Annotated in this window: 156 protein-coding genes, 1 pseudogene and 1 riboswitch (1 of these 158 cut by a window edge); of the genes and pseudogenes, 55 read left to right on the top strand and 102 right to left on the bottom strand. The window is 50.0% G+C overall.

Annotated elements, in window-relative coordinates; all coding sequences use genetic code 11:
- Nucleotides 1-612 precede the first annotated feature (612 nt).
- The 5 genes from rpmH to mnmE all read left to right on the top strand — a co-directional run bounded on the left by rpmH (nucleotide 613) and on the right by mnmE (nucleotide 4,464).
- Nucleotides 613-753: a 50S ribosomal protein L34 gene (gene rpmH, locus A7K98_RS21190; RefSeq protein WP_000831330.1), complete on the top strand. Its 141-nt coding sequence runs from the start codon at nucleotides 613-615 to the stop codon at nucleotides 751-753.
- A 14-nt stretch (nucleotides 754-767) separates the two neighbouring features.
- Nucleotides 768-1,127, top strand: coding sequence for a ribonuclease P protein component (gene rnpA / locus A7K98_RS21185; protein ID WP_087490303.1), 360 nt, complete (start codon nucleotides 768-770; stop codon nucleotides 1,125-1,127).
- Nucleotides 1,091-1,333, top strand: a complete 243-nt coding sequence (gene yidD / locus A7K98_RS21180; RefSeq protein WP_087490302.1) for a membrane protein insertion efficiency factor YidD — start codon at nucleotides 1,091-1,093, stop codon at nucleotides 1,331-1,333. The genes rnpA and yidD overlap by 37 nt, the downstream gene beginning before the upstream one ends.
- 18 nt (nucleotides 1,334-1,351) lie before the next feature.
- Nucleotides 1,352-2,995 carry a membrane protein insertase YidC gene (yidC, locus tag A7K98_RS21175; RefSeq protein WP_087490301.1) on the top strand — a complete coding sequence of 548 codons (1,644 nt, stop codon included), beginning with the start codon at nucleotides 1,352-1,354 and terminating at the stop codon, nucleotides 2,993-2,995.
- A gap of 104 nt (nucleotides 2,996-3,099) precedes the next feature.
- On the top strand, nucleotides 3,100-4,464 hold the full coding sequence (gene mnmE, locus A7K98_RS21170; RefSeq protein ID WP_087490638.1) for a tRNA uridine-5-carboxymethylaminomethyl(34) synthesis GTPase MnmE: 1,365 nt from the start codon (nucleotides 3,100-3,102) through the stop codon (nucleotides 4,462-4,464).
- A gap of 85 nt (nucleotides 4,465-4,549) precedes the next feature.
- Here the strand turns inward: mnmE and A7K98_RS21165 are convergent, their stop codons facing one another.
- The 12 genes from A7K98_RS21165 to ligB form a co-directional block, all read right to left on the bottom strand.
- Entirely contained in the window at nucleotides 4,550-5,491 is a 942-nt protein-coding gene (locus A7K98_RS21165; protein WP_087490300.1) for an SPFH domain-containing protein, read from the bottom strand.
- Nucleotides 5,492-5,521: 30 nt separating this feature from the next.
- Nucleotides 5,522-5,962: an NfeD family protein gene (locus tag A7K98_RS21160; RefSeq protein ID WP_087490299.1), complete on the bottom strand. Its 441-nt coding sequence runs from the start codon at nucleotides 5,960-5,962 to the stop codon at nucleotides 5,522-5,524.
- Nucleotides 5,963-6,183: 221 nt separating this feature from the next.
- Nucleotides 6,184-8,283 (bottom strand): peptidase domain-containing ABC transporter, encoded by a 2,100-nt coding sequence (locus A7K98_RS21155; protein WP_087490298.1) that lies wholly within the window; start codon nucleotides 8,281-8,283, stop codon nucleotides 6,184-6,186.
- Entirely contained in the window at nucleotides 8,276-9,568 is a 1,293-nt protein-coding gene (locus A7K98_RS21150; RefSeq protein WP_087490297.1) for an HlyD family secretion protein, read from the bottom strand. The genes A7K98_RS21155 and A7K98_RS21150 overlap by 8 nt, the downstream gene beginning before the upstream one ends.
- Nucleotides 9,569-9,682: 114 nt before the next feature.
- Complete coding sequence (locus A7K98_RS21145) at nucleotides 9,683-9,904, bottom strand: hypothetical protein (protein ID WP_087490296.1); 222 nt, start codon at nucleotides 9,902-9,904, stop codon at nucleotides 9,683-9,685.
- A 410-nt stretch (nucleotides 9,905-10,314) separates the two neighbouring features.
- The gene (locus tag A7K98_RS21140; protein WP_087490637.1) at nucleotides 10,315-11,505 is read right to left on the bottom strand and encodes an MFS transporter; all 1,191 of its coding nucleotides are present in this window, start codon (nucleotides 11,503-11,505) and stop codon (nucleotides 10,315-10,317) included.
- Between the two features lie 177 nt (nucleotides 11,506-11,682).
- Nucleotides 11,683-12,423 (bottom strand): phosphate signaling complex protein PhoU, encoded by a 741-nt coding sequence (phoU, locus tag A7K98_RS21135; RefSeq protein WP_087490636.1) that lies wholly within the window; start codon nucleotides 12,421-12,423, stop codon nucleotides 11,683-11,685.
- A gap of 78 nt (nucleotides 12,424-12,501) precedes the next feature.
- Nucleotides 12,502-13,272 (bottom strand): phosphate ABC transporter ATP-binding protein PstB, encoded by a 771-nt coding sequence (gene pstB / locus A7K98_RS21130; protein WP_038016709.1) that lies wholly within the window; start codon nucleotides 13,270-13,272, stop codon nucleotides 12,502-12,504.
- A 53-nt stretch (nucleotides 13,273-13,325) separates the two neighbouring features.
- Nucleotides 13,326-14,213 (bottom strand): phosphate ABC transporter permease PstA, encoded by an 888-nt coding sequence (gene pstA / locus A7K98_RS21125; protein WP_087490295.1) that lies wholly within the window; start codon nucleotides 14,211-14,213, stop codon nucleotides 13,326-13,328.
- Nucleotides 14,213-15,172, bottom strand: coding sequence for a phosphate ABC transporter permease PstC (gene pstC / locus A7K98_RS21120; RefSeq protein WP_087490294.1), 960 nt, complete (start codon nucleotides 15,170-15,172; stop codon nucleotides 14,213-14,215). The genes pstA and pstC overlap by 1 nt, the downstream gene beginning before the upstream one ends.
- 76 nt (nucleotides 15,173-15,248) lie before the next feature.
- Nucleotides 15,249-16,292 (bottom strand): phosphate ABC transporter substrate-binding protein PstS, encoded by a 1,044-nt coding sequence (pstS, locus tag A7K98_RS21115; RefSeq protein WP_087490293.1) that lies wholly within the window; start codon nucleotides 16,290-16,292, stop codon nucleotides 15,249-15,251.
- Between the two features lie 381 nt (nucleotides 16,293-16,673).
- Nucleotides 16,674-18,425, bottom strand: a complete 1,752-nt coding sequence (gene ligB, locus A7K98_RS21110; RefSeq protein ID WP_087490292.1) for an NAD-dependent DNA ligase LigB — start codon at nucleotides 18,423-18,425, stop codon at nucleotides 16,674-16,676.
- Nucleotides 18,426-18,662: 237 nt separating this feature from the next.
- Here ligB and gmk point away from each other — a divergent pair, with 237 nt between their 5' ends.
- The 7 genes from gmk to A7K98_RS21075 all read left to right on the top strand — a co-directional run bounded on the left by gmk (nucleotide 18,663) and on the right by A7K98_RS21075 (nucleotide 27,884).
- Entirely contained in the window at nucleotides 18,663-19,286 is a 624-nt protein-coding gene (gene gmk / locus A7K98_RS21105) for a guanylate kinase (protein ID WP_198361124.1), read from the top strand.
- Between the two features lie 54 nt (nucleotides 19,287-19,340).
- Nucleotides 19,341-19,616, top strand: coding sequence for a DNA-directed RNA polymerase subunit omega (rpoZ, locus tag A7K98_RS21100; RefSeq protein ID WP_087490290.1), 276 nt, complete (start codon nucleotides 19,341-19,343; stop codon nucleotides 19,614-19,616).
- A gap of 20 nt (nucleotides 19,617-19,636) precedes the next feature.
- Nucleotides 19,637-21,757 carry a bifunctional GTP diphosphokinase/guanosine-3',5'-bis pyrophosphate 3'-pyrophosphohydrolase gene (gene spoT, locus A7K98_RS21095; protein ID WP_087490289.1) on the top strand — a complete coding sequence of 707 codons (2,121 nt, stop codon included), beginning with the start codon at nucleotides 19,637-19,639 and terminating at the stop codon, nucleotides 21,755-21,757.
- 4 nt (nucleotides 21,758-21,761) lie between these two features.
- On the top strand, nucleotides 21,762-22,472 hold the full coding sequence (trmH, locus tag A7K98_RS21090; protein WP_087490288.1) for a tRNA (guanosine(18)-2'-O)-methyltransferase TrmH: 711 nt from the start codon (nucleotides 21,762-21,764) through the stop codon (nucleotides 22,470-22,472).
- On the top strand, nucleotides 22,469-24,547 hold the full coding sequence (recG, locus tag A7K98_RS21085) for an ATP-dependent DNA helicase RecG (RefSeq protein WP_087490287.1): 2,079 nt from the start codon (nucleotides 22,469-22,471) through the stop codon (nucleotides 24,545-24,547). Before trmH ends, recG begins: the two co-directional genes overlap by 4 nt.
- Before the next feature lie 78 nt (nucleotides 24,548-24,625).
- Nucleotides 24,626-26,020 carry a uracil-xanthine permease family protein gene (locus A7K98_RS21080; RefSeq protein WP_157666043.1) on the top strand — a complete coding sequence of 465 codons (1,395 nt, stop codon included), beginning with the start codon at nucleotides 24,626-24,628 and terminating at the stop codon, nucleotides 26,018-26,020.
- A 190-nt stretch (nucleotides 26,021-26,210) separates the two neighbouring features.
- Nucleotides 26,211-27,884, top strand: coding sequence for an AsmA family protein (locus A7K98_RS21075; RefSeq protein WP_087490285.1), 1,674 nt, complete (start codon nucleotides 26,211-26,213; stop codon nucleotides 27,882-27,884).
- A gap of 53 nt (nucleotides 27,885-27,937) precedes the next feature.
- On the opposite strand, the gene fabY is transcribed toward A7K98_RS21075, so the two are convergent.
- The 4 genes from fabY to yihX form a co-directional block, all read right to left on the bottom strand.
- A complete protein-coding gene (gene fabY, locus A7K98_RS21070) occupies nucleotides 27,938-28,879 on the bottom strand; it encodes a fatty acid biosynthesis protein FabY (protein ID WP_087490635.1) in 942 nt (313 codons plus the stop codon).
- A gap of 59 nt (nucleotides 28,880-28,938) precedes the next feature.
- A complete protein-coding gene (dtd, locus tag A7K98_RS21065; protein WP_087490284.1) occupies nucleotides 28,939-29,376 on the bottom strand; it encodes a D-aminoacyl-tRNA deacylase in 438 nt (145 codons plus the stop codon).
- Nucleotides 29,373-30,224: a virulence factor BrkB family protein gene (locus A7K98_RS21060; protein ID WP_087490283.1), complete on the bottom strand. Its 852-nt coding sequence runs from the start codon at nucleotides 30,222-30,224 to the stop codon at nucleotides 29,373-29,375. Before A7K98_RS21060 ends, dtd begins: the two co-directional genes overlap by 4 nt.
- A 66-nt stretch (nucleotides 30,225-30,290) precedes the next feature.
- Nucleotides 30,291-30,896 (bottom strand): glucose-1-phosphatase, encoded by a 606-nt coding sequence (yihX, locus tag A7K98_RS21055; protein WP_087490282.1) that lies wholly within the window; start codon nucleotides 30,894-30,896, stop codon nucleotides 30,291-30,293.
- Nucleotides 30,897-31,164: 268 nt separating this feature from the next.
- Between yihX and A7K98_RS21635 the strand changes: the two genes are divergently transcribed.
- Genes A7K98_RS21635 through A7K98_RS21040 form a run of 4 tightly spaced genes read left to right on the top strand, consistent with a single transcriptional unit; the run spans nucleotide 31,165 to nucleotide 35,256 of the window.
- Nucleotides 31,165-31,647: an outer membrane factor lipoprotein domain-containing protein gene (locus A7K98_RS21635; RefSeq protein WP_232461578.1), complete on the top strand. Its 483-nt coding sequence runs from the start codon at nucleotides 31,165-31,167 to the stop codon at nucleotides 31,645-31,647.
- Nucleotides 31,610-32,593 (top strand): TolC family protein, encoded by a 984-nt coding sequence (locus tag A7K98_RS21050; protein ID WP_232461577.1) that lies wholly within the window; start codon nucleotides 31,610-31,612, stop codon nucleotides 32,591-32,593. The genes A7K98_RS21635 and A7K98_RS21050 overlap by 38 nt, the downstream gene beginning before the upstream one ends.
- Entirely contained in the window at nucleotides 32,586-33,695 is a 1,110-nt protein-coding gene (locus tag A7K98_RS21045) for an HlyD family secretion protein (protein WP_087490281.1), read from the top strand. Before A7K98_RS21050 ends, A7K98_RS21045 begins: the two co-directional genes overlap by 8 nt.
- Nucleotides 33,688-35,256, top strand: a complete 1,569-nt coding sequence (locus tag A7K98_RS21040; RefSeq protein WP_198361123.1) for a DHA2 family efflux MFS transporter permease subunit — start codon at nucleotides 33,688-33,690, stop codon at nucleotides 35,254-35,256. The genes A7K98_RS21045 and A7K98_RS21040 overlap by 8 nt, the downstream gene beginning before the upstream one ends.
- Here the strand turns inward: A7K98_RS21040 and A7K98_RS21035 are convergent.
- Together A7K98_RS21035 and A7K98_RS21030 are read right to left on the bottom strand one after the other, a co-directional pair.
- On the bottom strand, nucleotides 35,253-36,023 hold the full coding sequence (locus tag A7K98_RS21035) for an AraC family transcriptional regulator (protein ID WP_087490279.1): 771 nt from the start codon (nucleotides 36,021-36,023) through the stop codon (nucleotides 35,253-35,255). The two genes, A7K98_RS21040 and A7K98_RS21035, sit on opposite strands and share 4 nt — an antisense overlap.
- Nucleotides 36,001-36,930 (bottom strand): LysR family transcriptional regulator, encoded by a 930-nt coding sequence (locus tag A7K98_RS21030; protein ID WP_087490278.1) that lies wholly within the window; start codon nucleotides 36,928-36,930, stop codon nucleotides 36,001-36,003. The genes A7K98_RS21035 and A7K98_RS21030 overlap by 23 nt, the downstream gene beginning before the upstream one ends.
- Before the next feature lie 108 nt (nucleotides 36,931-37,038).
- Between A7K98_RS21030 and A7K98_RS21025 the strand changes: the two genes are divergently transcribed.
- The gene (locus tag A7K98_RS21025; protein ID WP_087490277.1) at nucleotides 37,039-38,409 is read left to right on the top strand and encodes an MFS transporter; all 1,371 of its coding nucleotides are present in this window, start codon (nucleotides 37,039-37,041) and stop codon (nucleotides 38,407-38,409) included.
- Between the two features lie 17 nt (nucleotides 38,410-38,426).
- Nucleotides 38,427-38,804: a DUF4440 domain-containing protein gene (locus A7K98_RS21020; RefSeq protein ID WP_087490276.1), complete on the top strand. Its 378-nt coding sequence runs from the start codon at nucleotides 38,427-38,429 to the stop codon at nucleotides 38,802-38,804.
- A gap of 74 nt (nucleotides 38,805-38,878) precedes the next feature.
- On the opposite strand, the gene typA is transcribed toward A7K98_RS21020, so the two are convergent.
- Nucleotides 38,879-40,702, bottom strand: coding sequence for a ribosome-dependent GTPase TypA (typA, locus tag A7K98_RS21015; protein ID WP_087490275.1), 1,824 nt, complete (start codon nucleotides 40,700-40,702; stop codon nucleotides 38,879-38,881).
- Between the two features lie 454 nt (nucleotides 40,703-41,156).
- Here typA and glnA point away from each other — a divergent pair, with 454 nt between their 5' ends.
- From glnA to glnG, 3 genes are all read left to right on the top strand, one after another.
- A complete protein-coding gene (gene glnA, locus A7K98_RS21005) occupies nucleotides 41,157-42,566 on the top strand; it encodes a glutamate--ammonia ligase (protein ID WP_087490274.1) in 1,410 nt (469 codons plus the stop codon).
- 214 nt (nucleotides 42,567-42,780) lie between these two features.
- On the top strand, nucleotides 42,781-43,830 hold the full coding sequence (gene glnL / locus A7K98_RS21000) for a nitrogen regulation protein NR(II) (RefSeq protein ID WP_087490273.1): 1,050 nt from the start codon (nucleotides 42,781-42,783) through the stop codon (nucleotides 43,828-43,830).
- 7 nt (nucleotides 43,831-43,837) lie between these two features.
- On the top strand, nucleotides 43,838-45,247 hold the full coding sequence (glnG, locus tag A7K98_RS20995; protein ID WP_038016321.1) for a nitrogen regulation protein NR(I): 1,410 nt from the start codon (nucleotides 43,838-43,840) through the stop codon (nucleotides 45,245-45,247).
- 51 nt (nucleotides 45,248-45,298) lie between these two features.
- On the opposite strand, the gene hemN is transcribed toward glnG, so the two are convergent.
- Both hemN and yihI read right to left on the bottom strand, forming a co-directional pair.
- A complete protein-coding gene (gene hemN / locus A7K98_RS20990; protein ID WP_087490272.1) occupies nucleotides 45,299-46,672 on the bottom strand; it encodes an oxygen-independent coproporphyrinogen III oxidase in 1,374 nt (457 codons plus the stop codon).
- 228 nt (nucleotides 46,673-46,900) lie between these two features.
- Entirely contained in the window at nucleotides 46,901-47,410 is a 510-nt protein-coding gene (gene yihI, locus A7K98_RS20985) for a Der GTPase-activating protein YihI (protein ID WP_087490271.1), read from the bottom strand.
- Between the two features lie 508 nt (nucleotides 47,411-47,918).
- Between yihI and yihA the strand changes: the two genes are divergently transcribed.
- The gene (yihA, locus tag A7K98_RS20975; protein ID WP_157666041.1) at nucleotides 47,919-48,557 is read left to right on the top strand and encodes a ribosome biogenesis GTP-binding protein YihA/YsxC; all 639 of its coding nucleotides are present in this window, start codon (nucleotides 47,919-47,921) and stop codon (nucleotides 48,555-48,557) included.
- 86 nt (nucleotides 48,558-48,643) lie between these two features.
- On the opposite strand, the gene A7K98_RS21770 is transcribed toward yihA, so the two are convergent.
- The gene (locus A7K98_RS21770) at nucleotides 48,644-48,691 is read right to left on the bottom strand and encodes a spot 42 RNA, inhibition of DNA synthesis (RefSeq protein ID WP_071892919.1); all 48 of its coding nucleotides are present in this window, start codon (nucleotides 48,689-48,691) and stop codon (nucleotides 48,644-48,646) included.
- An 845-nt stretch (nucleotides 48,692-49,536) separates the two neighbouring features.
- Here A7K98_RS21770 and A7K98_RS20970 point away from each other — a divergent pair.
- Complete coding sequence (locus A7K98_RS20970) at nucleotides 49,537-50,838, top strand: carbohydrate porin (RefSeq protein WP_407703130.1); 1,302 nt, start codon at nucleotides 49,537-49,539, stop codon at nucleotides 50,836-50,838.
- A gap of 158 nt (nucleotides 50,839-50,996) precedes the next feature.
- Complete coding sequence (locus tag A7K98_RS20965; protein WP_087490267.1) at nucleotides 50,997-51,581, top strand: NUDIX domain-containing protein; 585 nt, start codon at nucleotides 50,997-50,999, stop codon at nucleotides 51,579-51,581.
- Nucleotides 51,582-51,639: 58 nt separating this feature from the next.
- Here the strand turns inward: A7K98_RS20965 and A7K98_RS20960 are convergent, their stop codons facing one another.
- From A7K98_RS20960 to A7K98_RS20935, 6 genes are all read right to left on the bottom strand, one after another.
- Nucleotides 51,640-53,280 (bottom strand): GMC family oxidoreductase, encoded by a 1,641-nt coding sequence (locus A7K98_RS20960; protein WP_087490266.1) that lies wholly within the window; start codon nucleotides 53,278-53,280, stop codon nucleotides 51,640-51,642.
- Complete coding sequence (locus A7K98_RS20955) at nucleotides 53,277-53,810, bottom strand: sugar dehydrogenase complex small subunit (RefSeq protein ID WP_087490265.1); 534 nt, start codon at nucleotides 53,808-53,810, stop codon at nucleotides 53,277-53,279. Before A7K98_RS20955 ends, A7K98_RS20960 begins: the two co-directional genes overlap by 4 nt.
- Nucleotides 53,807-55,213: a c-type cytochrome gene (locus A7K98_RS20950; protein WP_087490264.1), complete on the bottom strand. Its 1,407-nt coding sequence runs from the start codon at nucleotides 55,211-55,213 to the stop codon at nucleotides 53,807-53,809. Before A7K98_RS20950 ends, A7K98_RS20955 begins: the two co-directional genes overlap by 4 nt.
- 115 nt (nucleotides 55,214-55,328) lie before the next feature.
- Nucleotides 55,329-55,724 (bottom strand): DUF441 domain-containing protein, encoded by a 396-nt coding sequence (locus A7K98_RS20945; RefSeq protein WP_198361203.1) that lies wholly within the window; start codon nucleotides 55,722-55,724, stop codon nucleotides 55,329-55,331.
- 43 nt (nucleotides 55,725-55,767) lie between these two features.
- The gene (gene otnK, locus A7K98_RS20940) at nucleotides 55,768-57,048 is read right to left on the bottom strand and encodes a 3-oxo-tetronate kinase (protein WP_087490262.1); all 1,281 of its coding nucleotides are present in this window, start codon (nucleotides 57,046-57,048) and stop codon (nucleotides 55,768-55,770) included.
- Between the two features lie 21 nt (nucleotides 57,049-57,069).
- Nucleotides 57,070-57,726 (bottom strand): aspartate/glutamate racemase family protein, encoded by a 657-nt coding sequence (locus A7K98_RS20935; protein ID WP_087490261.1) that lies wholly within the window; start codon nucleotides 57,724-57,726, stop codon nucleotides 57,070-57,072.
- A 240-nt stretch (nucleotides 57,727-57,966) separates the two neighbouring features.
- Between A7K98_RS20935 and A7K98_RS20930 the strand changes: the two genes are divergently transcribed.
- Nucleotides 57,967-59,217 carry an alpha-hydroxy acid oxidase gene (locus A7K98_RS20930; protein WP_038016297.1) on the top strand — a complete coding sequence of 417 codons (1,251 nt, stop codon included), beginning with the start codon at nucleotides 57,967-57,969 and terminating at the stop codon, nucleotides 59,215-59,217.
- Between the two features lie 47 nt (nucleotides 59,218-59,264).
- Here the strand turns inward: A7K98_RS20930 and A7K98_RS20925 are convergent, their stop codons facing one another.
- On the bottom strand, nucleotides 59,265-60,290 hold the full coding sequence (locus tag A7K98_RS20925) for a LacI family DNA-binding transcriptional regulator (protein ID WP_087490260.1): 1,026 nt from the start codon (nucleotides 60,288-60,290) through the stop codon (nucleotides 59,265-59,267).
- 269 nt (nucleotides 60,291-60,559) lie between these two features.
- On the opposite strand from A7K98_RS20925, the gene A7K98_RS20920 reads away from it, so the two are divergent.
- The 3 genes from A7K98_RS20920 (at nucleotide 60,560) to A7K98_RS20910 (ending at nucleotide 64,026) form a co-directional block, all read left to right on the top strand.
- Nucleotides 60,560-61,876 carry an MFS transporter gene (locus tag A7K98_RS20920; protein ID WP_087490259.1) on the top strand — a complete coding sequence of 439 codons (1,317 nt, stop codon included), beginning with the start codon at nucleotides 60,560-60,562 and terminating at the stop codon, nucleotides 61,874-61,876.
- Between the two features lie 248 nt (nucleotides 61,877-62,124).
- Nucleotides 62,125-63,285: a lactonase family protein gene (locus A7K98_RS20915; protein WP_087490258.1), complete on the top strand. Its 1,161-nt coding sequence runs from the start codon at nucleotides 62,125-62,127 to the stop codon at nucleotides 63,283-63,285.
- A gap of 39 nt (nucleotides 63,286-63,324) precedes the next feature.
- Nucleotides 63,325-64,026: a hypothetical protein gene (locus A7K98_RS20910; protein WP_087490257.1), complete on the top strand. Its 702-nt coding sequence runs from the start codon at nucleotides 63,325-63,327 to the stop codon at nucleotides 64,024-64,026.
- Nucleotides 64,027-64,071: 45 nt separating this feature from the next.
- Here the strand turns inward: A7K98_RS20910 and A7K98_RS20905 are convergent, their stop codons facing one another.
- Entirely contained in the window at nucleotides 64,072-65,316 is a 1,245-nt protein-coding gene (locus A7K98_RS20905) for a purine-cytosine permease family protein (RefSeq protein ID WP_157666039.1), read from the bottom strand.
- A gap of 138 nt (nucleotides 65,317-65,454) precedes the next feature.
- Nucleotides 65,455-66,201 (bottom strand): 5'-nucleotidase, lipoprotein e(P4) family, encoded by a 747-nt coding sequence (locus tag A7K98_RS20900; RefSeq protein ID WP_087490255.1) that lies wholly within the window; start codon nucleotides 66,199-66,201, stop codon nucleotides 65,455-65,457.
- Between the two features lie 158 nt (nucleotides 66,202-66,359).
- Between A7K98_RS20900 and fecI the strand changes: the two genes are divergently transcribed.
- The 3 genes from fecI (at nucleotide 66,360) to fecA (ending at nucleotide 70,303) form a co-directional block, all read left to right on the top strand.
- Nucleotides 66,360-66,881, top strand: a complete 522-nt coding sequence (gene fecI, locus A7K98_RS20895) for a ferric citrate uptake sigma factor FecI (protein ID WP_087490634.1) — start codon at nucleotides 66,360-66,362, stop codon at nucleotides 66,879-66,881.
- Nucleotides 66,881-67,840, top strand: coding sequence for a ferric citrate uptake sigma factor regulator FecR (gene fecR, locus A7K98_RS20890; RefSeq protein WP_087490254.1), 960 nt, complete (start codon nucleotides 66,881-66,883; stop codon nucleotides 67,838-67,840). Before fecI ends, fecR begins: the two co-directional genes overlap by 1 nt.
- 90 nt (nucleotides 67,841-67,930) lie before the next feature.
- Entirely contained in the window at nucleotides 67,931-70,303 is a 2,373-nt protein-coding gene (fecA, locus tag A7K98_RS20885; protein ID WP_087490253.1) for a TonB-dependent Fe(3+) dicitrate receptor FecA, read from the top strand.
- A 59-nt stretch (nucleotides 70,304-70,362) separates the two neighbouring features.
- Here the strand turns inward: fecA and A7K98_RS20880 are convergent, their stop codons facing one another.
- Nucleotides 70,363-71,082, bottom strand: a complete 720-nt coding sequence (locus A7K98_RS20880; protein ID WP_087490252.1) for a dienelactone hydrolase family protein — start codon at nucleotides 71,080-71,082, stop codon at nucleotides 70,363-70,365.
- Between the two features lie 398 nt (nucleotides 71,083-71,480).
- Here A7K98_RS20880 and A7K98_RS20875 point away from each other — a divergent pair, with 398 nt between their 5' ends.
- Nucleotides 71,481-72,734, top strand: a complete 1,254-nt coding sequence (locus tag A7K98_RS20875; RefSeq protein WP_087490251.1) for a dicarboxylate/amino acid:cation symporter — start codon at nucleotides 71,481-71,483, stop codon at nucleotides 72,732-72,734.
- Nucleotides 72,735-72,816: 82 nt separating this feature from the next.
- On the opposite strand, the gene A7K98_RS20870 is transcribed toward A7K98_RS20875, so the two are convergent.
- From A7K98_RS20870 to A7K98_RS20840, 7 genes are read right to left on the bottom strand one after another with little or no spacing between them, the layout of a single operon-like run.
- On the bottom strand, nucleotides 72,817-73,566 hold the full coding sequence (locus A7K98_RS20870) for an amino acid ABC transporter ATP-binding protein (RefSeq protein ID WP_087490250.1): 750 nt from the start codon (nucleotides 73,564-73,566) through the stop codon (nucleotides 72,817-72,819).
- Nucleotides 73,567-73,569: 3 nt separating this feature from the next.
- On the bottom strand, nucleotides 73,570-74,244 hold the full coding sequence (locus tag A7K98_RS20865) for an amino acid ABC transporter permease (RefSeq protein ID WP_087490249.1): 675 nt from the start codon (nucleotides 74,242-74,244) through the stop codon (nucleotides 73,570-73,572).
- Nucleotides 74,245-74,257: 13 nt separating this feature from the next.
- A complete protein-coding gene (solA, locus tag A7K98_RS20860) occupies nucleotides 74,258-75,385 on the bottom strand; it encodes an N-methyl-L-tryptophan oxidase (RefSeq protein ID WP_087490248.1) in 1,128 nt (375 codons plus the stop codon).
- Nucleotides 75,385-76,302, bottom strand: a complete 918-nt coding sequence (locus A7K98_RS20855; RefSeq protein ID WP_087490247.1) for an aldo/keto reductase — start codon at nucleotides 76,300-76,302, stop codon at nucleotides 75,385-75,387. The genes solA and A7K98_RS20855 overlap by 1 nt, the downstream gene beginning before the upstream one ends.
- Before the next feature lie 10 nt (nucleotides 76,303-76,312).
- A complete protein-coding gene (locus A7K98_RS20850; protein WP_087490246.1) occupies nucleotides 76,313-77,488 on the bottom strand; it encodes an acyl-CoA dehydrogenase family protein in 1,176 nt (391 codons plus the stop codon).
- Nucleotides 77,489-77,522: 34 nt separating this feature from the next.
- Nucleotides 77,523-78,350 carry a transporter substrate-binding domain-containing protein gene (locus A7K98_RS20845; RefSeq protein ID WP_087490245.1) on the bottom strand — a complete coding sequence of 276 codons (828 nt, stop codon included), beginning with the start codon at nucleotides 78,348-78,350 and terminating at the stop codon, nucleotides 77,523-77,525.
- A gap of 25 nt (nucleotides 78,351-78,375) precedes the next feature.
- Nucleotides 78,376-79,425 (bottom strand): LLM class flavin-dependent oxidoreductase, encoded by a 1,050-nt coding sequence (locus tag A7K98_RS20840; protein ID WP_087490244.1) that lies wholly within the window; start codon nucleotides 79,423-79,425, stop codon nucleotides 78,376-78,378.
- A gap of 267 nt (nucleotides 79,426-79,692) precedes the next feature.
- Here A7K98_RS20840 and A7K98_RS20835 point away from each other — a divergent pair, with 267 nt between their 5' ends.
- The gene (locus A7K98_RS20835) at nucleotides 79,693-80,817 is read left to right on the top strand and encodes an ABC transporter substrate-binding protein (protein ID WP_407703129.1); all 1,125 of its coding nucleotides are present in this window, start codon (nucleotides 79,693-79,695) and stop codon (nucleotides 80,815-80,817) included.
- Nucleotides 80,818-80,936: 119 nt separating this feature from the next.
- On the opposite strand, the gene A7K98_RS20830 is transcribed toward A7K98_RS20835, so the two are convergent.
- From A7K98_RS20830 to A7K98_RS20805, 6 genes are all read right to left on the bottom strand, one after another.
- Nucleotides 80,937-81,737, bottom strand: a complete 801-nt coding sequence (locus A7K98_RS20830; RefSeq protein WP_087490242.1) for a MetQ/NlpA family ABC transporter substrate-binding protein — start codon at nucleotides 81,735-81,737, stop codon at nucleotides 80,937-80,939.
- 125 nt (nucleotides 81,738-81,862) lie between these two features.
- Complete coding sequence (locus A7K98_RS20825) at nucleotides 81,863-82,723, bottom strand: ABC transporter permease (protein ID WP_087490241.1); 861 nt, start codon at nucleotides 82,721-82,723, stop codon at nucleotides 81,863-81,865.
- On the bottom strand, nucleotides 82,683-83,537 hold the full coding sequence (locus A7K98_RS20820; RefSeq protein WP_087490240.1) for an ABC transporter ATP-binding protein: 855 nt from the start codon (nucleotides 83,535-83,537) through the stop codon (nucleotides 82,683-82,685). The genes A7K98_RS20825 and A7K98_RS20820 overlap by 41 nt, the downstream gene beginning before the upstream one ends.
- 15 nt (nucleotides 83,538-83,552) lie before the next feature.
- The gene (locus A7K98_RS20815; protein ID WP_087490239.1) at nucleotides 83,553-84,443 is read right to left on the bottom strand and encodes a TauD/TfdA dioxygenase family protein; all 891 of its coding nucleotides are present in this window, start codon (nucleotides 84,441-84,443) and stop codon (nucleotides 83,553-83,555) included.
- A gap of 23 nt (nucleotides 84,444-84,466) precedes the next feature.
- The gene (locus A7K98_RS20810; protein ID WP_087490238.1) at nucleotides 84,467-85,474 is read right to left on the bottom strand and encodes an ABC transporter substrate-binding protein; all 1,008 of its coding nucleotides are present in this window, start codon (nucleotides 85,472-85,474) and stop codon (nucleotides 84,467-84,469) included.
- Nucleotides 85,475-85,619: 145 nt separating this feature from the next.
- The gene (locus A7K98_RS20805; RefSeq protein WP_087490237.1) at nucleotides 85,620-86,528 is read right to left on the bottom strand and encodes a LysR family transcriptional regulator; all 909 of its coding nucleotides are present in this window, start codon (nucleotides 86,526-86,528) and stop codon (nucleotides 85,620-85,622) included.
- A gap of 121 nt (nucleotides 86,529-86,649) precedes the next feature.
- On the opposite strand from A7K98_RS20805, the gene A7K98_RS20800 reads away from it, so the two are divergent.
- Nucleotides 86,650-87,540: an MBL fold metallo-hydrolase gene (locus A7K98_RS20800; protein WP_087490236.1), complete on the top strand. Its 891-nt coding sequence runs from the start codon at nucleotides 86,650-86,652 to the stop codon at nucleotides 87,538-87,540.
- 2 nt (nucleotides 87,541-87,542) lie between these two features.
- Nucleotides 87,543-88,526, top strand: coding sequence for an alpha/beta hydrolase (locus A7K98_RS20795; protein WP_087490235.1), 984 nt, complete (start codon nucleotides 87,543-87,545; stop codon nucleotides 88,524-88,526).
- A gap of 23 nt (nucleotides 88,527-88,549) precedes the next feature.
- On the opposite strand, the gene A7K98_RS20790 is transcribed toward A7K98_RS20795, so the two are convergent.
- Entirely contained in the window at nucleotides 88,550-89,776 is a 1,227-nt protein-coding gene (locus A7K98_RS20790) for an MFS transporter (RefSeq protein WP_087490234.1), read from the bottom strand.
- A 96-nt stretch (nucleotides 89,777-89,872) separates the two neighbouring features.
- Between A7K98_RS20790 and A7K98_RS20785 the strand changes: the two genes are divergently transcribed.
- Nucleotides 89,873-90,838, top strand: coding sequence for an AraC family transcriptional regulator (locus tag A7K98_RS20785; RefSeq protein ID WP_087490233.1), 966 nt, complete (start codon nucleotides 89,873-89,875; stop codon nucleotides 90,836-90,838).
- On the opposite strand, the gene A7K98_RS20780 is transcribed toward A7K98_RS20785, so the two are convergent.
- From A7K98_RS20780 to A7K98_RS20655, 26 genes and pseudogenes are all read right to left on the bottom strand, one after another.
- Entirely contained in the window at nucleotides 90,832-94,980 is a 4,149-nt protein-coding gene (locus A7K98_RS20780) for a bifunctional nitrate reductase/sulfite reductase flavoprotein subunit alpha (RefSeq protein ID WP_087490232.1), read from the bottom strand. The two genes, A7K98_RS20785 and A7K98_RS20780, sit on opposite strands and share 7 nt — an antisense overlap.
- A gap of 20 nt (nucleotides 94,981-95,000) precedes the next feature.
- A complete protein-coding gene (gene cobA, locus A7K98_RS20775; protein WP_087490231.1) occupies nucleotides 95,001-95,834 on the bottom strand; it encodes a uroporphyrinogen-III C-methyltransferase in 834 nt (277 codons plus the stop codon).
- A gap of 23 nt (nucleotides 95,835-95,857) precedes the next feature.
- Nucleotides 95,858-98,767 (bottom strand): nitrite reductase large subunit NirB, encoded by a 2,910-nt coding sequence (nirB, locus tag A7K98_RS20770; protein WP_087490230.1) that lies wholly within the window; start codon nucleotides 98,765-98,767, stop codon nucleotides 95,858-95,860.
- Nucleotides 98,768-98,819: 52 nt separating this feature from the next.
- On the bottom strand, nucleotides 98,820-99,614 hold the full coding sequence (locus tag A7K98_RS20765) for an ABC transporter ATP-binding protein (RefSeq protein ID WP_087490229.1): 795 nt from the start codon (nucleotides 99,612-99,614) through the stop codon (nucleotides 98,820-98,822).
- 10 nt (nucleotides 99,615-99,624) lie between these two features.
- Nucleotides 99,625-100,500 carry a nitrate ABC transporter permease gene (ntrB, locus tag A7K98_RS20760; RefSeq protein WP_080195258.1) on the bottom strand — a complete coding sequence of 292 codons (876 nt, stop codon included), beginning with the start codon at nucleotides 100,498-100,500 and terminating at the stop codon, nucleotides 99,625-99,627.
- A complete protein-coding gene (locus A7K98_RS20755; protein ID WP_087490228.1) occupies nucleotides 100,497-101,771 on the bottom strand; it encodes a CmpA/NrtA family ABC transporter substrate-binding protein in 1,275 nt (424 codons plus the stop codon). The genes ntrB and A7K98_RS20755 overlap by 4 nt, the downstream gene beginning before the upstream one ends.
- A gap of 360 nt (nucleotides 101,772-102,131) precedes the next feature.
- The gene (locus tag A7K98_RS20745) at nucleotides 102,132-103,427 is read right to left on the bottom strand and encodes a nitrate- and nitrite sensing domain-containing protein (RefSeq protein ID WP_407703094.1); all 1,296 of its coding nucleotides are present in this window, start codon (nucleotides 103,425-103,427) and stop codon (nucleotides 102,132-102,134) included.
- 101 nt (nucleotides 103,428-103,528) lie between these two features.
- Nucleotides 103,529-103,609: pseudogene (locus tag A7K98_RS21450) on the bottom strand (IS6 family transposase); the annotation flags it as partial.
- Nucleotides 103,610-103,717: 108 nt separating this feature from the next.
- Nucleotides 103,718-104,179: an AfaD family invasin gene (afaD, locus tag A7K98_RS20740; RefSeq protein WP_087490225.1), complete on the bottom strand. Its 462-nt coding sequence runs from the start codon at nucleotides 104,177-104,179 to the stop codon at nucleotides 103,718-103,720.
- A gap of 18 nt (nucleotides 104,180-104,197) precedes the next feature.
- On the bottom strand, nucleotides 104,198-106,549 hold the full coding sequence (locus tag A7K98_RS20735; protein WP_087490224.1) for a fimbria/pilus outer membrane usher protein: 2,352 nt from the start codon (nucleotides 106,547-106,549) through the stop codon (nucleotides 104,198-104,200).
- Nucleotides 106,550-106,693: 144 nt separating this feature from the next.
- On the bottom strand, nucleotides 106,694-107,419 hold the full coding sequence (locus A7K98_RS20730) for a fimbria/pilus periplasmic chaperone (protein ID WP_157666037.1): 726 nt from the start codon (nucleotides 107,417-107,419) through the stop codon (nucleotides 106,694-106,696).
- A gap of 360 nt (nucleotides 107,420-107,779) precedes the next feature.
- Nucleotides 107,780-108,277 carry an AfaD family invasin gene (gene afaD, locus A7K98_RS20725; RefSeq protein WP_087490223.1) on the bottom strand — a complete coding sequence of 166 codons (498 nt, stop codon included), beginning with the start codon at nucleotides 108,275-108,277 and terminating at the stop codon, nucleotides 107,780-107,782.
- An 893-nt stretch (nucleotides 108,278-109,170) separates the two neighbouring features.
- Nucleotides 109,171-110,079 (bottom strand): fimbrial protein, encoded by a 909-nt coding sequence (locus tag A7K98_RS20720; protein WP_087490632.1) that lies wholly within the window; start codon nucleotides 110,077-110,079, stop codon nucleotides 109,171-109,173.
- 138 nt (nucleotides 110,080-110,217) lie between these two features.
- On the bottom strand, nucleotides 110,218-111,117 hold the full coding sequence (locus A7K98_RS20715) for a fimbrial protein (RefSeq protein WP_087490631.1): 900 nt from the start codon (nucleotides 111,115-111,117) through the stop codon (nucleotides 110,218-110,220).
- A 28-nt stretch (nucleotides 111,118-111,145) separates the two neighbouring features.
- Nucleotides 111,146-111,640: a type 1 fimbrial minor subunit FimG gene (gene fimG, locus A7K98_RS20710; RefSeq protein WP_087490222.1), complete on the bottom strand. Its 495-nt coding sequence runs from the start codon at nucleotides 111,638-111,640 to the stop codon at nucleotides 111,146-111,148.
- 15 nt (nucleotides 111,641-111,655) lie between these two features.
- Nucleotides 111,656-112,201, bottom strand: coding sequence for a type 1 fimbrial adaptor subunit FimF (fimF, locus tag A7K98_RS20705; RefSeq protein WP_087490221.1), 546 nt, complete (start codon nucleotides 112,199-112,201; stop codon nucleotides 111,656-111,658).
- 21 nt (nucleotides 112,202-112,222) lie between these two features.
- Nucleotides 112,223-114,793: a fimbrial biogenesis usher protein gene (locus A7K98_RS20700; protein WP_232461576.1), complete on the bottom strand. Its 2,571-nt coding sequence runs from the start codon at nucleotides 114,791-114,793 to the stop codon at nucleotides 112,223-112,225.
- Between the two features lie 106 nt (nucleotides 114,794-114,899).
- The gene (locus A7K98_RS20695; protein WP_157666065.1) at nucleotides 114,900-115,577 is read right to left on the bottom strand and encodes a fimbria/pilus periplasmic chaperone; all 678 of its coding nucleotides are present in this window, start codon (nucleotides 115,575-115,577) and stop codon (nucleotides 114,900-114,902) included.
- 89 nt (nucleotides 115,578-115,666) lie between these two features.
- Complete coding sequence (locus tag A7K98_RS20690; protein ID WP_087490218.1) at nucleotides 115,667-116,203, bottom strand: fimbrial protein; 537 nt, start codon at nucleotides 116,201-116,203, stop codon at nucleotides 115,667-115,669.
- Nucleotides 116,204-116,278: 75 nt separating this feature from the next.
- On the bottom strand, nucleotides 116,279-116,863 hold the full coding sequence (fimA, locus tag A7K98_RS20685) for a type 1 fimbrial major subunit FimA (RefSeq protein ID WP_087490217.1): 585 nt from the start codon (nucleotides 116,861-116,863) through the stop codon (nucleotides 116,279-116,281).
- A gap of 802 nt (nucleotides 116,864-117,665) precedes the next feature.
- Nucleotides 117,666-118,196, bottom strand: a complete 531-nt coding sequence (locus A7K98_RS20680; protein WP_407703093.1) for a phospholipase D family nuclease — start codon at nucleotides 118,194-118,196, stop codon at nucleotides 117,666-117,668.
- Between the two features lie 209 nt (nucleotides 118,197-118,405).
- Nucleotides 118,406-119,458 (bottom strand): ureidoglycolate dehydrogenase, encoded by a 1,053-nt coding sequence (allD, locus tag A7K98_RS20675; protein WP_087490629.1) that lies wholly within the window; start codon nucleotides 119,456-119,458, stop codon nucleotides 118,406-118,408.
- Complete coding sequence (locus A7K98_RS20670; protein ID WP_157666035.1) at nucleotides 119,448-120,692, bottom strand: amidase; 1,245 nt, start codon at nucleotides 120,690-120,692, stop codon at nucleotides 119,448-119,450. The genes allD and A7K98_RS20670 overlap by 11 nt, the downstream gene beginning before the upstream one ends.
- A gap of 32 nt (nucleotides 120,693-120,724) precedes the next feature.
- Entirely contained in the window at nucleotides 120,725-121,696 is a 972-nt protein-coding gene (locus A7K98_RS20665) for an ABC transporter substrate-binding protein (RefSeq protein WP_169715425.1), read from the bottom strand.
- A complete protein-coding gene (locus A7K98_RS20660; RefSeq protein ID WP_087490215.1) occupies nucleotides 121,684-122,448 on the bottom strand; it encodes an ABC transporter permease in 765 nt (254 codons plus the stop codon). The genes A7K98_RS20665 and A7K98_RS20660 overlap by 13 nt, the downstream gene beginning before the upstream one ends.
- Nucleotides 122,449-122,459: 11 nt before the next feature.
- On the bottom strand, nucleotides 122,460-123,269 hold the full coding sequence (locus A7K98_RS20655; RefSeq protein ID WP_087490214.1) for an ABC transporter ATP-binding protein: 810 nt from the start codon (nucleotides 123,267-123,269) through the stop codon (nucleotides 122,460-122,462).
- A 550-nt stretch (nucleotides 123,270-123,819) separates the two neighbouring features.
- Nucleotides 123,820-123,922, top strand: a riboswitch (guanidine-I (ykkC/yxkD leader).
- 73 nt (nucleotides 123,923-123,995) lie between these two features.
- Between A7K98_RS20655 and A7K98_RS20645 the strand changes: the two genes are divergently transcribed.
- From A7K98_RS20645 to uca, 6 genes are all read left to right on the top strand, one after another.
- On the top strand, nucleotides 123,996-125,057 hold the full coding sequence (locus A7K98_RS20645; RefSeq protein WP_407703128.1) for a putative urea ABC transporter substrate-binding protein: 1,062 nt from the start codon (nucleotides 123,996-123,998) through the stop codon (nucleotides 125,055-125,057).
- 31 nt (nucleotides 125,058-125,088) lie between these two features.
- Nucleotides 125,089-125,901 (top strand): ABC transporter permease, encoded by an 813-nt coding sequence (locus tag A7K98_RS20640; RefSeq protein ID WP_087490211.1) that lies wholly within the window; start codon nucleotides 125,089-125,091, stop codon nucleotides 125,899-125,901.
- 19 nt (nucleotides 125,902-125,920) lie between these two features.
- Complete coding sequence (locus A7K98_RS20635) at nucleotides 125,921-126,724, top strand: ABC transporter ATP-binding protein (protein WP_087490210.1); 804 nt, start codon at nucleotides 125,921-125,923, stop codon at nucleotides 126,722-126,724.
- 14 nt (nucleotides 126,725-126,738) lie between these two features.
- A complete protein-coding gene (locus A7K98_RS20630) occupies nucleotides 126,739-127,476 on the top strand; it encodes an urea amidolyase associated protein UAAP1 (protein WP_087490209.1) in 738 nt (245 codons plus the stop codon).
- Nucleotides 127,473-128,108 (top strand): urea amidolyase associated protein UAAP2, encoded by a 636-nt coding sequence (locus tag A7K98_RS20625; RefSeq protein ID WP_087490208.1) that lies wholly within the window; start codon nucleotides 127,473-127,475, stop codon nucleotides 128,106-128,108. Before A7K98_RS20630 ends, A7K98_RS20625 begins: the two co-directional genes overlap by 4 nt.
- Nucleotides 128,109-128,203: 95 nt before the next feature.
- Nucleotides 128,204-131,830 carry an urea carboxylase gene (gene uca, locus A7K98_RS20620; RefSeq protein WP_087490207.1) on the top strand — a complete coding sequence of 1,209 codons (3,627 nt, stop codon included), beginning with the start codon at nucleotides 128,204-128,206 and terminating at the stop codon, nucleotides 131,828-131,830.
- An 81-nt stretch (nucleotides 131,831-131,911) separates the two neighbouring features.
- On the opposite strand, the gene A7K98_RS20615 is transcribed toward uca, so the two are convergent.
- From A7K98_RS20615 to A7K98_RS20605, 3 genes are read right to left on the bottom strand one after another with little or no spacing between them, the layout of a single operon-like run.
- Nucleotides 131,912-133,237, bottom strand: a complete 1,326-nt coding sequence (locus A7K98_RS20615) for a c-type cytochrome (RefSeq protein ID WP_087490206.1) — start codon at nucleotides 133,235-133,237, stop codon at nucleotides 131,912-131,914.
- A gap of 1 nt (nucleotide 133,238) precedes the next feature.
- Nucleotides 133,239-135,011, bottom strand: coding sequence for a GMC family oxidoreductase (locus A7K98_RS20610; protein ID WP_087490205.1), 1,773 nt, complete (start codon nucleotides 135,009-135,011; stop codon nucleotides 133,239-133,241).
- 20 nt (nucleotides 135,012-135,031) lie between these two features.
- Nucleotides 135,032-135,748 (bottom strand): gluconate 2-dehydrogenase subunit 3 family protein, encoded by a 717-nt coding sequence (locus tag A7K98_RS20605; RefSeq protein ID WP_087490204.1) that lies wholly within the window; start codon nucleotides 135,746-135,748, stop codon nucleotides 135,032-135,034.
- Between the two features lie 279 nt (nucleotides 135,749-136,027).
- Here A7K98_RS20605 and A7K98_RS20600 point away from each other — a divergent pair, with 279 nt between their 5' ends.
- A complete protein-coding gene (locus A7K98_RS20600; RefSeq protein ID WP_087490203.1) occupies nucleotides 136,028-137,065 on the top strand; it encodes a LacI family DNA-binding transcriptional regulator in 1,038 nt (345 codons plus the stop codon).
- Here the strand turns inward: A7K98_RS20600 and kch are convergent.
- The 5 genes from kch to A7K98_RS20575 all read right to left on the bottom strand — a co-directional run bounded on the left by kch (nucleotide 137,062) and on the right by A7K98_RS20575 (nucleotide 142,638).
- On the bottom strand, nucleotides 137,062-138,243 hold the full coding sequence (gene kch / locus A7K98_RS20595; RefSeq protein WP_087490627.1) for a voltage-gated potassium channel protein: 1,182 nt from the start codon (nucleotides 138,241-138,243) through the stop codon (nucleotides 137,062-137,064). The genes A7K98_RS20600 and kch overlap by 4 nt on opposite strands.
- A 203-nt stretch (nucleotides 138,244-138,446) precedes the next feature.
- Nucleotides 138,447-139,331: a LysR family transcriptional regulator gene (locus tag A7K98_RS20590; RefSeq protein ID WP_087490202.1), complete on the bottom strand. Its 885-nt coding sequence runs from the start codon at nucleotides 139,329-139,331 to the stop codon at nucleotides 138,447-138,449.
- Between the two features lie 82 nt (nucleotides 139,332-139,413).
- A complete protein-coding gene (locus A7K98_RS20585) occupies nucleotides 139,414-140,286 on the bottom strand; it encodes a DMT family transporter (protein ID WP_087490201.1) in 873 nt (290 codons plus the stop codon).
- A 177-nt stretch (nucleotides 140,287-140,463) separates the two neighbouring features.
- Nucleotides 140,464-141,807, bottom strand: a complete 1,344-nt coding sequence (locus A7K98_RS20580) for an amidase (RefSeq protein WP_087490200.1) — start codon at nucleotides 141,805-141,807, stop codon at nucleotides 140,464-140,466.
- Entirely contained in the window at nucleotides 141,808-142,638 is an 831-nt protein-coding gene (locus A7K98_RS20575; RefSeq protein WP_087490199.1) for an MBL fold metallo-hydrolase, read from the bottom strand.
- 86 nt (nucleotides 142,639-142,724) lie between these two features.
- On the opposite strand from A7K98_RS20575, the gene A7K98_RS20570 reads away from it, so the two are divergent.
- Nucleotides 142,725-143,672 carry a LysR family transcriptional regulator gene (locus A7K98_RS20570; protein ID WP_237268681.1) on the top strand — a complete coding sequence of 316 codons (948 nt, stop codon included), beginning with the start codon at nucleotides 142,725-142,727 and terminating at the stop codon, nucleotides 143,670-143,672.
- An 18-nt stretch (nucleotides 143,673-143,690) separates the two neighbouring features.
- Here the strand turns inward: A7K98_RS20570 and A7K98_RS20565 are convergent, their stop codons facing one another.
- Nucleotides 143,691-144,107, bottom strand: coding sequence for an Exc2 family lipoprotein (locus A7K98_RS20565; protein ID WP_087490197.1), 417 nt, complete (start codon nucleotides 144,105-144,107; stop codon nucleotides 143,691-143,693).
- A 137-nt stretch (nucleotides 144,108-144,244) separates the two neighbouring features.
- Nucleotides 144,245-145,186: a LysR family transcriptional regulator gene (locus A7K98_RS20560; RefSeq protein ID WP_232461575.1), complete on the bottom strand. Its 942-nt coding sequence runs from the start codon at nucleotides 145,184-145,186 to the stop codon at nucleotides 144,245-144,247.
- A gap of 181 nt (nucleotides 145,187-145,367) precedes the next feature.
- Here A7K98_RS20560 and A7K98_RS20555 point away from each other — a divergent pair, with 181 nt between their 5' ends.
- The 3 genes from A7K98_RS20555 to A7K98_RS20545 all read left to right on the top strand — a co-directional run bounded on the left by A7K98_RS20555 (nucleotide 145,368) and on the right by A7K98_RS20545 (nucleotide 147,476).
- Nucleotides 145,368-146,117: an SDR family NAD(P)-dependent oxidoreductase gene (locus tag A7K98_RS20555; protein ID WP_087490196.1), complete on the top strand. Its 750-nt coding sequence runs from the start codon at nucleotides 145,368-145,370 to the stop codon at nucleotides 146,115-146,117.
- Nucleotides 146,118-146,355: 238 nt separating this feature from the next.
- Nucleotides 146,356-147,129 carry a YdcF family protein gene (locus tag A7K98_RS20550; protein ID WP_232461574.1) on the top strand — a complete coding sequence of 258 codons (774 nt, stop codon included), beginning with the start codon at nucleotides 146,356-146,358 and terminating at the stop codon, nucleotides 147,127-147,129.
- Nucleotides 147,130-147,194: 65 nt separating this feature from the next.
- Nucleotides 147,195-147,476 carry a putative quinol monooxygenase gene (locus A7K98_RS20545; RefSeq protein WP_087490194.1) on the top strand — a complete coding sequence of 94 codons (282 nt, stop codon included), beginning with the start codon at nucleotides 147,195-147,197 and terminating at the stop codon, nucleotides 147,474-147,476.
- A gap of 60 nt (nucleotides 147,477-147,536) precedes the next feature.
- On the opposite strand, the gene A7K98_RS20540 is transcribed toward A7K98_RS20545, so the two are convergent.
- The 4 genes from A7K98_RS20540 to glmU all read right to left on the bottom strand — a co-directional run bounded on the left by A7K98_RS20540 (nucleotide 147,537) and on the right by glmU (nucleotide 153,126).
- Nucleotides 147,537-148,610 (bottom strand): DUF2817 domain-containing protein, encoded by a 1,074-nt coding sequence (locus tag A7K98_RS20540; RefSeq protein ID WP_087490193.1) that lies wholly within the window; start codon nucleotides 148,608-148,610, stop codon nucleotides 147,537-147,539.
- Between the two features lie 29 nt (nucleotides 148,611-148,639).
- Nucleotides 148,640-149,410: an ABC transporter substrate-binding protein gene (locus tag A7K98_RS20535; protein ID WP_087490192.1), complete on the bottom strand. Its 771-nt coding sequence runs from the start codon at nucleotides 149,408-149,410 to the stop codon at nucleotides 148,640-148,642.
- Between the two features lie 358 nt (nucleotides 149,411-149,768).
- Complete coding sequence (glmS, locus tag A7K98_RS20530; protein WP_087490191.1) at nucleotides 149,769-151,595, bottom strand: glutamine--fructose-6-phosphate transaminase (isomerizing); 1,827 nt, start codon at nucleotides 151,593-151,595, stop codon at nucleotides 149,769-149,771.
- 163 nt (nucleotides 151,596-151,758) lie between these two features.
- Entirely contained in the window at nucleotides 151,759-153,126 is a 1,368-nt protein-coding gene (gene glmU, locus A7K98_RS20525) for a bifunctional UDP-N-acetylglucosamine diphosphorylase/glucosamine-1-phosphate N-acetyltransferase GlmU (protein WP_087490626.1), read from the bottom strand.
- Nucleotides 153,127-153,479: 353 nt separating this feature from the next.
- Here glmU and A7K98_RS20520 point away from each other — a divergent pair, with 353 nt between their 5' ends.
- Nucleotides 153,480-155,480 carry a trypsin-like serine peptidase gene (locus A7K98_RS20520; protein WP_087490190.1) on the top strand — a complete coding sequence of 667 codons (2,001 nt, stop codon included), beginning with the start codon at nucleotides 153,480-153,482 and terminating at the stop codon, nucleotides 155,478-155,480.
- 71 nt (nucleotides 155,481-155,551) lie between these two features.
- Here A7K98_RS20520 and A7K98_RS20515 read toward each other — a convergent pair whose 3' ends face one another.
- The 15 genes from A7K98_RS20515 to ravA form a co-directional block, all read right to left on the bottom strand.
- The gene (locus A7K98_RS20515; protein WP_087490189.1) at nucleotides 155,552-155,971 is read right to left on the bottom strand and encodes a F0F1 ATP synthase subunit epsilon; all 420 of its coding nucleotides are present in this window, start codon (nucleotides 155,969-155,971) and stop codon (nucleotides 155,552-155,554) included.
- 24 nt (nucleotides 155,972-155,995) lie between these two features.
- Nucleotides 155,996-157,393 (bottom strand): F0F1 ATP synthase subunit beta, encoded by a 1,398-nt coding sequence (atpD, locus tag A7K98_RS20510; protein ID WP_038016195.1) that lies wholly within the window; start codon nucleotides 157,391-157,393, stop codon nucleotides 155,996-155,998.
- A gap of 123 nt (nucleotides 157,394-157,516) precedes the next feature.
- Entirely contained in the window at nucleotides 157,517-158,383 is an 867-nt protein-coding gene (gene atpG / locus A7K98_RS20505; protein ID WP_038016193.1) for a F0F1 ATP synthase subunit gamma, read from the bottom strand.
- Between the two features lie 52 nt (nucleotides 158,384-158,435).
- Nucleotides 158,436-159,977, bottom strand: a complete 1,542-nt coding sequence (gene atpA, locus A7K98_RS20500) for a F0F1 ATP synthase subunit alpha (protein ID WP_087490188.1) — start codon at nucleotides 159,975-159,977, stop codon at nucleotides 158,436-158,438.
- 14 nt (nucleotides 159,978-159,991) lie between these two features.
- Nucleotides 159,992-160,525: a F0F1 ATP synthase subunit delta gene (atpH, locus tag A7K98_RS20495; RefSeq protein WP_087490187.1), complete on the bottom strand. Its 534-nt coding sequence runs from the start codon at nucleotides 160,523-160,525 to the stop codon at nucleotides 159,992-159,994.
- A gap of 14 nt (nucleotides 160,526-160,539) precedes the next feature.
- Nucleotides 160,540-161,010 (bottom strand): F0F1 ATP synthase subunit B, encoded by a 471-nt coding sequence (gene atpF, locus A7K98_RS20490; RefSeq protein WP_038016188.1) that lies wholly within the window; start codon nucleotides 161,008-161,010, stop codon nucleotides 160,540-160,542.
- Between the two features lie 116 nt (nucleotides 161,011-161,126).
- Complete coding sequence (gene atpE / locus A7K98_RS20485) at nucleotides 161,127-161,366, bottom strand: F0F1 ATP synthase subunit C (RefSeq protein WP_038016186.1); 240 nt, start codon at nucleotides 161,364-161,366, stop codon at nucleotides 161,127-161,129.
- Between the two features lie 50 nt (nucleotides 161,367-161,416).
- On the bottom strand, nucleotides 161,417-162,235 hold the full coding sequence (atpB, locus tag A7K98_RS20480; RefSeq protein WP_038016184.1) for a F0F1 ATP synthase subunit A: 819 nt from the start codon (nucleotides 162,233-162,235) through the stop codon (nucleotides 161,417-161,419).
- A gap of 8 nt (nucleotides 162,236-162,243) precedes the next feature.
- Entirely contained in the window at nucleotides 162,244-162,624 is a 381-nt protein-coding gene (gene atpI / locus A7K98_RS20475) for a F0F1 ATP synthase subunit I (protein ID WP_087490186.1), read from the bottom strand.
- 1,156 nt (nucleotides 162,625-163,780) lie between these two features.
- Nucleotides 163,781-164,407, bottom strand: a complete 627-nt coding sequence (rsmG, locus tag A7K98_RS20470; RefSeq protein ID WP_087490185.1) for a 16S rRNA (guanine(527)-N(7))-methyltransferase RsmG — start codon at nucleotides 164,405-164,407, stop codon at nucleotides 163,781-163,783.
- A gap of 56 nt (nucleotides 164,408-164,463) precedes the next feature.
- Nucleotides 164,464-166,353 (bottom strand): tRNA uridine-5-carboxymethylaminomethyl(34) synthesis enzyme MnmG, encoded by a 1,890-nt coding sequence (gene mnmG / locus A7K98_RS20465; protein ID WP_087490184.1) that lies wholly within the window; start codon nucleotides 166,351-166,353, stop codon nucleotides 164,464-164,466.
- 439 nt (nucleotides 166,354-166,792) lie between these two features.
- Nucleotides 166,793-167,233 (bottom strand): FMN-binding protein MioC, encoded by a 441-nt coding sequence (gene mioC, locus A7K98_RS20460; protein ID WP_087490183.1) that lies wholly within the window; start codon nucleotides 167,231-167,233, stop codon nucleotides 166,793-166,795.
- A 153-nt stretch (nucleotides 167,234-167,386) separates the two neighbouring features.
- A complete protein-coding gene (gene asnC, locus A7K98_RS20455) occupies nucleotides 167,387-167,848 on the bottom strand; it encodes a transcriptional regulator AsnC (RefSeq protein ID WP_087490182.1) in 462 nt (153 codons plus the stop codon).
- A 111-nt stretch (nucleotides 167,849-167,959) separates the two neighbouring features.
- Nucleotides 167,960-169,420, bottom strand: a complete 1,461-nt coding sequence (gene viaA / locus A7K98_RS20450) for an ATPase RavA stimulator ViaA (RefSeq protein WP_087490181.1) — start codon at nucleotides 169,418-169,420, stop codon at nucleotides 167,960-167,962.
- Nucleotides 169,417-170,913 carry an ATPase RavA gene (gene ravA / locus A7K98_RS20445; RefSeq protein WP_087490180.1) on the bottom strand — a complete coding sequence of 499 codons (1,497 nt, stop codon included), beginning with the start codon at nucleotides 170,911-170,913 and terminating at the stop codon, nucleotides 169,417-169,419. Before ravA ends, viaA begins: the two co-directional genes overlap by 4 nt.
- Nucleotides 170,914-171,184: 271 nt before the next feature.
- On the opposite strand from ravA, the gene kup reads away from it, so the two are divergent.
- From kup to rbsR, 7 genes are all read left to right on the top strand, one after another.
- Entirely contained in the window at nucleotides 171,185-173,053 is a 1,869-nt protein-coding gene (gene kup, locus A7K98_RS20440; RefSeq protein WP_087490179.1) for a low affinity potassium transporter Kup, read from the top strand.
- 353 nt (nucleotides 173,054-173,406) lie between these two features.
- The gene (rbsD, locus tag A7K98_RS20435; protein WP_087490178.1) at nucleotides 173,407-173,826 is read left to right on the top strand and encodes a D-ribose pyranase; all 420 of its coding nucleotides are present in this window, start codon (nucleotides 173,407-173,409) and stop codon (nucleotides 173,824-173,826) included.
- A 7-nt stretch (nucleotides 173,827-173,833) separates the two neighbouring features.
- The gene (gene rbsA / locus A7K98_RS20430) at nucleotides 173,834-175,339 is read left to right on the top strand and encodes a ribose ABC transporter ATP-binding protein RbsA (RefSeq protein ID WP_087490177.1); all 1,506 of its coding nucleotides are present in this window, start codon (nucleotides 173,834-173,836) and stop codon (nucleotides 175,337-175,339) included.
- 1 nt (nucleotide 175,340) lies between these two features.
- Nucleotides 175,341-176,309, top strand: coding sequence for a ribose ABC transporter permease (gene rbsC / locus A7K98_RS20425; RefSeq protein WP_087490176.1), 969 nt, complete (start codon nucleotides 175,341-175,343; stop codon nucleotides 176,307-176,309).
- A gap of 25 nt (nucleotides 176,310-176,334) precedes the next feature.
- The gene (gene rbsB, locus A7K98_RS20420; protein ID WP_087490175.1) at nucleotides 176,335-177,210 is read left to right on the top strand and encodes a ribose ABC transporter substrate-binding protein RbsB; all 876 of its coding nucleotides are present in this window, start codon (nucleotides 176,335-176,337) and stop codon (nucleotides 177,208-177,210) included.
- A gap of 61 nt (nucleotides 177,211-177,271) precedes the next feature.
- Entirely contained in the window at nucleotides 177,272-178,201 is a 930-nt protein-coding gene (gene rbsK, locus A7K98_RS20415) for a ribokinase (RefSeq protein WP_087490174.1), read from the top strand.
- Nucleotides 178,202-178,203: 2 nt separating this feature from the next.
- On the top strand, nucleotides 178,204-179,205 hold the full coding sequence (rbsR, locus tag A7K98_RS20410) for a ribose operon transcriptional repressor RbsR (RefSeq protein WP_232461573.1): 1,002 nt from the start codon (nucleotides 178,204-178,206) through the stop codon (nucleotides 179,203-179,205).
- Here rbsR and mdtD read toward each other — a convergent pair.
- Nucleotides 179,202-179,966 carry the 3' portion of a multidrug transporter subunit MdtD gene (mdtD, locus tag A7K98_RS20405; RefSeq protein WP_087490173.1) on the bottom strand. Its footprint extends 633 nt past the window's final position, so 765 of the gene's 1,398 nt are visible here — the last part of the coding sequence; its start codon lies off the right edge, out of view; the stop codon is at nucleotides 179,202-179,204. The two genes, rbsR and mdtD, sit on opposite strands and share 4 nt — an antisense overlap.

The raw sequence follows: 179,966 nt of genomic DNA, 5'->3' as shown, positions 1-179,966 counted from the left end.
GGCGGACTCCACTGGTACAAAAATAAGACAAGAAACGGTGCTAATCTTTTGAAAACACTAGTTATTGATACAGACGGAGAAATCGCCTGCTGCAACGATCTGTAAATCATCACCGCTGGATAACCAGGAAGGATCATCAGCGGAACGACGGATCATAGCGCAAAGCGGGCAAGAGATCCTCCTTTTCTACACGGATTTTACCCATTTTATCCACAGGATTTTAGAATGACAGCGACGAGGTCACGCTCTGTACTCTTCGACCCGAAAATCTTTATGCTGATCCACCCGGACGGGTTATCTCCTCTCTCTGCCGTGGAGTTTTTTTAACCGCGATCGCCAGATGATCCTCAACGATCCTTGCTCTTTATAAGGAAGCCCGTATAATTCTCACCCTGTTTGCTGGCCAGATTGCCGGATTCCGGTAACCGCGGCTTATGCAAACTGACTTAATCAGGCATAAAGGTGTCATTATTAGCCAAAGTAAATTGACTCAGGACTGTACAGTTATTACAATCCCGCCTCTTTAAATAAAATACACTGAGGCGTCGGTCGGTTTACTGACTCTGCTACGCGTCACCAAGTGAACATTCTCAAGTTTAGGTAGAAATCGCCATGAAACGCACTTTTCAACCGTCTGTACTGAAGCGCAACCGTTCTCACGGCTTCCGTGCTCGTATGGCTACTAAAAATGGTCGTCAGGTTCTGGCACGTCGTCGTGCTAAAGGCCGCGCTCGTCTGACCGTTTCTAAGTAATAAAGCGAACCCTGGTGGGTAAGCTCGCATTTCCCAGGGAGTTACGTTTGTTAACTCCCAGTCATTTCACTTTCGTCTTCCAGCAGCCACAACGAGCTGGCACGCCGCAATTAACTATTCTCGGCCGCCAGAATTCGCTGGGGCATCCCCGCATCGGTCTTACCGTCGCCAAGAAACACGTAAAACGCGCTCATGAACGTAACCGGATCAAACGTTTGACCCGGGAAAGTTTTCGTCTGCGCCAGCACGAGCTTCCGGCGATGGATTTTGTCATCGTTGCTAAAAAAGGGATTGCGGAGCTCGATAACCCTGCGTTAACGGAAGTGTTGGAGAAATTATGGCGTCGTCATTGTCGCCTGGCACGCGGCTCCTGATTGTACTGATTCGCGTTTATCAACGGGCAATAAGTCCTCTTCTGGGGCCTCATTGCCGATTCAATCCAACCTGTTCCCAGTACGGGATCGAAGCCTTACGTCGTTTCGGGGTGATAAAAGGGTGTTGGTTGACGGTGAAACGCGTATTAAAATGCCACCCGTTAAACGCGGGTGGTGACGATCCTGTGCCGCCAAAAAAACACTGATAGCAGAGAAAATTAACGATGGATTCGCAACGCAATCTCTTTTTCATCGCTTTTCTGTTCGTGTCTTTTATGATCTGGCAAGCCTGGCAGACGGACCACAATCCACAGCCACAGCAGACCCAGACCACTCAGAATACGAACAGCACCGCAGGTGATGCCGCAAACCAGGGCGTTCCGGCCAGTGGTCAGGGCAAAACGATTACCGTTAAAACAGACGTATTGTCTGTTGAAATTAATACCCGTGGCGGCGATGTAGAGCAGGCACAGTTGCTCACTTACCCTGATAAACTGGGGTCTTCCCGTCCATTCCAGTTGCTGGAAACCTCTCCTGATTTTCTGTATCAGGCCCAAAGTGGTTTAACCGGCCGTAATGGTCCGGACAACCCGGCGAATGGTGCGCGTCCTCTGTATACCACCAGCCAGGATAGCTATCAGCTGGCAGATGGCCAGACTGAACTGCGTGTTCCTCTGACCTGGACCGGTGAGAATGGTGCGGTATATACCAAAACGTTTGTTTTCAAACGTGGCGGTTACGCGGTCGACGTTGACTACCATGTTGATAACAAATCAGCCCAGCCGCTGGAAGTATCAATGTTTGGTCAGTTGAAACAAACTATCGCATTACCAAAATCTCGTGATACCGGAAGCAATAACTTCGCACTGCATACTTTCCGTGGCGCTGCGTACTCCACCAGCAATGAAAAGTATGAGAAATACAAGTTTGATACTATTGCTGATAACGAGAATCTGAACGTCAATACCGATAACGGTTGGGTTGCCATGCTGCAACAGTATTTTGCTACCGCCTGGGTCCCACGGACTTCCGGCAGCAACACACTGTATACCAGTAACCTGGGCAACGGCCTGGCTGCGGTTGGCTATAAATCTACTCCGGTGACTATAGCTGCCGGTGCAGAACAGGATCTGAACGCTACTCTGTGGGTAGGTCCGGAAATTCAGGACCAGATGGCTGCAGTCTCTCCACACCTGGATCTGACTGTAGATTACGGTTGGTTGTGGTTTATCTCTCAGCCACTGTTCAAGCTGCTTAAGTTCATCCACAGCTTTATCGGTAACTGGGGCTTCTCCATTATCGTTATTACCTTTATTGTCCGCGGTATCATGTATCCGCTGACTCGTGCGCAATACACCTCAATGGCTAAAATGCGCATGCTGCAACCTAAAATCCAGGCCATGCGTGAGCGTATGGGCGAAGATAAGCAGCGTATGAGTCAGGAAATGATGGCGCTGTACAAAGAAGAGAAAGTGAACCCGCTTGGGGGCTGTCTGCCACTGGTTATTCAGATGCCAATCTTCCTGGCTCTGTATTACATGCTGATGGGCTCGGTTGAACTGCGTCATGCGCCGTTTATCCTGTGGATTCACGATTTGTCTGCTCAGGATCCGTTCTACATTCTGCCAATCCTGATGGGCGCAACGATGTTCTTCATCCAGAAGATGTCACCAACTACCGTTGCCGACCCGATGCAGCAGAAGATCATGACCTTTATGCCGGTGATCTTTACGGTCTTCTTCCTGTGGTTCCCGTCAGGTCTGGTGCTGTACTATATCGTGAGTAACCTGGTCACCATTATTCAGCAGCAGCTGATCTATCGTGGTCTGGAAAAACGCGGATTGCACAGTCGTAAGAAAAAAGCCTGATAATCATTCACGCAGCGTTACCGCTGCGTGATTTGTGATTGTTACTCAGGATATGATAAGGCGGTCTTATGACCGCCTTTTTTATTGGTAAAGAGAGAACAGCTATGAGCCACAGCGATACTATCGTCGCCCAGGCAACACCACCTGGTCGCGGTGGAGTAGGTATACTCCGGATTTCCGGCCCGAAAGCAGCAGAGGTTGCACAACAGATTTTAGGTAAACTGCCAAAAGCACGTTATGCCGACTACCTGCCGTTTATGGAAGCTGATGGCACAGTGCTGGACCAGGGCATTGCTCTGTGGTTCCCGGGCCCGAACTCATTTACCGGTGAGGATGTGCTGGAACTGCAGGGACATGGTGGTCCTGTCATTCTCGACTTATTACTAAAACGGGTTGTCGCGTTACCCGGCCTGCGCATTGCAAAGCCCGGAGAGTTTTCTGAGCGTGCCTTCCTGAACGACAAACTGGATCTGGCTCAGGCAGAAGCAATCGCCGACCTGATTGATGCCAGCTCTGAACAAGCGGCCCGTTCCGCCGTCAACTCATTACAGGGTGTTTTTTCCGAGCGGGTCAATCACCTCGTTGAAGCACTCACGCATCTGCGTATTTATGTTGAGGCAGCCATCGACTTCCCGGACGAAGAGATCGATTTTCTTTCCGACGGCAAAATTGAAGCACAGCTACAACAGGTGATGCAGGATTTAGATAACGTACGCAATGAGGCACGCCAGGGCAGCCTGTTACGGGAAGGCATGAAAGTGGTGATTGCCGGTCGCCCTAATGCCGGAAAATCCAGCCTGCTCAATGCACTGGCAGGCAGAGAAGCCGCCATTGTTACAGACATTGCCGGTACCACCCGCGATGTTCTGCGTGAGCATATCCATATCGACGGAATGCCTCTGCATATTATAGATACCGCCGGATTACGTGAATCCAGTGATGAGGTTGAGCGTATTGGGATTGAACGTGCCTGGCAGGAGATAGCTCAGGCTGATCACGTACTGTTTATGGTAGATGGCACCACCACTACAGCTACCGACCCTCAACAGATCTGGCCGGATTTTATTTCGCGCCTGCCGCCTGCCCTGCCGGTTACAGTGATTCGTAACAAAGCGGATATCACCGGAGAAACTCTCGGGGCTGAACAGGCTGGCGGACACATGCTGATTCGTTTGTCAGCCCGTACCGGTGCAGGGATTGAACTGCTGCGCAACCACCTGAAACAAAGTATGGGGTTCTCGGGGAATATTGAAGGTGGATTTATTGCCCGCCGCCGCCATCTTGAAGCCCTGGAAGCAGCAGGCACTCACCTTTTGCAGGGGCAATACCAGCTGGTAGGTGCACGGGCCGGAGAGTTACTGGCAGAAGAGTTACGCCTGGCACAGCAGGCTCTGAGCGAGATAACCGGTGAGTTTACCGCCGATGACCTGCTGGGACGCATTTTTTCAAGTTTCTGTATCGGGAAATAGCCGACATATATCCTCAAGGGCTGTTTAGCAGGAGTCCGCAATGATAACCGTGGGTGATCCACGGTTATCATGACATGTTCGACCGTTAACGGCTCTTGCCGTTGCCGGACACAGCCTCTGCTCCTACGGACATCAGAGCACCGGCGTTCAGTAACCCTCCCACTGCCTGCGCGAGGTCTGCAGGCATCGCAACGACTTTAGCGTTATCACTCTTCGACAATTCACTGAGTGTCATCACATAGTTATTCGCCAGTTGGAAAGACATTGCCTGATGACCACCAGCAGCGCTCAGTGCCTCAGCAAGCTGCTCTGTCGCTTTTTTCTGACCACTGGCCAGTGTTTCGATGGCTTCGGCTTCACGACGCGAAGCCTCCAGTTTGGCTTCTGCATCTAAAATCATTGCCTGTTTTTTCCCTTCCGCTTCGCGGATCGCCGCATTTTTATTCCCTTCGGCGCGGGTTTCTGTGGCTTTACGTTCCCGCTCAGCGGCTGCCTGCTGTTCCATCGATTTTCGCATCGAATCTGACGGGGTAATATCCTGAATATCAACGGTTCTCAGGATCAGTCCCCAGTCATTCATCTGCTCTTCCATATTAGCTCGCAGAGTAATCGCAAGTTGATCACGATTCGACAGCGTATCATCCAGGTTCATCCCACCGACAGCATTACGGATGGTGGTCATCACAAGGTTTTGTACCGCAGCACTGTAACTGTCGACACCGTAAGCTGCTTTATTAGGATCAGCAATCCGGATAAAGCAAATCGCGTTCACTCCGACAGTTGCATTATCTTTGGTAATTCCTTCTATTCCTTTGACTTCAAATAACTGATCTTTGGCCGACATTTTATAAGCGACAACGTCAATAAACGGGATCAGAATATTCAGGCCGGGGTTGAGTGTACTGTGGTATTTCCCTAATCGTTCGACAATCCATTGATCAGCCTGAGGTACAATCCGCACACATTTGAAAAAACTGATTGCCAGTAAAATAATGATTAACGCTAATGCCATAAGTCCTGGTGACATGGTTTCCTCCTTAAAAAATAGTCTGAATAATTAAACGGCTTCCACTTTCACAATATCATCGTTGATCACCGCCACGACCTTAACCCGGGCCTGTCTGGCTAACGGCTGTTCGCTGATGCAAGGCCATTCCTGACGCCCCTGTACCGGTTTGCTGAGCAACAAAATGCTGGTTTGGGGAGGCGTCAGAGCTGAAGCCAGTATCCCCTGCTGACCGATAAGTGGTTCTGCTATCCAGGGCTCAGGTTTGCTGCGTATCCAGCGTACCCAAATCCAGGCACAGATCAGTGATGCCACAACCCATACCAATAGTTGGCCGGCGACTGGAAAGGACGGCAGAATAAAGACCAGAATTGCCGGGACCAGAGCTGCTATTGCCATCCACAACCCAAAAAAAGTCACGGTGAAAATTTCTATCAACGCAAAAATCGCGGCAACCGCAATCCAGACCCAAAACACTCCGGTAATTTCCATCGAGACTCCTCTGTCCGGCCGCTAAGGCCTGTTAACTTTCCTGCTGTTTTCCGGTATTCAGCCACAGAAGATCCTGCGGGTATAAAAATCACACATCATACAGAATCAATAACATATTCCGGCAGAATAAAACACCAGCAATCGGCAGGGAAATTGGCTATCTGAATGGAAGAATTCTGCAGGCTGTGACGAATCACCACAGCCTGCACGGGTTACCGAACTCAGCTTAATTCAATAACCCGATCGGCTGAGGCAATAGTTGAAGGGCGATGGGCGATAAAAATGCGGGTGATTTTCAACTCACGGATAGCTGCATTGACCTTCGCTTCATTATCCAGGTCAAGATGACTGGTCGCTTCATCAAGAAACAGAATAGATGGCCTGCGATAAAGAGCCCGGGCAATCAGTAAACGTTGCTTCTGACCACCGGACAGACTGCCACCCAGTTCAGAGACCAGTGTTTCGTAACCCATCGGCATTTGCATAATCTCATCATGAATATGGCTGTTGATGGCACAGTCCATGACCCATTGCATATCCTTTTCCCCGGAGAAGCTGGCAATGTTTTCTGCAATTGAACCGGCAAATAATTTATCTTCCTGTAAAACGCAGGCAATGATATCCCGGTAGTTATTAATCCCTGCGGTATGTATATCAATGCCATTGCAGCGTATTGTCCCGCAATCGGCTGTCAGTAGTCCGGTAATCACTTTCATCAGGGTGGTTTTCCCGGTTCCCGAGGGGCCGGTAATGGCTACGCTTTCACCTGCTGCAACAGACAGAGAGATTCCTGACAGAACCGGGCGGCTCAGTTTGTCGTACTGATATCCGACATCCTGAACCTGCAACTCTGCCGCAGTATCCGGCGGGCAGAACGGTCTTGCCGGCTGAAACGCTTCCGGTTCCTGTAATACAATATCGGCTATCCTGTCGTTGTGCAGCGCCAGCATCCGTAACTGCAACAAGATATTGATCAGTGATGAAGCCCGATCAGAGAACTGCCCGCGATACGCGTTAAACGCCACAAACATCCCCACCGTCATATTGCCGTCAATGACCATTGATGCCCCGAGCCACAGAATCACCACCTGATCGAGCGTAGAAATCAGTGAACTGACTCCGCCAAACAGCATATCAAGACGACTCATCCGGATACTTGCGTTGGTTGTATCGATGTTCAGATTCAGCCAATGCTGAGACCGGGTTGCCGCCAGCCCCAGTGCTTTCAGGGTGCTAATGCCATATAAGGTTTCCATAAAGTGAGAACCTGCACGGGCCCCTTTCACAATATGTTCTTCCTGTGCCTGACGATAACGCTGATAGGTGACTAGCCGCAGCACCATATAGATTAATGTGAAACCCAACACCACAAAGGTCAGCCATCCGCCGTAAAGGAACATCATGACCATGACGCTGACAGAAACAATCACATCAATAATGCCATTGACCAGGCTACTGGTCAGGGTATTGCGGATAGTCTCGAGTGAATTGAATCGCGACTGAATATCACCGGCTTTACGTTTTTCAAAATAATTCAGGGGAAGACGTAACAGGTGATCCATTAACCCGGTTTTCCACTGAATATCAATTAACGACTGCATGACTAAAGAACTCCAGGCACGCAGCATACTGATAAAGGTGCGGAACAGAATAAAAGTTAATAATCCGAGACAAATCAGGCTCAGCAGGTCATGGTCGCGGGCAATCAGCACGTGGTCCATCACCAGCTGTGTGCCCACAGGAATCAGAATGTTAACGGCTTCCACAACCAGAGACAGACTAAATATTTTCCCCAGAAACCCTGCCAGACCGGAAATGTTTTTCATCATTGACCAGAGGCTGACCCCTGATCTTGCTTTCAGCGGAATGAATTCATTTCCCGGCCAGATTTCCAGTGCTACCCCGGTAAAATGCTCAGACATTTCACGCATTCCTATAACTCTGCGACCTAATGCAGGGTCATGGATGATAAATCGTGAACGCCGCACCGCCACCAGTACCACAAAGTGATTCATATCCCAGTGCAACAATGCCGGGCGTCTCAGCTGACGCAACTCATTCAGGTCCAGCGACAATGGCCGGGTATTCATTGCCAGCTGCCCGGCAATATGGATTAAGGTAGTGAGTGTGGCTCCATGAACTGAAATACCAAAACGGCGCCGCAAATTCAGCAGATCAATATCCATCCCAAAATACCGGCAGGCCATCACCAGACAAGCCAGCCCACATTCAGCAGCCTCTGTCTGCAATACAGCAGGGACTTTGCGCCAGAGGCTGAAATTAATTCGCCGGATGATGTTGTGCAGGAAGTCATTAGTCATCGACAGGTCCTTTCAGGCTACGCCGGATATCGTAATAAGGAGACAGTATCCATTGATACAACGGGCGTTTTTCCAGAAACAGCGTGGTTTTGGCTTTCATTCCGTTAGACCAGCTCAGCGTCTTATCAGGATGAGTAAAGCGTTCACTATTCAATGTGACCAGGGTTTTATAATAAGCCTGGCAAGGGGCTCCGGGATTCGCAGGCGCAATGCTGCTGTACATCGACAGCTCTTTTACGCTGGCGGGGATTTGCGATACTGAATGGATTTTCCCGGGAAACTGGCCAAATTTTTCAAAGGGATATGCTTCATAACGAAGGTTTACCCTGTCTCCGGAGGATACATAAGGGACGCTGATATCTGGCAACCATAGTACCAGCTGAAATTCAGGTATTCCCCCGGGCATCAGTTGGGCAAGACTGTCTCCTGCACTGGTCATCTGGCCGACGGTATACACCATATTTTCAACGCTCCCATCTTCCGGCGCAGTAATAATCAATGTTCCGCTGGCGTTAACCTCAGCCAGTTGACGTTGTAATTCACTACGTTTAACCGCAAATTCCGCCGACTGATTATCAAAATCTGCCGCTTTAGTGGCGATTTCGGTTTCAATATTTATAATTTGCAGGCTTTCCTGTATCAACTGAGTATTCAGGCTCTGCCACGATGATTGCTGTTGATAAAAAAGATAGCGTTGATTAGTAAACTGCTCTTTGTTAATTAGCCCGCGTCGCAGATACTCATCATAATTACCCATGCTTTTTTTCATATCCTGCAGTCCATGACTGGCACTGCTAACTAATTGCTGTGATTTTGCATAGGCTTCACGATATTTTGTTAATTGCTGACGGAGGCTATTGAGGGAGGTTTGTTTATTCTGCGCTATTTTATCGATAATCTGATCAGTCAAAAAAAGTTGCTGATGAATAGCCTCAGCCCCACGTTGGCTTACCTTGCCATCGCTGGTGGTCCGGCTGACATCAATTTCATAAATGGGATCATTCTTTTTTACCCTCTCACCCGCTTGTGTAAATGCACGGGTAATTAATCCCTGTTGCGGAGAAAAGAGAGTAATTGCCTGCTGGCGGGAAATAATTTCACCGTCAACTTCAATTCTGCGGGTATACTGACCAAAAATGATTCCGGAGAGGAGAATAAAAAAGAACAGTGCGGATAATACACCTATCAGCCATGACGGGTAACCTGAAACCAGCAAGGCTTTACCCAGCCACTGTATTTTCTGATTTTCCAGTACTTCCTTCCTGAAAATCGAACGTCCTTCCATGTGTTCAGACCATCATATTTAATCATTAATGAGTTGTTGTGATAAACATCGATCTGCTGGCTTATTGCCTGCAAAATAGGTGCCGTTAATTACGGCACCTATAGGTGAAACTAATTATTTCCAGAAAAGAGCTGTTGATGAATCGACAATACCGGTAATTGATTCAAGCATCAGGCCGATATTCTGACCGAGCGAAGTAGCACTTTTGACAACATCTTTCGCACCAAAAACAATTTCCATGGCGGAACCAATACTTTTCCCAACATCAGCAAATGCATCAGCAACAACGCCAGCACCGGAAACAGTCTGAACCTCAGTCATAGTTAATTCTTTCATCTTAATAGCTCCTTTATTAATATTTTCCATAAGTATAAAAGTATAATTAACTGCAATTACCCGAAATTTAATTTACCTCCGCGAGACCAAATATACATTGAGATTGTTCTTTTGCAATACAATGAAATATATTAATAAATATTAAGTGATTACTTAAAGAAATCTAAATACTGACAAAAAGCACCGGAATTCATAAAGAAATCAATTAAAAACACAGGCTTGTATTGATAACATGTTGACAATCATTACCAAAAAATGGGCTTTATAATTATATTAAAGGAAATTGCTCGCTTAATTTTCAGAATAATTCATACAGATCTTTCCCACAGGACAATGAATTATCGGGTCACTGAAAATATTTAATACCTTATCTGCAGGCAATTACATTGGCTGAATTGCCTGCAGGAAGATTATCCTATCGCACCGAGGACATCCTCATTGCTCTGCCGGCGGGGCAGCAGGAACAGGGTCGCGAGAATGTCCAGCACATAAATCAGCGCCAGCAAGGTGATTGCTGCGGTGAATGACCATTCAGTGGCCAGCATGCCGATCACTAGCGGACCAAATCCCCCGACACCACGACCGAGATTGAACAATACATTCTGTGCCGTTGCCCTGGAGGCAACCGGAAAGGTATCTGAAATCAGTGCCCCGTAGCCACCTATCATCCCGTTGACAAACAATCCCATTACCGCTCCGGCTATCAACATCATTACAGGGTCAGTTAATTGTGCATAGACAACCACCATCACAACCGCCCCCAGTTGATAAATTATAAAAATTTTCCAGCGTGCAAAACGATCAGCCAGTACGCCAAATAGTCCGATACCCACCGTCATTCCAATCACGGTGGCTGCGGTCCATATTCCGGATTTGGTCAGACTAAAACCGAAGGATGAAGCGAGATAGCTGGGCATCCAGATCATCAGCCCGTAGTAACCAAAATTTTGTACCGAGCATAAAATAAAAATCCCCAGGCTGGCTTTGGTTGTCGCACTGTCTTTGCACAATAATTTCAGACGAGACACAAATGAGAGTTGCTGTTCATTCCGTGGCTGACGGATAAAAGACTCTGGTTCACTTAAACCATGCCGGATAGCAAATGAGAATAATGCGGGTATCAGCCCCACAAGAAACATCCCGCGCCAGCCGATAATATTGAGTAATAACGGGGTGATAAATGCCGCGAGAAGAACACCAGCCTGCCAGCCAATACCAACCCATGCAGAGGCGCGGTTACGCTTACTTGCCGGCCATACCTCGGCAATGAGTGCCATACCGATACCAAATTCGCCACCCAATCCGACGCCTGCCAGAGTCCGGTAAATCAGCAGGTCAGTATATCCCTGCGCGACAGCACACAATCCGGTGAACACTGAAAACATGAGAATAGTCAGTGTCAGTACCCTGACCCGGCCAAACCGGTCACTGAGATGTCCGAAAATAATGCCACCGATCACTGCACCTATCAGTGTCCATGTCACCAGTGATCCTGCCTGCGAGTGATCCAGTGATAATGAAACACTAATAGCCGGCAGCATAAAGCCGAGTATCAGTAAATCGAAACCATCCATAGCATAGCCACTGACTGCAGCCAGCATTGCCTTTGCCGGGGTGACTGTTTTTTTGTTTTGCACGTACCTGCTCCTTGATTTGTCGGGAGATAACTCTCTGACAAAGTATAAAAAGAGCGGCACCAACAATCTACGGTTATCCGAGCAGACAGGAGGAACTTCAGTCTGCCATCCGGATCAATGGCAGACTGAGAGCAGAGGGGTTTATTCCGGGGTTGCTTCTTCGGCAGGATCATCACCAGCCAGCAATTTATCCAGCTGATCTCCACCGAGGTGGCGGAAGTCCTGACCTTTTACAAAATAAAAAATGATCTCGCAAATATTCTGGCAACGGTCGCCGATCCTTTCGATCGCACGGGCACAGAATAACGCTGTCAGCACACTCGGAATAGTACGCGGATCTTCCATCATATAAGTCATTAACTGACGGACAATTCCTTCATACTCTTTGTCTACTTTCTTGTCTTCACGGTAGATCTGTACTGCCGCGCCCAGATCCATCCGGGTAAAGGCATCCAGTACATCATGCAGCATCTGTACAGCATGACGGCCCAGAGATTCGAGGCTGACCAGTAACGGCTGATGTTTCTGACCAAATTTTTCCAGGGCAGTACGGCTGATTTTCTCAGCAACATCACCAATACGTTCCAGCTCAGAAATGGTTTTGATAATGGCCATCACCATCCGCAGATCACTGGCGGTCGGTTGACGTTTGGCAATAATACGGACGCAATCTTCATCAATATCTACTTCCATCATATTCACTTTATGATCATCGTCGATGACCCGCTGGGCCAGATCAATGTCCATATTCTGCATTGCATTAATGGCATCGGTGAGCTGTTGCTCCACCAGGCCACCCATAATCATCACCTGAGTACGAATATGCTCCAGCTCAGCATTGAACTGACCGGAGATATGTTTATTTAAATTAAGACTGTCCATCATGTTCTCCAGCATCGCAGCCGCACCGGCCGCGAAAAGTGGTGGCAAAATTAAGCGTCGCAGAATAATGGCTAAACATCAGCCATAGCGGCCAGTAATATAATCTTCGGTCTGTTTGCGTGCCGGTTTTGTAAACAGGGTATCGGTATCACTAAACTCAATCAGTTCGCCCAGATACATGAACGCGGTATGATCAGAACAACGTGCTGCCTGCTGCATGTTATGGGTCACAATAACTACGGTGTAATCCTGCTTCAGCTCACTGATCAGCTCTTCGATACGTCCGGTGGAAATAGGGTCCAGTGCGGAACAAGGTTCATCAAGCAGCAGAACTTCCGGGCGAATTGCAATTCCGCGGGCAATACACAAACGCTGTTGTTGGCCACCTGACAAGCTGTAACCACTCTGATTCAGCTTATCTTTGGTTTCGGTCCACAAGGCGGCTTTGGTCAGTGCCCACTGAACACGCTCATCCATCTCAGCACGGGAGAGCTTTTCAAATAACCGCACCCCAAATGCAATATTGTCATAAATAGACATCGGGAATGGCGTAGGTTTCTGAAACACCATACCGACTCTGGCACGCAGCAGTGCAATATCCTGGATATCAAGGATATTATCGCCATCCAGCAGGATCTGGCCTTCTGCACGTTGTTCAGGATAGAGCTGGAACATCTTGTTAAACGTACGCAGCAGGGTCGATTTTCCGCAACCTGACGGACCGATAAACGCAGTTACCTGATTACGGGCGATATCGAGATTAATATTTTTCAGGGCATGGAATTTGTTGTAATAAAAATTCAGATCACGGACCTGGATTTTAGCTGGTGCTGCATTAAGGTTTGCCATACTCATTGTTCGTCTCTCTTATTCCGGCGTCGCCTGAAGCCACGCCGCAAAAATTAGTTTTTACGTTTTGTAAAAATGACCCGTGCCAGGACATTCAGCAGTAATACGCAGATGGTAATAATAAGTACCCCTGCCCAGGCCAGGCTCTGCCATTGAGAAAACGGGCTCATGGCAAACTTATAAATAGTCACTGGCAGGTTAGCCAGCGGCTGCATCATGTCGGTACTCCAGAACTGATTCGATAATGCCGTAAACAGTAAAGGTGCTGTTTCACCGGCAATACGGGCAATCGCCAGCAGAACTCCGGTGATGATGCCGGAGACAGAGGCTTTCAGTGTGATGACCAGAATCATCTTCCACTTAGGGGTGCCTAATGCATAGGCTGCCTCACGCATCGTATCAGGTACCAGTTTCAGCATGTTCTCGGTAGTACGGATAACAATTGGAATTTGCAGCAGAGCCAATGACAATGCCCCGGCCCACCCGGAGAAGTGATGCATAAAGGCAACCACCAGGGTGTAGACAAACAAGCCAATAACAATCGATGGTGCTGACAGCAGAATGTCGTTAATAAAACGAATCACTTCGGCCAAAAGAGACTTGCGACCATATTCAGCCAGATAAATCCCGGCCATGATCCCCAGTGGTGTCCCCACCAAAGTTGACCAGAAAATCAGTAAGCCACTTCCCGCCAGGGCATTAGCGAGGCCACCACCATCGGTGTTTGGCGGGGGAGTCATCTGAGTGAACAGGTCGATGTTTAAACCGCCGATCCCCCGGGAGATAGTGGTCCAGAGAATCCACACCAGCCAGAACAGACCAAAAGCCATGGTCAGTAGTGACAAAATGATCGCTATCTTATTTTTAAAACCACGCCATGCCTGCATTTTTCTCCGGGAAGCCTGCAGAGCAGCATGGTTATCAAGATCCATCTGAGTCATTAGCGGGCTCCCTCATTTTTGGCTAAACGCAGAATCATCAGTTTGGAAATTGCCAGCACCACAAAAGTGATAAAGAACAGGATAAGACCCAGCTCCATCAACGCTGCAATATGTAATCCCGATTCCGCTTCAGCAAATTCGTTAGCCAGTGCTGACGTAATACTGTTTCCAGGCATATACAGCGACGGGCTGTCGAGCTGGTAGGTATTCCCGATAATGAAGGTCACGGCCATGGTTTCACCTAAGGCTCGTCCCAGCCCCAGCATCACACCACCTATCACACCGTTGCGGGTAAATGGCAGTACGATATTCCAGATAACCTCCCAGGTGGTGCATCCGAGACCGTAGGCTGACTCTTTCATCATCACCGGGGTCTGCTCGAAGACATCACGCATCACCGAAGCAATGTAAGGAATAATCATAATAGCCAGAATAAGTCCGGCCGCCAGAATCCCGATACCAAATGCCGGGCCGGAAAACAGCTGGCCAATAATCGGTACATTAGAAAGCAGATCGCCTACCGGGGTCTGGAAATATTCAGCAAATAAAGGTGCAAAAACAAATAATCCCCACATACCGTAAACAATACTGGGAATAGCAGCCAACAATTCGATGGCGGTACCTAACGGGCGCCGCAGCCAGCCGGGTGAGAGCTCAGTCAGAAACAACGCAATACCAAAGCTAACCGGTACTGCAATCAGCAGAGCAATAACCGATGTCACCACAGTGCCATAAATCGGTACTAAAGCCCCGAACTGCTCATTCGGCGCATCCCAGGTTTTATTCCACAGGAACGAGAAACCGAATTTATGAATACTTGGCCAGGAAGAAATGATCAGGGAAACAATAATTCCGCCCAGCAGCAACAACACAACCAGCGCAGAGATCTTCACCAATGCGCTGAAAATGATATCACCCTGTTTTCCCGGGGCTTTGAATGTCGGCTTTATTTCCGCCATAGGAGTCTCTGTCTTAACTATTAACAGGGCGGCATCAGCCGCCCGGGGGGTTCACAACATATAACGGAGATTAAGCTTACTGATACAGTGCTTTACCGTTGCTGTCTGTGATATTTGCTTTCCATGCAGTACGGATTTGCGCGACTACAGACTCAGGCAGTGCAGCGTAGTCCAGGCTTTCGGCAGTTTTGCCACCGTTTTTGTAAGCCCAGTCGAAGAATTTCAGCACTGCGGCACCTTTAGTAGCATCCGCTTGCTTTTTGTAGACCAGGATAAAGGTGGTTGAAGAAATAGGCCATGCATCATCACCTTTCTGGTAAGTCAGGTCCTGAGCAAAGCTCTGCTGCCAGTCCGCACCTTTGGCAGAGTTACTGAAGCTCTTCTCTGAAGGCAGGATTGATTTACCATCAGCATCTACCAGTTTGGTGTAAGTCAGGTTGTTCTGCTTAGCATAAGCATATTCAACATAACCGATTGAACCAGGCAGACGTTGTACGAAAGCCGCTACGCCGTCATTTCCTTTACCGCCCAGACCGGTAGGCCAGTTAACGGTGTTGCCTTTACCAATTTTGCTTTTCCACTCGTCATTAACTTTTGACAGGTAGCTGGTGAACACGAAAGATGTTCCTGAACCATCTGCGCGGCGAACCACGTTAATATTGGTGGATGGCAGTTTGATACCAGGGTTCAGTTTTTCGATAGCCGGGTCATTCCATTTTTTGATGTTACCCAGATAGATATCACCGACAGTCTTACCGTCCAGAGTCAGTTCACCGGATTTCACACCTGGCAGGTTAATTGCCAGTACCACGCCACCAATTACGGTAGGGAACTGGAACAGACCATTTTTTTCCAGGTCAGCATCGCTCAGAGGTGCATCAGAAGCACCGAAATCAACGGTTTTAGCAATGATCTGTTTAACACCACCGGAAGAACCGATGCCCTGGTAGTTAACCTGGCTACCGTCGGTTTTCTGGTAATCCGCGGCCCAACGGGCATAAACCGGGGCCGGGAATGTACCGCCAGCTCCGGTCAGATTTGTTGCTGCGAATGCAGAAACAGTACCTACAGCCATAGTTGCTGCCAGTACGCGGGCTACCGTGTTACGCATCAGTGTCATATTCCCTCCGGGGGAGTTAATCTCAGGCTCAGTGCCATTTTTAAATGAGTTCGTCTTGCTGCACGAGGCAAAATAGGACAGTTTGGTGACATTAATATGTACGAAATATGACAGTTTTATGACAGGCAGAAAGACCCTCTTCAGGTCATCGTTTCACAGTGTCTGACTGAAATACCCCGTAAAGCCCCAGCTTAGCAAACGTATACCACCGATAGCACTTTTTGCAACTCTGCTAATAGTAACGGTTGTTACTATAACACCACAGCAGCGATAACGAATTGAACTATCAGGTATTTTAGTCGCTATTTTGTAAAGACTCCAGCCGAATGGTTGCAAAGGGAATTGCCAGGAGGGGCAGCCGCAAGGCTGCCTTTTTTGCTTTCAGTTCGGTAATGTTTTGTCTGTTTCCGGGGTTTCCGGCAGCAACTTAAACATCTGCTCTGCCCGGCCGCTTACCGGCTGCGGTGGTATTCCCTGGCGGGCGAGGAAAGCAATTAACATCTGCGTTTGTCGGTCAGTGCCAATAGCCACAATTTTCTGAGCCATTCCTCTGCCAATCCCCGGTAATTTCAACCACTCAGAGGCCGGTGCCGAAGAGAGCAACTGCCAGTGCTGCCATGACAACTCCCCTGCAGCACGTTCAGGCAGCGGCAATCCCAGACTAAGCCACCAGTGTCTGACCGGTAAATATTTCACCCGCTGAAACTGCTCAATGGTAAGCTTTGCTGTTTCTTCACTTAACCCGGCCTGTTCTGTCAGCTCCGAAGCCGTAAACTCCAGCCATGAAAACAGATGTGTGAAACGGCCGACCAGCAGTAACTGCTGCCAACGGGCTCGCTGTATTCCTCTGAATCCAAAAACCTGCTGGTGACTAAGCCATATCAGACGTGCCAGAAACTGCTCATAGCACTGTTTTGACACCGTCATACAGCTGAGCGAATGGTATTTTTCGGCCTCAGGGGGGAGCGGATAGTGGCGTTCAGCCACCCGCCAGATGACCCGTCCGGCAACCGGAATACCCTGCCCTGCCAGCCGCAGCGCTACCTCATCTCCGCTGACAATATCCAGTTGCTTCCAGCGGGCGGGCGAGCCCAGGCTAACATGTGACACCCGCTTATCACCCAGTAATAGTGGCTCCACATCCATGACGACGGTTATTTTTCCGGTACGTCCTGTTGTAAAATGTATTCCGGTCACCCGGCTACTTTTTTCCGGTGGCGGATACTTCCAGGCAACAGACCAACGATTCTTGCCTGGCTGCCACTCTCGCGGTGCTGCAGGCAGGCTGTGGATAACCACCCCATCGCTGGCAAATGGGAGTGCTCCATTAAACCAACGCTCACGCCATTCCGCGACCTGTTGCACACTATTGACCGGCTGGCTCCATTGGGCCGCGAGCGGAAATCCCCAGCGGCTGAGCTGAACCAGCCTGGCAGAAAATGAAGGCGGTCCGGCAGGCCATGCCCAGATAAAAATACCGGGAGACTCCTCAGGCCGAAGAGGCTGCAGCCTGCGCATCAGACCCGCCACTCTGGCACGGTCATTACAGCCTCCCTGTACTCTCTGAATATGGTGCTGTCGTGGCATAAACAATTCGCCCTGTAACACTACTTCATCCTCAAGCGTGGCGATGTGTTGCGGAACAGACGTAACCGATGCGGCTTTTGCCAGCCAGTCTTCTCCCTGTCGGCCGTCGCCCCGGCTGGTCACTGCAGCCAGTTTCCCCTGGCGGTACACCAGTGTCACGGCCACTCCGTCAATTTTGGGTTGCACCCACAAATCCGTTTTTCCCGACATCCATCCCGCCAGTGCTGCCTGATCCGCCATTTTTCTGACCCCGGTATGAGCTACCGGATGTAACTGCCGGCCGGAGGTTTTCCATCGATCCGGCACCGGGTCCACGGGCAGGGAAAAGCAGTGTTGCCACTCTGCCAGACGCCTGCGCAACTGATCATAGTGGGTATCACTGGTCAGGGAAATTCCTTGTCGGTAATAGGCGTCATCCCACTTTTGTAGTTGTTGTGCCAGTTGGTGAGTTTCAAGACGAGCCCGCTCCATATCCCATTGCGGACAGGCAGCAAGACCGGTCAGCGGATAGAGCATCAGAGCAATTGTCGTGAATTTCTGCCACATAGGCGACCTCCTGAGGGGGTCAGGATGTTATGTCTGGTGTAGCAGAACCATCAGTGATGTTGTTTTTTCGGGGATTTATCGAAAAATAGTGAAGAGATTACCAGGCCAGACAAAGCGATTTGCGAACAGCGCTAAAAGAAATCTGTGGCTAATTGCATGCAAACGCTGCGCCAGTGGCGCAGGGCGTGTATAATAGAGCAGATATTGTCCCCGCTCTTTACTCAATTCAAGATAATCATGGCCCAAGGTACACTGTTTATTGTTTCCGCTCCTAGTGGTGCGGGTAAATCCAGCCTGATTCAGGCGCTGTTAAAAACACAGCCTCTGTATGATACTCAGGTATCTGTTTCCCATACCACCAGGGATATGCGCCCTGGCGAGGTTCAGGGTGACCACTATTTTTTCATCTCTAAGGATGAGTTCCGTACCATGATCTCTGACGGAGCCTTTCTGGAGTATGCTGAAGTGTTCGGAAATTATTACGGCACATCCCGTAAAGCAATCGAGCAGGTACTGTCTACCGGGGTAGATGTGTTTCTGGATATCGACTGGCAGGGAGCGCAACAAATCCGCCAGCACATGCCCACAGCACGGTCAATATTTGTCCTGCCGCCATCAAAAGATGAGTTAGATCGCCGTCTGAGAGGCCGTGGCCAGGACAGCGAAGAAGTTATCGAAAAACGTATGGCAAAAGCGGTAGATGAAATGAGTCATTATGCAGAGTACGATTATCTGATTGTTAATGACGATTTTGATCTGGCGCTGCTGGATCTGAAAACCATCATTCGTGCAGAACGTCTGCGAATGAGGCGTCAGAAAGCCCGTCATGATGCATTAATCAGCAAATTATTGGCACACTGAAGCAGCTTTCAGTATTATGCCCAGTCATTTCTTCATCTGTGGAGTAGCACACTTATGGCACGCGTAACCGTTCAGGACGCAGTAGAAAAAGTTGGAAACCGTTTTGACCTGGTACTGGTCGCTGCACGTCGTGCGCGTCAGATGCAGGTCGGTGGTAAAGATGCCCTGGTTCCGGAAGAGAACGACAAACCTACCGTAATCGCATTACGCGAAATCGAAGAAGGTTTGATCACTAACCAGATTCTGGATGTCCGTGATCGCCAGGAACAGCATGAGCAGGAAGCAGCCGAACTTCAGGCCGTCACCGCAATTGCTGAAGGTCGTCGTTAATCTGACTGTGCAGGCCGCCCTTGTATCTGTTTGAAAGCCTCAATCAACTGATTGAAAAATATCTGCCTGAAGACCAAATAAAACGTCTCAGGCAGGCTTACCTTGTCGCTCGTGATGCTCATGAGGGCCAGACGCGTTCCAGCGGTGAGCCTTATATTACGCATCCGGTTGCTGTTGCCTGTATCCTGGCAGAAATGAAACTCGACCATGAAACACTGATGGCCGCGTTATTACATGATGTCATTGAAGATACCCCGGCAACCTTTCAGGACATGGAACAGCTGTTTGGAACCAGTGTTGCAGAGTTAGTTGAAGGTGTATCCAAGCTGGATAAACTGAAATTCCGCGACAAGAAAGAGGCTCAGGCAGAAAACTTCCGCAAGATGATTATGGCCATGGTGCAGGACATCAGGGTCATTTTGATCAAGCTGGCAGACCGGACACATAACATGCGGACCCTGGGTTCGCTGCGTCCGGACAAACGGCGGCGTATCGCCTTAGAAACACTTGAGATTTACAGCCCGTTAGCACACCGGCTGGGGATCCATCACCTGAAAACCGAGCTGGAAGAGCTTGGCTTTGAGGCGCTGTATCCAAACCGTTTCCGCGTGATTAAAGAAGTGGTGAAAGCCGCCCGCGGCAACCGTAAAGAGATGATTCAGAAGATCCTGGCCGAAATTGACGGCCGGCTGCAGGAAGCTGGTATTGTCTGTCGCGTCAGTGGCCGCGAGAAACATCTCTACTCGATTTATCAGAAAATGCATCTTAAAGAGCAGCGTTTTCATTCTATTATGGATATCTATGCCTTTCGCGTTATCGTGAAAGATGTGGACACCTGTTACCGGGTGCTGGGGCAGATGCACAGTCTGTATAAACCCCGCCCTGGCCGCGTCAAAGATTATATTGCCATTCCCAAAGCCAACGGCTATCAGTCGCTGCATACCTCAATGATTGGCCCGCATGGCGTGCCAGTAGAGGTACAGATTCGTACCGAAGATATGGATCAGATGGCAGAAATGGGGGTGGCAGCCCACTGGGCATATAAACAGCAGGGCGAAAGTGGTACCACTACAGCTCAGGTCCGTGCACAACGCTGGCTGCAAAGCCTGTTAGAACTGCAGCAAAGCGCCGGTAACTCCTTTGAATTTATCGAAAGTGTTAAATCAGATCTGTTCCCTGACGAAATTTATGTGTTTACCCCGGAAGGCCGCATTGTGGAACTGCCAGCCGGAGCGACTCCGGTCGATTTCGCTTATGCAGTGCATACCGATATCGGCCATGCCTGTGTCGGAGCCCGGGTAGACCGCCAGCCTTATCCGTTGTCGCAATCGCTGACCAGCGGTCAGACGATAGAAATTATTACAGCACCTGGTGCCAGACCGAATGCGGCATGGCTGAATTTTGTCGTCAGCTCGAAAGCCCGCGCTAAAATCCGCCAGTTACTGAAGAATCTCAAGCGCGAAGAGTCCGTCAGCCTTGGCCGCCGGTTATTAAGCCATGCTCTTGGCGGCAGTAAGAAACTGGCCGAAGTTCCGCAGGAAAATATCCGACAGGAACTGGACAGAATGAAGCTGGCCAGCCTTGACGATCTGCTGGCAGAAATCGGGCTCGGCAACGCCATGAGCGTTGTAGTAGCTAAGAATCTGCTGCCCGGAGAAACGCCGGAATCACTACCTCAGGCATCAGCCAAAAAGCATAAATTGCCGATCAAAGGCGCTGACGGGGTGCTGATCACCTTCGCCAAATGTTGCCGCCCTATCCCGGGTGATCCTATTGTGGCTCACGTGAGCCCGGGTAAAGGATTAGTGGTACACCACGATTCCTGCCGAAATATCCGCGGCTACCAGAAAGAAGCCGAGAAATTTATGCCGGTCGAATGGGATGATAGTGGTGTCACTCAGGATTTCGTGACCGAAATTAAAGTTGATATGCTGAATCATCAGGGAGCTCTGGCCAATCTGACCGCAGCAATCAACGCCAGCCAGTCTAATATCCAGAGCCTGAACACCGAAGAACGTGACGGCAGGGTCTACAGTGCCTATATGCGCCTCACGGTCCGCGACCGTATCCATCTGGCTGATATCATGCGGAAAATCCGTGTTATGCCGGATGTTATAAAAGTACACCGGAATCGTAATTAGTGGCATGAATAACCAACGTTTTTCACGGATCTCGGAAATGCTGGCCCGTCGCCAGCATGACCTGACAGTCTGCATGGAGCAGGTACACAAACCCCATAATGTATCGGCAGTGATCAGGACTGCGGATGCAGTAGGCATCCATCATGTTCACGCCGTCTGGCCCGGCGACCGGATGAAGACTATGGTATCGTCATCAGCCGGTAGCAACAGTTGGGTGAAAGTGATCACACATCGCACCATCGGTGATGCTGTCAGTACTGTTAAATCTCAGGGAATGCAGGTTCTGGCCACCAATCTGTCCGATACTGCCATCGATTTTCGTGAAATTGATTACACCCGCCCAACCTGTATTCTGATGGGTCAGGAAAAAACCGGAATTACCCGCGAAGCTCTGGCGTTGGCCGATCAGGACATTATTATTCCGATGCTCGGGATGGTGCAGTCTCTGAACGTCTCAGTCGCTTCAGCACTCATTCTGTATGAAGCCCAGCGACAGCGACAGATTGCCGGCATGTACCAGCGAGATCACTGCCTGCTGGATGAAGAAGAACAGCAGCGTTTGTTGTTCGAAGGCGGTTATCCGGTACTGGCGCGGGTCGCGAAACAAAAGCATCTCCCCTACCCCTACATTAATCGCGACGGGGAGATTGAAGCTACCGATGACTGGTGGTCTGCAATGCAAGCCACCGAACGCAGCCGAAAGAAGAAACAATGAAAGGCCGCCTGCTTGATGCCATCCCGCTGAATACCCTGACCGGGGTCGGCGCCAGCCAGGCTGCTAAACTCGCCAAACTGGGCCTGCATACCTTGCAGGATCTACTGTTACATCTGCCCGTGCGCTATGAAGATCGCACCCGTCTTTACCGGATTAATGACTTGTTGCCTGGTATTTATGCCACGGTAGAGGGTGAAGTGTTGTCAACTGAAGTCGCATTTGGCAGGCGGCGGATGCTGGTATGTCAGATCAGTGACGGCAGCGGTATCGTCACCTTACGTTTTTTTAACTTCAACGCCGGTATGAAGAATAATCTGGCTACCGGCAGCCATGTGGTCGCTTATGGTGAAATCAAACGTGGCCAGCGCGGCGCCGAAATTATCCATCCGGAATACCAGATCACTGGTCAGCAAAACGTTACCGAATTACAGGAAACACTGACACCAGTGTATCCGACGACCGAAGGGATACGTCAGGCGACGCTACGAAAACTCACCGATCAGGCATTGCAGTTACTGGAAAGTTGTCCGGTAAGTGAACTGTTACCGCCGGAACTGAGCAGCGGAATGATGTCGCTGTCTGCCGCTTTAAAAATTCTGCATCGCCCGCCGCCGGAAATGGAGCTCGTTGATCTGGAACATGGGAAACATCCTGCCCAGCAGCGGTTGATCACCGAAGAATTGTTAGCTCATAACCTGAGCATGCTGGCAGTGCGCGCTGGCGCTCAACGTCACCATGCACTGTCAATCCCGGCAAATCGCCCGTTGACCCAACGCTTTCTTGCCTCATTGCCTTTCAGCCCAACCGGTGCCCAGCAACGTGTCGTCAAAGAGATAGAGCAGGATTTAGCACACGATTACCCAATGTTACGCCTGGTTCAGGGTGATGTCGGTTCCGGGAAAACCCTGGTCGCTGCGCTGGCTGCGTTGAATGTCATTGCCAGCGGACACCAGGTCGCTCTGATGGCACCAACAGAACTACTGGCTGAGCAGCATGCTGCAAATTTCCGTAACTGGCTGGCTCCACTGGGGATTGAGACAGGCTGGCTGGCTGGCAAACAAAAAGGGAAAGCCAGACAGGCGCAGCAGGAAGCCATTGCTTCCGGTGATGTACAGATGATTGTCGGTACCCATGCACTGTTCCAGGAACAAGTGAAATTTCAGTCGCTGGCATTAGTTATCATCGACGAACAGCACCGGTTCGGGGTACATCAGCGACTGGCATTACGTGAAAAAGGTGAGCAGCAGGGGTTCCACCCCCATCAGTTGATCATGACAGCCACGCCTATCCCCCGGACCCTGGCAATGACAGCCTATGCCGATCTGGATACCTCAACCATCGATGAGTTACCTCCCGGGCGTACCCCGGTCACTACGGTGGCTATCCCTGATACCCGGCGGGAAGAGATTATTCGTCGTGTTGAACAGGCATGTCAGCAGGGTCGTCAGGCATACTGGGTATGTACCCTGATTGAAGAGTCCGACCAGCTGGAAGCACAGGCTGCGGAGGCGACCTGTCAGGAGCTTCAGCTTGCATTGCCTGAAATGAAAATTGGCCTGGTGCATGGCCGGATGAAACCGGCGGAAAAACAGGCTGTGATGCAACAGTTTAAAGAAAATCAGCTGCAGTTACTGGTTGCGACTACGGTTATTGAAGTTGGAGTTGATGTACCCAATGCCAGCCTGATGATTATTGAAAACCCTGAGCGGTTGGGGCTGGCTCAGCTGCATCAGCTTCGAGGACGTGTCGGCCGGGGAGCCGTCGCATCGCACTGCGTATTGTTATACAAAGCCCCGCTGAGCCACACTGCCCAAAAACGGTTACAGGTGTTGCGCGACAGCAATGATGGTTTTGTCATTGCCCAGTATGACCTGGAGATTCGCGGGCCGGGAGAACTCCTCGGTACCCGGCAGACCGGGAATGCTGAATTTAAAGTCGCCGATTTACTACGCGATCAGGCGATGATCCCTGGCATACAGCGTATTGCCCGGCATCTCCACCAGAAATATCCGGAGCAGGCAGCCGCCCTGATTGACCGCTGGCTGCCAGCCACAGAACGCTTTACCCAGGCCTGATTTTTACGTCCCTCCATCGGCAAACGTTTGCTTTTAGCCGGCAGATAATTACAATCGCTTTCTTTTCGGCTATCAGGAATGGTTTTAATGTCTTCCGACGCTCCGTTGCACTCGCAGCCCGCACCCTCCCGTAGTGAACTGGTATATCGCCTGGATGATCGGCCCCCTCTGCCCCAGGCATTATTTGCCGCATTACAGCACCTTCTGGCGATGTTTGTGGCAGTCATTACGCCGGCACTATTGATCTGCCAGGCGTTGGGATTACCGGCAGCCGATACCCGGCACATTATCAGCATGTCTTTATTTGCCTCCGGTGTGGCTTCTGCTTTGCAGATTAAAACCTGGGGACCGGTCGGGTCAGGACTGTTATCCATTCAGGGCACCAGTTTTAATTTTGTTTCACCACTGATTATGGGGGGCCTGGCGCTGAAACACGGCGGTGCCGATGTCACTACCATGATGGCAGCTCTGTTTGGCACACTAATGCTCGCCTCCTGTACCGAAATGTTGCTGTCCAGGGTTTTGCCTTATGCCCGTAGGGTGATCACCCCTCTGGTCTCCGGAATAGTCGTGATGATCATTGGCTTATCCCTGATTCAGGTCGGGCTGACCTCGATTGGCGGGGGCTTTACAGCACTGAGCAACCATACCTTCGGTGCACCGGCGAATCTGCTGCTGGCCGGGGTCGTATTACTGACCATTATTATTCTGAACCGCCAGAAAAATCCGTATCTGCGTATCGCTTCACTGGTAATCGCCATGGCTGTTGGCTATCTGCTTGCCTGGGCCCTGAATATGCTTCCGGCCAGTGCACCGGTAACGGATACTTCGTTAATCATGATCCCGAGACCGTTCTATTACGGGCTGGGCATTGACTGGAATCTGCTGCTGCCGCTAATGCTGGTATTTATGGTGACCTCTCTGGAAACTATCGGCGATATTACAGCAACCTCTGATGTTTCTGAGCAACCGGTCAGTGGACCGTTGTATATGAAGCGTCTGAAGGGTGGCGTGTTAGCTAACGGCCTGAACTCCTGCGTATCAGCGCTGTTTAATACCTTTCCAAATTCCTGCTTCGGTCAAAACAATGGCGTGATTCAACTGACCGGTGTAGCCAGCCGGTATGTCGGATTTCTGGTGTCTCTGATGTTGATTCTGCTGGGCCTTTTCCCGGCAGTCAGTGGGGTGGTTCAGCATATTCCGGAACCTGTACTGGGGGGAGCGACTCTGGTGATGTTCGGTACCATCGCTGCTTCCGGGGTACGTATTATTGCCCGTGAAGCTATCGATCGCCGTGCCATCATGATTATCGCTATTTCTCTGGCCGTGGGCCTCGGAGTATCTCAGCAACCTTTAATTCTGCAGTTTGCTCCGGAGTGGCTGAAAACACTGTTATCCTCGGGTATTGCTGCAGGCGGTATCACCGCTATTATTCTGAATCTTATTTTTCCGGTGACAGCCAGCGAAAAGTAAATGTTACCTGGCCTCCCCGCAACGGGGAGGCTTGACCAGGGTGATTCAGCCACTATTTATCGACTGGTTTTGCTGTTCTTTCCGGTTTTTCCCCGTGTTTTGCCAATAACTTGCATGTTCAACATTGAGGTCTGACGTAATTTCAGGCATAACAGGCAGTAGCTCATTCTCAGGACTCAGGACAGACAAAATGAAATTTATTGGAAAATTTTTCCTGATACTGCTGCTCATCCTTTTGCTGCTGCTGGTTGCTGCCTGGTTTGTACTGAAAAGCACCTGGGGCGCAGGCACGCTTAGCCGCTGGATCAGCGACGATACCGTTTATCATTTGTCTATTGGCCGAATAAGGCATTCGCTAAGCTCGCCGTTGGTTGTTACCCTGGATGACTTTACTTTCGGCAATGACGGACAGCCGGCCATGGTAGTTGCCGGTAAAGTCACGCTGGGACTCTCCTTACTGCAATTTAGCGATCCATCGCATTTTGACAGCCTGCGTCTCAGCGATGGTGAAATCGATCTGGCTAACATTCGTCCCGGTACCGGTTTCCCGTTACAGGCTAACCATCTTTACCTGGATAACATCAGCGTCGTACAACCAGATGTCAATAAAAGCTATCAGACCAGCGAGACAACCGCAGAAATTAGCCCGTGGAAACCTTCACAGTCAGAGATGCTGGGCAACAGTTATAGCTTTCACATTGGTATCGGTCAGCTGACTCTGGGACAGCAACATCTGCAGAATATCAGCGCCCGTGGCTCAGTCTCGCCACAGAAACTGGTGCTGGATAATGTGAACGGAGAGGCCGAACGAGGCACATTCTCTGGTTCCGCCATCCGGGAAGCAGATCACTGGCAAATCCGGCAATTGAATCTGGAAAACACCCGTTTCCAGACCTCGAAAAGCCTGCCTGAGTTGCTGGCTCCGCTGGAACAACACGATATTCAGCCCGGTCAGGTATCGGTCAGTCATGCCACCATTGTAGGGCCTGACTGGGCAGTGACCGACCTGAATCTGCAACTGAATAATCCACAAATCCCCGACAATACACTGCTGAGCGAGGGCGGAAAACTTTCGCTACAGGCCAGTGAATTTGTCTGGGGAACCCAGGGATTCACCCAGCCACAGGTTGCGATGGAGCAAACGGCTCAGGGGCTGAATATCAGTAACTTCAGTACCCATTGGGTAAACGGCACTGTGACCGCCAACGGTACATGGTCCCCTGACAGTCGGCAGCTGGCGGTGGGTAATCTTTCCCTGACCGGGCTGGAATATACCCTGCCCGAAGACTGGCGACAGTTCTGGCAGACTCCGTTGCCTGACTGGCTGGATTCGGTTCTGGTCCGCAACCTGACGATTAATAACTCACTGGTCATTGATATTAATCCACGCTTCCCGTTCCAGATGACGGCGTTACATGCCAGCGGGACTCAGATGCTGCTGGCTCAAAACCATCAGTGGGGAATTTGGTCCGGAGACAGTGAATGGCAGGCCGCCGAAGCCACCTTCAATCGTCAGGATATCCGCGCACCATGGCTGAAACTCCATGCAGATGCACAGAAAATTAGCATCAATGACTTCAAAATGCTGGTGAATAAAGGCCCGATGGTTGGCAGTGCGCAGATATCCCAGCAGCCTTCGCGTGATTTCAGTGTGAATCTGCGCGGACAGTCAGTTCCGGTCAATATGTTTGCAAACTGGGGATGGCCGGTAACCAGCGTAACAGGTCAGGGCAACCTGACTCTGAATGCCTCCGGTAGTCTGCAGGCCGACAAACAGTTGGCTCCGACGGTAAATGGTTCGCTGAATATCTCCACTGATGCAGGTGCGGTTCAACAGACCATGCAGAACGGGAATATTCGGTAGATCGCTCGCGGTGAGGCACTCCATCACGGAGGGCGTCACCACAATCAGGCGGGTCAGTCTATCCCCGACCCGCCCTCTTCCAGAGTCCGAAGCGGATCGGCTGGCAGTACAATGTACACACCCTCAAATACGGCTCCGGTTTCGTCGTCCCCTGACAGGGAAACATCCAGACGAACTCTTGCCTTGCGGCCACGGGCCAGACGGTCCAGATCACCGCGTAAAGACCCCAGGTCAGCTGCTGCGCCAGGACGCCCGGTAATCGGTTTGCTGTAACGAATATGAGCATCTGCCAGAATAATCGTACCGCCCAGATGGCGCTCGCGCAGCAATAACCAGATCAGTCCCCAGCCAGTCAGTGTTGCCAGTGAAAACAGGCTGCCTGCGAACAAGGTATGGTGAGGGTTCTGATTACCCGCTTCCGGCATGGTGGTGATAAACTTACGACCGGTATATTGCAGTATCCGCACCCCCATCTTCTCGCTCAGAGGAATATGATCATACCAGGCTTGCTGCAGCTGCCCGCACCAGTCGGCACGATGCAGAATATCATCCATTGTCACTATCGGTTTTATCATCAGAAAGTGACGAACCGGAGTCGTTTGTGCCGCAGTGATTTCGCCCTGATTGACGTACCCAAGTTTGGCAAAGAATTCGACGGCATCTTCCCTGGCACTACAGGTCACCCGTTTTACGCCTTCCTGACGAGCGACCGATTCCAGAGTCATGATCAGCAGAGTGCCGAGCCCTTTTCCTCTGACTGTCGGGTCCACTGCCACAAATCGTATTGACGCTTCATTATCAGCATTAATATACAACCGCCCGACCGCGACCGGCTGATCATCTTCACCTACCACCATCTGATGATGCGCGGTAGCATCCCAGGCTTCACGTTCAGAGCCTTCAGGCTGTTTCAGAGGCTTGCGCAACATTTCCCAGCGGAAGTGAAAGTAAGTCTCCAGTTCCTGCGGTGTTTGAGGGACACGTAAATGGTACATAAACTGATTCTCCCTGTTGCCGGATACATTCGCCGGTGGAGCGACAGCCAGAGGTTCACTCATACCTGTAACCAGAAGGTTACTGGTCCGTCATTGACCAGACTGACCTGCATATCTGCCGCAAACCGGCCATTCTCAGTGTGCACACCTTGCTGACGACAACAGTCACTAAAATATTCGTATAACTGCCGGGCAGATTCAGGGGTGGCGCCACCAGAAAATGATGGCCGCATCCCCTTTTGCGTATCGGCAGCGAGGGTAAACTGAGACACCACCAGCAGACTACCCTTTGCCTGTTGCAGATTGAGGTTCATTTTCCCCTGATCATCACTGAATACCCGGTAGCCCAGAACCCGTTCAGCTAAGCGCTGTGCTTTCTTTTCATCATCATCTTTTTCAACCGCCAGTAGCACCAGCAAACCGGCAGCAATCTGTCCTGTGATTTCACCATCAACAGTGACGCAGGCTTCGGTAACCCGCTGAATTAATGCAATCATGAAGCTTCAGGTCCTTCTTTTGGAGATTGTTTTAACTGGCGATAGTGTTCAATAGAGACCGTAATCTCAGCGCCGAGTAATACAATACACCAGGTCCAATACATCCAGAGAATTAATATTGGGATCACTGCCAGCACGCCATAAATCATCTGATAGGAAGGAAACGTCGTGATATATAAAGAAAATGCCTTCTTGCCAGCTTCAAACAATACCCCGGCCACCATCGCCCCGGTCAGGGCATCCAGTGCAGCCACCTGGCGGGTCGGAACAATGCTGTAAAGCAGCCAGAAAGCCAGAACCGACAGCAGTAACGGGAACACCCGTAACACCGGTTCCAGCAACCGGATAACCCCGCTGTCATTAATCCACTGGGCAGAAAACAGAATAGAACTCAGTGCCAGGCTGGCCCCTGCCAGTAACGGCCCCAGCGTTAAGACCATCCAGTAAACGGCAAAGGAAAACACTAAAGGCCGTTTGGTCCGGCTACGCCAGATAGTGTTCAGAGCGCTGTCAATCGAGTGCATTAACAACAGGGCCGTGACAATTAACCCGATGGCCCCGACTGCCGTCATCCGGTTCACATTACTGACAAACCGTTCCAGATAGTCTTCCACCACGGTGCCTGCTGCCGGTACAAAGTTACTGAAAATAAAGTGCTTCAGCTGAACACTGATGTCAGAAAACACCGGAAATGCAGCGAACAGCGCAAAAACAACCGTGGCCAGCGGAACCAGCGCCAGAAGCGATACAAAGGTCAGGTTACCTGCATGCACGGTCATGTTATCTTCATCGATTCTGCGCCACAGAACGACCAGCCATCTGAGCGGAATCTTTACCGGTAATTTCATGCTGTTGAGCTCCCTGCTGACTACAGAGATACGGGGTTAACGGTTTTTCGGCCCCCGCGAGAACTTTCAGGAGTGTACTCCGGAGGTGGCAAACCACTGCCGGACAGTCTCCGGTCCTGTGACCAGTACGCTGTGGATTCCTGCCTGACGGGCCGCATTGATATTGGACTCATTATCGTCAAAGAACACGACCTCGCTGGCAGCGACTCCTTCTTTCTCCAGCACTGCCTGGTAGATCCCGGGCTCAGGTTTACGCATTTTCAATTGCTGAGAGAGATAAATTGCGTCTGCTGCAGAGCTCACCTCCGGATACTGCTGAGGCCAGAATTCACAGTGCAGATTATTGGTATTCGACAGAATGACAACCCGGTGTCCTGCAGCGCGTAATGCATTCATCTGCGCGACTGTGTCATCACGCACACCGACAAAAACCGCCTGCCATCCTGCAGCAAACTGGTCATAACTCAGATTCACTTCCAGTGTTTTGCAGATGAGTTCTGCAAACTGTTGATCGGATATCTCACCACGTTCGTGCTGTTCAAAAGCTTCATCGAAGGTAAAACGATTTTGCAGCAGCGCTAAAGGCACCCCACTTAAGTGGCTCCAGACGCCCAGTACACGATTAAAATCGATATCAACGATGACATTACCCAAATCAAAGATGTAAAGCATAGTCGCCTCCCTGGTCGCGAGTGATCTATTCAATGTAGCGGCAAATCGTCCGGGTTAACAGAAAAGTCAGTCCGGAAAAAATGTTTCATATTTCTGCAAAGAAGGCGGTCCGCTGGCTAAGATCTTTCCCGCCTGACAACACCCGAAAGTCTGCAAGGGAAGCAGAGCGCCAGAATGACCTTTTCAAGATAATAGTAGTCCATCCGGCGCAATAGCGGCAAAACAGATCACCATAAACTGGACGCATTCTCATTAACGGATGCTATCCATGACCTTTCCACGCTGGCCATTAGCGGCACTAATCACTTTATTTATTACCGGTTGTACGGTGGGGCCCTCTGCGCCACCTGCCAGCACATTACCTCTGCCTCCTGATGCCCCTGCAGATCCCCCTCTGACCGACCAATGGTGGATGATGTATCACGACACGGCGCTAAACGCAGCGGTAAGTGAGGCCCTGCGGAATAACCGTGATTTGCGGGTTGCCGCAGCAGATTTACTCACTGCTGATGCTCTCGCAGATGAAACCGGTGCGCAATCCCTGCCAGCCACTCGTTTTACCAGCAGTGCCGGCTATGGCAGTACGTTAAGCGATCAGTTACAGGCCGCCCTGGACAACAGCCAGGATATTCGTCGCGGTAACCGCTATGGCATTGGTATGGATGTCAGTTGGGAGTTAGATCTGTCGGGCCGTTTGCGCAGAATGCGTCAGGGTGGAAGTTGCTGCCGCCACGACCCGCGCCTGGCTTAATGTCTGTAGCGATACGCAGCAAATCGCCGTCGCACGCCATGCGGTACATCTGGCAGAGCTCGGTGCCAGCGTTACCGCCCGGCTACAACTCGCCGGTGCCGTCGGAGAAACTGACCGCCTGAATGCGCAACTCGTGGCAGATGCTGCCCGCAGCACTCTGCCGGGCCTGGCGGCACAACGGGAGCATGATCTCAGCCAGTTGGCGGTGCTGATGGGGCGTCTGCCGACTAACCCTCCTCTGGCGGCCGTCAGTTGTACACAGCCACCGGAATTACCGGATGCTGCCATGCCATGGCGTAATCCTACGCAGATGCTGAAACGCCGTCCCGATGTTCGTGCGGCCGCTGACAGGTTGCGTGCGGCAACCGCACAGATTGGTGTCGAGGTTTCCGGACTTTATCCGCAGGTTACTCTGGGGTCATCCATTTTTACCTCGGCCCCACAAATTGACGGCTGGCGTAAAAGTGGTGCCAGCGTCTGGAGTCTGGGCCCTCTGATCAGCTGGTCGTTCCCGGATATAAGCGCCACCCGGGCGCGGATCGCCGGAGCCAATGCCGGCGAACAAAAAGCGCTGGCAAATTTTGATCAGGTGATTCTGCGTGCATTGCAGGAAATGCAGGATGCACTGGCACGCTACCGGGCAGATCAACAAGAGCTGGCAGAAACCACTCTGACAGAGCAGCACAGCTGCCAGACTCTGGCGTTGGCCCGAGCCTCATATATCGCCGGAGCGATCACCGAACCGGAATTTATTGACAGTGAACGCAATCTTATCCGCAGCCAGCAGCAATTACTGCAGGTTCGGGCGCAATGGCTAAACAGCCAAATCACTCTGTTTAAAGCACTGGGCGGAGGCTGGCAACAGGCTCCGCGACTGATACTGCCGGTACCGGTGCGTTCTTCTGTTCCATTAACTGCCGTTGTAGAGAAAAATAACCATGACTGATAATACATTGCCTGCTGCCATCGCTGCCCGACGTACCGTTATTATGCGGCGTAAACTGTTATTGCCCGCTGTCGGGGTTATCGCCGCTTGCATCGCGGCGGGGTTCTGGTGGAACAGCACTCGCTGGCAGGTCAGCACCGATGATGCTTATGCGCGAGCTGATATTGTAACCCTGGCTCCAAAAATCTCCGGCTATATCGCTCGCGTCGAAGTTGGTGACAATCAGCACGTCACAGCCGGGCAACCTCTGGTAATGCTGGAGGATAAAGATTATCGCGCCAGAGCCGAACAGGCTGAGGCTGCCTGGCAGACTGCTATTGCGGCCAGGGAGGTTATTGAGACGCGTATCAGGCAATTCCCTTTACGCGTACAACAACAGCACACTCAGATTACTGCCGCAGCCTCCCGGTTACAGGCTGCAGAGGTAGCAGAAGTGCAGGCCCAAAAGGGACTTACCCGTCAGACTGATCTGAACCGGCAACATATCAGCAGCGCTGAACTGCTGGAAAATGCCCGGTCGATAGCAGCACAGGCAACGGCTGCCAGCAGTGAAGCCCGCGCCGGTTTACAACAACAGCAATTAGCGTTGTCGCTGTTGCAGCAGGAACAACAGGCATTGCAGGCTGAAAGTTCCGGCGCAGACGCCCATATCCGCGAAACCCTGGCTCAACAACAGCTGGCAGCGATTGATCTGCAAAATACCCTGATCCGCAGCCCGGTGACCGGCACTATCGCCCGACGAACAGTTCGTCCGGGAGAACTGGGGGAACCCGGAGGGCCACTGCTGGCTGTAGTACCGGATGCGATATATATCATAGCTAATTTTAAAGAAACTCAGATGGCTAATATCCGTCCGGGTCAGCCAGCTACCGTCAGTGTCGATGCCCTTAACAGCCAAACTTTTCACGGTAAAGTGGTCAGTCTGGCGCCGGCCTCCGGGGCAGAGTTCGCTCTGCTGCCCAGCGACAATGCAACCGGTAACTTCACCAAAATTGTCCAGCGAATGCCGGTCAGAATTCAGCTGACCGCTGGTCAGGAACAAATGGCGTCAATCCGGCCCGGCATGTCGGTTGATGTCAGCGTGGATACTCATCATGAATAAAGATAACCAAAACGATGCGATTTCCCTGCGCAGCTGGGTGGCTGTGCTTGGCAGTGTCATTGGCTGTTTTATGGCAGGGATGAATGTTCATGTCACCAATGCGTCACTGCCCGATGTCAGAGGGTCGTTAGGTGCCACCTTTGAAGAGGGTTCCTGGATCACCACCGCTTATCTGGTCGCCGAGATTATTATCATCCCTGTCACCGGCTGGCTGGTTTCAGTCTTTGGTATGCGCAAAGTATTAATGACCGGAACCTCAGGTTTTGTGGTGTTCTCGGTGGTCTGTTCGCTGGCCCCCAATATCCAGACCATGATTTTTGCCCGGGCACTGCAGGGTGCGTTTGGTGGGGTGCTAATCCCCCTCTCCTTTCAGTTGATCATCGGTGAATTACCCTCCCGTAAACACGCCCTTGGGATGGCATTATTTGCTGTGGCTAATAATGTGGCACAGGCTGCCGGCCCGGCACTGGGTGGATGGCTGACCGATGTCTGGTCGTGGAGATGGATTTTTTATTTACAGGTTCCACCAGGATTACTGTTGTTGGCGGCTATTGGCTGGTCTGTCAAACCTCAGCCACTAAGTCTGGACAAGCTTCGCAACAGTGACTGGTGGGGAATGGGCTCCATGGCAGTCGGTTTATCCGCCCTGCAGATTATGTTGGAGGAAGGAGGCCGGGAAGACTGGTTCTCTTCCCCCTTTATTATTAACTGTACCATTATCGCCATCACCGGGTTGGTGGCGTTCGTCTGGGTGGAATTGCGGACCTCTCATCCGTTTATTAATCTGCGTTTACTGGGAGAATACAATTTTGGTGTTGCCAGCCTGATGCAATTCTCATTTGGCGCCGTGGTGTTTGGTGTGGTGTTTTTGGTGCCCAACTATTTTGCAGAATTGCAGGGATATAATGCTAGGCAGATTGGTATGCTGATGATCCCCTACGGCATCGTACAGTTCATTATGTCTTTTGCTACCCCGTATCTTATGCGGCTCAGTAGTCCCCGGGTCATTATCATTGCCGGTTTTGTGATTACCGCCGTAGGCTGCGGAATGAATATTCATTTAAACCCCGATGCCTCAGCCAACGTGATTGTACCGTCACTGGTAGTGCGCGGGATTGGCCAATCACTGGTTGTCGTAGCTCTTGGGGTGATGGCCATTCAGGGTCTGGATAAAACACAATCAGGTTCAGCTTCCGGGTTATTTTCAATGGTGCGTAATGTCGGAGGGGCCATAGGGATTGCGTTGTGCAGTCAGTCCATCGTTGATTTCACCCGGCAACATGCACAGCAAATTGGCAGTGCCGTGACTCCCTTTTCCCCGGCAACACAACAACAGATGGTCGATACCGTCAGATTACTGGCCGGTCATGCAGTCAGTTATCAGGAGGCTCTTTATGGCTCAGGAACACAGTTACTCCGACAGCAGGCTCTGGGAGTGATGAATGAGGCTGTGCAACGTAATGCAGAGTTTCTGGCTTACAGCGATACTTTCTGGATTGCCAGTGTTTGCATGTTGGCCTGCGCTGTGACCGGATTATTCCTGCGGCGTACTTTCCATTAGCGATAGAAAGCGGTCGGAGATACGCCAAACTGGCGGCGAAATGCCGCCGTAAAAGCACTCTGGCTTTCGTAGCCGTGTTGCAGAGCCACTTCCAGTACCGACATTCCACCCGCCAGCGACTCCAGAGAGAGCAGCAGCCTTGCCTGTTGCCGCCAGCGCCCGAAAGTCACCCCGGTGTGGCGCAGAAACTGGCGCTGGAATGTTTTCAGGCTCATCGCCAGCTCTGCTGACCACTGGCTGGCCGTCCGGTTATCCGCAGGAGAATTAGCGAGGACTTCACAAACCCGTGCGATGCGTGGGTCCTGAGGCCAGGGCAGGTTAAAAGGTAATACCGGCAAAGAACACAACTCATCGAGTACAAAGCGCATCAGTCGTCCGTCTCTGCTGTCAGCCTCATAATCACTGGCCACACTGACAGCCGCCAGAATCAGTTCCCGCAGCAACGGTGAAACATCAATCACGCTATCATCTTCGGGCAGTCCTTCAATCGCGCCGGGACGGACAAACAAGGTGCGCATCCTTGCCGCGCCGCGCATCCGCACAGTATGACTGACACCGGCCTGCAGCCACACCGCCCGGCTGGGAGGAACTACCCAGCGTCCTGCAGCAGTTTCCACGACCAGTACACCTTCAATCGCATACACCAGTTGCGCCATAGGATGGCTGTGTGCAGCAATGGTAAAGCGGTCCGGATAATCTGCCGCAATGCCAGTCACCGGGCCGTTGCGATCCAGTAATGTCTGTTCAGACCAAACCGGTGGGTTCATGGTTGTTCTCCGCAGCCTTTGATGCCTGGAAATGACGTAAGAAATCGATAAACCCGCGGACACGGGCCGGAACATAGCGGGTATCCGGATAGACAGCATAAATCCCCTGAGCAGGAAATTGCCACTCCGGCAGCACCACTGATAATTTTTTGCAAAGCAGGTCCTCTCTGACCAGCCATTCCGGCAACAGAGCGATTCCGCATCCTGCCAGAGCAAAGCTACGCAGAGCAGACGAATTATCTGCCGACAGTTTTGCCGGATTATCGATATTAAGCGCAGACTGTTGCCCTTGTGGACCTTCTAATATCCAGTGCAGTGCATCCGCGAGTCCGTCATGGATAATCCAGTCGGCTTTAGCCAGTGCCTCTAATGAGTTCACCGGATGAGTTTCCAGCCAGCACGGGGCCGCTACTGCCAGAATTGCAAAACGTTCAATAAGCGCCGCACGGTAACGCGAATCGGCCAGGGTCCCCAGCCGGATAGCCACGTCAAAGCGTTCAGCAATCAGATCTGCCGGTTGCGATGAAGAGGAGAAATGCACGCCGAGTTGCGGATGCTGACTGGAAAAGGCCGCCAGAGCGGGCACGACCAGAGCCTGGCCAAATTCAGGAGTACTGGTGACTCGTAATTCCCCACTAAAGCCGCTGTGGACCATCCGCACATCACTGACCAGTTGCTCTGCCTGCTGCAACAGTTGCTTGCTGCGCAAATAAAAGGCGTCACCGGCCTCCGTCAATGCCAGCCGGCGTGTGGTCCGCAGCAACAACGAAACCCCCAGTTCAGCCTCAAGCTGGCGGATATTAAAGCTGACGACCGCTTTCGTCTGGCGCAGCGTTGCCGCCGCGGCTGTAAAACTGCCGGATTCCACCACTGCAATAAACATCGCGACACGCTGCAGGCTCAGCATTCACAGCCTCATTATTGTCAAAATAATTTTGATAGTTTATCACCGCCAACGGCGTTTATCCCGTGAAGTGCAGACGGTAAATTGTCAGCTCTTCACGGAGAGACAATCATGACCTATCGCGGCAAAGTGGCGACAGTCTATTTACTGAGCCTGTTCCTTGATCTTATTAATATGTTTATTTCGGCGGTGGCCTTTCCCGACATGTCGGTCAGCCTGCACGCACCTGTCGCTCATCTGGCGTGGGTAAGCAATGGTTATATTATTGGCCTGACCCTTGTCATGCCACTCAGTGCCTGGCTGACCCGTCGCTTCGGTCCTCGCCGGCTATTTTTGCTGTCGTTAACGGTTTTTAGTCTGGCAACAATAGCGACTGCAGAGGCAAACAGCCTCGGTGAACTGGTGAGCTGGCGGGTTCTGCAGGGTGCAGGCGGTGGAGTATTAATTCCGGTGGGCCAGGCACTGACATGGCATTTTTATCCGGGTAAAGAACGAACCCGTATCTCCACCCTGGTCATGATGGTCGCGTTACTTGCTCCGGCAGTGTCACCCGCACTGGGGGGATTACTGGTGAGTCAGGCCGGCTGGCATGCCGTTTTAGTGGCCAGTCTTCCGGTATCCTTGCTGACCCTGGGGTTTGCCTTTTGCTGGTTGCAGCAGGATGAACGTCAGAGCAACCAGCAGCTACCTGCGCCGGATATCACAGCAATAGTGACCAGTGGTGGTGGATTAATCTGCCTGCTGCTGAGTCTTACCCTGTTGAGTGACGCAGACCATCTGCTGAGCGGCCTGCTGTGGCTGATGCCAGCCATCACACTGACAGTACTGTTTGTCCGCCGTAATCGCCGCCAGGCGAATCCGTTACTGGCACTGCATTTACTGTCCGGCTCGCTGCTACGTTTTTCTATGCTGGTCTATATTTGCACTCCCGGCTTTTTTATCGGCGTCAGCATTATTGCCGTCTTCTGGCTGCAACAAATTGCCGGACTGAGCGCGGAGCAAAATGGTGCCCTGATGATAGCCTGGTCTGTGGCCGCTTTTTTCGCCATCCACACCAGCGGCAGGCTGTTTCAGCGTTACGGCCCTGCACCATTAATCATTACCGGTTGCCTGATTCAGGCCGCAGGTATTCTCTGGCTGGCAGGAGTCAGTCATGGCACTTCGCCTCTGGTCCTCAGTCTTTGCTATGCGTTGATGGGATTTGGCGGTTCGTTGTGCAGTTCGACCGCTCAAAACAGTGCCATGCAGGAAATTGACAGTACAGAGTTAGCCGATGCCAGTGCACTATGGAATATCAATCGCCAACTGAGTTTTTGTTTTGGTGTTGCCCTGCTCAGTCTGTTGCTGAGCCTGTTAGTGCAAACCGTCAGCCTGCTGATGGCATACAGAGTCTGTTTTATTGTTGCCGCCTGTGTCACCTGCATCCCCGCCCTTGCCAGTCGGAAACTTCGTTTCCGTCCGTCCACCCCTGACACTCATTGATTAAGAGAACAGAAACTATGAATGACTATATGGATGAACTGGAAAATACGCTGAATGCCCTTGAACTCTGGCTGGGTCAGGGTAAGGGAGATCTCGCCACTTTAACCGACCGTTTTGCTGACGGATTTACCATGATTACCCCTGCGGGCAGTTCTCTGGACAAGACAGGGTTGAGCCATTTTCTTCAGGCACAGCAAGCTAACCGCCGTGGGCTACAGATCACGTTTGACCAGCTAAAGATAATGCATGAATGGCCGCAAGGGGCGGTGGTGTATTACCGGGAACAACAGAACGCCCAGGATGCCCCGGAAAATATTCGTTGGGCGACAGCCGTGTTCCGCCGTGAAGGAGAGAAAGTTCGCTGGTTACATCTTCAGGAAACCCTGGAAAGCTGAGACACAGGTAAAAAAAAGCCGTCCCCGGGGACGGCTTTTTGATCAGTATCACTGCTCAGCAACGTGGCTGTCTGTTAAGACTCTTTGCTGCCACGTGAAGCACGTTTACGATCATTCTCAGTCAAATGACGCTTACGGATACGTACAGACTGAGGAGTCACTTCGACCAGTTCGTCGTCATCGATGAATTCCAGAGCCTGCTCCAGAGTCATTTTGATGGCCGGAACCAGAGTCGTGGCTTCATCAGTACCGGAAGCACGCATGTTGGTCAGTTTCTTACCGGTCAGACAGTTCACGGTCAGGTCGTTAGAACGTGAGTGAATACCGATAATCTGGCCTTCGTAAACTTCAGCACCGTGACCAAGGAACAGCTTACCGCGGTCCTGCAGGCTGTACAGTGCGAAAGCAACCGCTTTACCCTGACCGTTAGAAATCAGTACACCGTTCTGACGCTGACCCACTTCACCCTGACGCAGATCACCGTAGTGGCTGAAGGTCGAGTACAGTAAACCAGTACCTGAAGTCATGGTCATGAATTCGTTACGGAAACCGATCAGACCACGGCTTGGGATTTCGTAATCCAGACGCACACGACCTTTACCATCCGGGTCCATGTTTTTCAGATCGCCTTTACGCTCACCCATCGCCTGCATCACCGCACCCTGGTGTTGCTCTTCGATATCCAGAGTTACGTTTTCGTAAGGTTCCTGTTTACGTCCGTCGATTTCACGGAAGATAACTTTCGGACGGGAAACCGCCAGTTCAAAACCTTCACGACGCATGTTTTCGATAAGTACAGATAAGTGCAGCTCACCACGACCAGATACACGGAAAGCATCCGCATCTTCGGTCTCTTCAACACGCAGTGCTACGTTGTGCACCAGTTCTTTCTTCAGACGATCAAGGATCTGACGTGAAGTAACGAATTTACCTTCTTTACCACAGAATGGTGAGGTATTTACGCAGAAGAACATGCTGACTGTTGGTTCATCAACAGACAGTGGAGTCAGAGCTTCCACGTTCTGCGGATCACAGATAGTGTCAGAAATATTCAGCTCACCCAGACCGGTAATCGCAATGATATCGCCGGCTTCTGCTTCAGTGCTTTCGATACGCTCCAGACCCAGGTGGCCCAGTACTTTACCGACTTTACCGTTACGGGTTTTGCCTTCAGCATCAATAACAGTTACCTGCTGGTTCGGTCTGACTTTACCGCGTTTGATACGGCCAATCCCGATAACACCCAGGTAGTTGTTGTAATCCAGCTGAGAGATCTGCATCTGTAACGGACCGTTCAGGTCAACGTTTGGTGCAGGAACATGCTTAATGATGGCTTCATACAGTGGCGTCATATCTTCTGCCATTTCTGCATGGTCATCACCCGCAATCCCCTGAATTGCCGATGCATAAATGATCGGGAAATCCAGCTGTTCGTCGGTCGCATCCAGGTTAACAAACAGATCAAAGACCTGATCAACCACCCAGTCAGGGCGTGCACCCGGACGGTCAATTTTGTTGATAACAACGATAGGCTTCAGACCATGAGCAAATGCTTTTTTGGTCACGAAGCGCGTCTGTGGCATCGGACCATCGATCGCATCCACTACCAGCAGAACCGAGTCTACCATCGACATTACACGTTCAACTTCTCCACCGAAGTCGGCGTGTCCCGGAGTATCGACGATATTGATTCGATAGTCGTTCCACTTAATTGCAGTGTTTTTAGCGAGAATAGTAATCCCACGCTCTTTCTCCAAATCGTTGGAGTCCATCACACGCTCAGTCGCTTCGGTACGGGCGTCAAAAGTACCAGACTGTTGTAACAGCTTATCAACCAGGGTCGTTTTTCCATGGTCAACGTGCGCGATGATGGCGATATTACGCAAATTTTCGATCACAGCTTTGCCTCAGGCATTAGAAATAGCGCGCTATTGTACACGGATTAGTCGAAAGACTGAATATGTTCACAGTATTCCTTGAAACTTTCTCAGTGACTTTTTGAAACCGGTGATTATCAGCACAGACTACGTTCAATTTTAGTGCAATGTTATGCTGGTTTTGGTGTTATGCACCATAATAGTGCTTTCAGGTAATCGATTTTGGATCATAATGGTGCAGCGCGCCGGTTCAGTGCATCCCCTAAACGGGGCAAAAAGGCCGCTATCACCCCGTTTTCCTGCAAAATAAAAAGTTGGCACAGATTTCGCTTTGTATTACCCAAGCAAAAACGACAGTTTGAAACGGTTGGAAGCTTGTCGGGAACATTGTCCGGAAAATGCGCGGCGCCTCGTGACCCTTTACCAGTACAGGTTCTCTACCCACGACAACAATGAATATTTCAGGAGAGTTAGTATGTCCGTTGAACACGTTCTCTCATTGATGAACGAACATGAAGTTAAGTTTGTTGATCTGCGTTTTACCGACAGTAAAGGTAAAGAACAGCATGTAACCATCCCTGCTCACCAGGTTAACGAAGACTTCTTTGAAGAAGGCAAAATGTTCGATGGTTCTTCCATCGGCGGATGGAAAGGCATTAACGAATCAGACATGGTGCTGATGCCGGATGCTACTACTGCTGTTCTGGACCCATTCTTCGAAGATCCAACCCTGATCATTCGTTGTGATATCCTGGAGCCAGGTACACTGCAAGGTTATGACCGCGACCCGCGTTCTATCGCAAAACGCGCTGAAGATTTCCTGCGTTCTTCTGGCATTGCAGACACCGTACTGTTCGGACCTGAGCCAGAGTTCTTCCTGTTCGACGACGTTCGTTTTGGCGCTACCATGTCTGGTTCCCACGTTGCTATCGATGATATCGAAGCTGCATGGAACACCGGTAAAGCCTACGAAGGTGGTAACAAAGGTCACCGTCCTGGCGTGAAAGGCGGTTACTTCCCGGTTCCTCCGGTCGACTCAGCTCAGGACATCCGTTCTGCTATGTGTCTGACTATGGAGCAGATGGGCCTGGTTGTTGAAGCTCACCACCACGAAGTGGCCACTGCTGGCCAGAACGAAGTGGCAACCCGCTTTAACACCATGGTTAAAAAAGCTGACGAAATTCAGATTTATAAGTATGTGGTACATAACGTAGCGCACGCTTACGGCAAAACTGCCACCTTTATGCCAAAACCAATGTTTGGTGATAACGGTTCCGGCATGCACTGCCACATGTCACTGGCGAAAGACGGTACTAACCTGTTCTCCGGCGACAAATACGGCGGCCTGTCTGAAACTGCTCTGTTCTACATCGGCGGTATCATCAAGCACGCTAAAGCGATTAACGCCCTGACTAACCCAACTACCAACTCTTATAAACGTCTGGTCCCGGGTTATGAAGCACCGGTAATGCTGGCTTACTCTGCCCGTAACCGTTCTGCGTCAATCCGTATTCCGGTAGTTGCCAGCCCGAAAGCTCGTCGTATCGAAGCGCGCTTCCCGGATCCAGCGGCTAACCCATACCTGGCGTTTGCTGCACTGCTGATGGCCGGCCTTGACGGTATCATCAACAAAATCCATCCTGGCGATGCGATGGATAAGAACCTGTATGATCTGCCTCCGGAAGAAGAAGCTGAGATTCCAAAAGTAGCAGGATCTCTGGAAGAAGCGCTGAATGCACTGAACGAAGACCGCAGCTTCCTGACCCGTGGTGGTGTTTTCACTGACGATACTATCGATGCTTACATCGCACTGCGCAAAGAAGATGATGACCGCGTACGTATGACTCCGCATCCGGTAGAGTTCGAACTTTACTACAGCGTTTAATCTCTCTTGTAGTTTTGTTGCCGTGGAAAATTTTAGCCCATCTTCGGATGGGCTTTTTTCTCCGCAAATTCAGGTTTCAGAGGGATATTTCGGTCAGTCAGCCCGGGTTTACTGCCTGTTTATTGTCCGAACACAGCGAAAAACACCAGCCAATCGCCCGCTCATCTCACAGTAAACAGCAGCGCATTTGCCTGGTAAACGCGGAGATTTAAACATGATATCCAACACACAGCCCGATGCAGTGCAGATCTTAAACTCTCTCATCAATAGTGTGTTAGTAGTCGATAGCAACCTGGTGATCCATTACGCGAACCCGGCAGCGCAGCAACTGCTGGCGCAGAGTTCCCGTAAACTGTTTGGTACGCCACTCCCGGAGCTTACCGGCTATTTCTCCTTGAATATTGAGGTGATGCTGGAAAGTCTGCAAGCCGGTCTGGGGTTTACTGACAGTGAAGTGACCATTGTGGTTGATGGCCGGGCTCATATCATGTCTCTTACCGCTCAGCAGTATCCTGATCAACAGATTCTGCTGGAAATGGCGCCGATGGATAACCAACGCCGTCTTAGCCAGGAACAGATTCAGCACGCACAGCAGGTTGCCGCCCGCGATTTAGTCCGCGGTCTGGCCCATGAAATTAAGAATCCGCTCGGCGGATTACGCGGTGCCGCTCAGTTGCTTTCCAGAGCACTGCCGGACCCGTCGTTAAATGAATATACCAAAGTGATCATTGAACAGGCCGACCGGTTACGCAATCTGGTCGACCGGTTACTGGGGCCTCAACAGCCTGGCATGCACGTCACCCAGAGCATACATCAGGTAGCAGAGCGAATTGTTAACCTGGTATCGATGGAGTTGCCGGATAACGTTACCCTGGTCAGAGATTACGATCCAAGTCTGCCGGAACTGCCGCACGACCCGGATCAGATTGAACAGGTTTTACTGAACGTAGTGCGTAATGCATTACAGGCGCTGGGAGAGGCAGGAGGCACGATTACTCTGCGAACCCGCACCGCATTTCAGCTAACACTGCATGGTGTTCGCTACCGTCTGGTGGCGCGGATTGATGTGGAAGATGACGGGCCGGGCATCCCCCAGCAGCTGCAGGATACATTGTTTTATCCGATGGTTAGCGGGCGGGAAGGTGGCACCGGTCTGGGATTATCCATAGCCCGTAGCCTGATTGACCAGCATTCAGGAAAAATAGAATTTAACAGTTGGCCAGGACATACCGAATTTTCGGTATTCCTGCCTATTCGCCAGTGAGGTTTCCATGCAACGAGGGATAGTCTGGATCGTCGATGACGATAGCTCCATCCGCTGGGTGCTTGAACGCGCGCTCACTGGAGCCGGTTTAAGCTGTACCGCGTTTGATAACGGGGATGATGTGCTTGAGGCTTTGGCCAGCAAAACACCGGATGTCTTACTTTCAGATATCCGTATGCCCGGAATGGACGGGTTGGCATTGCTGAAACAAATCAAGAAGCGCCACCCTATGCTGCCGGTTATCATTATGACTGCGCATTCCGACCTGGATGCCGCTGTCAGTGCTTACCAGCAAGGTGCTTTTGATTATCTGCCAAAGCCGTTCGATATTGATGAAGCTGTGGCTCTGGTAGAACGAGCTATCAGCCATTATCAGGAACAACAGCAACCGCGCAATCAGCCGGCAAGCGGGCCAACCACCGATATTATTGGTGAAGCTCCGGCAATGCAGGATGTGTTCCGGATTATTGGTCGTCTTTCACGCTCCTCGATCAGTGTACTGATTAACGGGGAATCGGGAACCGGTAAAGAGCTGGTCGCCCATGCATTGCATCGCCATAGTCCACGAGCTAAGTCACCATTTATTGCTCTGAATATGGCAGCGATCCCCAAAGATCTGATTGAATCTGAACTGTTTGGTCATGAAAAAGGGGCGTTTACCGGGGCTAACTCGGTGCGTCAGGGCCGGTTTGAACAGGCCGATGGCGGCACACTGTTTTTAGATGAAATTGGTGATATGCCACTGGATGTTCAGACCCGACTGCTGCGAGTACTGGCCGATGGGCAGTTCTATCGTGTTGGTGGTTATGCTCCGGTGAAGGTGGATGTCCGAATCATTGCAGCTACCCACCAGAACCTGGAATTGCGGGTTCAGGAAGGCAAATTCCGTGAGGACTTGTTCCATCGTCTGAACGTTATCCGTATCCATCTGCCTCCGCTACGGGAACGCCGCGAAGATATTCCACGGCTGGCCCACTATTTCCTGCAAATTGCAGCGCGGGAACTGGGAGTAGAAACCAAGATTTTGCATCCGGAAACCGAAGCAGCACTGACCCGTCTGCACTGGTCCGGTAACGTCCGACAGCTGGAAAACACCTGCCGCTGGTTGACAGTGATGGCGGCCGGCCAGGAAGTTCTGATTCAGGATCTTCCACCAGAGTTGTTTGAGACCAGCACCCCGGAAACCCCGGTTCAGTCGTCTCCTGATAGCTGGGCAACTTTGCTGGCCCAATGGGCTGACAGAGCGTTACGTTCCGGTCATCAGAATCTGCTGTCTGAAGCTCAGCCAGAGATGGAGAGAACGCTACTGACTACAGCCCTGCGTTATACCCAGGGACATAAGCAGGAAGCAGCCCGTCTGTTAGGCTGGGGAAGAAATACCCTGACCCGTAAACTTAAAGAACTGGGCATGGAATAACGTATTGCTGGTAGTTCACTGGCCCGCAGACACTGTCTGCGGGCTTTTTTATTATATAACCCGTGAAAACTGTTGCTGTCGCCTGGCAGCTCTCAGATAGCGGTCAAAACACATGCAGATATTACGGATTAACAACCTGCCACGTGCCGTTACCTGCAACCGGCGTTGTTCCAGCGTCACCAGGCCATCATCAATAAATGGGCTGAGCAGTCGCAGGTCCTCAGCAAAATAGTCTTCAAAGACTATCCCCCACAGCTGTTCTGTAGAGGCGAAATCCAGCCGGAACTGGCAGATCAGGGCCTTAATTACATCGCGCCGCAGACAGTCATCCTGACTCAGACTAACCCCTCGCCACAAGCCTATGCCCTCTGCAGTAACACTCTCCTGCCACTGATTAAGCACTTTGAAATTCTGGGCATAGCTGTCACCAATCATACTAATGGCAGAAACCCCTAATCCCAGTAAATCGGTGTTACCGTGGGTGGTATAGCCCTGAAAATTACGGTGCAGCACCCCGTTTTTCTGAGCTATCGCCAGTTCATCTTCCGGTAAGGCAAAATGATCCATCCCGATAAACTGGTATCCACCGCCGGTCAGCGTGGCGATAGTATCCTGCAGAATCACCAGTTTCTGGCGAGCATCCGGTAAATCTGCCGCGTTAATTTTACGCTGAGCAGCAAACATCTCCGGCATATGAGCATAATTAAACACGCTGAGGCGGTCCGGACGCAGGGAGAGAATTTTTTGCAGGGTAAACGCAAAACTTTCCGGGGTCTGTTTGGGCAACCCGTAGATCAGGTCAATATTCCCTGAGATAAAGCCCAGTGATTTCGCCCGCTCCATCAGCGCAAAGATAAACTCTTCATCCTGTTCCCGGTTTACCAGCCGCTGAACCTGCTTATTGAAATCCTGCACCCCCATGCTCAGCCGGTTAAACCCTTCGCTTTTCAGATGATCCAGTACATCCAGTTCAATTTCCCGTGGGTCCAGTTCCAGCGACATTTCGGCGTCAGCTGAGAAAGTAAAATGTTGCCTGAGCAGCCCTGTCAGCCGTGATATCTGAGCCGTTGTCAGGAATGTCGGGGTACCTCCGCCCCAGTGCATCTGAACGACCGTACGCTGGCGAAACAACGGCGCTCTGCTTCGAATTTCTGCCTCTAAAGCATCCAGATAACGATCCGCCTTATGGGCCTGGCGTGTCACCTGTTTATTACAACCACAGAAATAGCAAAGCCGGTGACAAAACGGGATATGCAGGTACAGGGAAAGTGGGCGTTGCGGGTAGCGGTTCACTGCCGCCAGGAAATGAGTTTCGCTATAGCTTTCATCGAATTCCAGCGCCGTCGGATAAGAGGTATAACGCGGGCCGGAGTAATTATATTTTTCGATTAATGACTGGTCCCACTCGATACGTGGTAATGACATGTTCACTCCTTCCGTTGACGGGGTCTGAAAGAAGTTCGCGATATTCCGGATAACGGGGAGGTTTTTCTGCGACGCAACCGCGATTTCAATCGTGACAGGCGACGTAGTTTAGCGAATAACAGCAGGAGAAAACACGCATACAACAGCGCTAAAATTGATCCTGGCCAAAACATAATGAAATATTCCAGGCTGGGGCACAGTACTTTGCTCTGTGCCCGGCCAATGAGGTTAGTTACCCTTCAGTAAGCGGTACATATCCTCTTCTGCTTCGGTATCTTCAGCATCGCTGTCATCGTCAAGATCGATGCCGAGTTTTTCCATCAATACTTCAATACGATCCAGGGTGCTGTCGAGCCATGCCTGATCTTCCGCTGGTAATTTCTCACCATTTTCCAGCCGGTCAAGCAGGGAATCAAGACGCTCGCTATTTTCCAGTGCTGCGAGTTCGTCGCGTGCACTCAATGCCGGGGCAGTTTCACGACGTTTCACTACTGGTTTTGCTGCAACGGCACCGTCAGCAATCAGTGGTACAGGTTTCTTACTACCCAGTCGTGGGTCAGCAGCATCTTTTGAGCCACGACCGCCCTGACCCTGCTTCGCTTCCGGGTTACTACGGTTCCCCGTGGCCAGGCCTTTGTGCTTTTTCTGACGCTGGCGCTCACGGCCTTCTATATTCAGTTCGGCGCGGGTTTTGCGTTTAGCAGGCTTAGCGCCCGGGGTTCTCGCAGGTTGTTTCATGGTGTTCAGTCTCAACTGTTTTTCTTTAGTATAGAATTACGGCGAAATCTAGCAGAAACCAGCACAAGAAAAAAGCGACAGCTTACGCTGTCGCTTATTTCATACTTTCTGTAATTCAGAAAGTCATGTATCTCACATCCGGTTAAGATACTCATCTTATCCATCAGATTCATTCCGTCCTGCTACCTTTTCCCTGGCAGGTTCTGCTCTTTATCCTTTCCCTGAGCCTTAACTTCCCTCAACCTCTCCCTGAGTGACGTGTAATGTAGTTGATTTTGACGATTCTGCAAGGCAGAAAAGAGAGCAAAAATGCATTCTTTTTCACGAATTAATATAGAGTTATGATATTTAAAATAAATTTTAATAGTTATCATTTTTTTTCAGTCATTGTCTGAAATGGCAATAGCCGATCTCTCACAAGGTTTGTCGATGCTCAGGGCGCAGGCACTTTCCCGCTATAACAGGTATACTGCGGGCATTATCCTGAATTTATATGCGGAGTTCGACCTTGTCTGGATGGAATTATCACGTCACCCATTTTGTCACCAGCGCCCCGGACATTCGCCATCTGCCCACAGACAGTGGAGTGGAAGTGGCGTTTGCCGGGCGTTCTAATGCCGGAAAATCGAGTGCATTAAACACATTAACCAACCAGAAGTCTCTGGCGCGTACCAGTAAAACGCCTGGCCGTACTCAGCTCATTAACCTGTTTGAGGTGGCTGATGGCATCCGTCTGGTTGACCTGCCCGGTTATGGCTATGCCGAAGTCCCGGAAGAGATGAAACTTAAATGGCAGCGCGCATTAGCAGAATACCTGCAAAAACGTGATTCTCTTAAGGGGCTGGTTATCCTGATGGATATTCGCCATCCGATGAAAGATCTGGATCAGCAAATGGTGCAATGGGCTGTTACCAGCCATATCCCGGTGCTGGTGTTGCTGACAAAAGCCGATAAGCTGGCGTCAGGTGCCCGGAAAAAGCAACTGAATACGGTCCGTGAAATGAGCCAGGCTTTTGAAGGTGATGTTCAGGTCGAGTATTTTTCATCTCTGAAGAAACTGGGCGTAGATAAACTTAGCCAGAAACTGGATGACTGGTTCAGCGCTTATTCGACTACTGTCGGAAATTCTGCACCAGAAGAGTCATAACCTGAGTAAATTATCAGGTTAATTAAGAAATAAATTCTTACCATAAAAAACGCCCCGTTCACCGAGATGAACGGGGCGGCTAACAATCAGCCAAATCCGATTACGTGAAGTAAAAGGTCTGAAAGATAGAACATCTTACCTCTGTACCCTACGACTGAAAATGTACCTGATTTTTACCGGTCAATAAAGCCTTTTCTCAGCATTTTTTTAGTAATTTTGATGTTTTATTTCTATAGAAATCACAAAAAAACATTTAGCTTCTTGTCAAAAACCATAATAAATGCTTATACCTCATAAAAAACAATAATTTCCCCAGACTCAGTTAAAAAGGCTTTCTAAAATAACGATTTATCGCCTTTCCTGTCGCCGAAAAAGATTAAAACACTGTCAGTTTCTTTAAAATACAAAATTGCAAGGCAATGAAAAAAAAGGAATTATCTTAACTAACCCTGAAAAATTCTGTCTGATAATCAGATTTATTAAAGAAAAATATTTTTCCAATTTAATAGCTGCTCATTTGTAGCAAAACGTAAAGTGTTATTTCGGGTAAAAAAGTAACAATTAATTAACGTTATTGTTTTTTATTGTCTGTTTTGCTGTATAGTGCAGTCCCTTTCACTAACGCCTTGCGATTAAAATGTATCCTGTTGATTATAAAATAATTAAAAAGCCACTCTTTCCAGGTATCTTTTTGGTTAATAATCCAACAGAAGAATAACATGCTCATTTCGGCGGCGATAAGGTGGCGTTCAATAATAATTAAAACGCATTAAAGTGGGGGTTGGTATAAAAGAAAACTTTAATCACGGGGCGTAATTTTGTGGGCTAGCTCTAAAATTTGAATAATTAAATTAATCTGAGCACGATATTCCAAAACAATTTTTCGCATCACTCATAAAGTTAAATTCCCTTACACCTAATAAGAATAATTATCATGAAAAAAAATAAAGCAGTGCGCAATACTCACAAAAAGACACTAATGATGAGCCTGTTCATACTTGGTGCCTCTGCTTACCCGGCCATCAGCTATTCTGCGGATGCCTTAAGCTATGATTCCCCCTGGATGTTTGGCGACTGGGGCGGTACCCGTTCACAACTCAAAGATGAAGGTATCGATTTTCAGGTCAATTACACGATGGAATCTGCGTCGAATCTGGCGGGTGGTTACGATAAATCGACCACGGCCCGCTACAGTGATCAGTGGGCTTTTGGGGTTAATCTGGACCTGGAAAAGCTGCTGAACTGGAACGACACCGAATTTCAGATGACCATCACAAACCGTGACGGACAAAATGTCTCGGATCAGGTGGGTGACCCACGAGCTCCTATGTTGTCTTCCGTTCAGGAAGTCTATGGCCGTGGCCAGACCTGGCGCCTGACTCAGTTCTGGTTAAGAAAAGGTTTCTTTGACCACACCCTGGACGTAAAAGCCGGTCGTGTTACTGTCGGTGAAGACTTTGACACCATGGACAGTAAATTCCAGAACCTTGCGTTCGGTGGCGGACAGGCCGGTAACTGGCGTGGTGATCACTGGTATAACTGGCCGGTATCTCAGTGGGGTGGCCGGGTAAAACTTAACATCACTCCCGAAGTATTTATGCAGGTCGGTTTCTACAACCAGAACCAGTATAACTACGATCGTGGCGATGGTTTCCGGTTCGAATTCAGCCCGACCTCCGGCAACCTGGTTCCGGTAGAACTAGGCTGGGCACCAAAACTGGGGCCTGAAGGCCTGCCGGGTAACTACCGTATTGGTTATTACTACTCCTCAACGCATGATAATGTCTATGGTTCCTGGGGCAATGGTGGCTATAGCGATACCGCGCATTCTTACGGCGGCTACCTGCTGGCACAACAACAGCTGACCAGCTGGCACGGCGACGCAAAACGTGGTTTAACCCTGGCCGTTCAGGCAGTAATGAATGACCATAAAACCTCGAAAACCGATAACTATCAGTCAGTTTCTCTGGTATGGAAAGGGCCGTTCGATGCCCGTCCTGATGATGAAATCGGTGTCGGTGCCAGCCGTATTCACGTTAACTCCAGCTATACACGGATGTTAACTGATGAAAACCGTTTCTACGGTGCCAACAGCTACGAAAGCCCGACTTACCTGCCGGTACAGAAAGGCGCTGAATACGACTATGAAGTGTACTACAACGTTCAGGCCACCAAATGGCTGCAGGTTCGTCCAAACCTGCAATATGTGACCTCACCAGGTGCCGTCAGCCGGGTGCAGAACGCGTTTATCGGTGGTATTTCTGCCAACGTCAATTTCTAATCTTGTCTGAACGGAAAGGCTGCAATAGCAGCCTTTCCGTATCACAATCTTCCTCCCGGCGTTACACTGGATATCCGATACACTTTGCTACAGCAGGCAGATTTATTTAGCCGGTCAGCAACAGGTCAACATCAGAATATCCTGAGGGAGGCACGGCAGTGCAATCAGCGAACAACAGAGTCCGGATAGTAAATACACAGACACTTTCTGATGACTGGTATCTGCTCAAAAAATACACTTTTGATTATCAGCGCCGGGATGGTGAGTGGCAACGTCTGCATCGTGAAGCTTATGACCATGGCGATGGCGCAGCACTGCTGTTATATAACCGTGAACGTCAGTCGGTTGTTCTTACCCGCCAGTTTCGCCTGCCGGCATTTGTGAATGGCAGCGACGGGATGCTGATTGAAGTTGCCGCTGGCTTACTCGAAGGTGAACAGCCGGAAGAGAGGATTCGTAAAGAGGCTGAAGAAGAAACCGGCTACCGGATAGACAAGGTTGAGAAAGTGTTTGAAGCCTGGATGAGCCCCGGTTCAGTAACCGAGAAACTGCATCTGTTTGTGGCAGAATATCAGCCAGCAGATCAGGTAAGCACTGGCGGTGGATTACAGGAAGAAGGTGAGGATCTGGAAGTCCTTGAGATGAGCTTCAGTGAAGCTTTACAGGCGATGAAATCCGGCGCAATTAACGATGCTAAAACCATTATGTTGCTACAGTATGCGGCACTTAATCAGCTGATTTAACAGTGATGATTTATGTTGTCTGCCGGAAAGGGTCTCCGGCAGACAACGCGGGTTCAGATTAAACCAGTACGTTTTTCAACAGATGATTTGCCAGCCGCAAACTTAACGCAGCCCCGGTGAGAGTTGGATTCATACAGGATGCCGAAGGCATCACGCTGGTTCCGGCAATGTACAGGTTCGGGTGATCATGGGTCCGGCAATCAGAATTCACCACCGAATTTTTCGGGTCATCGCCCATGATGGTGGTTCCCATAATATGCTGGCGATCCTGATAATTGGTGTCGATTTTCAGCACATCGCCCCCCAGTAATTTTGCAAAATTCGCAAAATCTTTCAGCCCTGCTTCTTTCCCTGCCTGCCAGTAATCGGTCACGCTGTACGATATTTCCGGTAGCGGAATTCCAATTGCATCAGTTTTGGTTTTACTGGGAACGACCCGGTTTTCCGGCAATGGCACTGTCTCAAAATCAATGGCGAAGTTCAGCGAACGGGCTGACAGCTTACGCAGTTGCTCATCCAGTTCTGAACCTAATACCCCTTTACTAATCAGCCCGGAAGCATAATCAGCGGTTGGCACGGTATTACGCACTTTGATTTTATAGCTCGGGAACGTTTTTCTGAACTCACCATCACGGTTGTTTAGATAGACCAGTAATTCTGTTGGTCCCTGCCCCGGCCAGACATCCTCGGCCATCATAAAGTTCATACTAATGCCGGTGTGACCCATCAGATTACGGCCGACCTGATCAGAAGAGTTGGCAATACCATTCGGATATTTTTCTGAGGTAGACATCAGCAATAATTTCGGTGATTCAATCCCATAGGCAGCCACAATAAACAGATTTGCTGTCAGGGAATGCTCAGAACCATCAGGCTTTTTATACCAGATACGGGTGATTTTACCGTTGTCATCCGCTTCTATTTTATACACCACCGAATTGTCCAGCAGCTTAGCACCCAGCCGTTCTGCCTGATCGATATGCATTGAACCATCATATTTGGCACCAATCGGGCACACCGGGTTGCAGTTATTATTGCCTGCACATACCGGACGATTGCCCCAGGGGCGGGTCGCCCTGCCATTTGGTTCCAGCACCGGGTTATAACCGCCTTTACCAAGCAACTCGCTCAGCCGGTCAAACATATAACTGGTAGGTAAGCCCGGCATCGGGAAAGGTTTAGAGCGTGGAGGCCAGGGTTTACCACCGTGCCCGCTCTCGTCCTGTCCATCGACTCCTGACACTCCCAGTGCATGCTCTGCTTCGCAATACCAGGGTTCCAGTTCGTCGTAACCAAACGGCCAGTCTCTGCCATGTCCGTACAACGTCTTCAATTTAAAATCGTTTGGAATCATCCGCCACAAAGCGGAACCAAAGTGCCATGTGGTTCCGCCAACGACACGCAGGTATTTAGTCGGGTATTTTACCGGCCCGACCTGTTGCAGGTAGTTGCCGTAAGTGGAAGGTACATGAGGTAAATCAGGATACGGCGAGCCGACACCCTGCAATTTCATATTAGTGAGTGACATCTTGAACGGTGAGTTTCTGAAACGGTCAACGATTTGCTGGCGTGTAACACGTGGGCCCGCCTCAACAATAATCACTGATTTTCCGGCAGCAGACAGCTGAGTCGCCAGTAGCCCGCCCATCACTCCGGAACCAATAATAATTACTTCTGCATCTACGTTATTCTGACTCATACAGCCGGCCCCTGGTGTGCGGGTTTATTGTCAACGGCAGCCCAGGAAATCGGGCCACTGCCATAGGTTGGAACCACAAGAACGCCACTGGTGGGCACATACATCATCGCGTCTGCATATGCGATAAGTTCCAGTTTCTCGTCGTTGCCTACCACTCCGGTGTACCAGGCAGAAATGACCTGACCTGCTGCCTGTCGTAAATCTGTTCCGACGGCATTTTTTTGAAGAAAATCATCAATGTTTTGATACTTTCCTGGCTGAATATCCTGTTTAAGCAATGCCAGCTTCTGATCAAATTTTTCATCATGGCGATGCAATGCATCGTAGTAACGCTGAGCCAGAATTGGGTTCACCCGGCGATTAACCAGAAATTCAGATAACGGGATAAAACCACTGTCCTGCAGTTCTGCTGCTGCTGCACGAAAAGAAGGAAACAGTGAACCACATAACCCGGCAACCGACAGAATGCCCATACCCTGCAGCAGACGACGGCGTGAAACCCCGGAAGGATGGCGATTATTTGCTGTCATTTTTTCCCCCTTCTGCGAACTGCAGTCACGATCAGGCCCAGAATCACCAGCACAATCAATGCACCGATAGCTAACACTGCCGGATTTGACAGATAAGCAATGGCCGGTACAGGCCCGCCTTCACGAACTGTTTTCACCTGATCGGCAGTGACAGTCAGTGAGGCATTTCCGTAATTTTTTAAGACATAGTTAGCCACATCTGCAACTTGCTGATCATTGAGCCGGTCAACAAACGAAGCTGCAGGTCCGAATGCTGGCATCGCAACATACTGGCCGTCGGCGTGACGGCGGACACCAAACAGAATGGTCGCAATCAGGTTGTCCGGCTGTGCGGCACCGGTTGCACTGTTGTGGAATAACGAAGGATAAAACTGGCTGCCTTCACCGTTGGCCTGGTGGCAGTTAGCACAGCTGTTACTGAACACGACCCAGCCGGCATCCGGATGATCGGTCGCGCGCATGGCGGCCTCACTGTCTGAAGGCGCACCCTGAGTAAAACGTGATTCCGTAGCTGTGGCGCCCGAGGCGGGAACCTGTTTCAGCCAGGCAACAATGGCATGCAAATCATCATCGCTAAGGTGTTGCAGGCTGTTCTCAATGGCTTCTGCCATAGGGCCCGCGGCCTGAGCTTTACCGGCAACATGACCTGTTTTCAGGTACTGAAACAGCTGGTCATCGCTCCAGCTACCAATACCGGCAGTTTTATCAGAAGTGATATTAGGAGCATACCAGCTACCCACCTGCCCGCCGGATAAAGCCAGGTCATTTTTCTGACCCATCAGGAAATTACGAGGAGTATGGCAGGCATCACAGTGCTCCAGCACATTGACCAGGTAATCACCCCGGTTTAGCTGAGCTGATTTCTGGCTATCCGGAGTGAAACGCTGCTGGCTGGCAAACAGCATATTCCACAACGCCATACTGCTACGAATTGAGAACGGAAACGGAAGCTTTGTGGCCGGAGCCGGAGTATCAACCGGCTGAACCCCGTGCATAAAATACTGATACAGCGCATGAATATCACTGTCAGTCATTTTACTGTACGAGGTATAAGGCATTGCCGGATAAAGATGGTCGCCCTGTGCGTTAACTCCCTCTCTGACCGCCCGGGCAAATTGTTGTTCGGTATAATTACCAATGCCGGCTGTCACTGACGGGGTAATGTTGCTGGCGATAATATTGCCCATTGGTGAGGCAATCGCATAGCCCCCCGCCATAGCAGCTCCGCTTGTCGGGGAGTTATGACAGGCTCCACAGTCCGCGGCCACTGATAAATATTTTCCTTGCTCAATTATCGTCGATGCTGAAGGGGTGTCTGCAGCCTGCACAGCTTTCCCCGAGAACACCGAGAGCCCGATAATTAAAGCCAGACTCGTTGGTCTCACTTTTACACTCCTGCTCATAGCTTCAGTTATAAATCAAATACCGCACGCCTCTCCCGACTTTTCAGGCACAGAACTGAACGGAAAATAAAAAACTAAGGTATTGTTATTTAATATAAATAATAAAAGTCGTCGGTTATTTTAAAAATAATAAAGAGACCAGCCCTGCTGCAATTAGTGGCCCTACCGGTACTCCTTTGAAAAAGGCAACGCCGATAATGGTACCTACCAGTAATCCCCCGACAATTCCGGGCTGGGCTGACAGAAAAGTGACACCCCGTCCGCCGACCCACGAAACAAAAATACCAATCACGATGGCAGCCAGGGATTTCCAGTCCGCCAGGGTGCGTATCAGTGAACGCAGTGTCATATCTCCGCTGGCCAGCGGGGCAATGACCCCAATCGTCAGGATGATGATGCCAATCGTCACCCCCTGGGTTTCAATAAACGGAAAGAACCGGGACAGCGGAGTAATTTTGATCAGGAACAGGGCAACTACGGCATACACAACAGCCATATTGTGACCCACCATTCCCAGCACACCGATCAGCAGCAGTAGCAGGTAAGGAAGCAGACTATTCACTCTCTTCCCCTGCCAGAAACGCCAGTGCTTTCGCAAAAAAATCCGGGCTGCCAAAATTGCCTGATTTCAGAGCCAGGGCAAGCGGCTGGTCTCCGGTGGTTTGTAATACCGGTACGCCAGGATCAATCTCTTTTCCGACGGCCAGATGACCGAGCGACAATGCACTGACTACCGCGCCTGAGGTTTCACCCCCGCCAACCACCAGTCGGCGGACACCGGCATCCACCAGCAATCTGGCTGTTTCGCCAAACAGATTTTCCAGGGCCGCAGACGTCGCCTGCTGGCCATATTTTTTCTGGCTGGCCGCGACTTCCTCCGGTGTTCCGGAAGAGTAAATCAGCGGGGCCTGCCCCTGGTGACTGAGAATAAATTCCACCAGTGTTCCGGCATTTATCTGGCCTTCCATCACCTGGTCCACAGAGACAGCAAGTACTGCCGCCTGCTGGCTGTGTTTCTCAATCTGTCCCAGTGTCGCACCGGAACAACTGCCCACCAGAATAGCTTCCGGGCCATGAATGGCAGGCAATGAGCCATCAGACGGCTTCGCCTGGCCTTCACGAATAAAATTATGTGGTAACCCGGAGGCAATCGCCGATCCCCCGGATAGCAGTGGTAACCCGGCACAGGCCAGGCCAATTTCAGCCAGGTCATGGTCAGTTATTGCATCTGTCACAACCAGCCGGGGACCTTCTGTTCCCAGGCGGGTCAGTTGAGATTTTATCTCTGCAGCTCCTGAACAGACGGTCTGCCAGGGAATATGGCTGACAGGAGTCGTGGACTGAGCACTCAGCAACCGGCGAATATCGGCATCTTTCATCGGAGTCACCGGATGATGCTGCATTCCTGATTCATTCAGCAGTTTGTCATGGACAAACAAGTGCCCCTGATACAGGGTGCGGCCCAGAGCAGGAAACGAAGGGCAGACCACAATACTTTTAGCCGATAAGTGGCTGGCCAGGGCATCCAGTACCGGGCCAATGTTTCCCTGAGCAGTAGAGTCAAAGGTCGAACAATACTTAAAGACGATTTGCTGACAACCCTGAGCCTGTAACCAGCGACAGGCAGCCAGCGACTGACTGACCGCCAGTTCAGCCGCTACCGAACGACTTTTCAGGGCAACTACCCCGGCATCAATTGACGGATCAGCCGGAGCAGTTGGCACTCCCAGGTATTGAGCGGTTTTCAGACCACCTTCACCATTTAAGCCACGGGCCAAAGTGACTGCAATATCACTCGCCCCCGTAAAATCATCCGCGATAACCCCAATCAACATGCCTGCCGTCCTCAGAGAAAATTAACCATAGAATTGTTTTTTTAATGCGTTTACTGCAGCGTGTGGCGCCGTCAGCACACGGGTTTTGACCTTTTCACTCACGGCTTCCAACGCCCGCGACGTAGAAAAATGGGCCAGCATAATGGCATCACATTCAGCCAGTTCAGGTGCGCGTTCAGCCACCAGACGGTTATGCTGTTCTGCATCTCCCTGACGCAGCAGATCTATGGCATCAGCCACCACCAGTGTTTTCAGGGTGGCATTGCTGTTTTGTTGCCTGGCATATTCCGCAAATTCAGCTTCCATCGTGATCACCGACGGTGCAAACGTCGCCAGCATGCCAATGTTTTTGCCTGCCTGAAGAGCTTCGGCGAACATCGCTTCATTAGGCTTCAGTACCGGAATTGGTAACTCTCTGGCCATTTGCTCTATCGCAGGGCCAAATGCTGAACAAGTGACCAGTATGGCCGATGCATTGCAGGCGTAACCGTAGCGACCAAATTTAACAAACCTATCACATAACTCTGCAGAGAGTTCTTTTTCTTTCGCCCGATCAATGGTTAGCCCGTCATCCAGCAAATTAACCAGTTCAGCTTCCGGCCATAACTCTTTAAACGCGCTGTGAACCGGTGCCATAGCTACCGGGGTCGCATGAAGTAAAACGATCCGATGCGTCATTAACTCCTCCGTCATCCGGGTTTCATCAGCAGATTACTGATGATTTCGCGGTCAATACTACTGTAAAGACGAAATGTAATGGCTTACAAAATAGTTATTATAGTGATGAACCTCACAAAAATATATGAACAGGATGTTAATTTATCATTAAACAGCACAGATTATAAGCACTGACTTGTAAACGCTTACATTTCGGGTAACTTCCGGAAACCTGTTGCCTTTAAGGATGAATATTTCACTATGACGGTATCTCTTACTCCCGCGCCTCAGGAAAAATCAACAGAGATTCCTGTGAGCCAGTCCCGCCCGGCCAGCACTGTACCGCATCAGTTTCGTGACCTGCTGGCTCTGGATGATTTCGAGCGCCACGCCAGACGTCGGTTGCCACCCATGATTTATCAGTATGTTGCCGGCGGTGTTGAAACCGGGCGCGGTATTGCCGCGAATTTCGAGGCCTACCAGCAATACACCTTTTTGCCGCGAATGTTCCGTGACGTATCGGGACGCGATCAGGGCACTGAACTGTTCGGCAAGCGCTGGCGCCACCCGTTTGGTATTGCACCGTTAGGTGGCGCCTCATTCGTGTCATACCGCGCCGACATTAATCTGGCCCGGGCGGCTAAAGCTATGGATGTTCCGATGATTCTCAGTGCATCTTCGCTGATTCGTCTGGAAGATGTGATTGCTGAAAATCCCGATGCCTGGTTTCAGGCATACCTGGCCGGCGATCAGCCGCGTATTGACCGTTTGCTTGATCGGGTCGAACAGGCTGGATACCGGACTCTGGTGGTGACCGGTGACACTCCAATGCTGGGAAACCGCGAACACAACACCCGCAGCGGTTTTAGTATGCCAATTAAAATTACCCCGAAAGTCATGTGGCAAAGCGCCACCAGCCCGCGCTGGCTATTGGGAACTGTGGCACAAACTTATCTGCGCCACGGAGCACCGCATTTTGAAAATACCGATGCCGAACGCGGCCCGCCGATGATGTCGAATAAAGTCCGCAATACCAACGCCCGCGACAAGCTTAGCTGGACGCATGTTGAAGCGATCCGCAGACGCTGGAAGGGGAATCTGGTGATTAAAGGGCTGATGACCCCGGCAGACGTATTTATGGCCAGGGACTGTGGGGCCGATGCTGTCATCCTGTCTAACCATGGCGGCCGACAGCTGGATTACACCGTACCGCCGCTACACACATTGCCGGAAATTGCCGCCGGGAAAGGCCAGATGAAGGTGATTATCGACAGTGGCATCCGTCGCGGTACCGATGTTATGAAAGCCATGGCCCTGGGGGCTGACTTTGTGTTTCTTGGCCGGCCATTTTTATACGCCAGTGTTATCGGTGCAGCACCCTGCATTGAACATGCGATGCATATTTTGCGCGATGAAATAGACCGCGATATGGCACTAATCGGCGTCAGAAATCCTGCAGAACTGGATAAGAGTTACCTGAGGCGCGGGCCATGGTTTGATAAAGATCTGTAACTGGTTGCAGCCTGCCGTTCACTTCAAACGGCAGGCTGTGCATTCGGCTATTTCTGCGGTGCGCTGCCGGTACTGCCACGAATAATCAGTTGAGGGGTGACACTGGTGAGCGGCTGAGTGTGACCATCCTGTAGTGACGACAGTAAATATTCTGCGGCCAGCCGGCCAATCTCCGCCAGATCCACTCGCATGGTGGTTAACGGATGCTCGAGATGTTCTGCATATTCGTAATCATTAAAACCGGTAATCGAAATATCATTAGGGATACGCAGATAACGCTCCCTCGCAGCGCGCATTGCACCGAAAGCCAGTAAATCATTCCCGCAAATCACCGCCGTTGGCGGGCGCGGGCCATCCAGCAAACGGAACATTGCCTGCCGGGCTTCATTCATGGTGAATGCATTGTCCACACAGTTTTCAGGATCCAGCGATAATCCGGCGTCTTGCAAACCCTGCCGGATACCTTCCAGCCGTTCGGACAATCGATCATTGGAGGGCGGGCTGCCAAAAATCACAGCGAAATTACGGTGTTGCAGATCCAACAGATGTTGCAACAACTGGCGTGATGCCAGAATGCTGTCATAACCGACACTTGGCCGGTGCTGGTCGATAGAAAACGCCTGGATATAAGGGATTTGTTGCTGCTCCAACCGTTCCCATAACCGTGGATGATGGGTATGCCCGACCAGCATTAACGCATCAACACCGTACTCCAGCAGCTTGTTAACTTCATTAAGCTCAATATCCATATCAAAACCGGAATTTGCCAACAACAAGGTATACCCCTGCTGATGAATCATCTTCTGGAACGCATCAATTGAGCGGGAAAAAGTTTCTATTGCCAGCGTGGGTACCACTGCACCAATCGTCATGCTTTTGCGGGATGCCAGGGTTCTCGCGGCACGGTTAATCACATAGCCGAGTTCTTTGCAGGCTCTTTCAACAGCTTCCCTGCGTGATTCCCTGACCGTAGCACTGCCATTCAGTACCCGGGACACTGTCGCCGTTGATACGCCGGATAACCGGGCAACATCTTCCAGAGAGACACGTGTCGTATTCGGTTTATCAGCCATGATAAATCTCCTAAAAAGTGATGCTCGCCACAAAATTAACACAGAAACCGGTCATCACTTTGAAAGCGCTTACTTTCACCTTGACTGATTCTTGTAATCGCTTACTTTTACGCAATGTTAACAGTGTAGATGAATGTATTAGAACACTGTTATTAAATTTTACCATTTATTAACAGAATTGTGGTTATTCACCACAGCCTGTACTCCTGCATATAAAAGCCACACCACGACAGGCAAACTGACGGGTGATAATTGTAAAGGAAAATCGCATGCGCAAGTACCCAAAAATACGCTGGCTGATGATACTTTTCTGCTTCTTCGCCATCGCAATCAACTATATCGATCGCATCAATCTGGCCATTGCCGCACCACATATCAAAAAAGATCTCGGCCTGGATGATGCATCAATGGGGTTGATCCTCGGTGCCTTCTTCTGGACTTATGCGCTGATGCAAATTCCGGCCGGTCGGATTATCGACCGGCTTGGCACCCGCATCGGTCTGGCCGTTGCCGTCGGCTGGTGGTCACTGTTCACTGTGTTCACCGCTTTTGGTCGTGGATTCACCTCCATTTTTATCTCCCGTCTGTTGCTCGGTGTCGGTGAGTCCGGCGGTAACCCGGGGTGTGCCAAAGTCGTTGCCTCCTGGTTTGCCAAAAAAGAGCGGGCCACCGCCAGCGGTATTTTTGATGCCGGTCCGCGGGCCGGCAGCGCCCTGGCACTACCGCTGGTTGCCTGGCTTATCAGTACCTGGGACTGGGAAACCTCGTTTGTCGTCACCGGGGCTATCGGTCTGGTGTGGGTAGTTATCTGGCTGATGTTCTACCGGGATCCGGAAGAAAAACAGGGCCTGGATGAAACCGAACGGCAAAATCTGCTGGAAGACCGGAAAATGGTGGTTTCGCGCCCCGATGAAAAAATTAAACTCTGGTCATTGTTCCGTCATCGCACCGTCTGGGGCATGATGATTGGTTTCTTCTGCATGAACTTTGCTACCTACTTCTTCGTGACCTGGTTCCCGACGTATCTGACAATGTCGCAAGGGTTTTCGCTGAAAGAACTGGGTACTCTGGGAGCAATTCCGGCGCTGATGGGGATCCCTGGCAGTTTGCTGGGAGGGATCACTTCCGACTGGCTGTATAAAAAAGGCTTCAGTCTGACCACCGCCCGTAAAACCTGTTTAATCGCGGGAATGCTGCTCTCTTCAGTCATTGCTTTTGCGGCCTTTACTTCAAACATAACCGTCATTCTGACACTGTTTTCCCTGACTTACGCCGGACTGGCTTTTACCGCTTCAAATATCTGGACATTGCCTGCCGATGTGGCACCGGCTTCAGGCTATGTGGCTACCCTGGGAGGGATTCAGAATTTTGCCGGAAACCTGGCAGGCATTGTCACAGCGTCGTTCACCGGATTTATGCTGAGTGTCAGCCACGGCTCATTTGTGGTGCCGTTAGTGGTTGCTGGCGGAATCTGCATATTTGGCGCGGTCACCTTTATGTTCATTATGGGTAAGGTGGAACCTCTAAAGATTGACAGTCACGATCAAACCGACTTCGTCGTATCACAGCCGGGTAACTCTCACTGAATTCGATGAAACATAATGATCAGTAAACTCATAATTTGTGACACGTTATCACTGGTAGTCCGGCGATTTTAGCGAGACAACTAAAGCAGAATCACGGGTCAGCGACACCAACGGGCAAAGGAGTTGCCCGACTGACTGAAGGCGATGCCATTCCTGCAAGTGATAGCCTTTCGAAAAGAAATTCCGCAGCAGTTCAGATACCGGTCTGCCGGATAAAGGACTGTCGTTAACCAACGTCGAGGTTTTGAATGAAAAAGATGTTATTCACTGCGGCCCTGCTCGGCCTGTGTTCCGCGTCTGCCAACGTTTTTGCACAACAACAGGATTATGTTTACATCTCTAACGCTGACAGCGGCACAGTCTCCGGCTGGTCTCTGGATAAAAACAGCCAGAAAATGCAGCCTGTCGGTACCTGGACTGCAGCCAAAAAAGTTATGCCGCTGGTCGTTTCTCCGGATAAAAAGACACTGTATGCCGCGATTCGTAGCAAACCCTATCGGGTGATGAGCTGGCATATTGAGGCAGACGGAAAACTGACACCCGCCGGTGAAACCCCGCTTCAGGAAAGTATGGCCTACATCTCTCTGGATAAAACCGGTCACTTTTTACTGTCAGCCTCCTATGGCGGGGACCTTTTTACAATAAACCGTATCAATGATCAGGGACAGGTTGAGTCGCCTCCGGTACAGATTGTCCATACCGGCAAGCGCGCACATTGTATTCAGACTGACCCGACAAATCATTTTTTATATGTCTCACTGTTGGGTGCTGACCAGTTCCTGCAATTTCATTTCGACCCGCAAAGCGGCAAGGTCACCCCTGCTACCCCACCGGCAGTGAATATTCAGCATGAAGCCGCCATTGGTCCGCGCCATTTTGTGTTTGCCCCCCACAACTCTGCCGACGGTAACCGTTATATCTATCTGCTGACCGAAATGGCCGGCAATATTCAAAAACTGAAAATCAATAAAGACGGTACCGTCACTCCGGAAGAAGTCACCCCCTCTATCGCCCCTGATATTGCAGCGACGATGCAAAAGGGTGAGGCACGGCCACTGACTGGTGATTTTGATCTTCCGGCAACGCCGAAACCACGGATCTGGCAGGCCGATATTCATATCACCCCTGACGGTAAGTTTCTTTACTCAACCGAACGCACTAATAGTCTGCTGACCGCCTTTTCGATCTCTGAAAAAGACGGCAGCCTGAAGTTACTTCGGAGTATTAAAACCGAAAAACTGCCACGCGGTTTTGCCATTGATAACAGCGGGCATTTCCTGATTGAAACCGGTCTGCAGTCTGACCATTTCTCGCTATACAGCATCGATCAGCAAAGCGGTGAACTGTCACTGCTGTCACGCTACCCTTCCGGAGCGGGGGCCAACTGGGTTGCCATGGTCGAACGTTAATCTCCCCCGCCTCACCGATATTTTCTGACAGGAGTTAAGATGTCTAAAGTCACCCCCTCTTTGCTTAGTCTGCTAGTGGCTGTACTGGCTGCCCCCTCAGCCAGCCAGGCGGCAGAAAAAGTTGTCCCGACCCATCTTGAACCAATGCATCATGTGATACTGGAAAACCAGTATGTCACCGTAATGCGGGTGATGATCCCGCCAGGTGCTTCTACCTTGTTTCATGAACAGCATCTCGATTATGTCAATACTCATATCGACGGCAGCCCAGTCACTATCTCTTATCCGGATAAGCCGTCAGCAAACAGCGTGATGGCCAGCGGTAATGTTAAATTCGGTGCCCATCAGGGTAAATCTGAGACGGATAAAGTCACCAATACCGGCCAGACGATAAATCAACAGGTTGCTTTCGAAATCCGCCAGCATGGGCCGCTGCATTTTGCCGAGGCCCGACGCCCTGATCTGCCGGTATTCAGAGAAGTGTTGGATAAACCGACGGTACGGGGCTGGAAAGTGACACTTCAACCCGGAGAAAGTACTACCGCCTATCAACAACATGGGCCGGGAGTGCGGGTTTTCTTTACCGAAGGCCGTGTTCTGATCAGTGAACCAGACAAACCTAATCATGATAAAGAGCTATGGGTTCATAAGGGAGATGCTTTCCTTACCTCTCCGGGCAAGGTAGAGATTATTGATGGTGGCGACACACCAATGATCTTTAATGATTATGAACTACGCTGACTAACTGCGACTGCCGATCCCGCATCTGCGGGAACGGCACATTCATCAGGCATTATCCCGGGCTGCACTGGTTTGTCTGGCAAACGGCAATGCACATAAGCAGAACAATACGGCAGACAGAATGGAGACAACCGCGACAGAATACTGTGGTGCGTGCAGATAACAGATGGTACTGCAGATTATCGAGAATACCCAGCCGGTAATCAGATAGCCCGGAGCATAACGCCCCTGCCCGGCAATCATCCAGCCAATAATCGCACCGCCAATTCCCGGTACAATGATTCCCAACAAACTCAGCCAGTTCACCAGCCAGTTACTGATGCCCGCCAACGCCAACCCGGTGCCGACAATACCCAGCAGGACCACCAGATGACGGAAGCTCAGGGGGATCACCGAACTCCAGCCAGAGGCGGCATTGTACAGACCATGAGTGGCGACTGAAGCACAGTTGATCACAAAGAACACCGCCGCAAATATGCCAAAATAAGGCCCCAACTGTGTCAGTAAATGAGCGAAATCGCCGTCGGTGGCTTCTCCGGTAGCTGCGACTAACCCGCCGAGTAACATCGGCAAAGTATTTGCTACAGGAAACGCGGCCAGTGAAGCGATAACTGCCTGGGAAGGTGTTTTAGACCAGCGGGTAAAATCTGCCGTCAGGGTACCGGAATCAACAAATACCGAAATGGCCATCGTGACACCAATGCCCAGAGCCAGGCTGTGGCCGGAAGGCGGAGTAAAATCCACTACCTGCTGCCAACTGTGATGGCGGAAATTCAGTACCACACTGATAATCCCGGTAATAATAAACAGGCAGATCGATATGATACTTATCGGCTTCAGCATCTGCATACCTGCCATAGACAGCAGAGTAAATGCTGCGCCGACCACCACCACTGACCAACCTAACGGCAGACCCAACAGTGTGTTCAGGCCATGACCCGCCAGCCCTGTCTGCACAGCAAACCAGCCGACAACCAGCCCGGAAAGAAATACCGCAATCAGTTTTGCTCCTGCCGGACTGAAAATCTCCCGGCAGCTCAGCGCAAAGGTTTTACCCTGCCTGGCCGCCAGTGCACTCAGGCAGGCAACATATACGGCCAGTACAATATTACCGGTGATAATAGCCAGCATACCGCGGGTGAACCCCAGACTGGTAACAATCTGCGCCCCGACAAAGGCGCCAACCATCACCATTGGAAAACCAGCCCAGACTACAGCGACAGAAAATAAACTTTTACGGGCAGAGTCAGGGACTGCCTCGTGTTCGTATTCATTGAGTGCTTGAGACACGTTAAACGCTACCTTACAAAATGAGGACCTGTAAGGGTTAATGCAAAACCTGCGCCAGTTATCGGGGACTGCCTGCAATGGGCTGTTGCACAGCCACTGCAGGCATTGCACCAAAACGAATCACAATAATCAGGCAGATTAAGGTTTCCAGGGGGTCAGCTGAGCATTTGACCAGGATCCGTACGCCGAATTTGGCAATACAATCCAGTCATCGGCAAAATGCGCTTCGCTGTCTTGTACCAGCTGACGCTGCTGATCGGTGGTCTTTTTATTCTTAAACTGAGCCGCGAGATCAGGCAGGCTGTCACCGAATAACATAATGATATTGTAATGCTGTCGGATTGCTTCACGACGCACCTGCTTGGAGGCAGTATCCAGTAATACATTATCTGCGGAGACCTGAGGCAGACCTAACGCACGCAATGTGGCCAGCGTTTGTTGTTTATTGGCTTCAGAGCGGTCGGACACATAGAAAATATGCACTTTTTTATCGGTCACGGTTTGCAGGAACGCTTTAGCCCCCGGGATTAATCCCGGATGTCCGTTCTTTTCCCAGGCATCCCAGGTATCCCATTGCGTGTAATCATGGCAATTTTCCATATCCCTGACCAGCAGAGCTGAATTATCCAGTACGGTTTCATCAAGGTCCATCACCACTGCTGCCTTTTCCGGCGATGCTAAGTGCGCCGCCTTCTGCAGAAAATCCTGGCGGGCAAACTTATAGGTCTGCAGCTGCAGAGCCATAATTTCAGCTGATTTTTGCTGGTAACGCAATGCCATTTCATAGGCTTTTGGTGCACAGATGCCCGGTGCATCGGCCGCATAACCGGTGATACTGACGACAGGGAGTATCAGCAACGGCAGAGTTTTTAACAGGTTTTTCATCGGGTTCGCTCGCAGATTAAGATGACAGGCATACTAGGGAGCGAACATGACAGATTTATGATTATCACCCACCGCCTGTTCTCTGACGCCCAGGATTGAAATGATAACCATTCTCATATTAATATATACCCTGGCACTTACCTGTGATCATTATGACCATGACCGATTCTGCAACCTCACCGGCCAGTTTAACTTTTGATGTATTTTACCGTTCTTATCATAGTTGGCTGACTCTCTGGCTGACACGGAAAATGCATTCGTTGTTCGACGCAGAGGATATTGCCCAGGATACCTGGATGCGAATATTTGGTCAGCAATCACTTCAAACTATCCGTGACCCTCGCTCATTTCTCTGTACCGTGGCAAAGCGGGTCATGGTGGATCTTTTTCGACGGCAGGCTCTGGAAAAAAGTTATCTGGAAATGCTGTCGCTGTTACCTGCTGATCAGGTCCCTGATACAGAGCAACAGCAAATTCATTTACAGACACTGCAACTCGTTGACCAAATGCTGGCATGTTTGAGTGATAAAGCCCGACAGGCATTCCTTTTGTCTCAGCTGGAAGGTTTACGCTACCGTGAGATTGCTAATCAGTTGGGGGTTTCAGTCAGTTCGGTCAAAAAATATATTGCGAAGGCTACTGAGCATTGTCTGCTGTTTCGTCTGGAGCATGGCCTGTAATGGTACAGGCACTTTCTGAGTCGAAAAAAAGGGCATTACGTTCGGCCTCTTACTGGTATGCACAGCTGAATGATCCCTCGGTCACAGCCCGACAAACCGGTAAATGGCAGCAATGGCACCAAAGCCATGCCGATCATCAATGGGCCTGGCAGCAGGTAGAGTCTCTGCGCCGACAAATGAATGCTATTCCTGTCGGGGTCACGGAGGGGCTGATGGCCGACTCTCCGGCCACCCGCCGTTCAGTGTTGAAAGGTCTGCTACTGTTGGCTGGCAGCGCGGCCACCGGCTGGCAGTTATGGCATTCAGAGTTGGCAGAAGGTATGCGAGCCGATTATCACACCGCAACCGGCCAAATGCTGCATCAATCCCTGGGAGATGGTAGCCTGCTAACCCTGAATACCGACAGTGCAGCCAATGTCCGTTTTGATAGTCAGCAACGTCTGATTGAATTGTTATATGGTGATATTGCGATAAAAACCGGCCATGACCTGGCCCATCGACCTTTCCGGATACTGACCCAGCCAGCGTTGCTGACCGCATTAGGGACCCGGTTTACGGTACAACAACGGGAAGATAAGGTCCTGATCAGTGTCAGGGAACATGCGGTCAGAGCGGTATTGCTCCACGACCCGCAGAAGTCTGTACTGGTGACTGAGGGTCAAAGCCTGCGTATTGACCCTGCCGGATTCTCTGAGCTACGACCTGCCGACCCTCACTCCAGTGACTGGATCAATGGTACGGTGAGTTTCAGCGACCAGACGCTTAGCAAGGTTGTCAGTGTACTGTCGCAATATCACCCCGGGGTACTACGCTGTACCCCGTCGGTTGCCGGACTGAGACTGAGCGGTACCTTCCCTCTGACCAATATTCCTGCCGCTCTTCAGGCAATCGCGGCCACGCTTCCGGTTAACATCCAATACATTACCCAATACATCATTCTGATCAGAGGCAGATCCTGAGTTATCCGGAAAAAATGTTCAGTTCATGTTGTCCTTTTTTATTTTTCATTCGACTTCATTGGTAATGATTAAAAAAATGATGGAGATAACATGAAGACCTCTGGTCAGGCTTCTGTAGCAAAAAAATATCCGCGTTCCGCTCTGGTATTCTGCCTGCAGCTCTCATTACTCACCGGAGCAGGCTTGTTCAGCAGCAACATCAGTGCAGGCACTCCTCTGCCGTTGCACCACTATCAGCTTCCGGCAGATACATTGGATAACACCCTGAACCGCTATGCTGCAGAAAGCGGGATTACCTTATCGATCGACGCCCGCCTGACACGCGGTAAGCAAAGCCATGGTCTGTCGGGCGATTATAGTATTGGCGACGGGCTGCAGGCATTACTGGCAGACAGCCAGCTTCAGGCGAAACCATTGGGGTCCGGCAGCTGGACAGTCGTTGCACTCCCTGTGCCCGCAGTTCAGGCTCCGACAACCTCAATGACCGTCGTGGGTGACTGGCTGGGAGATGCCCGTGAAAGTGACGTATTTGAACACCCGGGAGCCAGAGATGTTATTCGTCGTGATGATTTCAGCAAAACCGGTGCCACGACCATTCGTGAGGTGATGAACCGAATCCCCGGGGTGAACGCGCCAGATAATAACGGAACCGGAAGCGATGATCTGGCCATGAATTTTGGTATACGGGGGCTCAACCCAAGACTGGCTACCCGCTCAACGATCCTGATGGATGGTATCCCGGTCCCCTTTGCTCCCTACGGGCAGCCTCAGCTTTCGCTGGCTCCGGTATCTCTCGGTAATATGGATGCCGTCGATGTGGTGCGTGATGGCGGAGCGGTGCGATACGGGCCACAAAGTGTGGGGGGTGTCGTAAATTATGTGACCCGCGCCATCCCGAAAGACTTTGGCATTGAAGCCGGGGTCGAAGGTATGCTAAGCCCAACATCCTCACAGAACAACCCTAAAGAAACTCACAATCTGTTAGTAGGCGGAACCGCAGATAATGGATTGGGCAGTGCTCTGCTCTATTCAGGAACCCGTGGCAGCGACTGGCGTGAACATAGTGCCACCCGTATTGATGACATCATGCTAAAAAGCCGCTATGCCCCGGATCGCGTCAACACCTTCACCAGCTTATTGCAATATTATGATGGCCGTGCGGATATGCCAGGAGGACTTACCCGCTCTGACTATCATGCCAATCGCTGGCAATCGACCCGGCCTTATGATCAGTTCTGGGGGCGTCGGGAGCTGGCCAGCCTCGGTTACCAGTACCAACCCGATATGCAGCATAAATTTAATGTTCTGGGATTTTTCACCCATACCCTGCGTAATGGCTACCTGCAGCAAGGCAGCAAAATTACCCTTTCACCTCGTGAATACTGGGTGCGTGGAATTGAACCACGATACAGTCAGAGTTTTTTACTGGGACCCTCTGCTCAGGAAGTCAGCATCGGATACCGTTATATCAGCGAATCCAGCCATGAAATGCGCTATTACACCCCGACTGCGCAAGGAATTCTGCCATCCGTTTCCAGCCCCTACGACAGAGATACCCGCTCAGGCACCGAAGCTCATGCGGTTTATGCTGATGACCGGATAGATATCGGTAACTGGACGATTACCCCCGGTATGCGCTTTGAACACATTGAGTCTTATCAGAACGATGCGTTGAAAAATACTCATCAGAAAATCAGTTACAATGCCCCATTACCGGCGCTCAGTGTACTATATCATCTGACCGACAGCTGGAATCTGTATGCCAATACTGAAGGGTCATTCGGCACAGTGCAGTACAGTCAGATAGGTAAGGCAGTCAGCAGCGGTAGTGTTGAACCCGAAAAAGCCAGAACCTGGGAAACCGGTACCCGTTACGATGATGGTTATCTCAGCGCAGAAGCGGGCATCTTCCTGATTAACTTTAACAACCAGTACGACTCAAACCAGATTGATGATTCGGTGACGGCCCGGGGGAAAACCCGTCATAGTGGTCTGGAAACGCAGTTCCGCTATGATTTATCCGCCCTGTCACCGCACCTGGAGAATATATCGATCTATGCCAGCTATGCTTATGTGAATGCAGAGATTCGGGAACATGGTGACACATATGGTAACCAGGTACCGTTCTCACCTAAAAATAAAGGTGTGGTGGGCATTGATTACACGCCGGGGTCCTGGGCTTTCAACATTAATGGTGAATACCAGTCCGGACAATTTGCCGATAACGCCAATACTGTGGCAGAAAGCGCCGATGGAAGTACCGGACGGATTGCCGGCTATATGTTATGGGGAGCAAGGGTTGGCTACGATTTTGGGCCACAATATTCTCACCTGAAAGTCGGGTTTGGGGTGAAAAACCTGTTTGATCAGCCTTACTACATTCGCTCTTATGATGATAACAATAAGGGATTGTATGCCGGTGAGCCACGCACTTTCTATATGCAGGCGTCGCTAAAATTATAAGCCTCTGACTCCCGGCACCAGAGTGCCGGGAGTCTCTCTGAATCCGCTGGTGACGGAAATCAGAAGACTTCTTCTAGCAGGGTAAACATGGCAGAAAATGCACGGGCGCTGACATCGGCATTATATTCAGCCATACCTTTCACATTGGCATGAACATCAGTGAACGAGTGTACTGCACCTTTATAGCTGTGAAGTTTCCAGTCAACTTTGGCTGTAGTCATCTCACGGGCAAACTCAGGCAGTTGCTCACGGGCCACCAGCGGGTCCTCTGCACCATCCAGAACCAGGACGGAGCCTTTAATATCTTTAGCGTCATAGCTGCCGCAGGTGTCCAGACCACCATGAAAAGAAACCGCTGCCTGGATTGAAGCACCGCTGCGGGCAAATTCCAGCGCACAGTGACCGCCAAAACAGAAACCGATAGCAGCAACTTTGTCAGCAATGACCGGAGCGTCAGTCTGGGCAGTTAATGCCTGAACAGCAACAGCCATACGTCCGGTTTCTTCCGGAGTATTTTTAACTGTCATCATCACTGTACCGGCTTCATCTGCAGAGGTTGGGCGCACTCCTTTACCGTACAAATCGGCGACCAGCACCACATATCCCTGAGCTACCGTCTGTTCTGCCAGTTCAACAGCCGCATCAGTCACGCCCATCCAGTTTGGCGCCATGACAATACCCGGAACCGGGTGTTTCAGGCTGGCATCAAACACCAGAACGCCTTCCAGTTCAGTGCTGCCGGAATGGTAGGTGATTTTTTTGGATTGGAACTGGCTCATGAATTCTCCTGACTCTGTTGAGATTAAATTGAAAAAATAGAAAATGGCTCCGTTCAGCGGAGACGAATACACAATTCATTGTTTAAGCTGATAGCTGCCAGCATAGTGTGACTTTACTAAGCTTCAATAGCTTTTTAGTAACAGCGCACTTACTGCTATGTCTGATTTTGTTTCTGTTTATTTTTCATTCTCTCACCCGCTTTCACCATGTCAGGAAAAGAAAAATCACCAGGTGATTGAAAAATACCCGCTTACTGAAGCGAGTCAGTTCATAAAACTACCAATTCATCATTCAACTCTGTGATGTTATTTGATTTTAATTAACATACTGTTACTTTTTAGCGTGTAGTTGACTGAGACTATAAAAATAAACGCTATTTTATCTGACTGGGATCATTATGAAAAAATCGCTGTTCCGCAGCCTTTACATCCAGGTACTTATTGCCATCGCTATCGGAGTATTTCTTGGACACTTCTACCCTGAAATTGGTACGCAGATGAAACCGTTAGGTGACGGTTTTATCAAACTGATTAAAATGGTGATTGCCCCGGTAATTTTCTGTACGGTTGTGACAGGCATTGCCGGTATGGAAAGCATGAAAGCGGTAGGACGTACAGGGGCCATTGCCCTGCTCTATTTTGAAATTGTCAGTACTCTTGCCCTGATTATTGGTCTGATCGTAGTGAATATTGCGCAGCCCGGCGCTGGTATGAATATTGACCCTGCCAGTCTGGATGCGTCCGCCATTACCACTTACGCTAACCAGGCGAAACAACAGGGTATTGTGTCCTTCATTATGGACATTATCCCGAACAGTGTGATTGGAGCCTTTGCCAGCGGCAATATTCTGCAGGTATTGATGTTCGCTATCCTGTTTGGATTTGCACTGCATCGCCTGGGAAATACCGGTACGCTGATTTTCAATGTCATCGAAAATTTCTCACGGGTGATCTTTGGCATTATCAATATGATCATGAGGCTGGCGCCCCTCGGTGCCTTCGGCGCTATGGCATTTACTATCGGCAAATACGGCGTCGGCTCACTGGTACAACTCGGCCAGCTGATTGTCTGCTTCTATATCACCTGTGTGCTGTTTGTGGTGATTGTTCTCGGGCTGATCTCCCGTTACATCGGCTTCAACATTTTCAAATTTATCGGCTATATCAAAGAGGAATTACTGATTGTTCTTGGAACATCTTCCTCTGAGTCAGTACTGCCGAGGATGCTGAAAAAAATGGAAGAGGTCGGTTGTAAGAAATCGGTAGTCGGGCTGGTCATTCCCACCGGCTATTCATTTAACCTGGACGGAACGTCTATCTATCTGACGATGGCAGCGGTATTTATTGCCCAGGCGACCAACAGCCATATGGACATTTTCCATCAGGTAACCCTGTTGGTGGTGCTGCTGCTCTCTTCAAAAGGGGCTGCGGGGGTAACTGGCAGCGGGTTTATCGTACTGGCAGCCACCCTGTCGGCGGTCGGCACTCTGCCGGTCACCGGACTGGCGCTAATCCTGGGTATTGACCGCTTTATGTCAGAAGCCCGTGCACTGACCAACCTGGTGGGTAACGGTGTCGCTACTCTGTTTGTCGCAAAACGGGTCGGTGAACTTGACGAGCAACAGATGAAACAGGTGCTGGGCGGTAAATAACCGCCCCCCGGTTAACCGCCAGCAGAAGGAGGTTAACCGGGGCAAAACCGACCGGCTGCCGGCCCACTGGATTGCCGTTTTGTTATCCCTGCACCAGGTAGCGGGCGTATTTATTGACGAATTGTTTGGTTCTGAGTTGCTGAGGGTGGCGAAAGATCTGGTCAGGCGTCCCCTGTTCGGTAATGCCGCCCTGTTCCATAAAGATCACCCGATCTGCGACCTCAAAGGCAAACTCCATTTCATGAGTCACCACAATCATGGTCATCTTTCTGCCGGCCAGTGTTCTCATCAGTGACAAAATATCTTCAACCCGTTCGGGGTCGAGGGCTGAGGTCGGCTCATCAAAAAGCAGCACCTGTGGCTCAAGAGCGAGTGCGCGAGCAATAGCAATCCTCTGCTGCTGTCCTCCGGAAAGAGCGACCGGATAGGCATCGGCCTTCTCAGATAATCCCACTTCCGTCAGTTGCTGACGAGCAATACCGTTCGCCTGCTGACGGCTCATTCCGCGCGTAAGTTGTAAAGGAATGCTGATATTGTCCAGCGCGGTGTAATGACGAAACAAATTATAATGCTGAAAGACCATAGCGGTTTTGCGTCGTAACGCCAGAGCTTGTGGTTCTGTAATCTTTGGCGCATCCACAACAACATTATCGATAGCAATATGCCCGGCGTCGGGAAGCTCCAGCAAATTAAGGCAACGTAACAGCGTTGACTTTCCCGACCCTGACGGACCGATAACCGCGATCACTTCTCCTTCAGCGACTTCCAGATTTAGCCGTTCAAAAATTGAGTGTCGCCCGTAACTCTTGGATAGATTCTCAACAGTTATCATTATCTACACTCTCCGGTAAGGGCGACTGATATATTTCTCCAGAACTGACTGAAGTAATGAGATTACCGCGGTAAGCACCCAGTAAATCAAGCCAATCGCCAGATAGGATTCCAGAAAATTATAACTGGCCGCGGCCATCAACTTTGCCTGAGCAAACATATCCACCACCCCGATAGTAAAGGCCAGCGAAGTATCTTTCAGGATCATGATTAAGAAGGTACCCGACGGAGGAATGGCAATCCGGGCCGCCTGAGGGAAGATAACTTTCCAGTAGGCCTGGCGGCGCGTCATACTGACCGATAATGCCGCCTCGTATTGTCCCGGATCAACGGAGATCAGGGCTGAACGAAATACCTCAGAAAGATAGGCGGCATTTCGGATACTCAGGGCCATAATCACAGCCGTCATCGCATTAATTGAACTTAACGCCGGAACTAACTGCGGAAGACCGAAATAAAGAATAAATATCTGAACCAGAGACGGTACTCCTCGGAAAAAAGAGACCAGCACCAGCGTGATGTAATATATAACAGGAATTTTTCTTTCAATAATTATCGAAAAAACAATCCCGATAACCACAGCAAAGAAAAAAGAGCAAAATGCAATAAACAATACTATCGGCAGATACTTCAGTAACTGTGGAATAATATTAATAAGATAATGGAAATCAAGATGCATAATATCCCCCTGGTTAGCGAAACAGGTTCAGTCGTTGCAGAGAAAATTCGTCGACAGACAGTGTTAATCGCTTCTCACAAAGCATCTGCATGGCCACTTCGCCCATAGCAGGCGCTAATTTAAACCCATGGCCTGAAAAGCCACTCATCAGTAGCAAATCAGGTTGTCCCGGAGGGTGGCCGATCACGCAATGTTTATCACTGCTGAAAGCATCCGGATGACCACTGGTACGTACAGGGTCTTCTGACAGGCCATGCATAAAATTCCTGATAACATACCGCGTCGCCTCAAGTTCTGGTTCAGTGATCCGGAAATCTTCCTTGTCGGTATCAGCAACAATATGCCCCGGTGTACTGATACCTATTTTCACCATGCTGCCTTCGATGGAAGGGACACCAAAACTAAAATAACCCTGAGTACGTCGTGTAAATATCGGAAACCGCGATGGGGAAAACCACGAAATATCTCTGGCAGGAAACCAGGAAAGAATGAGTTTACGAGTGAAGATATCATCACTCATTGCGGGAAATAATTTTTTTACCCACCCACCGGCGGTAACCAGCACTTTATCATAACGACGGAGGCTACCATTCACCCGAATATAAGCCCCCTGACTGTCGGTATCTACCGCTTCTACCGGACAATGAGAATAGATAGCAGCGCCTGCATCTGCGGCCTTTCTGAGTGCGGTGGTAACTGCCAGCTCCGGACGTAAATACCCCGACTCCTGATCAAAAATAACAATTTCATCATCACGAAAACGGTGCCCGGGATAGAGACGTCTCGCCAGTTCCGGTTCAGGGCGCTGATGGGCAATATCAAACTGGCGGATACTCTGCAGGACTTTACTGATTCCCTCATCATCTTCACGACCAATAGTCAGCCCGCCACACAGAGTTAACAGGGATGTTCCGGTCTGCTGTTCCAGTGACTGCCAGAGTTGTCTGGAGCGTTTTAGTAACGGAACATAATGAGCCCCTTCTTTGTAAGCAGTACGGAACAGGCGGCTTTCTCCGCCAATCCCACTCCGTTCACTACCCAGGCCAAACTGCTCAAAACCGTCAACACTGACCCCGGCTTGCGCCAGTTGCCAGAGTGCCATACTTCCCATCGCCCCCAGGCCTATCACAGCAACTTTCATCAGAATTTCACCCAGTGTCCGGATGCATCAATCAGTTCCGTTGCCCTGGCGTTTTCCGTCACCTGTTGCGGGTTTTTGCATCCCGGAATCACTCCCGCCACAGAAGGGTTGGTTAAGCACCAGGCCAGAGCCCAGCGCGCCAGCGGAATGCCTTCCGGGACTTCCTGTTGTCTGATATCCGCGACTTTGCGCAGCAATTGAGAGGTTTCTTCAGCATCATGCCGGCTACGGACATCATCAGCAGCAAACACGGCATCCGGCTGATATTTGCCACTCAGATAACCGCTGGCCAGCGGCACCCGTGCCAGCACGCCTAAATCGTATTCGCTGGTGAGCGGAAAAGCCTGTTCCTCAGCACGTTGGTCAAGCCGGTTATATACCAGTTGAATAACCTCAGCTCCCACACCGGCAGCAGCAGCCACTTGTTTCGCATTACCTTCCTTAGCAATAGAGATCCCTAAATGGCCTATCTTTCCGGCACGTTGCTGATCCGCAAGTAACTGCCAGAGCTCATCATTAAAAAAGACCTCATCACTGCCGGAATGGAACTGGTATAAATCAATGCGCTCAGTCTTCAGGGCACGTAAAGAGGCTTCCAGTTGACGCAAGACACTGGCTGGCTGCCATTCAGCCTGCCGGTCAAAATTACCAGTGAAATGGTGGCCGAACTTGGTGGCAATCAGCCAGTTGTCACGCTGTCTGCGCGACAGGTAATTACCAATCAGTTGTTCTGACAAGTGATCCCCATAGCACTCTGCGGTATCAATCAGGTTAATCCCTTCCGAAGCCGCAGTATCCAGAATGGCATCAACTTCTGGCTGGGAAAAAGGACGTCCCCATTCGCCACCAAATTGCCAGGTTCCTACGCCGATCACTGACACCTTTCGTTCTGTTTTACCTAATCGTCTGTAATGCATAATGTCGCTCTTAAGAATAAAACCCGGGGTCAGGTAGCTGTCCGGTCAACGCATAGCGTCCTAGCGTCAGTAATTTATACTCAGCCGGATTATGTAAAGTGTGAGTTCGGACATTGCGCCAGAAGCGATCAAATCCATAGCGTGACGCTGTTGCCCTGGCACCCATCACTTCAAAAATTCCGCCACAAATTTCCAGAGCGACCTTACCGCCAAAAACATTTGCCGCCGCCACACGGTATGCGGTTTCACCACGCTGAATATCGCTCAACAACAGCCCCATCTCAAAAGCCTGATCAAATTCAGCTGTCGCTCTGTCGGCGAGGCTGGTGAATGCTTCAAGCTGTGCCGCGAATTCGCCATATCGTCGTTGGATCAGCCGATCATCCTGAGCCTGGTCGACGCCAGAGGTGTGCCACGGGCGGGATTGTTCACGGGTATATTCTGCAGCACTGGCTAATGCGCCTTCTGCGCTACCAAGAAAAACATGAGTCAGAATAAGCTGTGCCAGTACCGGCCCTAACGTATTAAAGGGTAATGTGTTCTCTGAGGAATCAAGGGTAAGAATATCCTTTTGATCAACAAATACGTCCTGATAACTAACGGTACCACTGCCGGTTTGCCGCTGACCGATACAATCCCAGTCATTATGGATACTCAACCCCGGAGATGCGGGATCAATCACAGCTCTGACTATGGTGTCCGGTTGATCTTCTCTGCGAAACGATATCAGCAGCCGGTCCGCGTAGGGCGAGCCGGAAGTAAAATTCTTCTGACCATTTAGCCGAAAACCCCCGGATTCCTGCCGCCCCGTCACTCGTTTATCCAGAGAATTATTCGCATTACCCCAAAACCAGCGATGTATGACCGTCTGGCGTTGTAGCTCAGCAAACTGCTGTTCAGTACCACTGATTCTGGCAACAACCTGGTTCAGGAAATGATAACCATAGAGATGAGCCAGTGAGCCATCCGATCTTGCCAGCCGCCTGACCACATCCAGTGCTGCCGACCAGGGTTGTCCCTGTCCGCCATATTCACGGCTGATAATTAAAGACAACAACCCACTGTCACGTAATAATTCAACTTCTTCTAATGCCAGTCCGCCGCTTTTATCTCTTTCAACAGCTGTTGCAGAGAGCTGGCTGGTCAAATTTTCAATAATGCTGTCTGTGTCTGCTAAATGACTCATCACTTATCTCCGTCCCGGTAAAAATAATCTGCTGTTATGGATGAGTAATATCTTTACCCAGCCACTGCACTGAAAGCCGGGTCAGAGTTCCGTCTTTGGAAAGCTCATCTAAAGCCTGATTAAATTTAGTGACAAAGGCCTGATCTTTATCATCTTTACGGAACGGAAATGCCTGTTCAATGGTGTAGAGTTTCTGATCTGAAGCAATTTTCAGTGGCAGGTTTTTCGCTTTAATCTGCACCAGCGCCGTGATTTCGCTGTCGATAAAGGCATCAAGTCGACCGTTAACCACATCATCATAGACACCGCTGTTATCCTGATAAGTTTTTATGGTAAACGGATTACCGTGTGATGCATCCCACTGAGCTGCATATTGCTGTAAATCATTCCCCAGCATAGCCCCCAAAACCTTTCCTTTCAGGTCAGAAAGATTTTGTATATCGCTATCTTTTTTGACCACTAACTGTGCACCGTCATAGGCATAATCTTTAGAAAAAAGATATTTCTTCTGTCGTTCAGGAGTAACTGAAACCAGGTTGGCGATAGTATCAATGCGGTGAGTATCCAGCATACCAAACAGGCCACTAAATTCTGCAGTCGTCCATTCAATTTTATAATTGAGTTTCTTACCTACCGCATTAAGCACATCGACATCAAAGCCGACCAGATTGCCATTGGCATCCCGCGATTCAAATGGAGGATAAGCGCCTGATGTTCCCACCCGTAATATAGTTTGTGAATTGTCCGCTGAGTTATTTTTGGCTGAATTATCTTTTTTATCATCGCAACCGGATAAAATAAAAGTTGCTGCCAGAATAATTGCCAGTGCGTTTTTAGGGGATGCATTAAAATTTATCATCATTTATCTCTTAGACAGGGTTATATATTCAGGGTGTTGACTCTAAAATGTTTATGACATTCTTTTGAAAATCCTTTATTTCTTCCAGAGGGAAACGGAAGCTCAAAAGAACCATATCAATACCCGCCCGTTCAATATCACGGAGACGGCTGGCAACCTGTTGATAAGACCCGATAAGCCCGGTCCGTAATCCTTCATTATTCGCCACAAAGCTATCGATACTGGCGTCCGACTGCCACATTCCCTTAGCTTCACTGGCTTTTTCACGAAACTGAGCAATTGCTGATTCATCCGCGGCCGCAATAATTTCTTCATATTCAGCCCTGGCCTGTTCTTCGGTTTCTCTGGCAATCACAAATGCGTTAACTGAGAATTTCACTGTACGTCCCAGAGGATGAGCGACCTTATTGACAGCATCTATTTGCTGCTGCAATCGCTCGACAGGTGCACCATTAATAAAATACCAGTCAGAATATTTCCCAGCCATTTCCTGAGCATCGCTGGAATTACCTCCCTGAAATATCGCAGGATAAGGTTTCTGAGACGGAGACGGGCGCATAGTGCTATTTTTGATACGATAATGCTGGCCTTCAAGACTGAAGTTTTCCTGCTGCCAAAGCCCCTGAAGTACCTGCAAATATTCTTCAGAGCGTTTATAGCGCTGTTCATGGTCAACCCAGGGAATACTCAGATTTTCCTGCTCCTGTTTAAACCAGCCGGAAACCAGATTGATGTGCCAACGGCCCTGACTGATATGGTCTAAGGTTGCACCTATTTTTGCCATGGTTGCCGGAGGAACAAAACCAGGTAAAACAGCCGTGATTAATCGGATAGAATGAGTTTGTACCGCAACAGCGGCGGCCAAAGTCAGCGGATCTAACTGGCCATCGGTCTGGCTGTGCTGGGTATGCGGAGCGCTATAGCGGGTAGGAAATAAGACACCAAAAAATCCGGCAGCTTCTGCCGCCCGGGTTAATGCCAGATTATATTCATAGCTCCAGTCAGTCACCTGCTCAACGCCAGAGCGTAAAAATCCCCCGGAAGTACTGGTTGCCCAGGTTGAAAATTTTAGTGCCATATCACTCTGTCCACGATTAAAAATCAGCGGGCATAATAGAGAGATAAAACAGACAATATAAATATTAATTAATTATCTGATATGAAATTTAATCCTAATAAAAAATACAGATAAACTAATGCATAAGCGCTATTCACTTGTCACTCTGAAACATCAATTAACCAAATTCCACTCGTCCTGCTCATAAACAACTTTCATCTATTGTTTTGTTAATTAATCATAACGGTGTTTCTTATCACTACAGACATGTTCACCGGCAGGCAAACAATACCCATGAAAATTGCGACCAGACTTATTTATCTCTTCACTCTGATAGTCACGCTTGGACATCAGGTACTGGCTGATACTGTAACGGATGTGCTGGGCAGGAAAGTGAATCTGCCAGAGGTGCCACATCATGTGATGCTGGCTGATGCGCGGGCGATTGAAGCCATGAGTATTGTGTTTCAGGGTGATCCGTCAGCCAGTATTGCCGCATGGGATAACTCTCTGCAAAAGAAGTCACCGGACATTATGGCGGCATTTGCCGGAAACTTTCCGGCACTGAAAAAAATCCCGACCTTCTCCAATCCCTATACCACCACCTTTGATGCCGAAAATGCCGTCGCCATGCACGCTGACCTGGTGATTTTCGATATTGGCCTGCTGGAAAAGCTGAAAGATGAAGGGGTACTTAGCCGGTTGGATAACCTGCATATTCCCTATATTTTTATCGATTTCCGGCAAAAGCCGCTGCAAAACAGCGCCCGTAGCATCGAATTACTGGGACAGGTTTTCCATCAGCAGGCAAATACCAACCAGTTTCTGAATTTTTACCGGCAACGGGCAGTCCTGATTAGCCAGCGGGTCGCCAGCCTCAGTCCTCAGAAAAGACCGACAGTATTTATTGAGCGTAGCGCCGGAATTCTGGGTGATTTTTGTTGCAGCACCTTTGGTCAGGGAAGTCTGGGAGAATTTGTTCAGGCTGCCGGAGGCAACAACCTGGGCGGGACCTTATTTAGCGGGATGGGGGGTGATGTCAGCCTGGAAAAAATCATCACCCTGAACCCTGACTTTTATTTGCTGACCGGCGCTGACTGGAAAAATGACCGCAAAGCATCGGCATCTGTCCCTCTCGGTTATCTGCAGGATCCTGCCCTGGCGCAGAAAAAATTGGCAGCGCTGATGAATCGCACCGGCTTCAACGTACTCCAGGCAGTGCAAAACCATCGGGTACTGGCTCTGTATCACCAGTTCTATGATCTACCGTCAAATATCATTGCGGTCGAAGAAATTGCCAAATTCCTGCATCCGCAATTATTTAAGGATATCAATCCGCAGACCGACCTGGCCTATGTGCATCAGCATTTTATGGGGCTGAAAACTTCCGGGGTGTTTTGGATTAGTCAGTGATGAACAGGGCGGAGTTCTGACAGTGGCAAAACCCGGGGCAGAATCACCAAAAACCGGGTTAGGCACGCTAATTCAGACAGGCATACCAACAGCGGCTTTGCTGTTGGCAGCCTGAGGAATTACCAGGCTTTAATAATATCGCCTTTGTAGATTTGATTGGCTTTATCAAGCACTTCCTGCGACTGGAAGGCTTCTTTAAGCTCCTGAAGTTTTTTCTCGCCAGCATTGTCTTTACGGGCAACCAGTACGTTCAGATATGGAGAGGCTTTGCCTTCCATAAACAACCCGTCTTTAGAAGCAGACAACCCTGCCTGAGAAGCAAAATTATTATTGATGACCGACAGGTAAACTTTAGGGTCATCCAGAGTCCGGGTCAGTTGCGGAGTATCCACCAGCACAAAGTTTAGCTTCTTCGGATTATCCGTAATATCCAGCACTGTCGGCAGCAGGCCAGCATCAGGTTTTACCTTAATCAGCCCCTGTGACTGCAACAGCAGCAGGCTACGGCCGAGTGTTGTAGATTCATTGGAAATAGTGACTGTCGCACCGTCCGGCAAATCCTTAATGTTTTTGATTTTTGAAGAGTAGGCGGCAATCGGGAAGATAAAGGTGTTGCCGAGAATAACGAACGGATAGCCTCTCTCTTTCTCCTGCATTTCAAGATATGGCACGCTCTGGAAAGCATTGGCATCGACATCCTTATTCAGCAATGCCTCATTCGGTTGTACATAGTCATTGAACGTAATGACGTTTACATCCAGATGATACTTCTCTTTCGCAACCTGTTTCACCGTGTCCCAAATCTGCTGATCAGGACCAGCATTGATAGCAACTTTGACACTGTTCTGATCATCCTGTTTACAGGCACTGAGTAATAAGGCAGATGCAATAAGGGCCGAAGACAGTAGTATTTTTTTCATAGAAAACTCTCCCTGAGTTAATTTCCCGAGACTATAACGGAAGTCTGGACGTCTGTACATCCTAAACTGAAAACTGTTGTGGCCTGCCAGCACAGATCCCTGCCAGAGACCCGTCCAGCCGGACCTCAGATTTTCCAGCGCCTGACGGTGAGTTTTTCAATACCAGAAAAAATCACCGCTTCTACCAGCAAGCCAATGATCACCACGGTCAGTAAACCGGCAAACACATGATCGGTATAGAGTTCATTGCGGTTCTGAAAAATATACCAACCCAGACCACCACTACCGCTGGAAGCACCGAATACCAGTTCAGCAGCAATCAGCGTTCGCCAGGCGAATGCCCAGCCAATCTTGAGCCCGGCCAGAATCGACGGTAAAGCTGCTGGCATCAGGATATGCACCACGTAGCGTGGCCCCGTTAAGCCGTAATTTTTTCCGGTCATCCGCAGCGTCTCAGAAACACTGTTGAATCCTGAACTGGTGTTCAGGGCTATCGGCCACAGCACAGAATGGACTATCACAAAAATCAGACTGCCACTGCCAAGCCCAAACCAGAGGAGTGCCAGTGGTAATAAAGCAATTGCCGGCAACGGGTTAAACATGGCGGTCAGTGTATTGAGCAGATCCCTGCCAATCCTGCTGCTGACAGCCAGTGCACTGAATACCAGCGATAAAACTGCGCCGATCAGATAGCCTTTAATTAATAAACTCAGTGAGTTATATATCTTTCCTGGCAACTCACCGCTCAGCATATCCTCCGTGAATGCGCGCAGAGTATCGATAACCCCGGGAAACATCAGGCTATTATTTTGCCAGCGGGCAATCAGTTCCCAGATAACCAACAGCGCCAGAACCAGCACGGATTTTCTTATCCAGGCCTGATTCCATAATCGCCGCCCTGCTGGTAAGGGTGTCTCGGTCTGTAATGCTGCGGGGACCGTAACCTCACGCAGATAGTCGGGTCGAAGATAAGGCTGTGGCGCCATAATGACTCTCCTTGTTAGCCGGTACGGCCGGTGATGGTTCCGGAAACAACAACTGGTGAATCTCCCTGGCGGCCTGACGAAACTCTTCATTACCGTAATTATGCCGGGTAAACTGATGGCAGCTGCGCTCGGCGCGTACCTGCCCGGGGTGAGCCGACAGAATTAAGATCCGACTGCCAATCAGCAATGCTTCATCAATCGAGTGGGTGACAAACAACAGAGTCGAGCCCACTTCTTCCCAGAGCTCCAGCAATTCGTCCTGCATTTGTCGCCGGGTCAGCGCATCCAGAGAAGCAAAAGGTTCATCCATCAGCAACACCCCGGGCTTCATTGCCATTGCCCTGGCAATAGCTACCCGTTGTTTCATACCTCCGGAAAGCATATGCGGGTAAACATCGGCAAAACGCGACAACCCGACTTTATTCAGGTAGTAGCTCGCAATTTCTCTGGCCTGCTTTTTGTCATAGCGCCCTGTTACCCGTAGCGGAAAAATAATGTTATTGATCACGGTCTTCCATGGAGCTAACTGATCAAACTCCTGAAAAACAGTCATGCGATCGGGGCCCGGAGCGGTGATCCGCTGGCCTTGCAGCAAAATATCTCCGCTGACCGGCTGAATAAATCCGCCGATCGCTTTTAACAGGCTGGATTTACCACACCCCGACGGGCCGAGTAATACAAACCGGTCAGCCGCATAAACGTCAAAACTCACGTCATGTACGGCACGAACCCGATGCTGAGGTGTCTGGTATTCGAGGCTGATATTATTCAGCGATAGTAGTGGCGCCGGTGGTTGCGCCGCGGGCTGAGTCATTACGGTATATCCTGTTCAGAACGGAGCGTCACCTTCGATGGTGGTTCGGTACAACTGACGGGGGCATTCTGCCGGACATCCAGTGGCAAGATGAATCAACGAGCGGTTATCCCAGAACAACAGATCTCCCGGTTGCCAGCGATGGGTATAGACATTTTCCTCACGAATACTGTGGGAGTAGAGTGCCTGCAGGATCTCACTGCTTTCCTGTTCCGGCAGGCCTTCAATATGAGTAGTAAACCCTTCACTGACAAACAGTGCTTTGTTACCGGTTTCCGGGTGAGTCCTGACAATCGGATGGCTGACAGCTTTCACTTCACTGAGCTGCTTCTCTGTCAGCGTCGGGCGCCACTGAGTGCCAAACTTCGGTTTACTGTAGGTTGCTGTGTAGGAATGAACTGCACGCTTACCTTCAATCGCCTGTCGTAAACCGGCCGGTAATGTCTCCCAGGCCTTATGCATATTAGCGAAACGGGTATCTCCGCCAATCTCCGGTAAAATTCTGGCATACAGCATCGAACCAAGGCTTGGAACCTCTTTGTACGAGAGATCTGAATGCCAGTATTTACCAGCATCTCCCAGTCCGACTGGCTGGCCATCACGGATAATATTCGACACAATCAGAATTTCCGGATGACCTTCCAGTAAAAACTGCTTCAACACATGAATCTGTAAGGGCCCGAAACGACGGCTGAATGTAATTTGCTGTTCCGGAGTCAATGTCTGCTGGCGAAATACCAGCACATGATATTGCAGATGTGCCTGGTGAATGCGCCGGAAATCGGCACTGTTCAATGGCTGACGCAGATCCAGTCCGATGATTTCGGCCCCGGCGCCTGGCAGAGGACGGATCTCAAACTGTTGAGAGTGCTCTGCCGGGGTAATTGTTGCGGTAAATTCGCTCATAAGTTAGCTCTCTTTGCAGGCAATCAACTACCGGGGTTAACCCAGGCTTCAGGAAAGAAATAGTCTTTCCAGCTGGCCGCGTGATGTTTCAATACGCCGAGCTGATATAACTTGTCGGCATAGACATAAGTCCGCTCAGGAGAAACGGTGAAATGATTTTCCGGGTCATTAATGATTTTTTCGATTAATGACAACGGCAGATGTGACTTCTCCTGACGAATATAAATTTTCGCCGCATCGTCTTTATGTTTTTCGACATAATCAGCTGCCTGCGCTAATGCGTTATAAAATGCCTGATAGGTTTTGGGGTTTTCATCATGGAATTTTTGAGTGGTATATAACGCATTAAATGACCCCGGCCCACCCAGCACATCATAAGAGCTGAGTATTTTATGAATCGAAGAATGTTCTAATTCCTGATACTGGAATGGCGGGCTGGAGAAATGTGCCGTAACCTCTGATTTACCGGAAATTAATGCTACCGTGGCATCAGGATGAGGCAGACTGACGGTAATATTATCGAATTTTTTAAATTCACTGTTTCCGTAAACTTCCGCGGTGGCTATCTGTAATGTCCGGGACTGAAAGCCAACTCCGGCTGCAGGCGCAGCAATCCGGTCTTTATCCGTCAGATCTTTAATACTTTTGACTGCGGGATTATTGCTGAGCAGGTAGCCAGGCATGGAACCCAGCGAGGCAATCGCTTTTACATTCTGGTGTCCGTAAGTCCGGTCCCATACCGTCAGCATCGCCGGGACGCCAGCAGCAGCAACATCCAGAGCTCCGGTGAGAACACCTTCATTCATTGCAGTGGCTCCGGATAAGGTCCGCCATTCGACTTTAATATCGAGACCTTCTTTTTTGCCCTGCTCTTCAATCAGATGTTGGTCCCGAACTACATCCAACAATAAATAGCCGATACCAAATTGCTGAGCAATGCTGATGGTTCCCTCAGCACTTGCTGTGACCGGCACCGTCAGTGCGCCTGCCAGTAATCCGGCAATCACTACCGACACGGTTTTCTTTTTCATTACAGCCTCAGAGAATTCATTATTAATGAGTTCATACTGAAGCCTGCATTTTTAAAGATGAAATTATTTATCCGGTAAAAGAATATCTAAAATAAAGATATGCTTTTTTTTGCTGACTAAATAGTGAAAACAGATAATATCATGATTATCCTGCGAGAGAACCGGTGGTAAATAATTCAATAACCCAGTCAACAAATACTCTGACCCGGAGTGGCATTGATTTATTCTCTGGCCAGGCGATATGAACAGGTACAGGATCAGGCTGCCAGTCCGGGAAAAGAACGTCCAGTTGTTGTCGGGAAACGGCATCAGCCACCAGAAACTGGTAAGTGGTCACAACTCCAGCCCCTGCTTTAGCTGCAATCAGTGCGGCCATGGCATCATTCACAGCTATCTGCCATTGCCCGCGGATAGTTACCGATTCACTGCCACGATGCAATCTGTGTTCAAACATTCTGCGGGTTTGGGCCGATCGCACCTGAATCAGTTGATGTCGGTGAGCTAATTCCTCCGGATGCTTCGGATACGTAAATCGTTGCAGATAATCCGGAGAGGCGCAGACCATCCTCGGGAGCGTCCCCAAAGATCGGGCGATAAGACTATCATTATGCAGAGGTCCGATACGGATCACACAATCAATTCGTTCTTCCGCCAAATCAGACGTGCGGTTTGCCGTATTTATATTGACCTGAATATCTGGGTACCGGGACGTAAATTCAGACAGTCGCGGCATGATCAAGCAATAAGCCAGTGCCGCCGGTAATTCAACATTTAATTGACCCCGTTTTTGACTGTTCTGTGTCTGTAATCCTGAATCCAGCAAATCAGCCTGCGCAAGTAACCCGACACAGCCACGATAATAATATTCCCCCTGCGGGGTCAGGGTAATTTTTCGGGAAGTACGATGCAGCAAACGGATACCCAGAATAGCCTCCAGTGCCTGAATCTGACGGGTAACCGTCGAGGCGGGAACCCCCTGAGCATCTGCTGCACGGGTAAAACTTCCGGCATCAACCACCTGCACAAATCCACGCATTGCTTCCAGTTTATCCATATTCGCTTCGCCTTATCATTGCAAAAACTGCAACCATGAATTGCAGCCAGCCCGGTTGTTCTCACGGGACTAAAGACAGAAGATAACACAAGAATTAATATCATCATCAGGAATATCTGACATGAACAAGCTTACACGCTGGCAATTTGCCGGAGCCATTATCACTAAAATCCAGGAGCAGGAAAGCAAAGACCTTTCAGGATTATTTCTTTTCCCGCAATGGAATAAGGCACAACTGGCTGGAATTGCTGACCGACTCACTACAGGCAATCAGGACCTTGATCATGGCACCGTAGCTCTCAGTACCCACAGCTGGTTAATTCAGCGGGGAGAACAGGTCATCATTATTGATACTGCCGCAGGTAACGATAAGGAACGTCCCGGCAACCCTAAATTTCATCATATGCAGACCCACTGGATGGAATGCCTGTTACAAACAGGGATTACACCGCAACAAGTCACGGCAGTACTAATGACACATTTGCATGTCGATCACGTTGGCTGGAATACCCTGAAAACCAACGGAGGATGGCAGCCCGCCTTTCCGAATGCTCGCTACTATTTCTCACGTCAGGAACGGGAGTTTTACAGTACCGACAGCAATGTCAGGCCGCCCAGTCGTGGTGCACTGCAGGACAGTGTGTTACCGGTAATTCATGCCGGCCTGGCCACGGAAATAACAGAGCAGGACCAGCAAATACTCGACGGGATTACTGTACACAGAACGCCGGGACACAGCATCGATCATTATTCATTCAGTTTTACTGCAGGAGGAGAAACGGCGCTATTCCCCGGTGATGTTATGCACCATCCTCTGCAAATCGCCCTTCCGGAATGGAACTCGGTATTTTGTGAGGAAAGCGATAAAGCGCTTGAGTCACGCCGGTCGATTCTGGAACTGGCGGCCCGACCTCACACAATGGTATTCAGCTCACATTTCCCAGCCAGCTCTGCCGGACAGATCATTCGTGATCCCCGGGGGCTGTTATGGCACCCCGCTAATCAGGAGTAAAAATGACAACTCAGCCGCTATTATTTGATGAGAAAGTGTTTATCCCCACTGACAGCCACGGGACACAATTACAAATACGACATCGACGACTTGCACAACAAACGACATTCGATGCCTCCCGTACCATTATCATGATGCATGGGGCAACGTATTCATCCGGCAGCCTGTTTGATATTCCTCTGGAAGGTCAGTCATTTATGGATTATCTGGCGCTGGCAGGATTTGATGTATGGGCCATGGATGCACGGGGCTACGGTGGTTCCAGCCGGCCTGCCGCAATGAACCAGCCAGCCGGGGAGAATCCTCCTGCGGTGGGAGCAAAGGAGGCAAGTACCGACCTGGCGACAGCAATTGACTATCTGCTACAACATCTGGCATTGGAGCAGATTAATCTGTTGGGTATGTCATGGGGGGGCAGTGTCACAGGCTATTATACATCGCAGAACAACCCGCTGATCCGACGGCTGATCCTGATTGCTCCTCAGTGGCTGACTTCCCGATCGCCTCTGGACCCCGGTGGCGAGCTGGGCGCCTGGCGACTGATTGATATCCCGGCAGTGAAAACACGCTGGTTGAGAAGTGTTCCGCAGGATAAACAGCAAACTCTGATACCTGAGGGTGGATTTGAACTTTGGGCTGAAAAGACCCTGGCAGAAGAACCCGAACAGACCCTCAGAGAACAGCAAAAAATTAAAGCCAGTAATGGCCCGGTGCAGGATACCCGGGATTACTGGACCAAAGATTCTCCTTTATATGATCCCGCAGATATCCGGGTACCTTTATTGCTGCTACACGGGGAGTGGGATGCGGATATCCCTGTTCCGTTGGCCCAATCCTGGTTTTTACGGGCAACGCATTCCCCCGAAAAAACCTGGATCGAAATTGGTGAAGCAACTCATATGATGGTTCTGGAGAAAAACCGTCATCAGGTTTACGCCGAAACGGTGCGTTTTCTGACCCAAAGCGGGCCTGAAACAGCGTTGTAGCCCTATTCTCAGATAAATGGCTCTCAGGTGATGTCGGAATCTGTGGCGGGAGGTACAAGATCTACTCTCACCCGAGCCCTGACAAAGACTGCTGCTATCAACATTACTGCACCGGCAGAGACAAACACCCCGGTGATGCCATGATGGCCAAACATCAGTCCGCCAGCGGCGGCTCCGGCCGCTATTGACGATTGAACGGCCGCCACTACCATCCCGCCGGCACTTTCTGCCTGGTCCGGGATGGAGCGGGCAATCCAGTTCGACCAGGCCACCGGAATCGCACCGAAAGCCATTCCCCACAAGGCAACCAGCATCACCTGATCCGCCAGCGTTGCAGGCAACAGCACCAGAGCAAGAGCACTCAACCCGACCACCACCGGCATCAACACCAGAGTACCCAGCGGCATTCTCGCCAGTAATGCCCCCGCCAGCAGAGTTCCACCGAAGTTTGCTACCCCAAATCCCAACAGAATCAGTGACAGAGCATCATCTCCGGAGGCGGTAGTCTGTTCCAGCATCGGGCGGATATAGGTAAACAGGGCAAAGTGGGCGCCATGAATCAGCACGCATCCCACTATACCTGCGCTAATTCCGGGCCGCAGGGCGATGCGGAACATCATCTTCAGAGATACCCCATGTCGCGGGGCCATTCGCGGCAGGGTAAAAAACTGAAATAACAGGGTAATTATCCCGATCATCGCGGCGGCTACGAAGGTACTACGCCAGCCAAAAATCCCGCCCAGATAGCTGCCAAGAGGCACGGCCACTACAGTGCCCACCGAAATGCCACTGAAAATAACCGACAATGCGCGCGGTAACTGATCATCCGGAACCAGGCGCATTGCCACCGCAGCCACCATGCTCCAGAACCCACCAATCGCAATTCCCAGTAATACCCGCATCAGCAATAACACTGTCAGATTCGGTGACAAAGCCACCAGCAGATTGGAAGCGATCATCAGTAAGGTAAAACCCAGTAACACCGTACGACGATCCATATTACGTGTTAATCCCGGCACCAGCAGGCCGGAAAACAGCGCCACGATAGCAGTGACGGTGACAGACTGCCCTGCCAACGCTTCACTCACCCCGAGGCTCGTAGCCATAGGCGATAGCAGACTGGCAGGCAGATATTCTGCCGTCAGCAAACCAAACACGCCGACAGCCAGTGAAAATACCGCCAGCCATGCGGCAGATACGGTTGCTTCTTCCTGAGATAGCAGGCTGCATTGTTCAGTACATTGACTCATTTATTTCCCCCGTCATTTTTATCAGTAAATTCTGGAGACAAATAACCGGAGGGTCTATGATAGTTAGTCTGTTATTTTTGACCGAAACTCCTGAAAATGAGCAAAACTGTCCTTTCTGAATTACCTTCTGATCTGATCAGTGAGCTGCTGACAGGAATGCGGTTGCGTGGTGTAAAGTACCGGCGAATTGATGCCGGCAGCCGGTTTGGCTTTAATTTTCCTGCCCGCCCCGGCTTTGCCTGTTTCCACTTTATTGCTTCCGGCAGTGCCCTGTTACGTAAAGCAGACGGCTCAGTTCAGGTACTACCGGCAGGTTATGCGGTGTTTATGCCGCGTGCTGCCCATCATCAGTTACTGTCTGATTCCGATGCTTTAGTTCAGGATATTGATACGCCCAAAACTATCCCGCTGGGTGAGTCGGTATGCGCTATCAATACCTGCTGCAAAGTCACCAATCCTGAAAAAACTGTCATTTTTCATGGATGTATGGAATTTGATCCTGGCGGGATGCAGGGCCTGATTCGGCTAATGCCGGATGAATTACTGGCAGATACCCTCAGTGATCGTTACCCCGGGCTGCTGCCTATCCTCTCGTCAATGAAACGGGAAATCTGCTCCGGTCGAATTGGTTATCCGGGAATTATGGCGCGGCTTGCTGAAGTGGTTGCCGCCATGCTGATCCGTGGCTGGGTAGAATGTGGTTGCGGCAATGGTAGTGGCCTGGTCGCTGCGCTCAAAGATCCACGGCTGGCACATGCACTACTGGCTCTGCACCGGCACCCGGGTAAAGAGTGGACAGTGGCAGAACTCGCCGCAGAGTGTAACAGTTCCCGTTCAGTTTTTGCCGGGCGTTTTCGTCAGACGATCGGCATATCACCCCTGCGTTATGCCACAGAGTTACGTATGCAGCTCGCCAGCCAGTGGCTGAACAGTGAACGCCTGCCAATAGAAACAGTGGCACAACGGCTGGGTTATACCTCACAGGCTGCCTTTAGCCGTGCTTTTAAACGAATAACCGGTCATCCGCCGGGGGCCAGCCGTCAGGCCCGGAATAATCAGTAAACATCGCGCAGGTAGCGTTTCTGCCGGTTCAGTGCTGACAACCACTGCTCTGCCTCTTCGGAACTCATCCTGCCATGTTCACTGATTATCTGAAGTAATGCCTGATGAACATCTTTTGCCATTCTGCTGGCATCGCCACACACGCAAACTGTGGCGCCTTCCGTCAGCCATTGCCAGAGGATGCTGCCCTGTTCCAGCATCCGGTGCTGAACATAAATCTTGTCAGGCTGATCACGGGAGAACGCCGTATCCAGCCGATGTAACACGCCCTCATGCCGGAAGTTTTCCAGTTCCTGGCGATAATAAAAATCACCGTCAGCGTGCTGCTCACCAAAGAATAACCAGTTATGTCCCCGGGCACCGCTGGCCTGGCGCTGTTGCAGGAAGGCACGGAAAGGAGCAATCCCGGTACCGGGGCCAATCATTATCAGTGGCAATGTATCATCGTCTGGTGGGCGGAAACTGACCTGAGATTTCACAAACACCTGAATAGTGTCACCGATCGCACTGTCAGCCAGAAATGATGAACAGACACCATCCCTCATCCCGTTATTACCATCACGCACCACGGATACCGTCAGATGAATTTCATCCGGAGTCAGCAGCGGACTGGAAGAAACAGAGTAAAGCCGTGGCCGCATCGGCCGCAGATAGCGGATAAATTCTTCGGCTTCGACTCTGGCAGGAAATGCCAGCAGCAGGTCCACTACCCGTTGCTGCTGTTGCCAGCCAGTAAAATCACCTGCCAGCGCCTGTTGCAGCGGCGGAGGAAATTCTCCGCTGAGTGAATGATTGCCAAGATATTCGGCCAGCTCACGACTGACTGCCGACAAATCCAGATAACCCGTCAACGCTTCCTGCAGACTGAGCGTCTGCCCGGAGCTGATGGTTACTGGCTGCTGTGGCTCAAGTTGCAGGGCATGAATTACGGCGCTTACAGATTGCGGTTTATTTTGTGGCCAGATCCCCAGTGCATCACCGGCCTGATAACTGAGCTCAGTACCATCGACTGACAATATTATCTGCCGTGTCTCTTTCTGTGATCCCTCGCAGTTCAGTCGATTACGGGATAACAGCGTGGCACGGTAAGGCTCGTCACGGTGATATTTTGCCGTGACTGCAACTGTCGCACTTTCACGGTTCGCCTCAGTGGGCTCAGCCAGAATATTCACCGGAGCAGAGCCGCTACGTAGCAGCCCGGTCATATTTTCAAGCCACAATCTGGCGGGCTGTAAATCCTCAGCTTCACATTCAGCCCTGGGGGAAAGCCGTATCGCTCCCAGTTCGGTCAGCCGGGCATCCAGACGCCGGCCAAAGCCACAAAACTGGTCATAACTGCTGTCACCAAACGCCAGCACCGAAAAACTCACCGAAGCCAGCGACGGGGCTGACTCCGCAGTCAGCATCTGCCAGAAATTCAGACCATTATCAGGCGGATCACCGTCACCAAAAGTACTGACCACCAGTAAAACTCTGCCGGCGCTGGCGAGTTCAGACGCCTCTAGGTCTGAGACACAACCGGAGCGTGCGGGTATACCTGCCTGCTCCAGCTGGCTGACACATTCGGCGGCAAAAGACTCTGCGTTGCCGGTGGTTGAGCTCCACAATACCCGGACCGGAGCCGCAGTAGCGGCAGCCGTGATCATAGCTGGCTGCCCGGCAGATAACGGTGACGGCAGGCCGGACACCAGCGGCGCGCGGGCATACAATCCGGCCAACAGCCCGTCGACCCACAGGCGTGCATCGTTACCCAGTGGCGCAGTCACCGGCAGCACAGGAATGCCGTTGCGGGCATCAGGCGGGCTTAAACGCAAACCTGCCAGATACCCTTGCAGGTAGCGCTGTTCTTCTGCATTAAGCATTTCAGACAGGCTGGTCCCGGGGACCAGTTGCCCGGCGAACAGGTCTGCTGCTGTGGTGGCAAAGCTTTCGGTCATTACGGCCTCCGCAACGGGCTGAGCATCCGGCTGGTCAGCATCAGCAATATTTGAGGTGTGTATCGGTGTCAGGGAAACCGCGCAATATTTCAGCGCCGGTTGTAGCGATACCGGATCAACCGCATCGCCGGTCAGCGAATTTACCGACAGGTTCTCACCAAACACGTCATTCCAGTGAAACGGCGCAAAACAATGTCCGGGTAATACTCTGTCACTGATCCGGGCAGGCAGAATGGCGTGCCCGCGTCGGGAACGCAGTTCAACAGATTGTTCAGGATGAATATTTAACCGCTGTGCGTCCTGAGGATGAATCTCAACAAAAGGGTTCGGGTTTAGTTGATTTAGCTCCGGGATACGACCGGTTTTAGTCAGGGTATGCCACTGGTGTTGCAGACGGCCGGTATTCATGACAAACGGATAGTCATCATCCACTGGATCTGCCGGAGATACCGGCAGGCAGCAATGAAATTGCGCCCGCCCACTGGCCGTCGGAAAAATGATCCCCGGAGTCGCGGCTGGTTTATCCGTAACAATCACTTCCTGCGATAAATAGCGTATCGGATGGCGGGATTGTTGATCGTCCGGCGAACTGGGCCACTGCACCGGAGAATCATGCAACCGCGCATAACTGATACCCCGCAGATCATAGCCAGTCTGCGGATTATGAAATTGCTGAATTTCGCGAAATACTTCGTCGGCCGAATGATAGTCAAAATCCTGGCTAAATCCCATTTCACAGGCTACCCTGGTAATAATCTGCCAGTCTGCCATGGCATCACCAGGCGGGTTGACGGCCTGCTTCATCAGGGTCACATTGCGTTCGGAATTTATCATTATCCCTTCGGCTTCTGCCCATAAAGCACCTGGCAACAGCACATCGGCATAACGGTTGGTTTCGGTATCGAGAAAGGCATCCTGAGTGATCACCAGCTCTGCCTGTTGAAGCCCCCGGATGACCTGCTGCCGGTTAGCCATACTGGCGGCAGGATTGGTGCAAATGATCCAGCAGGCTTTGATAGTACCTGCCGCCATTTGCTGAAACATATCAACGGTGCCATGGCCACCATGAGCGGGTAAGCTTCCGGAAGGCAGGCCCCAGACATTTTCGGTGAAGCGGCGATCTTCAGCCGACAGCAACGAACGCTGTCCGGGAAGTCCGGGCCCCATATAGCCCATCTCTCTGCCGCCCATCGCATTGGGCTGGCCGGTCAGGGAAAAAGGGCCGCACCCTGGCCGGCATATCGTTCCGGTCGCCAGATGCAGATTACACAACGCACTGGTATTGAGAGTCCCTTGTATGCTCTGGTTGAGACCCATAGTCCAGCAACTCATCCAGGCAGAAGATTCTCCGATCCAGTCAGCTGCTTGCCGGATATCCTGTTCAGTCAGGCCGGTCGCCACTGCCACTTTATCTACAGAATAGTCAGCAAGAAATTCCGGCATCTGTTCCCAGCCACGGGTATAACGGTCGATAAAATCCTTATCTGTTTTTCCCTGGCTGACCAGCAGTTGCAGCAGCCCGTTCAGCAACATCAAATCACTGCCAGATTTTACCTGCAAAAACAGGCTGGCTTTCTCCGCTGTGGCTGTTCGCCGGGTATCCACCACTATCAGTCTGGCACCGGCATTCACCCTGGCCATCATTCGCAGAAACAGAATGGGATGGCAGTCTGCCATATTGGCTCCGATCACCAGAAACAGATCTGCGTGTTCAAAATCCTGGTAAGAACCGGGAGGGCCGTCAGCACCCAACGACTGCTTGTAACCGCTGCCGGCACTGGCCATGCATAATCGTGAGTTCGATTCGATATTCGGGGTAGCGATGAACCCTTTCGCCAGTTTGTTGGCCAGGTACTGAGCCTCCAGCGACATCTGTCCGGAAACATACAATGCCACCGCCTCCGGTCCATGCTGCTGAATTATGGAATTCAGACGATTAGCAGTTTCACGAATCGCGACATTTATCTCCGTCTGTACCGGGCCCTGATGGCGCTGTTTACGCAGAAAAGCATGAGCCAGACGGCCAGCAGCGGTAATGGCTTTGGAGCAGGTCAGTCCCTTGGTACACAATTTGCCACGGTTGGCGGGGTGCAGTTTATCTCCGGTCACTTTGAGCACCCGGTTATCTGCAACCTGCATCACAATGCCGCAACCGACCCCGCAATAGGGACAAACACTTTTAATTTCCCGTGTCTCTTCCGCCATCAGTGCTTCTCCCGTGATGCTCAGGCTGCGACGTGCTTAACCACAACACCACCCTGCTCAGGCAAGGCAACCCGCAAGGCCGGCATCCGGCAATAATTCACGACGTCACCAACAATCAGCAAACCCGGAGATTGTGGCTGATAACGTGCCAGTAATTCTGGCAATGTATTGAGGGTCGCAATCAGCAACCGCTGCTCAGGGCGGGTGCCATTTTCAATGATCGCCAGGGGAGTCTCCCCCGCTAATCCCAACCCAACCAGGCGCTGGCACAGGCGTGTGCTGTGGCTTAGCCCCATATAAAACACCAGTGTCTGCCCCCCGGCTGCCAGCGAAGCGTCTTCGCGCAACTCTTCGCCCGCGCGGGTATGAGCAGTGATAAAACGCAGTGACTGAGCACAATCACGGTGGGTTAACGGCAGTCCGGCAGCAGCGGCACATCCGGTGGCGGCAGTAATGCCAGGAACGATATGGCAGGGGATCCCGGACTGTTGCAGCGAGTCCATCTCTTCGCCTCCCCGGCCAAAGACAAACGGGTCCCCGCCTTTCAGCCGCACCACCCGCTGTCCGGCCAGTGCCAGTTCTCCCAGCAACTGATTAATCTGCGACTGATTCAGCCGGTGATCACCGCGGGATTTTCCGACATCAATGCACAGTGCCTGTTCAGGGACCAGCGCCATTATCTGCTCTGAGACCAGACGGTCATAGACCACCACATCGGCCTGCTGTATCACCCGCAGGGCTTTCAGGGTCAGCAGTTCCACATCTCCGGGCCCCGCCCCCACCAACCAGACTTCACCGGCGCTCACCGGCTGACGCAGATCGGCCGCAGAAAAGAGTTGCTTAAGATTGTTCATCGCTTATCTCCGCTTCAGAATTCTCAGGATGCCACCGCAATGATCTGCGGGTCAGAGACAGGCAACGGCTGGCGATTAACCCGGATAACACCGTTTTCCAGCCGCACCGGCCAGCAACGCACTCTGACTGATTCATCGTCCGGACTAATACCATCAGCCAGTCGCAGACGTTTTTTGTAGAGCGGAGAAATGACCAGCGGCTCTCCAGCCTCATCACCGACTAAACCGCGGGCCAGTACATTGGCGCCGGTACCGGGTTCCTGATTATCGAGTGCGAAAACCACAGGCTGATCACCTCCCAGACGGAACAGTGCGATTTGTTGGGAGCCTAAGCGGGCAGCAATGCCAGTATTGGCCGGAATATCATCCAGTTGCCCGACGGTAACCCACTCGTCGCTGACATCCGGGTGAACTGCCGGGAGAATTTTCTCTTCCGCCATCGCCGGGCGAATCTGCCCGCGTTCCGGTACCATCACTACAGCCTCATCTGGCTGATCGCTGTTGATAAAAGCGCGGAATAATTTCAGATGCTGAGGGTTACTAAGAGTGGTTTTCCATTCACACTGATAAGTCGCCACAATGTGCTGCATTTCACTGTCCAGCGTTTCACCCAGTCCGAGGCTGTCTTCCAGGATCACCGATTTCAGATAACCGATCCCGCCTTCCAGGTTATCCAGCCAGTTGCTGGTCCGTTGTAAACGATCTGCAGTGCGCAGATAAAACATCAGCACCCTGTCGATCGTCCGGATCAAGGTTTCGGTATCCAGATCGGCGGCAAACAGATCCGCGTGACGGGGTTTCATGCCTCCGTTGCCACAGATATACAGGTTCCAGCCCTTATCGGTGGCGATAACACCAATGTCTTTTCCCTGAGCTTCAGCACACTCACGGGTACAGCCGGAGACAGCCATTTTGATTTTATGCGGTGAACGAAGCCCCTTGTAACGCTCTTCCAGTTGGATAGCTAACCCAGTGGAATCCTGAACCCCGTAACGGCACCAGGTAGAGCCCACACATGACTTGACGGTACGCAGCGATTTTCCGTAGGCATGGCCGGTTTCAAAACCCGCCGCCAGTAATTCATTCCAGATGTCCGGTAACTGTTCGAGCCGGGCGCCAAATAAATCCACCCGTTGCCCGCCGGTGATTTTGGTATACAGGTTGTAGCGTTCTGCCACCTGGCCCAGAGTGATCAGACCTTGCGGGGTAATTTCACCGGCTGGAATACGGGGCACCACTGAGTAAGTACCGTCTTTCTGAATATTGCCGAAGAAACGATCATTCGTGTCCTGCAGGGCCAGGTGCTCTGGTTCCAGCAGATAGTCATTCCAGCAGGATGCCAGCAGAGAACCCGCCAGCGGTTTACAAATTTCGCAGCCATGGCCCTGTCCGTGCTGACGGATCAGTTCATCAAACGAGCGGATATTATTCACACGGATCAGGTGATACAACTCCTGACGTGAATAGGCGAAATGGCTGCAGACATCCTTTTTCACTTCAACACCCAGCGCCGTCAGCTCATGTTCCATCACTTGTTTCAGTAACGGGACACAGCCGCCACAACCGGTTCCGGCTTTGGTGCAGGTTTTTAATCCACTCAGCTCTGTACAACCACCGGCCACTGCCAGAGAAATATCACCTTTAGTCACATTGTGGCAGGAACAGATCTGTGCGGTTTCCGGTAACAGTGCGCCCCCTAATCCACCACTGCTTTCGCCGGCAGCCGCTGGCAGAATCAAACTCTCCGGATGTTCAGGCAGCGGAATACCATTCAGCATACGTTGCAGCAACTGACTGTAGTCTGAACTGTCACCAATCAATACCGCACCCAGCAGCGATTTACGATCTTCGGAGACCACAATTTTCTTGTAAACCTGTGCAGGACCGTCGGTCCACTGATAACTCAGGCTACCCGGGGTGGTGCCATGGGCATCTCCGATAGAGGCCACTTCTACACCCAGCAGTTTCAGTTTGGTGCTCATATCCGCACCACTGAACGGGTTGTCCAGTGCTGCCAGACGATCGGCCAGGCAGCGTGCCATCTGGTATCCCGGAGCCACCAGGCCAAAAATTTTGCCCTGCCAGAGTGCGCATTCACCGATGGCCGAAATCGCCGGATCAGAGGTCTGGCAGAAATCATCAATGATTATCCCGCCGCGTGGCCCTTTTTGCAGACCGGCGCTTTCAGCCAGCTCATCACGTGGCCGGATGCCGGCAGAAAACAGGATCAGGTCGGCTTCCAGCTCCGTACCATCGGCAAACCGCAGCTGATGCTGAGCATGTTTCCCCTGAGTGATTTCCACGGTCTGGCGCGAGGTATGCACCTGTACCCCAAGTGCAGCAATCTTCTTCTGCAACATCCGTGCACCGTCATCATCCAACTGTACCGCCATGAGCCGCGGAGAAAACTCCACCACATGGGTTTCCAGTCCGGACTGCAACAGTGCATTCGCTGCTTCCAGCCCAAGCAAGCCACCGCCAATAACCACTCCGCTTTTGGCCTGCGCAGAGTGCTCAGCAATAGCATCCAGATCATCCAAAGTCCGGTACACCAGGCAACCTTTGCGGTCATGCCCTGCTACCGGCGGTACAAAAGCGTAGGACCCGGTCGCCAGCACCAGCTGATCATAAGCCAGCTGATTTCCGTCGCTGTCGGTCACCACACCCGCCTCTGCATCAATATGTGCCACCTGGCTACGGGTACGTAACTCTATGCCGGTTTGCGCGAAAAAATTATCTTTCACCAGTGACAATGATTCGGCACTGCGCCCGGAAAAGTATTCTGACAGGTGAACACGGTCATAGGCCGGATGCTGCTCTTCGCCAAACACCACGACCTGATACTGTTGATGTAGCTGGCGTTCAGCCAGCTGCTCCAGAAAGTAGTGGCCAACCATGCCATGCCCGACAACCACTAATACCGGCTTACTCATATTCCGCTCCCCGCAGCCTCAGGCTGCTGTTATAAACATTGCATGCCACGGTTCAGGCGGCTTTCGGTTGTTTCTCATACAGGAAATGCAATACCTGCTGGCGGTATTGCTGATAACGACGGTCATCTGCCAGAGCGACTCTGGAACGAGGACGTTCCAGGGCCACTTCCATCACTTCGCCGACCGTCGCTGCCGGGCCATTGGTCATCATAAATACCCGATCAGAAAGCAAAACTGCCTCATCAACGTCATGGGTGATCAGCACGATGGTGGTCAGCAGCTGCTGTTGGATATCCATCACCGCATCCTGCAGGTGCGCTCTGGTCAGCGCGTCCAGCGCACCAAAGGGTTCATCCATCAGCAAAACCGACGGCTTCATGGCCAGAGCGCGGGCAATTCCAACCCGCTGCTTCATGCCCCCGGAGATTTCATCAGGCCGTTTGGTGGCGGCATGCTCCATATGCACCAGTTGCAGGTTATGCATGATCCACTCTTTCATTTCGGCTTTGCTCATCTGGCCACGAAATACCTGGTTCACCGCCAGCGCGACATTTTCGTAAGCGCTCAGCCAGGGCAACAGAGAGTGGTTCTGAAATACCACCGCCCGTTCCGGACCCGGTCCGTCAATTTCACGGTTGTTACACAACAATCCGCCGCGGGTAGGGAACGTAAGCCCGGCGATCAGATTCAGTAGTGTCGATTTACCACAGCCGGAATGGCCGATCAGACTGATGCATTCACCGGCAGCAATATCAAAACTGACATTATCCAGAGCCAGGAAATCACCGCTGGCGGTAGAAAATTGCTGGCTGACTTGCTGTACCTGAATTATTGGGTTGGCAGACATCATTCTCTCCTTAACGCTTTTCATAGCTAAAACGTCGGGCGACCCACATCAACAGTTGCTCAAGCAACAGCCCCACGACTCCGATAACAAATATGGCGATGATGATGTGTTCCACATTCAGGTTGTTCCATTCATTCCAGATCCAGAACCCAATCCCCATTCCGCCGGTCAGCATTTCGGCAGCCACAATCACCAGCCAGGCAATTCCTATCGACAAACGCATTCCGGTCAGGATGTTGGGTAATACCGCCGGGAACAGAATTTTGCGCATAACGGTAAACTCCGACAGGCGCAGCACCCTGGCAACATTCAGGTAATCATCCGGAATCCGTCGAACGCCCTCTGCGGTGTTCAGGATCATCGGCCAGACAGAACAGATAAAAATGGTCCAGTAAGACGCAGGGTCCGCCCGCTGGAAAATCAACAGGCCTATCGGCAACCACGCCAGCGGGCTGACCGGGCGAAGTAATGAAATCACCGGGTTGAACATATCGGCGATAAAACGAAAGCGGCCAATCAGGAACCCCACCGGAATCCCCACCAGCGCAGCAAGGCCAAATCCGATGGCGACCCGCTGCAACGAAGCCAGCACATTCCAGCCAATACCCTGATCATTTGGCCCGGCCACATAAAAAGGATGTGCGAAAATCGGGACTGCTGACTGCCAGGTTTGCCAGGGTGTCGGGAAACCGTGGCTGTAAAGCGCCACCATCTGCCAGCCACCCAGCAATAACAGTACCCCGAGCAATCCGGCAAACAGCTGACGGAACACCCGACGAAACATGGCATTGGGACGCCGGGTGGCAGATACCGGGGTTGCCACTTCGCCAGCAGTAGGGACGGGAAGCGTCGCCACTGCCGGAGTTACTTCAGACTGTTGTGTCATGCTGGCCTCACTGGTTGTTGAATACTAAAACTATTGAGATAGCCGGCAGGATCGCTGCCATCCCAGCGTTTGCCGTCCATCAGAACGCTACTGCGCATTTCGCTGCCGGGCAGCGGTACATTTCCTACCGCTGCTGCTGCCTGTTTATAAATATCGATACGGTTGATTTGCCGGGCGACAGCCAGGTAATCAGGCTCTTTTTTTAGCAAACCCCAGCGTCTGTGCTGGGTCAGAAACCACATCCCGTCTGAGAGCCACGGGAAGCTAACTTCACCATCGTGGTAGAAACGCATCGGATGGGCATCCTGCCATGTCTGCCCCAGGCCATTTTCATAACGCCCCTGCATTCGCCCGGCGATGGCATGCACATCGGTATTGATCACTGCACGACCGGCAATGATGCTGGCGGTTTCCTGCCGGTTAGCGTCGCTGGCATCAATCCAGCGTCCGGCTTCCAGCACCGCGGCAGTCAATGCCCGGGCAGTATTAGGATGAGCAGTGACCCAGTCGCCACGGGTACCGAGGATTTTTTCCGGATGATCCGGCCAGATTTGCTGTGAGGTTGCCGCAGTAAAACCCACATTCTCGCTAATTGCCCGCTGGTTCCATGGCTCCCCGACGCAGCACCCCTGCATATTGCCGATTTTCATATTGACGACCATCTGTGGGGGCGGAACCACCAGGCTACGAATTTGCTGTAACGGATGAATACCCGCCGTTGCCAGCCAGTAGTACAGCCACATGGCATGTGTTCCGGTAGGAAAGGTCTGTGCAAAGGTATAGGTGCCGGGCGGATTTGCATCGATATGTCGTTGCAGGGCTGGCAGATCGGTAATCCCGGCGTCCCGCAGCTGATTTGCCAGGGTAATCCCCTGGCCGTTCTGATTAATGGTCAACAGGTTGGCCATTGGCGTTGCCGGCCCTGCCAGCCCCATATGCAATCCGTACAGTTCGCCATACAGAATGTGGGCTGCGTCAAGCTCACCGGACAACAGTTTGTCGCGGACCGTCGCCCAGCTGGCCTGTTTCTGCGGCACAATGCGGATGCCGTATTTTTTATCGAAGCCTTTCGCCGCTGCCATGACTACCGAGGCACAATCCGTGAGGGGAATAAACCCGATCTGTACGGTTTTCAGTTCCGGTGCATCAGAACCGGCTGCCCATACACTATTCATCAGCCCCGGCATCAGCAGGCTACCGGTTATCGCGGCGCTCCCTTGCAAAAATCTGCGTCGGGAGAAAGTCCGGTCTGTTTTTGTCTGTTGGCTCATTCACCCTGTCCTTCTGTGCCCGGTCAGTTTTGGCAAAAAAAAAGCGCCCACCGCTGCATACTGAATATGCAGTGATGGACGCCATTATCCGTAACCCGTGTTCCCGGCCGCCGTTGGTCGGGCCCACAGATTTAATCAATTTTGAATTTATTCAAGCAAGAGACATGCCAGCAGAGGAGCCTTACAGACATTTCAGTAAGAAAATGGGTAATAAACCCTTTATTTAGCAGGGGAAAAATAATCCGTTACAGGAACGGCGGTAAACAGCACACGCTATTTCTGGCGGGTCGGGTTCACCGGGAAAAAATGTGACCTGCACCGCAAAAGAACAATACACGCACCCTTCATGTGCATTTAAATTTAGCCAGGATGGTCGAATACACCGGCGACCGACAGCAATGCAGCGGCGATATCTGAGATCTTTTTATTCTGATCCATCGCCATCTGACGCAGAGTTTTATAGGCTTCATCTTCGCTCAGTTGTCGGTGCTGCATCAGCAGTTTCTTGGCACTGTCCACGGTTTTCCGCTGATGAAGAACCTCGCGCAGATCCGTCAGCTCCTGATTCTGTGCATCCAGTCGCTGTGATTGCTGACGTAACAGGGAGAGCAGCGACTGCCCGAGCTGTGGCTGAACACCTTCACTTTGCAGCCAGCCTCCCGGCCGGTGCGCGTCTACAGAAGAGTGCTCCATAAACACCGAATACCCGCCATAGCTGTCAGCCATCGTCGTTTTCAGACTGTTAATATCTGCCTGTTGCTCGTCACAGGCACGCTGAGTACTGAGAATACGGTCACGGCACAGCGCCATCAGCGTGTGCTGCAAATGATCTTCCAGTTGTTTCATGGTATCGATACGCCGGGTAGCCAGTAGAAACCAGTGCTGGCTGACATCAGTATTCCCCGACAAACTGCCCCGGGTACAGGCAATCCGACGTAACCGTTCAAATTCGCTGTCGGTTGCCATCTCCTGCCAACGGCCCAGGTTGTCCGGGTCGCTGAATTCACTGAAGGTGGTAAAGTAGTGTTCCTGACGTTCAATCAGGCTGACTATCTGCCCGGCCGGATGATCATCCTCATCTTCCGGCATATGTCCGCTGAAGATACGCACCCCAATCGCCCTTTCCTGGCCTGCCAGCTCCTTGCCCTGCATAAAACTGAACAAGGCAATCAGGGCCCGCGAGATGGCCGGATCAGCCGAAGCATCAGAGACCGCAAACACCAGTGACAGCAGGTGACGGATAGTATCGTTGTAGACTTCTACCGCAGCCACCAGGGAGGCGACCCTGCCGGTAATCTGCTGACGGGTTTCCTGTAATACTCCCAGCGCATACACGGCTCTGGCAGCGCAGTGAAATAACCGGCTGGCCTGTGGCTGGCCCGGGTCCAGCGCCTGAGCATTGTCGAGATAGTGCATCAGATCCTGCTGGGACTCCAGTGAGTCCTGCTCACGGTGGCGTAAATCTGCTGCGGTCTGCCGTCCTTCACTGCACAGAAACAGATTAACTGTACCCCGTTCACGTTGCAGATGATGGATAAGCACGCTGACTTTACCTACCAGCTCCCCACTGTCCAGCAAACAGCCCAGGCTGTTGAGTTCACACTGTCTGGAGGCCAGTAAAAAACGAAGGGTAGTCGGTATATAGTCAGTCATCATCAGTCCCCTGCAAAAGAACAATTTAATGCAAAGTACACGCCAGAGCCGATAAAAAGGCAAAAAAATGGCACAGTTGTAAAGTTTGTGGTGAGTGCACCTTAGCTGATGCCATATTCACAGTACCAGCATACTGCCCGGAGAATGATATCTCGCTGAAAATGCCGACCTTTAAATATGTTCATGAGTTGCGTGCTGACTGGTGAAAATAGGTGCAGAGTTTATCAATACGACGATCTTTGCAACAGCGCCCCGCAAAGGGGGCGTATCACGTTATCCGGCATAGAAATAATCTACAAACTGGTTTCGATCCCAGCCTGGAGATTAATGGGATAAACATCAGATGTGATCTTTTGTTCACCATCTGCGACAATTTCAAACGTCCGGGTAAAACGGTTGCCAGTGAAAACAATGCCACCAGAATTATTATCAGAATGGCTGTCTTCAGCTTTCAGCTTCACGCGCAGTTTGTTGTTTTCATTATTTTTCCCGGTAATGATATAACGACCACCGCGCCCTCCATCCTGCAGGGCATTAAGCCAGACAACGATATTGTCGTCGACAGAGCTACGAGTAACACTAACACTCCCTGTAGCAATCACCCGTTCATCACCCAGCCTTCCGGCTATCTGCATCTGACCCGATGGGCGCAGCGTTACCTTTACATCCTGAGCGGCAAACACTGTCCCTGCCACAGAAATTAACAGACTAGTCAGCAGCATCAGTTTACCCGCCCAATGGTATTTTCCAGCCATAGCTTTCACTCCACTTAATCAATGACAGTTGGCGTCTACAACGTAAAGATCTTTATTTTTTTCTACGTTGAGATTATAGGTTGCGGTGCACTGATTACCTTTCCAGTTCACACTAATTCCTCCCTTATCTGGCATGCCGGTCAGATACACAGACCCTGCGTCCCCCACTAATCCGGTTTGCCCCGATTCGCCTTTTATCGTTGCAATCGCACCAAACGGGATAGCAGCATGCTTGTGTTTAAGATTAAACAGGATCTTTTTACCGCTTCGGGTATTAAACTTCACTGGAATAATGGCACCAGCAGTTGGGATAACGCGTATATCAGTCTGGCTAACGTCGACGTCGTCCGGTAATACTGAAGGATCGATTGAGATAACATTTTCCTGATAAGGCCGCATGTTCGCTACCGTGGTGTACCCCATAAAGTCGGTTCGCACACCCATACCGTAACCGACCGGTACGCCAGAAGCATTCGGGGTTTCTACCAGTGCGACCGTGTCACTCAGCGGCTGACCAAAGGTTACACCTCCGCGGTGCACAACAATGCCCCCTTCCAGGTCACCGCTCATCTGCCGCCATTCAGGAGAATAAGTGTAGTTAGCTCCAACCTGGCCGTATCCGCCATACCATTTAGCCTGTAACGCACTGCTGTTTGTTGTATGGTTATTGCCAGAGTTGCGACGCTGACTAACATTCCAGTGCAGGCGGTTATCCGCAGCAGTGCCGTTAAGACCCACCTGCTGATTGCTACCACCCGGTGAAGACGATATTGTCTGCAATGACATTCTGGTTGACGACCCCATCCAGCGCTCAAGAGGTATACTTATCCATATGCTGACCACGTTATCCATCACTACCGAACCATCAGTCTGCGCACGGTTGTTACGCGCAAGGTTCAGAGAAGTATAAATTCCATTGAGGTTGATGCCGTAGTTACCACTCATCAGGTTGGTATGCACAGACCTGTTATGGTACGACAACCGCGTAGCACTCAGACTCAGCGCTCCTGCGTTCCCCAGTGGCTGTGATAGCGTAACTGTCTTTCTGTTCCGCATACCACGATTTAGACTGGTACTGCTGTAGTTATCCGGTCGCCAGGTATCCAGCGCATCTGACAAAGAACTATACCTTTCCGAAGCGTACTGCTGATTAAAAGTCAGCGTGCTGTTGCTGCCATAGATATTGTTGCTGTAGCGCAAACGCCAGCTTTCTCCGTTTTCACGTTGCTTACCTTTTTTTTGCGCCCGGGATGTTGTGGTATCCAGGCTGACACTGCCTAAACGCCCGAGTGATGTTCCCATCCCCGCGGCTCCCGAACGATAGTTTTCCGCCTGCTGCAGGCCGGAGTAAACCGTCATACCATAGGGCAATCCATAGATAGCGGATACCTGGCCGACAGTAGATGAATCCACTGAATGGTAAGATGATCGGTATTTACCCATCATCAGATTGTATTTGAAATACCCTTCATGCAGCGCAATAGCAGGTGTCTGCCAGGGGACGGTGAAGAACTGCTTCTGACCGTCAGCTTCCGTTACGGTTACCTGTAAATCAGAGCCGCTGCCGACAGGGGTGAAATCTGAAATAGCGAAAGGTCCGGGTGCGACTGTATCACTGTAGACAGAATAACCGCCCTGCATAATTTCCACCCGGGCCTGGGTTCGTGCAATACCCCGGATAACAGGCGCAAAAGAACTCTGGTTGAAAGGCACCATATTTTCGTCGGAACTCAGCATGACACCACGGAAAGGCACGCTGTCGAATACATCGCCCGACGTTGTTTTTTCGCCCAGGGTCAGACGGACTTTTTGATCATAAAAACCGCGTTCGGCGTAAGTCCATAACGTCTGCAACCCGGAATTAGTATCAAAATTATCCCAGGTAGAAGAGTTACGCAGACGCCAGGCACCAATATTCGCTCCGGGCTGTACATTAACCCACGCAGTATCGTTAGTCTGTGTTGAGGAACCACGCAGTTCAGAACGGGAAAAATTGGCACTGTAGTTCATCAGCAAGGCTGGCAGACCATCATTCCACAGTGCCTGAGGTGCAATACCGCGTAGCGGTGCGCGCAGTGCAACCTGTGGAATACTCAGCGTTAACTGTTGCATCGGCAGGTTAAAATGGCTTTCCGCGGCCGGAATACCATCAATGTGCGCACACTTCCCATCAGTGGTAAGGACGGAAAAATCTTCGACTTTAATACCATAGCCAGCGAGTTGCTCAAGACTCAGGCAGGGCAGCAGCCGGGAATGCCCATGCTGGTCTTTCTGCACACTGAAATCAATTTCACGTGAATCAACTAACTTTTCGTTCAGGTACACATCGACCAGATATCGACCAGGCGGTTGCCCGTTTTCATTAAACAACGAAATATCAATATCTTTCCCTCCATTCAGCTTTAATGCATCGAACTTATACTCTTTCGCACAAAGGGCAGTGGGCTGTATGATGCAAAAAAAAAATTAAAACGAATAAAGGCTTACTGGTATTGAGTAGCATAAGGTTAGCCTTTATTTATTTTCATGGAATTTTTTGCTAACACCACCGAGGTCAGTCAGGATATCCCACTCTACCGCCCCTTTACCTGGAGAAACATACTGCTTATGGCCAAAAGGCGCGATGTAATCCGCTATGGTAACGGGTTTACCCCCGACAGACACTGAATTGATATTCATATAAAATGGTGTAGGGTTTTCAACGTTTAGTTTATTACCGTTAATCTCCCAATGCAGTTTTTGCGCAGCAGAAATAAGATCACCGTTTACCTGTGCCGGACGGTAAATCATCTTACTGCAGATACTCACCATTACATCGATATTAATTTCGCTCCGGCCCTTACTTACACTATTCTGCTTATCGTCGTCCGGTGGAACACCTTTGACGCACAGCCAGTACAGAGTTTCACGATCGGTGGCAGGAATATTCCCGGATTTAACAATGCGCAGCCGGCTCTGCTGTTTCGCATCCAGCCGGAATAATGGCGGCGTCACAATGAAAGGAGCGCGACCTTTCTTGTCTTCAGAAAAAACCATTGACTGAACAAGGATGGGATAATCCTGAGGATTATTTATCGAAAGAGAGCCGCCCTGAGTGCCTTCTTTGTAAATAACCCGGGAACTTCCGAGCGTTACCGTAAATGTTTTTTTATTGACATTTTCATGTTCAATTGATGATGCGATACCAGAAAAAAAAAGCATAGCCAGCGCAGATGCTTTGAGAAATGTTTTTCTATTCATTACAGTGTTCCTTTTGTAATAAAAATAAAAACGGAATTTATTAGCCTCCAGGCTATATCCGTATAGAAGGCAGTAAATGTTAGATAAACTACCCCTTAAACACCCGACATAAGAAGAAAAAATCCATTCATGATGGTCATTTTAAAAATATAAAAAACCACTTTTACCTGGCATAATTATAGATTTTTAACTGATTAAAAGTACTTGCCAGATTAACAAAAAACACCAGCCGATAAGAATTTAAAGCCCATCTATCGCGCTGGTGTTGTAATCTGTTTGCATTAGACAGAGAAGCAAACTTTCATAAGGCCGTCCCGGTTAACGTGCTACTGTTTTGAGGGACACGCCGGCTGAAACTGATTAAGGCTGATAAACCGCTGCATCAACAGAGATGTTGTAGGTATCAGCATTAACATTCTGCGCTCCTGCCACAATCACATTGTAGTCCATGCTACCCGTTGATGTACCGTTAATAGCCCAGGTCCTGCCATTAATATCCTCAACTTTAACGTTTAAAAGGTTACCAGGAAGAATACTGAAACTCAGTGTATTATTGCTATTATTTCCCCCTGTTGCGATAAAGGCACTGCCTGATTCAACATGGCGATCAGATGCCGTTACGCCAAAAGCCACAGGACCGGTATCATTTGTAGAAACAGTACCTTTTGCCAGAAGAGTCGAGGAGCTAATCGCACCTGCTTTAAGACCAGTTACTGGTATCAGGGTGTTAGTCACGGTAGACGTAGAAGAAAACTCAACATTCGTAGTAGCAGTAGTAATGTTAGACACAGTGCCAGCAGATGCAGCTGCAGATACCATCAGCAGGCCCAGAGAGATAGCGGTCATAGTAAATTTCATTATTCATCCTTTAATTAAAAGCAGTCCATTCCATGAACTTAACTTTGTCCTGACATTACAGAATAAAGCTAAGAGATTAAGAGCTGGCATCATTGTTTATGATGAACCAGATCATTTTAAAACACTAGCCAATCAACATTGTAACTATGTCTGACAAAGTCATTATATGTTATTTTAAAAAAATAACAAAAGTGATTTTAGATTAATTTTTCTCAACTTTTCAAAACACTAACCAATATTAATTAACTATTTCAACAAACAACTAAACACCACTGACCACCCATTAAATTCATTATTTTTATTCACCTTTCATTCAGACCAACGTTTTATGGATCGCCAGTCTCATTCATAATGATGAACCAACAGACAGAAATTATTTACTTGTCCGGTATGGAATAATCTTTCAGAAAAATTAAACAATTCTGACCCTACTCAACGACACAACGGCCCCTCACTCTCACCTGATTAAACAACCATGCGATTTTGGCAATACGCTGAAAAACAGCATATAAACAGGCACAATCCCGTAAAAACATAAATCAATATGAAATCAGCCGGGGATGATCTTACGACGACACCTGCTATTCAGTACTCGCGTAACTTTAACTTTAATGAGTAATTCAACAGAAAGATTGTAGTATCAAATAAGCGTTCGCCATTGTGATAACCCGTATCTACGCCAGTCTACCGAACTGAATTTGGCAATAATTTCTTTTTTCCCGGATAATGTCTGGTATCTAAATATCACTATGCCTGCAGTATTTAACGAAAAAATGATAATATTTTTCTCTGACGGGTATTCTAGGTTTGGTTTTATCTTTTTGTGACGTTGAAAAATGCAAAAAAAATCCCCGTCTGGCTGCGGGGATAGAACACTACGCTGCCATCAGTGTTTACTGGTAAACGAAGGTCACACCGACTATCGACTGCACGTTACCGGCAACCACCTGACCGGAGGTACGGGCATAGGAAGCGGTAAGCCCAAGACTGACCGGAGTAGTACCCACATTCCCCAGAGACACATTTTTATTCGCAGTTAGAACGCCACTACTATTTGATAATTGCACACCAATGCCACTGGCAGGGGAAGCGGATGATGTATTGGTAAATATCGATGCAGCACTGTCAGCTGTAGTACCAGATAAGTAATAGGAGAGCGCTTTTGTTGAACCGCAGTGAACGGTTAAAGGAACACTGGCAGACCCCGGATAATCAGGTAACTGAACAGTGACATTACGCGAAGAAACATCACATCCCCCGGTAGGTACCGTCACCGTATTATTTGCATATAAATTCCAGACAATGGTCTGAGAAACCGTGGTTTCTGATTCACTTTTCTCCAGTCGCAATGTTGCAAACAATGTACCTTGTTGTATAACAACGCCCCCTGCAGCGCCCGTTGCAGTCAGATAAAGAATCGCCTGCCAGGGCTGATAACTTCCCCAGGTGTGACGAACCCAGGCGGTTGCCGAAGTGGTGGGGAAAGGGTAGGTCGTACCATAATAGCCAATGCTACCGGTAAAATTATTTAAAACACCATTATAAACGGATGAGGCGCCGATTCTGATAGGATCTTTATAAGATGAAGGCAAATCATTTTTACACTTGATGCTATCACCAAGATTAACCACAAGGTTCTGATTAGTCTGTAAGGTCGGTTGTAGATTCACATAAACGTTAACACTACCGGAAGTGCTTATGCTGGTACCATTAGCCTGACAGGTAAATGCCTGTGCAGAAAAAGGAATCAGAAGCGAAACAATTAACGAAAAAAATACAGTGGCAAATAAGCGCTGGCTGATCAAAACTCATTCCTTATTATAAGCTAAGTCATTGATTAAAGTATGATAACAAACCAATAAACACTGCCAGATAAAAACATCTTACAGAGACCGCATAAAATAAAAACAGAATAAAAATTATCCTGTTTTCATCGATTGTTATTGATACACAAATGTCACACCAACAACTGACTGTACATTACCGGCAACCACCTGACCGGAGGTGCGGGCATAGGAAGCGGTAAGCCCGAGACTGACCGGAGTAGTACCCACATTCCCCAGAGACACATTTTTATTCGCAGTTAGAACGCCACTACTATTTGATAATTGCACACCAATGCCGCTGGCAGGGGAAGCGGATGATGTATTGGTAAATATCGATGCAGCACTGTCAGCTGTAGTACCAGATAAGTAATAGGAGAGCGCTTTTGTTGAACCGCAGTGAACGGTTAAAGGAACACTGGCAGACCCCGGATAATCAGGTAACTGAACAGTGACATTACGCGAAGAAACATCACATCCCCCGGTAGGTACCGTCACCGTATTATTTGCCCTGAGGTTCCAGATAATTGTCTGGGATACCCCACCGGTAGAAGTATTTTCTTTTTGTAAGGATAAAGAAGCAAAAATCTGTCCGGCCTGAATCACCACTCCGCTGGCTGCTCCCGTCGGGCTGAGATATAAAATAGTATTCCATGGTTGGTAACTCCCATTAGGGGTAGGTACCCAGGGGGTAGGTGAAGCCAGAGGAAAAGAGTATGTACTACCGTTGTATGTAATACTGCCGGTAAATGAGGAGAGTGCTCCTGCGTATGCTGATGCGGTTCCTACACGAATTGGGTCAGTGTATTGCTGAGGAGCATCATTTTTACACTGAATACTATTCCCCAGGTTGACTACCAGGTTTTCATTGGCCTGGACACTAGGTGTCAGAGTTACCGGTACAGTCACAGTACCCGATCCACTCATCGTTGTTCCATTTGCCTGGCAGGTAAAGGCTTGTGCATTGCCCATCAGGATTAAAATAGCGATAAAAAAACTGAGTATATTCGCTACCATAAAATAAAATTTCTTCATCTTAACCCCATTATTGCCACGTATAAGTAACATCAATTGTCGATTGAATCGTTCCCTGAGTAACTTTACCCGCTGGAGTAATGGCCCTGACTTGTAAATTAAAAGCAGTAGATAGGGTTGAGTCACTAACAGCACTGGTCAATGAACCGCCATTAGTTAAATTATTACCGCTGGAGTCAGCCAGTTGGAGTGCAATGTTTCCCGCTGTCCCCTGGTTCAAAAAGTAGGTTCCGGTAGAATCAGAAGTCCCGGTGAAAGTTGCTTTAACGCTACTGGTACCAATCGGGCAATTTGTCAGATCAAGAGTGACGGTTTTCCAGTCTGAAGTTGATCCTGCATTGACAAAAGAGAAGGTGGGTAAATTACCTAATGCCACATTGGCGTTAGTTGTGGCAATAGTACAAGGTTTAGCAACCACTTTACCGCTGATAGTAATTGTGACATCTGCGGCATTTGCTGCCAGACAAGTCAAAAAAATGCCCAGCCCTGCGATTAATTTTCTCATAGACTGTTCCGTTACTTACTCAAATTCAAGGGTAATAGTTGCTGAAGCACTCACTGTGCCAGCGGTTACAGATGAAGTGGTTGACACCATCCGGGCATAAAAATTGACTGAATTCTGCTGCCCACCGGTGAGGCTTACCCAATTCAAATCATCCTGAGTTTGGTTTATCGGCACCGCATTTTGATCTGAATCGAGGATTTCTACGCCAAGGCCCGTTGCATCTGTACTATCACCGGAGTCTATTTTCAGAAGCGAGGTATTATTTGTGTCAGCTGTTCCGGTAAAACCAATTTTTACCGCTGTCGCCGAACTCCCGCATGCAGAAAAATCCAGTGTAAAAGGAACGACGGCCGATGAAGCCCCTTTCTCAGGAAATTGCTTTAACGAATAACTCATCAGATTAACTGTCAGATTCTGTGAGCCCGTGGATAACACACAAGTGTTATCCTGAACATTGCCGGTGATGGTAATAGTGCTGTCAGCAGCAAAACTTATTGAGCTGATAATTAAAGGGCCTGTAATCACTGTAGTTAAAGCGATCAGCTGTAGATATCTTTTCATTATCATCCTCTGCTTCTAACGTTACTGGCAATCAGCTGATGCATAACTTAGCGCCTGATTCTGACTGGATTCTGGTAAGTGATAAGTGACAGTACACTGATCGGCTTTCGAGTCCCCCCAGCGCACATTGATTTTTCCTGCCACAGGTAAGCCGGAAAGATAAACCTGCCCACTATCACCTACAATACTGGCTGAATTACCCCCCTGAAGAGTTGCTGTCGAACCAAATGGAACAGCTTTACCTTTATGTTGCAGGGTCATAATCACTTTAAGTCCGACATGAGTTTTAAAATCCGCGCGGACTACTGCACCATGTGTAGGAACAACACTAATGACGGCATCATCCAGGTCGACATTATTTGCCAGCGTATTAGTATCTAAGGCTATCCGGTTTTCACGGTAATCCATGGCATAAGGTTGGACAGCATAGCCACGCCAGTCTGTTGTTACTCCGGTCTGGTTTTGAACCGATACGTGGCCTGCGCCAGGTGCTTTAATTAAAACTACGGTATCATTGAGAGGTTGACTTAAAGTAATACCATTCGCATGAGCGACTACACCACCGCTTAAGCCATAATATACCTGTTTGTAACCATCACTGCTGCTGTAACCAATATTTGCGTTTCCATAAGCGCCACGGTAATACAGAGAGGCTGTATTCGTTGACCCGGAATCAGTGTTTCCACCGCCGGTATATCCCGTCTGAACGTTATAGCTCAGGTTATTATCCTGCAACAAAGTACCGTAGACACCAACCTGATTAGTTGACTGGCCTTTAAGATCACTGGATGAACTATATGTGACATTGGATTGATTCCAGGCACTCTGGTTATCTGAACGCATCCAGTGACTAAATGGAATATTAATATTAAAGGCTAAGACCTGATCAGTGCCTTGTTGCCAGGCATTTTTATTCAGGGTGTAATTCACACTGAAGGTGATATCCCGGATAGCACTGCTATACCCCATCTGCAACTGGAGGTCATCTTTATTGGTGCCCCAATAGGTTTGTTGACTACCGGTTAAATATAACGTCGAGGTTTTACCCACCTGTTGGGTAATCGTAGCCTGTACCCTTCCACGCTTACTATAAGATAAATTATAGAAGTCGCTATAAGTAGGTTTGACCTGTAGCGGGCCATCTTCTGTCTGTACCGTATAACCACTCATTCTTTGCCAGGTTGTATCAGCAAAAGAATAGTAACCCTTGGTTGAATATCGGTATCCAACCAGCTGGAAGTTAGTTCCTGTATCCTGTAGCGATTTGTTATAGAGGAAACGATAAGATTGCCCCTGATGACTACTATTATCAGTCAGGGTAGAGTTAGCCTGGGTAGCATCAACAGAAATTGCTCCCAGTACTCCAAGGTTTTTCCCTATACCAAAATTATAAGCATGGTATTTGTCAGACTGTTGAGTCCCACCGAATAAAGTAAAGCCAGCAGGAAGCCCCCAGAGTAATGTCCCCTGGGCGAATCCTGGTGTATCCTGCCCTGAATTACCACTCCGGTATTTTCCTCCTGTAAAGGCGTATTTAATTCGACCTTCACGTTGTAACATAGGGACAGAAGCATAAGGAACAATGAAAGACTGCGTTGATCCATCGGCCTCGGTGATTATGACCCTCAAATCTCCACTATTACCACTGGCATTAAGATCGTTAATGGTAAAAGGCCCTGGCGGGACAGTGATTTGATATATATCGAAGCCATTCTGCCTCACGGTAACTTTTGCAGTTCCGTGCGCAATACCATGAATGACAGGGGCGAATCCCTGCTGGCTGTTAGGTAACATACTGTCATCAGAAGCAACCTGCACACCTCTGAAATTCAGGCTATCAAATATATCACCCGGCGTATAACTATCCCCCAGCGTCAGACGTCCTTTTAGTGGTACGATGTCACGCTCAAGGTAAGTATTGACATGTTTCCATTTATTCTCATGGAAGTTTTCACCATCACTATAACTCCATGTCGAGTTATCTCTTAGCCGCCATGCCCCCCAGTTAAATCCACTCTGCAAATTAAGATAAGCATAGTTACTGCTGCTACTTCCCGGGGTATGAGCATTATTTCCTGTAAAGGTGTAATTCAGTAAACCTGCTGTAATCCCGTTATCCCATAACTCCGGAGGAATATAACCATGAGCCTGATTACGCATCAACGCCTGAGGAATACTAAGATCCAGACGTTGTTTACCCGCATCAAATTTACTGGTTGCATCTTTATTTACCATACTAAACGGGATGCAAGAATCTTTTGCCAGGGCAGCAATACCGGGAATAGAAAGAACACTCACTCCCATTTCCGAAAGCTGACTTTGGCTAATACACGGATCTAATGATTTCTTATCAGCGCTTAACCTGAAATCGACCGTCCTCGTAGTCATAAATCCGTTATTCAGGTATATATCCACACGGTATTTACCGGGTGGAGCCTCAAGACCACTTTCAAACTGAGACAAATCAGCAACTGCACCCGGATCATTTGACAAGAAACGAGGGTTAAAATAGACGTCAGCATGGGCTGGTGGCTGACACAATAGCGTCAAAAACAGAGCCAATGGCGTAACGGATAAATACCGTTTAGTCATATAATTTGCTGATAAGGCCATTAGTCAAGTGGTCCCGTATTAAATGGCATTTAATGACCCGGCTATCTTATATAATGATTAGCCGGTATCATTCAGATGATGCTGATTACTGAAAAATCCCTTTAGTGACCGGGGTTAACGCACCAAAGTCATTAATTGTCTGATAAGTAATCGATTCACCAGAACCGGGCAACAGAGGTACAGAAATATTACCCATTGGTGGTACCATCGTATTCGCTAATTCCTTATTACCAGCCATCAACGATGTCACTGTGAGGTAATAAGGTGTCGGATTGATTAGGGTCAACTGAGAGCCAGACTTATGAAAACGCAATTTACCCGGAGCTGCTTCCGGAGGGATGCTCAATCCAAGTGGTCGATAAAAAAGCTTTATACGACTAATGATTGCCAATTGTAAGGTATTCTGTGATTGCTGAGACTTATTCATCGAAGGTATTGCTTTCACATTTACCCAAAATAGTGTCTCTCTGTCCCTGGGAAGGGTTTGGTTGGTTCCATCAATAATTCTTAGTGTATTTTCTTTTTTACCATTAATAACGAAAAGTGGAGGCGTAATAACAAACCGGCTCTCTTTTTCACCAGCAGCATTCTCTATCCATGACTGAATAAGATAAGTGCTTTTTTCATCATTATTGCTGATCCCTAATGTTACTTGCTTTTGGTCAGAGGGATAAACGACACGAGTTGCACCTAGTGCAACACCTGCCTGAGCCTGGCTAACAGCACCTAAAGTAGCTACAGCCATCAACGCCAAACCGAACATTTTTTTACGGATAATTTGGATCACTACATACTCCTTCATCAATAAATTTAAGTATAAATTAATAATTCTACATTCTTATTATAGTTAAGCTATTGATAAGTCAAAGAAAACCAAGCCTGGGCATTTGCAATACCTCCGCTTACCTGTGTTGAGGTCGCTCGATACTTTGCAATGAGATTCAGGGTTAATGGACCAGAGTTATTGACTCTGATCGGTAGTTTTCCGCTATTAATTGGAATTATATTTCCCTGCTCATCAAACAGAGCAATACCGATTCCTTTGGCTACGTTGTCGCCTTTTTCTATAGCCAGTAAATCAGGATTACCCTGATCGGCTACACCACGAAAAACAACATTCATGTTTCTACTGACACTTTGAGTACAGTATTTAAAATGCAGAGAAAACGGTACAGGATCCGAATCATCGCCAGCATGTGAAAATTTATTATTACTCACCTGCCCCATCGCCACTGTCAGATAACGATCGCCATCATCAACAACGCAGGTATTCGACAAAATTTCACCCTGAAATTTCATCAACCCGCCAGCCAGACTGACAGTATTAATCGGAAACGCTATCGATTGCCCGGTAATAGTCAACAGTAAAAATAATCCTGTTTTCCACATGTCATATTCTCTGTATCAGGAAAATGAAGACGGACCATCCCTGGTCCCGGATATGGAAATACCCGATGTATATTCTTACTGGTACTGAACCTGGAAGGTAGCATCTGCGTTAGCAGTACCCGCCTGAGCTGCACCCAGAGCATAATAACGAGCCTGGAATGGCAGGGTGTTAGTACCATTAACTAGTGTTTTGGCAGTGCTGAAAGTCGCACCGTCAAGTTTCAGAGCTGAACCAGTGCTGTCCAGAATCTGAATACCAACGTTGGACGCAGAGCCTGCTGATGAGCTTTGCAGAGCCAGTACATCAGGATAGGAAGTGGAAGTAGAAGCGCCAGTAGAGTCAGTGGTCGTACCCGTTGCAGTTACTCCGGCAAAAGCAATTGATGCTTTGGTAGCAGTAGTGATATCGCAGTCATCTAATTGAATATTGAAGCCTACAGCACTGCTGGTATCACCCTGAGCAGCCAGTGTACTCGCTTTAACCTGACCCAGTTGTACAGTCTGATCAACAGATCCTGCATCAACTGCGCAGGCAGCATCAACAACTTCACCTTTAAAATGCACAGTTCCGCCATTGACTGTTGTTGTAGCTGCATGAGCCATAGAAACAGTCAGAGACAGAGCAGAAAGGACGCCAACTACCAGTGATTTGATTTGCATACAGTTTGCCTTATTATCCAAAAAAATTAATGAATATAAAAATGGCGGCCTGCTTTCCGGTTCAGTGCAATGAAGTTCATTTATAACCTTCCTGTAGGACCAGCCTGTCTGAATCAAAAAGCACAAAGTGCATGATTCGAACGCCTATTAGCATAGGACTAATCTCAGGAAACTGGCAAACAAATTGATCATTTTTATTTATATATAATCCGCAAGATAAATTACCAAAACTTACTTTCAGTTTGACAAATCAAAAAATATACGAAATATCTTGCCACATTTTGCTTACCATATCCTAACAAACAAAAATAACATTATAAATCAATAAGTTAGTTATAAATTGCATTTCAAATTCACGTTATTTATTAGAAACATTCCGTTAACAGATCAACTAAATCATACTATGTAAAGGAAAACATCACATAAAACAATACAAAATAACGATCAATTCTCAGAATAAAATAGACAAAACCTTAACTAAACACACAAATAAACTTAAATAAAATTAATGAATGTATAGATATAAGATTAATCAAATGTATTTTCCTATTTAAAATAAACAATTGAACGGTAATTCCTATCATAGGATTAATAACAAAATAGAAATAATCAATGATCTGATAGTTCAGGGGGGATGTAGAATGAAACATCAGCTTTGGTAATGTTTATTTTGTGAGTGAACGCTGCAAATACTGAGGTGTTTATTTTTCACACCGCCATTGTCGGCAGCCAATTAAGACTGATAGTTAGCCCCAGCGACCTCCCTGGACGCTGAGGTATAACTAAAATGGAGAGGAAAAATTTAATACTGAGAGTGATAATCCTGACCTTTATCCCAGCGATCCTGCCAGTGACTGGTATAAATACGAGCCAGTTCGGGGGAGTTATGGATAACCAGGACATTCTCAGAATTCCGCCGTTCTGCACTGGCAGTATAGTTAAATGAACCGGTCTCAACGGTCTGATCATCAACGATAATTGTCTTATCGTGTTGTATCGGATAATGCTTGTCTGTCCGCAGGGGAATCCCCTGATTGACGATAAAATTCATCGCAGCAAGGCTGGATTTACTTCGGTTACCCCGCTCATCCACCACAATTTTGACATCAACGCCGCGCTTTTTAGCGCTGGCCAAAGCCTGCATAATATCTGGCGCAGTAAAAGAATAGGAAATCATACGGATACGATGCTGAGCACTATTGATGGTTTTCAGTACCAGACTACGGGCCGTGCCTTCCGGCGAAAAACCCACTTCAACTGACTGACTGGCAGCCATAGACATAACCGGAGCTGCCAGTAACACAGCAACCAGTAAATACATACTTCTCTTCATTAATACATCCATTTACTGCCGGGGAATCACTCTGTGGTTCAGTGCCATCAGATACGCATTACTGACTGACTCAGCGTTGCTTTTTAGTCATTGCGCGGCACCCTACCATTTATGCAGACAATAAAAAATCCGCATTTCCTGAAAACGGATCTGCGGAGACAAAACGTGGGAGTTAAACCCTGTGGGGAGAGATTAAGACAGCCGTCTGTTTAGCGGCCGTTAAACGGATTGCCGGTTTCATAACGGTCAGAATGCAGCGTCTCACTTTGCAGATAACGCCAGACATCTTCATTGACAGCCACTCCCTGTGCGTCGGCCAAAGCCTCACGCAGGATACAGTCTTCGCCCGGATAAAGTACCCGATCCACCCCTTGTGCCGGTTTACTGGCCTTTAGCTCCGCCATCGAGCGGGAGACACTGGCCCGAAAAACAGCACTGTCAGTAAATGCCGCAGGATTGAAAATCACGTGCAACTGTCCGAGATTTCGGCCTTCCGACATATTCTGGTACATGGATGAGACATGCTTGCCAAAGGGCAGCCCCAGTAACATCCCTGCCAACACATCCACCATCATCATTAACCCGTAACCCTTTGGCCCTGAAATAGCATTCAGGCCCGCAACTGCCGTAGGATCAGTGGTTGGCTGACCGCTGCTATCCACCGCCCAGTCAGACGGGATAGGCTGATGGCGAAGGCGGGCATCAAGGATTTTCCCCCAGGCCTGGACGCTGGTTGCCATATCCAACATCATATAATCATCACCTTCGCCCGGGGCGGCAAACGCTATCGGATTGGTTCCATAGTAAGGTTCTGAGCCACCAAAAGGCACAACCATGGGATCAGACTGGCATAAAGATAGCGCCACCATTCCCGACTTTGCTGCCTGCTCAACAAAAAATGACAGCGCGCCGCTGTGGCTGATGCGGCGGATACCGACAGCACACAACCCCTGCTGCCTGGCAATTTCAATACCACGCGTCATTGCCTGCTGCGCTGCAAAGTGCCCCGGACCATTATCACCATCAAAAATCATCACTGACGGTAATTCATGACGGACAGTAAATTCAGGGGCTGTATTGATCCCTCCTTTACAGATCCGCTCAACATAATATTCAGTCCGCAGTGCACCATGTGAATGGACACCCCGTTTATCTGCATGCACCAGCGAATCCGCAACGGTCGCGGCATGAAGTGCCTGCAGACCGGCACGCTGCAGTTTATCGCTGATCAGTGTCTGTAACTGCTGCGGGTCAACTCTTATCACTGCTACTCCCTCCGCCGTTCAACGGTGCCCTGATACGCGGCAAACGTGACTCAAACCAACAGGCGATTGAAATTAAATCACTTTCCTTCATTGAGTGGCCGATCAGCTGGAGGCCTATCGGTAAACGCTGAGCGGAAATTCCGCCAGGTAGTGTAATGGCAGGTAATCCAAGGAATGACCAGGGAGCACAGAACGAAGCATCGCCCGTCGAAGACAGCCCTTGCGGAGCCACTGACGGCGCTGCCAGCGACAGAATCACATCGCTGTCAGGAAAATAGTCATCACGCTGGCGGCGGCATTGCTGCATAAAGGTTATTGCCTGTTGATAGACCTGCAGAGAGGTCTCCCGCCCCTGTTGAATCAGGGCCGAAGTAGCTTTACCGACCGCAGATAAATCTTCACCAATTTTCGCCGACAACCCCTGACAGGCTTCATAAGCCAGAATAGTTTCCAGTGCTGCCAGCCATTCCGGCGCCTTATCTGCTGCCTCAAGCGGCCGGCATTCAATTCCCTGCTCATTCAGCCAGCCGATAATCCCGGAAAACCAGCTTTTCAGTTCCTCATCCGCTGACTGCCATTGCTCTGGCATATACAGCCTGACCCGGCGTGGCTTCACCGCGACAGGGGGTGATACCGTGGTCTGATTATCAACTATGGCTTGCTGACAAAGGCTGGCATAGTAGCAATCAGAGACAATAAAACCAGCGTGGTCGAGCGACTCTGCCAGCGGCTGAATACCCTCCACCGACACCCGCCCATAAGTCGGTTTAAACCCGACCACACCACAGTAGGCGGCCGGACGAATAACCGACCCTACGGTCTGGGTGCCCAGGGCGATATTGACGATACCTGCCGCGACAGCCGCGGCCGAACCGCTGGAAGAGCCTCCCGGAGTATGGCGGTAGTTCCACGGATTAACCGTTGCTGCAGGATGGCGCCAGGCAAACTCAGTCGTAGCTGTTTTACCAAAAATCGTCGCACCAGTAGCTTTCAGCTGCCGGACGATTTGTGCATCTTCTGCCGGCAGGTGCCCCTGAAACAGCGGGCAACCGTAACCGGTGGGCATATCCCTGGTTTCTATAAGATCTTTCACCGCGACAGGAATGCCGGAAAGCGGTAATCCCGCTGGTGTTTCCGGATAATTATCAGGCAGATACACAAATGCCTTCAGCTCAGGATTTCTTTGTTGTGCCGCAGCCATTGCCTGCGCCAGCGGGGTGGTCTGTTTCATATTGCTTCCCGTCATGACCCGATAATCACGGATTATTTCTTATAGATGTTATGTACTACATCTGCGTAAGTGACCTGACCCGGTTTAATATTGCCGATGTACTGCTGCACATTAATGGCATTATTAAATGCCCCTTCGGAAATAAACGGATCGACTGCATAAATGTTATTTTTTGCCAGACGGTCTACCGCATTAGTCACTACTTTGGCATCCAGAGTCGGGAATTCTTTAATCGCTACCTGACGGGCAATATCCGGAGAGTTATGAATCACTTTTTCGGCTTCAGCCAGACCTTCGATAAAGTTTTTCACCATCTCTGGTTTACTTTTAACTGTTGACTCCAGAGCATCAATTGCAGAGAACGCAAACTCTCCCTGATACTTATCATTAAACGAGTAAACAATCTTATAGCCGCTGGCAATTCCCTGATCGACCTGAGGTTCATAGACAGTTGCCGCCTGAGCACGACCGACGCCTAACGGTGATAACTCAGTGCCCAGCTGAACAGTGCTCAGATTCACCCCCTGAATCCCTTTATCTTTTATCAACTGCTGTAACAGATAAGTAGTGGTGCTTGGAGGCATTGCAGTAGAAACCGTTTTACCTTTCAGATCGGCTTCGGAATGCAGGTTGGCTGAAGGTGGGGCAATAATCCATACCGGTACCCCGGCAACCACCAGCCCGATATTGGTGATCGGTGCGCCTTTAATATGTGCCAGTACGGCGGTCATCGGGTCCTGTAACGAGAAATCTGCGTGCCCGCCAATCACCGCGGCTACGGCCTGCGCACCACTGCCGGCCGTCATCAGTTTTAAATCCACGCCATGTTTAGCAAAAATCCCCTGATCGATACCAACATACAGCGGCAGATACTGAATCGAGTGGAAAGCTTCATAAATGACAGCAGGCTGGTTTGCCTCTGCAAATGAGGCAAACGCTGAGGTTCCGGCCAGCACAGCTACCGCCGCCAGTTTACGAACAGATTTCATTTTCATGCTTTCCATTTAACCACCCTTTTCTCAATATATTGAATACACCAGGTTACCAACGATGCCATCACTGTCAGTACAATGACGCCAAGCCAAACGGTATTAAGATCAAACAACGAACCCGCCACAAAAATTTCATGCCCCAGGCCGTTATTTGACGAAATATATTCCCCCACCACTGCACCAATCAGCGAAAAGCCGACGTTGATCCGGATAATGGAAAAAATCCACGGCACCGACGACGGTATAATCAGCTTTTTGAATACCTGTGCATTAGAGGCTTTGAAAGAACGAAACAGGTTCATTAAATCGCTGTCGATTTCTCTGGCCACAGCGCAGGCAGAAATCATCGCGACGGCAAATGAAGAAATAGCAGACAACCAGATTTTTGAGGTGGTATCTGAGCCAAACCAGATAATGATCAGCGGACCGAGGGCAATTTTGGGAATGCTGTTGAGGATGACAGAGAATTGCTCACCAACCTGCGACAGTTTTGGGTAAAACCATAACCCCAGACCGAGAATAATCCCCAACCCGCTACCAATCACCAGACCCATGATCGTTTCATAAAAGGTAATCCAGGTATCAAAAATCAGTTGTCCCTGGGTCAGACCAATAACGGCTGAGTGATAAATACCGTAGGGTGAACCTAATAACTGACCATTAATCCAGTTCTGCTGAGCTGCCAGTCCCCATAAACACACCAGTAAAAAAAGAATAAAAAAGACAATGATTGTCGCTCTGCGCTTATCTGCATTTTTTGTCATTGATGTCAGTCCTATTTGCCGTGAGCTACGTTATTCATTCTTAAGCCATCCCAAATCTGGGTATGGTAATCATGAAACTCAGGCGCTCCGCGGGCAGAAACGGCTGTTCTCGGTCCCTGGGTGGTCAGGTCAATTTTTTGCTCCATCACGATTTTTGCCGGCCGGCCGCCAAGCAGGACCACCCGGTCACTCATGGCAATAGCTTCATCAATATCGTGAGTTACCAGAATGACACTGGTCTCTCCGGTTCTGGTCAGATTCATAACGTCATCTTCCAGCATCAGCCGGGTTTCATAATCCAGTGCAGAGAAAGGTTCATCGAGCAGGATCACTGTCGGGTCACATAACAGTGTTCGGGTCAGGGCAACCCGTTGTTTCATCCCGCCGGACAGAGAAGCCGGATAGGCATTTTCTACCGAAGAAAGGCCGTAGCGAGCCAGCATATCAATCGCTCTCTGACGATCGGCCGGGGTAATTTTTCGGAATAACTCAATGCCAAGTAAGGCATTATCCAGAATGGTTCGCCACGGTAATAACAGATCTTTTTGCAACATATAAGCAATACGACCCACAGCACCGTTTTTAGCCGGCCCTAATACCACACTGCCGGAACTGGGTTTCAGTAATCCTGAAATCAGATTAAACAAAGTACTTTTTCCGGCACCACTCCGTCCAACAACCGCAACAATTTCGCCCGCTTTTACAACGAAGTTAAGAAACTGAAATAACCGTAACTCTTCGCCATTTTCCAGTACAAAATGATGGCTTAACTGATTTATCTCCAGGGGGTGCGGTGATTCAGATTCCTGCAAATGACTCATTATTCCTCTGCCTCATGGTTATCCGTAAATTCTGCTACAGATAATCGCTATGCACATACCATGCCAGAGATGAAATAAAATAAACCACTGTTTTATATAGGTTAGTCAAAACAACTGTGAGAAATAAAACTTCGGAATTAGAGCCTGATTACGGGGGATATCACTTTAATGGTGCAATTGTACAATAATAATATATGTCAGATATATTATTATCCGGACTTTATCTGATTCGCGGTATACCTGACGGATAAAGATAAAAAGTCGCTTTATTTCATCGGTATTTTCAGCGAATAAAAAGCACCCGCGCTGATTCAGTGCAGTTTGCACAGTCACGGGGAGAAAGAAATATTTATCAGCCAGCATTAGCCGGCCTGGCAGTTAATTTTTGCTGCAAATCTCGCGCTGGAAAACAATTTAATTTCTTTGAGTTCAATAACTAAAATCCGGATAACAGGCTGCGCAGGCAGGCAACCGATCATTCTGGCAAGGATTTTGCCTGTATTACCTCAGCAGGATCGATAGCGGGAAACCGGTGTCGGCATACAATTTGAAAAATGATCACTAGGGTTCCGGTCTGTCAGATACAGATGTCTGGTCCGAGAGTGATCGACCGCCCTCTGGCGGTTACACGGCGGGATAAAAACCCGGGAGGCCAAAAAGCGAGAACCGTTCTCGCCATCGACCTCCTGCCTTTTATCCATGCTTACCGTCAGAGGAATTGCCATGATTAAGACCCGTCAACGCCTGTTGTTATGTGCCCTGTGCCTGACAGCATTGATTACCCGGCCTGTAATGGCTGCCACCGAACCCACCTTCAAAATTGCCTGGTCCATTTATGCCGGATGGATGCCATGGGACTACGCACAGAAAAGTGGCATCCTGGCAAAATGGGCAAATAAATACGGTATCAAAATCCAGTTTGTTCAGGTGAATGACTATATTGAGTCGGTTAATCAATATACTTCCGGCGGATTTGATGGCTGCACCATGACCAATATGGATGCGCTGACAATTCCGGCCACTGGCGGCGTAGACAGTACCGCACTGATTGTCGGTGATTACTCTAACGGCAACGATGGCATCCTGCTGAAAGGTGATGGGGATGTTAAATCACTGAAAGGACAATCGGTGAACCTGGTGCAACTGTCGGTTTCAGAATATTTACTGGCCCGGGCGCTGGAAAAATCCGGCATGAGCGAAAAAGATATCAAGGTTGTAAACACTGCCGATGCAGACCTGGTCGCTGCCTTTGGAACCCCGGACGTAAAATCTATTGTCACCTGGAACCCACTGCTGGCAGAGGCTAAAAAGCAGCCTGGCAGTAAGGAAATCTTCTCCTCCGCCCAAATCCCGGGCGAAATCCTCGACCTGCTGGTGGTCAACAGCAATACCCTGAAAGCGCATCCGGAACTGGGTAAAGCCCTGACCGGCGCCTGGTATGAAACACTCAAAGCCATGCAAGGCAACAGCCCTGATGCCATTAAGGCCCGGACCTACATGGCAAGTGAATCAGGCACTGACCTGAAAGGTTTCGACGAACAAATTGCGGACACTTATCTGTTCAGCACTCCTCAGCAAACACTGGCTTTTGTTGATGGCCCACAGATCAAAACCACTATGCAATCCGTTGCTCAGTTCTCCTTTGCCCACGGCTTACTGGGTGAAGGCGCAGCAGATGCAGCCGCGGTAGGGATTACCACTCCGGCTGGTAACTGGGGAAATCCGGCCAATCTGAAACTTCATTTCACCGATGAGTTTGTGAAACTCGCGGCAAACAACCAGCTATAACCATCTGTTCAATTGATAAACAGGGCATTCGATGAAAAAAATGATCAACTACCAACCGCCACGCCTGTCACGCGGCCTGATGGGGCTGTTGCCTCTGATGTTGCTGGTACTGGTGTATCTGATGGCTTCGGATGCCCGCTTGTCGGTTAATGCTTTCGATAAGCTGTTACCGTCCTTCAGTTCAATGGGAGATGCGTTTTACCGCGCTGCTTTTACCCGCGATCCCCGAACCGGACAATACCTGCTGTGGACCGATACTTATGCCAGCCTGCTACGGCTGCTGAGTGGAATAGGGATAAGTGCATTTCTCGGGCTGGCTCTGGGTATTTTTTGCGGCGCATTACCGGCAGTCCGCGCTCTGATATCCCCTTTGGTTACGCTGTTTGCACTGATTCCACCCCTGGCGGTACTGCCAATACTGTTTATTATTTTCGGGTTGGGTGAGTTGTCAAAAGTGGTGCTGATAGCCGTAGGCGTCACTCCTTTTATCGCCAGGGATTTACAGCAACATGTTCAGTCCATTCCTCAGGAACAATTAATTAAGGCTCAGACACTGAGCGCACATAGCGGGCAAATCCTGTGGCGAATCATTCTGCCTCAGTTGCTGCCACGACTGTTCGATGCCGTCCGGTTATCACTGGGTTCAGCCTGGTTATTTCTGATTGCAGCAGAAGCTATTGCTGCAACGGAAGGACTGGGTTACCGCATCTTTCTGATGCGGCGCTATCTGGCGATGGACATGATTCTGCCCTATGTCGCCTGGATAACATTGCTGGCCTTTACGCTGGATGCCTTGCTGCGGATTATCAGCCGCCGCTGCTGGCCCTGGTACTACGTTAAATAAACCAGAGAGGGAATGAGCAATGAGCTTACTGAGCATGCGTAATCTGGAAAAACATTATGACCAGCAGGTGGTACTTGAGCGGGTGAATGCTGAAGTACAAAAAGGTGAGTTTGTGTCGATCGTCGGTGCATCCGGTTGCGGAAAAACGACCTTTCTTAAAATGATGCTGGGGACTGAAACTCCGAGTAAGGGTGAGATTCTGCTTGATGGTAAGCCCATCAAACAAGAACCCGGTGAAGACCGTGGTGTGGTATTTCAGCGCTATTCGGTCTTCCCACATCTGACCGCACTGCAAAATGTGATGATCGGAGAAGAGTTTGTTCAGGCCCGCTGGTTCGGCCGGGTCTTTGGCAGCAAACGTAAAGCTATCGCTGCCAGTGCCACCGAAATGTTACAGCAGGTAGGCCTGGGCCATGCCCTGGATAAATATCCGCACCAGCTGTCAGGGGGGATGCAACAGCGTCTGGCATTAGCTCAGGCATTGACCAAAAAACCCAGAATATTGCTGCTCGATGAACCCTTTGGAGCCCTGGACCCGGGGATCCGCAAAGATATGCATCAACTGATAACCCGCCTCTGGCAACAACATCAGCTGACCATATTTATGATTACTCACGATCTGAAAGAAGGTTTTTCGCTCGGCTCAAGGCTTTGGGTATTCGACAAAATTCGCCATGACCCGCAGGCCCCTGATGCCTGGGGTGCCAGTATCACCTATGACATCCCCCTGGATCGGGGAGCTGCGGGCAGCCTTTCCGCCGATATCAGGCACAAAATCAGTCAGCAGGTTTACCCTGCCGACACATCGTCTGACAAACAATGACAGAGGAGAACACCATGACTGCATCCAGCGACAGTTTATACCAGACATTGCTCCCCGCCGGCTCCCACTGGTCACTGCTGGTTAAACGCGGCTCTGCACTGCGCCTGACCGATCCGCAAGGGACCGCCAATCTCGGTATGCTTTTTTACAACCCACAGGACCTGCTGGAAAAATATAACGCGCCCGATACGCTGAAATGCCAGCATACCTTTCGGCTTAGCCACGGCCATTGTCTTTACTCCGATATGGGCCGCATTTTCTGCGGTATCGAACAGGACAATTTTGGCTGGCACGATACCGTGTGTGGCACGATGAATGCCGAAGATACTCAGCAACACTTCGGGCCTCTCGATTATCAGCAGGCACATAATCAACGTCACCAGAACGGCTACGACAGCTTTCTGGTCGAACTGGCGAAATACGGTTTAGGTAAACGGGATATGGCCGCCTGCGTTAACTGGTTTTCCAAAGTCACCGTGGACGATGAAGGCAATCTGACCCTGCAACAACAACCGCAACCAGCTGCCAGCGTCACCCTGCGATTCGCGATGGATACTCTGGTGATTATGCATACCTGCCCGCACCCGTTGACCACCTCTGTCAGTTGGCCACAGGCACCTGTCAGTATCGAACTGCTGGATAACTTCGCACCGTTGCCCGCTCACTGCCTGACTCATGAAGAGAATCAGCGCGGGAATACCAACAATACCCTCTATAACCAGAACACTTTACGCCGGGAGACTCTCGTATGATTAAGACCAGTTCACGCCGGATTGAGGATGCCAGCTATCGCGCTCCGGTAAAAGCCGGAGATTACTGGCTTCATCGTATCGAAGCCGGGCAGACATTGCGCCTGATCGATAGCGAGGGTAATCAGGCCGCCGATACTTTGTTTTTCAACGCCGATGATATTGCTGAACGGTACAGCATGGCCGACACATTGCGTGGTCAAAAAAATGTGTTCCTGACCACCGGCACGGTACTGCGTTCGAATGAAAACCGACCGATGCTGGAGATTGTTGCCGACACCTGTGGCCGCCACGATACTCTGGGGGGAGCCTGTTCTTCCGAAAGCAATACCGTGCGCTACTCTCTGGAAAAGCGGCATATGCACTCCTGCCGCGACAGCTGGATGCTGGCAATCGCCGAAAACCCGCATTATGGTCTGAAAAAACAAGATATTACCCATAACATCAATTTCTTTATGAATGTCCCGGTGACAGCACAGGGCGGGTTGACCTTTGAAGACGGCGTTTCCGCCCCGGGCAAATATGTCGAGATGATCGCCAGAATGAATATCCTGGTCTTAATCTCCAATTGCCCGCAGCTGAATAATCCGTGTAATGGCTATAACCCTACCCCGATTGAAGTCGCCGTCTGGTAACCAGCAGCCATTAAGCGCGTGTGCCGGGACGACCCGCAGCCAGTCACGCATCAGAGTTCCGCAGGACGACCTGCACAACAATGAGTGAGTCCACGATGTTTACCTGCGTTTTAATTGCCAATCGCGGCGCCATTGCCGTGCGTATCATACGAACTCTGAAACTGATGGGCATACGTTCAGTCGCAGTTTATGCCGAAGCCGATCGACATTCACTGCATGTCCGGCTGGCAGATGACGCGTATTTTCTGGGTAACGGCAATGTACGGGATACCTATCTTGACCAGGATAAATTACTGTCTGTCGCTGCACAATGCCAGGCCGATGCCATTCATCCCGGCTACGGTTTTTTGTCGGAAAATGCCGGCTTTGTTGAACGTTGCCACCAGCAGGGAGTCATTTTCCTTGGACCGACCACGGAGCAGATGGCCGCATTTGGTCTGAAACACCGCGCCCGACAGCTGGCAAAAGAGAACCATGTCCCGTTGCTGCCCGGCAGTGGGTTATTACAGGATGCGCCACAGGCACTGGCGGCTGCAGCAGAGATTGGTTATCCGGTCATGCTGAAAAGTACTGCGGGCGGCGGTGGCATTGGTATGCAGCGCTGCGATGATGCCGACAGTCTCAGTGAGGCTTTTACCCGGGTAAAACGACTTGCTGGCAACAACTTTGCCGATGATGGCGTATTTTTAGAAAAATTTATCGCTGAAGCCCGGCATATTGAAGTACAGATTTTTGGCGATGGCAAAGGTGATGTTATCTCTCTGGGTGAACGTGACTGTTCTGCACAGCGACGTAATCAGAAAGTTATCGAAGAAACTCCGGCGCCTGGCCTGTCTGCCGAAGTCAGGAAAGCGTTGGCCGAAACCGCAGTGCGGCTTGGTAAAGCGGTAAACTACCGCAGTGCCGGTACGGTCGAATATGTTTTTGATGTCAGAAGCGAACAGTTTTATTTTCTGGAAGTGAATACCCGGTTGCAGGTAGAACATGGTGTGACGGAAATGGTCTACGGTGTCGATATTGTTAGCTGGATGGTTCAACTTGGCGCAGGAAACCTGCCACCTCTTTCATCGCTGGCAGAACTGACCCCAAAAGGACATGCGATTCAGGTCCGACTGTATGCCGAAGATCCTGCTAAACAATTTCAGCCCTGTGCCGGTCTGCTCAGCCAGGTCAGTTTCCCGGCAAGTGTGGCAGACGCTCAGTTACGTATCGACAGCTGGATCGACAGCGGCAGTGATATTTCTCCTTTATATGACCCAATGCTGGCAAAAGTTATTGTGCATTCCGATGACCGGGCACAGGCGCTGCAGGCACTGAGTACCACATTGCACGATATTTCACTGTACGGTATTGAAACTAACCTGAATTATCTGCGCTATCTTTTGCAGCAACCCACTGTGCTGCAAGGAAAAGTAATCACATCCACCCTGAGTGATATCACCTGCCAGCCCGCCACGCTGGATGTGATGACGGCAGGCACACTGACCAGTATTCAGGATGCCACCGGCAGACAGGGTTACTGGCATATCGGTGTTCCCCCTTCCGGGCCATTTGACCAACGCTCATTTCGCCTCGGCAACCGTTTACTGGGTAATGATGAAGATGCCGCCGGGCTGGAAATCACTCTGAATGGCCCGGTATTACGCTTTAATCAGGACTGCGCCATTGTGATTACCGGCGCGATGATCGAGGCACGGCTGGACAATCAGCCGCTGCCGATGTGGCAGATTTGCAATATCACTGCCGGACAGACGCTAAGTCTGGGCCGTGTTACCGGCCACGGATGCCGCAGCTATTTATTGCTGGCCGGGGGACTGGACTGCCCGGTGTATCTCGGGAGCCGGAGTACATTTACCCTGGGTAAATTTGGCGGTCATGCCGGGCGCCAGTTACGCAGCGGAGATGTGCTGCACCTGGCGGCACCGGAAATCCGCACTCCCCGGGCACTGCCAGCAGCACTGCTGCCGGAGGATGAAACAGTGACTTGCTTACGGGTAATTTACGGGCCTCAGGGAGCACCCAAATATTTCACCCCACAAGATATTACGCAATTCTTTGACGCAGTCTGGCAGGTCCACTACAACTCAAGCCGGACTGGTATCCGCTTAATCGGCCCTAAACCCGAATGGGCCCGCAGTGACGGGGGCGAGGCCGGGATGCACCCGTCAAATATTCACGACAATGCTTACGCCTTTGGGACTGTTGATTTTACCGGTGACATGCCTGTGATTCTTGGTCCGGATGGCCCTTCACTAGGTGGATTTGTCTGCCCGGCCACGGTTATCCATGCCGATCTGTGGAAACTGGGGCAGCTGAAATCCGGTGATAAATTGCGTTTTATTCCGGTCTCACTGGAAGATGCTGATTTGCTGGCCAGCGCAGGGGAACAGGAGATATTAACCCTGACGGCTCAGCCACCAGCGACAATAGTTGAATCCTTACAGGACCCACAACTGTGGCACCGTGAACCCCAACAAACACAGCCCTCCGTCAGCTATCTGGCGGCCGGTGACCGTTTTATTCTGGTGGAATATGGATCCCCGGTACTGGATATTGCGTTGCGTTTCCGCGTCCACGCATTGATGCAATGGCTGGAACAACATCCGCTGCCCGGCATGCTGGAGCTCACTCCGGGAATCCGCACTCTTCAGGTTCATTTTGACAGCCAGCAAATTCCCCGGCTTAGCCTGATTCGCCATCTGCAGCAGGCCGAAACCTCACTGGGCGATTTGCAGCAGGCAAGTGTACCGTCACGAACCGTCTGGTTGCCTCTCAGCTGGGATGACGACGCCTGCCGTGAAGCCATTGAAAAATATAGCCAGTCAGTACGTCCCGGGGCACCCTGGTGCCCTGATAATATCGAATTTATCCGGCGAATTAACGGACTGGAGAGCGTTGAACAAGTCAAAAATATCGTTTTTGATGCCAGCTACCTGGTCATGGGGCTGGGAGATGTTTACCTGGGTGCACCGGTAGCCACCCCGCTCGACCCACGCCACCGCCTGGTCACCACCAAGTATAATCCCGCCCGAACCTGGACGGCTGAAAACTCCGTGGGTATCGGAGGGGCTTATCTTTGTGTCTACGGTATGGAAGGGCCCGGAGGGTACCAGTTTGTCGGCCGAACGTTGCAAATGTGGAACCGGGATCGTCCGACCTCTGATTTTGTAAAACCCTGGCTGCTACGTTTCTTTGACCAGATTCGCTTCTATCCGGTGAGCGCCGATGAATTGTTACGCATTCGTCAGGCTTTTCCTTACGGCAATTATCCATTGCGTGTTGAAGAGGGGGTTTTCCGGCTGGAGAGTTACCTGCAGGATTTACAGTCTCAGCAGCAGCAGATCGATGAATTTGAACGGCACCGCCAGTCAGCTTTTGAAAAAGAGCTTTCGCGTTGGCGTGCTGACGGACAATTTACCTTTGACAGCAGTTTGCCCGCGCCATTATCGGAAGAACAACATACCATCCCCGAGGGCTGCTACGGAATTGATAGCCTGGTATCCGGCAGCGTCTGGCAATGGCTGGTTAAACCCGGAGAAAACATCCGCCAGGGCCAGCAGCTCGGCATACTGGAGTCGATGAAAATGGAAATCGCGGTAATTTCACCGGTCAGCGGTACACTGCAACAAGTGATCCGTCAGCAGGGCGAGCAGGTAGAAGCCGGTCAGACTCTGTTAATTATTGAACTGGCAGACGATGGTGAGCAGGGGGTCACGGAATAGTAGCCGTTGAGATAAAAAGCAGGCATTGCCCGGGGAGACGAAACTAAAAGTCACCCCGTGTGGCAACGCCTGCTTTAATGCTTAATGTGCCGGCTCTCCGTTATCTGGTAACTGAGGGGTCAGTTTCAGTTGCTTACGCATTGCAGCCACCTGTTGTGAAGTCACTGCCGGGGCCGCATTTTGCCAGCTGTTGCGAATATAGGAAGATACCGCGGCAATTTGCTGATCAGACAGTTTCCATGCGAACGAGGGCATAGCACCACTGGTCGGATTGTTCAGGGTCACCGCGCCGCGCCCGCCTTCAAGAATAGTAGTAATGACCGATGAGCTGTCGGCCGCCATTATTCCCGGGTTATCCCGCAACCCGGCAGCCAGCTGAGGTATTCCCCGGCCATCGCTGTTATGACAGGCACTACAGTTTGCCTGATAAACATTCGCTCCCTGTTGCATCAACGGGCTGGTTGCTGCCAAAGCCGCTGGCTTTTGGTTTGCCGAACCCGGCTGGGATTTCAGATAGACTGCAATGGCCCGCAGATCAGCATCCGTCAGATGTTGAGTCGAATTGGTCACCGCTTCGGCCATCGGTCCGGAAGCTACTGCAACCTGATTGCTGCCGCTTTTCAGGTAATCAACCACCTGTTGCTCACTCCACTGGCCAATACCGGTATAGGTGTTGCCGGTAATTTCCGGTGCATGCCACTGTCCGAGGCTGCTACCTTGCAGATACGCTGACGTATCTCCACCCAGCATATTTTTCGGCGTGTGGCAGGCAGCACAGTGCTCAAGCCCCTGAACCAGATAAGCCCCGCGGTTCCACTCTGCTGACTGACTGCTATTCGCATCAAATCCACTATTTTTAAAAAACAGCAGATTCCAGCCACGCATTGCCAGTCGGATATTATAAGGGAACGGCAGGTGAGTTTCCGGCGGCTGCTGATTCACCGGTTTAACCGTACGCATATACATCCACAGATCATGCATATCCTGATCACTGACCTTCACGTAGGCATTATAGGGCATCGCCGGGTAGAGATTTTCGCCCTGCCGGCCAATACCGTGACGAACTGCCCGGTAGAAATCACGTTCGGTCCACTGGCCAATTCCGGTCTGGTTATCAGGCGTGATATTACTGGCATAAATGGTCCCAAACGGCGTATCAATCCCATATCCGCCACTGAACGGGGTTTTACTTCCCGGGGCAGTATGGCAGGCGACACAGTCACCGGCTACTGCGATGTATTCACCCCGTTTCACCGCCGCACTGTCTTCTGCAGACACCGGCTGGCTGGTCTGCACCTGGTCTCCGGCTACATCGTCTGCCCGCGTGCTGCCGTTCATCCATAATGCAGCGAGTGCGCCGACCACGACGATCCCCGCAACAGCAATGGCTATTGTTGTCTTTTTCATATCACACCTTCACCAGCGGGCCAGGATTCTTTCTGTACTGCTCAATAATCGCTTTCGCAGTCCATAAGCTAAGAGCACCGATGGTGCCTGTCGGGTTATATCCGGCATTATTCGGGAAAGAAGAAGCACCCAGCACGAACACATTGTGCACATCCCAGCTCTGCTGGTAGCGATTTAACACACTGGTCCGGGGATCGGTTCCCATGACGGCTCCGCCGATAGTGTGATCGCTGGCGAAATTGTACGGTGAGTAATGGCCGGAAGCGGAGTTAGTGCCAAAAACCCGCTCAGCTCCCATCGCTTTACCGATTTCCACACTGCGCTGTTCGACAAATTTGGCCGAACGCCGGTCATTATCGTTGTAGTCAAACGTCACCCGAAGTAACGGCAATCCGTACTTATCTTTGTATTCCGGATCCAGGTCCAGATAATAATCTTCATGGGAATAACTGGTGCCCTGACCAAAGATAAAGGTCGCATTCTGGAAGGCATGGGTATATGCCTGCTTCCATTCTTTCCCCCAGCGAGGAGTTCCCGGTGGCAGAGTATCGGCATTACCTATTGGCCTGGCTCCACGGGCAACGACCAGAATCCCGGCACCGCCGATAAACCCTTTACCGGTATGGTCAAAATTATCACCGTTAAAGTCATCAACCTGCTGTGAAAGCGCTCCGGCACCGATGTACTGATTCAGGTACTCATCTTTGAAGAACAGGCTGGCTCCTGAGACAGTCTGGAAGCTGTAAGCCCGCCCTACCACCCCTTGCTTTGTCTGCGGGTTATAAGGCTGACCAATCTGAGACAGCAACAGCAACCGCACATTCTGCATCTGGAATGCGGACAGGATGACAATGTCTGCCGGTTGCTCCCACTGCTTATTGTTTTTATCAATAAACGTCACACCGGTAGCCGTCTTACCGTCCTCTGCCTTATTAACCTTCACAACGGCAGAATCAGTAAGCACAGTAAAGTTTTCGCGCTGCATCAGTGCGGGAATAACACAGGCATTCGGGCTGGATTTAGAGAAGTTCCCGCAGCCATAGTACAAACAATAACCACAATAGGTGCACGGCCCCATGCGAACCCCTAACGGGTTAACATAGGCACGGGAAGCCTGACCGGCAGGAACCATAAACGGATTGAGCCCGAGAGATTTTGCCCCCTGCTCAAACAGATCGGTTAGCCGGGTACTTTCCAGCGGCGGCAGTGGATACTCACTGCTCCGGTTACCCTCAAACGGATTACCTTCCGGCACCACGTTGCCATTTGACTTACCGGCCTTTCCGGAAACTCCGGCTATTTTCTCAAACCGATCATAGAAAGGCTCCAGTTCATCATAACTCACCCCCCAGTCCTGCAGAATCAGCCCCGGAACAATCTGCTGCTTACCGTAACGCGCCACGGTTTGCGAATAGGGCTGGAAATCAAACGGCGTAAAACGCCACGCCATTCCCGCCCAGTGAGTACCGGATCCACCGACGTTATAGCCAAGTTCATTCAGGTTCCAGTCACGGGAAGGTAAGGCTTGCTGTGAAGTATTATTCCGGAAAGTTGTCGTTTCGACCGCCGGGGGTAACAACATGGAACGACGGGTGTCCCAGCGCAGCTCATCAGTATCAATGGATGGCGGGAAGTCGGTGCTGGTTTCCCACCAGGGTCCACGTTCTATAGCCACCACATTCATTCCGGCCCGGGTGAGTTCTTCAGCAATTAAAGAGCCGCACCATCCCAGACCGACAATAACAACATCAGCTTTTGGACGAATATTATTCATTACATTTGCTCAGTATTTATTCAAAGGTTGTTATCAATCAGGCTGGTAGGAATAATGTTTAATTTTTGGCCTTTTTTGGCGATAACATCGCGGAAGTCATAACGGGCACCGGGAAAACCAATCATTTTCCAGCTGGCCATATCTTTGTTGCCGCCATACAGGGGATCGGACAGAAAACCTTCACGGACGTTTTGCAGTAACAGTTCAAAAAACACCTTACTGTCAAAGTTTTCAGCCAGGCTGATTTTCCCGGTTTCCATGCCCTGCAAAACCTGGTCCTGCTGATCACCGGTCAACTCAGTAAAGTTATGGTGAAACTGCTGCTGGCAATAGCTGTCCAGCGCATTCAGGCCCAGACGATATTGATCTGCCGGGGTGAGAGGTGACTGTGGCCCCTGCTCAGGAGTGCCTTTAACAAACCGGCCCAGCCGGTACACCGTGACAGCCTGGCCAAAATCCCCTGCCAGTTGGCGATCGATAAAAATTGCGCAGCCGGCCTCTTTACCACTGATACTTAATTCATCGGCGGGAATAAACCGCTCAGCAATTGCTCCGACGGTTTCCAGTTGATGGCGGGTAAAAAACTGTAATCCGCCTTTTCTCGGCAAGCCCGGAGGCAGGCTCACCTGACCAGGCGGCCAGGGCTGGCCGCCAGAGATTTCGGCAGCATTGGTCAGCGGGATCGCCGAGGCAGCACCAAACGCAGCCATTGATGACAGAAACTCTCTTCGCTTCATGATGATTTACTCACTTAACCAGATTCAGAGAGGAGATCCCTGATCTGCAATATTAAGAATGCGTGAAAACTGACTGTTATCCGTCGTGGCAACTTTGCGCAAAAAAACCACAGAGTCACCAGGCCGGAATTATTATTTACCGGGCGAAATGCGAACCATCAGGGCCACGGAAATTACATTCAATCTTAATTCCGGTAACATTTTTTTTATATTTTTGGCTTGATGGTTTTCCATCAACGGATGAAGATCAGCAGGTTATAAAAAATCCGGGGATATACGGTGGGGACAAAACCAGGACTTAAAAATGTAGCGGCTCTGGCGGGTGTCGGGATTGCGACAGTAGACAGAGTACTGAACGAAAGAGGAGGTGTCTCGGTAGCCACCAGCCACAAGGTGTTGAATGCTGCCAGGCAACTGGGTTTACGCCGACACCTGCCAGAGGAGCACAGTACCCCTTTTCAGATTGAAGTTCTGCTGAGTGCGACCGATACCTATTTTTTCACTCAGTTAAGCCACTATTTTTCCCGCTTTGCCGGCAACTTTGGCTACCGGCGGATGGTGGTACACAGAACATTAATTCCGGAATCAGCTCCGCTAAAAATGGCCCAACAGATCAGACAGTGTGCCACCAGCCGACATGGCGTGATTGTATTTGCCCAGGACCATCCGCAAATCCACCAGGCCCTGTCAGCATGCCATGAGCAACAGGTTGCCGTGATAACCTTAGCCACTGATTTACCTGGTGTTGAACGACTGTGCCATGTCGGGATAAACCAGTATCAGGCAGGCCGGGTTGCCGGCCGGCTTATGAGTAATATGCTGCCAGAATCAGGACAGTTGCTGATGGTCAGCGGGCATATGGATTATCTGGCGCACCGTCAGAGAATCGCCGGTTTTCGGGAAGTTATACAGCAGCGGCGCCCGCAGATGTCACTGGAGGATGTTCTGGCCGGAGAAGACCTTTCGCCGAAGATAGAGCAACTTTTGCAGCAAAAGCTGACGCAATGCCATAATGTTTGCGGAATCTATAACAGTGGTGACCGTAATCAGAATATCAGTGAAGTGTTAGCGAAATTCGGACTGGCCGGGCAGATAGCGTTTATTACTCATGAACTTTACGACACTACCCGCCGGTTATTGCAGCAGGATATTTTATCCTACACCATTGATCAGAACCCGGAATTGCAGGCATTCAGGGCACTGGATCTGATGATTAACTATCTGGAAAAGCAAAACATTCCCGGGATGTATGACAGCGGTAATATTGAGCTGTCAATCTTTACCCCTGAGAACTGCGATTCTCCTTCCGACAGTTAGTGTTCCTCTGGTGACGAGGTATTGTTAAAGAAGATATCAATATTCATCGGGGTATTGTCACCATCGCCATTCAGAGTACGTACCAGAAGTTCACTTCCAAGTTGCTGCAACGACAGTACACCATCTGGTCGCACCCGCTTAATCTTAGTCATGTTCTGGCTTTCATTGACCAGTGCGATCGTTTTGGTGTCATCGCCACCCGCTTCTTTGGCTGCCAGTACCACAAAGGCGTTATCGGCATCATTATCCATCAGCGCCACAATGTATTTAGCTTTTGAAGCCCCGGCCTGCTCCAGAATGGGAAGCGAAGATGGATCACCTTCAATAACATCAGCAGTTTCGGGAAATTCAGATTTATTGCCCGGGTAACAGACAATAGTGACATTCCCGCCGGAGTCCGCCAGCCCCTGGCTGACACTTTGTGCCAGCGCTGAAGACCCGGCCACAATATAGTGATTTTTACGTACCACGTGAGAAAACCGCCCTTTTAGAATACGTTGAACATTCTGACTAATCAGTGAACCGGCAATCGACGCAACCGATGCGGCAAAAATAGTGATGCCGAAGATAATCACCGTCAGGGTAAACATCCTGGCCGTAGTAGTATGTGGCAGAATATCGCCAAACCCCACCGTAGACATACAGACAATCACAAAATAAAACGCCGTCGGCAGATCTTTTACTGGCGGCGTAAACTGGTCACCGAGATACAAAGTCCCCAACATGCCATAAACGATCAGCGATAAAACGCTGACCACGGCGAAAATACTGGTACTCCCGAGGCTGTGCTTATCAAAATGCCGCCAGTAGAACAGCAATCCGCCCATGGTGATCAGTGCATATATCGCCTGAGTATGGTGAGCTTTCAGAATGATCAGGTTGGTCAGTGCGATACAGAACAACAGCAGTAATGAAGTGAACCAGGCAATCCTGGTACGCATCAGCAGCGTGAAGGCCATGCAGAACAACACCAGGCCCATCATAAATCTCGGGATATCAAAAGTTTCCAGGAAACTTAGTGCATCCTGCCACGAATGGAAATTCTGGAGTTTTTCAGGCGCGTTATCCAGTACACGCACAAGGATGGGCCTGAGCATCATATAGCCGTTGTGCGCGACCATCAGTGCCAGGCAATACACCACTATCATCGGGTTTTTTAAAAAGCTGATAATTTTCATCTGATTGTTCGCCACACCTCTGTTCCCTGATACCGGCCTGCATCACTCCACCCGGCGAAAATCACGGGCAGCTCAGGTATGCTAAAGCGTAGGGGGATTTTTGGGAACTTCAATGAAAAAAACGGTGGCAATATGTTGCTGTAACTACTCTGAATCAGGTGACTAAAAGAACCCGACTCAGCGAACCCTGTGATTCAGCAGCTTCAGTTTCCCCCTGGCAACGGGCTGGTACGAATCTGCTGTAATTTAGAAACAATTTCAGCACTCAACAGCCCGTTAATACTGCTGTCCGGAGATGAAGCCCGGGTAATGATACACACCTCCAGTGCCGGCAACGACGGCAGATCAGGGTGAACAATTTTCTGCAAATGATCGGGCACACTGCATTCGGCCAGCACAGCGACCGCCATACCGCTTTGGGCTATTGCTATCTGTCCTGCCAGATAGGGACTGCTGTAAGCAATCCGGTAGCTTCTGTTCATTTTCTCCAGTGAACTCAGGATGTTTTCTCTGGCTTCACTGCCATATTCATACACCGCTACAGGTAAGGGATCATGTTCGTTTTGCAAGAGATGAGGACTGCCAACCCAGACCAGAGGCTCGCTGAACAAAAAAGTGCCCCTTTTCGCAACATCCCGGGACACTATCGCAATATCCAGAGAACCGTCCTCAATCATAGGAATCAGTCTCAGAGAAGGTTCGCAGATAATAGACAGTTCAATAAACGGGAATTTCTCACCCAGCATTTGCAGAATAAATGGCAAATAGCCCGCAGCATAATCATCCGGAATGCCCAGGCTAACCTTACCGCGCAGGTCGGTTCCGCTGACGAACTGTATAGCTTCAGCATGCAATTTTAAGATGTCGTGAGCATAGGTCAGCAGCTCTCTGCCCGCCCGCGTCAAAATCATTTTTCTGGCTTCGCGGTGAAATACCGGTCGTCCGAGCACCGTCTCGATATTTTTGATATGCATGCTGATGGCTGACTGTGAACGAAATACCGACTGTGTGGCATCCGTCATCGAACCGGTGCGGGCGACCGCAACAAAGGTTTTTAACCAGTTGATCTCCAGCGTTTTGTCCGCCATAACTTATCGCCCCGGATTGCGTTGTCAGCCGGTAAAGTAATCTTACCGGACCCGTTCATATCAGTAATGATTAATAATCTGCTTACAGACTGTTCTGCAGAGTGGGTTTCGGCGGGCAGACAACCGACAGCACCGAAGCCCCTGTGACTAAAGCCGCAGCCAGCAGCATTGTCGATTCCGGATTCTGGTGCAGAAACAATTTTGCCAGAACCAGAGCATAAACCGGTTCAAGTATCAGCACCAAAGAGACTGTACGTGGTGTAAGCGTCCTGAGGCTTATCGTCAGAAGCCAGTAAGCCAGCGCAGTGCAAATCACTCCGAGCAGAATAATAAACAGCCAGTCACTGGGCGAACTCTGCACCAATCCATGAACTCCGGCAGGCAGTGCAATCATCGCGCAGCCAAAACACTGCCAGCATGATGACTGTAACGGTGAAGCGGCAGTGTGGTGATAACGGTTAAACATCACCACTACCGCCTGCGAGGCACCGGCACTGACTGACCAGAACATGCCGGACATACTGTGCTGCAAACCTGTGGCAGAGGGCGCCAGAAATGCAATCCCCCCCAGAATCATCACCGAGATGAACAGATCCCCGCTCGCCGGAATTTTACGCCGCAGCACCCCTTCGAAGAAGATCACAAAGGCCGGGAAACTGGCAAAACCGATAGTCCCCATCGCCACTCCGCCCTCTCTGACTCCCAGGAAAAAGCAGATCCAGTGACAACCAAGCAGCATGCCATTAATAAATAATTTCGTTCTGTCTCTTACGGTTAGCGAATAGCGTTTATTTCTGAGCAACATCAGCAAAAGTGCCAACGTCAGCATTCCTGTCAGCCCTCTGCCGGATACAATAGATGCAGCATCTGCTGTGATATGCGCCCCAAAAATGGCAGACAACCCAAATAACAGGGTACAGAAATGTGTTAGCAGTTGTGTTTTCAGTGAGCTCATCAGGTTTTCCGCGCGACAAATAATAAAACCACGCTATCACCCACAACATAACCCGCAAAACGAATAATACACTAAAACATAATTTGAAAATCGAATAGCACCTGACAACCCTTCACTGCTGAACTCATTAGCCGCCTGAGATCATCGCGCGTCTGCCCGGCCCTCTACGGCGGCTACTCACAAACTACCTGGTGGTGAGAAAATGCTGGCCGCCCTCAGCAACAGATCCTCCCTGTCACGCAGGGCCAGTAACTCCAGCCCTGTCGGCATTCCGCAGGAAGTAAAACCGGCCGGTAATGCCAGAGACGGAGTCCCGGTGGTCGCGGAAATCAGCGCATTGCTACCGGTTTGTGGCTGGCCATGCCTGACTGGCGGCTGACTAATCACCGGATAAGCCAGCAGATTGATCCGGTGATGGCTAAAGAAAGAGACCAGTTCCTGGTAAAATGCCGCCTGACGTTGCTGAACCTGATAAAAAGCATCGCTGTCAGTACCGGGATGATGCGCACGGGTACGAAAGATTGTGTCGAGATCCGGGTGATGTTTCCCTGAATCCAGAATCGCTGACAATGTTTTATACCGGGCTGCTGGCCTGTCAGCTAAAAAGCCGGCCAGGGCCTCCGAAAATTCATAAGCAATAATACTGGCTTCACTGGCAAGATGGCTGATTTCCGGATAGCTCACGTGAGTTAACCGAACTGTTGCCGGGAAATTCAGTGCCTGTCTGACCTGATGCCCCACCGGATCCTGCTCATCGAATAACTCAGAAACAATACCTACTGATAGAGGTTCCGTGGTCTCTGTCAGAGCCCGGCCGGTCATGATTTCATAAATCCGGGGCAGATCACTGGCGTGGCTGACCAGTGGCCCGGCAATATCCTGAGTAGGAGACAGCGGGACAATTCCCTGCATATCCACCTGCCCCCTGGTCGGCCGTAATCCGTAAATCTGAGCAAAAGCCGCCGGTATCCGCACGGAACCAGCAGTATCAGTACCAATAGCCAGTGGTGTGTATCCGGCTGCTACCGCGACCGCTGAACCACTACTGGAACCGCCTGGTGAATATCCGGTATGAAAGACATTTTCGGTATATCCGGTCAGCGACGAAGCACCGGTAATTCCTGCCGCCAGTTCATGCATTGCTGTCTGACCTAACAGAACGGCCCCTTCACTACGTAATCTGGTGATAAGCGGAGCATCTTCGCTGGCTACCAGTCCCTGTAAAGTTACTGAGCCTGCGGTTTGTGACCAGCCGCGTACCGCAATATTGTCTTTGATCAACAGCGGGATACCCTCAAGTTTCCCGGCAGGCAAACCTGTGGCCCGTCGCTGATCACTGGCTGCCGCGGTAGCTCTGGCCTCTGCTGAGTGCAACCGGCTAATGGCATGCAGTCGCCGGTCATCAGTCGCAATGCGTTCCAGTGCCCATTCGGTCAGTTGCAGAGCGGTGACCTCCCGCGCTTCTAACGCCTTCAACAGTTGCCCGACGGATGCCCGCGGATAATCGTTAGGCTGAAACATCTATACCTCCTGCCAGTGATATTGCTGATGACTGTCCCGGGTCACTCTTCCCACCGATGAGCCTGCAAAGTGAGAGCTAAACCAGAGTGCCTTGTTCCCGACAGCCCACTCCAGCGCTTTTTGACGAGAGTGAATGGCCTGCGGTTTATTCTCACAAAACACTGAGTTCCAGTCAGGGAAACGGAACTGCACCGGGTGGTGCATAATATCGCCGGTAAAAATTGCCGACTGCCCTGCTGAGTGAAGGATCAGTGATGCATGATCAATACTGTGTCCCGGGGTCGGTAAATAACTCAGTACTCCGGCAAAACAGGGCGACTCACTGACATTGACAGTATCCAGTTGTCCGCTGGCAATCAATGGTAACAGGCTGTCGTTAAATAATTCCTGCTGCTGTGGGTCGGTCCGACACGCCTCCAGCTCGGTGGCTGAGCAGATATATCGGGCAGAAGGAAACAGAGGCTGCCATTGCCCGTTAACCCGATGAGTATTCCATCCCACATGGTCGGTATGAATATGCGTCATTATTACCAACGACACTTCATCAGGCGAGATACCACTTTCCAGCAGTCGCGAGTAATAAGCTGTATTCAGTTGATGAAACAGCGGTTTATTACCGCGCTGACGACCATTGCCGGTAGCTGTATCAATCAAAATTACCTGTTCAGGAGTTCTGACAAGCCAGCTATGTATTGACAGTTCAGCGCTTTGCAGAGGGTTTTTAGCCGACGGCGGCAGTTGGTGGTCCGGATAAAGTGCCGTTAACGGCAGAGTCGCCGTTTGTTCGGTAATTTTTTCAACCGTGCAGTCACCTACCCTAATTTTTGTCATGCTTTCCTCTTAATGCCTGTTGTGTGAAAGACTGATTTACCGGCACTATATCCGGGCAGATGACATTAATTAAATTGATTGAAATTATGAAGAACATCAAAAATATCGATTTTCATGGCATTGACCTGAATTTAATCATTGTCTTCAGTGTGTTGTTTGAAGAGCGCAGCGTAACTAAAGCGGCAGAGCGACTGCATCTGGGGCAACCGGCAGTCAGTGCCTCTCTGAAGCGGCTGAGAATATTATTTGATGATCCACTGTTTGTCCGTACCGCTCAGGGTATGCATCCGACCCCCGAGGCCACCGTTTTAGCAACCCGTTTCGCTCCGCTGATTTCTGAATTGCATAGTGTTTTGTTCCGCAGGCAGACATTTGACCCGACAACAGATGAGATCACACTCCGCATCGGGATGAGCGACTGGATTGAACACTGGCTGATGCCCGATCTGCTGGCAGAAATTCTGAGAGATGCACCCGCCATTTCCCTCAATGCGGTAGCCTGTGACCCCTGGCAGGTTGTTAGTGAGCTGGAGCAGGAAAATATTGACCTGGCGGTGACTGCTGGCGATCAATGTTCCCCGGCACTAAACCGTGAACAGCTGACGAAATGCGGATTCACTACTGTCTGGGACAGTCACCAGATCCCTGTAAAAGTGCCGCTGACCCGCGAAACATTTATCCGTTACCCACATTTGATGGTGTCTTACCGCGGAGCCAGTCAAAGTGCTATGGATAAAATGTTACAGGAGCAAGGCACTCCACGGCAGGTCCGTTATATCAGTACGCATTTTTCAGTACTGCCGCTGATTCTCAGCAAAATACCGGCATTTGCCACCATTCCGGCCTTGCTGGTTGATGACTGGAAGCAGCAATATAATTTTGACTCATCTCCGGTACCTGCAGAAATGCCAGATTTTGCTCTGGCTGTCCTCTGGCACCGTAACAGGGATAACGACCCGGCTGCGCAATGGCTGCTGACACGCATCCGTCGCCTGATGAAGGAAAAACTCTCCCGGGCTGAGCCTCCTCTATAAGAGACTCACCAGACTGAGTCACTGAGCCCCGTTATAACCATCGATAAAAGTATTAGCGACTGTCTGCGCCACCAGCTTTTTAATCGTTTCGGACTGAGCAGAGGTGTAGGTTTTACCGGCGAAAGTTTCATGCGAAGGCAACTGACCCTGCATAATGCGCTCCCTCAGCAAGGCAGCAATAGCCAGAGCCTGATCTTCTGTCACCCCGGCAGCATGTATCTTTTTCCCTTCGTCATAATAATGCTGCAGGAAACCGGTCAGGCTTTTTGCCGTATCCGGAACCTGAGTTTCGAGTGATGCAGAAAAATCCTGCTCAGCCATCTGAAAAGCCAGATGATCAGCATTGCGCTCAACAATAGTACGGTGAGTACTGCATCCCGCCAGGCTTAACGTGAAACATAACAATAGTGCGAAACAGACTTTATTAACCTGCATGCGGACAAATCCTTATCTCCGGAATCTCACCCGAAATTATAGTCATTTAAAGATAAAATTGCAGACATCTGCGATATGGATACCACGGGTCTGACTTCCGGTGACAGCTCTCCCGGAGCTGGCAGATACATTACCGGTCAGCCAGTCCTGCCTGGGTTTTCCCCGGTGGTTTCTCCGCTCAGTAATGGCGGAAATATTTCCGTTAACCAGTCGATAAATACCCTCAGACGATTCGTTACGTGGCGGTTTTGTGGGTAAACGACATGAAAAGGATAACGCGGTGGTCGCCAGTCACTAAGAATTTCCACCATTGTGCCCTGCTGCAATGCGCTGTTTACTGAATAAGTGAAGGTCTGGACAATCCCCAGCCCGGCCAGCGCTGCGGCCAGATGAGCGTTACTTTCGTTTATACCCAGACTACGTGGTACTTTCAGTTCTGTCAGTTCGCCATCGCAGAGAAAACGAAAAGGAAAAGCCCTGCCGGTCAGGGAAGAGAGATAACCAATCAACCGGTGATCGCTGTTCAGTTCCTGCGGGGTTGCCGGGGTACCATATTGTTGCAGATAACCTGGCGTCGCACAGGTAATCATTAAAGCATCACCAATATGCCGCGCAACCAGCGATGAATCATTCATTGGCCCGCCCCGGATGACACAATCCACATTGCCGCTAATCAGGTCGACCTGCCGGTCAGCGACCCCCAGATCGAGCGTAATTTCCGGATAACGGCGAATAAAATCCGGTAACGCAGGAATAAGCACATCACGGGCCGTAGAGGCTCCGATATCAACACGTAACTGCCCCCGCGGGCGCTGCCCGGCCAGGCTGAGTGCACTGTCTGTTTCCTCAATATCTCTGAGAATTCTCGCGGTGTTTTCGTAGTACTCCCGCCCCTCAGGGGTAGGAGTTACCGTGCGGGTAGTTCGCAGCAGCAACCGGGCTCCCAGATGCGTTTCCAGCGATTTCACCAGTTTACTGACGGTTGATACCGGCATATTCAGTGAATCTGCCGCACGGGTAAAACTGCCAGTTTCGGTGACCCGGGCAAAAGCGCGGATAGCTAATAACTGGTCTAACACAGCGGCTCACTCCTGCTGAGGATTCTTATTATCCACCAGTATGGATAGTTATTTTCATTTTTGCATATTTTTCGATAATCCCGTCAGGACTACAGTAGCTACATCGCCTGTAACCACCGACGGAAACAATGCCGGTGCCGGACAGACTCATAAATCACAATATTTCTGAAGGAGTATCATCATGAGCAACTCACTGAACGGTAAAATTGCATTAGTCACCGGCGGCACCTCCGGTATTGGCCTGGCATCAGCGCAGGAACTGGCAAAACAAGGAGCGCAGGTTTACATCACCGGACGGCGTCAGGCAGAACTGGATGCGGCCGTCGCCACCATCGGTCATTCCGTCATCGGCATTCAGGCCGATGTTTCGAAATTAGCGGAGCTGGATAAGATCTATGCCGCTATCAGGGAACATTCCGGGAAACTGGATATTCTGTTCGCCAATGCTGGTGGCGGTGACATGATGGCGCTGGGCGACATTACTGAAGAACATTTTGACCGGATATTTGGGACCAACGTGCGTGGCCTGTTATTTACTGTACAGAAAGCGCTGCCGTTGCTGACACAGGGAGCTTCGGTGATCCTGACATCTTCAACTACCTCGATAAAAGGAACCGCAAGCTTCAGCGTTTACAGTGCCAGTAAGGCTGCAGTGCGTAATTTTGCCCGTAGCTGGGCGCTGGATCTGAAAGACCGTGCCATCCGGGTCAATGCTATCAGCCCCGGTCCAATTCGCACTCCTGGTCTGGGTGATCTGGTACCAGAGGAACACCGCCAGGGATTGTACGATGCGCTGGCTGCACAGGTTCCGTTAGGACGGCTGGGCGAACCGGGTGAAGTGGGCAAAGTGGTGGCGTTTCTGGCTTCCGATGCCTCCAGCTTTATCAACGGCACCGAGCTGTTTGTCGATGGCGGGCAGGCCCAAATCTGATGTATCGCCGGAAACCTGCTGCGGGTTTCCGGCTTTCTTTGCCAGATTTACACCGCTTTGTTCCGGAACCAGGCATCGTCCGGCCTGAAGGTGGCCTGTTTAGCCAATAATATCCCCGCTTTTCGTTTTTCAGCGCTTTCTGCAGCCTCATTACCCAACGCCATGATATACATTAATACCCTGCAATCCGCGCTGCGGCATGATAATCAGCCACTATGTTAATCCGGAGAGTCTTACCGTGCAGTTAACTCAACAGGATATCACCAGCCTTAATGTCCTCAGCCGCTGGCTGGCCCTGGATACGTTTACCCCCGAAACCGCCGCCGGTGCAGAGATACTGATTCTGGCAGGACATGCGATTGTGCCCAACATTGAAGCAGCATTGCAGTTTGCAGCTCAGCATCAGATGAAACTGCTGATCAGTGGCGGTATTGGCCATTCGACGGCGTTACTAAAACAGGCACTGAATGACAGAGCCCGGCAAAAAGGTATTCAGCCACCACAGGGAGAAACGGAAGCCGCCATGCTACGGCACATTGCTGTGCAGGAGTATAAGCTGTCTGAAGATCTGGTGGTGTGTGAGTCGTTATCAACAAACTGTGGTGAAAATGCAGAATTTAGTCTGAAAATGCTGGAAGAAAGCGGGTGCATCCCTGCCAGGGTTTTACTGGTTCAGGACCCGCTAATGCAGCGCCGCACCACTGAAACCTTCGGCTTTGCCTGGCGTGAAACTAAGACAGCTTTTATCAGTTGGCCGGTGTTTACCCCGCAATTACACTCAGAAGCAGGGCGTTTTTCTGTTGTCGGAGCCGGTACCGGATCGGGCCTGTGGGATATTGAACGTTATCTGTCGATGATCACCGGAGAAATTCGTCGTCTGCAGGATAATCCGCAAGGCTATGGCCCGGCAGGGGCTGGTTTTATTGGCCATGTCGATTTCCCACCGGAAGTTACTGAAGCCTGCCAAAAGTTGGCGGAGAGTAATCCGGCTCTGAACGCCGGCAGCCGCTAAGGCCTTACGCAGCCGGAATATTATCTGGTATAACGTTAAGTCAGTCTGTTACCCGGGAGAATACGATGATCCAACTCAGTGGCCGTTTAATCTGCGAAAATGAACAACAAGCCGAACAGGTACGCCAGTATCTGCCCGAGCATACCCGGTTGACCAAACTGGAAGCTGGCTGCCTCTCTTTTAGTGTCGCTGCGACTGAAGACCCTTTTATCTGGCGGCTTGAAGAGAGCTTTGCGGACAAACAGGCCTTTGCCCAGCACCAGCAACGGACAAAGGCTTCAGAATGGGGCCGGCAAACACAAGGCATCACCCGCGACTTTCAGATTACTGACAGTGATGCGGAGTAGTGCTCGTATCCAATGCCGCTATTTTCAGAGTAATGTCCGCTTTCTCTGAAATTGTTCGTTTTACTTCGCAGCGAGAGCTTTCCAGCCTCGTTGAAAAATTTGCTGAGTACGAAAGGCGGTCAGCGCACGCCAGTCGGGATCTGTCGGCCAGAAACCTTCAGCCAGTTGCTGTTTAATTGCTATCGCGGGTTCGCTGGTGGAATAGCCCTGCAGATGAAGCCAGTGATCGTCTCTGACGCGACAATGCATATCTTCCCCGGCATAGGTCCCGCACTCCACCACCAGCGGTAATATGCAGGTGTCAGGTAATGAATTAATTAAAAACTGAGAAAGATAGCCGGTAGCAGATGCTGCAACTCCTGTGTCACTCTGCCTGCCAGGACCAGTAAACAGGAGTGTCAGCCACTCACCATAGACTGTTTTTCCCCACTGATGCGCAGCCACAGGCTGCTCAGCTATCGAAAGCAGCATTGGGTGACCCCAGGCTCCTGCCCCCGTATGCAGATCAAAACTCAGAATCACTTTCGCTTCACTCAGGTGATCCCGGAGGATAGTCTCCATAGTACGGTAAGACCAGCCAGGCTGCTGCCCGCCATAGAATATCCCGTCAGCCGACTGATACTGTCCGGCCTCAACCACTTTCTGCATAGCATGCCAGCCATAAGTCACCAACTGGCCTGTGAACTGGCTGTCTGCGCTGTGGCGATCCCCGTGATAGTTTCCATGCCAGAAAGGATAATCCGGGTTTTCAGGCAATGGCTGACTGAAATCGACAAAATGCCGGTTAAGGTCGATATTGTCTTCATTCACCCGGCGAAGATAAGCTGTACCCCAGGGGTTAATCAGGTGAACCAGCACAATAGCAGTGTCATCAGGTAACGTAGACTGACCGATTAATTCCAGCCAGTCCGTCTGACTTTCCGAACCGTAATAACCTTCAACCCCGTGAGTTCCGGAAATAATCAGCATCAGCTTTTGAGCAGCAGGATTACCAATGACCACAACATCCGTATACAGTGACTCACCCTGTGGCCCTTGCAGTGGATGCGGGTAGGTAGTGACAACACCATTGTGCTGCTCAACGGCAGCCATAAAACGACGACGCTGAGTCTGATAATCCGGTAATGCTGACATACTATTTCCTGCAGTAGTGGATAAACGGGTTACGGATAGACTTTAAATTTAAAGTATTTTTTCGTCAGGCGATCATAGGTGCCATTTGCATGCAGCTCTGCCAGTGCATCGTTAATCAGTTTCAGTTCAGCAACGTCGCCTTTGCGCACCGCGATCCCTACTCCGTTACCCAGCACAGCCTTGTCTGTCAGCATGGCTTTAATCACAAAACCTTTCCCTTCAGGGGTACCCAGGAATCCCTGTTCGGCTGAAACTGCATTTGCCACGCTGGCATCCAGCCGGCCAGCAACTAAATCCGGATAAACTTCCATTTGATTGGCGTACGACACCACATTGACACCCTGAGAGGCCCATTTCGTTTTGGCATAGGTTTCCTGAATTGTACCTTGTGCCACACCAATGGTTTTTCCGCGCAGCGTTGAAATATCAGCGGTAAGTTTGCTGCCCGCAGGGGTGAGTAACGCACTGGGGGTGTTGTATAACATATTGCTGAATGCTACCTGCTGTTGGCGTTTTTCTGTCATCGACATCGCCGACAAAATAGCATCAAACTTTTTCGCCTGTAAGGCAGGGATACTGCCATCAAATCCCATCTCTACCCACTGGCATTTCACTTTGGCCTGTGCGCAAATGGCATTGCCCAGATCAATATCAAAGCCCTGTAACTGGCCATTGCTGGCTTTTGATTCGAAGGGAGGAAAAGTGGGATCTACACCAAAGCGCAGGGTCTGCTCTGCACTCGCCCACTGGCTGAATCCGCTCAGCAAAAGTAATACGCTCAGGGAGGCTATTTTTTTCATGGTTCTCTCCGGCAGTCAGTAAAGTCTGTAATCTCATGAAGAGTTAATAACACAGCCCCTGATCCGTCACCACCATAAACCCTGTTTTATCCAGAGCAATTTCTTATGTGATTACAGATGATTAACATCTGTATTTAACAAAAATAGCCATACTGCAGATATCACTCTCTTAAATATCAATAAATCATATTTATTCTTCGCTTGCGGAGCCCGGATAAACGCAGATAACTGATCCACTGCTGCTAGTTTGTTCATCAGCCAATAAAAAACCCGGCGATGTATTAACTACATCACCGGGTTCTGACAGTTTACGCGTCACGGTTCAGTCACGTTGAGGTAACTGACCAGAGGCTACTGATTACTCCACCGTCACCGATTTCGCCAGGTTACGTGGCTGATCAACATCGGTCCCTTTAATCAGGGCGATATGATAAGAAAGTAACTGCATCGGAATGGTGTAGAAAATCGGCGCCAGTACTTCTTCAACGTGTGGCAACTGGACGATTTTCATATTCGGGCTGTCAGTAAAACCGGCATCCTGATCGGCAAAGACATACAGCAGACCACCACGGGCGCGGACTTCTTCGATGTTGGATTTTAATTTTTCCAGCAATTCGTTATTTGGCGCAATGATGATGACCGGCATATCTGCATCAATCAGAGCCAGAGGTCCGTGTTTCAGTTCGCCAGCAGCGTAAGCTTCAGCATGAATGTAGGAAATCTCTTTCAGCTTCAGCGCCCCTTCCATCGCAATCGGGTACTGATCGCCACGGCCAAGGAACAGTGCGTGGTGCTTATCAGAGAAACCTTCGGCCAGAGCTTCAATCTGTTTGTCATGAGACAGAATCTGCTCAATCCGGCTCGGCAGGGCCTGTAACGCATGAACAATGTCATGCTCAACCTGTTCCGGCTTACCATTCAGTCTTGCCATCTGCGCCACCAGCATCAATAACACGGTCAGCTGAGTAGTAAATGCTTTGGTAGAGGCTACACCGATTTCAACCCCGGCACGCGTCATCAGCGCTAAATCTGATTCACGTACCAGTGAAGAGGCCGCCACGTTACAGATGGCCAGAGATCCCAGGAAGCCCAGTTGCTTAGACAAACGTAACGCGCCAAGGGTATCCGCAGTTTCACCTGACTGAGACAGGGTAATCAGCAGGCTGTTTTTTCTGACCGCCGGTTTACGGTAGCGGAATTCAGAAGCAATTTCGACATCACACGGGATGCCAGCCAGCGATTCGAACCAGTAGCGGGATACCAGCCCGGAATTATAAGAAGTTCCGCAGGCAACAATCTGAATATGTTCAACCTTGCCGAGCATAGCTTCTGCGTCCGGCCCAAGTTCTTCCAGATCAACTACACCCTGATGAAAGCGCCCCTGCAGGGTGCTTTTCACCGCCATCGGCTGTTCGTAGATCTCTTTCTGCATGTAATGACGGTAAAGGCCTTTATCGCCGGCATCGTACTGTGCGGAAGATTCGATTTCCGGACGAGAGACCACTTTACCGTTGGCGTAAATGGTTACGGAACGGCGGGTAACTTCAGCCACATCCCCTTCTTCAAGGTAGATAAAGCGGCGGGTCACCGGCAGTAATGCCAGCTGATCAGAAGCAATAAAGTTTTCACCCACACCGCAACCAATCACCAGTGGACTTCCGGAACGGGCAGCCACCAGCACAGAGGGATCATTACTGTCCATGATCACCATACCGTAGGCACCACGGAGCTGTTTAATCACCCGCTGGACAATTTCACACAGTGAACCGCCACGCTTCTGCTCATCATTAATCAGATGTGCGACTACTTCGGTATCAGTTTCTGAAGTGAACCTGTACCCAAGTTCTAAGACTCTGACCCGCAGTTCTTCGTGGTTCTCGATAATTCCGTTGTGCACCAGCACGATATTGCCGGAGACATGGGGGTGTGCGTTTTCTTCGGAAGGTTCGCCATGAGTCGCCCAACGGGTATGGGCAATACCTGTACCACCAGGTAATGGTTGCTGCTCTGCAGCATCCACCAGCGCCTGTACTTTACCTAAACGACGCAGGCGGATAATTTCGCCCGGTTTATTAACTACTGCCAGTCCGGCAGAGTCATAGCCACGGTATTCCAGGCGGCGTAAACCTTCCAGCAGAATTTCCGCAATATCACGTTGTGCAACTGCACCCACTATTCCACACATATTTTTTAATCCTGACGTTATGGCGTATTCGCCATAGAGATTGTCGTCTGACCTGATATTCCGTTGTACGGATCCCCCGAGCCTTGTAGAGAGTGGGGGTTATTATTGTTACAGCTTATCCGACAGCCAGTCTTTGCCGGCTGTTCGGAAAAAATCAGAGTATTTATTTTTTTGCCGGCCGTGACCAGCCAGTTTTTTCGGTCTGTTGCTTTGGATTATAAACCAGTGACTCCTCGTTTACATCCTTCATCACTGTGGTACCGGCGGCAATGGTCACACCATCAGCGACAGTTACCGGTGCAATAAACTGGCTGTCGGAGCCGACAAAAACACCATCACCGATGATGGTTTTTGATTTATTCAGCCCGTCATAGTTGCAGGTGATAGTACCGGCGCCGATATTCACGTTGGCGCCAATCTCCGCGTCTCCCAGATAGCTTAAATGACCGGCCTTGGTACCTTTGCCCAGCATCGCTTTCTTCACTTCGACGAAGTTACCGACATGTACCTGTTCTGCCAGAGAAGTCCCGGGACGAAGGCGGGCGAACGGCCCCACAGTACAGTCTGCCTCCAGAGTGGCATCTTCTATCACTGAATAGGGGCTAATTTCGCAGCCATCACCTATCACACTGTTTTTGATCACACATCCGGCACCGAGGGTGACACCATTGCCCAGAATGACCTGACCTTCCAGAATCACATTGATATCGATAGTGACATCACGGCCATGTTGCAGGGTGCCTCGCAAATCAAAGCGTGTCGGATCATTAAGCATCACACCCGCCAGCAGTAATTTGTTCGCGGTTTCACGCTGGTAAATACGTTCCAGCGCCGCCAACTGCTGACGGTTGTTCACCCCTTCAGTTTCGCTGCTATTTTGTGGATGAACGGCAACGATACGGCGGCCTTCCTGATGCGCCATAGCAATGATATCGGTGATGTAATATTCTCGCTGAGCATTGTTATTGCTCAGTTTTGCCAGCCAGCGTTGCAGATCACTGCTGTCAGCCACCAGAATACCGGTATTGATTTCAGTAATGTTGAGTTGCTCAGGGCTGGCATCTTTTTGCTCAATAATCCCGGTAATCTCTCCGTTTTCACGAACGATACGCCCGTAGCCAAACGGGTTTTCCAGCACTACCGTTAACAATCCGATGCCACCTTCCGGTTTTTGCTCACGTAGCCGCTGTAACGTTTGTTGCGAAATCAGCGGTACATCTCCGTAGAGCATCAGAATATCTTCATCCTGAGCAAACCAGGGGGCCGCCTGTTGCATAGCATGGCCAGTTCCCAGCTGCTCGGCCTGTTCAACCCAGTGTAATGCAGGATCATTAAGGGTGGTTTTAAGTAACTCTCCGCCATGACCATACACCAGATGTATGTTTTTCGCGTTTAACCCTTTAGCCGCATCAATCACATGCTGCACCATCGGTTTGCCTGCCAGCGAATGGAGAACTTTCGGAAGGTCTGAATACATTCGTGTTCCCTTGCCTGCTGCAAGGATAACCACACTCATTTGTTTATCTGCCATCATCCGCCATCGCTTTCATTCGTCGGTAAAAAACTCAGTATACAGCAAAGGATAATGATACTTTACTGCATAATCTACCCGCAGAATGATGACATTAATCATAACTGTTGTAACAGTTTCTTCCGGTATCATGCGCCCTGATAACTGATGCCAATCACAGGGTATCTGTGCGGCCACTGATAACTCCTGTTCTTCTAAAATAAATCAAAATAATTTTTCAGTGATGCCACCAGCATTTTTGCCATGGTAATTCACTAATCAACGAACAAAGTTTGGTCTGTTTCTGAAAATGGCAAAGGAACATCTCTCATAAAATAAGACTTACCTTAACAAAGGGAAATTATGGAGATGATATGAACAAGATACTGCCTCTCAGCGTTTTTTTTATTGTAGCTACCCATTTTGCCCCCTCAATGGCTGCTCCTGTAAAAAATGCTCCTCAATCCTCTGAATACAAAGAAGACAACCCCATCGATAAAACGGTGAATATAAACCTTATTAATCAGTCACCTAAGAGAAATATTAAAACATGGCATTTGCAGATCAATGATGCCAGCCGGATATCGCTGGTACTGAATAAAGTACAGTTACCACCGGGTTCCTGGCTGGAAGTCAGTGATGAGAACGGGGAACAAAGAACGATTTATAATAATAAAATTTTTTATGACGGGACCCAGCCACAACTCATCACCACTCCTGTCAACGGCACTCACCTGGTTATTCGTCTGACGCTGCCTAAGACCAGCAGTGCCACAGGCAACGTGATTATCGACCACTACAGTTATGTTCCTGTCGATAAAACCCGAAAAATTATTGGTACCAACCAAATGAAACTGTCTGGTTGCTATAAAACGATTAATCCGACTTTTTATGCCAAAAGCCTGGCTGTATTTGTCGCAAATGGCGGAGGTACAGGCTGGAATGTGGCAGGGGGACCCTATGCCATTACTAATCACCACGTTGCTGGTGATGCCCGCCCGGCGAGTCTGGCAATGAAATACAACTATCAGTATCCCGGCTGTCAGTCTACAGACCCGATGGAAGATACACTGACCATTCGTTCTGAATCAATTCCTGTAGCAGGCACCGGTGGAAGTGATGACTGGGCCGTAATGAAAGCCGATCCACTGGCTTATCAAGAAGCAGGAATCCGACAGATATTTGGTACTCTGGTGATTAATTCAGACTCAGAAAAAAACAGCCTGATTGGTACTCCTCTTTATGTTCCTCAGCATCCCTGGGCGTCACAAAAACGAATCACATCCTTAGATGATAATAATGCCCCCTGTGCCATTATATCAGGCGGGGATTCCAAAAGTGTGCATCATGACTGTGATACCGATGGTGGCTCATCCGGTTCGCCGTTACTTAGCCAACTGGATAATCGGGTAGTAGGGCTGCACCGTGCGGGCGGAAACGGCTATAATGCAGCGGTTCTGGGCCCTTATGTCTATCAGCAGATTAAGCAACTGATTCCGGATGCAAACCAGGCTGCCGCGGCGACAGAAGGGGAAGGTAAACTGATGGTCAGAGAAATTAATCAGGCTCCCTACCTGCCAACCGATCCGTTTGATTTGCAGGTGAATGGCCCGGTAAAAATAACCGCGCTGTATGCCGGCCGGTTACAGGATCAGGATGATTACACACTATTCTCAGCCCAGGTCCGAACCACCGACGGAAATATTGTCCCGGCAAAGATTCGTTTACAGGAAATTACCCCTTGTGGTACCGGTAACCTGTCAACCGCAGAACAATGCACCACCAGCGGAGCACGCAGCCTGAAAACTGAAATTTTAGCCAGCGATAACCCGGACCTGACCATATCCACCGGCTGGATGACCCTGCAAATATCTGACAGTACGACTAACCAACGCCTGCATAACCTGGTGATGCCATTGTCATTTAGCAGTTATGATCCCTTTACTTCACCGTTTGCTGATGACAGCGGGGTTAAAAATTATATCCTGACAGAAAAGTCAGTGCTTACTACCGATAAAATCACGATGGCAAGTAACTTTGGCTTTGTCGCGGTGAATGACGGCCAGGGACCACTGACTACGATGAGCGGAGGCACCGGCTACAGTAAAGTCAAAGTCCCGGTAAAAGATGAACAGGGGAATGTGAGTGTGATTCATTTACGAGCCAACCGGAAAACCAGTTGTAGTCCGGCGTTACGCCCAATGAATTCCACCACCGGTTGTGGTGATGTTAAGCCTGCAGCGCTGGTGATGAGTTATCTGCCGGAAGATAATCCGCAGTTAGCCGCAGGTCATTATCAGGGAATATTCCCTGTGGAAGCACAACGCGATGATTTGCAACAACCGGTATTAATCCATATCGATATTACCCGTTAATCAGCCTTTACTCAGGCCATAAAAAAAGCCGGTAAGTGAATACTTACCGGCTTTTTTGCAACGTAAATAACTTACATCGCTTTCCTGGTCAGTTCGATGACGCGCAGTTTCGCAATGGCTTTCGCCAGTTCAGCAGAGGCCTGAGCGTAATCCACGTCACCGTGGCTCTTACTCATATGATCTTCTGCTTTACGTTTTGCTTCCAGAGCACGTGCTTCGTCCAGGTCCTCGCCACGGATGGCAGTATCTGCCATGACCGTCACATTGGTTGGCTGAACTTCCAGAATGCCACCGGAGAGATAGATAAACTCTTCGCTGTTATTCTCTTTGACGATACGAACCATACCAGGTTTGATGGCAGTCAGGAGTGGGGCATGACCGTGGAAAATTCCAAGCTCACCTTCGCTTCCTGACACCTGGATATGCTGTACATTACCGGCGAACATCTGCTGTTCAGCACTGACAACATCCAGGCGATAACTCTTAGCCATATCAATCCTCCCGGGAAACCGAAATTACAGTTTCTTCGCTTTTTCTACAGCTTCGTCGATGGAACCAACCATGTAGAAAGCTTGCTCAGGCAGATGGTCAAACTCACCATCCATAATTCCTTTGAAGCCACGGATGGTGTCTTTCAGAGAAACGTATTTACCAGGTGCACCGGTAAAGATCTCTGCGACGAAGAATGGCTGAGACAGGAAACGCTGAATTTTACGTGCACGAGACACCAGCAGTTTGTCGTCTTCAGACAGTTCATCCATACCCAGAATCGCGATGATGTCTTTCAGTTCCTGATAACGCTGTAACAGAGACTGTACGCCACGAGCTACATCGTAGTGCTCCTGGCCAACCACCATTGGGTCCAGCTGACGACTGGTTGAATCCAGCGGGTCAACAGCCGGGTAAATACCCAGTGACGCAATCTGACGGCTCAGAGTAACTGTTGAGTCCAGGTGAGCAAAGGTAGTTGCCGGAGACGGGTCAGTAAGGTCATCCGCAGGAACATACACAGCCTGTACGGATGTGATAGAACCTGTTTTGGTTGACGTGATACGTTCCTGCAGCACACCCATCTCTTCTGCCAGTGTTGGCTGATAACCTACCGCAGAAGGCATACGACCCAGCAGAGCTGATACTTCAGTACCGGCCAGGGTATAACGGTAAATGTTATCTACGAACAGCAGAACATCACGGCCTTCGTCACGGAATTTCTCAGCCATAGTCAGACCAGTCAGCGCAACACGCAGACGGTTTCCTGGTGGCTCGTTCATCTGGCCATAAACCAGAGCAACTTTATCCAGAACGTTAGACTCGGTCATTTCATGATAGAAGTCGTTACCTTCACGAGTACGCTCACCGACCCCTGCGAATACAGAGTAACCTGAGTGCTCGATCGCGATGTTACGGATCAGTTCCATCATGTTTACGGTCTTACCAACACCCGCACCACCGAACAGACCAACTTTACCACCTTTAGCAAACGGACAGATCAGGTCGATAACCTTGATGCCGGTTTCCAGCAGTTCAGTGGAGTTAGCCAGTTCTTCGTAGCTTGGTGCTGCACGGTGAATGGAGTTAACCTCAACAGTGCTACCATCTTCGTTCTGCAGTTCACCTTTCATATCGATTGGCTGACCCAGAACGTTCATGATACGACCCAGAGTCGCTTTACCGACCGGAACCTGGATAGGTTTCTGCAGATCGGTCACCTTAAGGCCACGCTTCAGGCCGTCAGAAGTACCCATTGCAATCGTACGAACAACACCACCGCCCAGCTGCTGCTGAACTTCCAGCACCAGAGGGGTATTACCGTTTTCAACCTCAAGAGCATTGTACACCTGTGGTACAGCTTCCTGAGGGAACTCGACGTCAACTACGGCGCCGATAATCTGGACAATCTTTCCAGCTGCCATCTTGAATCCTCTACCTAATTCGTTTTTCCCGTCTTATTTGACGTTACAGCCGCGTTATCTGTGTTCTCTCATCTGAGTCACTGGCCGCCTTGCTGTAACACCAACTAATCAGGGAAGACCTGGTTAAACCGCGGAGGCCCCCGAGACGATCTCGGTAAGTTCCTGGGTGATGCTGGCCTGGCGGGCTTTGTTGTAAACCAACTGAAGCTCTTTGATCAGCTCGCCACCGTTATCGGTTGCGGCTTTCATCGCCACCATACGTGCTGCCTGCTCGCTGGCCAGGTTCTCTACAACACCCTGATAAACCTGAGACTCGACATAACGACGCAGCAGAGTATCCAGCAGCGCTTTCGGATCGGGTTCGTACAGGTAATCCCATGTTTTCTTCTTCAACTCTTCATCATTTTCTGCTGGCGGTAATGGCAGCAGCTGATTGAGAGTCGGAGTCTGGGACATGGTGTTGTTAAATTTGTTACTGACGACATAAAGCTTGTCGATCCGGCCTTCGTCGTAGGCTTGCAGCATGACTTTTACCGGGCCAATCAAATCAGACAGAGCAGGCTTATCACCTAAACCGTTGACCTGAGCCACAATATTTGCCCCTGCAGCACCGAAGAAAGACAGGCCTTTGGAACCAATAATGGCCAGATCACTCTGAACACCTTTATCGGACCATGCTTTCATATCTGCCAGCAATTTTTTGAACAGGTTAATGTTCAAACCACCACAAAGCCCGCGGTCGGTAGAAACGACCAGATAGCCGACGCGCTTAACGTCACGCTCTTCCAGGTAAGGGTGCTTGTATTCCAGATTACCTAACGCTAAGTGACCAATCACTTTGCGAATGGTTTCTGCATACGGACGGCTGGCCGCCATGCGTTCCTGCGTTTTACGCATTTTGGAGGCGGCGACCATTTCCATCGCTTTGGTGATCTTCTGCGTATTTTTTACGCTGCCGATCTTACTACGTATTTCTTTTGCGCCGGCCATGAGCTTCTCCTCAAAGTCAGGCGGCCTGCCCTCTCAGGCAAGCCGCACGACATTACCAGGACTGAGTTGCTTTAAACGAATCGAGCAGAGCTTTCAGCTTCTCTTCGATTTCGCCATTAAAGTTACCCGCTTGGTTGATTTCCTGCATCAGTTCAGCGTGTTCGCGATCAGCGAACGCCAGCAGAGAAGACTCAAAGCTGAGGATTTTAGCAACCTCAACATCACCCAGGTAACCGCGCTCAACCGCAAACAGGACCAGGCCCTGCTGAGCAACAGACATCGGTGCATACTGTTTCTGCTTCAGCAGCTCAGTAACTTTCTGACCGTGTTCCAGTTGCTTACGGGTAGCATCATCAAGGTCAGAAGCGAACTGAGAGAATGCAGCCAGTTCACGGTACTGTGCCAGAGCGGTACGGATACCACCGGACAGTTTCTTGATGATTTTAGTCTGTGCAGCACCACCCACACGGGATACAGAGATCCCCGGGTTAACTGCAGGACGGATACCGGAGTTAAACAGGTTAGATTCCAGGAAGATCTGACCATCGGTAATCGAAATTACGTTAGTCGGAACGAACGCTGAAACGTCACCCGCCTGAGTTTCAATGATAGGCAGAGCTGTCAGAGAACCGGTTTGACCTTTCACTTCACCCTTGGTGAAAGCTTCAACGTAATCAGCATTTACGCGTGATGCACGTTCCAGCAGACGAGAGTGGAGATAGAAAACGTCACCAGGGAAAGCTTCACGTCCTGGCGGACGACGCAGCAGCAGTGAAATCTGACGGTAAGCAACAGCCTGTTTAGACAGGTCATCGTACACGATCAGTGCATCTTCACCACGGTCACGGAAGTATTCACCCATCGCACAACCGGCATAAGGCGCCAGGTATTGCAGGGCAGCAGATTCGGAAGCAGAAGCCACCACCACGATGGTGTTTGCTAATGCGCAGTGCTCTTCCAGTTTACGAACCACGTTAGAGATAGTGGACGCTTTCTGACCGATAGCAACGTAAACACATTTGATGCCGGAATCACGCTGGTTGATGATTGCATCGATAGCCATCGCGGTTTTACCGGTCTGACGGTCACCGATGATCAGCTCACGCTGACCACGACCTACTGGGATCATGGCATCAACAGCTTTGTAACCGGTCTGAACAGGCTGGTCAACAGACTGACGATCGATAACGCCCGGCGCGATAACTTCTACAGGAGAGAAGCCATCATTGTCGACCGGACCTTTACCATCAATCGGCTCACCCAGGGTGTTAACAACACGCCCCAGCAGACCACGACCAACCGGTACTTCCAGAATACGGCCAGTACATTTCACTTTCATGCCTTCGGCAAGATCCATGTATGGGCCCATAACCACTGCACCTACAGAGTCACGCTCGAGGTTCAGTGCGATAGCGTAACGGTTACCCGGCAGGGCAATCATTTCACCCTGCATAACATCGGCCAGGCCGTTGATGCGGATGATACCGTCACTTACAGAAACAATTGTACCTTCATTGTGAGCTTCGCTCACCACATTGAACTGAGCAATGCGCTGCTTGATCAGTTCGCTGATTTCGGTGGAATTCAGTTGCATATGCTCCAGTCCCCTTAAGACTGCAAGACGTCTGCCAGGCGATCAAGACGGCCGCGAACGCTACCATCAATGACCATGTCACCAGCCTGGATGACTACGCCTGCAATTACAGACTTATCGATTTTGCAATTCAGCTTAACTTTGCGTGATAAACGTTTTTCCATCGCAGCACTGATTTTAGTCAGCTGCTCTGCACTCAATTCACTGGCTGAAGTAACATCAACCTCGGCAGTCGCTTCATAAGCGTCGCGCAATTGAATGAACTGTTCCAAAACGGCCGGAAGCGCTTTCAAACGTTTATTATTTGCCATTACCTTAATCAGGTTCTGGCCATTCTCATCGAGTTGATCACCGCAGATTGCAATAAAGGTTGATGATACTGATTCAGGTGCTTTCGCGCCGGAAAGGATATCAGCAACTTGTTCATCACGTGCAACATCTGCAGAAAATGCCAGCATAGATTGCCAGCGATCAATACTTTGATGCTCAACAGCAAAGTCAAAAGCTGCTTTGGCGTAGGGGCGAGCTACAGTAGTAAATTCAGACATCAGCCCCTCCCTCCTTACAGTTCAGCGACCAGTTTATCAACGATGTCGCTGTTAGCAGCTTCATCAACGGAACGCTCAATAATCTTCTCGGCACCCGCGACGGCCAGTAACGCAACCTGCTTACGTAATTCTTCACGAGCACGTTTACGTTCAGCATCGATTTCGGACTGAGCCTGAGCAACGATTTTGTTACGTTCAGCTTCAGCTTCAGCTTTCGCTTCATCCAGAATCTGGGCACGACGTTTATTTGCCTGCTCGATGATCACCTGAGCATCTTCTTTGGCTTTTTTCAGCTGGTCGGACGCATTAGCCTGAGCGATATCCAGCTCTTTCTGAGCGCGTTCTGCTGAAGCGAGACTGTCAGCAACTTCTTTCTGACGTTTCTCGATAGCTGCCATAATCGGCGGCCATACGTACTTCATACAAAATGCGACGAACAGGATAAACGCTATGGCCTGGCCGAGGATTGTTGCATTAATATTCACAGCACAATGCCTCTTCTAAAGTTAGCTTGATCTGCCGCAACCAATCGTCTGGTCAACGGCAGAATTCGTTCATTCACGCCAATGCGCGATATGAACAACCGTATTACCAGGCGTGACTAGGCGACAGCAAACATCACGTAGAGACCCAGACCTACAGCGATCATTGGGATAGCATCCACCAGACCCATAACAACAAAGAACTGAGTGCGCAGCAGAGGAATCAGGTCAGGCTGACGAGCAGCACCTTCCAAAAATTTACCCCCGAGGATGCCGATACCGATCGCAGCACCGATTGCCGCCAGACCCATCATAATAGCAGCAGCCATGTACAGCAGATCCATACTCACGTTTTCCATGACAGTCTCCAGTTTGTTTCAATAAAATCAGTTGTGTTGAGAGAAAAAAATCAATGTTCTTCAGATGCCATCGAGAGATAGACAATCGTGAGGACCATGAAAATAAACGCCTGTAACGAGATAATCAAAATGTGGAAAATGGCCCATGGCACATTCAGAACCCACTGTGACCACCACGGTAACAGTCCTGCAATCAGGATAAAGATCAGTTCACCCGCATACATGTTACCGAACAGTCGCAGACCCAGAGAAACCGGTTTAGACAGCAGGCTAACACCTTCAAGAATCAGGTTGATGGGGATAAAGATCGGGTGGTTGAAAGGCTGTAAAGTCAGTTCTTTAGCAAAACCACTTACGCCTTTCATTTTGATGCTGTAGAACAGAATCAAAATAAATACGCCCAGCGCCATAGATAATGTGACATTCACGTCAGCGGACGGCACAACACGTAATGCCGGCAAACCAAGGACATGCTCACCCAGATAAGGCAGCAGATCGATTGGTAACAAATCCATGAAGTTCATTAAAAAGACCCAGACAAAGATTGTCAGAGCCAGCGGGGCGATAAGTTTGCTTTTGCCGTGATACATATCACGAACGTTGCCATCGACGAAACCAACAACCAGTTCAATAGCCGCCTGCAGTTTTCCCGGAACGCCGCTGGTGACGTGTTTTGCCACTTTACGGAACAGTACCAGAAAGACCAGACCCAGTACGACAGAGAAAAACATGGAATCCAGGTTTAACGTCCAGAAAGTTGCCGGAGCGTCGTGCGCATTCACCAACTGGAAAGTACGTAAATCAAGCTGCAAGTGCTGCAGGTGATGACTTATGTATTCCTGTGGGGTTGAGATTTCTCCTGCGGCCATGATGCATCTTACCCTTTTTTGTTAATTACAACCGGTGCAATGATTTGCACCACCAGCACCGATAACCAGCTCAGTCCAAGAGGCCAAAACACCGCCCCGAACACACCCAACGCCACAACAAGCAATACGATGGTGGTGAATACCTTGAGTACCTCACCTAATGCAAAGCTCCAGGCAACACGCCCTTTTGCTGGTAATTGCCCTTGCAGGCGCCAGGCCAGAAACGTAAACAGGACAGCCGGCAACCAGGCCGATAGCCCCCCTGCCAGAGCAGAAGCTCCCCAGTGAATGCTTTTTAAAGCAAAGAATGAACTGATGATTAAAAACGTCACCAATTGAATAAGCAGCACTGTCCTTGCTAATCTCAAACTATACAGAGATACAGACATTACTCTCTTACTCTCCCTTACTTAAGTTGGGTATATCGTGTGCTTCACAAACTGCTGTGGTCACTCCCGGGGGAATGAACAGCAAAAGCCGTGCAAATTATACGGGGCACTCCTACGATTTCAATCTGTAAGTAGAGAAAAGGTGAACAATTATTTAAAATTCTTTCTGGAAAGGACTTTTTCCCAATAATCTTCGCCAAAAATCGCAGATTTACGGGGTTTTCACCCCGGCGCCCCGTTGTTTTACCCTGCCCGACCTATGGCTGTTTTTACGGTAACGTGAATATTACGCCTGAAAAATACAAATAACCTCACAATTCGTGTTGTTATTTACGTATTCATTATTTCATTTTATTATCATTTATTTTACATATCCGCCAAATGTCCAGTTTCTTAAACCTCTGGCGACTTAAACAACAAGCAGAATTTATAAAATAAAAGCAGTGTTTTTTATAAATCCTGCCGGCGACTTTCTTTTCAGAAAGAATAATCACCTGGCTGTCTGATAATTTACATGTCCATTTGTCGGTTCAGTCTGTCGGTGATGTGTATATTCATATTTTTCCCGGACGAGCCCTCATCCCGGCACAAACCATTGTGGTCTGAAACTTAGTTCACAACTGTATTACCCACGCTTTTCTCATCACAGTTCAACGACTCCCCTACTCCGCTAAATCTAAAAATGATCACAGTGAAAAGTTCACGGCAATAGCCAGAGATAAAACTGAAATTAATTATATCTTTTGCACTGTTTGTGAGTTCAGTGAACTATTTTTCTGTTCAGTTACAGGCGATCACAAATAGTAGAAATTCAATTTCTGAGCAGAGAGTTTATTCGTGGAACAAATAATGAGCCAAAATAATTAGCGCGCTATTTATTACATTAAAAACCACCGACAGTTAAACCTGAATCCGAAAACAGGTAAAAAAGGGATTTAACGAGGTTTCATTCACCGGTTTGCTCATTAATAACGCGCTGGAGCAAACCACTTTTCCGGTAACTGTAGAGATAAACCAGGAAGAAAAGTCGGAGATAAGCCAGTAAAACGGGACCTAAATCACAAAAAGTAAAAAAGCCCTGTTTTTTTATTGTTTATCCTGAAGAAATGATAACGTTCTGTCGTGGCAAACACCGGAACCACCGTTCCGGCATCAGTTAGCGTGATTTCTGGCTCAGAATAACCAGATGACGTTCACCTTCAAGTTCAGGCACCTGCAGTGCAATTACCTGCTCAACACTGAGATTATCCGGTAGTGCCGATAACTCATCATCCGGAACCACCCCTTTAAGGGCGTAGAAACGACCGTGCTCCGCCTCAGGCAAATGACCGCACCAGTTGACCATATCCTGCAATGAGGCAAAGGCTCTGCTGATAACACCGTCAAATAACGGTTGATCGTTGAATGCCTCAACCCTGCTCTGAACCGGCGTAATATTATCCAGCTTAAGTTCATGCTGAACCTGACGCAAAAAACGAACTCGTTTTCCCAGACTGTCGAGCAGAGTAAAGCTGGCCTGTGGACAGACAATCGCCAGCGGAATGCCAGGCAACCCCGGACCGGTGCCTACATCAATGAACTTTTCCCCTTTCAGATAGGGGGCAACCACAATACTGTCCATAATATGACGAATCAGCATTTGCTGAGGGTCCCGGACAGAGGTGAGATTGTAGGCTTTATTCCATTTATCCAGTAAGCCGACATAGCTGACGAGTTGTTGTTTTTGCTGATCGGTTAGCGTAATGCCAGCCTTTTTAAGCAACACAGAAAGTGTATTAATCACGGGGAATTCCTGTTTTCAGGGGAAACCGCCTGGTTTCCCCTGTTGTAGCGAAGAACTCAGGCGCTTTTACGCAGTAAGCCCTGTTTTTTCAGATAGATCAGCAAAATAGAGATTGCTGCAGGGGTGATCCCTGAAATACGCGACGCCTGGCCGATAGAAGATGGTTTATGATCGTTAAGTTTAGCAATCACTTCGTTGGAGAGTCCGCTGACATTCCGGTAATCAAGTTCGGTCGGCAACAGGGTATTTTCGTTACGCTGTTGACGATCAATTTCTTCTTTCTGACGGGCAATATAGCCTTCATATTTCACCTGAATTTCAACCTGTTCAGCAGCCTGAGGATTCGTCAGTGAAGGTCCGAAAGCCGGTAATGTCATCAGTTGAGAATAGGTGAGTTCAGGGCGACGCAGTAAATCTTCACCGTTGGCCTCTTTGGTCAGATCTGCGCTCAGCAGGCCGTTGACCTCAGAAACGATATCAGATTTAGGATGTACCCAGATATCCCGTAAACGCTGACGTTCGAGCTCTATTGACTCCAGTTTCTGATTGAAGCTTGCCCAGCGCTCATCATTAACCAGACCGAGCTCACGACCCATTGCAGTCAGTCGTAAATCCGCATTATCTTCACGCAGCATCAAACGGTATTCAGCACGGGAGGTAAACATCCGGTATGGTTCTTTGGTACCCAGAGTACACAGGTCATCCACCAGCACCCCAAGATACGCTTCATCACGACGTGGAGCCCAGCCCTCTTTATCCGCAGAATAACGACCTGCGTTTAAGCCTGCCAGCATCCCCTGCGCTGCCGCTTCTTCATAGCCGGTAGTGCCGTTAATCTGACCCGCAAAGAATAAACCGTGGATGTATTTGCTTTCCAGGGTTGGTTTTAAATCGCGCGGATCGAAGAAATCATACTCAATGGCATAACCAGGGCGAACGATCTTTGCATTCTCCAGTCCCTGCATTGAGCGGACAATTTTCATCTGCACGTCAAATGGCAGGCTGGTAGAAATACCGTTGGGATAAATTTCGTTACTGGTCAGCCCTTCCGGTTCAAGGAAGATCTGATGAGCATTACGATCCGCAAACCGCATCACTTTATCTTCGATAGAAGGACAGTAACGCGGGCCGATCCCTTCGATCACTCCGGCATACATCGGGCTGCGATCAAGGTTATTACGGATCACATCATGAGTTGCTTCGTTGGTATGGGTAATATAACAAGCCATCTGAGCAGGGTGATCTGACGCTTTGCCCATAAACGAGAATACTGGCATCGGGTTATCACCGTGCTGTGGCGCCAGTACAGAAAAATCGATAGTTCTTGCATCAATTCGTGGTGGCGTACCGGTTTTCAGGCGACTGACACGCAGTGGCAGTTCACGTAACCGTCGTGCTAAAGGAATTGATGGGGGATCACCGGCACGTCCGCCGCTGTAATTGTCCAGTCCGATATGAATTTTACCATCCAGGAATGTCCCGACGGTAAGTACCACGGCTTTGGCACGGAAACGTAATCCCATCTGAGTCACTGCACCAACCACCTGATCATTTTCAACAATCAGGTCTTCCACAGCCTGCTGGAAGATCATCAGGTTGGGCTGGTTTTCCAGAGCGGTTCTGACTGCCTGGCGGTAAAGCACACGGTCAGCCTGAGCACGGGTCGCCCGTACTGCAGGGCCTTTGCTGCTGTTTAGTATTCTAAACTGAATACCGGCTTTATCGATAGCCTCAGCCATCAGGCCGCCCATAGCATCAACTTCTTTCACCAGATGCCCTTTGCCGATCCCACCGATCGCCGGATTACAAGACATTTGTCCCAGGGTATCGATATTGTGGGTCAGTAACAGGGTTTGCTGGCCCATCCGGGCAGCTGCCATTGCGGCTTCCGTTCCTGCATGACCACCACCAATGATGATGACGTCAAAAGGATCTGGATAAAACATGAAGTGATACCTCGGTAAATTAACGGTTGGGATCATATCCCGGCAGTGGATTCTACTTAAATTCCCGGTTTTGCGAAAGTGGCAGGATCGTAAGGTTTTAAAAGAAAGATCTTTATTCTATGTATGATCCTTCTGTTAGATCTCTTATTAGGATCGACCGATCCTGTGGGTAAGTACTAATTTTCTATAATTAACAGGAAGCTGAAAAGGATCGAATGCTGTGAATGATCGGTGTGCCTGTCGCGAATAAGCTGAGATCAAAATAGCTACTTATACACAGCCCAAAAAAGCATCTAAGGTTATTCATTGGATAACTACCGGTTATACGCATCATAACAGGCCAGTTATCCACAGAAATATCGATAAAAAAGATCATAAAACAGGACTATTCACCACGGATCATGGCAAATAAACGATCAACAGCCGCAGAAAGATGATCTTAAATCAGGGTTTTCCAGTGTGATAACCACTCGCTGGCCGGGTCTTCAGGGACGTCGTGCAATAAAACATCTATTTCCAGACGATCGCCGATCCTTGTCGCTCCGAGCGACTGAAGTAGCTGATCCAGGGTTCTGATTGCCCCGCAAAACAGATCGTATTCGTGATTCCCCAGGCCTATTGCCCCATAACGTACTGCTGACAGATCCGGTTGCTGCTCTTTAAGAGCTTCCCAGAATGGTAAAAGATTATCCGGAATTTCACCTGCACCGTGCGTGGATGTCACCAGTAACCAAAGCCCTTGGGCAGGAACATCTTCAAGTGCGGGTCCGTGAAGGATTTCGCCGGAGATATCATCTTCTTCAAGTAGTGCTGCTAATTCTTCAGCAACGTACTCAGCACTGCCCAGGGTGCTGCCTGTGATAAACGTAATATCCGCCATCGGTCTTCCCTCTGTTAAAGACCGCATTGTACGCTGTGATCAAGCAGTGATCCACCTGTGGACAACAAGGTTATTCATTTTTATTTTTTACAGAAAAAGCAGATAAAGCAGGGACCTGAGCGGGTATAAGTTTATCCACACAGATCCGGTTGATCAGGGCTTAATTGTCCGGCTGATAGGGTTTTGCAACGAGATTAGCGTTTCGGTTGACTGGATTTCATCAATGGTCTGAATCTTATTGATCAGAACCTGCTGCAGTGCATCTATTGAACGGCACATCACTTTAATAAAAATACTGTAATGGCCCGTGGTATACCAGGCTTCCACGACTTCATCCAGAGCTTCCAGTTTACGCAGAGCTGCCGGGTAATCCCTGGCACTCTTCAGAATAATGCCGATGAAACAGCATACGTCGAATCCCAGTTTACGGGGATCAACATCAATACGGGTGCCAAGAATAATGCCAGCCTGGCGCATTTTTTCGACCCGGACATGAATAGTCCCTGCGCTGACATTAAACTGTTTTGCCAGCTCCGCATAAGCGGTTCTGGCGTTATTCAGTAACACATTCAGAATATCGCGATCGAGCTGATCGAGTTGCAACACATCTGCCATTTTTTTTCCTTAATCATCCAGCCACAGGATGCCATGTACAGCATCAGCAGGCTTTAGCTGAACAGTGACAGTAATGCGGATGAGAGAAGCTGGCAAGCGGTGGAGGGAGTCTCAGCGTTTTATACGTCGCAACAGGCGTGTCCGGAGACGGGTATCGAATTTCCAGATATGGTCGAATATTTGCAGGATGGCGGGTTTACCATGCACAGACATCGAGACCGCATGGAAACGTTGTTTACTGTGCTGCTGGTGTTGCGCTACCCGTTGTTTCAGATTCTCAGGCAGGCGCTGTGCAATAAAGTCAGAAATAATAACGGCATCTGCTTCCAGCCAGGTCGGCTGTTCCATTTTATCCAGCACTGTACTCAGACATAGCGCCAGATCAGTGCCTCCCCGAAAGCGCTGGCTAAGAAAACGTGTTGCCTGTTCAAGTCCGTTTTCGGCAGTGAGTTCATAACTGATCACTTCATGAGCGAACAGCATAACAAAGCAGCTGCGCTTTTCAGCCAGAGCGATTTTGAGCAATGCCAGACAAAACGCCTTGGCACAACGCTCATTAAACCCACCCATCGAACCGGAAGTATCTACGCAGACAATAAAAGGTCCTTTCGGCTGTTGTTCTTTATGCCGGTAAGTAACCGGCCGCTGCCGTATGTCCTGACGGACCGATTCTCCCTGTAACTGGTAGGTTAACAGGCGCTTTTCCACCAGCCGGCGATAAAACTCCAGCTCCAGCTCGGTCATGCTCAGAGCCGCCAGTTCCGGTGGCAGCAAACGTAAAATATCATCGCTCTGATGAATACCGCTCACTTCCTCCGGTACGGATTCGGTTTCCCGGATTTCTACTGCCTGCTCACCTGGCGGGGCTTTTTCTGCAGGAATGGCCTGTGCTTCTCTGCTACGGCCCAACCGTTCGGCAAGAGCCTGTAATTCAGAGTGAGTACTCAGGAAGTCGCTGTATTGAAGGATTAAGTCAGTATCGCCTTTTTGCAGCGGTGCTTTACTCATATCCCATAAGTGTCCGGCTGCGGCTTCTTCATCTTCTCCCAGCAGAGGAGTGAGCTGGCCAGATAAAGCCATGCGTTGTTGTAACTCTGCGATAAGCTTATCCCGCTGAGCTTCCAGCAGGCTTTCATTTAATGTCACGGTTTGCAGTGTCAGATTCAGCCGCCAGCGCTGAAAAAACAGAGTGTGCTGGGCGACGGTCAGTACATCTTTATCTGCCTGAGCAGCCAGTTTTTCAGCCTCTTCGGTAAACGGAGAATTGAGCTGTTCCAGTTGTATCAGGGTTGCAGATAAGTTCTGGCTGAAGGTATACAGACTGAGAGATTTTTGCTGAGTAAATAAACGGAACTCCTGTGCCAGGCTGGCGGGCACAGGGGTATTTTTTTGCTCTTCACTGATAGCGGCCCGGATGCCAGGCAGATCACGTAGCAGGGCCTTTTTCAGCGACGGGCTTTTTTCAAGAAAGACCACTAACTGTGGGGCAGCCAGCAGCGCAGACAGAAAGTCATTGATCGAATCGTAATTATTAAAAGTTAACAGATTTAACAGTGTATCAATGGAGATCATTGGGTGGCCTGCTCAATCTGCTCAGCGACATCCTGCAGACTGCGTTCAATAACTGCCAGCCACTCATCATCGACAAATAAACAGTGTTGATGCTGGCGGAACTGAAGACGCTGGCTTTGTAGCTGTTCTTTCAGTTCGTTCAGTCCCAGAGCAATTTCCTCCGGAATCTCTTGGCCGGCGTCATGAGGAACTGTACTGAGTAATGACGACTGCAGGCTGATATCTCTTATATTCAGACAGTCCCGGTCATCAATATATAAATCGAGAGTCTGAGCAAACCCCATACCATTCAGCTGTCCTTTAATTTCTCCGCCTTTGACTAACCACTGGTTGAGATCTTCCCTGGCGATCACCAGATGATTGATTTTCTGATCATGCAATATCAGTGTTTTTTGCAGAACCAGTGTCAGCTGATCACCTGCTGGTAATGCAGGCAGGGTGTGATGAGATTTGCGGCCGAAAAGCGTGTTTTGTTTTTCCAGCCTGACCGCTCTTTCCAGACTCATTTGTTGCTGCAGGGCCAGTTTTCTGGCCTGCAGCTGATGAAGCCTGACCAGCATCGCCTGCTGTTGCCAGCCATGCCCGGTGATCAGCTCTGTCATTTCCCGCTCCACCAGCAACATGGTGGCATTGTCGTGCCATAAACAGTCTTTAAGTAAAATAAGATCGATCGGCGCTATAGACTGACGGCCACTAAAGTAGGCGCTGGCCTGCAATAAGTGAGTCGCTTTTTTCCAGCGACGATCAGAAACATAAGGAGCATCTGGCAGGCTTTCCAGTTGACGTCGCAACTGATAGATAAGGTCAAACACATTATCAGGCAAACTGACTTTCACTATCTCCTGCTGCCACTGATGATATTCTTCTTTAGTAATACGCAGGGATTCTTCTGCGGAGGAAAAAGATTCTTCACCGGACTGTACCAGCATGCTGCGGAAATTATTTTTACTGCTGACATTATCCAGTTGCAGGCGGATCAGCATCCGGTCGTACAAGGCCGCCAGACCACTATCTGCGTCTGGTAATTCATTGGAAGCAGCAATCAGCAGCCGCATCGGGATGATGATTTCATGATCCCCGTTACGAAAGCGTCGTTCATTTATTGCGGTCAGTAATGTGTTGAGGATTGCCGGGCCTGCTTTCCAGATCTCATCCAGAAACACTATTTCAGCTTCAGGCAGGTAACCACGGGTCAGTCGCTGATAACGACCTTCATCTTTCAGTGCCTGAATGGATAATGGGCCAAACACCTCTTCCGGGGTGGAAAATCTTGTCATCAGGTATTCAAAGGCACTGGCATCACGAAAAGCATGTTTTAGCCGGCGGGCAATCAGACTTTTTGCAATCCCCGGAGGACCCATCAGAAATACACTTTCACCGGCTAATGCTGCCAGCAGACACAACCGGATAGTATGGTGTCTTTCATACAGACCTTTTTCCAGCATATTGCTGAGGCGTGTAATTCTGTCAGCTAAAAGATGAGTCAGTGCCATAATAGTTATGAAGTCCTTGTAAGAGTCGCCGGGTTTGCTGCCGGGAAGCGATTTTCCTTAAACAGTACAATGCCAGTCGTAAGGGGTTAGGGTAAACGTTCATAGTAAGATTTCTTGAACTGAGTATGGTTCACCGGCTTGTGCAGTATCGGTTTTCGGTGACATTTTATAATAACCGGGTGGGTTTTCAGATGAATAAGTGCATACTGTGCCACTTTGGCAAGCAGTTACGCACCTGTTTACGGGATAGGTTAAAAAAAGACAAAATGATATGAGCTCAAATAACAAACAATCGACCGGCGCATTGACGCTAGCAGCTATCGGGGTAGTGTATGGTGATATTGGTACCAGCCCACTGTATACATTGCGTGAGTGTCTTTCAGGACAATTTGGCTTTGGCATTGAGCAGCAGTCAGTATTTGGCTTTCTGTCATTAATTTTCTGGTTATTGATCCTTGTCGTATCGTTAAAATATATCTGCTACGTGATGCGGGCTGATAACGCCGGAGAAGGGGGGATTCTGACCCTGATGTCTTTGGCGGGCAGAAATACCGGCGCCAGGGTAACAGCGGTTCTGCTGATTATGGGGCTGGTCGGGGGGAGTTTCTTCTATGGTGAAGTTGTCATTACCCCTGCGATATCTGTTATGTCAGCGATTGAAGGGCTGGAAATTGCTGCGCCGTCGCTCGACACTTATATTGTTCCGTTGTCGATTGCGGTATTAACCTTACTGTTCCTTATCCAGAAACATGGAACCGGGCTGGTGGGTAAGATGTTTGCCCCTGTCATGTTGTTATGGTTTATCGTACTGGCAATTCTCGGAGCGAACAGTATTATTCACAATCCGGTGGTACTGCGGGCGCTCAATCCCTGGTATGCCGTCGAGTTTTTCCTCCATTATAAGAGTGTTTCATTCTTCGCCCTTGGCGCGGTGGTGTTATCTATTACCGGGGTTGAGGCGCTGTATGCCGATATGGGGCATTTCGGTAAACTGCCGATTCGTATTGCCTGGTTTGGAGCGGTTCTTCCCTCACTGGTGATTAACTATTTTGGTCAGGGAGCATTGCTGCTCTCACATCCTGAGGCTATAAAAAACCCGTTCTTCTTGCTTGCCCCTGACTGGGCTCTGATTCCGATGTTACTGCTGGCTACCCTGGCTACTGTTATCGCTTCTCAGGCGGTTATTTCCGGAGTGTTTTCTCTGACCCGCCAGGCGGTACGGTTAGGATATTTGCCGCCAATGCGTATCATCCATACCTCTGAAATGGAATCCGGGCAGATTTATGTGCCGGTCATTAACTGGCTGCTCTATATAGCGGTTCTACTGGTTATTATCAGTTTCCGTCACTCAAGCAACCTTGCGGCAGCATATGGTATTGCAGTGACGGGTACGATGATCCTGACCACCATTCTTTCCTGTACTGTGGCCCGTAAAAACTGGCGCTGGAATATCTTCCCGGTCCTGCTGATTTTTATCGTCCTGATGTGTATTGATGTACCGTTGTTTAGTGCCAACCTGGTCAAGATATTCTCCGGTGGCTGGCTGCCACTATGCCTGGCACTGGTGATGTTTATCATTATGACGACCTGGAAAAGCGAGCGATTCAGGGTACTTCGGCGTATGCATGAACACGGAAATTCCCTGGAGGCGATGATTGCCTCTCTGGAGAAAAATCCGCCGGTCAGAGTGCCTGGTACCGCGGTCTTTATGTCCAGAGTGCTTAATGTCATTCCGTTTGCCATGCTGCATAATCTGAAGCACAACAAAGTACTGCATGAGCGGGTGGTATTACTGACTCTGCGTACTGAAGATGCACCTTATGTTCACAACGTACGGCGTGTCACCATCGAACAGTTATCTCCGACCTTCTGGCGTGTGGTTGCCAGTTATGGCTGGCGCGAAACACCGAATGTTGAGGAAATCTTCCACCGTTGTGGGCTGGAAGGGCTGAATTGCCGGATGATGGATACCTCGTTCTTTATGTCGAGAGAGTCGCTGATTCTTGGGAAACGGCCATGGTATCTGCAACTGCGTGGCAAGTTATTCCTGGCATTGCAACGAAATGCTCTGCGTGCCCCGGATCAGTTTGAAATCCCGCCTAACAGGGTGATTGAACTGGGGACTCAGGTAGAGTTTTAACCATCAGAGGAGCGGTCTTCACCAGACCGCTCCTGTCAGTTATTAGCAAACCACTTTCCTGATTTTGTAGTCACCCTTCTTCCGTATATTGCCGCCCCCTCTCTACAGCCAGCATAGTGATTCCCGGGATACCTGCCTTCATCGCTTGTTCTTACAGGGCTTGTGCGTTTTCCGCGACTGCACTGACACCTTATTGCCTGCTGCTGCCACTCTTCTCTCAGGCAGGATTTCACGACGGGCTGCGACGCAGCGAAATCTTTGGAGAGCGATCACATATTCGCTGTCTGTCGATTGTTTTCCCCCTGTGGTTACCTAAACTTCATTCAGCGAAACGTTTCGCTGGAGAGTGAAAAATGAAAAAAGGTAGCTTACTGAATTCTGATATTTCGTCAGTGATTTCGCGTTTAGGGCATACCGACAGCCTGACCATCAGTGATGCTGGTTTACCTGTTCCGCAAGGTCCGCAGCGTATTGATCTCGCACTGACTTCTGGGATCCCCGGCTTTTTACAGGTAGTTAAAACGGTGACTGATGAGTTGCAGGTAGAGAGTGTCGTTCTGGCTGAAGAGATTTTGCAGCATAACCCACATCTGCACAGTGACCTGCTTGCCCTGCTTCAATCGCTACAGCAGCAGCAGGGCAATATCATCGATATCAGTTACGTCAGTCATCAACAGTTCAAAGAGAAAACACAACACAGTCAGGCTGTTGTTCGCAGTGGGGAGTGCTCACCGTATGCGAATATTATCCTTAATGCTGGCGTGACCTTCTGAGGGTGTTATGCAACCTTTACTGCAACTTAAAGGCATTGAGAAATCTTTCCCGGGAGTTAAAGCTCTGTCCGGGGCTGCTATTTCGGTCTATCCGGGCCGGGTGATGGCTTTGGTGGGTGAAAATGGCGCCGGCAAATCGACCATGATGAAAGTGCTGACCGGCATTTATGCCCGGGATGCCGGCAGCTTTGAATGGCTGGGAAAAGAGACAATTTTCGACAGTCCGCGTGCTTCCCAGGCTGCCGGGATTGGCATTATCCATCAGGAACTCAATCTGATTCCTCAACTGACTGTGGCAGAAAATATTTTTCTGGGACGAGAGTTTGTGAACCGTTTCGGTCGCATTCAGTGGAAACAGATGTACCAACAGGCCGATGAATTAATGAAACGCCTGAATTTGCGCTTCAGCAGCCATAAGCGAGTGGAGGAGTTATCCATTGGCGATCAACAGATGGTTGAGATTGCTAAAGTGATCAGTTTTGAATCCAAAGTAATAGTGATGGATGAACCCACCGATGCACTGACAGATACCGAAACCGCTTCTTTATTCCGTGTCATTAATGAGTTGAAAGCTCAGGGCTGCGGAATTGTTTATATCTCCCACCGGATGAAAGAAATTTTTGAGATCTGCGATGACGTGACGATTTTCCGCGATGGTCAGTTTATTGCCGAGCGGCCGGTTAACACGCTGAGTGAAGATTCGCTGATTGAAATGATGGTCGGCCGCAAACTTGAAGAACAATATCCTAGGCTGGATAAATCGCCTGGTGATGTCCTGATGGAGGTCAGTCATCTCAGCGGTTCCGGGGTAGAGGATGTCAGCTTTACTCTGCGGAAAGGTGAAATTCTTGGTGTCTCGGGGCTGATGGGTGCCGGGCGCACAGAACTAATGAAGGTACTTTACGGCGCGTTGCCGCGCTCAGCCGGCACAGTCACCCTGGAAGGCAAACCGGTAATAGCCCGTTCGCCTGAAGAGGGGCTTCTTAACGGTATTGTCTACATCTCAGAGGACCGTAAACGCGATGGTCTGGTGCTGGGTATGACAGTAAAAGAGAACATGTCGCTGACAGCCCTTAAGTATTTCAGTCATCCGGGCGGTCGTCTGAAACATGCCGAAGAACAACTGGCGGTGAGTGACTTTATTAAGCTATTCAACGTCAGAACTCCCTCGATGGATCAGAACGTGGGGCTGCTCTCCGGGGGAAATCAGCAGAAAATTGCTATTGCCCGTGGACTGATGACCCGGCCGAAGGTGCTTATCCTGGATGAACCTACCCGGGGAGTGGACGTTGGCGCAAAGAAAGAGATTTATCAGCTGATCAATCAGTTTAAAGAAGACGGGATGAGCATCATCCTGGTGTCTTCTGAAATGCCAGAGGTTCTGGGGATGAGTGACCGGATACTGGTGATGCATGAAGGACGACTGAGTGGTGATTTCCCGATCGAACAAGCCTCGCAGGAGATTCTGATGGCGGCGGCAGTAGGCAAACAACACAGCGCGGAGCTGGAATAATATGAATACGCAAACAATCCCTTCACGTCGTCTGTTCAGTAAGGCCTGGTTGCTGGAACAAAAATCACTGATTGCACTGTTGGTGCTGATTGTCATTGTTTCCTGTATGAGCCATAACTTTTTCACCCTGGCTAACCTGTTTAATATTCTGCAACAGACCTCGGTTAACGCCATTATGGCAGTGGGTATGACGCTGGTGATTCTGACCTCAGGAATTGATCTCTCTGTCGGTTCTCTGCTGGCATTGACTGGTGCGGTGGGGGCATCGCTGGTGGGCATGGAAGTGAATGCGCTGCTGGCTATTGCTGCGTCACTGGTACTGGGAGGATTTATTGGCGGGATTACCGGTGTCATTGTAGCTAAAGGTAAGGTTCAGGCCTTTATTGCCACCCTGGTCATGATGTTGCTGCTACGTGGGGTCACTATGGTGTACACCAACGGTAGCCCGATCAGTACTGGTTTTAGCGATAACTCAGATCTGTTTGGCTGGTTTGGGATTGGCCGCCCGCTGGGTGTTCCTACCCCGGTCTGGCTGATGGCCATCATCTTTCTTGCTGCGTGGTACATGCTGCATCACACACGGCTGGGCCGCTATATCTATGCGCTGGGTGGTAACGAAGCGGCAACCCGTCTTTCCGGGATCAGCGTTAACCGGATAAAAATCATCGTCTATGCCCTGTGCGGCATGCTGGCTGCCCTGGCCGGAACTATCGAAGTAGCGCGCCTTTCTTCCGCACAACCGACTGCGGGAACCGGTTATGAGCTGGATGCTATCGCTGCCGTTGTGCTCGGAGGTACCAGTCTGTCCGGAGGCAAGGGGCGAATCATGGGAACTCTGATTGGTGCGCTGATCCTTGGTTTCCTCAACAACGGGCTGAATCTGATCGGTGTTTCTTCTTACTACCAAATGATCGTCAAAGCTGTAGTGATTTTACTGGCGGTGCTGGTAGACAACAAAAGCAGTAAATGATTGATTACCCTACAGGACTAATAATATGAAAAAACTCACTGCACTGGCCTTACTGTTAGGCGCAACATTAAGTACTCAGGCGCTGGCTAAAGATACTATCGCGTTAGTGATCTCCACGCTGGATAACCCATTCTTCGTCTCTCTTAAAGACGGAGCGCAGAAAGAAGCCGACAAGCTGGGTTATAACCTGGTGGTGCTGGATTCGCAGAATAACCCGGCGAAAGAGCTGGCGAATGTACAGGATTTGATGGTTCGCGGAACCAAAGCCATACTGATTAACCCGACCGATTCTGATGCGGTAGGTAATTCGGTAAAAATTGCGAACCAGGCTCATATCCCTGTGATCACGCTTGACCGGGCAGCCAGTCAGGGTAAGGTTGTCAGCCATATTGCTTCTGACAACGTTGCGGGCGGTAAAATGGCCGGTGATTTCATCGCTAAGCAGTTAGGTGATGGTGCAAAAGTTATTGAACTTGAAGGGATTGCCGGAACGTCGGTTGCCCGTGAACGTGGCGAAGGTTTCAAACAAGCCTCTGATGCCCATAAATTCAATATTATCGCCAGTCAGCCAGCCGATTTCGACAGAACTAAAGGGCTGAACGTTATGCAAAACCTGCTGACTGCTCATCCTGATGTGCAGGCGGTATTTGCTCAGAATGATGAAATGGCTCTCGGCGCGATGCGGGCTCTGCAAACTGCCGGTAAATCGGGTGTGCTGGTGGTAGGATTTGATGGAACGCCTGATGGTGTAAAAGCGGTTCAGAGTGGCAAACTGGCGGCCACAGTGGCCCAACTGCCGGAGAAAATTGGTGAAATTGGTGTAGATACGGCGGATAAAGTGCTGAAAGGCCAACAGGTCGAGGCCCGGATTCCGGTAGACCTGAAGCTGGTCACCAAATAAATCAGATCAAGTATGATGCGCGCCACCTTCGGGTGGCGCATTTATCTGGACGAATCTCTCTATGAAAAATACCGGCAAACTCGTTGTTCTTGGCAGTATTAATGTGGATCACATTGTTAATCTGGTGCAGTTCCCGCGCCCGGGTGAGACGGTGACGGGTAAGCAATATCAGGTTGCCTTCGGCGGAAAAGGGGCTAATCAGGCTGTCGCTGCCGGTCGCAGTGGTGCGGACATTTCTTTTATTGCCTGTGTGGGACAGGACGATATGGGAGAACGTATTCGTCAGCAACTGGCAGACGATCGTATTGATGTAACTCCGCTGACCTCGATAGAAGGAGAGTCCACCGGAGTTGCGTTGATTTTTGTGAACGGCGAAGGCGAAAACTCTATCGGTATCTATTCCGGAGCAAATGCTGCCCTGACTCCTGAACGGGTTAAGCAGCAGCGTCAGGTTATTTCCGGGGCAGATGCGTTACTGATGCAACTGGAATCTCCTCTGGATAGCGTGCTGGCTGCCGCACATATTGCCCGGGAGGATCAGACTCAGGTAATACTCAATCCGGCACCAGCGACCGTTCTCTCTGATGAGCTGCTGTCGCTGGTGGATATCATTACCCCTAATGAAACTGAAGCACAGATCCTGACCGGTGTGGTTGTAAAAACTGACGAGGATGCAGCGAAAGCCGCTAAGGTTCTGCATGAGAAAGGTATCGGTTGTGTATTAATTACCCTCGGCCAGCGTGGTGTGTGGCTGAGTGAGCAGGGGAAAGGACAGCGTATTCCGGGATTCCGGGTTCAGGCTGTAGATACCATCGCCGCCGGAGATACCTTTAATGGTGCATTAATCACGGCATTACTGGAGAACAAAACGATGGATGAATCGGTACGCTTTGCGCATGCTGCCGCCGCCATCGCTGTTACCCGTCATGGAGCACAACCTTCAGTCCCCTGGCGGGAAGAGATTGATAGTTTTTTACAGGCGCAGGGGTAAACGTGGCCACAATGAAAGATGTTGCCCGTCTGGCGGGTGTATCCACTTCTACCGTGTCTCATGTGATTAATAACAACCGGTTCGTCAGTGAAGCGATTCGGGAGAAAGTGACCTCTGCAGTCAGACAGCTGAATTACGCCCCTTCAGCACTGGCGCGCAGCCTGAAAATGAATCAGACCCGTACGATAGGAATGTTATTAACTGCCAGTAGTAACCCGTTTTATGCCGAAGTTGTGCGGGGAGTTGAACGGAGCTGTTATGAAAGAGAATACAGCCTGATTTTGTGTAATACCGAAGGGGATATGGACCGTATGGACCGAAGCCTCGAAACATTACTGCAAAAGCGTGTCGACGGATTACTCATTATGTGTACCGAAAGACGTCGTCCCTCTGCTGAGATTCTTGGGCGTTATCCTTCTATACCTTCTGTAATGATGGACTGGGCACCGTTTGAAAGCAGTAGTGACATTATTCAGGATAACTCATTGCTGGGGGGTGAGATGGCCACCCGGCACCTGATTTCCCGCGGTTATACACGAATAGCCTGTATCGCAGGGCCCCAGGATAAGACCTCTGCGGGCTTGCGTCTTGAAGGCTACAAACGTGCGATGGCTACGGCAAAACTGCCGGTCTTACCGGGTTACATTGTCGATAGTGATTTTGAGTTTGAAGGCGGTTTTAACGCGATGCAGCAGTTGCTTATGCTTAACCCGCGTCCTCAGGCTGTTTTTACCAGTAATGATGCGATGGCCGTGGGGGTTTATCAGGCACTTTACCAGGCGGGATTAACCATACCTCAGGATATGGCGGTGATGGGATATGATGACATCGAGCTGGCCCGCTATATGACCCCTCCGCTGAGTACGATACGTCAGCCTAAAGATGAGCTGGGTGAACTGGCCATTGATACTCTGCTCCATCGGATGGAGACCCCTGATGCCAGCCAGCAGTTACTGGTACTGACACCAGAGTTAATGATACGCACCTCAGTCGGGAATATTTAGCCTTTCTTTTTAGCGCGGTCGTTGATCAGATTTTTTCCATCTTCCGGTCTCAGCAGCAGGAACATTAATGCTGATAACAGGGTAATGACTCCCATAGTCATAAAGGTCGAATGGAAATGATTCAAAGTCGTACCGGAAAAATTCTGCCAGAAACTTAATACTGCAGCACTGACTGCAACCCCGAAGCTGATGGATAATTGCTGAGTCACCGCCAGTACACTATTTCCGGCACTGGCATTTTCATCGGTTAAATCTGCCAGCGTTATAGTATTCATGGAGGTAAACTGCGTTGACATAAACATCCCCATGACAAACAGTGGGATCAATAGTACCCAAAGCGGGTTGGCCGGAGACTGCAATGAAAAGCTTGCGACAAATAAACCAATAATAATGGTAACGGTCACCAGTGTTTTACGGTATCCCAGTAAGCGCAGTACTTTTGTCACCAGAGATTTTGCCAGTATCGAGCCTATTGCCGTTGGAACCATAATGCAGCCAGCCAGTAGTGCCGGATATCCAAAACCTATCTGCAACATTAATGGCATCAGGAAAGGAATGCATCCGGTACCCAACCGTGAAGCTATATTTCCGATAATACCAATGGAGAATGTCCTGGTTTTAAACATTGGCAGACCGATTAACGGGGCGGGATGGCGTTTAGCATGCCAGATGTAAATCAGTAGCAGCAGAATTCCTACCAGTAATATCGCCGTAGCCAGTAATCCCGGAACCAGTCGCTCACCGAATAATTCAATACCAAT

Source organism: Tatumella citrea (assembly GCF_002163585.1).
Classification (GTDB): Bacteria; Pseudomonadota; Gammaproteobacteria; order Enterobacterales; family Enterobacteriaceae; genus Tatumella; species Tatumella citrea.
The sequence above is the reverse complement of the archived record's forward strand: the minus strand, read 5'-3'. Positions and strand labels throughout refer to the sequence as shown.

What these genes read in the sequence shown, in the direction of transcription:
- A7K98_RS20950 (WP_087490264.1), bottom strand. Translation starts at nt 55,213, where the DNA reads ATGAGCAGGAGTGTAAAAGTGAGACCAACGAGTCTGGCTTTAATTATC.
- fecA (WP_087490253.1), top strand. Translation starts at nt 67,931, where the DNA reads ATGAAGACCTCTGGTCAGGCTTCTGTAGCAAAAAAATATCCGCGTTCC.
- rbsA (WP_087490177.1), top strand. Translation starts at nt 173,834, where the DNA reads ATGCAACCTTTACTGCAACTTAAAGGCATTGAGAAATCTTTCCCGGGA.
- A7K98_RS20845 (WP_087490245.1), bottom strand. Translation starts at nt 78,350, where the DNA reads ATGATGATAAATTTTAATGCATCCCCTAAAAACGCACTGGCAATTATT.
- rpoZ (WP_087490290.1), top strand. Translation starts at nt 19,341, where the DNA reads ATGGCACGCGTAACCGTTCAGGACGCAGTAGAAAAAGTTGGAAACCGT.
- A7K98_RS20970 (WP_407703130.1), top strand. Translation starts at nt 49,537, where the DNA reads ATGATGAGCCTGTTCATACTTGGTGCCTCTGCTTACCCGGCCATCAGC.
- A7K98_RS20855 (WP_087490247.1), bottom strand. Translation starts at nt 76,302, where the DNA reads ATGCATTACAGACGATTAGGTAAAACAGAACGAAAGGTGTCAGTGATC.
- hemN (WP_087490272.1), bottom strand. Translation starts at nt 46,672, where the DNA reads ATGTCATTACCACGTATCGAGTGGGACCAGTCATTAATCGAAAAATAT.
- A7K98_RS20640 (WP_087490211.1), top strand. Translation starts at nt 125,089, where the DNA reads ATGAAAAAAATGATCAACTACCAACCGCCACGCCTGTCACGCGGCCTG.
- A7K98_RS20955 (WP_087490265.1), bottom strand. Translation starts at nt 53,810, where the DNA reads ATGACAGCAAATAATCGCCATCCTTCCGGGGTTTCACGCCGTCGTCTG.
- A7K98_RS20745 (WP_407703094.1), bottom strand. Translation starts at nt 103,427, where the DNA reads ATGATGACTGACTATATACCGACTACCCTTCGTTTTTTACTGGCCTCC.
- atpH (WP_087490187.1), bottom strand. Translation starts at nt 160,525, where the DNA reads ATGTCTGAATTTACTACTGTAGCTCGCCCCTACGCCAAAGCAGCTTTT.
- viaA (WP_087490181.1), bottom strand. Translation starts at nt 169,420, where the DNA reads ATGATCTCCATTGATACACTGTTAAATCTGTTAACTTTTAATAATTAC.
- A7K98_RS20515 (WP_087490189.1), bottom strand. Translation starts at nt 155,971, where the DNA reads ATGGCTAAGAGTTATCGCCTGGATGTTGTCAGTGCTGAACAGCAGATG.
- kup (WP_087490179.1), top strand. Translation starts at nt 171,185, where the DNA reads ATGAGCTCAAATAACAAACAATCGACCGGCGCATTGACGCTAGCAGCT.
- A7K98_RS20925 (WP_087490260.1), bottom strand. Translation starts at nt 60,290, where the DNA reads ATGGCTGATAAACCGAATACGACACGTGTCTCTCTGGAAGATGTTGCC.
- phoU (WP_087490636.1), bottom strand. Translation starts at nt 12,423, where the DNA reads ATGGACAGTCTTAATTTAAATAAACATATCTCCGGTCAGTTCAATGCT.
- solA (WP_087490248.1), bottom strand. Translation starts at nt 75,385, where the DNA reads ATGAAAGTTGCTGTGATAGGCCTGGGGGCGATGGGAAGTATGGCACTC.
- A7K98_RS20870 (WP_087490250.1), bottom strand. Translation starts at nt 73,566, where the DNA reads ATGATAACTGTTGAGAATCTATCCAAGAGTTACGGGCGACACTCAATT.
- A7K98_RS21080 (WP_157666043.1), top strand. Translation starts at nt 24,626, where the DNA reads ATGGTTTTAATGTCTTCCGACGCTCCGTTGCACTCGCAGCCCGCACCC.
- rbsK (WP_087490174.1), top strand. Translation starts at nt 177,272, where the DNA reads ATGAAAAATACCGGCAAACTCGTTGTTCTTGGCAGTATTAATGTGGAT.
- A7K98_RS20765 (WP_087490229.1), bottom strand. Translation starts at nt 99,614, where the DNA reads ATGTCTGCCAACCCAATAATTCAGGTACAGCAAGTCAGCCAGCAATTT.
- A7K98_RS21150 (WP_087490297.1), bottom strand. Translation starts at nt 9,568, where the DNA reads ATGGAAGGACGTTCGATTTTCAGGAAGGAAGTACTGGAAAATCAGAAA.
- atpG (WP_038016193.1), bottom strand. Translation starts at nt 158,383, where the DNA reads ATGGCCGGCGCAAAAGAAATACGTAGTAAGATCGGCAGCGTAAAAAAT.
- glnL (WP_087490273.1), top strand. Translation starts at nt 42,781, where the DNA reads ATGATATCCAACACACAGCCCGATGCAGTGCAGATCTTAAACTCTCTC.
- asnC (WP_087490182.1), bottom strand. Translation starts at nt 167,848, where the DNA reads ATGGCAGATGTGTTGCAACTCGATCAGCTCGATCGCGATATTCTGAAT.
- rbsC (WP_087490176.1), top strand. Translation starts at nt 175,341, where the DNA reads ATGAATACGCAAACAATCCCTTCACGTCGTCTGTTCAGTAAGGCCTGG.
- A7K98_RS20615 (WP_087490206.1), bottom strand. Translation starts at nt 133,237, where the DNA reads ATGAAAAAGACAACAATAGCCATTGCTGTTGCGGGGATCGTCGTGGTC.
- otnK (WP_087490262.1), bottom strand. Translation starts at nt 57,048, where the DNA reads ATGTTGATTGGGGTTATCGCGGATGATTTTACGGGGGCGAGTGATATT.
- A7K98_RS20535 (WP_087490192.1), bottom strand. Translation starts at nt 149,410, where the DNA reads ATGAAAAAAATAGCCTCCCTGAGCGTATTACTTTTGCTGAGCGGATTC.
- rbsD (WP_087490178.1), top strand. Translation starts at nt 173,407, where the DNA reads ATGAAAAAAGGTAGCTTACTGAATTCTGATATTTCGTCAGTGATTTCG.
- A7K98_RS20605 (WP_087490204.1), bottom strand. Translation starts at nt 135,748, where the DNA reads ATGAAGCGAAGAGAGTTTCTGTCATCAATGGCTGCGTTTGGTGCTGCC.
- A7K98_RS20580 (WP_087490200.1), bottom strand. Translation starts at nt 141,807, where the DNA reads ATGTTTCAGCCTAACGATTATCCGCGGGCATCCGTCGGGCAACTGTTG.
- A7K98_RS20840 (WP_087490244.1), bottom strand. Translation starts at nt 79,425, where the DNA reads ATGGCACTAAAATTTTCAACCTGGGCAACCAGTACTTCCGGGGGATTT.
- A7K98_RS20590 (WP_087490202.1), bottom strand. Translation starts at nt 139,331, where the DNA reads ATGGCGGACAAAACGCTGGAGATCAACTGGTTAAAAACCTTTGTTGCG.
- A7K98_RS20815 (WP_087490239.1), bottom strand. Translation starts at nt 84,443, where the DNA reads ATGAGCGAATTTACCGCAACAATTACCCCGGCAGAGCACTCTCAACAG.
- A7K98_RS21075 (WP_087490285.1), top strand. Translation starts at nt 26,211, where the DNA reads ATGAAATTTATTGGAAAATTTTTCCTGATACTGCTGCTCATCCTTTTG.
- mnmG (WP_087490184.1), bottom strand. Translation starts at nt 166,353, where the DNA reads ATGTTTTATCCAGATCCTTTTGACGTCATCATCATTGGTGGTGGTCAT.
- A7K98_RS20920 (WP_087490259.1), top strand. Translation starts at nt 60,560, where the DNA reads ATGCGCAAGTACCCAAAAATACGCTGGCTGATGATACTTTTCTGCTTC.
- A7K98_RS21140 (WP_087490637.1), bottom strand. Translation starts at nt 11,505, where the DNA reads ATGCTGGCTGCAGTCAGTGGCTATGCTATGGATGGTTTCGATTTACTG.
- yihI (WP_087490271.1), bottom strand. Translation starts at nt 47,410, where the DNA reads ATGAAACAACCTGCGAGAACCCCGGGCGCTAAGCCTGCTAAACGCAAA.
- glmU (WP_087490626.1), bottom strand. Translation starts at nt 153,126, where the DNA reads ATGGCAGATAAACAAATGAGTGTGGTTATCCTTGCAGCAGGCAAGGGA.
- A7K98_RS20825 (WP_087490241.1), bottom strand. Translation starts at nt 82,723, where the DNA reads ATGGCGCCACAGCCTTATCTTCGACCCGACTATCTGCGTGAGGTTACG.
- A7K98_RS20520 (WP_087490190.1), top strand. Translation starts at nt 153,480, where the DNA reads ATGAACAAGATACTGCCTCTCAGCGTTTTTTTTATTGTAGCTACCCAT.
- A7K98_RS20540 (WP_087490193.1), bottom strand. Translation starts at nt 148,610, where the DNA reads ATGTCAGCATTACCGGATTATCAGACTCAGCGTCGTCGTTTTATGGCT.
- A7K98_RS20695 (WP_157666065.1), bottom strand. Translation starts at nt 115,577, where the DNA reads ATGTTCGGTTTGGCGTTGATGGCTGTAGCTACTTTAGGTGCTGTTAGC.
- yihX (WP_087490282.1), bottom strand. Translation starts at nt 30,896, where the DNA reads ATGCTTTACATCTTTGATTTGGGTAATGTCATCGTTGATATCGATTTT.
- A7K98_RS20915 (WP_087490258.1), top strand. Translation starts at nt 62,125, where the DNA reads ATGAAAAAGATGTTATTCACTGCGGCCCTGCTCGGCCTGTGTTCCGCG.
- yidD (WP_087490302.1), top strand. Translation starts at nt 1,091, where the DNA reads ATGGCGTCGTCATTGTCGCCTGGCACGCGGCTCCTGATTGTACTGATT.
- A7K98_RS21145 (WP_087490296.1), bottom strand. Translation starts at nt 9,904, where the DNA reads ATGAAAGAATTAACTATGACTGAGGTTCAGACTGTTTCCGGTGCTGGC.
- ntrB (WP_080195258.1), bottom strand. Translation starts at nt 100,500, where the DNA reads ATGACACAACAGTCTGAAGTAACTCCGGCAGTGGCGACGCTTCCCGTC.
- A7K98_RS21035 (WP_087490279.1), bottom strand. Translation starts at nt 36,023, where the DNA reads ATGAACCCACCGGTTTGGTCTGAACAGACATTACTGGATCGCAACGGC.
- A7K98_RS20880 (WP_087490252.1), bottom strand. Translation starts at nt 71,082, where the DNA reads ATGAGCCAGTTCCAATCCAAAAAAATCACCTACCATTCCGGCAGCACT.
- A7K98_RS20875 (WP_087490251.1), top strand. Translation starts at nt 71,481, where the DNA reads ATGAAAAAATCGCTGTTCCGCAGCCTTTACATCCAGGTACTTATTGCC.
- rpmH (WP_000831330.1), top strand. Translation starts at nt 613, where the DNA reads ATGAAACGCACTTTTCAACCGTCTGTACTGAAGCGCAACCGTTCTCAC.
- pstA (WP_087490295.1), bottom strand. Translation starts at nt 14,213, where the DNA reads ATGACTCAGATGGATCTTGATAACCATGCTGCTCTGCAGGCTTCCCGG.
- A7K98_RS20730 (WP_157666037.1), bottom strand. Translation starts at nt 107,419, where the DNA reads ATGAATAGAAAAACATTTCTCAAAGCATCTGCGCTGGCTATGCTTTTT.
- ravA (WP_087490180.1), bottom strand. Translation starts at nt 170,913, where the DNA reads ATGGCACTGACTCATCTTTTAGCTGACAGAATTACACGCCTCAGCAAT.
- rbsB (WP_087490175.1), top strand. Translation starts at nt 176,335, where the DNA reads ATGAAAAAACTCACTGCACTGGCCTTACTGTTAGGCGCAACATTAAGT.
- A7K98_RS20690 (WP_087490218.1), bottom strand. Translation starts at nt 116,203, where the DNA reads ATGTGGAAAACAGGATTATTTTTACTGTTGACTATTACCGGGCAATCG.
- A7K98_RS21165 (WP_087490300.1), bottom strand. Translation starts at nt 5,491, where the DNA reads ATGTCACCAGGACTTATGGCATTAGCGTTAATCATTATTTTACTGGCA.
- afaD (WP_087490223.1), bottom strand. Translation starts at nt 108,277, where the DNA reads ATGAAATTTACTATGACCGCTATCTCTCTGGGCCTGCTGATGGTATCT.
- A7K98_RS20700 (WP_232461576.1), bottom strand. Translation starts at nt 114,793, where the DNA reads ATGACTAAACGGTATTTATCCGTTACGCCATTGGCTCTGTTTTTGACG.
- A7K98_RS21160 (WP_087490299.1), bottom strand. Translation starts at nt 5,962, where the DNA reads ATGGAAATTACCGGAGTGTTTTGGGTCTGGATTGCGGTTGCCGCGATT.
- A7K98_RS20585 (WP_087490201.1), bottom strand. Translation starts at nt 140,286, where the DNA reads ATGAGCTCACTGAAAACACAACTGCTAACACATTTCTGTACCCTGTTA.
- A7K98_RS20830 (WP_087490242.1), bottom strand. Translation starts at nt 81,737, where the DNA reads ATGAAAAAAATACTACTGTCTTCGGCCCTTATTGCATCTGCCTTATTA.
- A7K98_RS20785 (WP_087490233.1), top strand. Translation starts at nt 89,873, where the DNA reads ATGAGCAAAACTGTCCTTTCTGAATTACCTTCTGATCTGATCAGTGAG.
- glmS (WP_087490191.1), bottom strand. Translation starts at nt 151,595, where the DNA reads ATGTGTGGAATAGTGGGTGCAGTTGCACAACGTGATATTGCGGAAATT.
- trmH (WP_087490288.1), top strand. Translation starts at nt 21,762, where the DNA reads ATGAATAACCAACGTTTTTCACGGATCTCGGAAATGCTGGCCCGTCGC.
- cobA (WP_087490231.1), bottom strand. Translation starts at nt 95,834, where the DNA reads ATGAACAATCTTAAGCAACTCTTTTCTGCGGCCGATCTGCGTCAGCCG.
- A7K98_RS20555 (WP_087490196.1), top strand. Translation starts at nt 145,368, where the DNA reads ATGAGCAACTCACTGAACGGTAAAATTGCATTAGTCACCGGCGGCACC.
- A7K98_RS20800 (WP_087490236.1), top strand. Translation starts at nt 86,650, where the DNA reads ATGAACAAGCTTACACGCTGGCAATTTGCCGGAGCCATTATCACTAAA.
- A7K98_RS20575 (WP_087490199.1), bottom strand. Translation starts at nt 142,638, where the DNA reads ATGACAAAAATTAGGGTAGGTGACTGCACGGTTGAAAAAATTACCGAA.
- A7K98_RS20790 (WP_087490234.1), bottom strand. Translation starts at nt 89,776, where the DNA reads ATGAGTCAATGTACTGAACAATGCAGCCTGCTATCTCAGGAAGAAGCA.
- A7K98_RS20665 (WP_169715425.1), bottom strand. Translation starts at nt 121,696, where the DNA reads ATGGAAAGCATGAAAATGAAATCTGTTCGTAAACTGGCGGCGGTAGCT.
- A7K98_RS20780 (WP_087490232.1), bottom strand. Translation starts at nt 94,980, where the DNA reads ATGGCGGAAGAGACACGGGAAATTAAAAGTGTTTGTCCCTATTGCGGG.
- A7K98_RS20670 (WP_157666035.1), bottom strand. Translation starts at nt 120,692, where the DNA reads ATGAAACAGACCACCCCGCTGGCGCAGGCAATGGCTGCGGCACAACAA.
- A7K98_RS20865 (WP_087490249.1), bottom strand. Translation starts at nt 74,244, where the DNA reads ATGCATCTTGATTTCCATTATCTTATTAATATTATTCCACAGTTACTG.
- fecI (WP_087490634.1), top strand. Translation starts at nt 66,360, where the DNA reads ATGACCGATTCTGCAACCTCACCGGCCAGTTTAACTTTTGATGTATTT.
- A7K98_RS20945 (WP_198361203.1), bottom strand. Translation starts at nt 55,724, where the DNA reads ATGGTGGGTCACAATATGGCTGTTGTGTATGCCGTAGTTGCCCTGTTC.
- A7K98_RS20755 (WP_087490228.1), bottom strand. Translation starts at nt 101,771, where the DNA reads ATGAGCCAACAGACAAAAACAGACCGGACTTTCTCCCGACGCAGATTT.
- pstB (WP_038016709.1), bottom strand. Translation starts at nt 13,272, where the DNA reads ATGGCAAACCTTAATGCAGCACCAGCTAAAATCCAGGTCCGTGATCTG.
- A7K98_RS20630 (WP_087490209.1), top strand. Translation starts at nt 126,739, where the DNA reads ATGACTGCATCCAGCGACAGTTTATACCAGACATTGCTCCCCGCCGGC.
- fecR (WP_087490254.1), top strand. Translation starts at nt 66,881, where the DNA reads ATGGTACAGGCACTTTCTGAGTCGAAAAAAAGGGCATTACGTTCGGCC.
- nirB (WP_087490230.1), bottom strand. Translation starts at nt 98,767, where the DNA reads ATGAGTAAGCCGGTATTAGTGGTTGTCGGGCATGGCATGGTTGGCCAC.
- ligB (WP_087490292.1), bottom strand. Translation starts at nt 18,425, where the DNA reads ATGTGGCAGAAATTCACGACAATTGCTCTGATGCTCTATCCGCTGACC.
- glnG (WP_038016321.1), top strand. Translation starts at nt 43,838, where the DNA reads ATGCAACGAGGGATAGTCTGGATCGTCGATGACGATAGCTCCATCCGC.
- pstC (WP_087490294.1), bottom strand. Translation starts at nt 15,172, where the DNA reads ATGGCGGAAATAAAGCCGACATTCAAAGCCCCGGGAAAACAGGGTGAT.
- atpE (WP_038016186.1), bottom strand. Translation starts at nt 161,366, where the DNA reads ATGGAAAACGTGAGTATGGATCTGCTGTACATGGCTGCTGCTATTATG.
- A7K98_RS20930 (WP_038016297.1), top strand. Translation starts at nt 57,967, where the DNA reads ATGACGGTATCTCTTACTCCCGCGCCTCAGGAAAAATCAACAGAGATT.
- A7K98_RS21030 (WP_087490278.1), bottom strand. Translation starts at nt 36,930, where the DNA reads ATGCTGAGCCTGCAGCGTGTCGCGATGTTTATTGCAGTGGTGGAATCC.
- kch (WP_087490627.1), bottom strand. Translation starts at nt 138,243, where the DNA reads ATGAAAATTATCAGCTTTTTAAAAAACCCGATGATAGTGGTGTATTGC.
- A7K98_RS20850 (WP_087490246.1), bottom strand. Translation starts at nt 77,488, where the DNA reads ATGAGTCATTTAGCAGACACAGACAGCATTATTGAAAATTTGACCAGC.
- dtd (WP_087490284.1), bottom strand. Translation starts at nt 29,376, where the DNA reads ATGATTGCATTAATTCAGCGGGTTACCGAAGCCTGCGTCACTGTTGAT.
- A7K98_RS20635 (WP_087490210.1), top strand. Translation starts at nt 125,921, where the DNA reads ATGAGCTTACTGAGCATGCGTAATCTGGAAAAACATTATGACCAGCAG.
- fimA (WP_087490217.1), bottom strand. Translation starts at nt 116,863, where the DNA reads ATGCAAATCAAATCACTGGTAGTTGGCGTCCTTTCTGCTCTGTCTCTG.
- uca (WP_087490207.1), top strand. Translation starts at nt 128,204, where the DNA reads ATGTTTACCTGCGTTTTAATTGCCAATCGCGGCGCCATTGCCGTGCGT.
- A7K98_RS20660 (WP_087490215.1), bottom strand. Translation starts at nt 122,448, where the DNA reads ATGACAAAAAATGCAGATAAGCGCAGAGCGACAATCATTGTCTTTTTT.
- A7K98_RS21635 (WP_232461578.1), top strand. Translation starts at nt 31,165, where the DNA reads ATGACCTTTCCACGCTGGCCATTAGCGGCACTAATCACTTTATTTATT.
- gmk (WP_198361124.1), top strand. Translation starts at nt 18,663, where the DNA reads ATGGCCCAAGGTACACTGTTTATTGTTTCCGCTCCTAGTGGTGCGGGT.
- atpI (WP_087490186.1), bottom strand. Translation starts at nt 162,624, where the DNA reads ATGTCTGTATCTCTGTATAGTTTGAGATTAGCAAGGACAGTGCTGCTT.
- afaD (WP_087490225.1), bottom strand. Translation starts at nt 104,179, where the DNA reads ATGGCTGGAAAATACCATTGGGCGGGTAAACTGATGCTGCTGACTAGT.
- atpD (WP_038016195.1), bottom strand. Translation starts at nt 157,393, where the DNA reads ATGGCAGCTGGAAAGATTGTCCAGATTATCGGCGCCGTAGTTGACGTC.
- atpB (WP_038016184.1), bottom strand. Translation starts at nt 162,235, where the DNA reads ATGGCCGCAGGAGAAATCTCAACCCCACAGGAATACATAAGTCATCAC.
- A7K98_RS20655 (WP_087490214.1), bottom strand. Translation starts at nt 123,269, where the DNA reads ATGAGTCATTTGCAGGAATCTGAATCACCGCACCCCCTGGAGATAAAT.
- A7K98_RS20900 (WP_087490255.1), bottom strand. Translation starts at nt 66,201, where the DNA reads ATGAAAAACCTGTTAAAAACTCTGCCGTTGCTGATACTCCCTGTCGTC.
- A7K98_RS20960 (WP_087490266.1), bottom strand. Translation starts at nt 53,280, where the DNA reads ATGAGTCAGAATAACGTAGATGCAGAAGTAATTATTATTGGTTCCGGA.
- A7K98_RS20810 (WP_087490238.1), bottom strand. Translation starts at nt 85,474, where the DNA reads ATGAAAAAGAAAACCGTGTCGGTAGTGATTGCCGGATTACTGGCAGGC.
- A7K98_RS20610 (WP_087490205.1), bottom strand. Translation starts at nt 135,011, where the DNA reads ATGAATAATATTCGTCCAAAAGCTGATGTTGTTATTGTCGGTCTGGGA.
- A7K98_RS20935 (WP_087490261.1), bottom strand. Translation starts at nt 57,726, where the DNA reads ATGACGCATCGGATCGTTTTACTTCATGCGACCCCGGTAGCTATGGCA.
- A7K98_RS20795 (WP_087490235.1), top strand. Translation starts at nt 87,543, where the DNA reads ATGACAACTCAGCCGCTATTATTTGATGAGAAAGTGTTTATCCCCACT.
- atpA (WP_087490188.1), bottom strand. Translation starts at nt 159,977, where the DNA reads ATGCAACTGAATTCCACCGAAATCAGCGAACTGATCAAGCAGCGCATT.
- yidC (WP_087490301.1), top strand. Translation starts at nt 1,352, where the DNA reads ATGGATTCGCAACGCAATCTCTTTTTCATCGCTTTTCTGTTCGTGTCT.
- A7K98_RS20820 (WP_087490240.1), bottom strand. Translation starts at nt 83,537, where the DNA reads ATGACTCAGCCCGCGGCGCAACCACCGGCGCCACTACTATCGCTGAAT.
- recG (WP_087490287.1), top strand. Translation starts at nt 22,469, where the DNA reads ATGAAAGGCCGCCTGCTTGATGCCATCCCGCTGAATACCCTGACCGGG.
- A7K98_RS20680 (WP_407703093.1), bottom strand. Translation starts at nt 118,196, where the DNA reads ATGAAGAGAAGTATGTATTTACTGGTTGCTGTGTTACTGGCAGCTCCG.
- fabY (WP_087490635.1), bottom strand. Translation starts at nt 28,879, where the DNA reads ATGTACCATTTACGTGTCCCTCAAACACCGCAGGAACTGGAGACTTAC.
- A7K98_RS21020 (WP_087490276.1), top strand. Translation starts at nt 38,427, where the DNA reads ATGAATGACTATATGGATGAACTGGAAAATACGCTGAATGCCCTTGAA.
- A7K98_RS21155 (WP_087490298.1), bottom strand. Translation starts at nt 8,283, where the DNA reads ATGACTAATGACTTCCTGCACAACATCATCCGGCGAATTAATTTCAGC.
- mioC (WP_087490183.1), bottom strand. Translation starts at nt 167,233, where the DNA reads ATGGCGGATATTACGTTTATCACAGGCAGCACCCTGGGCAGTGCTGAG.
- A7K98_RS21045 (WP_087490281.1), top strand. Translation starts at nt 32,586, where the DNA reads ATGACTGATAATACATTGCCTGCTGCCATCGCTGCCCGACGTACCGTT.
- A7K98_RS20910 (WP_087490257.1), top strand. Translation starts at nt 63,325, where the DNA reads ATGTCTAAAGTCACCCCCTCTTTGCTTAGTCTGCTAGTGGCTGTACTG.
- A7K98_RS21040 (WP_198361123.1), top strand. Translation starts at nt 33,688, where the DNA reads ATGAATAAAGATAACCAAAACGATGCGATTTCCCTGCGCAGCTGGGTG.
- A7K98_RS20625 (WP_087490208.1), top strand. Translation starts at nt 127,473, where the DNA reads ATGATTAAGACCAGTTCACGCCGGATTGAGGATGCCAGCTATCGCGCT.
- fimF (WP_087490221.1), bottom strand. Translation starts at nt 112,201, where the DNA reads ATGAAAAGATATCTACAGCTGATCGCTTTAACTACAGTGATTACAGGC.
- A7K98_RS20545 (WP_087490194.1), top strand. Translation starts at nt 147,195, where the DNA reads ATGATCCAACTCAGTGGCCGTTTAATCTGCGAAAATGAACAACAAGCC.
- A7K98_RS20805 (WP_087490237.1), bottom strand. Translation starts at nt 86,528, where the DNA reads ATGGATAAACTGGAAGCAATGCGTGGATTTGTGCAGGTGGTTGATGCC.
- mnmE (WP_087490638.1), top strand. Translation starts at nt 3,100, where the DNA reads ATGAGCCACAGCGATACTATCGTCGCCCAGGCAACACCACCTGGTCGC.
- glnA (WP_087490274.1), top strand. Translation starts at nt 41,157, where the DNA reads ATGTCCGTTGAACACGTTCTCTCATTGATGAACGAACATGAAGTTAAG.
- A7K98_RS21060 (WP_087490283.1), bottom strand. Translation starts at nt 30,224, where the DNA reads ATGAAATTACCGGTAAAGATTCCGCTCAGATGGCTGGTCGTTCTGTGG.
- A7K98_RS20570 (WP_237268681.1), top strand. Translation starts at nt 142,725, where the DNA reads ATGAAGAACATCAAAAATATCGATTTTCATGGCATTGACCTGAATTTA.
- A7K98_RS20565 (WP_087490197.1), bottom strand. Translation starts at nt 144,107, where the DNA reads ATGCAGGTTAATAAAGTCTGTTTCGCACTATTGTTATGTTTCACGTTA.
- A7K98_RS20715 (WP_087490631.1), bottom strand. Translation starts at nt 111,117, where the DNA reads ATGGTAGCGAATATACTCAGTTTTTTTATCGCTATTTTAATCCTGATG.
- pstS (WP_087490293.1), bottom strand. Translation starts at nt 16,292, where the DNA reads ATGACACTGATGCGTAACACGGTAGCCCGCGTACTGGCAGCAACTATG.
- fimG (WP_087490222.1), bottom strand. Translation starts at nt 111,640, where the DNA reads ATGAGAAAATTAATCGCAGGGCTGGGCATTTTTTTGACTTGTCTGGCA.
- A7K98_RS21025 (WP_087490277.1), top strand. Translation starts at nt 37,039, where the DNA reads ATGACCTATCGCGGCAAAGTGGCGACAGTCTATTTACTGAGCCTGTTC.